General features: G+C 50.4%; 186 protein-coding genes, 6 tRNA genes and 4 pseudogenes (1 of these 196 running past the window's edge). 99 read left to right on the top strand and 97 right to left on the bottom strand.

The window, feature by feature from the left end:
• Window positions 1-112 precede the first annotated feature (112 nt).
• The 7 genes from ACJJIF_RS08220 (at window position 113) to ACJJIF_RS08190 (ending at window position 6,213) form a co-directional block, all read left to right on the top strand.
• A complete protein-coding gene (locus ACJJIF_RS08220) occupies window positions 113-598 on the top strand; it encodes a hotdog fold domain-containing protein (protein ID WP_444931735.1) in 486 nt (161 codons plus the stop codon).
• 163 nt (window positions 599-761) lie between these two features.
• Window positions 762-1,223 (top strand): hypothetical protein, encoded by a 462-nt coding sequence (locus ACJJIF_RS08215; protein WP_444931734.1) that lies wholly within the window; start codon window positions 762-764, stop codon window positions 1,221-1,223.
• A 95-nt stretch (window positions 1,224-1,318) separates the two neighbouring features.
• Entirely contained in the window at window positions 1,319-1,717 is a 399-nt protein-coding gene (locus tag ACJJIF_RS08210) for an MAPEG family protein (RefSeq protein WP_444931733.1), read from the top strand.
• 216 nt (window positions 1,718-1,933) lie between these two features.
• The gene (locus tag ACJJIF_RS08205; protein WP_444931732.1) at window positions 1,934-2,329 is read left to right on the top strand and encodes a BlaI/MecI/CopY family transcriptional regulator; all 396 of its coding nucleotides are present in this window, start codon (window positions 1,934-1,936) and stop codon (window positions 2,327-2,329) included.
• 3 nt (window positions 2,330-2,332) lie between these two features.
• Entirely contained in the window at window positions 2,333-3,820 is a 1,488-nt protein-coding gene (locus tag ACJJIF_RS08200) for a M56 family metallopeptidase (RefSeq protein ID WP_444931731.1), read from the top strand.
• Between the two features lie 13 nt (window positions 3,821-3,833).
• On the top strand, window positions 3,834-5,207 hold the full coding sequence (locus ACJJIF_RS08195; RefSeq protein WP_444932329.1) for a M23 family metallopeptidase: 1,374 nt from the start codon (window positions 3,834-3,836) through the stop codon (window positions 5,205-5,207).
• A 139-nt stretch (window positions 5,208-5,346) separates the two neighbouring features.
• On the top strand, window positions 5,347-6,213 hold the full coding sequence (locus ACJJIF_RS08190; protein ID WP_444931730.1) for an alpha/beta hydrolase: 867 nt from the start codon (window positions 5,347-5,349) through the stop codon (window positions 6,211-6,213).
• A gap of 53 nt (window positions 6,214-6,266) precedes the next feature.
• Here the strand turns inward: ACJJIF_RS08190 and ACJJIF_RS08185 are convergent, their stop codons facing one another.
• The 6 genes from ACJJIF_RS08185 to ACJJIF_RS08160 all read right to left on the bottom strand — a co-directional run bounded on the left by ACJJIF_RS08185 (window position 6,267) and on the right by ACJJIF_RS08160 (window position 11,726).
• Window positions 6,267-6,854, bottom strand: a complete 588-nt coding sequence (locus ACJJIF_RS08185) for an endonuclease dU (RefSeq protein WP_444931729.1) — start codon at window positions 6,852-6,854, stop codon at window positions 6,267-6,269.
• Window positions 6,851-7,414 (bottom strand): DUF1415 domain-containing protein, encoded by a 564-nt coding sequence (locus ACJJIF_RS08180; protein WP_444931728.1) that lies wholly within the window; start codon window positions 7,412-7,414, stop codon window positions 6,851-6,853. Before ACJJIF_RS08180 ends, ACJJIF_RS08185 begins: the two co-directional genes overlap by 4 nt.
• Before the next feature lie 8 nt (window positions 7,415-7,422).
• A complete protein-coding gene (locus tag ACJJIF_RS08175) occupies window positions 7,423-7,956 on the bottom strand; it encodes a DUF2058 domain-containing protein (protein ID WP_444931727.1) in 534 nt (177 codons plus the stop codon).
• Window positions 7,957-8,105: 149 nt separating this feature from the next.
• Complete coding sequence (locus ACJJIF_RS08170; RefSeq protein WP_444931726.1) at window positions 8,106-9,200, bottom strand: PaaI family thioesterase; 1,095 nt, start codon at window positions 9,198-9,200, stop codon at window positions 8,106-8,108.
• Between the two features lie 123 nt (window positions 9,201-9,323).
• Window positions 9,324-10,793, bottom strand: a complete 1,470-nt coding sequence (locus ACJJIF_RS08165) for an alpha/beta hydrolase (RefSeq protein ID WP_444931725.1) — start codon at window positions 10,791-10,793, stop codon at window positions 9,324-9,326.
• Between the two features lie 72 nt (window positions 10,794-10,865).
• On the bottom strand, window positions 10,866-11,726 hold the full coding sequence (locus ACJJIF_RS08160) for an alpha/beta hydrolase (RefSeq protein WP_444931724.1): 861 nt from the start codon (window positions 11,724-11,726) through the stop codon (window positions 10,866-10,868).
• Window positions 11,727-12,499: 773 nt separating this feature from the next.
• On the opposite strand from ACJJIF_RS08160, the gene ACJJIF_RS08155 reads away from it, so the two are divergent.
• Window positions 12,500-13,015: an RNA polymerase sigma factor gene (locus ACJJIF_RS08155; protein WP_444931723.1), complete on the top strand. Its 516-nt coding sequence runs from the start codon at window positions 12,500-12,502 to the stop codon at window positions 13,013-13,015.
• A gap of 250 nt (window positions 13,016-13,265) precedes the next feature.
• Window positions 13,266-16,256 (top strand): TonB-dependent receptor, encoded by a 2,991-nt coding sequence (locus tag ACJJIF_RS08150; RefSeq protein WP_444932328.1) that lies wholly within the window; start codon window positions 13,266-13,268, stop codon window positions 16,254-16,256.
• Window positions 16,257-16,640: 384 nt separating this feature from the next.
• Here ACJJIF_RS08150 and ACJJIF_RS08145 read toward each other — a convergent pair whose 3' ends face one another.
• Window positions 16,641-17,123: a PraA/PraB family alkane oxidation protein activator gene (locus tag ACJJIF_RS08145; RefSeq protein WP_444931722.1), complete on the bottom strand. Its 483-nt coding sequence runs from the start codon at window positions 17,121-17,123 to the stop codon at window positions 16,641-16,643.
• A gap of 848 nt (window positions 17,124-17,971) precedes the next feature.
• On the opposite strand from ACJJIF_RS08145, the gene gnd reads away from it, so the two are divergent.
• Window positions 17,972-19,492, top strand: coding sequence for an NADP-dependent phosphogluconate dehydrogenase (gnd, locus tag ACJJIF_RS08140; RefSeq protein ID WP_444931721.1), 1,521 nt, complete (start codon window positions 17,972-17,974; stop codon window positions 19,490-19,492).
• A gap of 50 nt (window positions 19,493-19,542) precedes the next feature.
• On the opposite strand, the gene rdgC is transcribed toward gnd, so the two are convergent.
• The 8 genes from rdgC to ACJJIF_RS08100 all read right to left on the bottom strand — a co-directional run bounded on the left by rdgC (window position 19,543) and on the right by ACJJIF_RS08100 (window position 25,598).
• Window positions 19,543-20,535: a recombination-associated protein RdgC gene (gene rdgC / locus ACJJIF_RS08135; protein WP_444931720.1), complete on the bottom strand. Its 993-nt coding sequence runs from the start codon at window positions 20,533-20,535 to the stop codon at window positions 19,543-19,545.
• Window positions 20,536-20,720: 185 nt separating this feature from the next.
• Entirely contained in the window at window positions 20,721-21,260 is a 540-nt protein-coding gene (locus ACJJIF_RS08130) for an alkaline phosphatase family protein (protein ID WP_444931719.1), read from the bottom strand.
• 162 nt (window positions 21,261-21,422) lie between these two features.
• Complete coding sequence (locus tag ACJJIF_RS08125) at window positions 21,423-21,764, bottom strand: hypothetical protein (RefSeq protein WP_444931718.1); 342 nt, start codon at window positions 21,762-21,764, stop codon at window positions 21,423-21,425.
• 294 nt (window positions 21,765-22,058) lie between these two features.
• Entirely contained in the window at window positions 22,059-22,529 is a 471-nt protein-coding gene (locus tag ACJJIF_RS08120) for a hypothetical protein (RefSeq protein WP_444931717.1), read from the bottom strand.
• A 247-nt stretch (window positions 22,530-22,776) separates the two neighbouring features.
• A complete protein-coding gene (locus tag ACJJIF_RS08115) occupies window positions 22,777-23,115 on the bottom strand; it encodes a hypothetical protein (RefSeq protein ID WP_444931716.1) in 339 nt (112 codons plus the stop codon).
• Between the two features lie 10 nt (window positions 23,116-23,125).
• On the bottom strand, window positions 23,126-23,626 hold the full coding sequence (locus ACJJIF_RS08110) for a hypothetical protein (protein WP_444931715.1): 501 nt from the start codon (window positions 23,624-23,626) through the stop codon (window positions 23,126-23,128).
• 94 nt (window positions 23,627-23,720) lie between these two features.
• Window positions 23,721-24,824 carry an alpha/beta hydrolase family protein gene (locus tag ACJJIF_RS08105; RefSeq protein WP_444931714.1) on the bottom strand — a complete coding sequence of 368 codons (1,104 nt, stop codon included), beginning with the start codon at window positions 24,822-24,824 and terminating at the stop codon, window positions 23,721-23,723.
• Window positions 24,825-25,199: 375 nt separating this feature from the next.
• Window positions 25,200-25,598: a VOC family protein gene (locus ACJJIF_RS08100; RefSeq protein WP_444931713.1), complete on the bottom strand. Its 399-nt coding sequence runs from the start codon at window positions 25,596-25,598 to the stop codon at window positions 25,200-25,202.
• A 387-nt stretch (window positions 25,599-25,985) separates the two neighbouring features.
• Between ACJJIF_RS08100 and ACJJIF_RS08095 the strand changes: the two genes are divergently transcribed.
• From ACJJIF_RS08095 to ACJJIF_RS08085, 3 genes are read left to right on the top strand one after another with little or no spacing between them, the layout of a single operon-like run.
• On the top strand, window positions 25,986-26,957 hold the full coding sequence (locus ACJJIF_RS08095; RefSeq protein WP_444931712.1) for a bile salt hydrolase: 972 nt from the start codon (window positions 25,986-25,988) through the stop codon (window positions 26,955-26,957).
• Window positions 26,958-26,996: 39 nt separating this feature from the next.
• Complete coding sequence (locus ACJJIF_RS08090) at window positions 26,997-27,869, top strand: GNAT family N-acetyltransferase (RefSeq protein WP_444931711.1); 873 nt, start codon at window positions 26,997-26,999, stop codon at window positions 27,867-27,869.
• Window positions 27,869-28,771, top strand: a complete 903-nt coding sequence (locus tag ACJJIF_RS08085; RefSeq protein ID WP_444931710.1) for a polysaccharide deacetylase family protein — start codon at window positions 27,869-27,871, stop codon at window positions 28,769-28,771. Before ACJJIF_RS08090 ends, ACJJIF_RS08085 begins: the two co-directional genes overlap by 1 nt.
• 100 nt (window positions 28,772-28,871) lie before the next feature.
• On the opposite strand, the gene ACJJIF_RS08080 is transcribed toward ACJJIF_RS08085, so the two are convergent.
• Both ACJJIF_RS08080 and ACJJIF_RS08075 read right to left on the bottom strand, forming a co-directional pair.
• Window positions 28,872-30,344, bottom strand: coding sequence for an aminoacyl-histidine dipeptidase (locus ACJJIF_RS08080; RefSeq protein WP_444931709.1), 1,473 nt, complete (start codon window positions 30,342-30,344; stop codon window positions 28,872-28,874).
• Window positions 30,345-30,468: 124 nt separating this feature from the next.
• Window positions 30,469-32,433: a VacB/RNase II family 3'-5' exoribonuclease gene (locus tag ACJJIF_RS08075; RefSeq protein ID WP_444931708.1), complete on the bottom strand. Its 1,965-nt coding sequence runs from the start codon at window positions 32,431-32,433 to the stop codon at window positions 30,469-30,471.
• Between the two features lie 513 nt (window positions 32,434-32,946).
• Here ACJJIF_RS08075 and ACJJIF_RS08070 point away from each other — a divergent pair.
• Both ACJJIF_RS08070 and ACJJIF_RS08065 read left to right on the top strand, forming a co-directional pair.
• The gene (locus ACJJIF_RS08070) at window positions 32,947-34,035 is read left to right on the top strand and encodes a Glu/Leu/Phe/Val dehydrogenase dimerization domain-containing protein (protein ID WP_444931707.1); all 1,089 of its coding nucleotides are present in this window, start codon (window positions 32,947-32,949) and stop codon (window positions 34,033-34,035) included.
• Between the two features lie 218 nt (window positions 34,036-34,253).
• The gene (locus ACJJIF_RS08065) at window positions 34,254-37,070 is read left to right on the top strand and encodes a M16 family metallopeptidase (protein ID WP_444931706.1); all 2,817 of its coding nucleotides are present in this window, start codon (window positions 34,254-34,256) and stop codon (window positions 37,068-37,070) included.
• 41 nt (window positions 37,071-37,111) lie between these two features.
• Here the strand turns inward: ACJJIF_RS08065 and ACJJIF_RS08060 are convergent, their stop codons facing one another.
• Window positions 37,112-37,723: a glutathione S-transferase family protein gene (locus ACJJIF_RS08060; protein ID WP_444931705.1), complete on the bottom strand. Its 612-nt coding sequence runs from the start codon at window positions 37,721-37,723 to the stop codon at window positions 37,112-37,114.
• 89 nt (window positions 37,724-37,812) lie between these two features.
• Here ACJJIF_RS08060 and ACJJIF_RS08055 point away from each other — a divergent pair, with 89 nt between their 5' ends.
• Window positions 37,813-39,177 carry a metal-dependent hydrolase family protein gene (locus tag ACJJIF_RS08055; RefSeq protein WP_444931704.1) on the top strand — a complete coding sequence of 455 codons (1,365 nt, stop codon included), beginning with the start codon at window positions 37,813-37,815 and terminating at the stop codon, window positions 39,175-39,177.
• A 69-nt stretch (window positions 39,178-39,246) separates the two neighbouring features.
• Here ACJJIF_RS08055 and ACJJIF_RS08050 read toward each other — a convergent pair whose 3' ends face one another.
• Entirely contained in the window at window positions 39,247-39,957 is a 711-nt protein-coding gene (locus ACJJIF_RS08050; protein WP_444931703.1) for an SIMPL domain-containing protein, read from the bottom strand.
• Window positions 39,958-40,019: 62 nt separating this feature from the next.
• On the bottom strand, window positions 40,020-41,186 hold the full coding sequence (locus ACJJIF_RS08045; protein WP_444931702.1) for an aminotransferase class V-fold PLP-dependent enzyme: 1,167 nt from the start codon (window positions 41,184-41,186) through the stop codon (window positions 40,020-40,022).
• Window positions 41,187-41,260: 74 nt separating this feature from the next.
• Here ACJJIF_RS08045 and ACJJIF_RS08040 point away from each other — a divergent pair, with 74 nt between their 5' ends.
• From ACJJIF_RS08040 to ACJJIF_RS08005, 8 genes are all read left to right on the top strand, one after another.
• Window positions 41,261-41,701, top strand: coding sequence for a VOC family protein (locus tag ACJJIF_RS08040; RefSeq protein ID WP_444931701.1), 441 nt, complete (start codon window positions 41,261-41,263; stop codon window positions 41,699-41,701).
• A 54-nt stretch (window positions 41,702-41,755) separates the two neighbouring features.
• Entirely contained in the window at window positions 41,756-42,859 is a 1,104-nt protein-coding gene (locus ACJJIF_RS08035; RefSeq protein ID WP_444931700.1) for a hypothetical protein, read from the top strand.
• 2 nt (window positions 42,860-42,861) lie between these two features.
• Window positions 42,862-43,527, top strand: a complete 666-nt coding sequence (locus tag ACJJIF_RS08030; RefSeq protein ID WP_444931699.1) for a GntR family transcriptional regulator — start codon at window positions 42,862-42,864, stop codon at window positions 43,525-43,527.
• 226 nt (window positions 43,528-43,753) lie between these two features.
• Window positions 43,754-45,103 carry an aspartate aminotransferase family protein gene (locus ACJJIF_RS08025; protein WP_444931698.1) on the top strand — a complete coding sequence of 450 codons (1,350 nt, stop codon included), beginning with the start codon at window positions 43,754-43,756 and terminating at the stop codon, window positions 45,101-45,103.
• 123 nt (window positions 45,104-45,226) lie between these two features.
• Complete coding sequence (locus tag ACJJIF_RS08020) at window positions 45,227-46,612, top strand: glutamine synthetase family protein (protein ID WP_444931697.1); 1,386 nt, start codon at window positions 45,227-45,229, stop codon at window positions 46,610-46,612.
• A 432-nt stretch (window positions 46,613-47,044) separates the two neighbouring features.
• Window positions 47,045-48,421, top strand: a complete 1,377-nt coding sequence (locus ACJJIF_RS08015) for a glycosyltransferase family 4 protein (protein WP_444931696.1) — start codon at window positions 47,045-47,047, stop codon at window positions 48,419-48,421.
• Window positions 48,421-49,185 carry a class I SAM-dependent methyltransferase gene (locus ACJJIF_RS08010; protein ID WP_444931695.1) on the top strand — a complete coding sequence of 255 codons (765 nt, stop codon included), beginning with the start codon at window positions 48,421-48,423 and terminating at the stop codon, window positions 49,183-49,185. The genes ACJJIF_RS08015 and ACJJIF_RS08010 overlap by 1 nt, the downstream gene beginning before the upstream one ends.
• Complete coding sequence (locus ACJJIF_RS08005) at window positions 49,182-50,294, top strand: prenyltransferase/squalene oxidase repeat-containing protein (RefSeq protein ID WP_444931694.1); 1,113 nt, start codon at window positions 49,182-49,184, stop codon at window positions 50,292-50,294. Before ACJJIF_RS08010 ends, ACJJIF_RS08005 begins: the two co-directional genes overlap by 4 nt.
• On the opposite strand, the gene ACJJIF_RS08000 is transcribed toward ACJJIF_RS08005, so the two are convergent.
• Window positions 50,223-50,840 carry a class I SAM-dependent methyltransferase gene (locus ACJJIF_RS08000; protein WP_444931693.1) on the bottom strand — a complete coding sequence of 206 codons (618 nt, stop codon included), beginning with the start codon at window positions 50,838-50,840 and terminating at the stop codon, window positions 50,223-50,225. The genes ACJJIF_RS08005 and ACJJIF_RS08000 overlap by 72 nt on opposite strands.
• Before the next feature lie 117 nt (window positions 50,841-50,957).
• Between ACJJIF_RS08000 and ACJJIF_RS07995 the strand changes: the two genes are divergently transcribed.
• Both ACJJIF_RS07995 and ACJJIF_RS07990 read left to right on the top strand, forming a co-directional pair.
• Window positions 50,958-51,680 carry an acyltransferase gene (locus ACJJIF_RS07995; protein WP_444931692.1) on the top strand — a complete coding sequence of 241 codons (723 nt, stop codon included), beginning with the start codon at window positions 50,958-50,960 and terminating at the stop codon, window positions 51,678-51,680.
• Window positions 51,681-51,699: 19 nt separating this feature from the next.
• Window positions 51,700-52,221, top strand: a complete 522-nt coding sequence (locus ACJJIF_RS07990; protein ID WP_444931691.1) for a shikimate kinase — start codon at window positions 51,700-51,702, stop codon at window positions 52,219-52,221.
• Window positions 52,222-52,278: 57 nt separating this feature from the next.
• On the opposite strand, the gene ACJJIF_RS07985 is transcribed toward ACJJIF_RS07990, so the two are convergent.
• Window positions 52,279-52,749, bottom strand: a complete 471-nt coding sequence (locus tag ACJJIF_RS07985; protein WP_444931690.1) for an Lrp/AsnC family transcriptional regulator — start codon at window positions 52,747-52,749, stop codon at window positions 52,279-52,281.
• Between the two features lie 277 nt (window positions 52,750-53,026).
• Here ACJJIF_RS07985 and ACJJIF_RS07980 point away from each other — a divergent pair, with 277 nt between their 5' ends.
• Complete coding sequence (locus tag ACJJIF_RS07980; protein ID WP_444931689.1) at window positions 53,027-56,584, top strand: indolepyruvate ferredoxin oxidoreductase family protein; 3,558 nt, start codon at window positions 53,027-53,029, stop codon at window positions 56,582-56,584.
• A 52-nt stretch (window positions 56,585-56,636) separates the two neighbouring features.
• Here ACJJIF_RS07980 and ACJJIF_RS07975 read toward each other — a convergent pair whose 3' ends face one another.
• The gene (locus tag ACJJIF_RS07975) at window positions 56,637-57,911 is read right to left on the bottom strand and encodes an OprO/OprP family phosphate-selective porin (RefSeq protein ID WP_444931688.1); all 1,275 of its coding nucleotides are present in this window, start codon (window positions 57,909-57,911) and stop codon (window positions 56,637-56,639) included.
• Between the two features lie 143 nt (window positions 57,912-58,054).
• Window positions 58,055-58,945 carry a TraB/GumN family protein gene (locus tag ACJJIF_RS07970; protein ID WP_444931687.1) on the bottom strand — a complete coding sequence of 297 codons (891 nt, stop codon included), beginning with the start codon at window positions 58,943-58,945 and terminating at the stop codon, window positions 58,055-58,057.
• A gap of 180 nt (window positions 58,946-59,125) precedes the next feature.
• Between ACJJIF_RS07970 and ACJJIF_RS07965 the strand changes: the two genes are divergently transcribed.
• Window positions 59,126-60,223, top strand: coding sequence for a glycosyltransferase (locus ACJJIF_RS07965; RefSeq protein WP_444931686.1), 1,098 nt, complete (start codon window positions 59,126-59,128; stop codon window positions 60,221-60,223).
• A gap of 42 nt (window positions 60,224-60,265) precedes the next feature.
• Here ACJJIF_RS07965 and ACJJIF_RS07960 read toward each other — a convergent pair whose 3' ends face one another.
• The 3 genes from ACJJIF_RS07960 to ACJJIF_RS07950 form a co-directional block, all read right to left on the bottom strand.
• The gene (locus tag ACJJIF_RS07960) at window positions 60,266-60,850 is read right to left on the bottom strand and encodes an acyloxyacyl hydrolase (RefSeq protein ID WP_444931685.1); all 585 of its coding nucleotides are present in this window, start codon (window positions 60,848-60,850) and stop codon (window positions 60,266-60,268) included.
• A 100-nt stretch (window positions 60,851-60,950) separates the two neighbouring features.
• Window positions 60,951-62,099 (bottom strand): sigma-70 family RNA polymerase sigma factor, encoded by a 1,149-nt coding sequence (locus tag ACJJIF_RS07955; protein WP_444931684.1) that lies wholly within the window; start codon window positions 62,097-62,099, stop codon window positions 60,951-60,953.
• 192 nt (window positions 62,100-62,291) lie between these two features.
• Window positions 62,292-62,714 carry a hypothetical protein gene (locus tag ACJJIF_RS07950; protein ID WP_444931683.1) on the bottom strand — a complete coding sequence of 141 codons (423 nt, stop codon included), beginning with the start codon at window positions 62,712-62,714 and terminating at the stop codon, window positions 62,292-62,294.
• Between the two features lie 236 nt (window positions 62,715-62,950).
• Between ACJJIF_RS07950 and ACJJIF_RS07945 the strand changes: the two genes are divergently transcribed.
• Window positions 62,951-63,259 carry a hypothetical protein gene (locus ACJJIF_RS07945; protein WP_444931682.1) on the top strand — a complete coding sequence of 103 codons (309 nt, stop codon included), beginning with the start codon at window positions 62,951-62,953 and terminating at the stop codon, window positions 63,257-63,259.
• Window positions 63,260-63,340: 81 nt separating this feature from the next.
• Here the strand turns inward: ACJJIF_RS07945 and ACJJIF_RS07940 are convergent, their stop codons facing one another.
• The 4 genes from ACJJIF_RS07940 to ACJJIF_RS07925 all read right to left on the bottom strand — a co-directional run bounded on the left by ACJJIF_RS07940 (window position 63,341) and on the right by ACJJIF_RS07925 (window position 67,003).
• The gene (locus tag ACJJIF_RS07940) at window positions 63,341-64,099 is read right to left on the bottom strand and encodes a YciK family oxidoreductase (protein WP_444931681.1); all 759 of its coding nucleotides are present in this window, start codon (window positions 64,097-64,099) and stop codon (window positions 63,341-63,343) included.
• Window positions 64,100-64,151: 52 nt separating this feature from the next.
• On the bottom strand, window positions 64,152-64,811 hold the full coding sequence (locus tag ACJJIF_RS07935; protein ID WP_444931680.1) for an HAD family hydrolase: 660 nt from the start codon (window positions 64,809-64,811) through the stop codon (window positions 64,152-64,154).
• A gap of 12 nt (window positions 64,812-64,823) precedes the next feature.
• Window positions 64,824-65,525 carry a bifunctional 2-polyprenyl-6-hydroxyphenol methylase/3-demethylubiquinol 3-O-methyltransferase UbiG gene (ubiG, locus tag ACJJIF_RS07930; protein WP_444931679.1) on the bottom strand — a complete coding sequence of 234 codons (702 nt, stop codon included), beginning with the start codon at window positions 65,523-65,525 and terminating at the stop codon, window positions 64,824-64,826.
• A 152-nt stretch (window positions 65,526-65,677) separates the two neighbouring features.
• Window positions 65,678-67,003 (bottom strand): TRZ/ATZ family hydrolase, encoded by a 1,326-nt coding sequence (locus ACJJIF_RS07925; RefSeq protein WP_444931678.1) that lies wholly within the window; start codon window positions 67,001-67,003, stop codon window positions 65,678-65,680.
• A 189-nt stretch (window positions 67,004-67,192) separates the two neighbouring features.
• Between ACJJIF_RS07925 and gyrA the strand changes: the two genes are divergently transcribed.
• From gyrA to ACJJIF_RS07860, 13 genes are all read left to right on the top strand, one after another.
• Window positions 67,193-69,754, top strand: a complete 2,562-nt coding sequence (gyrA, locus tag ACJJIF_RS07920; protein ID WP_444931677.1) for a DNA gyrase subunit A — start codon at window positions 67,193-67,195, stop codon at window positions 69,752-69,754.
• Window positions 69,755-69,921: 167 nt separating this feature from the next.
• Window positions 69,922-71,001: a 3-phosphoserine/phosphohydroxythreonine transaminase gene (serC, locus tag ACJJIF_RS07915; RefSeq protein ID WP_444931676.1), complete on the top strand. Its 1,080-nt coding sequence runs from the start codon at window positions 69,922-69,924 to the stop codon at window positions 70,999-71,001.
• Window positions 71,002-71,047: 46 nt separating this feature from the next.
• On the top strand, window positions 71,048-72,151 hold the full coding sequence (gene pheA / locus ACJJIF_RS07910; RefSeq protein ID WP_444931675.1) for a prephenate dehydratase: 1,104 nt from the start codon (window positions 71,048-71,050) through the stop codon (window positions 72,149-72,151).
• The gene (locus ACJJIF_RS07905) at window positions 72,151-74,382 is read left to right on the top strand and encodes a bifunctional prephenate dehydrogenase/3-phosphoshikimate 1-carboxyvinyltransferase (protein ID WP_444931674.1); all 2,232 of its coding nucleotides are present in this window, start codon (window positions 72,151-72,153) and stop codon (window positions 74,380-74,382) included. The genes pheA and ACJJIF_RS07905 overlap by 1 nt, the downstream gene beginning before the upstream one ends.
• Window positions 74,383-74,459: 77 nt before the next feature.
• Window positions 74,460-75,149 carry a (d)CMP kinase gene (gene cmk / locus ACJJIF_RS07900; RefSeq protein WP_444931673.1) on the top strand — a complete coding sequence of 230 codons (690 nt, stop codon included), beginning with the start codon at window positions 74,460-74,462 and terminating at the stop codon, window positions 75,147-75,149.
• A gap of 168 nt (window positions 75,150-75,317) precedes the next feature.
• Window positions 75,318-76,997 carry a 30S ribosomal protein S1 gene (gene rpsA, locus ACJJIF_RS07895; RefSeq protein WP_444931672.1) on the top strand — a complete coding sequence of 560 codons (1,680 nt, stop codon included), beginning with the start codon at window positions 75,318-75,320 and terminating at the stop codon, window positions 76,995-76,997.
• Window positions 76,998-77,137: 140 nt separating this feature from the next.
• A complete protein-coding gene (gene ihfB / locus ACJJIF_RS07890) occupies window positions 77,138-77,446 on the top strand; it encodes an integration host factor subunit beta (protein WP_444931671.1) in 309 nt (102 codons plus the stop codon).
• 94 nt (window positions 77,447-77,540) lie between these two features.
• Entirely contained in the window at window positions 77,541-77,849 is a 309-nt protein-coding gene (locus tag ACJJIF_RS07885; RefSeq protein WP_444931670.1) for a lipopolysaccharide assembly protein LapA domain-containing protein, read from the top strand.
• A gap of 1 nt (window position 77,850) precedes the next feature.
• Window positions 77,851-79,044, top strand: a complete 1,194-nt coding sequence (gene lapB / locus ACJJIF_RS07880) for a lipopolysaccharide assembly protein LapB (RefSeq protein WP_444931669.1) — start codon at window positions 77,851-77,853, stop codon at window positions 79,042-79,044.
• A gap of 69 nt (window positions 79,045-79,113) precedes the next feature.
• Window positions 79,114-79,821 (top strand): orotidine-5'-phosphate decarboxylase, encoded by a 708-nt coding sequence (gene pyrF, locus ACJJIF_RS07875; RefSeq protein ID WP_444931668.1) that lies wholly within the window; start codon window positions 79,114-79,116, stop codon window positions 79,819-79,821.
• A 140-nt stretch (window positions 79,822-79,961) separates the two neighbouring features.
• The gene (locus tag ACJJIF_RS07870; protein WP_444931667.1) at window positions 79,962-80,270 is read left to right on the top strand and encodes a ComEA family DNA-binding protein; all 309 of its coding nucleotides are present in this window, start codon (window positions 79,962-79,964) and stop codon (window positions 80,268-80,270) included.
• 350 nt (window positions 80,271-80,620) lie between these two features.
• Complete coding sequence (locus tag ACJJIF_RS07865) at window positions 80,621-81,511, top strand: MraY family glycosyltransferase (RefSeq protein WP_444931666.1); 891 nt, start codon at window positions 80,621-80,623, stop codon at window positions 81,509-81,511.
• A 54-nt stretch (window positions 81,512-81,565) separates the two neighbouring features.
• A complete protein-coding gene (locus ACJJIF_RS07860) occupies window positions 81,566-83,518 on the top strand; it encodes a polysaccharide biosynthesis protein (RefSeq protein ID WP_444931665.1) in 1,953 nt (650 codons plus the stop codon).
• Window positions 83,519-83,648: 130 nt separating this feature from the next.
• On the opposite strand, the gene ACJJIF_RS07855 is transcribed toward ACJJIF_RS07860, so the two are convergent.
• Both ACJJIF_RS07855 and ACJJIF_RS07850 read right to left on the bottom strand, forming a co-directional pair.
• Window positions 83,649-83,724: transfer RNA gene (locus ACJJIF_RS07855), tRNA-Asn, on the bottom strand.
• Window positions 83,725-83,770: 46 nt separating this feature from the next.
• Window positions 83,771-83,846 (bottom strand) — tRNA-Asn (locus ACJJIF_RS07850).
• A 240-nt stretch (window positions 83,847-84,086) separates the two neighbouring features.
• Between ACJJIF_RS07850 and uvrB the strand changes: the two genes are divergently transcribed.
• From uvrB to ACJJIF_RS07790, 12 genes are all read left to right on the top strand, one after another.
• Window positions 84,087-86,096, top strand: a complete 2,010-nt coding sequence (gene uvrB / locus ACJJIF_RS07845) for an excinuclease ABC subunit UvrB (RefSeq protein WP_444931664.1) — start codon at window positions 84,087-84,089, stop codon at window positions 86,094-86,096.
• A 176-nt stretch (window positions 86,097-86,272) separates the two neighbouring features.
• Window positions 86,273-86,349 (top strand) — tRNA-Val (locus ACJJIF_RS07840).
• Window positions 86,350-86,457: 108 nt separating this feature from the next.
• Window positions 86,458-88,386 carry a threonine--tRNA ligase gene (gene thrS, locus ACJJIF_RS07835; protein WP_444931663.1) on the top strand — a complete coding sequence of 643 codons (1,929 nt, stop codon included), beginning with the start codon at window positions 86,458-86,460 and terminating at the stop codon, window positions 88,384-88,386.
• A 21-nt stretch (window positions 88,387-88,407) separates the two neighbouring features.
• Window positions 88,408-88,953: a translation initiation factor IF-3 gene (infC, locus tag ACJJIF_RS07830; protein WP_444932327.1), complete on the top strand. Its 546-nt coding sequence runs from the start codon at window positions 88,408-88,410 to the stop codon at window positions 88,951-88,953.
• A gap of 146 nt (window positions 88,954-89,099) precedes the next feature.
• A complete protein-coding gene (gene rpmI, locus ACJJIF_RS07825) occupies window positions 89,100-89,294 on the top strand; it encodes a 50S ribosomal protein L35 (RefSeq protein ID WP_020413351.1) in 195 nt (64 codons plus the stop codon).
• Window positions 89,295-89,330: 36 nt separating this feature from the next.
• Window positions 89,331-89,690 (top strand): 50S ribosomal protein L20, encoded by a 360-nt coding sequence (gene rplT, locus ACJJIF_RS07820; protein ID WP_020413350.1) that lies wholly within the window; start codon window positions 89,331-89,333, stop codon window positions 89,688-89,690.
• Between the two features lie 193 nt (window positions 89,691-89,883).
• Window positions 89,884-90,897, top strand: coding sequence for a phenylalanine--tRNA ligase subunit alpha (pheS, locus tag ACJJIF_RS07815; RefSeq protein WP_444931662.1), 1,014 nt, complete (start codon window positions 89,884-89,886; stop codon window positions 90,895-90,897).
• Between the two features lie 101 nt (window positions 90,898-90,998).
• Complete coding sequence (pheT, locus tag ACJJIF_RS07810) at window positions 90,999-93,374, top strand: phenylalanine--tRNA ligase subunit beta (protein WP_444931661.1); 2,376 nt, start codon at window positions 90,999-91,001, stop codon at window positions 93,372-93,374.
• A 129-nt stretch (window positions 93,375-93,503) separates the two neighbouring features.
• Window positions 93,504-93,809 (top strand): integration host factor subunit alpha, encoded by a 306-nt coding sequence (ihfA, locus tag ACJJIF_RS07805; RefSeq protein WP_444931660.1) that lies wholly within the window; start codon window positions 93,504-93,506, stop codon window positions 93,807-93,809.
• Window positions 93,790-94,158 (top strand): MerR family transcriptional regulator, encoded by a 369-nt coding sequence (locus ACJJIF_RS07800; RefSeq protein WP_444931659.1) that lies wholly within the window; start codon window positions 93,790-93,792, stop codon window positions 94,156-94,158. The genes ihfA and ACJJIF_RS07800 overlap by 20 nt, the downstream gene beginning before the upstream one ends.
• Window positions 94,159-94,272: 114 nt before the next feature.
• Window positions 94,273-94,349: transfer RNA gene (locus tag ACJJIF_RS07795), tRNA-Pro, on the top strand.
• Window positions 94,350-94,689: 340 nt separating this feature from the next.
• The gene (locus tag ACJJIF_RS07790; RefSeq protein ID WP_444931658.1) at window positions 94,690-95,295 is read left to right on the top strand and encodes a sce7726 family protein; all 606 of its coding nucleotides are present in this window, start codon (window positions 94,690-94,692) and stop codon (window positions 95,293-95,295) included.
• On the opposite strand, the gene ACJJIF_RS07785 is transcribed toward ACJJIF_RS07790, so the two are convergent.
• The 13 genes from ACJJIF_RS07785 to ACJJIF_RS07725 form a co-directional block, all read right to left on the bottom strand.
• Window positions 95,284-96,366, bottom strand: a complete 1,083-nt coding sequence (locus ACJJIF_RS07785; protein WP_444931657.1) for a beta family protein — start codon at window positions 96,364-96,366, stop codon at window positions 95,284-95,286. The genes ACJJIF_RS07790 and ACJJIF_RS07785 overlap by 12 nt on opposite strands.
• Window positions 96,363-96,905, bottom strand: coding sequence for an ImmA/IrrE family metallo-endopeptidase (locus tag ACJJIF_RS07780; RefSeq protein WP_444931656.1), 543 nt, complete (start codon window positions 96,903-96,905; stop codon window positions 96,363-96,365). The genes ACJJIF_RS07785 and ACJJIF_RS07780 overlap by 4 nt, the downstream gene beginning before the upstream one ends.
• Before the next feature lie 6 nt (window positions 96,906-96,911).
• Window positions 96,912-97,406 (bottom strand): hypothetical protein, encoded by a 495-nt coding sequence (locus tag ACJJIF_RS07775; RefSeq protein ID WP_444931655.1) that lies wholly within the window; start codon window positions 97,404-97,406, stop codon window positions 96,912-96,914.
• A 543-nt stretch (window positions 97,407-97,949) separates the two neighbouring features.
• Window positions 97,950-98,336 carry a transposase gene (locus ACJJIF_RS07770; RefSeq protein WP_444931654.1) on the bottom strand — a complete coding sequence of 129 codons (387 nt, stop codon included), beginning with the start codon at window positions 98,334-98,336 and terminating at the stop codon, window positions 97,950-97,952.
• Between the two features lie 312 nt (window positions 98,337-98,648).
• Window positions 98,649-98,942: a hypothetical protein gene (locus ACJJIF_RS07765; RefSeq protein ID WP_444931653.1), complete on the bottom strand. Its 294-nt coding sequence runs from the start codon at window positions 98,940-98,942 to the stop codon at window positions 98,649-98,651.
• A 118-nt stretch (window positions 98,943-99,060) separates the two neighbouring features.
• Entirely contained in the window at window positions 99,061-99,384 is a 324-nt protein-coding gene (locus ACJJIF_RS07760; protein WP_444931652.1) for a hypothetical protein, read from the bottom strand.
• Window positions 99,381-99,578: a hypothetical protein gene (locus ACJJIF_RS07755; RefSeq protein ID WP_444931651.1), complete on the bottom strand. Its 198-nt coding sequence runs from the start codon at window positions 99,576-99,578 to the stop codon at window positions 99,381-99,383. The genes ACJJIF_RS07760 and ACJJIF_RS07755 overlap by 4 nt, the downstream gene beginning before the upstream one ends.
• A gap of 628 nt (window positions 99,579-100,206) precedes the next feature.
• A complete protein-coding gene (locus ACJJIF_RS07750; protein WP_444931650.1) occupies window positions 100,207-100,785 on the bottom strand; it encodes a transposase in 579 nt (192 codons plus the stop codon).
• Window positions 100,786-101,198: 413 nt separating this feature from the next.
• Window positions 101,199-101,648, bottom strand: coding sequence for a hypothetical protein (locus ACJJIF_RS07745; RefSeq protein WP_444931649.1), 450 nt, complete (start codon window positions 101,646-101,648; stop codon window positions 101,199-101,201).
• 4 nt (window positions 101,649-101,652) lie between these two features.
• On the bottom strand, window positions 101,653-102,213 hold the full coding sequence (locus tag ACJJIF_RS07740; RefSeq protein WP_444931648.1) for a TIGR02594 family protein: 561 nt from the start codon (window positions 102,211-102,213) through the stop codon (window positions 101,653-101,655).
• A 1,049-nt stretch (window positions 102,214-103,262) separates the two neighbouring features.
• Window positions 103,263-103,850, bottom strand: a complete 588-nt coding sequence (locus tag ACJJIF_RS07735; protein WP_444931647.1) for a hypothetical protein — start codon at window positions 103,848-103,850, stop codon at window positions 103,263-103,265.
• Window positions 103,851-104,139: 289 nt separating this feature from the next.
• Window positions 104,140-105,237 (bottom strand): IS630 family transposase, encoded by a 1,098-nt coding sequence (locus ACJJIF_RS07730; RefSeq protein WP_444928468.1) that lies wholly within the window; start codon window positions 105,235-105,237, stop codon window positions 104,140-104,142.
• A 478-nt stretch (window positions 105,238-105,715) separates the two neighbouring features.
• Window positions 105,716-106,387, bottom strand: coding sequence for a hypothetical protein (locus tag ACJJIF_RS07725; RefSeq protein WP_444931646.1), 672 nt, complete (start codon window positions 106,385-106,387; stop codon window positions 105,716-105,718).
• Window positions 106,388-107,050: 663 nt separating this feature from the next.
• On the opposite strand from ACJJIF_RS07725, the gene ACJJIF_RS07720 reads away from it, so the two are divergent.
• Both ACJJIF_RS07720 and ACJJIF_RS07715 read left to right on the top strand, forming a co-directional pair.
• Complete coding sequence (locus ACJJIF_RS07720; protein WP_444931645.1) at window positions 107,051-107,227, top strand: hypothetical protein; 177 nt, start codon at window positions 107,051-107,053, stop codon at window positions 107,225-107,227.
• 34 nt (window positions 107,228-107,261) lie between these two features.
• Window positions 107,262-107,756, top strand: a complete 495-nt coding sequence (locus tag ACJJIF_RS07715; RefSeq protein WP_444931644.1) for a hypothetical protein — start codon at window positions 107,262-107,264, stop codon at window positions 107,754-107,756.
• A gap of 989 nt (window positions 107,757-108,745) precedes the next feature.
• On the opposite strand, the gene ACJJIF_RS07710 is transcribed toward ACJJIF_RS07715, so the two are convergent.
• Window positions 108,746-109,057 (bottom strand): hypothetical protein, encoded by a 312-nt coding sequence (locus tag ACJJIF_RS07710; RefSeq protein ID WP_444931643.1) that lies wholly within the window; start codon window positions 109,055-109,057, stop codon window positions 108,746-108,748.
• Window positions 109,058-109,068: 11 nt separating this feature from the next.
• On the bottom strand, window positions 109,069-110,046 hold the full coding sequence (locus ACJJIF_RS07705) for a trypsin-like serine peptidase (RefSeq protein WP_444931642.1): 978 nt from the start codon (window positions 110,044-110,046) through the stop codon (window positions 109,069-109,071).
• 588 nt (window positions 110,047-110,634) lie between these two features.
• Here ACJJIF_RS07705 and ACJJIF_RS07700 point away from each other — a divergent pair.
• On the top strand, window positions 110,635-111,801 hold the full coding sequence (locus ACJJIF_RS07700; RefSeq protein WP_444931641.1) for a DNA cytosine methyltransferase: 1,167 nt from the start codon (window positions 110,635-110,637) through the stop codon (window positions 111,799-111,801).
• Window positions 111,802-111,929: 128 nt separating this feature from the next.
• On the opposite strand, the gene ACJJIF_RS07695 is transcribed toward ACJJIF_RS07700, so the two are convergent.
• The 6 genes from ACJJIF_RS07695 to ACJJIF_RS07670 all read right to left on the bottom strand — a co-directional run bounded on the left by ACJJIF_RS07695 (window position 111,930) and on the right by ACJJIF_RS07670 (window position 120,942).
• Window positions 111,930-112,847 (bottom strand): hypothetical protein, encoded by a 918-nt coding sequence (locus ACJJIF_RS07695; RefSeq protein ID WP_444931640.1) that lies wholly within the window; start codon window positions 112,845-112,847, stop codon window positions 111,930-111,932.
• A 503-nt stretch (window positions 112,848-113,350) separates the two neighbouring features.
• Window positions 113,351-114,574, bottom strand: a complete 1,224-nt coding sequence (locus tag ACJJIF_RS07690) for a VWA domain-containing protein (protein WP_444931639.1) — start codon at window positions 114,572-114,574, stop codon at window positions 113,351-113,353.
• The gene (locus ACJJIF_RS07685) at window positions 114,562-116,865 is read right to left on the bottom strand and encodes a DUF5682 family protein (RefSeq protein WP_444931638.1); all 2,304 of its coding nucleotides are present in this window, start codon (window positions 116,863-116,865) and stop codon (window positions 114,562-114,564) included. The genes ACJJIF_RS07690 and ACJJIF_RS07685 overlap by 13 nt, the downstream gene beginning before the upstream one ends.
• A gap of 10 nt (window positions 116,866-116,875) precedes the next feature.
• Window positions 116,876-117,955 carry an ATP-binding protein gene (locus ACJJIF_RS07680; RefSeq protein ID WP_444931637.1) on the bottom strand — a complete coding sequence of 360 codons (1,080 nt, stop codon included), beginning with the start codon at window positions 117,953-117,955 and terminating at the stop codon, window positions 116,876-116,878.
• Between the two features lie 105 nt (window positions 117,956-118,060).
• A complete protein-coding gene (locus tag ACJJIF_RS07675; protein WP_444931636.1) occupies window positions 118,061-119,560 on the bottom strand; it encodes a DUF5691 domain-containing protein in 1,500 nt (499 codons plus the stop codon).
• A complete protein-coding gene (locus ACJJIF_RS07670) occupies window positions 119,554-120,942 on the bottom strand; it encodes an SWIM zinc finger family protein (protein ID WP_444931635.1) in 1,389 nt (462 codons plus the stop codon). The genes ACJJIF_RS07675 and ACJJIF_RS07670 overlap by 7 nt, the downstream gene beginning before the upstream one ends.
• Before the next feature lie 812 nt (window positions 120,943-121,754).
• On the opposite strand from ACJJIF_RS07670, the gene ACJJIF_RS07665 reads away from it, so the two are divergent.
• Window positions 121,755-122,186 carry a 5' nucleotidase, NT5C type gene (locus ACJJIF_RS07665; RefSeq protein ID WP_444931634.1) on the top strand — a complete coding sequence of 144 codons (432 nt, stop codon included), beginning with the start codon at window positions 121,755-121,757 and terminating at the stop codon, window positions 122,184-122,186.
• Between the two features lie 344 nt (window positions 122,187-122,530).
• Here the strand turns inward: ACJJIF_RS07665 and ACJJIF_RS07660 are convergent, their stop codons facing one another.
• Window positions 122,531-124,108, bottom strand: coding sequence for a phytoene desaturase family protein (locus ACJJIF_RS07660; protein WP_444931633.1), 1,578 nt, complete (start codon window positions 124,106-124,108; stop codon window positions 122,531-122,533).
• A gap of 713 nt (window positions 124,109-124,821) precedes the next feature.
• Here ACJJIF_RS07660 and ACJJIF_RS07655 point away from each other — a divergent pair.
• From ACJJIF_RS07655 to ACJJIF_RS07645, 3 genes are all read left to right on the top strand, one after another.
• Complete coding sequence (locus ACJJIF_RS07655; protein ID WP_444931632.1) at window positions 124,822-125,985, top strand: serine hydrolase domain-containing protein; 1,164 nt, start codon at window positions 124,822-124,824, stop codon at window positions 125,983-125,985.
• 723 nt (window positions 125,986-126,708) lie between these two features.
• Window positions 126,709-127,872, top strand: coding sequence for a serine hydrolase domain-containing protein (locus ACJJIF_RS07650; protein WP_444931631.1), 1,164 nt, complete (start codon window positions 126,709-126,711; stop codon window positions 127,870-127,872).
• A 399-nt stretch (window positions 127,873-128,271) separates the two neighbouring features.
• Window positions 128,272-129,756 (top strand): APC family permease, encoded by a 1,485-nt coding sequence (locus ACJJIF_RS07645; RefSeq protein WP_444931630.1) that lies wholly within the window; start codon window positions 128,272-128,274, stop codon window positions 129,754-129,756.
• A gap of 157 nt (window positions 129,757-129,913) precedes the next feature.
• On the opposite strand, the gene ACJJIF_RS07640 is transcribed toward ACJJIF_RS07645, so the two are convergent.
• The 11 genes from ACJJIF_RS07640 to ACJJIF_RS07590 form a co-directional block, all read right to left on the bottom strand.
• Window positions 129,914-130,561 carry an MOSC domain-containing protein gene (locus ACJJIF_RS07640; protein ID WP_444931629.1) on the bottom strand — a complete coding sequence of 216 codons (648 nt, stop codon included), beginning with the start codon at window positions 130,559-130,561 and terminating at the stop codon, window positions 129,914-129,916.
• Window positions 130,562-130,762: 201 nt separating this feature from the next.
• On the bottom strand, window positions 130,763-131,305 hold the full coding sequence (locus ACJJIF_RS07635) for a hypothetical protein (protein ID WP_444931628.1): 543 nt from the start codon (window positions 131,303-131,305) through the stop codon (window positions 130,763-130,765).
• On the bottom strand, window positions 131,305-131,580 hold the full coding sequence (locus tag ACJJIF_RS07630) for a hypothetical protein (RefSeq protein WP_444931627.1): 276 nt from the start codon (window positions 131,578-131,580) through the stop codon (window positions 131,305-131,307). The genes ACJJIF_RS07635 and ACJJIF_RS07630 overlap by 1 nt, the downstream gene beginning before the upstream one ends.
• 279 nt (window positions 131,581-131,859) lie before the next feature.
• A tRNA-Arg gene (locus ACJJIF_RS07625) sits at window positions 131,860-131,936 on the bottom strand.
• Between the two features lie 135 nt (window positions 131,937-132,071).
• Window positions 132,072-132,148 (bottom strand) — tRNA-Arg (locus tag ACJJIF_RS07620).
• Window positions 132,149-132,536: 388 nt separating this feature from the next.
• The gene (locus ACJJIF_RS07615; protein ID WP_444931626.1) at window positions 132,537-133,178 is read right to left on the bottom strand and encodes an outer membrane beta-barrel protein; all 642 of its coding nucleotides are present in this window, start codon (window positions 133,176-133,178) and stop codon (window positions 132,537-132,539) included.
• Between the two features lie 240 nt (window positions 133,179-133,418).
• On the bottom strand, window positions 133,419-133,907 hold the full coding sequence (locus ACJJIF_RS07610; protein ID WP_444931625.1) for a DUF1993 family protein: 489 nt from the start codon (window positions 133,905-133,907) through the stop codon (window positions 133,419-133,421).
• A 117-nt stretch (window positions 133,908-134,024) separates the two neighbouring features.
• On the bottom strand, window positions 134,025-136,247 hold the full coding sequence (locus ACJJIF_RS07605) for an ATP-dependent helicase (RefSeq protein WP_444931624.1): 2,223 nt from the start codon (window positions 136,245-136,247) through the stop codon (window positions 134,025-134,027).
• A gap of 132 nt (window positions 136,248-136,379) precedes the next feature.
• Entirely contained in the window at window positions 136,380-136,811 is a 432-nt protein-coding gene (locus ACJJIF_RS07600) for a DUF6691 family protein (RefSeq protein WP_444931623.1), read from the bottom strand.
• Window positions 136,811-137,248, bottom strand: a complete 438-nt coding sequence (locus tag ACJJIF_RS07595) for a YeeE/YedE family protein (RefSeq protein ID WP_444931622.1) — start codon at window positions 137,246-137,248, stop codon at window positions 136,811-136,813. Before ACJJIF_RS07595 ends, ACJJIF_RS07600 begins: the two co-directional genes overlap by 1 nt.
• Before the next feature lie 4 nt (window positions 137,249-137,252).
• Window positions 137,253-137,567 (bottom strand): metalloregulator ArsR/SmtB family transcription factor, encoded by a 315-nt coding sequence (locus ACJJIF_RS07590; RefSeq protein ID WP_444931621.1) that lies wholly within the window; start codon window positions 137,565-137,567, stop codon window positions 137,253-137,255.
• A 92-nt stretch (window positions 137,568-137,659) separates the two neighbouring features.
• On the opposite strand from ACJJIF_RS07590, the gene ACJJIF_RS07585 reads away from it, so the two are divergent.
• The 3 genes from ACJJIF_RS07585 to ACJJIF_RS07575 all read left to right on the top strand — a co-directional run bounded on the left by ACJJIF_RS07585 (window position 137,660) and on the right by ACJJIF_RS07575 (window position 140,862).
• Window positions 137,660-138,538, top strand: a complete 879-nt coding sequence (locus ACJJIF_RS07585; protein ID WP_444931620.1) for an MBL fold metallo-hydrolase — start codon at window positions 137,660-137,662, stop codon at window positions 138,536-138,538.
• Between the two features lie 56 nt (window positions 138,539-138,594).
• Complete coding sequence (locus ACJJIF_RS07580) at window positions 138,595-139,008, top strand: protein tyrosine phosphatase family protein (RefSeq protein WP_444931619.1); 414 nt, start codon at window positions 138,595-138,597, stop codon at window positions 139,006-139,008.
• Between the two features lie 141 nt (window positions 139,009-139,149).
• A complete protein-coding gene (locus tag ACJJIF_RS07575) occupies window positions 139,150-140,862 on the top strand; it encodes a SulP family inorganic anion transporter (RefSeq protein WP_444931618.1) in 1,713 nt (570 codons plus the stop codon).
• 137 nt (window positions 140,863-140,999) lie between these two features.
• On the opposite strand, the gene ACJJIF_RS07570 is transcribed toward ACJJIF_RS07575, so the two are convergent.
• The 9 genes from ACJJIF_RS07570 to ahpC (ACJJIF_RS07530) form a co-directional block, all read right to left on the bottom strand.
• The gene (locus ACJJIF_RS07570) at window positions 141,000-141,716 is read right to left on the bottom strand and encodes a LytR/AlgR family response regulator transcription factor (protein WP_444931617.1); all 717 of its coding nucleotides are present in this window, start codon (window positions 141,714-141,716) and stop codon (window positions 141,000-141,002) included.
• Between the two features lie 3 nt (window positions 141,717-141,719).
• The gene (locus ACJJIF_RS07565; RefSeq protein ID WP_444931616.1) at window positions 141,720-142,826 is read right to left on the bottom strand and encodes a sensor histidine kinase; all 1,107 of its coding nucleotides are present in this window, start codon (window positions 142,824-142,826) and stop codon (window positions 141,720-141,722) included.
• Between the two features lie 63 nt (window positions 142,827-142,889).
• Window positions 142,890-144,308, bottom strand: a complete 1,419-nt coding sequence (locus tag ACJJIF_RS07560; protein WP_444931615.1) for an alpha/beta hydrolase family protein — start codon at window positions 144,306-144,308, stop codon at window positions 142,890-142,892.
• A gap of 435 nt (window positions 144,309-144,743) precedes the next feature.
• Complete coding sequence (locus tag ACJJIF_RS07555) at window positions 144,744-145,682, bottom strand: right-handed parallel beta-helix repeat-containing protein (protein ID WP_444931614.1); 939 nt, start codon at window positions 145,680-145,682, stop codon at window positions 144,744-144,746.
• Between the two features lie 691 nt (window positions 145,683-146,373).
• Entirely contained in the window at window positions 146,374-147,312 is a 939-nt protein-coding gene (locus tag ACJJIF_RS07550; protein WP_444931613.1) for a right-handed parallel beta-helix repeat-containing protein, read from the bottom strand.
• A gap of 673 nt (window positions 147,313-147,985) precedes the next feature.
• Window positions 147,986-148,963 (bottom strand): right-handed parallel beta-helix repeat-containing protein, encoded by a 978-nt coding sequence (locus ACJJIF_RS07545; RefSeq protein WP_444931612.1) that lies wholly within the window; start codon window positions 148,961-148,963, stop codon window positions 147,986-147,988.
• Window positions 148,964-149,262: 299 nt separating this feature from the next.
• Window positions 149,263-150,813, bottom strand: a complete 1,551-nt coding sequence (gene ahpF / locus ACJJIF_RS07540) for an alkyl hydroperoxide reductase subunit F (protein ID WP_444931611.1) — start codon at window positions 150,811-150,813, stop codon at window positions 149,263-149,265.
• Between the two features lie 78 nt (window positions 150,814-150,891).
• The gene (gene ahpC / locus ACJJIF_RS07535; RefSeq protein WP_444931610.1) at window positions 150,892-151,458 is read right to left on the bottom strand and encodes an alkyl hydroperoxide reductase subunit C; all 567 of its coding nucleotides are present in this window, start codon (window positions 151,456-151,458) and stop codon (window positions 150,892-150,894) included.
• A 331-nt stretch (window positions 151,459-151,789) separates the two neighbouring features.
• The gene (ahpC, locus tag ACJJIF_RS07530) at window positions 151,790-152,356 is read right to left on the bottom strand and encodes an alkyl hydroperoxide reductase subunit C (RefSeq protein ID WP_444931609.1); all 567 of its coding nucleotides are present in this window, start codon (window positions 152,354-152,356) and stop codon (window positions 151,790-151,792) included.
• Between the two features lie 236 nt (window positions 152,357-152,592).
• Here ahpC (ACJJIF_RS07530) and ACJJIF_RS07525 point away from each other — a divergent pair, with 236 nt between their 5' ends.
• Genes ACJJIF_RS07525 through ACJJIF_RS07515 form a run of 3 tightly spaced genes read left to right on the top strand, consistent with a single transcriptional unit; the run spans window position 152,593 to window position 155,058 of the window.
• Window positions 152,593-153,909 carry a DUF2157 domain-containing protein gene (locus ACJJIF_RS07525; protein WP_444931608.1) on the top strand — a complete coding sequence of 439 codons (1,317 nt, stop codon included), beginning with the start codon at window positions 152,593-152,595 and terminating at the stop codon, window positions 153,907-153,909.
• Complete coding sequence (locus ACJJIF_RS07520; RefSeq protein WP_444931607.1) at window positions 153,906-154,433, top strand: GDYXXLXY domain-containing protein; 528 nt, start codon at window positions 153,906-153,908, stop codon at window positions 154,431-154,433. The genes ACJJIF_RS07525 and ACJJIF_RS07520 overlap by 4 nt, the downstream gene beginning before the upstream one ends.
• Window positions 154,434-154,452: 19 nt before the next feature.
• A complete protein-coding gene (locus ACJJIF_RS07515) occupies window positions 154,453-155,058 on the top strand; it encodes a CPBP family intramembrane glutamic endopeptidase (protein WP_444931606.1) in 606 nt (201 codons plus the stop codon).
• Between the two features lie 120 nt (window positions 155,059-155,178).
• Here ACJJIF_RS07515 and ACJJIF_RS07510 read toward each other — a convergent pair whose 3' ends face one another.
• Together ACJJIF_RS07510 and ACJJIF_RS07505 are read right to left on the bottom strand one after the other, a co-directional pair.
• A complete protein-coding gene (locus ACJJIF_RS07510; protein WP_444931605.1) occupies window positions 155,179-155,826 on the bottom strand; it encodes an NAD-dependent epimerase/dehydratase family protein in 648 nt (215 codons plus the stop codon).
• Between the two features lie 178 nt (window positions 155,827-156,004).
• The gene (locus ACJJIF_RS07505; RefSeq protein WP_444931604.1) at window positions 156,005-156,433 is read right to left on the bottom strand and encodes a DUF4174 domain-containing protein; all 429 of its coding nucleotides are present in this window, start codon (window positions 156,431-156,433) and stop codon (window positions 156,005-156,007) included.
• A 496-nt stretch (window positions 156,434-156,929) separates the two neighbouring features.
• Between ACJJIF_RS07505 and ACJJIF_RS07500 the strand changes: the two genes are divergently transcribed.
• The 12 genes from ACJJIF_RS07500 to ACJJIF_RS07445 all read left to right on the top strand — a co-directional run bounded on the left by ACJJIF_RS07500 (window position 156,930) and on the right by ACJJIF_RS07445 (window position 188,097).
• Window positions 156,930-157,439, top strand: coding sequence for a hypothetical protein (locus ACJJIF_RS07500; protein WP_444931603.1), 510 nt, complete (start codon window positions 156,930-156,932; stop codon window positions 157,437-157,439).
• A 2-nt stretch (window positions 157,440-157,441) separates the two neighbouring features.
• Entirely contained in the window at window positions 157,442-159,472 is a 2,031-nt protein-coding gene (locus ACJJIF_RS07495) for a tetratricopeptide repeat protein (RefSeq protein ID WP_444931602.1), read from the top strand.
• A complete protein-coding gene (locus tag ACJJIF_RS07490) occupies window positions 159,469-162,612 on the top strand; it encodes a tetratricopeptide repeat protein (protein ID WP_444931601.1) in 3,144 nt (1,047 codons plus the stop codon). Before ACJJIF_RS07495 ends, ACJJIF_RS07490 begins: the two co-directional genes overlap by 4 nt.
• A gap of 34 nt (window positions 162,613-162,646) precedes the next feature.
• The gene (locus ACJJIF_RS07485) at window positions 162,647-163,231 is read left to right on the top strand and encodes a tetratricopeptide repeat protein (protein WP_444931600.1); all 585 of its coding nucleotides are present in this window, start codon (window positions 162,647-162,649) and stop codon (window positions 163,229-163,231) included.
• Window positions 163,228-163,548 carry a hypothetical protein gene (locus ACJJIF_RS07480; RefSeq protein WP_444931599.1) on the top strand — a complete coding sequence of 107 codons (321 nt, stop codon included), beginning with the start codon at window positions 163,228-163,230 and terminating at the stop codon, window positions 163,546-163,548. Before ACJJIF_RS07485 ends, ACJJIF_RS07480 begins: the two co-directional genes overlap by 4 nt.
• Before the next feature lie 69 nt (window positions 163,549-163,617).
• A complete protein-coding gene (locus ACJJIF_RS07475) occupies window positions 163,618-164,349 on the top strand; it encodes a MotA/TolQ/ExbB proton channel family protein (RefSeq protein WP_444931598.1) in 732 nt (243 codons plus the stop codon).
• Window positions 164,349-164,933 (top strand): ExbD/TolR family protein, encoded by a 585-nt coding sequence (locus ACJJIF_RS07470; RefSeq protein WP_444931597.1) that lies wholly within the window; start codon window positions 164,349-164,351, stop codon window positions 164,931-164,933. Before ACJJIF_RS07475 ends, ACJJIF_RS07470 begins: the two co-directional genes overlap by 1 nt.
• Window positions 164,930-165,463 (top strand): ExbD/TolR family protein, encoded by a 534-nt coding sequence (locus ACJJIF_RS07465; RefSeq protein ID WP_444931596.1) that lies wholly within the window; start codon window positions 164,930-164,932, stop codon window positions 165,461-165,463. Before ACJJIF_RS07470 ends, ACJJIF_RS07465 begins: the two co-directional genes overlap by 4 nt.
• A 9-nt stretch (window positions 165,464-165,472) precedes the next feature.
• Window positions 165,473-166,852 carry an AgmX/PglI C-terminal domain-containing protein gene (locus ACJJIF_RS07460; protein ID WP_444931595.1) on the top strand — a complete coding sequence of 460 codons (1,380 nt, stop codon included), beginning with the start codon at window positions 165,473-165,475 and terminating at the stop codon, window positions 166,850-166,852.
• Window positions 166,853-167,145: 293 nt separating this feature from the next.
• On the top strand, window positions 167,146-180,180 hold the full coding sequence (locus ACJJIF_RS07455) for an isopeptide-forming domain-containing fimbrial protein (RefSeq protein WP_444931594.1): 13,035 nt from the start codon (window positions 167,146-167,148) through the stop codon (window positions 180,178-180,180).
• Window positions 180,180-185,372, top strand: coding sequence for an OmpA family protein (locus tag ACJJIF_RS07450; protein WP_444931593.1), 5,193 nt, complete (start codon window positions 180,180-180,182; stop codon window positions 185,370-185,372). Before ACJJIF_RS07455 ends, ACJJIF_RS07450 begins: the two co-directional genes overlap by 1 nt.
• A gap of 1,027 nt (window positions 185,373-186,399) precedes the next feature.
• Window positions 186,400-188,097 carry a sulfatase-like hydrolase/transferase gene (locus ACJJIF_RS07445; RefSeq protein ID WP_444931592.1) on the top strand — a complete coding sequence of 566 codons (1,698 nt, stop codon included), beginning with the start codon at window positions 186,400-186,402 and terminating at the stop codon, window positions 188,095-188,097.
• A 173-nt stretch (window positions 188,098-188,270) separates the two neighbouring features.
• Here ACJJIF_RS07445 and ACJJIF_RS07440 read toward each other — a convergent pair whose 3' ends face one another.
• The 4 genes from ACJJIF_RS07440 to ACJJIF_RS07425 all read right to left on the bottom strand — a co-directional run bounded on the left by ACJJIF_RS07440 (window position 188,271) and on the right by ACJJIF_RS07425 (window position 193,693).
• Window positions 188,271-189,356, bottom strand: coding sequence for a hypothetical protein (locus ACJJIF_RS07440; protein ID WP_444931591.1), 1,086 nt, complete (start codon window positions 189,354-189,356; stop codon window positions 188,271-188,273).
• 831 nt (window positions 189,357-190,187) lie between these two features.
• Window positions 190,188-191,108, bottom strand: a complete 921-nt coding sequence (locus tag ACJJIF_RS07435; RefSeq protein ID WP_444931590.1) for a prohibitin family protein — start codon at window positions 191,106-191,108, stop codon at window positions 190,188-190,190.
• 543 nt (window positions 191,109-191,651) lie between these two features.
• A complete protein-coding gene (locus tag ACJJIF_RS07430) occupies window positions 191,652-192,347 on the bottom strand; it encodes a hypothetical protein (RefSeq protein ID WP_444931589.1) in 696 nt (231 codons plus the stop codon).
• A gap of 650 nt (window positions 192,348-192,997) precedes the next feature.
• Complete coding sequence (locus tag ACJJIF_RS07425; protein ID WP_444931588.1) at window positions 192,998-193,693, bottom strand: hypothetical protein; 696 nt, start codon at window positions 193,691-193,693, stop codon at window positions 192,998-193,000.
• 1,478 nt (window positions 193,694-195,171) lie between these two features.
• On the opposite strand from ACJJIF_RS07425, the gene ACJJIF_RS07420 reads away from it, so the two are divergent.
• Window positions 195,172-195,696, top strand: coding sequence for a hypothetical protein (locus tag ACJJIF_RS07420; RefSeq protein WP_444931587.1), 525 nt, complete (start codon window positions 195,172-195,174; stop codon window positions 195,694-195,696).
• Window positions 195,697-196,336: 640 nt separating this feature from the next.
• Here ACJJIF_RS07420 and ACJJIF_RS07415 read toward each other — a convergent pair.
• Window positions 196,337-196,780: a hypothetical protein gene (locus ACJJIF_RS07415; protein WP_444931586.1), complete on the bottom strand. Its 444-nt coding sequence runs from the start codon at window positions 196,778-196,780 to the stop codon at window positions 196,337-196,339.
• A gap of 381 nt (window positions 196,781-197,161) precedes the next feature.
• Between ACJJIF_RS07415 and ACJJIF_RS07410 the strand changes: the two genes are divergently transcribed.
• Entirely contained in the window at window positions 197,162-198,532 is a 1,371-nt protein-coding gene (locus ACJJIF_RS07410; protein ID WP_444931585.1) for an MFS transporter, read from the top strand.
• 34 nt (window positions 198,533-198,566) lie between these two features.
• Here the strand turns inward: ACJJIF_RS07410 and acnB are convergent, their stop codons facing one another.
• Window positions 198,567-201,182: a bifunctional aconitate hydratase 2/2-methylisocitrate dehydratase gene (acnB, locus tag ACJJIF_RS07405; protein ID WP_444931584.1), complete on the bottom strand. Its 2,616-nt coding sequence runs from the start codon at window positions 201,180-201,182 to the stop codon at window positions 198,567-198,569.
• A gap of 304 nt (window positions 201,183-201,486) precedes the next feature.
• Here acnB and ACJJIF_RS07400 point away from each other — a divergent pair, with 304 nt between their 5' ends.
• Window positions 201,487-201,942 (top strand): DUF1289 domain-containing protein, encoded by a 456-nt coding sequence (locus ACJJIF_RS07400; protein ID WP_444931583.1) that lies wholly within the window; start codon window positions 201,487-201,489, stop codon window positions 201,940-201,942.
• Window positions 201,943-202,686: 744 nt separating this feature from the next.
• Here ACJJIF_RS07400 and ACJJIF_RS07395 read toward each other — a convergent pair.
• Window positions 202,687-203,142: a transposase gene (locus ACJJIF_RS07395; RefSeq protein WP_444931582.1), complete on the bottom strand. Its 456-nt coding sequence runs from the start codon at window positions 203,140-203,142 to the stop codon at window positions 202,687-202,689.
• 146 nt (window positions 203,143-203,288) lie between these two features.
• A pseudogene (locus ACJJIF_RS07390) lies at window positions 203,289-203,555 on the bottom strand (IS256 family transposase); the annotation flags it as partial.
• A 218-nt stretch (window positions 203,556-203,773) separates the two neighbouring features.
• Between ACJJIF_RS07390 and ACJJIF_RS07385 the strand changes: the two are divergent.
• From ACJJIF_RS07385 to ACJJIF_RS07375, 3 genes are all read left to right on the top strand, one after another.
• On the top strand, window positions 203,774-204,262 hold the full coding sequence (locus ACJJIF_RS07385) for an IS1/IS1595 family N-terminal zinc-binding domain-containing protein (RefSeq protein WP_444931581.1): 489 nt from the start codon (window positions 203,774-203,776) through the stop codon (window positions 204,260-204,262).
• A gap of 6 nt (window positions 204,263-204,268) precedes the next feature.
• On the top strand, window positions 204,269-204,697 hold the full coding sequence (locus ACJJIF_RS07380; RefSeq protein WP_444932326.1) for an IS1595 family transposase: 429 nt from the start codon (window positions 204,269-204,271) through the stop codon (window positions 204,695-204,697).
• A 443-nt stretch (window positions 204,698-205,140) separates the two neighbouring features.
• Window positions 205,141-205,725, top strand: coding sequence for a sulfotransferase family 2 domain-containing protein (locus ACJJIF_RS07375; protein WP_444931580.1), 585 nt, complete (start codon window positions 205,141-205,143; stop codon window positions 205,723-205,725).
• Window positions 205,726-205,985: 260 nt separating this feature from the next.
• Here ACJJIF_RS07375 and ACJJIF_RS07370 read toward each other — a convergent pair.
• Window positions 205,986-206,186 (bottom strand): annotated as a pseudogene (locus ACJJIF_RS07370) (transposase); the annotation flags it as partial.
• 85 nt (window positions 206,187-206,271) lie between these two features.
• Between ACJJIF_RS07370 and ACJJIF_RS07365 the strand changes: the two are divergent.
• Entirely contained in the window at window positions 206,272-207,309 is a 1,038-nt protein-coding gene (locus tag ACJJIF_RS07365) for an IS630 family transposase (RefSeq protein WP_444931579.1), read from the top strand.
• Window positions 207,310-207,326: 17 nt separating this feature from the next.
• On the opposite strand, the pseudogene ACJJIF_RS07360 reads toward ACJJIF_RS07365, so the two are convergent.
• The 3 genes and pseudogenes from ACJJIF_RS07360 to ACJJIF_RS07350 form a co-directional block, all read right to left on the bottom strand.
• A pseudogene (locus ACJJIF_RS07360) lies at window positions 207,327-207,751 on the bottom strand (IS5 family transposase); the annotation flags it as partial.
• Window positions 207,752-207,772: 21 nt separating this feature from the next.
• On the bottom strand, window positions 207,773-208,894 hold the full coding sequence (gene tnpC, locus ACJJIF_RS07355) for an IS66 family transposase (protein WP_444932325.1): 1,122 nt from the start codon (window positions 208,892-208,894) through the stop codon (window positions 207,773-207,775).
• On the bottom strand, window positions 208,852-209,196 hold the full coding sequence (locus ACJJIF_RS07350) for a hypothetical protein (RefSeq protein ID WP_444931578.1): 345 nt from the start codon (window positions 209,194-209,196) through the stop codon (window positions 208,852-208,854). Before ACJJIF_RS07350 ends, tnpC begins: the two co-directional genes overlap by 43 nt.
• Window positions 209,197-209,381: 185 nt before the next feature.
• On the opposite strand from ACJJIF_RS07350, the pseudogene ACJJIF_RS07345 reads away from it, so the two are divergent.
• The 3 genes and pseudogenes from ACJJIF_RS07345 to ACJJIF_RS07335 all read left to right on the top strand — a co-directional run.
• A pseudogene (locus ACJJIF_RS07345) lies at window positions 209,382-209,576 on the top strand (IS630 family transposase); the annotation flags it as partial.
• A 96-nt stretch (window positions 209,577-209,672) separates the two neighbouring features.
• A complete protein-coding gene (locus tag ACJJIF_RS07340; RefSeq protein ID WP_444932324.1) occupies window positions 209,673-210,752 on the top strand; it encodes an IS630 family transposase in 1,080 nt (359 codons plus the stop codon).
• 36 nt (window positions 210,753-210,788) lie between these two features.
• Entirely contained in the window at window positions 210,789-211,955 is a 1,167-nt protein-coding gene (locus tag ACJJIF_RS07335) for a hypothetical protein (RefSeq protein ID WP_444931577.1), read from the top strand.
• A gap of 133 nt (window positions 211,956-212,088) precedes the next feature.
• Here ACJJIF_RS07335 and ACJJIF_RS07330 read toward each other — a convergent pair whose 3' ends face one another.
• Complete coding sequence (locus tag ACJJIF_RS07330; RefSeq protein WP_444931576.1) at window positions 212,089-213,018, bottom strand: hypothetical protein; 930 nt, start codon at window positions 213,016-213,018, stop codon at window positions 212,089-212,091.
• Window positions 213,019-213,237: 219 nt separating this feature from the next.
• Between ACJJIF_RS07330 and ACJJIF_RS07325 the strand changes: the two genes are divergently transcribed.
• The gene (locus tag ACJJIF_RS07325) at window positions 213,238-213,864 is read left to right on the top strand and encodes a MiaE family protein (protein WP_444931575.1); all 627 of its coding nucleotides are present in this window, start codon (window positions 213,238-213,240) and stop codon (window positions 213,862-213,864) included.
• Between the two features lie 454 nt (window positions 213,865-214,318).
• Here the strand turns inward: ACJJIF_RS07325 and ACJJIF_RS07320 are convergent, their stop codons facing one another.
• Complete coding sequence (locus ACJJIF_RS07320) at window positions 214,319-214,897, bottom strand: TetR/AcrR family transcriptional regulator (protein ID WP_444931574.1); 579 nt, start codon at window positions 214,895-214,897, stop codon at window positions 214,319-214,321.
• Between the two features lie 99 nt (window positions 214,898-214,996).
• Here ACJJIF_RS07320 and ACJJIF_RS07315 point away from each other — a divergent pair, with 99 nt between their 5' ends.
• The gene (locus ACJJIF_RS07315) at window positions 214,997-215,479 is read left to right on the top strand and encodes an HPP family protein (RefSeq protein WP_444931573.1); all 483 of its coding nucleotides are present in this window, start codon (window positions 214,997-214,999) and stop codon (window positions 215,477-215,479) included.
• Window positions 215,480-216,138: 659 nt separating this feature from the next.
• Here the strand turns inward: ACJJIF_RS07315 and ACJJIF_RS07310 are convergent.
• Window positions 216,139-216,399, bottom strand: a complete 261-nt coding sequence (locus ACJJIF_RS07310) for a DUF3081 family protein (protein ID WP_444931572.1) — start codon at window positions 216,397-216,399, stop codon at window positions 216,139-216,141.
• A gap of 929 nt (window positions 216,400-217,328) precedes the next feature.
• Here ACJJIF_RS07310 and ACJJIF_RS07305 point away from each other — a divergent pair.
• The 7 genes from ACJJIF_RS07305 (at window position 217,329) to ACJJIF_RS07275 (ending at window position 222,905) form a co-directional block, all read left to right on the top strand.
• A complete protein-coding gene (locus ACJJIF_RS07305; RefSeq protein WP_444931571.1) occupies window positions 217,329-217,892 on the top strand; it encodes a malonic semialdehyde reductase in 564 nt (187 codons plus the stop codon).
• A gap of 240 nt (window positions 217,893-218,132) precedes the next feature.
• Window positions 218,133-218,507 carry a hypothetical protein gene (locus ACJJIF_RS07300; RefSeq protein WP_444931570.1) on the top strand — a complete coding sequence of 125 codons (375 nt, stop codon included), beginning with the start codon at window positions 218,133-218,135 and terminating at the stop codon, window positions 218,505-218,507.
• A 34-nt stretch (window positions 218,508-218,541) separates the two neighbouring features.
• The gene (locus ACJJIF_RS07295; protein WP_444931569.1) at window positions 218,542-220,011 is read left to right on the top strand and encodes a hypothetical protein; all 1,470 of its coding nucleotides are present in this window, start codon (window positions 218,542-218,544) and stop codon (window positions 220,009-220,011) included.
• Between the two features lie 1,020 nt (window positions 220,012-221,031).
• Complete coding sequence (locus ACJJIF_RS07290) at window positions 221,032-221,412, top strand: type II toxin-antitoxin system RelB family anti-toxin (RefSeq protein ID WP_444931568.1); 381 nt, start codon at window positions 221,032-221,034, stop codon at window positions 221,410-221,412.
• 36 nt (window positions 221,413-221,448) lie between these two features.
• A complete protein-coding gene (locus tag ACJJIF_RS07285) occupies window positions 221,449-221,868 on the top strand; it encodes a glycoside hydrolase family protein (protein WP_444931567.1) in 420 nt (139 codons plus the stop codon).
• Between the two features lie 70 nt (window positions 221,869-221,938).
• Window positions 221,939-222,220 carry a hypothetical protein gene (locus tag ACJJIF_RS07280; RefSeq protein ID WP_444931566.1) on the top strand — a complete coding sequence of 94 codons (282 nt, stop codon included), beginning with the start codon at window positions 221,939-221,941 and terminating at the stop codon, window positions 222,218-222,220.
• 214 nt (window positions 222,221-222,434) lie between these two features.
• Complete coding sequence (locus ACJJIF_RS07275) at window positions 222,435-222,905, top strand: YpsA SLOG family protein (RefSeq protein WP_444931565.1); 471 nt, start codon at window positions 222,435-222,437, stop codon at window positions 222,903-222,905.
• 84 nt (window positions 222,906-222,989) lie between these two features.
• On the opposite strand, the gene ACJJIF_RS07270 is transcribed toward ACJJIF_RS07275, so the two are convergent.
• The 5 genes from ACJJIF_RS07270 to ACJJIF_RS07250 all read right to left on the bottom strand — a co-directional run bounded on the left by ACJJIF_RS07270 (window position 222,990) and on the right by ACJJIF_RS07250 (window position 229,143).
• A complete protein-coding gene (locus ACJJIF_RS07270; protein ID WP_444931564.1) occupies window positions 222,990-224,702 on the bottom strand; it encodes a thiamine pyrophosphate-dependent enzyme in 1,713 nt (570 codons plus the stop codon).
• A gap of 24 nt (window positions 224,703-224,726) precedes the next feature.
• Entirely contained in the window at window positions 224,727-226,409 is a 1,683-nt protein-coding gene (locus ACJJIF_RS07265; RefSeq protein ID WP_444931563.1) for an FMN-binding glutamate synthase family protein, read from the bottom strand.
• Between the two features lie 111 nt (window positions 226,410-226,520).
• The gene (locus tag ACJJIF_RS07260) at window positions 226,521-227,681 is read right to left on the bottom strand and encodes a saccharopine dehydrogenase family protein (protein ID WP_444931562.1); all 1,161 of its coding nucleotides are present in this window, start codon (window positions 227,679-227,681) and stop codon (window positions 226,521-226,523) included.
• 191 nt (window positions 227,682-227,872) lie between these two features.
• Entirely contained in the window at window positions 227,873-228,598 is a 726-nt protein-coding gene (locus ACJJIF_RS07255) for a UDP-2,3-diacylglucosamine diphosphatase (protein ID WP_444931561.1), read from the bottom strand.
• 35 nt (window positions 228,599-228,633) lie between these two features.
• Entirely contained in the window at window positions 228,634-229,143 is a 510-nt protein-coding gene (locus ACJJIF_RS07250) for a peptidylprolyl isomerase (protein ID WP_108733726.1), read from the bottom strand.
• A 375-nt stretch (window positions 229,144-229,518) separates the two neighbouring features.
• Between ACJJIF_RS07250 and ACJJIF_RS07245 the strand changes: the two genes are divergently transcribed.
• Window positions 229,519-230,686, top strand: partial view of a glutamine--tRNA ligase/YqeY domain fusion protein gene (locus ACJJIF_RS07245; protein WP_444931560.1) — the 5' portion only. 506 nt of this gene lie beyond the right edge of the window; the window shows 1,168 of its 1,674 coding nt (coding positions 1-1,168); its start codon is at window positions 229,519-229,521; its stop codon lies beyond the right edge, outside the window.

Here is a 230,686-nt window from a genome sequence, read left to right as displayed (position 1 = left end):
AGACTGATAGATCTGAGTACTCAGGTCTGTCAGAAATTGATATATAGTTGGCCTAAACAGCTTAGGGCCACCCGTTTAGAGTGGTCTCAGATTTATAAGGTGGTGAGGTAATATGGACTATCAATCTTCAAGAAGTCCGGTGCTTAATCTATGGAGCAGGTTTGGTGGTTCGAGATTGGGTCGATGGGCGGTGTCTAAACTCGTAGCTTTCAAGGCGCCGTACTTTCGGTCGATCAAACCACGTTTTGCAGAAATATCACCGGGCAAGGTGGAAGTTTTACTACAGAAGCGATGGGGTGTAACAAATCATATCGGAACGGTGCATGCTATTGCCATGTGTAATGCGGCTGAACTGGCTGGTGGTGTATGTCTGGATGTATCTCTGGATCGCCGCTTTCGCTGGATACCGGTAGGGATGGAAGTCAAATATTTAAAGATGGCAAAGACAAACCTTCGGGCGGTTTGTGACTACCCGGACTTTAAGGCGATTCAAGCTGGAGATGTTGTGATGCCGGTAAGGGTTATCGATACACATGGTGTAGAGGTCTTTCATGCGGATATCACCATGCGCGTTTCAGCGCGTCCTTCGCCAGAGTAACAATGTTGGCATTTCATGCCAGATGTTGCTCTGCCCTTTACGGGGAGTTCTACCGCGAGCTTGAAGTTGCACATAAGAGACCGGCCTCAAAGGTGTTGAGTGTGCTATGTCTATGAATCTCGTAAAATACACTTTTACGAGTCTCGGTATATTGGGAGGATTTATGGGATTGGCTTGGCAGGTAGGGCAATCGAGCAACCTTTTTGATGCAGTAGATAATGCAGAGCGTGAGGTGCATCAAGCGCAAAGTGGCGCCCTCAAGGCAGAAGAGGTCTATCAGGATCTCTCTGAAGTATTACAGCTGGCAATTTCCAAGCTTGATGAAAATGTAACAGATAGCTCTTTGTACTTTCTGATAGGTTGGGAGCCAGCGTCGGCCAGTGTGACGATATCAGTGACAGATGATCGCCGCAGTAACGACTCTAAAGCGGTTGTGCACTGTCATTTTGCCGGACTGGCCTCTCAAAATACGGTTGAGGTAGATAGGTTGGAGGCTCTCGCCAAGCTATCCGATGATCTCAGGTTTTGGTGTAAAGAGTATCTATCTACCGATCAGGGATTTTCGCAGTTCTCGTTGGTTGCACTATTTGCGGTGGGTTCCAGAGATAAGGCTGTAATTCTCTAACAGGCTATGTCGTAAACCGTATTTTATACTGTGAGCTGACTTGGGGGAGGGGCTACCTCCCCTTATTGATAGCATAATAGAAAAAGGAGTTTTCTATGAATGTTTACTACTTATGTATTGGTCTCTTAGCGGCATTATCTCTTCTACTCGGTATTCTGGTTACTATTGGTCGCGGTAAGTATGAGGTCTTGGTGGGGCACTCGTTCGACCCTGATAATACCTTACACAAATGGGTAAGGGCTCATGCAAATACAGCAGAATATGCCCCCCTTTTGATGATACTTATTTATTTAGTGAGTTTGGGGCAGCCCTCTACCTGGGTTTACTGGTTTGCTATTTTACTGACCGCCTGCCGATTTCTTTTTGTTGCGGGTATCTTATTTCCCTCCACTATGGCAAAGCCAAACCCCATGCGCTTTCTGGGTGCTATAGGCACTTACTTCTTTAGCTTAGGGTTGTGCCTGGCGCTTGTTCAGCGAGCTCTGAGCCTTTGAAATGCTTGCCAAGGCTCGTAGAGTCTATATTGGCTGCCTTTAAATTGATCAAAATAAGTTGGTATATCGCCAGCTTTTAATTTATGACGGGCCGCCAGGTAATTCTATCTGTCATTCCTGTACATAAAATAACCAACAAAGAGTTTTTCGAATAGTTGGTTGACCGCATGCGACACTTGTCGCACACTTACCCTTGTCGTCACAAGAGTAAGCATAATGAAAGAAGTAAAGCCGTCTCCATCTGAACTTGCATTATTAAAGGCTCTATGGAAGCAGGAGCCACTAAGTGCTAGAGAGCTACACGATCGGGTGGGGCCGGGACTGGGTTGGTCTTACTCCTCGACACGAAAGACTCTGGATCGAATGCGGGATAAGTCGCTCGTAGCTCAATCTGAGATCCACGGAATCCATGTTTATAGCCCTGTGATTGACAAGGTGGAAACTCTGGCATCCTATGCCAAAGATTTCGCGGAGAGAGTTTTGGAACTTGATGGTCCCCTTCCCGTGGCGATGTTCGCCAGCAGTAAGTTAATGAATGATGCGGACATTGAGGAACTCCAGGCAGTGCTTGATGCCTGGCCTGACTCTGAGTCAGTCAATAAGGGTGAATAGGCTATGGCCGAGATAGTCTCTACAGTTCTACCATTTTCATTGGATTTTCTAGTTACCTCTTTCTTCTCCATTCTGTGGGCGGGGTTGGTTTTTACTGTTATTTGGCTGGTAATCGCTATTGGAGGTGATAAGTTTAAAGCGCTATACCAATGGCGAAGCTTTTGGTTGTGTGCCTTAGTAGCTGCTGGCTCTCCATTTGTTTTCGCGCAATTGAGCGACCAATTAACCCTGGGTATAGTTCCAGATTTGAATTTTGAATTGCCTACAGTTTATGAAGCTGCCTCTATACCGCCAGAAAATAGGGTTCTGCATGAATATGTATCTACCTCTTTAAGTGCGATAGAGCTACTGGCTATTTTTTGGTTGCTTCTATATGTCTGTGGCGTATCTTTCAAGCTAGCTAAAATGGTGCTGAGTCAATTGCTCTGTGGCAGGAGATTGAGCCTAATAGCAAATAACCAACTATCTACTGTCAATTTTGGCCGGTTTTTTACTTTGTCGCAAAGTGATTACCTGGTTAAAAGTAAAACTCAGGTATTTATTACTCAATCAGCGGTTACGCCATTTGTGATGCAATTATTCAGTCGCAAACTGGTGCTTCCCTCCTATGTTTTATCAATGGATGCCACCGAGCGCCACCTCATCGTTGAGCATGAAATTATGCATCTGAAAAGGTTGGACCCTTTGCTGATTTTTTTGGTGCATATTTTTACTTGCATCCTATGGTTTAATCCTTTCTTGGGTTGGATGAAATCTCGGTTTAGCTGGGCGATTGAATTGGGCTGTGATCGTGATGTTCTAAAATCTTGCCAGCGAAATTTGCACCGTGTTTATGCGCAGACAATGATTGATTCGCTTCGACGAAACTCTTTACAGAGGACAAGTGATTGGGCTGTCGCATTCTCTTTCTTCGCTGGGTCGAATCAGGTCCCATTTTTTCGCCGAAGACTCATAAACATTATGGAAATCTCAAGGATAGAGTCTTTTAGCAGTAATTTAGAGGTTTATATGCGAGCTATGTTGTTCTGCGGTTTTTCAACGATATTAATTCTTGCAGGACTACTATTAAAACCTGGGTTAACAATGGCTTCAGCTGAGGTCGCCAATTTGACAATTCCAGTTGAGAGTGCGCGTATCAGCAGTCCATTTGGTGATCTCAGTAAAATCCGTAAAAAGCCTCATGAAGGCACCGATTTTGCCGCCCCCATAGGTACCCCTGTGGTTTCAGCTGCAAGTGGTGTTGTAATAGTCTCTACTGATGAATATAAACATAAAAATTACGGGAAAATTATAATTGTTGACCATGGTGATGATACTAAAACACTTTACTCTCACTTGAATGAACGGGAGGTCGAGGTCGGACAATCCGTGCGAGCCGGCCAGCCGATAGGGACTGTGGGGGTATCTGGACGTGTTACCGGACCGCATCTTCATTTTGAGTTGATCAAAGACGGTAAAAGAATCAATCCTGCTACTTTGCTGGCAAAGTAAGGGGCAGCTGTTGATGATTTATTACACAAGAAAAATAGGGCAATCAATTGCTTTCTTGTTGCTCGATTTGTGGAAGGTGGCTTTGTTGCTCGCTTTTGTGCCAGCCCATTCATGGGCAATGGCAGGTCCACTATCAGAAGGTTATCCCAATGTTCAATTGATGCCATATGATTGGTCGAATATATTGCCTTCTCTAAATGACCTATCCATAGGTTATCAAGACTATAAAGTACAGCGCGGGGCAGTTTTCCCACCGCTCAAAGTTGCGTTTGAGAGGGAGTATAGAGAGCGCACGAAGAAGATCAGGTTAGCTAAAAATCAAGGAGTTTTATCTTTGTTGACGGGGAGTGGGATTGATCGAACAGAGGCTTATAAGATTGTCCAGGCCTTGTCGGTGCATATCAATGTCAGCAGTTTGCCAGTTGCTAAGGAGTTTGAGTTGCTAATAAGCCCTGACAGAAAACTCGATAAAATTACTTTGCGTACCGGTTTTGCAGAGCGTTTAGAGTTGGTTAGAGAGGGAGACAGCTATAGCGCTCGCCAAATAAAGTCTACTGTTGATATCAGAAAGAAATATGTGAAAGGTGAAATTTCTGGTAGTTTGTATCAAAGTGGAAAAGAAGCTGGGGTATCTGTTTCTGCTCTCGTAAAGCTCAATGAAATATTTAGTTATTCCGTAGACTTTCAGCGACAGATTCGAGCTGGTGATCAATTTTCAGTTTTCTACGATACTTTGTTTGACCACCAAACTGGGGAGGAGCAGCTAGATCGGGTTCTATTTGCAGAACTGATTTTAAGTGGAGAGAAAGTCACGCTATATAATTTTTCTGCTGAAGAGTCTTTGGGGTCGGAGTATTTTTATCCTGATGGCCGGGGTTCTAGAGGATTTCTAATGCGCACACCTTTAGAGAATGCGCGCTTGTCATCCTATTTTGGGCGTCGCAAGCACCCAGTGTTAGGGTATACCCGAATGCATAAGGGGCTGGACTTTGGCGCTCCCTTGGGGACACCGATATTGGCTGCTGGTGATGGTGTTATTGAGCGAGCCTCCTATTTTGGTAGTTTTGGCAACTATATTCGTATTCGCCATACCTCTGGTATAAAAACTATTTATGCTCACCTGAAAGGGTATGCGAAAGGAATCAATCAAGGAGCTCGGGTTAGGCAGGGGCAGATAATCGGTTATCTCGGAGCCACCGGGCGGGTGCAGGGGCGACATTTACACTATGAAATTCATAAAAATGGTATAGCGGTTGACCCATTAAGGCTTAATCTTCCCGTTAGCACAGCGCTGACAGGAGATGATTTACAGCGTTTTTCTCAACAGGTCCAGAATATCCAAGATGAGCTGGCGAAATACGCTCAATCAGATTTGTCTGACTCATAACTAAACGCCCTATTTATTACTTTTGTTTCTGTCTTTGCTCTTTTTAGAGTGGGGAGAGTTAATGTCGCTGTAATTTTAGCTGGCAGTTAACGATAGACTTGCAGCGGCGCCATGTGTAAAAAATTAACCAAGGTTAAATATGACTAGACTTATTTTTCTGGTGGCTATTTTTGTGTTATCTAATCCGATCAATGCAAAACCACTTGTCACCAAAGTTTCGGAATCTTTTGAGTTGAGCAGCTCTCAAATATATACCGTTGACTCAGAGGTCCTAAAGCGCAAGTATGATTTATATGTGAAACTACCTTCAGGTTATTTAACAGATAGAAATAAGGCTTACCCGGTTATTTACCTTAATGATGGCCCGCATACATTTAAGGTCGCCTCGGGTGTTACGCACTTTAGAAGTATGGATAAAGCTATTGTTGTTGCTATCTCATTTGCTCACGGTGAAAATGGTCAGTTTAGCCGGGTACGGGATCTTACTCCGGCAGTGGATAGCGGATGGAGGCGCTATACCACGGGTGGAGCTGAAGACTACTTAAAATTTATCGAAAAAGAGATAATACCCTTTATTGAGAGGAGTTTTCGAGTTGACCCCAGGCGCAGAATTCTCTCCGGCCACTCGTTGGGTGGATCTTTTGGTGCTTGGGTATTGCTTACCAAACCTCAGTTATTTTCCAGCTATATTCTATCAAGCCCCTCACTTTGGTTTAAAGATGAAATGATATTTGAACTGGAGGATAAATATGCAAGCCGTCATAATTCATTGCCGGTAAATGTATATATCGCCACCGGCGCCTTGGAGACACCGGAGGCAGGGGGCATGCGCAAAGATATGGTCGATGGACACAAGAGATTTTTTGCGCGCTTACAGTCACGCAATTACCGGGGATTGAAGCTTAATGGAGAGGTTGTTAATGGGGCGGACCACTTCTCTACCTTCCCTGTGGGGTTGGCAAAGGGCTTAAGGTGGATATACCAAGACCTGTGGGCGAACCAATAGCTATAGCGAAGTGGCACTATAGCTATCTGCCACATAGACTAGACCTGTAGTGCTTAGGCGCGCTTGCCACTTTGCCCGGTCATTACTGCTGCGCCAATCATATGAGCCAAGCGCAGAGCCTCGGGAACATGCCCCCTGTCAGTGGCCTGCTCCAGTACCTGGGCGGCAATCTCTGGTTCGCAGCCCTGTACTTGAAAATGGAAGTTGCTGTAGTTGTGAATTTTCCCAGCCTTTAGCAGGGTTTCTTTGCGCAACAGGTAGTCGGGAAAGTTTTGTAGGGCCTTATCAATGGCTTCAAGGTCGGGTGCTTTCCGCATTACAGCAATACAGGGGCGCTGTAAGATATCAGCCAGCTTGGCTAGGTCAATGATATTGAAACCGCCTACAGCTACGCCATCGGTTAGCACGACATTTACCTGGCTATAGAATTTACTTTCTTGCAGTAGGGAGGCGAGCGTTTCAGTCGCCTCCATTCCATCTTTACTGACCTGTCCCCAGAGCATTCCCTCGAAGCGAGTATTCGTGCAGATAATACCGCTTACTTTAACCGGTGCGCCCCTTTGTTTTTCAAAAGGGGCGTCATCAAAGCCGACAACCCGAATCTGTTTCCCTAGTCGTAACAGCTCAGCCAGAGGCCTCATCGGTTATTGTTATCCTGCTGAAACAAGTAGGGAAATAGCTTTAGTTTTTCTTCATGGCTTAAGGATTCCACACGGCGGATATTATTTTCTGGAATACTCTCTGGATCCGGGTACAGATCAATCATTTTTTCCAGATTTTCCTCTCGCAGTAGATGTAAGATTGGGTAGGGGGCGCGATTGGTAAGGTTTTCAGCGTCGGTGGCTGCGGTTCCGGCAAACTGGTAGTCCGGGTGGAAGCTGGCCAATTGATAGATGCCGGTATAATCGTTGCGATCCAGTAACCACTCGGCGAGATCCAGGAACTGGTTGTAGTCGCTGAAATTGTGTAAGTGATTGGGGATAATAAGTAAAGTAGTGACTACTTCAGCTTCTGATGTGGCGTCGAGCTGGTGCAATTCAGCCAGCAGGTCATTTAGCAGCGCTTCATCTTCTGTGGCGGTACTTACTTTGAAGCGAATTTGCCCTGCACGCAAAGGCTTGCGTGCGAAGGGGCAGAGATTGAGACCGACAACCACATCGGTAAGCCATTGTTGTACTGCTTGGATAACCGCTTTTTCCATCTGACTGCTTACCACATTAGATCATCGGGGATCTGGAAGTCTGCATAGGGATCATCTTCATCCACCACTGCTGAACTTTCAGCGGGCTTGATTACGATATCACTATTGCGCTCTGCAATTTTCTCCGCAATAACCCGTGGGACCAGCTCAAAGCGCTCGCCCTGGACAACGATCATCAGACGCCCAGCAATCAGGTGGTCCCGCAAGTCTTCACTGACATAGATGGTTTTGATCTTTTTGTCGAAAGTGAAGTTGTAGGTGATTTCGCCGGAGTATGGCTGGCGATTATTTTCTACCAATTGCTTGATCTGTGCAGCGATTGCTTTTTGCTGTGCTGCGGCATCACGCTCGGCATTGAGGGCTCGGTCGCGGGCGGCTTTCTCCGCACGAGTTTTTTGTGCGGCGAGCTTGGTTTCATCAACCTGGGGTTGGGAGGACTTCTTCGTAACTTTTTGTTGCTTGCGCTTATCTTTGCTGATTTGTTTGGCTTTCTTTTTATCGACAAGTCCCGCCTGGAGCAGTTGGTCTTGCAATGAGGCCATAGTCGCTTCCCCGTAATAATCTAAGCTTTTGGCAGTGGTCAGCTGGGTAGGCTTTGCTGGCACGCCTGGTTAAAAATTGATCAACTGTGTGAGTTGACATTGGTTGGGGGTATTTTACCTGAAGATGGCGGTATTGCCGCCAATGAATTTTACAGTGTCCAAGGTCTGCCAGAGGTGGCTGTTGCGATAATCTCATCGGGTTCTTTGCCGTCACTCAGCATTTGAGCTCCCCCTGGGATTACCAGGGCAGAACCGCTGGCAATAGCCACGCGTTTACCGCTGGGGGTATCAATATTACAAGATGATACTCTCAACTGCCGTCCCCGGTGGAGGACTTGAGCCTCCAGGATTAAGTCACCGCTATTGAGTTTGGCGGGGCGAGCAAAGCGAATGTGCATATCCAGGGTGGCAAATATCGATCCGGCAGGCAGTGTCGAGTAGACCGCGCCCCCCATGGTGAAATCTGCGGCCCATGCCAAGAGCCCACCGTAGATAGATAGGGTCCCGTTGGAAAACCACGGGGAGGAAGGCATAGTCGAGATGCAGCGACCGTTTTCTATCTCTACAGCACGGTAGCCTGTAAGTATCCAGATGGGATGAGTTCGCCCCTCACTGATGGTCGTTCGCTGGAGTTCTATGGGGACTTGTTCCGGCAGGTGTGCCATATCGCAAAAGAAGGTTTTTGGGGGAGGGCGCAGATAGGGGTCCGGTGTATCTGCTGGTCCCAGGTCGGGCATGGGAAGCTCTTGAGCGGGGTTGACTGGAAAGTCGGAGATTAGGCAGCGGGTACTGCCGTAGGCCAGAGTCCTCCCATCCTGATCGTTAATCTGAATACTGGAGAGCCCCACTTGGCTACCTGAATGAACGGTCGTGGCTCTGCCAACAATATTTTGCGTACTACTGGTGATGGGGCGGATAAAGCACATGTTTAATTCTGATGTACTCAGGACTTTACCGGCGGGTAAAGTCGTCCATATAGCAGAAGCCAGGGGTGCGTCGGCAAACATGGCGTAAATACCGCCCCAATAGATACCTGTGCCATCGGCCAACCAGGGCGTAATGGGCATTGAATAGGTGGCCTTGCCAAGGCCTGCTTCAGTGGGGGTCATACCGGTTAAGCGCCAAAACGGGGGGCCGGGTAAGCTGCCGCGAATATAGCGTTTAAAGGTCTCAAGGCCTGGCTGTTGTAAGGCCCTGAGGTCACAGATGGCACCACGATGAACTTCGTCGGTGATATTGGTCATCCCCCAGCCTCCCGTTGCATCTATGGCAAGGGTAATGTGACGGTTTACACGGCACGAGGAGGCGAGAAAGTTGCGCGGCTGCCCTTAACTCCAATACTGCAACTCTCTCCTGATGCAGGGGAATTATGGTGCGAAATCAGGTAGCTCGGCCACGATATGAGTAGTGGGGATAGGGCGGTCTTGCATAAATAGATTGATGGTATCCTGAACTTCAGGGGAAGCCATTAGCAAATTATGCCCCGCATTTTCTACTGTTACCTTGATGGCATTTTTAAAGCCTGAAATAGCTTCATGTTGCCCTTCCAGATAAGTTCTCCCATCCAAACTGCCACTTAATAGCAATACGGGGATATCACTGACCGGTTTTTCTCGGAATTTATCCCCGAGATCAAGGTCTGGAGCCAATTTATCGTAGTGTAGTGAGAAGTTCAGGTAGTCTTTAAGTAGAGATTTTTTTGCCTGCTCTACAACTTGCGCTTTACGTTTCTGGTCAATGCCAGAGGCGATATCCATTGCCGTTGGCATTGGGCGCAGGGATATGGGGCTGCCCGGTTGCAAGAATTCACTGGGGAAGTAGCGTCTGGGAATCTGGTCAAAATTCAGCGTTTTACCTCGGTCCAAATTGCGGTAAAACCTGAGAAGATGGCTGGCGCTTTTAGGGTCTGCAATAAATGCTGAGGCAATTTGCTGCATATCCCTACGCTGTAGAAGATAGTCGATTTCACTGCCATCCCGTTGAGGGATTTGAATTTTTAAAGGCTGAGATTCTAGCTGGTTATGGACCCGGCTTATCAGTGTTTTGATATCTGGATAGGCGGCCTTGGCTGCGGGCTGCTGGTCGATCGCCTGCTGTAGGCGGCTTAAATAGAGATCCGTTCGGGCCGGTAGTTTAATGGTTTGGGCCAAACCTTCAGCGCTGGATAGAATTAGCTTGTCAATGCGTGCCTCAATCTCCTTTACTGCCGCCAGAGAGAGGTGACTTCCATAGGAGGTGCCCCATAAAACTATTTTTTCTGTACCCAAATGGCTTCTTAGGGCATCGAGATCACGGGCGTTTTCGAGTGTATTGTAGGCCGCTAGGTTTACGCCATGGGAGGTCCAAAAGTGTAAGCACTCTTTTAGGGCTTTGCGATGGTAATCGATATACTGGACGTCAGTGGTGACTTTAAGTGATGGTATCACTTGCTGGGATTCACAGTTAGGAAGGTCATTGGAGCGGCCGGTACCGCGTTGGTCCAAGGCAATGACATCACCAAATTGCCGCAGCGCCATAAACATATCAAAGCGGTAGTTAACGGCCATAATTCCTGAACCACCGGGACCGCCTGCCAAGTAGATGATTGGTGGGCCCGCTTGTTCTCCAGTGGCTGGAAATCTTACGTACTGGAGAGTGATATTGCGGCTATCCTTATTGGTGCGATCCTCAGGTACCTGGATAAAACCACTATAGCCCTGTGCCGTTTGTTTGCTCCATGTGGTAAAAGTGTAGGGCTCTTCATTGGTAATAGGTTTTGCAGCCCCGCTAATAGGGCTTAGCAAAAGTGCTAAACAGGCCGGAGCGAGAAGAAAAAATTGTTTTGCCTTGTTTTTCATTATTTTATTCCTGATTTAAAGTAGCTGTACCTGAGGGGCGCTTTATACAACTAGCGTCTAAAGGGTATGCTATTACTGTCGTTGTAGATTAGTCCTGTATAGCCAGTCCAATCCCTGAATAGCCGTTGTTGGAAATGAAGTGCCATGATTGGCTTCGGGGACAATCAGCAGTTTGCCATCTATCACAATCCCTTCTTCACCAAGCAGTTTGCTATAAAGCTTCTTCGCTCCCTTTACCATGTCGTTGCGAGTTAGACTTTTTTCTGGAGTTTCTAGGGCACCAACCCCGATAAATACCTTGCGGGGGACAGGGTTGGGCGTGGCCTTGAGGCTGAGAATATGTTCACGGTCGTACCATATAGAGGGGCTGCCAAGGATATAGTTGTCAAAACTGTTTGATCTGGTAAGTAGTATATAGGTACCTAAGAGCCCACCTAGAGAGTGCCCTATAAAGGTGTGTCCACCATCCGTTAGGCGATAAGTACTGGATAGATGGGGCAAAATGACATCGTGGATAAAATCTGTGTGTTCAGCAGCTTTACCCGTCATATATTGCCAGCTGTTATCGCTGGTGGGGGTGAAGTCCCGAATACGGCTGACTTGGTCATTGGAGCCTTTTGCGTATGAGAGTCCGACCAGAATAACTTCCCGTAGTTTGCCGAAGTCCATTGGAATTTGAGTTGCACCAGAGATCATCTGAAAGGCAGAGTCCCCATCGCTTATCAGTACCAGAGGGTATCGTTGATAGGGGGTGCTTTTGTAACTTTTTGGTAATTTAACAAAAAGTGGGTAGGTCCTTTTGCTGTTTGGGTCCTGTAGCTCGAAGCTGCTACTGCGAGGAATTTGGAGTGGGGTGGTTTCCGCACTGACTGGAGTTTCAAGGGTTAAGTAGAGGCTCGCTGCGGCGAAAAAACAGGCAAGGGATCTGATCATTGAGAGAATCCATCGGGTAAAATCTGTACTTTTTGTGGGGCAATTTACACTGTCTTATGCACGAAAGTGCCACCTTTTGTGCGCTGGTTAACAGATTGGTACTAATAAAAAGTCAGGAAAGTGCCCCAGCATATCGAAATAAATCTTTGTTGAAAACTATTTGCATAATTTTTGAGGCTGATATCGATATTTTTTCTACGGCAAGATAAAGAGTATGGATGGTTTAAAAATCCTATAGAATTGGAAGAATTCACTGTGTTATTCGTCAATTAGAGGAGTTGACTAGTTCTATTTTTATATTTGGCAAGATGATTCTGTGCTATCCATACTTTTTTAGCCGATGCGCTGCCTATGTATTCTTTTATTTTTGTTTCTTTTGAATACTAATAGTCTAAAATTCGATTAGCATTTTGCTCTCAGTAGTGTCTCTAGGTTTTCCTGTTGTTTGTGATTTAGGCGTTGGTTTTCTCCAGCTATCGGAGCTGGTCGTTTATTGTATATTTTCTTTGCTTTTTTCAGTGGTTGAGCAGAGGCTTTTATCTGGATAAAACTAAAGTTTGATAACAACCCATTGGGGGCGATATTCAAGGGTGAGGCAAGAGTGAAGGGAAGTTGGCTTGTACCGAAAAATAATTTGATCAAAAAAACAATTGGTCGGCTGCTTATTTTATGGATTGTCTCTAGAGAGCCTCTGTAAGCGATGTAGTACTATTGAAACACTATCCAGGAGTTAAGCGAAACCGGTCGGTCATAAGCGATGATTGGCTAGTAAAATGGAAAATTCTTATCAGGATGATGTGGCTCAGTGGGTAGGGGAGTACGGGTTGGGTTTGAAGCGTTACTTTTCTTCCCGGGTCAACCTGTCTGATGTTGATGACTTGGTACAAGAGGTTTTTACACAGCTGTATATTCGTATAACAAAGCACGGCGGCGATATCGAAAACCCCAAAATTTATATTTATGCGATAGCAAAAAATCTTTTGATTAGCCACGGTAGACATCAGAAATCGCGATGTGGTGGGCTTCATGATTCTATTGATTGTAAAGCGGATATTCCTTATATGATCAGTCCCGAGCGGGCGGTGATGGGAATACAGGCCTATACCCGGGTGCGGGAGGCCATTTTAAGGCTGCCACCAAGGGCTGGCGCGGCTTTTCGCTTTCATCGATTTGAAGGGATGACTTATCAGGCAATTGCCGAGCAGATGGGAATTTCCAAGGAGTCGGTGAAAGAGCTAATACAGCGAGCGCTGGTTAAGATCAGGCAAGTGGAAGAAGAGGCCTCTTGATAGCTTTTTGTCAGAACTCTGTGGTGATAGGGGCGGAGCAATGCTGCGCCAAACATGTGCTGTTTCGGTTGTTCTGCTAAAACTGGCTAAATACCAGAATGAGCCTTCCGCTTTAGTTTGAAAGAGTTAAGTACCGTTTTTTATCCCCCCCATTTTTTTATTTGTGCGTCTTAAATTTTATTGTACCTGAAATAGATTTAGATCAGGTCAATAGCCCAATAATACCGACAATAAAGAGAGACGTAGTGTGATGATGAAACCTGCGAAAAATAAAACATTGATTGCACAAGCGATTTATCAATCTGGACATTCATGTCAAACCACCCCCTGGTACAGTGTCGTGATTGCCTCTTTGGCAATTGCAGCTGCACCTACTATATCTAGTGCCCAGGAGAGTACAGAACGCAATCGTCCAAGCCAGGCGATTGAGGAGGTTACGGTTACCGCGCAGAAAATTGAAGAGAGCATTCAGGATGTACCAATAGCGGTCTCTGCGCTGAGTGGTGACGATATGGACGACCTTAAGATTGAGCGAGGAGAAGAGCTGCTTCGCGCCATACCAAATACCAACTTCTCCAAATCTAACTTCAGTACCTACAACTTCTCTATTCGCGGTATAGGTACCAAGGCAGTCTCTGCCGCTTCGGATCCAGCGGTGGCAGTTAGCTTCAATAATACCCCTTTGATTCGCAATCGGCTATTCGAGCAGGAGTTTTTTGATGTGCAGCGAGTCGAGGTGTTGCGCGGCCCTCAGGGTACCCTTTATGGTCGCAACGCGACCGCTGGCGTAGTTAACATGCTGCCGATTATGCCTGAGGATGAGTTTGCTTCTGAGCTTAAAGCTGAGGTGGGTAGCTACAATTCTAAGCGCACAAGTGGCATGTTAAATTTGCCGATTGGGGAAACTATGGCGTTGCGTTTCTCCGGAGCTATGACCAAGCGTGATGGATTTGATTACAACACTTACACCGATAATGATGTTAATGACCGCGACCTCTACTCTACTCGTGCCATTTTCGAATGGGAGCCGAGTGATACTTTTAGTGCCAATTTAATTTGGCAGCATTTTGAGGAAGATGATAAACGTTCGCGTACCGGTAAACAGCTCTGTACTAAAGATCCAGGCTTATCTCAGATTGGTGATACAGAGTTGACAGGTTTCTTTCCGGTATTCTTTAGCCAGGGGTGCCTGCCGGAATCTATATATAGCGATGACGCTTACGATACCCCCAACGCTAAGGGTTTTGCTTTTGTGTTAGTTCCCCAGTTTATCATTTATCCAGATGGTGGAAATCCGTTCAATGATTACTACATTGATCCATATGCTGGCGCAACCCAGTCGCGGGATCTTCGTGAGATAGAGACCAGTTATGACCCCGTATTTCGTGCAGAAAATGATTTAGTGCAGCTGAATTTTGAGTGGGCCGTGGGGGACAATCTTACCTTTTTCTCACAGTCTACTTATGCCAAAGATGACTATTATTCCTCTCAGGATTATAACCGCTATGTTTCGGATGCAATATTTCGTGACTCTATAGAGGCTGGGCTAGATCCTGGCCCTACGCCTGGTGGTTTTTTTATTGATCCACAGCTTGGGGCTTCTGATGGAATACTAGCGGTGGATGTCAGCCGTTCAGATAATAAACAGTGGAGCCAAGAATTCCGTTTGCAGACATCTTTTGATGGCCCTTGGAATTTTGCTTTTGGCACTAATTATTTGGATTTTAAAACTCAGGATGACTACTTTGTTTTCAATAATATGTTTTCCATGGTCGCCCAATATTTTTATGGTGGGGAATATGAAGGTGGCATGCTGTATACAGAGGAATGTATAGATGGACCAACGGGTCCAGGGGATTGTATTTATGTTGACCCCAACTCACTTGAAAATATCGATGAAGAGGGGCATAACTATTTTCTGAGTCGAAATTTAGTCGAGGTTCGATCTTGGGCTTTATTTGGTGAGGCCTACTGGCAAATTAATGATGATGTGAAGTTAACAACCGGCCTGCGTTACACCGATGATCGCAAGCGCTCAACGCCAGTATCCAGTCAACTACTGCTAGGCACTCAACTCGATCCTGTAACCGGTGAAGTGATACCGGGTGAGTATTCAGGGGGTTATGTTCATCAAGGCTACCCTGAAGACCCTCAGGTTACTCAGAGCTGGAAAGAGTATACAGGGCGTGCAGTATTGGACTGGCGCTCGGAGACACCTTTTACGGATGAGAGTATGTTCTATATCTCCTTTGCCCACGGCTACAAAGGAGGAGGCACCAACCCGCCCCGCGCAGAGATTGATCCGGCAAGGGTACAATATCAACCGCTAGAGGAGACCTTTGCGCCTGAGTTTGTAAATGCAATTGAGTTTGGTGCGAAAAACCTTTTGCTTGATGGCAGTTTAATGTTGAACGCCAATGCTTTCTATTATGACTATTCTGATTATCAGGTTTCCCAGATTGTCGATCGTATTTCACTCAATGAAAACTTTGATGCAGAGAGTATGGGGTTGGAACTTGAGTTGGTCTGGCAGCTGACAGATGCGACTCGGATGGATATGAATTTGGGATACTTGAAGACTCGTATTGCTGATGGTGAAGAGTCAATCGATGTGATGGATCGCACTCAGGGAAATGAAGGTTGGGTGCTGGTGCGCCCAAGTATCCAGGTGCCCTCTAATTGCATCGCACCGGTGGAATATGTAGAGGCTAGTCTGCTGGTGGGGCACCCATTCCCCCTTTGGTCGCTTTGTGCAGGGTCTTCTCAGTATGGATCTTTTAGTCCTGAAATTGATGGTACCCGCTGGGACCAAATTCTCGGTCTTGCCCCCTACAATCCACTTACCGATGCCCCTAATGGAGGGCGTGGTTTTGCTGCTGATTTAAGTGGCAATGAATTACCCAATGCACCACGCTTAACCATGAACTTGGGTCTTCAGCATACTATTCCTATTGATAGTTGGGATCTCACTTTACGAGCAGATTATTACCGCCAATCGGAAAGTTACGCGCGGGTATATAATACTGAATATGATCGCCTGAAGGCCTGGAGTAACCTCAATGCTTCTGTGAGCCTCAGCAATCCTAACTCTGACCTATATATGCAGCTCTATGTGAAAAATATTTTTGATGATGCGCCTATCACGGATATGTTTACCAATAGTGATGATTCAGGCCTTACCACTAATGTCTTTACACTAGAACCGCGTATTGTCGGCTTTAGTGTTAGTAAAGGGTTCTAATTTCAACTGACAAAAAGTTGGTGATTTTGACTCAGCCGGAGAAAGTGTAGCAAGTTGGCTAGGTGGAATTTTCTTGCCAGCTTGCTGCCACCCACCTAAATATTTATTCTGAAATCCGCTATTTTAAGCAGTCTGTATTCAACTTTGACGCGCATCATCCTTTAGGTGACTTTATCGTTTGCTGTGAAAACAGCTTTCTCTTATTAGGGGGACGGGGCTGCCGTTGTTTCCTCAAGGTGTTGCGATTCCCCGAGTTCTTGGCATTTAAAAGTGAAGTCGGTGATTCTTCGGGCGGATAGTCAATTTATATATTAGTGAGGTGAGCCCCAAATACACCAGCTTTTGCTGGTGATATTTGGGGCTGTCAATCAGCTAGACATTGATTTAGGGCACTGTATAGGAGGATTGAGGGTTGGTCGAGATTACACCATCAATTTCGCATGCACTGCCCGAACCGACACTGGGAATTTGAGCATTGTTGAAGGTGATTTGTCCATTTGATTGATTAAATGATCCGGTCAGGTCCCCAGCGCATGAGCCGGTTATCGCCGTAACGGATACATCTTTAATTGTTACAGTATTGTTGGCATTGCCTATCAGATCATAGGGTAGGTTGTTAAATGAGATTCTACTACAAATATTGAGGAATCCACCTGATAGCGCCAGGCTGCCTACCTCGGCAGAGCCCCCAGTTGAATTCACACTGCCAGAGAGTGTGCAGTTGAGCGCAATGCCTTTTTGCACGCTGAAGGTGCCGACATTGGCAAGGCCGATAGCACCTGATGGTGACCAGGTTTCTGCATTAGCCAGCCCGCTCACTCCAAAAGAGGCTAGGCAGATAGTTGCTGCGGTAAGGATCTTTTTCATAATAATAGTATTCCTTATATCTCTGTTAGTTTTTGATGTCGACACATTACTTGGCTGTTGCCTGTTTTCATGCGCCGCGCTTAGAAGCTCTCATATCGCAGGAAGGCATGCGCCTCCCACCAATAAAAGACGTAATTGGTTATTTTTGGGGGGCATGAGTTGGGGGAAAACGACGTGTTTCTATTTGTTCTGAGACTTGCTTGTCTGCTCTATTCGGTTTGGGTCTGCTCAGGTTCGACAATTATAAAAAAAGTTTTATAGATAAGTGCGAGTTTGAATTTTTTGTTACTAAAAGATTAATTGCTCTATTTTTTATTAATTTTTCTTTTGGTAGTTATGGGGGGCTTATTTGCTGGTTTTTAATTGACCACCCTGGGGGGTTGTTGTGGAAAGTCTAGTTTGCCGGGGAAAAGGGTAGCGGAAGTTTTAAATAATCTGCAGAGACAGAGTGGAGTGGTTTAGCGGTGCCTTAAGTGGGGTTGGGCTTCGGGGCTATTGCAGAGGTTGTATTGATCTCAGTATTACTTCTCGTTTCTCTGGCAAGGATACTGACAGGTAAGCTTTGGACTGGTTGGTCAAGGCTGGTTGCCGTCAACCACAAAAGATTGCCTGTACACTTTTGCTGGGTGTTCTTATCCGAAGCGGCGTCGCCAAAAGGTAAGTCGACATGCGATGCTGATATGACCATAAAAACCTGGCCGTGTATTCATACTGCTATTTAACATCCCGCTAGGCTGGCATTAGCGTCGAAGCGGACTGTTTTGTGGGGCTTTTGCTCTCCCGGCACTCGTTTCATGTTGCTATACTCCGCGCCCCTGAAAGCCCCCTTTCTTTATATGGAGAACTTGATGTCTGATTCACAGTGCGATATTGGCTTTATCGGCGCCGGTGTGATGGGTAAGAACCTGATCCTGAACTTGGCCGATAACGGCTACAGGGTCTGTGCTTTTGACTTGGATCACAACCGGCTGAATGCGCTGCTGGAGCAGGACGAGAAAGAGCGTGGCGACCAGCCCGCACGTGTTGAAGCCTGCAACTCTTACACAGAGCTGTTGGCGAAGGTTAAAGCCCCGCACTTGATTATTCTCTCGGTTCCGGCCGGAGACCCCGTTGATGATGTGTGCAGCAAGCTGCTTGACGCCGGCTTGAAAGCTGACGATATCGTTGTCGATACCGGTAACAGCCTGTGGACCGACTCCGTAGAGCGGGCCAAGCGCTATGAGGGCAAATTGATTTTCTTCACCACCGCAGTATCCGGTGGCGAAGTGGGTGCTCGCTTTGGGCCATCCCTGATGCCCAGTGGTGACCGCTATGCCTGGAGCCGTATCGAGCCCGTTTGGCATGCGATTGCCGCCAAGGTGGATAAAACCAGCGGCCAGCCGATTGAGCGCTTTGAGCCGGGCAACCCGGTCCGTGAAGGCGAGCCCTGTGCAGCCTATATCGGCCCGATAGGCTCCGGCCACTATGTGAAGATGGTGCACAATGGTATTGAATATGCCGATATGCAGATGATCTGCGAGGCATATCATGTGATGCGTACGGCACTGGGTATGGCTCCAGAGGAAATTGCCGAGGTGTTCCGGGAGTGGAACCGAGGCCCGCTGAATAGCTATCTGATCAATATCAGTGCAGAAGTCCTCTCCACTCTGGATTCTGTAACAGAGAAGCCTCTGGTCGACGTTATCCTCGATCGCGCCGGGCAAAAAGGCACCGGTTTGTGGACTGCTATGAGCAGCCTGGAGGTGGGCTGTCCTGCCCCGAGTATTGCCGAGGCGGTTTATGCCCGTTCACTGTCGACCCGCAAAGTCTTGCGCACCCGTGCGGCGAAGAAGTTACAGGGGCCAGAATTGATGCCTGTGGCCCGAGAGCAGCGGGAAGAGGTAATCGCGCAACTGCACGATGCGCTCTACTGCGCAAAAATCTGCGTATACGCTCAGGGTTTCGATTTGATGAAGCTGGCGGCGCGGGAGCAGGGTTGGCAGCTGAACTTCTCTGAGATCGCTAGAATTTGGCGTGCGGGCTGTATTATCCGCGCCGTATTCCTGCAATCGATCAGCGATGCTTACGACCGCGATCCCAAGCTTTCCAACTTGCTGTTGGATGACTTCTTCACCCAGCAGATTGCCGATCACCAGGCCAACTGGCGCCAAGCAGTGGCGAGCGCCACTCTGAATGGCATCCCGGTGCCCGCTCTGTCATCTGCACTCAACTACTACGATGCGTTCCGCACCGAATCGCTGCCGGCAAACCTGCTGCAAGGGCAGAGAGATTTCTTCGGCGCCCATACCTTTGCGCGGGTGGATCAGCCTGAGCAGAACAAATATCACGTTCAGTGGACTGAAGCTGGCCGCCCGATGGTGGAGATCTGATAAGAGGGCAGTGATACGTGCCCGTGTGTACGTATCACTGCATGAGGTTGTTAAAGTACGACCTCTTCCACCTCTTTAGCCAGGGCCTCCGCCTCTTGGCGGCTGGCTTTGGCGACCAGCTCCTCAACACTGACCGACTCGGTATTTACACCGCCGAAGGCCGTGAGCAGGTCTTTGGTCAGGGCTGATATTTCCAGAGTCATTACCGCAAAATCCGCATCAAACCGCTGTGCTGCACTTTCGGCATCGGCGCTATCGGCCTTCTCCAGCAGCTCGTCGCTAAACTTTATACGCTTCAGAGATAACTGGTCGTCTACCAGAAAGTCAACGCCGCCGCGCCAAGTTAGCCCCAGCTTGTGTACCTGTAGTCCGGCCACCAAGTGGTTGTGAATCTCCTCGGCACAGAGATCCTGGTTTTTACAGCGGATAACACTGCCGCTGTCCTTGGGGTCGCGCAGCTCACATTCATGGCCAAAATCAAATTGCAGCGGTGCCTCAGGGGCGCTGAGCCAGTGGGTCATAGTCTGCTGTGGCAGATTCTTCGCGGAGAGCGGTACCACGGCGAGACTGCTGATAGCTTCGCGGAGATTTTCCAGCAGTTCCTCAGCGGCGGAGGCGGAAGCTGCGTCTACCACTACCCAGCCATCTTGTGGGGCGATATAGGCGTATTGCAGGCGGGAGCGAGCGAATGCTTTGGGGCGCATCTCAAGGAGTACTTCGTCTTTGAGATTTTGCCGCTCTTTGCGGCCCACTTGCCGCGCTTCTTTTGCGGAAATTGCCTGCGCCAGTTCCTCGACTTTCTCGTTCACTACCGCAGCAGGAATTACTTTTTCCTGCTTCTTGGCGCAGACCATCAGGTAGCCATTGGTTGCGTGTACCAACTGGCTGCCGTGACGACCCAGCGGAGCCACCCATCCATAGCGTGTACTGTCCTGGCTGCCGCAGGGGACGAATGCGTGGGGCTCCAGCAATTCGTTCAATTTTTCAGCATCCAGGGAAAATTCTTTCGTCAAACGATAAATACGGAGATTTTTAAACCACATACATCAGGCCATCGGTTTTCAGTTGCGAGTGCGGCCTGCATTATGCGGAAACTGAGGCGGGGCAGCTAGGGCCTGTGGTACTAATTTGCTGGCCGTTATTCGTTGTCAGCCAGTGCCAGAACTTTGCCACCCCAAGGCGGTGAGGGCCTGTACAGTCGAGCCTGTGGGATCGGTTCGACTAGAGGTTATTTGATAATGTGATCGATCGCCGCGCCGGCATCCTGTGAAAACGCCTGGGCTCGGTAGCCGAGGAGTTTTAATGCGGTTGCCGCTATTTGATCCTGAAAGACCGCATCTCCCCCGGATACTTCGCCCAGGGCTTTAATATCGGGGCTGAGTGCTGCAATCCAGGTCTCACTGGAGCCGGGTATACCCGCTTTGTGGGGGTGATCCCGTTTGCTGAAATGCTGGGTCAGAGCTGGGCCGCTGGCGTGGTGGGACCGGGACTCTGCGGTATTGCCGCGCCCGTGGTCGACGGTAATGATTAAGTTGGTATTGTCCCGGTATTGATCCAGGGATTGGAGTGTTTGCCAGAGGCCCGCGAGTATCACGTCGTTGCGATGGGCTGAGTGGTGATACTCCTCATCGTGGGCGAAATCATCGGTTTCCCCCAGGGCAATATACATTACCCTGGGTTTTTCACTGATGAGATACTCCTTGGCAAATCCGTAAGTAAAGGCATCGGGTCGCACATTTTGCCAGAAAACCGGCAGTTGCCCTTGCAAGTCGTTGAGAAATACAGCTCTTTGGGTCAGTTTGGGCCAGTCTGCCGCCTCGGGGCCGGCATTGATATAAATACCGCTGCGCTCACGGTTAATAATCGAAGAGAAAGCGCCCGAGCTACCAAACGCAGCGATACGATCTGTAAACTCAGGTTTGTTGACTAGCTATTCGAGAAAGGTGGTGTTGGCGTTGGGGAGTGGCTCGTCATTGTTGACTCTGGGATCGGCGGAACCGGTTAATATTTCATTGTAACCGGGGTAGGAAAACCACCAGCCATTGGTAGTTTTTGCTTCAGATCCCCTGGTGCGGTTGCCAATCAAAGCTCCCTTCTTAGCGACTGTTTGCCAGATAAAAGGCAGAAGTCTTTGGCGTTTTTCATCGAGTGAATCGCCGTGAAAATTATCAATCAGGTCTTCTTTGTTTTTAGTGAGCCCCGCATGGTGGAGAAGCTCGCTGTCGTACCCGGAAAATACCTCCTGCCAGCGCAAACTGTCAATAGTGACCAATACCAAGTTGTCTGCGGCGAGGGTTTGGCTGGATAGAAATAGGGTCAGGACTACAGTAATCAGTTTTCCATTGAGTCAGCTCTTTGTAGTGCTTTGCGGTTATGGGTTGGTCTTAATTAAATAAAAATATTTGCGTTTATTTTTTGCTGGAAATTGAAGGCGAAATTATTTTTTATCCTATTGCTTTCGGTGCCGCAGATGCAATTGATCAGTATTACTGGCCGATTGTGCTGCCGCTAAAACACTCTGGAAATCAACAGTGGCTGAGGCTGTGCGTGGGATGCGAATCCAGGCTCAGCCAGAAACTACGCTGCCCAAGCAACCCTCATTCAGTAAGTTATTGATTGCTAAATTCAGGTTGGCGCCCTGCAGTGCCGGGCTAAAATCTTCCAGATTAATCCCCAGGTAGGCATCGGTAATCCAGCTATTGCCCAGGTCGACATAGCGGTCAGCAGTAAATTTGCTGAAAATACTTCGAATTGAGTGTCTGAATGGATGTGTTGGTAGTTGTCTTTGTGAATGTCGTCGTAGGCAATTATTGGTGGGCCAGTCGTCAAAGCCGTAAGTATCTCCTTTATTGACAGAAACACCGGGGAGATTGTCGATCAGGGCGTTGACGTTGATGATGGAGGACTGCTGCTTGTGTATCGCCTCGGAGATTTCGCTGCGGTTAAAGGTACTGGTCGATCCCACTACCATCACTTCTTCTATTGGCATATTGCTGAGCTCTTCAGCGGCTGCTAGGCAGATTTTGTTTGTATTCATCGGAAACCCCAGCATGTCATGATTCAACAGGCCTAGTCAGTGGCTTGATTGGCGCGGTTACAGTGACGGGTCTTGATGAAATATTCTTTACAGCGGAGTTAAACTCTTTTGACTGGTGTATGCCTTTCTTTTCTCTTTTTAATAGGAGGGCGTGGCGCTTGAGCTTTAATATGAGTGAGAGGGTAAGAGGGGACTTGTGGCTATGTATACTTGGGGCTGGGTTGTCCCAGCCCTGTTTGAATGGAAGTTATGTGGCGATTTTGAGTGGAATGCCGGTGCAAGCCTCAATCGTTCCCCAAATAACTCCGATAATGGCATTCCAAATTTTTTCAATAGTCACTACCAGGAGCCCCCGCAAGGTGTTGGCGAAGTTCTTGGTCATATCTTCGAGGGAGTCGAGGAAATAATCCTTCAGTTCATCAGAAATCTCTCCAGATAGAATTGCTTTGGCTATCATTTTGGTTTGTAGTGCCAATGCGGATAACTGGCGCTCGGAAAACCCCCTCAGTTCAGTAATATCACTGTTGATTACCGCAGAAGCGGCCCCTTTAATATCGATAATGAGTTGGTTAACGTCAATAGACATTTTCATTTCCTCAGCGATTCAAAAAGGATTCGTAGGTGAGTGCTTGGTCCATAGAGATAACAACTTCATTTTTAAAAAGAGAGACGGCCGTAGCGTTTAGGCCTTGGTCTTCATCTGCTGTGCGCATCATATTCAAGCTTTCGGAAATCTTTTCTAGTGATGCGACACTGGGAGGCACCCGTTCAAAGCTAATTTCCCTGCCGGTGGATCTCAGGTATTCATTAATCTTTTTGAGCGCTTTACTCTCAGGTGCTGGGCGAGTGTTTGACTGCATTGCCAGAGCTTCCACTCTGCCGATTAAAGCGTGGTATTTCTTGTCCCTTTTTGAGTAAGAATCTTTGTCAGTACCCCTGGATACCGAGGAGAAAAATTCCATTAGCTCTACATTGATGCTGGTTAAATCGGAGTAGAGGGCGGCATCGTAGCGCGGGGCCATTTGTGAACAGCCACTGGCGAGTATCGCCAGGAAGGCCAGGAGTATAAAAGCTGCTTTCGGATACAGTTTTAACATAAAAATCTCCCTTTGGTTTTATTGGGTAGTGATCGAGCTGGACTGCCACTGAATACTCCGATTGCGCACGGCTATGAGTGGCAGAATATTCACGTTACTCGCTTGATGCCGTTTCCAGTATTTTCTTACCTGGCGTTGCAGCATTGTGTGTAACTTGTTTTTCAAAATATGTGAGCAATAAGCGAACGGCCTCTTGATTGTCGAAATAGCGGGAGTGTACCCGGGCTGCCAGCTTGTCGGGGAATGTACCGTAAGATCCGATAATTCGTTCGTAGCAATGGTGACGCGCTGGTACCGCAGAGCCGCTGGCAAACCAGTCGGAATGAGATTTGATATCAATCCACTCGACCAAATCCTCTCTCTTTGACAATTGCTCAACTTCACCTTGTAGCCAGGGCGCCTGCTTCGCCAAAACCTCAATCAGGGAACCCATTGTAAGAATGCGGATGGGGACTCCGATTGGCGGGAGATCGGCGAACAGGTCTACGGTGACAACGCTGCCAAAACTGTGCCCGACGATAGTGACAGAATCGTACTCATATTGCTGAGTGCTGCTTTCCAATTGTTCCCTAACCCGCCGGATAATTTCAAAGCGCACTGCCGGTTTGCCTTTGGCAGCTGGCTCATTGGTGAGATAGCGCTTACAGAAGTCGGAAATATCCACCAGCAGAGAGACCGGCATAAGGGCAACGACTGCGGTGGCAATCAGCCAGACACGCCAGCCGCCTATATACTCGACCCCCTGCTTGAGTTGTTGGATAGCGGGAAAAAATGGGCTGTCACTGCTGGGTTCAATGGCTTCGACAAACAAGATAATGGTGCCAAGGTACCAAACAATAAAGGTCAGTGCTGAAAGGGTTAGGCCAAATGTCAGGTACTTTCGTTTTAGGACACCTTTCCAGATATGCAGGTTAGCCAGCCAGAACCAGATCAGGGAAAAGCCCCGGGCGAGGCGGACTTTCAGGCTCTGCTGGGTAATACTGGGAACCAAATCGTTCCAGTAGGCCTCGACTAGATCGAGCTCCTGCGTATCGCTGATCCTCAGACGGCTGATTCCGGCGGGAACAGAGGGGTCGGAGATTTTAGTGAGCGGCATGCGCTCACTGGCTGCGATCAGTCCCTCGGTGAATTCTGATAGTTGAGCGGTGCTGGTAACCCTGGTCAATCCGGGTACCAGCATAATCAGGCTTCTTCTCATTGTTATTCCAGTTGGCTGTATCTTGCAGGAGCCGCCTTTGGCAAGGCTTACCTGTGCCATTGTTCGTAGTGTGGTGGCGATTTCAGCAGGTGAGTTTTCTAATACTTGAGTGCGCACTAGTCTGTAGCTAGCTGCGGCACGTCCCGGTGCCGAATTTTCGACCAGTGAACATTTTTTCACTGAGCGGAAGACATGGGGGATGGTGCTCATCGACTGAGTCTTGCTCGATTTATATGTGATACGAAGCAAGATGTAAATACGCAAATAATTAAAAATTATTGATTAGGTGTGCGCCTTATCTTTGCCTAAGAGAAGTAGAGCGATGCGGGCTGTACAAATCTCTGCGCCATATCCGCTAGCGCGATCGGTGAAAATTTACACGGCGGTTTCTGTTTGGAACTCTACCAAAATGAATTCGTTGCCGTAGAGGTCTGCAAAGTGTGCAAATTCTGCTCCGCCATGAAAAGCGGGAGAGGTATTGAAGTGGACGCCATTGCGCACAAGCTTTTTATAATCTCTGTCGAAGTTATCCGTATAGATAACGGCGCAGGGCTGTCCGGCAGTTTGTGCGCCTACTTTCTTTTGTTGCTTGTCAGAAGTTGTCTGAAGTAGCCATATGCCCATATCTTTTTGTGTTGGCAGGCGAATATGTACAAATCTCTGGGATGCTACTTCAGAGTCTATAAAAACTTCAAATCCCAGTTTGTCGCAATAGAAAGCAATGGCCTCTTCATAGTTGTTAACCAGAATTACCAGTCTGCCAATTGAATTCATGGGAAGCCCCGTTGCTGAGTTGTATTTTTAGTGGGGTTTTTATTGTTTGGTAGAAACACTATTGTGATGACTGATCAAATTATTCAGCTTAACGAGCCTATAAATAATTCTTTAATGTTATAAGTGAAAGATTTCCCGGTTTTATCGGGTTGAAAGTCTACAGAAACTATCTTTTGTTTAAAGTGCTGGAGTTGAAAGTGGTGCCAATACTTAGCTTTGCTCATCGATTCCTTGTTGGGCGGGTGAAATGGCATTGAAGGTTAACTGATTGATTGGGGCGGAGTTGAGTAAAATGAAAATGATTTCATTTTTAGCTGTAAGGGTGCGAGTCGCTGTGGGTTTTCTCGTTGTGATATTGTGCCTGTTTGAGTCAGTGGCTGCGGCAGCTTGTACACGTATATTGTAGGGGGTAATGATACCTATATTACCGCGCGCAGTATGGACTGGAGTGATACTGATGCGATAATGCGCTTTTGGGTTTTCCCTAAAGGTATGCAGCGCAGTGGTGGTGTGGGGACAGCGTCTATTAGCTGGACCTCAGAATATGGTTCAATCGTTATCAGCATTTACGATGCGGCTACTTCGGATGGATTCAATGAAAAAGGGCTGGCAGGTAACCTCTTGTATTTAGCGGAGGCGAACTACGGGAATGTCGCTGTACGGGGCAAGCCAGCGATCTCTGTCGGAGCTTGGTTGCAGTATATTTTGGATAACTATGCAACAGTAAAAGAAGCGGTAGAAGAAATGCAAAAAGAGCCTTTTACTGTGGTCGGCGCGAACTTACCCAATGGCAAGCCGGCTAGTGCGCATATTGCCATTTCTGATCCCAGCGGGGACTCCGCTATTTTTGAGCATATTGATGGTCAGCTAAAAATCCATCACGGCAAACAGTTCACCATAATGACTAACTCACCACCCTATGATCAGCAGCGGGCTATCAATGCCTATTGGGAGTTGATCGGGGGGCAGAACTTCTTGCCGGGGACGATTAGCGCAGCAGATCGCTTTGTAAGGGCGAGCTATGCTTTAGCCGTATCGCGAGAATACCAGGAACCTCGCGCTGCACTGGCATCGGCATTCTCCCAAATTCGCGCTGTCAGTGTACCCCTGGGAATGGATGACCCAGATGAACCCAATATCGCTTCAACCCTTTGGCACTCGGTTATCGATCAGGAAAATAAGCGCTATTATTTTGATTCTGTGATCAACCCATCGGTAATATGGTTGGATATGGCGAGTGTTTCTATCGCGCCGGGGGATAAAATAATGTCTATGCAGCTGAATGCCCCGATGAGCAGCGGTGGAGATGTGCTGTCTAAATTGAGGCCGTCAAAACCCTTTAAATTCCTCACCCCTTAAGTGGTTGAGGAAATACGATATCAATGGGATTTCAACTTTATGCATGAAGCATTGACCACTCGGGCGATGACCCGTAAAGAATTGGATTTGCTGGTTGACTGGGCTGCGCTTGAAGGCTGGAATCCGGGTTTGCATGATGCAGAAATTTTTTGGAAAACGGACCCGCAAGCCTATATCGCAGCGGAGATACAGGGGGAATTAATCGGTGGTGGAGCCATCACCGCTTATGGTAATAGTTTTGGTTTTATGGGCTTTTTTATTATCCGGCCTGAATTTCGCGGCCACGGGCTGGGTAATCAGCTTTGGCATTTTCGCCGAGACCGGTTAAAAGCCCGCTTGAGGCCGGATGCGAGTATTGCTATGGACGGGGTATTTGCGATGCAGGACTACTATGCTCGCGGTGGTTTTAACTTTTCCCATCGCGATCTCCGCTATCGTGTTGAACCGTCGGCCCTTGGGGGTGAAAACAGTAGATGCCCCGCTGAAGTTGTCCCGCTCAGTGAGGTCCCCTTCGATCAGTTAATGGCCTATGACCGGACCTGCTTTCCCGCAGATCGGCAAGTATTTCTCAAAGCGTGGATTTCACAGCCTGAGGCATTGAGTTTGGGGTATGTTCAGTCTGGCAATCTCTGTGGTTATGGTGTGATTAGGCGTTGCCGCGATGGGTTTAAAGTCGGCCCACTGTTTGCAGATAGTTACAAAGTGGCAGATTTACTGCTGAAGCGACTGGCCATCTTTGCAGATGATGGGCCTATTTTTTTGGATGTGCCAGAAAATAACACTGCGGCTATGTCTCTGGCGAAGCACTATGGAATGGAGGAGGTTTTTGGCTGTGCGAAAATGTACCTGGGGCCAGTGCCAGATATGGCTCAAGAGCGCATTTTTGGTGTGACTACTTTTGAGCTGGGTTAATGTACGAGAGAGACTTGGAGGGTTACGCCGGCCGCCCACCCCACCCCCACTGGCCTGGCGAGGCCCGTATAGCCGTTCAATTTGTCTTGAACTTGGAGGAGGGCTCCGAGTCCAGCCCGCTGAACGGTGATCGGGAATCTGAATCCTACCTGCATGAACTCCCGGGTAGGCCCGCACGAGTTGGGCGGCGGGATTTCAGTGTGGAGAGTATGTATGAATACGGTTCGCGCGCGGGGGTTTGGCGGCTTCTCGATATCTTTGAGAGTTTTAATGTGCCCTTAACCATTTTTGCTACGGGGCAGGCGCTGGAACTTAACCCCCTTTTGGCCCAGGCGTTGGTGACTGGGGGCCATGAGATAGCGGGGCACGGGTACCGCTGGATTGACTATAAAAATAGCCCTAAAGGCCGTGAAAAACACGATATTCAACTCACCGTTAAGGTGATTGAACAGTTAACCACCAGGCCGCCATTTGGCTGGTATACGGGGCGGGTGAGTGCCCACACCCGATCGCTGGTGCGGGAAATTGAGGGGCTGCTGTATACATCGGACTCCTATAGTGACGACTTGCCCTTTTGGGGGCAGCAAGCTGACCCACTGTTGGTGGTTCCCTACACCCTGGTCAACAACGATATACAGTACTTGCTGCCCAGTGGCTGTACGACAGCCGACGATTTCTTCTCACTGCTTAAAAGCGCTTTCGACCAACTTTGGCGGGAGGGGAGTGTGTGCCCCAAGTTAATGAGTGTCGGTCTACACGGGCGGGTCAGTGGCCATCCTGCCCGGGCTACAGGGGTTTACCGGTTTCTGAAATATATCCAGAGTTTTGAGTCAGTCTGGGTGTGCCGCCGCAAAGATGTTGCGCAGCACTGGATTTCAAACTTCTCCAGCTTTAGACGCTAAAAAGAGGAGGGCGCGGTGTGTGCCGTGCTGAGCCCCTGTACGGGACTGGGTGGGGCGGTAAGGGCTGGGCCCTGGGATAAGCCAGGACCCATTTGAGTGTTTAGTCGCGGGTGGGGATGGCCTGGACCACTTTGATAAAGTAATCCCAGAAATTGGCCACGCTCTGGATGTGTACCTTCTCTTCAGGGGAGTGGGCGCGGCGAATAGTGGGGCCGAAGGAAACCATATCCCAGTTGGGGTAGGGCTTGGCCAGTAGGCCGCACTCCAGGCCGGCGTGGATAACCTTCACTTCGGCATCCTCGCCGGTCATATCCTTATAGACATCTTTCATCATCGCCAGCAGCGGAGATTCGGGGTTCGGGGTCCAACCCGGATAGTCGTTGTCCAGTGTTGTCTCCGCACCGGCCAGCTGGAAAGTGGCGGCGACATTGAGACCGTGTTGGTCGCGGGCACTGTCGGAGAGGCTGCGGACAAGACATTGGATTTTTACTCGATGCTCACCGTTTTCCTCCGTAGTTACAACGCGGGCCAAATTGTTGGATGACTCCGCTATGCCTTCGAGAGCAGTGCTCATTCGTTCAACGCCATTGGGGCAGCAACGGATTGCGCGAATAAGGGTCAATTGGCTATCGGCGTCCAGGGTGTTGGCTGGAGTTTCGGTAGCTTCCAGGGCGATATCCAGTGCCGCTTCGTTGTCCAGTTCACGGGCAATTTGCGCGCTTTCGCTTTTTACAATTTCCTGTACTTTATCGACCGCTACTGAAGGTACGACCAGGGTTGTGAAGGATTCGCGGGGAATCGCATTGCGCAGGCTACCGCCATCCAGGCTGGCAATACGCAGCTCGGGGACCTGGGTTAGAATGGCGTGGATAATGCGGTTTGCGATCTTGTTGGCATTGCCTCGGCCCTTGTCGATATCCAGGCCTGAATGCCCGCCACGGAGACCGCGCACAGACAGTTTTACTGCCTCGGCACCGGGCAGGATCGCTTCTGGCGTATAGGGCAGGCTGACATTGACGTCGACACCGCCGGCACAGCCGATATACAGCTCGCCTTCATCTTCAGTATCCAGATTGAGGAGCAGGTCAGCTTCAAAATAGCCAGGCTTGAGATTCTTGGCGCCGGTCATGCCTGCTTCTTCGTCAATTGTCAGCAGGGCCTCCAAGGCGGGGTGGGGAATATCGGTAGATTCCATCAGCGCCAGAATAGCGGCAACCCCAATACCGTTGTCTGCACCGAGGGTGGTACCTTCAGCGGTTACCCAGTCGCCATCGACATAGGGTTTGATGGAGTCGGTGAGAAAGTCGTGCTCAGTATCTGCATTTTTTTGCGGCACCATATCGACATGGCTCTGCAACGCGAGGGTCTTGCGGTCTTCCATACCCGGGGTGGCGGGCTTTTTAATAATAACGTTGCCGATCTCGTCCAGTTGAACGCCGAGGTCGCGCTCTTTGGCGAAGTTGACAATATATTCCACTACGCGGTCTTCATGTTTGGAGGGACGTGGAATTTCACAGAGTTTGGCGAAGTGTGCCCACAGTGGCGTGGGGTTTAATGTAGCAATATTGCTCATCAGTGGCCTCGATATATTCTATTGATGCCGGAGCTGTGGGTTAGCTGGCCGATCACAGGCGCTGGGCTTGGGGCCCCGGCGGGAAAGCCCGGCGAGAGCCGGGCTTGGATAAACAGACTGGACTTTATTGTTGAGCCGTATCGGCTTTAGCTTGTGCAGCGCTCAGCTCGAAAGCGATGCGTCGCTTGTCGACATCGACAGATGCCACCTTAACGAAAACTTCCTGCTCCAAGCGGAAGCTCTGTTCGTTGTGGCTGAGAATCAACTGCTTGCCATCGAAGGCCGGCAAATTCTTCTTGTCCCCATTCATGCGCACAAAGCCGTCAATGCCAAAATCGTCGAGTCGCACGCCAATGCCGGCACCGTTCACCAAGGTAATTTTCCCTGAAAATACCTGCCCGACTTTGCTTTCGATAAACTGGGCGTAGAGCCATTGTTCCAGGGCGCGATTTGCCTGGCGTCCGCGAATCAGGCTCTCTTGCAGGGCCTCAATCTTGTCATCGGCCAGTGAGGGCGCTTTTGTATCCTGCGCGGCAGCGCGCAGTGCGCGGTGGTTGTGCAGGTCGTTGTACTTGCGAATTGGAGAGGTGACGGTGGCGTAGGCCTCTAGGCCCAGTCCCAGGTGAGGTCCCGCCTTGTTGTCGAGCTGTCCCGGGCGCAGCATACGCTTGAGCACGGCGAGCAGGTTCTTCATCTGGGGCTCTTCATGATTTTCCAGCTGCTTAACCAGTGCCAGGTAGTGTTCCAACTGGCTTAGATCGGCCTCTGCCTGTTCGGGCAGCAGTTCTTTCAGCAGGCTGCGAACCTCGCCCATACGCTCTTCACGGAAGCCCAGGTGAACCGAGAAGCAGCCCTGCTCAATCTCGGCGAGTTTGCCGCCCATGCTGATATTGGTGGCGAGCATTGCCTCCTCGACCATGCGCTGGGCGATATTGCGCTCCTGCTTTTCGATATGCTCGATCTTGCGCTGGTCGTTCAGGCGAATTTCGTAGTCCGGGCGATCTTCCATGGCCAGTGAGTGGCTGGCGCGGTAGGCGGCGCGGGCTTCGTAGACTGCGGCCAAATTGCGCAGGCTGTCCTGTTGCTCTTGGGGTACAGCGGAGTCGTCGCCTTCAATAAAGCGGCTAACCTGCTCATAACTCAGTTTGTGCTGAGAGCGAATAGCGGCAAATTCATAGCGGCTATTGCCGATGCTGCCATCGCTGTCGATATCGATATGGATCACCAGGGCGGGGCGCAATTCGCCGGGGACCAGGGAGAACAGGTTCTCACAAAGGTTGCGCGGCAGCATCGGCAGGGTTTCGCCGGGCAGATACTGGCTGTGGGCGCGATTAAACGCTTCTTTATCCAGCGGGCTGTTCTCATCGATCACCGAGGACGGGTCGGCGATAGCGATATGTAGGGTCCAGCCGCCATCCCGCTTGCTGACGGTCAGGGCGTCGTCCATATCGCGGGTGCTCTCCGCGTCAATGGTCGCGAAGCCCAGTTCGGAAAGGTCGCTGCGCTCAGCGGTAATTGCGCTCAGTTTTTCGGCAATCGTATCCGCTTGCTTTTGCGCGCCAGCAGCAAATTGTTCCGGCAGTTTAAATTGAGCGACCACATAGGCGTGCTCAATGCCGGGCATATCGGGTTTGCCGATCACGGTTTCCACTTTGGCCTGCGCCCTGCCGTCCTTGAACGGGTGGCGGTTTACTTTACAGGCGATGAATTCTCCCGGCTGGGCTTTGCCCCGAGCCTTGGGCGGAAGAAAGATCCAGCGGGACAAGCCATTTTGCGTGGGTTGGATAAAGTGGCCCTGGCCGCGCTGTACGTATTGGCCAACGAGATAGTCGAGCTGGCTGTCGATCAGTGCGTCGAGCTCCGCCGCGAGTTTCCCCTTGTTCTCTTCAGAGAGACTGACTCGGACCCGGTCACCGGGAAATACACGCTCCATTTCATTGGGAGGTAGGAAGGCTTCCCTTCCGTCATCCAACTCAACAAAGCCAAACTTGCCGTTACTGCCGCGAACCCGGCCCTCGGCAAACTCCTTACTGGAGCGGATATCTGTTTTCAGTTGCGAAAGTTGTTTCAGAGCGTCGGCATTCAGCATCGAGTTTATCTCTATGGGTCGATTTGGGCGCGGATTCTACCAGACCATGCGCAGAGGGTGTAACGAGGTGGGCGCAGAAGTGCTCTCAGCTGCCAGTGTTATGAGTTTTTCAAATTCTTTTGGAAAAAAGGGAGCGCTAGGGTGGATGTTAAAAGCGGTTCCCGGTGGGGGCTTTATAGAGAAATGATTTTCTCTCCAGGGGTGGTTATAGGGAATTTATAGGCATGCCGTCAGTGCTGGGGGATGGGGGAGCCCCCCTCTCAGTCGGAGGGGGATCGGGGTGTGGAGCCGGCCGCCCAGTTTAATGACTGGGCGGCCCAGGTTGTTCTGGTGTGAAAGGGTGTCCTAAAAATTTTGCTATCAGATGATATTTTCGCTATTACAGCGCTCATGTGTGCAAAATATGCAAACTTTGTCTGTGGGAGCTGGATATAATCTTACCCCACATAAAAACAGATAAGGGCTGTGGTTGTTCCCCAGCTGTAGAACCGGCCTTCCGGAGAGGAACAGTTAATGAGTATTTTTTCCCATTCCGCCTACGATAAACACGAGCAAGTGGCGTTTTACCAAGATGCAAAGAGTGGCTTGAAGGCTATCATCGCGGTACACAATACGAATTTGGGTCCCTCCCTCGGTGGCTGCCGTATGTGGCCCTACGCCGATGATGGCGAGGCCCTGAATGATGTCCTTCGTCTTTCCCGCGGTATGACTTACAAGTCTGCAATGGCCGGCCTCAAACTGGGCGGCGGAAAATCCGTAATTATTGGCGATCCGCGTAAAGAAAAAACCCCCGAGTTGCTGCGCGCCATGGGTGACTTTATTAATACCCTCGGCGGCCGTTACATTACGGCTGAAGATTCTGGTACCAGTGTTTCAGATATGAGTGTAATCGGTGAGACAACCGAATTTGTCTCCGGCCTGTTTGCGGGCTCCGAATACGGCGGTGACCCCTCTCCCTCAACGGCTTACGGTGTGTTTGTGGGCCTCAAAGCTGCGGCAGAGCACCGCTGGGGCAGAACAGACCTGAGCGGCCTGAAAGTCTCTATTCAAGGCGTTGGCAATGTGGGCTTCCGCCTCGCCAAGCTGCTGAAAGATGCCGGTGCGGAACTGTTCGTGACCGATATTTTCCAAGACAATATCGATCGCGCGGTTACTGAGCTGGGTGCGATAGCCGTAACCGCCGACGAAATTTTCGACCTGGACGTAGACCTGTTCGCTCCCTGTGCGATGGGCGCCATTCTCAATGACGACACCATCAGCCGCTTGAAGGTACAGGCCATTGCCGGTGCCGCTAACAACCAGTTGGCAGAAGAGCGCCACGCCGAGGTGCTCCGTGAAAAAGGCATTCTGTACGCACCGGACTATGTCATTAATGCCGGCGGTATTATCGATGTGTACTATCAGCAGAAAGGTGATTACGACGCCGCTGAAGTGCGCGCTCATATCGAAGAGATCGGCAACACGATGAAAGAAGTGTTCCAGCGCGCCGATGAAACCGGTCAGACTACCGCCCACGTGGCGGATCGAGTTGCCGAGGAGCGCTTTGGTCACCACTCAGTGGCAGGAGAGGCCGAAGGTAAGTCCGGTACTGTGGCTGCGTAAGATTTTTTAGTATGGGAGTAGGGTTGATAGGCTGATTCCTTGGGCGATTAGCACTTCGCTTCTCTCTGTGATGTATTGACTTGGGCACTTCGGTGCCCATTTTTTTTGCCTGGAATTTTTGTAAATTTGTCGATGGGGAAAGGTTTAGCTGACACTGAGAGTAAAGCTGGCCTAAACTTGCCATCCTCAAGCCGCAGTTTTTAAAAGGGAGTGACAATATGCACCTGCGTCCGCTACTGATCAGCGTTGCCATTGCGATTAGCGGTCTTTCCGCTTGTGGGCAGTCCAGCGATGATACGCCCCACGCGCTTTCGGTGGATAGGGAAGCCGCAGCTAGCAGTAAGGCAGCGGCGTCAGATAAGGGCGCCTATGTCCCGCCGCCAAAGCTGGATATTCCGTTCCACAAAGAAGTGCTGCCCAATGGTTTGACGGTAATTGTGCACGAGGACCACAAGGCCCCGGTCGTTTCCACCAATATTTGGTACAAAGTGGGCTCTAAAGATGAGCCGCAGGGTAAGACCGGTTTTGCTCATTTATTTGAGCATTTGATGTTTAACGGAAGTGAAAACTTCCCCGGTGAGTATTTCGAACCGTTCCAGCGCTCTGGTGCCACCGATATGAATGGCACAACCAACAATGACCGCACGAATTATTTCGCCACCGTACCCAAGGGCGCCCTGGATATGGCTCTGTGGATGGAGTCCGATCGAATGGGGCACTTCAAGGGGGCGATCACCCAGGAGGTTCTGGATGAGCAGCGTGGTGTGGTGAAGAATGAAAAGCGCCAGGGGGAGAATGCCCCCTATGGCAAAGCGTTCGATATTATTGCCAAAAGCACCTTCCCCAAGGGGCACCCCTATTCGTGGACACCGATTGGCTCGATGGAAGACTTGGATAACGCCAGCCTTGAGGATGTAAAAAAGTGGTTTGAGGACCACTATCAGCCCGCCAATGCGGTATTGGTTATTGCCGGGGATGTCACGGTCAAAGAAGCTATGGCCAAGGCGCGCAAGTATTTTGCCGATATTCCGAGTACCGGTGTGCAGCCGCGAATTAAAAACTGGGAGCTGCCTACCCAAGTGAAAAAGCGGGAGGTCGTTTACGATCAGGTACCACAAACTCGTATTTATAAGGTTTGGAACGTACCTGCGGTCGGGAGTGAAGTGGAAGATGCGCTGGAATTGATGACGTCCCTTCTCGCCAACAGAAAAAATTCCCTTCTCTATCGCCGCTTGGTACGCGATGAGCAGGTGGCAACCAGTGTTAGCGCTTTTTACTACGGTCGCCAACTGGCCGGGCAGTTGATAATAATTGTCGATGTGAAGCCGGGACAGTCTGAACAGAAGGTCGAAGATTTACTCAACCAAGAACTCAAGCAATTCGCCAAAAATGGTGTGAGTGCGGAGGAATTGCGCCGCGTAAAGCAGAGTGAATTTGCCGGACTGGTAAAAGGACTGGAAAAAACCGGTGGCTTTGGCGGTAAGAGCGATATTCTTGCCCGCTCTGAATTTTACTTCGGCGATCCGGGAGCCCTGGTTAAAGGTGTCGAGGATTACGCCAAGGTATCTGCTCTCGAGGTTCAAGAAGTGGCCCGACAGTGGCTAAAAGAGGACTCTTACACCTTAATTATTGCGCCGCAGCAGAAGTATACCGCAGCGGCGGAGGGGGCCGACCGCAGTAAGCTGCCAGAGGTAGATAAAAACGTAGAGTTGGAGTTGCCAAAACAAATAGCATTCACCCTGAAAAATGGTTTAAAGGTGGTTCTGGCGGAGCGCCACGATACGCCGGTGGTGCTGATGAATCTGCAATTTCGCAGTGGTGCCTCCGCAGATAAAAATAAACCGGGGCTGGCTTCAGTTGCGGCGCAAATGCTCAATGAGGGTGCCGGCGACCTGGATAGCCTGGAGTTTAGTTCCCGCTCAGAAGAGCTCGGTGTAAATATTGGCAGCAGCAGTGGGCTCGATTACAACAATATCAGTATGAGTGCGCTCAAAACCCAGCTGGAACCGTCGCTGGAACTATTTGAAAAGGTGGTCACTGAGCCTCGATTCCCCGAGTCTGACCTGGAGCGGGTTAAGTCCAATCGATTGGATGCAATAGCGCAGGAAAAGGCCCAGCCCCAGGGGCTGGCTATGCGTGAACTGCCACCGCTATTGTTTGGAAAAAATCACCCTTACGGCTCCCCCCTGACCGGCTCGGGTACACCGCAGGGGATTAAGTCTATAACCCGTGAAGACCTGCTGAAATTCCAGAAAACCTGGGTGCGCCCGGATAATTCAACTCTGGTTATCGTGGGGGATGTGACCGAGAAAGAGATTGAGCCGCTTTTGAATAAAACTCTCGGCAAGTGGACGGCTCCTAAAACGGAGCTTGCCAAAATCGAAGTTGCCAAGGTGCCGCGCCCGGAAAAAGCCCGTGTCTATTTACTCGATCGTCCCGGCGCACAGCAGAGCTATATTATGGCGGGTCTGTTGATGCCGCCGTGGCAGCCGCAGGGCGCCGAGGCTTTTGATGCGATGGCTAATACTATTGCCGGAAAATTTACTTCCCGGGTCAATATGAACCTTCGTGAAGATAAACACTGGTCTTATGGTGCCCGCGCGGTTTCCCTGGATACTGAGGGGCAGCGCCCCTATATCCTGTTTGCCCCGGTGCAAACCGATAAAACGGCCCCGGCAATCAAAGAGCTGCTCAAGGAGTATAAAGATTACTTGGGTGGCCGTCCTATCACTGAGAAAGAGCTTGAGGATTACCAGAACGATGAAATGCTCAAGCAGAGTGCGCGCTTCCAGACCAAGGGGCAGTTGCTGTCCAGTATTAATTGGCAGCTGGAAAAGGGGTTACCGGAGGACTATATCGCTGAATATCCCCAGCGGATTTCAGCCCTAAACAAGGAGCAAGTGGAGGCAGCCGCTCGGGAATACCTTGCGCCAGGGCAATTTACCTGGGTAATTGTCGGGGACCTGAGCAAGATCCAAGATGAGGTTGAAGCGTTGGATATTGGTCCCGTAGAGGTGCTGCCCGCCAAAGACTGATTTGCAATGTACCCCGCCCTATTGGGGCGGGGCCGCAACAATCACGCGTTAAAACTGCGGCGCTCTTTAAGCTGCTCGCGCCAGCGGATTAAGTGCGAGTGTTTTGCGGGGTCCGGGCGGAGGTTTTGCACTTTGCCGAAATCCAGAGCGCATACCATGCTGATATCTGCTACTGAAAAATAGTCACCGACCAAGAATTCGTGATCAGAGAGGTGGCTGTCGAGTGTGTCCATAAACGTAACAGCCCGCTTACCCGCATCCTCGCCAAAGTCGGGATAGATATTCATACGGTCTTTAAAGAAACCGGCAACGTGCTGGAAGCACATCGTCACAGGCAGCATAAGGTTGAAGTCGGCGCGGCGATTCCACATCTCTACCTGGGCTTTTTCTTTCGGGTCGCGGCCAAAGAGGGGCGGTTCTGGGTGCAGTTCCTCAACGTAGCGCTGAATAGCTACAGATTCCGCGATATAAGTGCCGTCATCCAGTTCCATCACTGGCACTTTTTTGTTGATATCTTTACTGCGAAACTCTGAGCTAAGATTCTCCCCTTTAGCAATATCGACAGCGATATATTCTGCGTCTAAGCCCTTTTCTGCCATATACATACGAACACGCCGGCAGTTTGGCGCTACTGCAAATTCATAGATTTTCATAGAGTCTTCCTCTCGCCTGAGTAATTGCGTAGATTGTGCGATCTTGGTAAGGACGTTAAGAATCTAAAAGAGATCTACTGGGGACGACAATGACAACAAAGACCAACCGAAGCTACTTTGTCAACCGCGCAGCCGCCGTGGCTTTGTCGCTATTTGCCGGGCTTTTTAGCTGCCAGGCGGGGGCTGAGAGCGTTGCTATCTACGCCGGTAAATTATTTGATAGCAGTAATGGAAAATTATTGGAAAATCGCACCATCCATATCGTCGACGGGCGGGTCGACTCTGTGCAGAAAGGGTTTGCCCGACACGATCGGGAGCGCTTGATCGATTTGCGTGAATATACGGTTTTACCGGGTTTGATGGATATGCACAGCCACCTAACTTACGAGTTTGGGCCCCGTGCCTATATGGAATCTTTCAGCTGGAGCCCCGCCGACTTTACCCTGCGCGGCGTGGATGCCGCTCGCCGTACGCTACAGGCTGGATTTACCACCATTCGAAATCTCGGTGATCACGATAATGTAACCGTGAGTTTGCGCAATGCAATCAACAACGGTTTGGTGGAGGGCCCGCGTATCTATACGGCGGGCAAGACAATTGCAACCACCGGCGGGCACGCTGATCCCACCAATGGGCTCAGGCAGGATTTGATGGGGAATCCGGGGCCGGTCGATGGTGTTATCGATGGGCCGATCAGCGCGCGAAAAGCGATCCGCCAGCGCTATAAAGACGGCGCAGACCTGATCAAGATCACTGCGACCGGCGGGGTTTTGAGTGTGGCAAAGAGCGGTCAAAACCCACAGTTTATGCCGGATGAATTGGAGGCAATTGTTGAAGCTGCTAGGGACTATGGCTTTACCGTAGCCGTACACGCTCACGGCAAAGAGGGAATGATCCGCGCGATTCGAGCGGGAGTAGACTCCATTGAGCACGGTACCTATATGGATAATGAGGTGATGGATCTGATGCGCCGCAGCAACACCTGGTTTGTGCCAACCCTGATGGCTGGCGAGTGGGTGACAGAAAAATCGGCGATCGAAGGTTTTTTGCCCGACTTGGTGCGTCCCAAAGCCGCGACTATGGGTCCGCTGATGCAGGATACATTTAGTCGTGCCCACAAGCGCGGAGTAAAAATTGCCTTTGGAACCGACACCGGTGTTACCCGTCACGGGGATAATGCCCGTGAGTTTTTATTGATGGTTCAGGGGGGAATGAGCCCGGCAGATGCACTGCGTTCAGCCACTTGGAATGCCGCCGAACTGCTGCAAGTGCAAGATGAACTCGGCAGTATTGGTGAGGGCAAGATAGCCGATATTATCGCCGTGGCCGGTAATCCTCTGGAGGATATTGCGGCAATGCAGCGGGTTTTGTTTGTGATGAAAGCGGGTGTTATCTACAAAGAGCCCAGCGAGCTGCCGGACGATGCATTTCTTGCGCAGGGGGTTAGCGGCTAGCCGCTGGAAAAGAGCGGCAGTGAAACAGCGGGGTGTTGAGGCGGTTTCACTGCGGTAAAACTTTTGGGCTTAATCCTCTAATTCGTACACGAGATCCAGGTTTACGCTGAGGGTGGTTTCCCCCGGTGCAATGGGGGTGGGAGCGCTATCTTGTAGCGCCGCCCGCTCGGCGCGGTACATGGGGCGGGGCATACCGCCGTTGCCGTTTTCTGCAATGCTGACAATGCGGCGCACCTTGGTGCCCAGTGCCTTGGCGTATATGTCAGCGCGCTCCTGGGCGTCCTCAAGGGCTTTTTCCCGGGCTTTGGCCTGAACCGGGCCGGGTTCGCCAATTTCAAAGCTCGGCCCGTTGATTTGATTGGCACCAGCAGCTGTGAGGTTGTCTAAGACTTTGCCGAGTTCATCCAGCTTGCGAACCTTCACGCGGACAGTATTGCGCGCAGTGTAACCGGTAATACGCGGGGTCTTGTTTTTCTGGTATTGGTAGCGGGGAGACAGGTTGACACCGGTGGTTTGGCTGTCCTTGTCATCGATGCCCGACTTTTTGATCGCGGCCATTAGGGATTCCATCTGCCTGGCGTTATCGCGCATCGCCTGCTTGCTGTCTTCCGATTCAGTCACCACCCCCACAGAAATTGTGGCGATATCGGGCATCTGACTGGCCTCCCCCCGCGCAGTGATGGAGACCAGGGTTCCCTGTTTCTCCGCTGTGTACTCATTACCGCAGGCTGCAACGAGTAGTGCCAGGAGAGACGTTACCGAAATTTTTATTGCTTTCATCATTTTTCCTTGTCCATTGGGTGCCACTATACTCGGTTGCTGAATCGCAGCTGAGTATTGGTTTAAGAGTTAAATACTTGCTGATAAGTTTCATTTTTATCGTGGTAAATGGCGAATCCCAGCCGCAGAAACTGTTGGCGGCGATCGCACAGAACGGCTCGGGCTTTGAGTTCCTCCTGAACCCCGTGTGAAATTTCCGCTCGTGAACAGTCAAATGTAAAGAAATGGCCGTGGCCTTTTTCCAGGTCGTGAGCAATCAAATTGCTGCGATTTAAGATGGGGTGGTTTGAGTTATCCATACTGGTGAGGAAGCGGCTTTGCGCATCGCGAACATAGCGATGTATTTTTTCTATGGTAATCCCTTCGCGATGGAATAAATCAAAGATAGCCAGGGCTTTATAGAGGGTTGAATAGTCCATGGTCGCCCCGGCAAAGCGCAGCCAATTGTCGCTATAACCCACTTCTCCCGAGCGATTTTCCAATTCGGCCATTTCTGCGAACCAGCCGGTATTGAGTGGCCGCAGGGTGCAGTTTGCGGGAATCGTCATAAAGCACAGGCCTTCGCCGGCGCCGAGGTACTTGTAAGAGCCGGCGGTAAAGAAAACCTTGTCCGCAACGCTTGTGAGATCGATAGGGCGGGCAAAAAAGCCGTGGTATCCATCGATAACAAATTGGGTGTCTTGGGGTTTTCGTGCCGCGATATTTAGGAGTTGGGGGAATACCACGCCAGAGTCAAAAAATACCAGGCTGGCATAGGCCAGGTGGTATTCATTCGCATGTAGTTCGCTCTCGAATCGTTCGGCCAGGGTGGCATAGGGCTCTTTGGCAATCCTTGTTACCGTTACCTGGGGCAGCTCTTCCAGGCGCTGTAGCTGGCGGGCAATACTGTAGAATTCTCCGTCGGTGGTGAGGATGCGCAGTGGTTGACTGGGGTCGAATGCGCTCAGTAGCCGGTACACTAACTCGTGGGTGTTCGGCGCTATTGCGATTAGGTCTGCCCGGGGCAAGTTGAGGGATTTCGCGATCGCCGCTTGCCATAGGGGTATCTTCTCTTCAAAAATTGGCCCCCACTTTTCGTCGGCCAGTAGCGCTGCATCGCGCCAGTACTGCTGCACCGCGTTCAGGGTGACATCGGGCCAGTAGTGGTGGGAGTGGCAAGCCATATGCAGCATAGAAGAGGGGCTGCCGCTGGGTGCCTGAAGGAACTCGCGATAGAATTTTTTATACATAGGTGTTTAGCTTTAAAAGCCGATTTATTTGTTATGGGCTGATTGTAGAGCTTGGCAACAGGAAGGAGTAGAGGGTGAAATACTTACACACCATGGTTCGCGTAACCAATCTGGATGAGTCTCTGGCGTTTTACTGTGAAAAATTGGGGCTACAGGTTGTTAGTCGAAATGATTACGAGAAAGGGCGCTTTACCCTGGTATACCTCGCAGCACCCGAGGATCTTGAGGCGGCTGGGGAGAATAAGGCTCCGACGCTGGAACTCACTTACAATTGGGACCCGGAAAGTTATACGGGCGGACGAAATTTCGGCCACCTGGCGTATCGGGTGAATGATATTTACGCGGTTTGCCAGCGTATGATGGATCAGGGGGTGGTTATCAATAGGCCGCCGAGAGATGGCCACATGGCATTTCTCCGCTCCCCGGATGGTATTTCCATTGAATTATTGCAGAGCGGAGCGCCGCTCGCCCCTCAGGAACCCTGGATGTCGATGGAAAATCAGGGCGAGTGGTAGTTCGGGATAGTTGTAGCTTGGATAGATTTTGACGGCCTAAAAAAGAGAAATTGAGTGAAAAATACCAGTTGTATTCTGTTGGCCGGAGAGACGGCTGCACGGCGCATACGTGGGGAGGGCTTGTCCCAGGGGCAGTTTTCCACACTGGTCGGCGCTTCCGGTGGCCCCAAGTGGCTGGTGATCAGCCAGTTGGATCGGGTGTTGATGGGGGAGTTTTTCAAGGAGCGGAGTGAGCCAATCACCACTTTGGGATCGTCTATCGGCAGTTTTCGCAACATGTGTTACGCCATGGCGGAGCCGCTGTCGGCACTTGAGCGATTGGAGCATTACTATATCAATCAAGTCTATTCCGAAAAGCCCTCACCTGGGGAAATTACCGCCGGCGGTCGCAAGATGTTGCAGGCGGTGTTGGCTGCCGATGGCGCTCGCGAGGTGGTGGAAAACCCCATCTGGCACAGTCATTTTGTAGCGGTGCGGGGCAGGGGGCCTCTGGGCAGCGAAAACAAGGCGCTTCTGGCCCCGGCGTTACTGGCCTCGGCATTGGCCAATGCGGTTTCCCGCAACAGCTTGAGCGCTTTTTGGGAGCGGGTGGTTTTTCATTCGCAAAAGTCGGCGGGCATCCACTTCGAAAACTTGAGCACTGAAAACATACCGCTCAGCGAGCAGAATACCTGTGCCGCCGTGCTGGCCAGTGGTTGTATTCCCCTGGTGATGACCGGGGTACAGACGCCCGAGGGGGCCCCTGAGGGCAACTATCGCGATGGCGGCATCACCGACTATCACTTTGATCTGCGCTTCCGCCACCCCCAGGGATTGGAGCTCTATCCGCACTTTTTCCCCTATATGGTGCCCGGTTGGTTTGACAAAGGGCTTTCCTGGCGGCGGGTTCGCGGTGATGCGATGCAATCCACTCTGGTTGTGGCCCCTTCGCCCAAATTCGTTGCCACCTTGCCCTATGGCAAAATCCCCGACCGCAATGATTTCTACAAACTCGACCGTGAAGATCGTTTGAAGTACTGGGGGCGGGTGGTTGATTTGAGCCGCCGGGTAGCGGATGACTTTTATGAAATTTGGCAAAGTGGCCGGGCGGCGGACTATTTAATTGAGGTGGGCGCCGAGGATATCCCCCACCGATTGCAGCAGGTCAGGGCCGCATAGGTATGGTGCAAGAATTCAACAGTCCTCAGGAGGAGTACCGTACAACCCAAGAGCGGGTTTATTTTCAGGTGCGCGATGCGATTCTGCGGGGCAAATTTTTGCCGGGCAGGGCGATTACGATCCGGGGGCTGGCCGCAGAGCTCAATTGCAGCCCCATGCCGGTACGCGAAGCGCTGCGCCGCTTGACTTCGGAGCGGGCCCTGGAGCTGTCGGATACCCGGCGGGTCAAGGTGCCGACAATGACCCCGGAAAAGTTGGCAGAGATCTGCACCGCTCGGGTTGCCCTGGAGTGCCAGGCCGCAGAGCAGGCCCTGCCTCTGGTTGGCGATGCCGACTTGGCGCGGCTGCGGACGTTGGATGAGCGCGTTACTGAAGCGCTGGCGCAGAAAGATATCGAGCGCTATGTAACCACCAACCTGGAGTTTCACTTTACCCTTTACCGCCTGGGGCAGCCCCATATCATTTTGTCCCTGATTGAGAGTCTGTGGTTGCAGACCGCGCCCCTCCAGCATCTGGTTTTTCAGCGCTTCGGTGTGCAGGAGCTGCCAGATCGGCACCAGGACCTGCTTGAAGCTATTGCCAGTAGGGATGTGCTGAAGGTGCGCAAAGCCATTCAGCAGGACATTGAGGAGGGGCTCGGCTCTATCTCCGCAGAGGAGCTGCTATAGCAGCTCCTGGTCCCATCAGCACTTCAAGTCCTCTTGACCATTTAGTTTCCACTTTTTTTCCTCGCGCGGGTGCAATTCGACCTTATGTTTTCGGTAGGGGCAGATAGCCCTTGCGCTTCTGTCGATGGCCCCACTAGAATGTGATCACAAATTAGTGGTAACGATTTGGCCTTTGGAGCCCGATGGGTGGGCGCTGAGCAAGGCCTGTGAAAGCCAGGAGATAAATATGAACAAGACTGAGCTGCAGCAACACGACCGCGAGCACCTGTTACACCCCTTTACCGACTTCCACGATTTGGGGCAGCAGGGGACCCGTGTCATTACCAGCGCCGAGGGCGCTTACATCACCGATATTGATGGCAACAAACTGCTCGACGGAATGTCGGGCCTCTGGTGCTGCAATCTCGGCTACAGCCGCAAAGAGATCAGCGATGCGATCTACGAGCAGCTGAATACCCTGCCTTTCTACAACAGCTTTTTCCAGTGCACTACGGTGCCCTCAATTGAACTTGCCGACGCCCTGGCGGAAGTGACTCCGGCACATATGAACAACGTGTTCTTTACCGGCTCCGGTTCCGAGGCCAACGATACAAATTTGCGCCTGATTCGCCGTTTCTGGGATATCCAGGAGAAGCCCGAGAAGCGCATCGTGATTTCCCGCAAGAACGGCTATCACGGCTCTACCATTGCCGGCGCCAGTCTGGGTGGGATGAGCGGTATGCACAAGCAGTTCCAGCCGCTCGATTATATTGAGTACGCACAGCAGCCCTACTGGTTCGCCGAGGGTGGCGATATGTCTCCAGAGGAATTCGGTATTCAGGCGGCTCGCAGTCTGGATGAGAAAATCCAGGAGCTGGGTCCGGATAATGTCGCGGCCTTTATTGCCGAGCCAATTCAAGGCGCCGGTGGGGTAATTATTCCGCCAGAAACTTACTGGCCGGAAGTCAAGAAAGTGCTGGACCAGTATGACATCCTGTTGGTGATGGACGAAGTGATCTTTGGATTCGGTCGTACCGGTGAGTGGTTCGGCGCCGACTATTACGGCATGAAGCCCGATCTGATGACCTTTGCCAAGGCGGTAACCAATGGCTACTTCCCGCTCGGCGGCACTATGGTGAGTGACCGCGTCGCTGAGGTGATTAAAACCAAGGGCGGTGAGTTTACTCACGGCTATACCTATTCCGCGCACCCGGCTGCCTGTATGGCTGGTCTGGCAACTATCAATATTCTGCGCAGTGAGAAGATTATTGAGAATGTTCGCGATATAACCGGCCCCTACTTGTCCAAGCGCTGGGCTGAACTGGCGGAGCACCCGATTGTTGGCGAAACCCGCAGTCTGGGTATGGTCGGCGCCTTGGAGCTGGTAAAAGATAAGGCCAGCCGCGCTCGCTTCGACGACGATTGCACCGCAGGTGCGGTATGCCGTGACCTGAGTATCAAGCACGGCTTGGTTATGCGCGCGGTTGGCGATGCCATGGTTATCGCGCCGCCGCTGATTATGACCACAGAGCAGATCGACGAGCTGGTAGAAAAAGCACATCGCGCCCTGGACGACACTGCGAAAGCACTGGCGTAACATAGCGGCAAGACACCCTGTTGCAGAGGCGGCCAGCGAGCTCTTCTTTCCACGGTAATAAGTGGGAGGGGGGGGGGCTGGACCGCCTCTGCGCGGTTAGATTGGATCACCCCCAGGCACCTTATGTCTCAAGAAAAAGAATTCACTGCCCAGCCGGACCTGTTGGAGCAGTCACAAAAATTCCTGGCAGAGCACCCGGACCTAAAGTGGATTGAAGGCTTTATGTTCGATATCAATGGCGTGCCGCGAGGGAAATGGTTGCCGGCGGAAGCGGCCGAGAAACTGCTTAAGGGCAGCCTGCAAATGCCGCGCAGTGCGGTTAGTCTCGATATCTGGGGGCGGGATATTGAAGACAGCCCACTGGTCTTTGCCAGCGGGGACAGCGATGGTGTCTGTCTGCCGGTATCCCCAATGACCCTGGCGCCCTGGCACCGCGAGGCCACCGCTCAGCTGCATATGCAGTTGCACGAAGCGGACGGCTCCTCTCTCTACGCCGATCCCCGCAGCCAGTTGCAACGCGTGGTAGAGCGCCTCGGCAAGCTGGGCTATACCGCCGTGTGCGCGACCGAGCTGGAATTCTACCTGCTTCGCGATGAGGTGGATCACCTGGCGCGCCCGCGCCCGGTTAGCGATAACGATGCGGAGCTGGTGCCGTCTACCGACGTTTACGACCTATCCGAGCTCAACGCGCAGCGACACTTCTTTGCCGATGTGCGCGCAGCCTGCGAAGCCCAGGGGATCCCCGCCGACTCGGTATTGTCAGAGTGCGCGCCGGGGCAGTTTGAAATCAACCTGCTGCACAGCGCCGATCCGGTTAAAGTCGCCGATCAAACACTGCTATTTAAGCGCCTGCTAAAAGGTGTAGCGCGCAGCCACGGTTTCCGCGTGAGCACCATGGCCAAGCCTTTTGGCAATCAGGCGGGCAACGGCATGCATGTGCATATGAGTTTGATCGACGCCAGTGGTAAGAATGTCTTTGACGATGGCTCTGACAGCGGCTCCGATTTGCTGCGCTATGCCGCCGCTGGAATGCTGGCGACGGCCAACGATGCGATGGCGTTCTTTGCACCCCACAGCAATTCTTACCGCCGCTTCCAGGAGAGTTCCCACGCACCGCTGAATCTCTGTTGGGGTTACGATAATCGCACCACTACTTTGCGGGTGCCCGCCAGTGATCCCGCAGCGCGGCGTATCGAGCACCGCATTGCCGGGGCGGATGTAAACCCCTACCTGGTGCTGGCTGCGATTCTCACCGGTGTGTGTCACGGTATTGAGAAGCAGCTGGAGGCGCCGGCACCTGTCGAGGGCGATGCCTATCAGGTGGAGAGTGAGAAGCTGATCAATACCTGGAGCGGTGCACTGGAGCGATTCGAACAGAGCCCTCTGTGGCGCGAGTATCTCGATCCGCGTTTTGTGGAATTGTTTTCCCTGTTGAAGCGACAGGAGCAGGCCGAGATCGCCGCCCGCGTTACCGATGTTGAATACCAGAGCTATCTGCACCGGGTATAAATTTTGAGGGTGTGCCTGAGCGCCGATAACCGCTTTAATAAACGGCTTTCACGACAGGAGAGTCAGGGTAGGCAATTCCTCTGCTATACCTAAATTTAAGTGCATAACGCGCTTGAAACTCTCCTCCTGAAAGTGTGTTCGAGAAATCTAGCCCGCCATTTGGCGGGCATTTTTTATTACCCGCTCGTTAATACCTGTTTTAGCCTTTGTCTACCTTGAGGGTGTCGGGCGATATGGCCTGAGTTGGTGGCCCTGTCGCCATTTTGGCTTGCGAGCACACCCTTGAGTCAGGATACCAAGAGTGTGGACCGCTTCTGCCTAGCAGTCATTTCTCCGCCAGTGTATTCTTCCGCTTTACCAGTGAGACACCCCAGACGGTCGATTCTTGCGTGTCGGCATTTGCAGAATGCCTGTGCGCAAGTGGTTAATGTAATGGGGTATAAGAATATTGCAGATGGGGAAACTATGACCGCCTTGGGAAATTGTGCAGACGGTCCAACGGCTGGCGAAAAGCGGCCGCTTAAAATTTGCCTTTTGGGGTATCGCAGCCATCCACATAGTGGCGGCCAGGGCATTTACCTGCGCTACCTGAGTAAAGCACTGGTTGATGCCGGTCACTCCGTGGATGTTATTTCTGGGCAGCCCTACCCGGAGCTCGATGAGCGCGTCAAGCTTATCAAAATGCCGGGGTTGAATCTCTATGAAGTCGAGCGCCCCGCACGGGCCTTGAAACCCCGCCACCTGTTGTCATGGGCGGATTTTTTTGAATGGTGGAGCAAGCTTACCGGAGGGTTTGCCGAACCCTATACCTTTGGTCGCCGGGTCAATAAATACCTGCGCAAGCACGGCAAGCAATACGACATTGTTCACGACAACCAGTCACTGTGCTACGGCCTGTTGGATATCGAGAAAAATGGCTTGCCTGTTGTCGCAACCATTCACCACCCCATTACCCGCGACCGCCAATTGGCGTTAGATGCGGCTCCCGACTGGCGTTTTCGCCTGCTGGTGCGCCGCTGGCATAACTTCCTGAATATGCAGATAAAAGTATCGCGCAAACTCCGCCATATAGTGACGGTTTCCAAGCAATCTGAGCGGGATATTATCGAGCAATTTGGTGTGGCTCCCGAACAGATTCACCTTATTTACAACGGTATTGATACCGAGTTATTCAGCCCGGGGGCGGAGAATAAGCGCCTGCCGCTGCGTATTATGACTACCGCCTCGGCGGACCAGCCACTGAAAGGTTTACGTTTCTTACTACAGGCGCTGGCGGAGCTGCGCGGGGAGTATGCGGACATAGAGCTACTGGTGGTAGGCAAATTGCGCGAGGGTGGTGCCACCGAGCGCCTGCTTCACGACCTGGACCTTCAAGATAGGGTGCAGTTTGTCTCCGGCATTTCTAACGATGAGCTGGTGGATCATTACCGCAAGGCGACAGTGGTCGCTTGCCCATCGCTCTACGAAGGTTTTGGCTTGCCCGCCGGCGAGGCAATGGCGTGTGGTGCCCCTGTTGTATCCAGTGATGGGGGGGCTTTACCCGAAGTCGTTGGGGATGCCGGAATTGTGGTGCCTGCAGGCAATCACGAGGCTTTGGCCAGCGCCCTGCGCCAAGTGTTGTCCAGCGAGGCGCTGCGCCAAGAACTCAGCGAGAAAGGCCGACAGCGTATTGAAAATAAATTTTCCTGGAAGATTGCCGCAGACAGCCTGGTGAAATATTACCGGGAAATTCTCGGGCACTCCCTGGTGCAACAGTCTGGTGATCACGCCGTGGATACGCCGAATATACGCAGTGCGGAGGCCGCTTAATGATTACCGTAGATCCACAGCACTTGAGTCTTCGCCCGGGACAAAAAGTCCTCGATTTAGGCTGCGGTGAAGGGCGTCACTCCATTCACTTGATGATTACCGATGAGGTCGATGTTTACGGCATCGACCTGTGTTTTGACGATGTGCGCACCGCCAGTGAGCGAGCGGAACCTTTCCGCGCTCCCGAGCATTCAAAGGGCCGTTTGCAGTTCGGTGTTGCCAATGGTTTGCAGCTGCCATTTGCCGATGGGAGTTTTGATGTGGTGATTTGCTCGGAGGTACTCGAGCATATCCCCGACTATAAATCCGTATTGGCGGAGATCAATCGAGTGTTAAAACCCTCCGGTATTTTTGCCGCGACGGTACCGGCCTTTTTCCCCGAGTGGGTGTGCTGGAAACTCAGTGATGAATACCATCAGGTTGAGGGGGGGCACATTCGAATATTTCGCGAGCGCGGGTTGCGCGAGGATATTGAAAAGCTGGGTCATCGCTATTTTGCCCGGCATAAAGCCCATGCACTGCACGCCCCCTATTGGTGGTTGAAGTGCCTGTTTTGGAATAAGCCCAACGCCCGCTTGGTATCCGCCTATCACCGCTTGCTGGTGTGGGATCTGATGAAGAAACCGGCATTTACCCGGATTCTCGAAAAATTGCTGAACCCGTTTTTGGGAAAAAGTATTGCGCTTTATTTTGTCAAGCCTGCCAGTTCGGCACAGCGAGTAGAAGATGCGCCCCTCCCCCTGTCTGAGGGCGCTGAAGCATGAGTGAGGTTTCTGTGTCGGCAAAAGTTTCAGGCCTGTTTCCGGAAGGATTTATTCAGAATAGTGCTGCCTATATCCTCTCCCAGCAGCTTGCCGATGGCTCAATTCCCTGGTTTAAAGGCGGCTATGCCGACCCCTGGGATCATGTCGAGGCCGCTATGGGGCTCGCCATTGCCGGGGAGTTCAGCGCTGCGGAAAGAGCCTATGGCTGGTTGGCTGAAATACAATTGGAGGACGGCAGTTGGTGGGCGGCTTATAAAGACGGCGATATCGACAATCGGGAGCGCCGCGAAACCAATTTTGTCGCCTATGTGGCGACAGGGGTCTGGCAGTATTTCCTGATCAGTAAGGATGCGCTGTTTTTGCAGCGCTATTGGCCGATGGTGGAGGGCGCGATCGAGTTTGTACTGCGCCTGCAAACGGAGTTTGGCGAAATTCACTGGGCGGTGGATGCCGAGGGTAAACCGCTGGAAGACGCCCTGATCACCGGTTGCTCTTCTATTTATAAAAGCCTGGAATGCGCCATTAACATTGCCCATCAGCTGGGTATTGCCCGCCCTCAGTGGTCGTTTGCACGGGATGCGCTGGGCGATGCACTGCGCAATAAGCCGGAGCGTTTTGACCGTACCTGGGAGAGCAAGGCGCGCTTTTCGATGGACTGGTTTTACCCGGTATTAACCGGCGCTTTTTCTGGCGAGGCGGCGCAGCTGCGCCTTCAGCAGCGCTGGGATGAGTTTGTCGTGGCCGGTTTGGGCTGTCGCTGTGTCAGTGATGAGCCCTGGGTAACCGTGGCTGAGTCGTGCGAACTCACCATGTCCCTGGTTGCCGCTGGACAGCGCTCGCGAGCAGAGATTTTGTATCGCGGCTTGCACCGCTGGCAGGACAAAGACGGAGGCTATTGGACCGGTTACGTCTATCGGGATGAGGCTATCTGGCCGGAGGAAAAAACTACCTGGACCGTTGGCGCCATGCTTTTGGCCGCCGATGCGCTCGCCGGATTAACGCCAGCGAGCGCGCTGTTTACCTCGGTGTGTCTGCCCTCAAATGCGGCGCAGGATGCCCAGGGTATCGACAATTTCGACCAGCTCGAATTGAGCGGAAGCCAGGGCTAGCTTGTAAATATCATAGGGCGCCTGGCCGCCATCGGCAGGGTCCGGGAAAATATCGTGGATAGCCAGGTAGCCGCCGGGCACGATATGCCGGGACCAGCTGCGATAGTCGGTCATGGCCGCCTCCAGTGAGTGGCCGCCATCAATAAAGACCAGGCCCAGAGGGGTATTCCAACGGCGTGCGGCCGTTGCGGAGGGGGCGACCACGGGAACTACCCAGTCGTCCAATTCGGCAGCGCGAATATTGGCGCGGAAAGTGCGGAAACTGTCCATTAAATTGGCCTGACCATCAAACAGCTCGGGGTCGTGATACTCCTCTCCGGGCTGGTGCTCCTCGGAACCGCGATGGTGGTCTACGGCAAACAGGATGTTATCGGATAGTTTACAGGCGCTGGCCAGGTAGATAGTCGATTTGCCGCAGTAGCTGCCCACCTCAAGGCAGGCGCCCAGGGAGCTGGCCTTCGCGGCCAAGTGGTAGAGAGCTTCCCCCTCATGGGCGGCGAGAAATCCTTTAATCGTTTGAATATCGACAGGTAGTTTTAGAGACATGGGTAACCGCTTGCTGTTTTTCGTGGTCGAAACACTAAACTGCCACTATTACAAAAGCAATTGGGTTTTTTATTCAGCGGCTCTTTGGGGCTCAGGAAAATAAGTAGAAATTGAAGTATGCGTAAGGATCACAGACCCTATTGGCTCAAGCGAGTGCAGTTGCGCTGGCGCAAATGGCGAATGGAGTATTTTCTTCTGCCGCAATTTGATGCGGTTGGTGTTGAGCCGGAAGTGATGGACCCGGGTTCTGTTCATGTTTTTGGTGGAAATGTTCGACTGGGGAATTACCCCCACCTAATCTCCAATAGTGAAAAATGTATCCGCTTTACCACCTTTGGGCACAAAGGGGGCGAAGCGTTTATTACTATTGGTGATTTTGTGCTGATCTCTCCGGGCGTGCGTATTTCTGCGGCGCAATCTATAGAAATTGGTGATGCCTGCATGATCGCGGCCAATGTCTATATTTCAGACTCCGATTGGCACGGACTCTACAATCGCACGCGCCCGTTCCGCTGTACGTCACCGGTACGCCTGGGTAACAATGTGTGGATTGGTGATGGCGCAACCATTTGTAAAGGTGTCACTATCGGTGATAACTCTGTGGTGGGGGCCGGTAGTATCGTCACTAAGGATGTCCCTGCAAATACGGTTGTCGCCGGCAATCCGGCAAAACCCATTAAATCAATAAATCCCAAGCGGCGTATGATTACCCGCGAGGCATTATTTGCCGATGCCTTTCGCCAGGCGCACAATCTGGATGAACTGGATAAGATGATGTTGGCAGACAACAGTTTATTGGGGTGGCTGCGCGCAGTATTTTTTCCCCGCCGTGGCGATTAAATGTGTAAGTATTAATTAAATGAAAAAAAGAAAAAGCATTGTCCTGATTGGAATGCCCGGCGCCGGAAAAAGTACGCTGGGGGTGTTGTTGGCCAAGGAGCTTGCGCTGGGATTTACGGATACTGATGTTCTGATTCAATCCAGGGAGGGCAAGACTTTGCAGCAAATTATGGCCGACAGTGACTATTTAAACCTTCGCGCCATTGAGGGGGAGGTTTTAGCCGAGGCTAGCCTCCCCAGTGATGTTATCGCCACCGGAGGCAGCGCAGTCTATAGCGAAGAGGGCATGGAAAACCTGCGCACTCAGGGGGTGGTGGTGTTTCTCCAGTGTTCGGCAGAAGAGCTGCGCCGGCGTATCCACAACTATGAAAGCCGCGGTATCGCCAAGGCCCCGGGGCAGTCTTTTGTAGAGCTGTTTGAAGAGCGCCAAGCCCTTTATCGGCGATATGCAGAAATTACGGTGAATTGTGATGGTCGCTCCCTGCAGCAGGTGCTTGAGCAGGTGCTTGAGGCGCTGGGAGAGTTTGCCGAGTCGCGATGATTTTTGCAGCGGGCCCCAGGCCTTGAGACGAGGGGCTTTACTTTTCTCGCTGTTGCCTTAAAGTGGCAGCTGAGTGGTGTATTTCACCTGCTTGAGGGCAAAGGTGGAGTTGACCGATGCCACGTTTGGCAGGTGCACCAGAGAGCGCTTCAGTAACTGCTCATAGTGCTCCACGCTATCTACGACCACGCGCAGGACATAGTCTTTGTCCCCACTGGTTGAATAGCACTCCACCACCTCTTGGACATCCTGAACGGCTGATTCAAAATTGTTCAGGGATTCCTCATCGTGGTTGTGAATGATAACGTAGCAGTAGACGGTAACACCCAGGTCCAACTTGCGTGGATCTAGCAGGGTAACGCGGCCACGGATAATGCCCTCGGCTTCCAATCGCTTGATTCTGCGCCAGCAGGGCGTGTGGGAAAGACCGACTTTATCACCCAGCTCTGCCATGGAGTAATCTGCGTTCTCCTGCAGCGCTCGCAGAATCTTGCGGTCAAAATCATCCAGGTCTGTCGAACGCTTCATAAAGACTCCTATCCTATAAAAATTATTTCATTCGAAACTTTCATCACAAATTTACGCATATTTGCGTGAATAAAGCAATGCTCCATTGCCCTTAACGAACTAGTATGACCTGACTAAACCGTTTCGGGATAGGTGCCGTGCGCCTTCAGCCGCTCTGGGACTTTGCGGCAAATATAACAACAGGCGCACCTAGCCACAGAAAACGGACTATTCGGAAGAATAATGACTAATAACTCGGACCGGGTTTCGAGAAGAATAATTAACCGGAAGTAGGTGTATGACTGAAAAAGTAACCAGTCCTCAAAGTACGGCGGACTCCCAGGTAAAAAAACAAGTTTCACTGGACGATCGCTACACCATGCTCAGGGGGCGTGTGCTCCTCTCAGGCATCCAGGCCCTTGTGCGCTTACCCATAGATCAGATGCGAATGGACCGGGATCGCAGTCTCAATACTGCGACTTTTATCTCCGGTTACCGGGGGTCGCCCCTGGGCGGGTACGACCTGCAGTTATCCCGGGCGAAAAAACTGCTGGAAGAGTACAACATCCGTTTCCAGCCTGGCGTCAATGAAGAGTTGGCCGCTACGGCAGTTTGGGGTTCTCAGCAGGTGGGCTTGTTCCAGGGCGCGGAAGTGGATGGCGTCTGCGGCATTTGGTATGGCAAGACGCCGGGCGTCGACCGCTCTTGCGATGCCTTTCGCCATGCCAATGCGGCGGGTTCCTCTCCCAAAGGCGGTGCGCTGATTATTGCCGGCGATGACCACGGCTGTAAGTCATCGTCCTATCCCGGACAATCTGAATTTGCCTTTGTGGATATGCATATTCCAGTACTGAACCCCGCCACCGTGCAGGAGGTGCTGGACTATGGTCACTACGGCTTGGAGCTGTCGCGCTTTAGCGGTTGCTGGGTGGCCATGATCACCCTGGCAGAAAATATGGACAGCTCTGCGACCGTGGAAGTGGACCCTGAGCGGGTCAAATTTAACTACCCGGATATCGAGCGCCCCGAGGGCGGCCTGAATATTCGCAAGCAGGATAACCCCCTCGAACAGGAAGAGCGCCTGTGGCGCTACAAGCGCCCCGCTGCACTGGCTTTTGCCCGCGCCAATAAGCTTAACAAGGTGGTGTTGGAGAACCCCGAGGCGAGCCTCGGTATCGTCACTACCGGTAAGGCCCATCTGGACCTGATGCAGGCCTTCGAAGATATGGGTATCGATGAGCAGAAGGCCAAACAGCTCGGTATCCGCATCCTCAAAGTGGGCATGACCTACCCCCTGGATGTGCCGGGTATTCAGGAGTTTGCCCGAGGGCTGGATACGCTGCTGGTGCTTGAAGAAAAGCGCAGCCTGATGGAGGTGCAGCTGAAAGAGGAGCTGTACAACGTTCACGTTAAGGACCCGAATTTCCCGCGTATTCTCGGCAAGGTGGACGATAGCGATCAGCCGTTGATGCCAGCTTATGGCGAACTGTCGCCGGCGATTATTGCCCAGGTGCTGGGCTTTGTTCTGGGTGAGGACAAGTTGGACGAAGGCGGTAAGCACCGCCTGATGCGCCTCAACGCCCTGGCTGAGCGCATTTCCCGGCAGGCGGGCTCCAGCGTATCGCGCCTGCCCATGTTCTGCGCCGGCTGTCCCCACAACCGTTCCACCAAGGTGCCGGAGGGGAGTCGGGCTCTGGCAGGTATTGGCTGTCACTATATGGCCCAGTGGCTCGACCGGGAGACTTATACCTTCACGCAAATGGGTGCCGAGGGCGTTAACTGGGTGGGGCAGGCGCCGTTTACTAGTGAAAAACATGTCTTTGTAAACCTGGGTGATGGCACCTACTTCCACTCCGGCATTTTGGCGATTCGCGCTTCCGTGGCTGCCAAGGTCAATATCACTTACAAGATCCTGTTTAACGATGCAGTCGCCATGACCGGCGGCCAGCCCCACGACGGGGAGCTGGCACCGGATATGATTTGTCGTCAGGTTTTGGCGGAAGGGGTAGAGAAGGTTGTCCTGGTGATGGATAACCCGGATAAATACAAAGGTGCGCTGTCTTTCCCCAGTGAAGTTGAAATTCATCACCGGGATTACCTGCCCGTGGTAATGAATGAGCTGCGTGAGGTTGAAGGTTGTACCGTTATTATTTACGACCAGACGTGTGCCACTGAACTGCGCCGCAAGCGCAAGCGCGGGCTGCTACCCAAAGCCGAGGGGCGCCCCTTTATCAATGAGCTGGTGTGTGAGGGCTGTGGGGATTGTGTCCAGCAGTCGAGCTGTATCGCAGTGGAGAAAGTGGAAACGGCGCTGGGAGATAAACGCCGGATAAACCAAACTGGCTGCAACCAGGATATGTCCTGTGTTAACGGCTTCTGCCCGTCCTTTGTCACGGTGAAAGGCGGCAAGATAGCCAAGGGCGCCGGGGTTGGCGATGTGTTGCGTACTGAAGCGGCCAAGTTGCCCTTGCCACAGCTGCCGGACTTACAGCAGCCCTACAACTTCCTGGCGACCGGCGTTGGCGGCACCGGTGTGGTGACTATTGGCGCCTTGTTGGCGATGGCGGCGCATATCGAAGACAAGGCGTGCAGTACCCTTGATCAGACCGGCCTGGCACAAAAGGGCGGGGCGGTTTACTCCCATATCCGCTTTGCCGCCGAGCCCCAGGCTTTGCAGGCGGTGCGTATTTCCGATGGCCGCGCCGATGCCCTAATGGCCTGCGACCTGATTGCTGCGGGCAATGTGGCGGCTTGTCTGGCCAAGCTGGATGAATCGCACAGCCGTGCGGTGGTAAATACCCATTTGAGCCCAACGGCGGCAACGGTGCTTGGGCGTGAAGATGTCCACTCGCCGCAGGCGGTGCTGGATACGGTGAGCAGTGCGGTTAGTGAGCTGAGTTCTGTAGAGGCACATCGCCTGACCAAGTCGGCCCTGGGGGATACGCTCGCCGCCAATATCTTTATGCTCGGTTACGCCTGGCAGAAAGGGCTTATTCCACTAACTGAGGCCTCTCTACTGGAAGCGATCCGCTTAAATGGTGTGGCCGTGGAGGGTAACCTACAGGGGTTTGCCGCGGGGCGTCTGGCGGCAGAGAATCGCCAAGCGTTAGATAAACTGTTAAGGCCTGAAAAAGCTGCGCTAGAGGTGCCACAAACGCTTGAGGCGATAGTGGCTCACCGGGTGGAGCATCTCACCGGCTATCAAAATGCAGATCTCGCCGAGCGCTACCGCAGCCTGGTAGATACAGTGAAATCTGCTGAGATTTTAAAAGTGCCCGGCAATGTACAGCTGGCTGAGGTCGTTGCGCGCAATTATGCAAAACTGCTCGCCTATAAAGACGAGTACGAGGTCGCCCGCCTGTATACCGATAGTCGCTTTAGCGAATCGCTCAAAGAAAACTTTAGTGGCGACTTTACCCTGGAGTTTAATTTGGCTCCCCCACTATTGGCGCGCTTCGATAAAGGCCTGGGGCGTCCCCGCAAAATGAAGTTTGGCGGTTGGATGTATAAGGCATTTACTGTGCTGGCGAAGCTAAAATTCTTGCGTGGATCGGCGTTTGATATCTTTGGCTATACCGCCGAGCGAAAAATGGAGCGGACGCTGATTGGCGAATATGAAGAATTGGTTAAGAAAGTTCTGGATCAATTGAATTCGCAGAATCATGCCGCCGCAGTCGAGCTGCTTCAATATCCGGACAGCATCCGGGGCTATGGCCCGGTCAAAGAGGCCAATATTGAAAAGGCAAAACAGCAGCGGGATATCGCCTGGAAGCTTTTTGAAAATCCAATCCGGGATGTGAACCGATCGGCGGAAGTTGAAGTGTTTGATCCGGCCAAGGCGCAGCAGGTAGGTTAATTACCGCTTTGCTTGAGCGGCTCGGGGAATTTCTTGAGTCGCTCGCTATTCCCTACCAGACACCCTGTAAGCGCACAGCGAATTGGTTGGTTTTATCTCCAGTAAAATTGTCGTCGCCCAGGGTGATATTCATCATTAGCCGCACCTTGGGATTAAAGTAATAATTAAGCCCCAAAGTAAAGTTGCTGGCTTGCAGGTGGCGCAAGTCCCGATTATCTATGCTGTTGTATCTTGCCGCCAGTTCCCAGGCACCCTCTGGGGGCGATGGCTTTATCGATTTAAATACCCCCTTTTTGGCGTCGTAGGGTTTGCTCTGTCCGCTAATTGCCCAGCTTCCCAAAATATACCAGGTGTGGACATCCTGATCGCCAATAAAGCACCCACTGATGGGGTCGCAAAAAAAGTTTGCTGGTTGACCGAAAAACTCCTCAAATGTCAATTCAGAGAGGTATAGCTTGCCGCCAAACTGTCCGTAGGCATATTCCGCCTGCATAAATAGAGAACCATACGTCACTGCCAATTCGAGGCCGGTGATATTGGCATGTCCTCCGGCATCCCCTAGAAAGAATTCGTCATCGCCAAACGCCCCAAAGAAGTTATCCGCTCCGCCGGGGGTGATAGCTATGAGTTGCTCAGGCCCCCGGCGACCGGCATAGGCAACTTCCGCGAGGATATCCGGGGTGTCTTGATTTGCTTTTTCATAACTTTGGGATATCCCCAGGTGGAGTGTCGATATCGCGCTGCTGATGGGGGCCCAGGTTAATCGGGCAGCGCTGCCAAACCCTGAATTTCTGGGTTCGCCCGGATTGCGCAAATTAAACAGGTTCAGGCTGAAGGTGTGGCAGCACCAATAGGTATTCCAGCCGATTCCCTGTTGCCGCCCTCGGCCACTAAAAATACCTGAGGCAGAGGTGGCCGCCCGCTCCATCAGTACTAAGTCGTTGGAACTGGTGAGCTCATTAATTGAGCGGCCGGGCTTGAAGTTACCGATGGTGAGTTTTCCATTGTAGAGTTCAGTCGCGAGGTAAACATCGCGAAGTCCACCGGTTCCATCACTGGCAAAATCCCGCTCTAGCTTGTAATCCCACTGCCATACTTTGCCCTTTACAAAAAGTCTGGCGCGGCGAAAGTCTGTGGTATTGACTGGGTCTTCCAGGTCTTTATCAAAAATATAGGTATCGAAGTGTATCCTTCCGCCGAGCTGTGCGGAGAAATTGCCATCATCGGAGATAATTTTTAGTCCGCCAGTTGTCTCGGCCTCATCGGCAATGACCGCCAGGCTAAATAAAAGGGTGGCTATGACACAGCATGCTCCCCAACCCTTCATAGGGCACCTCTTCTTGTTGAGAGTGATCATTGATCGAGGGAAAAGTGTTATTCGAGTTTAGCAATAGAACAGGCGGAGTCGGGAGGGGCGTAAATAAAGCGGCGCAGAAAATCTGCGCCGAAAATCACTGGAGGGGCGCTGTATTAGAGGCGCTCTAATTGGTAGCCACTGTCGCCCAAGAATTCAAGCACACTGCGCTCACCGACTAGGTGGCCGGCGCCGACAATCACAAATAGGGATTTGTGGTTCGGTCCTTTGAGGGCAATTTTTTCAGCCATTTTCTTATTGCGGTCAAAGAACAGGGTGTCGTACAGCGATTTATATTCGGGATTCTCTGTTAGGCTGTCGAGGATAATCAGACGGTTTAAGGTATCGCTATCCCCCTTTTTCCAAGCGCTGGTAATTTGGGGTAAAAAAGATGAAATATCTTCAATTTGCTCCAGGGTCTGCTGGAGTAGCAGGGCTGGGTTCTCCAGGCCATTTAACATCTGAAACTGCTGGAGTACACCCTCTAGCTCCAGAATAGACTTGCCATCTTTTTTGGCCTTTAACAGGAAATGCCGGTCAATACCGAGCTCAGGGTTGAGGCCGTGGGCTTGCATCTCAAGCATGCTCATAGAGATCATGGCAATGGCGGGGCGCTGTCGAATAAACATCGCCTCGGGCATATTGCGCTTTTGCATCCATGATTTCAGTTGATCGTACAGCTCGGGGGGCAGCTCGTCTTTCAGGGTGCGCTCGCCCTGATACACGGATTCCATCATGATGCGCTGCTGCAACAGTGGGTCACCTTCAGCAGCGAGGATATCGGCCTCTACGGCAATGGCATCACTTCTGCTGTATGCCTGCTCAATTTTTTCTCTAAGAGGGTAGAAATCCTCAGTTGCCAGATGTATGGAGCCGAGTAAATAAACCGTCTTGCCATCTTTACTCGCTTTCCAAAAGATGCCTTTATCGCTCTCAGCGGCTGAAGCCCCTACAGTGAGCAAAAATAGTATGAGGGCGAGTACAAAACTTATTTGTCGATGGAGCATGATCAAGTCCCTGAGTGGTTTGCTTCGCTAAATACTACCATTAACCTTTTCTGGCACCAGAGGTAGGGGGGCAGTTTTGGCAAATAGAGCCATTCCCGTGTAAATTAGTGATGACTAGCTGGGAAATTCTCCTTGGCGGAGTCAAAATAGCCCTTTTGGTCTGCGGTCACGGAAGTCAAATTGAAGGTTGTACAGTTTTTACCCAGTTTAGAGCCAGGGGTCGCGGCAACGCTTGCGCTTGAGTTTGCCAATGAATTGGTCAAAAAGGGCCATGAATCCCTGGTAATTTCTGCCGGTGGACCAATGGAGGCGCGGTTTCGCCTACACGGTAGTGAGCATATTAAATTTCCGGCGATCCGGGAGTCGGCTTGGTCACTGCGCCATGTATCCCGCCTGCGCAGGGTCCTTACCCAGTTGCAACCGGATATCGTCCATACCTATGGCCGCTCGACAGCCTTTCTCGCCTGGCGCGCGCTAAGGCGTGCCCCCACCACAAACCGCCCCAAATTGGTGCCTTTGGTGGATCAATATTTCTCTAATAGCTACTTCAATAAAGGCTTGGCGGCGGGAGATGGAATTATTGCAACTTCATATGGGGTTGCTGAGCACCTGAATAAGTCCATCGCCAGGCCTGTAGAAAAATCAATGGAGATTATTTATCGCGGTATCAACACTCGCGAGTTTGACCGTGAAAAGCCCGTAGCCAGCCAGTGGCAGTTGAAGCTTCTGAATAGCTACCCCCAGTTGGAGGGGAAAAACTGGTGGTTGATGCCGGGAGTGATTTCTGCCGGTGGGGGGCACGAGGCATTTTTGCAGATGCTGGCACAAATTGTAGGGCAGAGGGACGATATTCACGGAGTAGTCGTCGGTAGCCCGGTAGAAAATGACTTGCGCTACTTGAAAAAATTGGAAGCGCTCGCGCAAGACTTGAACCTGGGTGGCAAGGTGACCTTTCTCGGTGAGCGCCGCGATATGCGCGAGCTCTATGCCAGCTCTCAACTTGTCTTTCACCTTGCCGGGGAGAGGGATGAGAGTGGCAAGTATGCCAAGGAGGCTTTGGCGATGGGGCGTCCGGTAATTGCTTATGCCGATGGTTGCGCGGGGGAGGTTTTGCAAAATCATTTCCCCGACGGATTGGTGCAGCGAGGCGATACGAAAGCGCTGATAGAGTCGACTTTAGGTCTGCTGGGGCGCTCTAACAGCTTGAACCCGCAAGACTTTGGCTATGCAAGCGCAGCGGAGAAAACTATAGATTTTTTCCGTAGGGTTTTAAATTAACTCTGTAATGCCTCTGCAGGCTTTTGGACGATAAAAAGCCGGCTAAAAATACAAGTGTCCATTGACGGAGAGGGTGTCAAAGCCCACATTGGGCATATTGGTGCCGGCATTGGAGAAATGGCTGTAGCGCAAAGAGACGGAGTGGCCTCTGCTAAAGCGATATCCCAGTGCCAAATGCAGTGCAAAATTGAGCTTGGTGCTCAATTCGAGTTCGCCAAAATGTCTTTCGCTTAAGTAGGACATGCCTATGCCCGCTTCGGTAAAGCTGCCCTGTGGCTCACTGCGAGGATACCAGCGCAAGACGGGCTTAATTTCAATAATATTTTGCAGCTGTTTTTCTTTGAGGTGCTTGATTCGCAGATGGGAATAACTGCCTTGACCCCACCATTGCAGGGTATTATCGCCGAGGCTGAATGAGGATAGTCGTTGGGAATAGCTAAATCCTGCCATATCTGCGGCTGAGATAGACAGGTATTGTATAAGTTCATCTCCCAGCCCCTTGCCGCCACTTGCAATAAACTCTGACTCTGCACAGATCGGCGGCGCAAACAGGAAGCCGCCGATAAGCAGACAGGCACAGTGTTTGCGAGCACTGTGAGTTTCGCTTGGGAATACTGATTTACGCATAATTTTGCGGAATCTGCTGATGAAACTGTTTTAAAGACTAGTGGGCAAGGGTTCAATGGCAAGCGTCCAGAGAGGGGCTTGCCATCGGTTTCTTTCTCTTCTAGCGCCACTGGCGTTTCAGTTGTCGCAGTGCGTCAGAGTGTAATTGCCGCGCACGCTCCTGGCTAAGCCCCAGCTGCTCGCCAATAACCCGAAAAGAGCAATCCTTGTCGGAAATTAACCCATACCTCAAATTGAGGACTGTTCGCTGTCGTGCCGGCAGGCGGGAAACCGCCTCTCGCAGGCGCTGAGCCAATTCCTGGTTGGTCACCAGCTCGTCTGTATTGTAAAGCTCATCTGCGGGTGCGTAGTCCAGCCGGGTACTGCTCTGGTCGTCTGCTACCGGGTCATCCAGTGACCCAGTTGGTCCGGGCAGTTTTAGCAGGCTTTGAATCCTCTCGATATCGAGCCCGGTCTGGCGGGCCAGATTGTCATCGGATGCGGGTTGTCCTAGGGCGCGAACTTCGCCGATGGCTCTGTAAATGGCTCTTAAGTCATCCTGAACATTGGCCGGCTGTCGAACCAGATCTTCGTTGCGCCTTAGGGCCAGCTGAATCTCTTGCTGAATCCACCAGTAGGCATAAGTTGAAAAGCGGTAGCCCATTTGCGGTTTAAAGCGCTCAATTGCCTTCATTAACCCAACATTGCCCTCTTGAATCAGGTCGATAAAGGGGACCGATGGGTTGCGGAAACGTTTGGCGATAGCGATAACCAGGCGCAGGTTGCACTGGATCAATTTTTTTCGCTGCTTTTGAAAGCGCTGTAGGAGCCCATTCAGTCTGCTGCGATTGCGCCTGTCCAGGTTCTCGCTGGAGAGGAGTGCTTCTGTATGGGCAATGATCAGCCCGTGATCGTAGGCACCGGTGCTTCCCCGCTGTTCTACCCCTTCGCTGCGCAGCTGGACCAGCTGGGTGCCGCTATTTTGAAGGCTGGAGATCAGTTTTTCTTCCAGGTCGCGCAATAGGCAGGTGGTACTGTGCTCATCCTCCGGGGTTAATAGCTCAAGCCTATAAAGGTGCTTGAGATAGCTTTGCATCGGGGTGCTACCGCTCTCGGAGAGCGTATCGCCCGCTGCCGGGATCTCTTCGACATTGGGGCTGCGCTCAACGCTGGGGTTGGGCGTATCTATACCCTGAGAAGAGTCGGAGAGGGGGTCGCTTGTATCCTTCAGCCATTCTTCATCCCTTGAGTAAAAGTGTTCTCGGGACAAGTGCTTAACCTTCTGTTGGCTGTGTGAGTACCATACGCTGTGAGGCTATAGGCGTTGATGGCGCCTATTTCCCTCTCACTATAGAAGAGTATTGGGAAGGGCGCCTGGGTCAGGTATGACTGGAGGGTTGCTTTGGTTTGCTGCAATAAGTCGGGTGGGGCGGGATAAGGTGCTCCCGCCGGGGATATAAACCTACTTAATACGTTTTACACGGAGCTTGCGACCGCCATCAATAGGCTTCATAAAGAAGGAGCCAAGCAGTGCTCTTTCTACAACTACAGGGTCGCCAACTTTCCAGAATACGTTGCTTGAATCATTTTGCTTCCACAGCTGGCCGTTATCAAGCGTAATAAATCGTTTGCCATGGGCGCCCATTTGGATTGCTGCGATCTTGGCGTCGATTCTCTCAGGCGCCTCCTCACTTGCAAGCTTCTGCTCATGGCCGAATTCTCTAACAGCGCGCTCCTCTAAAGAGTGGGCAACCCGGTCATAGCAGTCGAGGCGGTTTTCTTGTGATTTAATCCCGGAGCAGGCTTTGATCTGGTCGCTGATAGACTCCGCAAAAACCGGTGGGGAAGAGAGTGCCAGTAAGGTGAAAATAAGTGCTACTTTCATAATTCAGGGTATAGATTTATTGGCTAATTATGCGTTCATTCTGCCTGATAAGGTGCTATTGAACAAATAGATTTGGGAAGGGGTTCACACCTTTCCGCAGATCAACATGAAAGAATTTATGAAATAGTGTGTGATGGCTGAGCGCTGTGGTATTGGGGACTGCACTGAAAAATTGCAAAGGTTGAAAGCTATCAGTGCAGAATGGATTATAAAATCAAACTATCCAGGGGTGGGGAATGAAGGGTTTATTAGCACCTGTAGCGCTGTTTACTGTGGTGATTGGCTATTTTTTTTGCGAGGGAGTGAATCTCGCTGTCTCTGATCGGGCTAGGGCGCATGCAGCGGGGGCCGTATTGAGTGAACGGGACGATCAGTCCGTTGACTATAACCAGTACTCGGGAGACGCTGAGGACGCCGAGCTGTTTGACGACTCTGATATGTTGGAGTTTGACGGTGATGTATTTGCCGATGCCCCTGAGCAGATGCCGCCGTTGGCAGAGGGCTCGGGTGGCAAAAACAGCGATGAAAAGGACTTTGGCGAATAGCAGCCCGATATAGTTCGAGTGAAAGTTGGCTGGACAAGCGCCCGAAGGTAAAACTCGGGCTCTTGTCCATAGTTAGTGTGTCTATTTTTGCTGGGCGCTAAAGTGCTTTCCGCTCAGGCCCTTGCTGTCATCGCCCATCAGGTAGAGATAGGTGGGCATAATGTCTTCTGCCGAGGTGACCGTTTGCGGGTTTTCCGCAGGGTAGGCGGTTGCGCGCATCGTTGTCCGGGTTGCTCCGGGGTTTAGGCTGTTCACCCGGATATTGGATACGCCTTCCAGCTCATCGGCGAGCACCTGCATAAGGCCTTCAGTGGCAAATTTTGATACTGAATAGGCACCCCAATAAGCCCTTCCTTTGATCCCCACGCTGGAACTTGTAAAAACAATAGATCCCGCGTCTGACTCTTCCAGTAGAGGCAGCATTGCCTTGGTCAGGCCGAATGCCGCATTGACATTGACCTGCATTACCTGTTGCCAGGTATTGAAATTGTAATTGCCGATGGGGGTGCGCTGCCCGAGCAGGCCGGCATTGTGCAGGAGTCCATCCAGGCGGCCGAACTCGGTGCGAATAGCTTCTGCGAGCCCCTCAAACTCCTCTATTTTTGCCGTACTGAGGTCCATAGGGAAAATTGCAGGCTGTGCGCCACCGGCGGCCTCGATTTCATCATAGACCGCTTCTAGTTTGGGGGTTGTACGGCCAAGCAGGATGACTGTTGCCCCGTGCGCAGCAAAAGTTTTTGCTGCGGTTTTCCCTATGCCATCTCCGGCACCGGTGACAAGAATAATTTTGCTTTTTAGTAGGTCGGAGGGCGCTTGGTAATCGCCAACAAAGTCTGACATGAAATATCCCGATACTGTCACTGAGCCTTAATGCCCAGCGTTACTTCAATTTTCAAAAATAGTGTTGTTGTAGGAGTGGCCAAATCTCGTCGGCGGAATTTACCAGGTGGTCCGCCCCCCAGTCGGCGGGGTTGTCTGTCGAGTCGATATAACCATATCCGCAGGCGATAGTTGGCATACCGGCTTTTTGTCCGGCGATGATATCGCGTTTGTGATCGCCGATATAAACTGCCTCAGCGGGTGTGCATCCAATTTGGCTACAGGCTAAAAACAATGGTTCGGGATCGGGCTTGGATTTACTGACATGGTCTGGACAGATAATCGCGGAGGCGGGTGGCAGGTGGGTAAATGCCTCCATTAATGGTGTTGTATAGAGCTCTGGCTTATTGGTGACAATTCCCCAGGGGAGATTGTTTTCAACCAGGTTGTCGAGCAGGTTTTCGATGCCGGGGAAGGTGGTTGTCTTCTCGGCAAGGTGCGCGAGATAGAGATCCAGCAGTCTCTGGAGCAATTCCGGGAATGCGGGATCACCTTCCACTATATTAAATCCCAGGGTAATTAACGCCCTGGAACCATTGGACACCGTGCCGCGGATTGTCTCGTCGGGCAGTGGTGGCAGTTGTTCCTGTTGGCGCAGTTGATTTAATACAACAATAAAATCCGGTGCTGTATCAAGCAGGGTACCATCCAGGTCAAATAAAACGGCTTTCATTTGGCTGTTCGCTTATTCGGGTTTACTGGCATACATTAGATAATTGACGTCGACATCCCGAGGGTTCAACTTGTAGCTGCGGCTAACTGGGTTGTAAGTCATGCCGGTAATATCGTGAGCTTCCAGAGACTCATCGCGCAGCCAGGCGCCCATTTCTGAGGGGCGGATAAACTTACTGTATTCGTGCGTGCCCTTGGGCAGTAAGCGTAGGACATATTCGGCCCCGACTACGGCAAACAGCCACCCTTTGGGGGTGCGATTGATCGTGGAAAAGAAGAGTTTACCGCCGGGTTTTACCAGTTTTGCACAGGCGCGAATAACAGACGAGGGGTCTGGTACATGTTCGAGCATCTCCAGGCAGGTAACAATATCGAAGCTTTCAGGTGCTTCTTCTGCCAGTTCCTCTACCGCCACTTTGCGATAATTGACACTGACACCACTTTCGAGGGCGTGCAGTTTGGCGACGTTAAGGGGGGCCTCCCCCAGGTCGATACCGGTTACATCGGCCCCTCTTTGCGCCATGGCCTCGGCCAGAATGCCGCCACCGCAGCCCACATCAAGGAGCTTCTTGCCGGCAACTGGAGCGTGCCCGTCGATGTAATTGGCGCGCAGCGGATTGATTTCGTGTAGCGGTTTGAACTCGCCTTCCCTGTCCCACCAGCGGCTGGCAAGTTGCTCAAATTTGGCGATTTCTGAGGGATCTACATTGCTCATGAACTTCTCTGCAAACTCCGTCGCTCGGTAACCGGCATTTTCCAGTGATTGGGCCGGAATCAGAATTTATGGAGCTTCTGAATCGTTCCGTGACGTTTCTGCGGCCGCAAAGGTCCGCAGAGATATTACGGGGTTGTTCGGAGGCTCCTGATCTAGCGTGAATTTCCATTGATTCTATCACGCCACATTTGCGCACGCTGGATAACCTCAGTCTCGTTTAAGGTTTGCAGCTGGCGCTCCTTTAAAAGTTGCCGCCCTGCCACCCAGACGTCGCTGACATTGTGTCCACCGTTGGCATAAATTAGCTGGGATACGGGGTCGTGCAAAGGTTGCTGTTCTAGTCCGCCCAAATGAATGGCCGCGATGTCCGCACTTTTGCCCACTTCCAAGCTGCCAGCGGTGTCTTCAATACCCAGCGCTTTGGCGCCGTTGATAGTCGCCATGCTCAGTGCCTGGTGTGCGGGTAGGGCGGTCGCGTTCCCGCTGACGGCTTTTGCCAGTAGCGCTGCGGTATTGGCTTCGGAGAACAGGTCCTGGGTATTGTTGCTCGCAGCGCCATCGGTACCCAGAGCGACGTTGATGCCCGCTTCCAGCATGTCATAGGTTGGGCAAAAGCCTGAGGCGAGCTTGAGGTTGGAGGAGGGGCAGTGGGAAACGTGAGCGCCACTTGAACTCACTAGCTCAATATCTCGCTGGTTGCTGGCCACCATATGTACACAGAGTGTCTGCGGCCCCAATAATCCCAGGCGGAACAGTCGCTCGGTGGGCCGCTCCCCGGTGGCGCTCAGGGCGCTTTCAACTTCGCCATGGGTTTCGTGGAGGTGCATTTGCACAGGGATCTGCGCCTCGGCAGCGCAGACTGCAATTTTTTCCAGGGTTTTATCGCCCACGGTATAGGGAGCGTGGGGGGCAAATACCACCTCAATACGGTCGTGTGCGCGGTAGTCATCGCGCAGGGCCAACCCTTTGTGCAGCGCTTCATCACTGTTGCGGCTCCAGGGGGTTGGGGCATCCAGCACCGGGAAGGCGATATGAGCCCTGATTCCGCTCTCCCGTGCAGCAATGGCAACAGCTTCCGGGAAGAAATACTGGTCGGAGAAGGTGGTGGTGCCCGAGCGCAGCATCTCGGCAATGGCTTGCCGGCTGCCGTCGGCCGCAAACTGCGGACCCACCCAGCGCTGTTCGGTTGGCCAGATATGCTGTTCCAGCCACTCTTTTAAAGGGCGGTCATCGGCGTAGCCGCGCAATAGGGTCATGGGGGCGTGGTTGTGGGTATTGATCAGCCCGGGGATGAGTGCGTGCTGCCCCAAGTCGACCTCATCTTTTGCCTTAAAGCGCACCGAAGCTTCAGCGGTGGGTACCAGGGCGGAGATTTTGCCCTGCTCTATCGCAAGCGAGCAATTTTCGTACACCTTTTTCTCGGGTACGACCGGGATAATCCAGCGCGCGTGGATCAGGGTATCGACAGTTTGTTGCATCAGCTTTATTGGGTGACTGTTACGGGGGTTTTACTTTAGCCGCAGTCCAAGGGGGCGACAACTGCGGTTTGGACTGTAGTTGGATATCTCCGAGTCCCGCGCCTCCAAATATCTCAAACTATGGTAGAATCGCCCGCTTATCCCGGGCACAGTACGTACGCCCGCGCTATAAAAGGAACGCCGTAAGCCATGGGCGAATTAGCCAAAGAAATCTCTCCGATTAATATCGAAGAAGAACTCAAGCAGTCTTATCTCGACTATGCCATGAGCGTGATTGTCGGGCGCGCACTGCCGGATGTACGCGATGGCCTCAAGCCGGTACACCGCCGCGTGCTCTACGCGATGAGCGAGCTTAAAAACGACTGGAATAAACCGTACAAGAAATCAGCGCGTGTCGTTGGTGACGTAATCGGTAAATACCACCCGCACGGAGACACTGCGGTCTACGACACGATTGTGCGTATGGCTCAGCCCTTCTCTATGCGTTACACCCTGGTCGATGGCCAGGGGAACTTCGGTTCTATCGATGGTGACAGCCCCGCTGCCATGCGATATACCGAGATCCGTATGGACAAGTTGGCCCACGAGCTGCTGTCTGACCTCGATAAAGAAACCGTTAACTTTGTCGATAACTACGACGGTTCCGAGCAGATGCCGGAGGTGTTGCCTTCACGTGTGCCGAACCTCTTGGTCAATGGTTCCTCCGGTATTGCGGTGGGTATGGCCACCAATATCCCGCCCCATAATCTGGGTGAAGTGATCAAGGCTTGCCTGGCGCTGATCGAAAACTCCGAGCTGACTGTCGACGACCTGATGGAGTATATCCCCGGGCCGGACTTCCCCACGGGTGCCATCATCAATGGCCGCGCCGGTATCCTGCTGGCCTACCGCACAGGCCGTGGGCGTATCTATGTGCGCGCCAAGGCGGATGTGATCCGCGATGATAAGACCAATCGCGAAACCATCATCATTACCGAGATTCCCTACCAGCTGAACAAGGCGCGCCTGATTGAGCGTATTGCCGAGCTGGTCAAAGAGAAGAAAATCGAGGGTATCTCCGAGCTGCGCGATGAGTCTGACAAAGACGGTTTGCGCGTGGTGATTGAGCTCAAGCGCGGTGAACTGGGTGATGTGGTTCTGAACAACCTCTATTCCCAGACCCAGCTGGAAAGCGTCTTTGGTATCAATATGGTGGCTCTGGTCGATGGCCAGCCCAAGGTCTTGAACCTCAAAGAGCTGCTCGAGCACTTTATTCGCCACCGCCAGGAAGTGGTTACCCGCCGCACGGTTTACCTGCTGCGCAAAGCCCGCGAGCGCGGCCATATTCTGGAAGGCCTGGCAATTGCCATTGCCAATATCGACCCGGTCATCGAGCTGATCAAATCCTCTGCGACTCCGGCGGATGCCCGCGAGGCACTGCTGGCCAAAGGTTGGCCTGTGGGCAATGTGCAGCAGTTCCTGGAGCGCGCTGGCGCCGATGCTTGCCGCCCGGACGACCTGCCGCAAGAGTTTGGCCTGCGCGACGACGCCTACTACCTGTCGCCAGCTCAGGCTCAAGCCATCCTCGAGCTGCGCCTGCACCGCCTGACCGGTATGGAGCACGACAAACTACTGGCGGAATACCAGGATCGACTGGAGCAGATTGCTGAATACCTGCATATCCTCGGTAGCTTCGAGCGCCTGATGGAAGTGATCCGCGAAGAGTTGGAGCAGCTGTCAAAAGATTTTAACGATGAGCGCCGCACCGATATCGTTGCATCTCGCCAGGACCTGACGGTAGAAGACCTGATTACCCCGGAAGATAAGGTGGTCACCATCTCCCATGGTGGTTACGCCAAGAGCCAGCCGCTGACCGATTACCAGGCCCAGCGCCGTGGGGGCATGGGTAAGTCGGCGACTCAGGTAAAAGATGAGGACTTTGTCGAGCATCTGTTGATCGCCAATTCCCACGACACCATTTTGTGCTTCTCCAATAAGGGCAAGGTGTACTGGCTGAAGGTCTATGAAGTGCCCACCGCTGGCCGTGCTTCCCGTGGCCGCCCGATGGTGAATATGCTACCTCTGGAAGAGGGTGAGCGTATCAGCAGCCTGATGCCGGTATCCGAGTACGATGAGAATCACTTTATTTTCTTCACCACCGCCAACGGCACCGTGAAGAAAACCCCGCTCACCGCCTTTGCCCGCCCCCGCAGTGTCGGATTGCGTGCTATTGAGCTGGAAGAGGGGGATCGCCTGGTTGCCACCGCGATTACCGATGGTGAGCGCGATGTGCTACTGCTCACCAGTGCCGGTAAAGCGGCGCGCTTCTCCGAGTCCAATGTGCGCTCTATGGGGCGTGTTTCCCGCGGTGTTCGCGGCATCCGTATGCAGGAGGGGCAGCAGGTTATCGCTATGGTTATCCCTGAAGAGGGTGGCTCTGTGATGATGGCTACTGAGAATGGTTACGGTAAGCGCACAGCTATCAGCGAATTCCCCACCAAGGGACGCGGTACCCAGGGTGTTATTGCGATCGCGGAGAGTGAACGCAACGGCGCCTTGGTTGGTGCCTGTCAGGTGCACCCAGGTGAGGAGATGATGCTGATCTCCGACCAGGGCACGCTGGTGCGTACCCGTGTTGATGAAGTGTCTGTACTTGGGCGCAACACGCAGGGGGTGCGAGTGATTCGCCTGAAGACTGGCGAGAAGCTGGTTGGTCTCGGTCGCATTGAAGAGACCGAAGATGACGGTGAAGAAAACGGTGGGGAAGAGTGACCCACCGCTCCAGACCACTAAGAAAGGCTGCGTTTATCGCGGCCTTTCTTGCCTTTGGCTCCCATGAAAAACGCTAAAGGCGCGATATCTATCCCCTTGAATGGCAATTTGTGCGTAGGCACATCTAGTTGTATTTGAAACCTTTTTTGTATTGTGGAAATCAGCTCATGAGGAAGTTTAATTTCTGTGCAGGTCCCGCCGCTTTGCCGCAGCCGGTATTGGAGCAGGCGCAAAGGGAGTTGCTCAATTGGCAGGGGCTCGGCTGCTCCGTAATGGAAGTTAGCCACCGCTCTCCAGAGTTTGTTGAGGTCGCTGAGCGGGCCGAGCAGGATCTGCGCGATCTACTCAGTGTGCCGGATAATTACAAAGTGCTATTTCTGCAAGGAGGAGCAACGGGGCAGTTCAGTGCAGTGCCCTGGAATCTTCTCGGTGCCGGCTCTGGCAAAGCTGAATTTATCCATTCCGGCAGCTGGGCCGCCAAAGCGATTAAAGAGGCGCGCCGCTACGGTGAGGTAAATGTGGTCGCCTCCAGTGAAGATCGCAATTTCAGCTATGCACCCGCAGCAGACAGTTGGCAGTCCAGTGGGGATGCGGCCTATTTCCACTATACCCCTAACGAGACGATTGGCGGCGTTGAATTTGGCTATGTGCCGGAAGTGGATTGTCCGCTGGTGGCGGATATGTCTTCGACTATTTTGTCGCAACCGATTGAAGTGGAGAAATTCGGCGTTATCTATGCCGGCGCGCAGAAAAATATTGGTCCCTCGGGGATCGCCGTAGCCCTGATCCGCGACGACCTGCTCGATCGTTCAATGGAGAATATTCCCCGCAGTCTGAGCTGGAAGGTGGCGGCAGAGGCGGGCTCTATGGATAACACTCCGCCCACTTTCGCCTGGTACCTGTCCGGTCTGGTTTTCCAGTGGCTGAAGGATCAAGGGGGTGTTGATGCAATGGCGAAGCAAGCCGATGCTAAATCCAAAATGCTGTACGACTTCCTCGATAATAGTGACTTTTTCTCCAGTCCGGTTGAGCTGGGGAGCCGCTCCCGCATGAATGTTCCCTTTGTGTTGGCCGATGAGCGCTTGGATAAGCAGTTTTTAGTGGAATCGGAGGCGGCAGGTCTGCTGAGCTTAAAGGGGCATCGCTCTGTGGGTGGTATGCGCGCGTCGTTATATAACGCCGTTCCCATGGAGGCAGTGGAAGCCCTGGTGGCATTTATGGCGGATTTCGAAGCGCGCAGGGCCTAAGCGATTAACCCAATACTGATGATTTTTAGAGAAAGTAGATAAACGAATGGCAGAGGAAACTGTGAGTGGCGATCAGCGCCTGCTGGAGCTGCGCAACCAGATCGACGATATTGATGGAGAGATTGCCCGCTTAATCAGCGAGCGGGCCCGCTGCGCCCTGGAGGTTGCAGAGGTCAAGAAAGCCATGGGTGAGGATACCCTCTATTATCGCCCCGAGCGCGAGGCGCAGGTGTTGCGCAAGGCGATGGCGCGCAATAGTGGCCCCCTGACCGATGAAGAGATGGCGCGGCTGTTCCGTGAAATTATGTCGGCCTGTCTCGCCCTGGAGGAGCCTGTCAAGGTGGCCTATCTGGGCCCAGAGGGCACCTTTACCCAGCAGGCGGCGCTGAAACATTTCGGTAATTCTGCGCAGAGTCGCCCGCTGGCGGCCATTGATGAGGTTTTCCGCGAGGTGGAGGCCGGTGCTGTCAGTTACGGCGTTGTGCCGGTGGAGAATTCCACCGAAGGGGTGATTAATCACACCCTGGATAACTTTATGCACTCCAACCTGAGTATCTGCGGTGAAGTGGAGCTGCGCATCCATCACCACCTGATGATTTCAGATGTAACCCGCCCCGAGTCAATTACCCGTATTTACTCCCATGCGCAGAGTTTGGCGCAGTGTCGCAAGTGGCTCGATGCTCACTATCCCAATGTGGAGCGCATCGCGGTTGCCAGCAATGCGGATGCGGCCAAGCGTGTGAAGGGGGAGTGGAATGCCGCTGCAATCGCCGGCGATATGGCTGCGGACCTTTACGGTCTAAAGGTGTTGTCGGAGAAGATTGAAGACAGCCCAGATAATTCCACCCGCTTCCTGATTATCGGTACCCAGCAGGTGCCCGCGAGTGGCGATGACAAGACTTCGTTGATGGTGTCTATGCGCAATGAGCCCGGCGCCCTGCACGATCTTCTGGAGCCATTTCGCCGCTATAGTGTTGATCTCACTCGCGTGGAGACGCGACCCTCTCAGTCTGGCAACTGGACCTACGTGTTCTTTATTGATTTCAGTGGGCACCGCGATACCCAGGGCATTGCCGAGGCATTAAAAGAAGTGGGTGGCTGCGCCTCAGACTTGAAAGTGCTGGGTTCCTACCCTCGCGGAGTGTTGTGATGGCGCAGGCGCAAATTGGCCGGCTGCTGGTTGTTGGAATCGGTCTGATTGGGGGGAGCTTTGCCCTGGCATTGAAAGCTGCCAGGGTTTGCCGGGAGGTTATTGGCGTCGCTCTAGAGGAGAGCGTCTGCGATGAGGCTCGGGCGCTCGGTATTGTCGATCGCGCCAGCACTGATCTGGAGCAGCTGTTGCCGCAGTTGGAGCCCGGCGACTTGGTGTTTGTGGCGGTACCTACACTGGCGGTTGAGTCTGTATTTGTGCAGCTAAAAGAGCACCTGCCGGCAGGGGTTACAGTAACAGATGGCGCCAGTGTCAAAGGTAGCGTGGTGTCGGCTGCGGAAAAAGTCTGGGGCAGTGTCCCAGACTTTTTGGTGCCGGGGCACCCAATTGCCGGCTCTGAGAAAAGTGGTGTCACAGCGGCCAGAGACGACCTTTATCGGGATCACCGCATTATTCTGACACCGCTCGCGAGCACCGGCGCCGCCCACTTGCAGCTTGTGGCGCGGGCGTGGCAGGCTGTGGGGGCGGAGACCCTGATAATGCCGGTGGAGGAGCACGACGAGGTCCTGGCCGCCACTAGCCACCTTCCCCATGTGATTGCTTTCAGTTTGGTGGACACCCTGGCCCACGATGCGGAGAACGAGAATATCTTCCGCTATGCTGCGGGAGGTTTTCGCGATTTTACCCGCATTGCCTCCAGTGATCCGGTTATGTGGCGAGATATTATGCTCGCCAATCGGGATGCCATCTTAAAGTCCATTGACCTATATAGCCTCAACCTCTCCTCTCTGCGCGACGCCATTGCCTCGGGCGATAGTGCTGCCCTGATGGGGGTCTTTACCCGCGCCAAGGCAGCGCGCGATCACTTTACCAAAATGTTGGCAAAACAAGCGTATTCGGAACCTATGCAAAAACAAGAGATTACTTTTATCGTGCAGCCGGGTGAGGCTGTGAGTGGCAAATTGCGGGTGCCGGGAGATAAGTCCATGTCGCACCGCTCCATTATGCTGGGCTCCCTGGCCGAGGGCGTTACCGAGGTTGAGGGTTTCCTGGAGGGGGAGGATGCGCTGGCGACCTTGCAGGCATTTCGCGATATGGGGGTGGTGATCGAAGGGCCGGACAACGGTCGGGTTGTGATTCACGGCGTTGGCCTTAAGGGCTTGCAAGCGCCGCCCGGACCGCTGTATCTCGGCAACTCCGGGACCTCTATGCGCCTGTTGACCGGGTTGCTTGCCGGACAGGATTTTGATGTAACCCTCACCGGTGACGAATCTCTGTCCAAGCGCCCGATGAATCGCGTGGCCAACCCGCTGCGCGAGATGGGGGCGAATATTGAGACTGGCCCCGAGGGGCGCCCGCCGCTGCTGATTAAGGGCGGTAGTGAGCTGAAGGGGATGGATTATGTATTGCCGATGGCCAGTGCTCAGGTGAAATCTGCGGTGCTGCTCGCCGGGCTCTATAGTGAGGGGCACACGTCTACCGTAGAGCCTGCCCCCACGCGCGATCACACCGAGCGCATGTTGCAGGGCTTTGGCTATAAGGTGGAGCGCGAAGGTGCCCGGGCCGAGGTTGTTGGCGGGGGCTCCCTGAAGTCCTGCCGTATCGATGTGCCTGCCGACATTTCGTCAGCGGCATTTTTTATGGTGGCCGCAGCTATTTCTCCCGGTTCCGATATTGTACTGGAGCATGTGGGGATCAATCCAACCCGCGATGGGGTTATCAATATTCTTCGCGCAATGGGTGGTGATATTGAACTGCTGAATATGCGCGAAGTGGGCGGTGAGCCGGTGGCGGATATTCGCGTGCGCTACGCTCCCCTAAAGGGGATTCGCATTCCCGAGGATCAAGTGCCTTTGGCGATTGACGAGTTCCCCGCGCTGTTTGTTGCGGCAGCCTGCGCCGAGGGCGAGACAGTTCTGGTGGGTGCCGAGGAGTTGCGGGTCAAAGAGAGTGATCGCATCCAGGCGATGGCAGATGGTTTGATCGCCCTTGGGGTGAAGGCTGAGCCGACAGCGGACGGTATTGTGATTCAGGGCTGTAAAGAGGGTGCCGTATTTTCTGGGGGTACGGTCGACAGTCTGGGAGATCACCGTATTGCTATGGCATTTGCAGTGGCATCGCTGCGCGCAAAGGATACAATCCGCATCCTTCACTGCGCCAATGTGGCGACCTCATTCCCGAACTTTGCCGAGCTGGCAACGGGTGTGGGCCTGAAATTGCAGTTGGCGTGATATGGGTGTTCAGGTTGGGGTGATTGCGGCTCATTTGCGCGCAGCCACCCCAAAGATGTTGAGTTGTATAGAAGAATATGAGCGATACAAACAGGTTGCCACCGGTAGTTACTATTGATGGCCCCAGTGGTTCGGGTAAAGGGACCATTGCAAAGCTTTTGGCGGATCGGCTGAATTTCACACTGCTGGACTCCGGAGCTCTATACCGGGCTGCAGCTCTGGCTGCGCTCAATAAGGAGGTTGACCTCTCCAGTGACAAGTTGTTGACCGAATTGGCGAAAGACCTCGATGTGCGCTTTAGCGTGAGCGCTGGCCAATTGCAGGTGTGGCTGGAAGGGAATGATGTGACTACGGATATCCGTATGGAGCGGGTCGGCATGGCGGCCTCCAAGGTCGCGGCTATCCCCGGTGTGCGGGCAGCGTTGTTGCAGCGCCAGCGGGACTTCCGCCAGGCCCCGGGTCTGGTGGCCGATGGGCGGGATATGGGCACTACGGTGTTTCCCGATGCGCCGGTTAAGGTCTATCTCACCGCCAGCGCCGAGGAGCGCGCTAACCGGCGCTTCGCTCAGTTGCAGGAGAAGGGGGTTTCTGTTAGCCTCCGCGACCTGCTGGAGGACATCCGTGCCCGAGATGCACAGGATATGAATAGAAAAGCCTCCCCCCTGGCTCCCGCTGAGGATGCGGTTGAGCTGGATAGTACCGGGGTGAGCATCGATGAAGTCCTCCAAAAAGTGCTCGATTTGGTTCAGGGTCGTATTTCATCCTGAAGTTCGGGCAGTAAATAGTTTTCTAACGACAGCGGCCGGGATCAGCCAGAATCGCCCGGCCACTGTCGTAATCCGACCCGCGTGCTGGCAGCGCGGTTGGGGTCGCGGCTGGCGGTTGACTAGACTTAACAGTTACCAACGGCTGGACCCAGCACTATAGGTAATGTAATGAGCGAGAGCTTTGCTGATCTATTTGAAGAGAGCCTGAAAAGCGTTGAAATGGCACCGGGCGCAATTGTTACTGGTGTTGTAATCGACGTAGATAAAGACTGGGTTACCGTTCACGCGGGCCTGAAGTCTGAAGGCGTTATCCCTGCTGCACAGTTCGCCAACGATAAAGGCGAAGTTGAGCTGCAGGTGGGCGACGAAGTGCAGGTTGCCCTGGAAGCTGTAGAAGACGGTTTCGGTGAAACCCGTCTGTCCCGCGAAAAAGCCAAGCGCGCTGAAGCCTGGAAAATCCTCGACGCAGCTCACGCAGCTGACGAAGTGGTTAAAGGTGTTATCAGCGGTAAGGTTAAAGGTGGCTTTACTGTTGATGTTGCCAATATCCGTGCGTTCCTGCCCGGCTCTCTGGTTGACGTTCGTCCGGTTCGCGACACCGCGCACCTGGAAGGTAAAGAGCTCGAGTTCAAAGTTATCAAGCTGGACTCCAAGCGCAACAACGTAGTTGTTTCCCGCCGCGCCGTTATGGAAGCTGCCACCTCCGAAGAGCGTGAAGCTCTGCTGGAAAGCCTGCAGGAAGGCATGAGCGTCAAGGGTATCGTGAAGAACCTGACCGACTACGGTGCTTTCGTAGACCTGGGCGGCATCGACGGCCTGCTGCACATCACCGATATGGCTTGGAAGCGCATCAAGCATCCGAGCGAGATCGTGAACGTTGGCGACGAGATCGAAGTAAAAGTACTGAAGTTCGACCGCGAGCGCAGCCGTGTATCCCTGGGCCTGAAGCAGTTGGGCGAAGATCCTTGGGTATCCATCAAGCAGCGTTACCCAGAGAACAGCCGCGTGAAGGCGGTTGTAACCAACCTGACCGACTACGGCTGCTTTGCCGAGCTGGAAGAAGGTGTGGAAGGTCTGGTACACGTTTCCGAAATGGATTGGACCAACAAGAACATCCACCCGTCCAAAGTTGTCCAGGTTGGCGACGAGGTAGAGGTGATGATCCTGGATATCGACGAAGAGCGTCGTCGTATCTCCCTGGGTATCAAGCAGTGTCAAGAAAATCCGTGGGATGCCTTCGCGCGTAAATTCGCTAAGGGCGACAAGATCTCCGGTAAGATCAAGTCCATCACTGACTTCGGTATCTTCATCGGTCTCGACGGCAGCATCGACGGTCTGGTTCACTTGTCCGACATCTCCTGGAACGAAGCTGGCGAAGAAGCTGTTCGCAAGTTCAAGAAAGGCGACGAAATCGAGACTGTTATCCTGGGTATCGATTCCGAGCGCGAGCGCATCTCCCTGGGCATCAAGCAGTTGGAGTCCGATCCGTTCTCTGACTACGTTACCACCAGCGATCGCGGCAGCATCGTTGTAGGTACTGTTAAGGAAGTTGACGCTAAGCAAGCCATCATCACCCTGGCGGATGAAGTAGAAGGCGTACTGCGCGCTTCTGAAATCAGCCGCGACAAGGTTGAAGATGCTCGCAACGTTCTGAAAGAAGGCGAAGAGCTAGAAGCTAAGATCACCAGCGTGGATCGCAAGAATCGCGTGATCAGCCTGTCTATCAAAGCCAAAGACCAGGACGACGAGAAGCAAGCTATCAAGGATCACAGCAAGAAGCAGTCTGAGCAAGTTCAGCCCGCTACTATCGGTGACCTGATCAAGGCGCAAATGAACAGCAAAGACTAAGAGTTTTTGAAGTTCACCGCTCCGAGTCTTCTGCTTGGAGCGACCTGAAAGCCGGACTGGGGTTGCCCAGTCCGGCTTTCTATTAGATGATTGGTGCTCTACTCCAGAATAATCAATGACTTACAAAGGTTGCGGAGCACATGACCAAGTCCGAACTGATCGAAAGGATTGCGTTGAGGTTGGATGAGCTGCCAGTTAAGGAGGTAGAGCTGGCGGTAAAAGTGGTACTCGATACTATGTCAGATGCCCTGTCCCAGGGTGAGCGTATAGAAATACGCGGTTTTGGTAGTTTCTCTCTTCACTACCGAGCCCCGCGCACAGGCCGCAACCCCAAAACGGGAGATGCGGTTGATCTCGCTGGGAAGTACGTCCCTCATTTCAAACCAGGTAAAGAATTGCGCGACAGAGTGAATCGAAGTATGCACGATGAGGTGAGTATCGAAGTATGATGGCACCCTCTGGCGGCAGCACAAATACTGTTTTTAGTTGGGATAAGCTTCGTCGTTAATCGATAAGGTTATTTTGTGGAACGTGGAGGTTCCCTTGTCATTTTTGCGTTGGTTGATACGCATCGTCTATGGGGTTGTTGCCCTGCTTTGTGTCGCTTTGGGAATCTATTTCGCAGTTGCCAACCCGGAGACTATCGCGCCGAATATCGTGGGCTACCCACTGCCGGAGGGTAGTGTCGGTTTTTGGTTGATTGGTTTTTTACTGCTGGGTTTGCTGTTGGGCTTTATCGTGAGCCTGTTGCCTGTTTATGCCAAACGCCGTCAAGTGAAGGTGCTCGAGAAGCAGTTGGAGAAGATGGAGCGGGAGCTGCGCTCCGCCCACCGCAAGGTTTCTGGAGACTGATTTGCTCGATTTTACCTATTTCTTTTTTCTGCTTGCGGCAATCGCGATTGGCTGGGTGCTGGGGCGGGGAAGTGCCAAAAAGAAAGTGGCGGATTATGGTGAGCAAGAGCATGCGCTGGTGCGGTCTTATGCTCAGGGCCTGAATTATTTGCTGAGCGAGCGCCATGATGACACCATCGATAAATTTATCGGCTCCCTGGAGGTAAGTCAGGCGACTTTTGACACCCACCTGGCTCTGGGAAGCTTGTTGCGCAGAAGGGGGGAGTACGACCAGGCCATCCGCGTCCATCAAAACCTGCTTGGGCGTCCCAGTTTATCCAGGGTCAGTCAAAATAAAGCCCAGTTTGAACTCGCTTGCGACTATATTTCTGCGGGTTGGTTAGATAGGGCTGAGCGCTTATTGCAGGAGCTGGTTGAGACCTCCCAGGAATTAAAGGCCATAAGCCTGGAGCGCCTAATTGAGGTTTACCGGGACGAGAGGGAGTGGGCCAAGGCGATTCACGCGGTCAACTTGTTGCACGGGCGCAGATTTAAACGCTTGTCGGCTGACTGGGCACCGGTTCAGGCACACTTTTGCTGTGAGCTAGCGGAAGAGTCTATGGCGACAAAGGACTATCTCAGCGCGAGAAAGCATATCGACTCTGCTCTGAGTTACGAGCGCGATTCGGTGCGCACAAATTTACTGTGGGGGCGCCTGGAATATCTGCTTGGCAAGCCCAAAGAGGCGATTAAGGTATTGCAGCGGATTCCCAAGCAGAGTCCGGATTATATCCCTGAAATTTTAGAGCTGCTGATCACCTGCTACGGGGATTTGGGCGATGGCAAAGGGTTGGACCGCTACCTGGAGTCCCTTTTAAGAGAGTACCCTTCCAATAGTGTATTGATTGCCTTGGCCGAACGCATCCAGGAGCAGGATAGCGAGGCGGCAGCGGCGGCATTTATGGGGAGGCAGTTGGCGCTGCGCCCCTCTCTAAGGGGCTTGGGGCGCTTTCTCGACCTTCATATAGATAGTACTGAGGGTAGGGCAAGGGAAAATCTCTCCCTGCTCAAAACATTAATCGACCAGCTAATAGCGAGTCGTCCTCACTACCGCTGTAGCAACTGCGGGTTTTCTGGTAATCAGCTGCACTGGTTGTGCCCAAGTTGTAAGCACTGGGACTCGGTGCGTTCCGTTAAGGGTATTGAGGGCGAGTAAAGTAACTGCTGTCCCGTTCGCCAGTTCCGCTGGTTGGTCGGGATGGCTTTAAAATGAATGAGGTATTTCTTGCAATCTAAAGTTTCTTCTCCGGTTATCGTTGCTCTCGATTACGACAATGCTGAGTCTGCGCTGGCTATGGCCGATCAGCTCGACCCGTCTCTGTGTCGGGTCAAGGTCGGTAAAGAATTGTTTACAGCAGCTGGTCCGGACCTGGTGAAAACCCTGGTTGACCGAGGGTTTCAAGTATTTCTCGATCTTAAATTTCACGATATTCCCAATACCGTTGCCAAGGCGGTGAAAGCGGCTGCGAAACTGGGCGTTTGGATGGTTAACGTTCACGCAAGTGGCGGTGAGCGGATGATGTCGGCAGCAGCTGAGGCCTTGCAGGAATTTGGTGAGGACAAGCCTCTATTGATTGCGGTTACCGTATTGACCAGTACAACCGCTGAGGAGCTGGCCGCAGTAGGTGTGGCAGCTCCGCTGGAAAAGCAGGTGTTACACCTGGCCTCTCAGGCTAAATCCTGCGGGTTGGACGGAGTGGTCTGTTCTGCGCGTGAAGCGCAAATGTTGCGCAGTGAGTGTGGTGCCGGCTTTTCTTTGGTGACACCGGGGATACGTCCGGCGGGTGCCGATGCCGGGGATCAGCGACGCACACTGACGCCTGCTGAAGCGCTGGCGCAGGGGTCTGACTATCTGGTTATAGGTCGCCCCATCACCGCTGCGCCTGAGCCTTTGCTGGCGCTGAAGTCAATTTTGGCTGAATTGACAGCTTAGAATGGTTTCTTGCTTCGCAACTTGTAATGCGGTGTAATTAGGCTCGAGCCGACAAAAAGCTGCCTATTGGTATCATGGTGTGGCTTGGGGGAGGTAATTGCAGTCCCAAAGTGAAACTGATAATTCACTGGGAGTTAACCATGAGATTGACCTACCGATTGCTTTCTGTTGTTTTCGCATTAGCTTTTTCGCTGCTTCTGAACCCCTCTGTGTATGCGGGGGAGTCAGAAAGTGTTGATGTCAAAGAGGTGCTGTTGTCAGTCAATATCAACAGCGCTTCAGTCGCCGAGCTTGCCGAGAAGTTGGATGGCATTGGCGAGGCGCGGGCACAATTGATAATCGAATATCGCGAAGAGCACGGCCCATTCACCTCTGTAGAGCAGTTGTTGAACGTCAAGGGAATAGGTGCGGCAACCCTGGATAAAAACAGGGATGTGATTCGGCTCTAAAGGTTTACGGGTCCCGACTGGTGGGTTTTTGACGGCCTCCAGTCGGGGTTTGAGCTGATAAATAAGAGTGCCGTGATAGATGAATTCCCCTGGTGTCGCCCAGTTGTTAGCCCCGCTAAAGTGCAAAATTCAGATTGCACCAACTATAAAGCCTGCCATTTATTGTGTTCCACCTCTAATACCGACTTCCCTTGATGATTGACGAGTATCTATTGCCAGGGAAGTTTTTTAAATTTTCCTGTAGGATTCGTAGAATTTTTTAGTGACCCTGTTCGCAAATGGGGTTTTTTTGCCTATTTTCGGCTAAAAAAAGGCGTTGGTTTGACTGGAAACAGTAAAGGGGTGGCGAGTTGAGTGGTGTAGCTTGGGAGTGGGTGATCCCGCTATTAATCGCGGCAGCAACCAGCTATGGCGCTACGTCGATGTTTGTTGTAAGAATGCGCAATTTTGCGCTGGATGTGCCAAATAACCGCTCGATGCACTCGGTCCCGGTGCCTCGTACCGGGGGGTGGGCGCTTTTGTTGGGGTGCCTGGTTGCGATAGTGCTGGGTCCGCTGGAGTTGCCGCTGTTGGTGGCGGCCGCCTTTGTGCTGCTGCTGGGGGTATCCGCACTGGATGACCTGAGAGATGTAGCTATACGCTATCGCTTTTCAGTCCATTTTTTGGCCGTGATTTTGCTGCTATTCGCACTACCTGAAAGGCTGGATTGGTGGGTCTATCCAATAGTCACTTTGGCGGGAGTCTGGGTTGTCAATCTGTATAACTTTATGGACGGCATGGACGGCCTGGCGGGGACAATGGCCCTTGTTGGCTTCTCCTCTCTGGGAGTGATCTGCGCTTTAAATGGCGATATAGAGCTGGCTTGGTTCTGTGCGGTGGTTGCTGTTTGTGCGTCGGTATTTCTGATTTTTAACTGGCCGCCAGCGAAGATTTTTTTGGGTGATGCCGGGTCGACAGGTATCGGTTTGGCGGTGGTGGCTGTCAGTCTATTTGGCTGGCGACGCGGGGCGTTTGAGTTTTGGATGCCGGTGGTTATATTTGCACCATTTTGGCTGGATGCCAGCTATACGCTACTGAAAAGGATGGTGACTGGCCAGCGTTGGTGGGAGGCTCACCGGCAGCACTTCTATCAGAGGTGCGCAATTCAAATTGGAGTAAGGAAAGCGCTCATTTTACAGTTGGGTGCAATGATGCTCTGTTCTTTAGTGGTGGTTGTTGTTGCCATATTTGGGAGGGCCTGAGCTGCCTTTATTGAGGGTGGCTCCGGGTTTGCTTGGTAGATTTCGGGGAGTCGTGTGACAAGAGTTTGGCGAAGTGTAAAGAGGGCCCATAAGCCGGTGTTGATGTTGGCGTTTGATATGCTGATGTTGAGTTTGGCTTTTCTGCTGGCTATGACAATTCGGCTCAATAATGTCGCACAATTCCTTGAGTGGCGAATGTTTGCTTGTCTGGCGTTAACGCTTGGCGCCACCAGCTTTATTTTTCTCCGGCTCGGCCTGTATCGGACCATTATTCGCTATATGGGGCAAAAGGCGATTATTGCTGTCCTGCAGGGGGTGACGCTCTCTGCGGTGATGTTGGGCCTCTTTTCTTACCTGACTACAGCTGGGGTTCCCCGCTCGGTTCCAGTTATCTATTGGTGTTTTGCTTTTATCACCGTAGGGGGGTCCCGCTGGCTGGTTCGACTTTACTACCAGGCGGCGCTGGAAATCCACAAGACCCGGGTGGCGATTTACGGTGCCGGTACTGCCGGTTTGCAAATGTATAAGGCGCTGGTTCACGGGCAGCTGTATAAGCCTGTTGCCTTTTTTGATGATAACGCCTCCAAGCAGAAGACCTTTATTGATGGGCTGCTGGTATACAACCCCGCAGACATACTGGAGGTTGTCGCCGGGAAGGATATTGCGGAGGTTATCCTGGCTATGCCCGGGGTGCCCCGGCGGCGTCGCAAGGAGATAGCCCGCTCTCTCAGGCAGCGCGGTTTGGTGGTTAAGGCAATCCCGGGCGTGGAGGAGCTGCTCGATGGAGTTGGTCGCACGAAGGATGTGTCGCAAACCTATGAGAATATCCTGGGGCGCGCCCCGGTTGAGCCGCAGAAAGAGCTTGTTGCCGGTTCTATCAGTGGCAAAGTGGTGTTGGTTACCGGTGCTGGAGGGTCTATCGGGTCTGAGTTGTGTCGACAGATATCGCAGTGGCAGCCCGCCAGGCTCGTTGTTGTTGAATCCTCCGAGTACGCCCTCTATCAGATTGAGCGGGAGCTGTGCCAGCAGCAGCAGGATGACGGGGTGCGCTTTGAAGTAACCGCACTGCTCGGCGATGTGCGCAATACCGGGCGCATGGCGGAAATAATTCAGGGTTTCTCGGTGCAGACTATCTACCATGCGGCCGCCTACAAGCATGTGCCGCTGGTTGAGCAGAATGTCGTTGTCGGCGCAGAGAATAATGTGCTGGGCACGCTGTCTGTGCTTGAGGCCGCTGAGCGGCATGGGGTTGAGCAGTTTGTGCTTATTTCGACGGACAAAGCCGTTCGGCCGACCAATGTGATGGGAGCCACAAAAAGATTTGCCGAGTTGATTTGCCAGGATTTTGGTCGCCGCTTTAACAAGATGCGCGTTTGCATGGTCAGATTCGGCAACGTTATCGGCTCCTCCGGTTCGGTAATCCCGCTGTTTACCGATCAGATCAACGCCGGCGGCCCGGTGACGGTAACCCACTCAAAGGTAACTCGTTACTTTATGACGATTCCCGAGGCGGCTCAGCTGGTGTTGCAGGTCGGCAGCATGGGGCGCAAAGGGGATGTATTTGTGCTCGATATGGGCGAGCCGGTACGTATCTACGATTTGGCCGAGCGCTTGATTCGCCTGATGGGGCATACCGTCAAGGATGAAGAGAACCCCGATGGTGATATTGAGATTCAGTTGACCGGCTTGCGGCCCGGGGAGAAGCTGTACGAGGAGTTGTTGTTGGGGGATAACGTGCTGGGCACGGATCACCCCATGATTATGCGCGCCGAAGAAGAGCGCCTCGACAGCGAGGTCTTGCACCTTCTAATCTCAGAGCTCAGGGATGCATGTATATCCCATGATTGTGAGCAGGTCCGCAGGATTTTGTGCCGAGCGGTGGGGGGATATGCTCCTAAGCAGGGTCTGGTTGATGCCGTCTGGTCACAACAGGGGCGGATACGCAAAGAGAAAGGTGTGGCCACTATTGAGAGGCTGCCCCTGGCTGGGGAGGTTATTTCTCGCTAGGGGATTATTTTTCGCGGTCACCCAGTAGGTTGGCCGCTATTTCGCAGCTTGATACCGTGCACAGTGAGCTGAAAAAAATTGAGCAGAAAAGAAAAAGCCCGGATAGATGGAATCTATCCGGGCTTTTGTTTGGCTCCGCCTGCTGGGCTCGAACCAGCGACCCAATGATTAACAGTCATTTGCTCTACCAACTGAGCTAAGGCGGAATTTAATCTAACTTATATAGCGCAAATTAAGCTGCGCTTTGAAATTTGGCTCCGCCTGCTGGGCTCGAACCAGCGACCCAATGATTAACAGTCATTTGCTCTACCAACTGAGCTAAGGCGGAATATCTTTTCGGCGTTGCCGTTCAGATGGCGCGTATATTATAGAGCACTTCCGACTAGGTCAACCCCTTTTTTCATCTTTAACTAATTGATTTGTCAGGAAATTATTTTTTGCCCCGGGCGCAAAACACCACGGACCCGAATTGAGAGGGGTGGGACGCTGTTCTCTGGTAATTGTGAGCGGTATGACGACAGCCTACAATCCGGTGTTGCATGAACGTTTAAGTGGTTGGGGGAAGTGTATGGAATCGCGACCTTTTAAGGTGGAGTCCAAGTATCAGCCGGCGGGGGATCAACCGCTGGCGATAGCGCAATTGTCAGAGGGGATTGATGATGGTTTGAGCCATCAAACGCTGCTGGGGGTTACCGGTTCGGGTAAGACCTTTACTATGGCGAATATTGTTGAGCGCCTACAGCGGCCGGCCATTGTGATGGCCCACAATAAAACACTGGCGGCTCAGCTCTACGGAGAGTTTAAAGAGTTTTTCCCGAAGAATGCGGTGGAGTATTTTGTTTCCTACTACGACTACTATCAGCCGGAAGCCTATGTGCCTTCTTCGGATACTTTTATCGAGAAAGATGCATCTGTAAATGAGCATATTGAACAGATGCGCCTCTCTGCCACCAAGGCGCTGATCGAGCGGCGGGATGTGATTGTCGTTGCCACAGTTTCGGCAATTTACGGTTTGGGTGATCCAGACAAGTATTTGAAGATGGTGCTGCACCTGGATCGCGGTGATCTCGTTGATCAGCGCACCATCCTCAGGCGCCTGGCCGAATTGCAGTACACCCGCAACGATGCGGACTTTCGCCGCGCTACCTACCGGGTGCGCGGCGATATTATCGACATCTACCCGGCAGATTCCGATATGGAAGCGGTGCGCCTATCTCTCTTTGATGAGGAGATCGAAGAAATCACGCTGTTTGACCCGCTTACTGGGGAGCAGCTCAAAAAGGTGCCCCGGGTCACCATTTTCCCCAAGAGTCACTATGTGACGCCGCGAGAGACGATTGTCAGCGCCATCGATGAAATCAAAGATGAATTGCGCGGGCGCCTGGAGCAGTTGCGCGGCAACGACAAGCTGGTCGAGGCGCAAAGGCTGGATCAGCGCACCCGCTACGATGTGGAAATGATGCAGGAGCTGGGTTACTGCAATGGGGTGGAGAATTACTCCCGCTATCTCTCTGGTCGCGAATCTGGCCAGCCACCACCCACGCTATTCGATTACTTGCCCAGCGATGCACTGCTGTTTATCGACGAGAGCCATGTAACGGTGCCGCAGATCGGCGGCATGTATCGGGGGGATAGGTCGCGCAAAGAAACCCTGGTGGAATACGGCTTCCGCCTGCCGTCGGCCCTGGATAATCGCCCGCTCAAATTTGAAGAGTGGGAGGGCTTGGCGCCCCAGACAGTTTTTGTCTCCGCAACTCCCGGCCCCTACGAGCAAGAGCATGCGGGGCAGGTGGTTGAGCAGGTAGTGCGCCCGACCGGCCTGGTGGACCCGGAAGTTGAAGTGCGCCCCGCCGCCACCCAGGTGGATGATGCCCTGTCTGAAATCCACCGCTGTGTAGATGCGGACCAGCGAGTGCTGATTACCGTGCTGACCAAGCGGATGGCAGAGGATCTGACGGAATACCTCGCCGAAAGCGGTGTGCGCGTCCGCTACCTGCACTCCGATATCGATACCGTTGAGCGGGTCGAGATTATCCGCGATCTGCGCATTGGTGAATTCGATGTGTTGGTGGGTATTAACTTGCTGCGGGAGGGGCTGGATATGCCGGAAGTTGCCCTGGTGGCAATTTTTGATGCCGATAAAGAGGGTTTCCTGCGCTCCGACCGCTCGCTGATCCAGACTATCGGTCGGGCCGCGCGAAATTTGGAGGGCCGGGCGATCCTCTATGCAGACAAGGTGACCGGCTCTATGGAGCGCGCACTGGAGGAGACTCGCCGTCGCCGTGAAAAGCAGCTGGCCCACAACAAAAAGCACGGTATTACCCCCAAGGGAATTCGTAAGAGTGTGGCGGATATTCTGGAGGGGGCGGTGGCCCCTGGCGTGCCGAAGAAAGGGCGCCGCAAGGTTGCCGAAGGTGAGGGTGACTACAAGGTGGATGTCGCGGCGCTTACCGATAAGCAGCGCTGGGCCCGAATCGCCGAGCTGGAGGAGCAGATGTACCAGCACGCGAAAAACCTGGAATTTGAAGCAGCGGCAAAATTGCGCGATGAAATTACCCAGCTGAAAGGTGTGGAATAGCGCTTGCGGAAGTGTCGGCCCTGAAGCTACCTTTTCAGGGCCTCACATCGGCCCGTTGATGAACGGCCACTCTTAAAAAAAATTATAAAAAACTTCAGTAAGTTGTTGAAAACACTAAAAAGCGGTGCTAAAGTTCGCGCTCTTCACAGCACAGGGTTCCCCCGCTGTAGAGCTTTAGACCCGTAGCTCAGTTGGTTAGAGCGCTGCCTTGACATGGCAGAGGTCGGCGGTTCAAATCCGCCCGGGTCTACCACCTTTCAAAGGATGGATGCCCCATCCGATCAAGAGTTCCATGAGTATCTTCATGGATAGTTTCATGCGGTCTTTGGTAGGGATCGCCACTGAGAACAAAGGAAAAGCAATGCCCGTTGTTACTCTCCCCGATGGTTCCCGTCGAGAATTTTCTGCTCCGGTTTCCGTACACGATGTAGCCGCTGATATCGGCCCTGGTTTGGCAAAAGCCGCACTTGCAGGCGTTGTAGACGGCAAGGAAGTCGATACCAGTTACGTTATTGATGCCGATGCGAACCTGGCGATTATTACTGATCGCCAGCCCGAAGGCCTGGAAGTGATCCGTCACTCCGCCGCGCACTTACTGGCGCAGGCGGTCAAGCAGCTGTATCCCACTGCCCAGGTCACTATTGGCCCGGTTATCGAGGATGGCTTCTATTACGATTTCGCCTACGAGCGCCAGTTTACGCCGGAAGATCTCGAAAAGATCGAAGAGCGTATGGAAGTGTTGGCCAAAGAAGACGTTCCTGTCAGCCGCCGCCTGATGCCGCGCAAAGACGCGGTTAAATACTTCCGCGAGATGGGCGAGGAATACAAGGCCGAGATTATCGACAGCATCCCCAGCGATGAAGATATCTCTCTCTACCGCCAGGGCGACTTTGAAGACCTGTGTCGCGGCCCCCACGTGCCCTCCACCGGCAGATTGAAAGCGTTCAAGCTGACCAAAGTGGCCGGTGCCTACTGGCGCGGCGACTCCAACAACGAAATGTTGACCCGTGTCTACGGCACTGCCTGGGCCAACAAGAAAGAATTGAAAGCCTACCTGCGTCGTATCGAAGAGGCAGAGAAGCGCGATCACCGCAAGCTGGCGAAGAAATTTGACCTTTTCCATATTCAGGAAGAGGCCCCCGGCATGGTGTTCTGGCACCCGAATGGCTGGACCATTTACAGCACTATCGAGCAGTACATGCGTCGCCGCCAGCGGGAATTCGGCTACAAAGAAATTAAGACACCGCAGCTGGTAGATTTCAGTCTGTGGCGCAAGTCCGGTCACGCCGATAAGTTTGGCGATGACATGTTCACCCTCACCAGTGAAGAGCGTCAGTTCGCGATTAAACCGATGAACTGCCCTTGTCACGTACAGGTATTCAACCAGGGCCTGCGCAGCTATCGCGACCTGCCGTTGCGTCTGGCGGAGTTTGGCTCCTGTCACCGCAGCGAGCCCTCCGGCTCCCTGCACGGCTTGATGCGCGTGCGCGGCTTTGTACAGGACGATGGCCATATCTTCTGTAGCGAAGACCAGATCCAGTCAGAGGTGTCTGACTTTATGGATCTGCTGCACTCCGTGTATAAGGATTTCGGTTTCCAAGACGTTATCTACCGCCTCTCCACTCGCCCGGAGAAACGCGTCGGTTCCGACGAGAGCTGGGACAAGGCCGAGAAGGCCCTGGCTGACGCGCTGGATGCTGCGGGTCTGCCGTGGGAAGAGCTGCCGGGTGAGGGCGCCTTCTACGGACCCAAGATCGAATTCTCCCTGAAAGACTGTCTCGGCCGTGTATGGCAGTGCGGTACTATTCAGGTGGACTTCTCTATGCCGGGCCGCCTGGATGCCCAGTTTGTAGCGGAAGACGGCTCGCGCCAGTCGCCGGTTATGTTGCACCGCGCCGCCCTGGGTTCCTTCGAGCGCTTTATTGGCATTTTGATCGAGCACTACGAAGGTGCATTCCCCACCTGGCTGGCGCCGCAGCAGGTGGCGATCATGAATATTACCGATCGCCAGGCCGACTATTGTCGCGATTTGCAAGCTCGCCTGGGTGAACAGCAATACCGCGCTACAGCTGACTTGAGAAACGAGAAGATCGGCTTTAAAATCCGCGAGCACACGCTTCAGCGTGTTCCTTATCTGTTGGTAATTGGCGATAAGGAAGTAGAAAGTCAGACCGTGGCTGTGCGCACCCGCAGCGGTGAAGATCTGGGCACTATGACGTATGAGTCATTCCTTGAGATTCTCGAGCAAGACGTAAATCGTCGCGGCCGTTTGACAGAAGATAATGCATAACAACTTGGCAACTGGGAGACCATAGCTATTAAACGAGATACTAAGGGACGGTCCAAAAAGGCCCGCATAAACGATCAGATTGAAGCGTCAGAAATCCGCCTGATAGGCGCTGATGGCGAACAGGTAGGCATTGTCTCCCTGGATGAAGCGCTGGAAGCTGCACAAAAAGCTAGCTTGGATCTCGTTGAAATTGCCTCGGACTCCACGCCGATAGTCTGTAAGATCATGGACTACGGCAAGCACGTATTCGAAGCTAAAAAAGCTAAGAATGCCGCCAAGAAGAAGCAGAAGCAGCAGCAGATCAAGGAAATGAAATTCCGTCCGGGCACCGATATCGGTGACTACCAGATCAAGCTGCGCAACCTGGCCCGCTTCCTGGAAGCGGGTGACAAGGCCAAAGTTTCCCTGCGCTTCCGTGGCCGCGAGATGGCTCACCAGGAGCTGGGCATGGAAATGATGCAGCGCATCGAAAAGGACCTTGAAGAGCTGGGTACCGTCGAGCAGCGACCGAAAATGGAAGGTCGTCAAATGCTGATGGTGATTGCTCCGCTCAAAAAGAAAAAGTGAGGTCCGGGGAAGTCATTCCCCGTATCTCCTTTGAGAAGTGGTTGGGCGACGGCTGCCTCCCCGCTCTCGCAGTGCCGGTAACTTCGCTTGCCGGCAGTTACTAAGGGTGCCTGTTTTTCAGGCGAATATTCACTTTGGAGTACAAAATGCCGAAAGCAAAGACTCACAGTGGCGCTGCCAAGCGCTTCAAGAAGACGGCTGCGGGCTACAAGCACAAGCACGCTAACAAGAGCCACATCCTCACCAAGATGACCACCAAGCGCAAGCGTCAGCTGCGTGGCACCCAGACTATGAACAAGTCTGATGCAGGTCTGGTCGATCGTATGTTGCGCGCCAAGTAATTGGCCCAAATCGCAAAGGTTTAAGAGGATAGAGTTATGGCCCGTGTAAAACGTGGTGTAGAGGCGCGTCGTCGTCACAAGAAGATTCTGAAGCAGGCTAAAGGTTACTACGGTGCGCGTTCACGCGTATTCCGCGTTGCCAAGCAGGCAGTAATTAAAGCTGGTCAGTACGCATACCGTGACCGTCGCGTTAAGAAGCGTAACTTCCGCGCTCTGTGGATTACCCGTATTAACGCCCAGTCCCGTGCTGAAGGCCTGAGCTACAGCCGCCTGATCGCAGGTCTGAAAAAAGCGGACATCGCACTGGATCGCCGTGTACTGGCTGATCTGGCTGTTTACGATAAAGCCGCTTTTGCTGCCGTAGTTGAAAAAGCTAAGGCAGCCCTGGCAGCGTAAGCTGTCACTTCAGTTGTAAAACTGAATACTCAAAATAGGGAAGGGCTGTAGCGGCCCTTCCCTATTTTTTTATGGAGTTTCCGCTATTTTTTACCGGTGGCGGTGCCTGGGGAAATTCCCTCCGGTACAGAGAGTACCGGCCGAACAAAGCAGAAAAAATTAATCGAAGTTGGATTCAAACGGGAACAGTTCGATGCAAGATTTGCAGTCCCTCACCGAGCAGGCTATGGAGCTGGTGGAGAAGGCCGATGGCCTCGCCGCACTGGATCAGGTGCGTGTTGATTACCTGGGCAAAAAAGGCCAGCTGACGGCACTGCTGAAAGGCCTGGGCAAGCTGTCGGCTGAGGAGCGTCCGGCGGCGGGTGCCAAGATCAACGAAGCCAAGCAGCAGGTTCAAGAAAAAATTAACGCGCGCCGCACTATGCTGGAGCAGGCCGCCATCAACGCAAAGTTGGCCGAAGAGACTATCGATGTCACTCTGCCCGGGCGCGGCGAAGAGCAGGGCAATGCCCACCCCATTACGCGCACGCTAAAGCGCGTGGAAGAATTCTTTGCGGGCATTGGCTTCTCTGTTGAAAACGGCCCGGAAGTCGAACAGGACTACTACAACTTCGAAGCCCTGAATATTCCCGCGCACCACCCCGCGCGCGCGATGCACGACACCTTCTACGTGGACCCCACCACCGTACTGAGAACCCACACCTCCTCAGTGCAGATCCGCACCATGGAGAAAAAGTCTCCGCCGCTGCGCATTATCTGCCCGGGCCGCGTATACCGCTGCGACTCCGATGTCACCCACTCGCCCATGTTCCACCAGGTGGAAGGTCTGGTAATCGGCGAGAACATCAGCTTCGCCCATCTGAAAGGCACCATCGACCAATTCCTGCGCGCCTTCTTCGAAGCGGAAGTACCGGTGCGTTTCCGCCCGTCTTACTTCCCGTTTACCGAGCCCTCCGCAGAAGCGGACATCCAGTGTACCGCCTGTTCCGGTGAAGGTTGCCGCGTATGTTCCGGCACCGGCTGGCTGGAAATTCTCGGCTGCGGCATGGTGCACCCAAACGTCTTCGCCGCCTGCGATATCGACAGCGAAAAATACTCCGGCTTTGCCTTCGGTATCGGTATCGAGCGCCTCGCCATGCTGCGCTACGGCGTCAACGACCTGCGCTTGTTCTTCGATAACGATCTGCGCTTCTTGAAGCAGTTCTAAGCCGAGCGACAGCAGTCGAATTGTGGAGGCCTGGGCGGCGCAATAGCCCCAGGCGCAATGCGCACCAAGTTGCGCTGACGGAATACAGAAAGAGATCAACTATGAAAATCAGCAACTCCTGGTTGCGGGAATGGGTAAACCCGCAACTCACCACGCAGGAACTGGCCGATCAAATCACCATGGCCGGCCTGGAAGTGGATGGTATAGAAAAAGTTGCGGGCGATTTCTCCGGAGTGGTTGTCGGTGAGATTGTCGCCTGTGAACAGCACCCGGATGCAGACAAGCTGCGCGTGTGTAAAGTCGCTGGCCACCCCGACGGTGAAATGCAGGTGGTATGCGGCGCCCCCAATGCGCGCACCGGCATTAAAATTCCTTTTGCCCTGGTAGGCGCCAAGCTGCCGGGCGATTTTAAAATCAAAAAAGCCAAGCTCCGTGGTGTAGCGAGCTTCGGTATGCTCTGTGCTCAGACCGAACTGGAGCTGGGCGAAGACAACGACGGTATCTGGGAGCTGCCGGAAGACGCACCCACCGGTACCGATCTGCGTGAATACTTGCAGCTGGACGACGAGACCATCGAAGTGGATCTCACCCCGAACCGTTCCGACTGCCTCGGTGTTGCCGGTATCGCTCGCGAAGTGGGCGTACTGAACCGCTGTGCGGTACAGGGCCCGGAAGTTGCCCCGGTAGCCCAGCAGATCGACGAGAGTATGCCGGTATCCCTGCTGGCGGAAGCCGCCTGCCCGCGCTATGTAGGTCGGGTTATTCGCAATATCGATATCACAGCGGTAACGCCCCTGTGGATGCAGGAGCGCCTGCGTCGCAGCGGCCTGCGCAGTATCGACCCGGTAGTTGATGTTACCAACTACGTACTGCTGGAACTGGGCCAGCCCATGCACGCCTTCGACCTGGAGAAACTCTCCGGCGGCATCAAAGTGCGTATGGCAGAAGCCGGTGAAGAGCTGACCCTGCTGGACGGCCAGGAAGTCAAGCTGAAAGAGGGCACCCTGGTAATTGCCGATGAGGAAAAGCCTCTGGCGATGGCCGGTATTATGGGTGGCCTGGATTCCTCCGTTACCGCAGGCACCCAGCATATCTTCCTGGAGAGCGCCTTCTTCAGCCCGCTGGCCATTGCCGGTAAGGCCCGCTCTTACGGCCTGCACACCGACTCCTCCCACCGTTTCGAGCGCGGCGTGGACTACCACCTGCAAGAGAAAGCGGTAGAGCGCGCTACCCAGTTGCTGCTGGATATCGTCGGCGGTGAGCCCGGTCCGGTACACGTGCGCGAGCTGACTGAAATTATGCCCGCCGAGCGCCATATTACCCTGCGCCGCGCGAAAGTAGAGCTGGGCCTGGGCATCAAACTGGCCGATGACGAAATCGTCGATATCCTCACCCGCCTGGGCCTGGAAAAAATCGACCAGAACGACGAAGGCTGGACCTTCCTCGCCCCCAGCTTCCGTTTCGATATCGCCATCGAAGCCGACCTGCTGGAAGAGCTGGCCCGTGTTTACGGCTACAACCGTATCCCCAGCGAAAGCTTTACTGCCGAACTGGAAATCGCCCCGCGCCCCGAGAGCACCATTGCCCAGGATAACCTGGAGCAAACCCTGCTGAGCCGTGGTTACTACGAAGCGATTACCTTCAGCTTTATCGATAGCGACAGCGCCGCGCTGTTTGATCCGGAAGCCGATCCGGTGGCCCTGCAAAACCCGATCAGCGCTGAGCTGGCGGTTATGCGCACCACCTTGCTGCCGGGCCTGTGCAAAGCGTTGCAGTACAACCTGAATCGCCAGCAAAACCGCGTGCGCCTATTTGAAACCGGCCTGCGCTTTGTGCCGGGTGCCGAGTTGCATCAGGAGCAAATGATTGCCGGTCTCGCCTACGGCAGCCGCTACGCAGAAAACTGGACTGGCAGCAAAGACGCCGTGGACTTCTACGACGTGAAAGCCGATGTAGAAGCCCTGTTGGCTCGCACCGGTGTCGCCGATGAGTTCCGCTTTGTCGCCGGCCAGCACCCTGCGCTGCACCCCGGTCAAACCGCCAAGATTATGCGCGGCGAGCGCGAAGTCGGGGTGATCGGTGCCCTGCACCCGCAGTTGCAGAAGAAGTTGGACCTGTCCAAGCCCGCGTTCGTATTTGAGCTGAGCCTGGAAGCGATCGGCGAGGGCAAAACCCCCGCGTTCCGTCCGCTGTCCAAGTTCCCGGAAGTGCGCCGCGACCTGGCCCTGCTGATCGATGCCGAGGTTCCCGCCGCCAGTCTGGTGGAAGCGGCTGTTGAAGCAGCCGGCGAAACCTTGACGGACCTCAAGATATTTGATGTCTACCAAGGCAAAGGCATTGATTTAAATAGAAAAAGTGTCGCTTTGGGGTTGACGTTTCAGCATTCGTCGCGCACCCTTAATGACGACGAAATCAATGCCGCTGTAGATGCGGTGGTCGGAAAACTAGCAGAAAAATATAACGCTAGTCTGCGCTAGCAGAGCATGACGCTCTCGGGTGCAGGCTAAATTGCACCCCGAGAGCGTCTGCTACCGGGTTGAAAGCCGCCGCGGTTCGGGCCGCTTCCGATCTGGAGTCGACGCCTCTGAATCAATTGGTAGGACCCAATGACAGAGGCACTGACCAAGGCCGGGCTCGCCGAGAAACTGTACGAAGAGCTGGGTTTTAACAAGCGCGAAGCGAAAGAGATCGTCGAATACTTCTTCGAGGAAATCCGCAATGCGCTGGAAACGAACGAACAGGTCAAGCTCTCGGGCTTTGGTAATTTCGACCTGCGCGATAAAAGCCAACGCCCCGGTCGCAATCCCAAGACCGGCGAAGAAATCCCCATCTCCGCCCGCAGGGTAGTCACCTTCAAGCCCGGGCAAAAACTCAAGGCGCGAGTAGAAGAGCATGCTGGAACCGAGCAATAACGCTCAATTGCCTGCAATCCCCGCTAAGCGCTACTTCACCATCGGCGAGGTGAGTGAATTGTGCGCCGTTAAACCCCACGTCCTGCGTTACTGGGAGCAGGAGTTCCCCCAGCTAAAACCTGTCAAGCGCCGCGGCAACCGCCGTTACTACCAGCACCAAGATGTCATTATAATCCGCCAGATTCGTGCGCTGCTGTACGAAGAGGGCTATACCATTGGTGGGGCCCGCCAGCAGATCGAGACTGGCAGTGAGCGGGCGGAGGTGGTCCAGTTGCAGCAGGTGCTGCCCGAGGTGATCGCAGAACTAAAGGACATTGCCTCTCTGTTGAGGGAGGGGAAGAAATTCTAAAAAAGTACCGATTGGGGCTTGCAATCTGCCGCTAGTCCGGTATTATTCACGCCACATCGAGACACGATGTCCTTAAAAATCAATCACTTAGCGAAGTGAGCAATTTTTCAAAATCGGAGCGTAGCGCAGCCTGGTAGCGCACCACACTGGGGGTGTGGTGGTCGTCGGTTCAAATCCGGCCGCTCCGACCATATATATCGTTGCATCGCAACGGCGAAGAAACCCGCTTTTTAGCGGGTTTTTTGTTGCTTCAAATTTCTGAATTGGACGTACCCTGCACATCTCCCTTGATGTGACGTGGCTACTTAAGGCGTCAGTTAGATATTCAGGGATTATTGGCATTAACGATGCTGCAAAAGGCTACTCTAAACAAAAATAATTTTCAGGCGCACTTATAAAGGAGTGTTGTGGCCGGCTCTTGGGAGGGGTTGCGATCTATTGCGATCTGGAGGCTATGGTTTTGACTCGTGTACAAATATACAGTATTTTGAGAGTTGGTCAGTGTTTTGGCTAGGGTGTGGATAATGGGTCATGAATGAATCTCAAGTAAAAATTCGTCTGATTAACTGGCTCTTATCTGGTGATGAGAACCTCACTTTAGGGGCGGAAGTACCTTTTGGTGGGCGTCGGGCAGACCTTATTTCCCTCAACAATGGTTTGGCGACTGCCTTTGAAATTAAGGCTCTTGGAGATAAAGTTTCACGTTTGGAGGGGCAATTAGAAGATTATCGACGTTTCTTTGATTTTTGCTTTGTGGTTTGTGAGCCTGAAAACCTACCTTTGGTTAGAAGTTCTATAAAAAAGGGGTATGGGATTATCGTGGTAGGTGAGGGTGAGGTCCTGCTTCTTAGAAAATCCCAGAGGTTTAAGCGGCACAATAAAGAACTTTTGCTTAGTGTCTTAGAGGTTAAGGATTTAAAGAGGTTGAGTAATGTAAAGCTAGTACTGAAAGATGATTTGTGCGGGGAGGTTGCAAAACGCCTGAGCCTAGAAAGGGTTAGGGTTATCTCTAGGGTTAGGCTGGAAGAAAGGTATGGGCCAGCAACAGATTTACTAAAGCTCGATATGGGTAGTGTAATTACAATCGATGACTTGCAGACTATTACTAAGCGGCCCCCGCTCGACTTAAGTTGTTGACCTCAAGTCTAATATTTTATGAATGTAATAATTCATTCGCACGGAAATCCAAAATGATGGGCTGAGCCCGGAGGCATTGTTTGCGCTGGCCAAGGCAATTTCTTTCGATGCCCAGCAGCTAGGGATTTCCTTGTAGTGATAACCATCCTCTTTTACTCTTCTCGCGCATTTCGGATAGCCGCCATCCTTTTGCCTATATCTTTTGTATACAAAAGATCTCCCGTCATCTTGAAATACATCAATTCTCGGAACAAAACGCGCCCCTCGAATTTCTACTTGTTCAGTATTTATTGACACGTAGTCGCCATACCCTATATCCGGGTAGTTTTCCTGAATTAATTTATATATTTCTTCCTCATATACGGGAAACTCTCCTTCGGCGTCATCACCACCAGCCTGTGCGGGATTTGTAGGGAAGGAACTCCCTAGCATAGAAATCTTTTCAATTTGTCCGTCATTAAACACTCTTTGTAATTCAGCGCAAGACTCGGTAAAGCTGCCAGCTAGGCCTGTGATATCGTTCTCCGCCTCTCGCCGAACATATTCCCCGTCTAGAAAAACATACACTTTGCAATCTTTATGTAAAGTATCCTTTATTGGTGAGAGATATGTATCAAATTCCTCAGGAGATAAATCATGAGGAATCCTTACTGCTAAATTGGGTTTCTTTTTTGATGCATTCTCAACAAATTTTCTTAACTCAGGAAAGCCAGAATCCTCATCTTCAACGATGTGAATCATTGGGATGATATTTAGGTTAGAAAAAATATCAAAAATAAAATATTTCCACTCAGAAAATCCGTGTTGAGGAGAGAGTAGTTGGCGAATTTGAGTGTTGATGTACCGGTCATCCATTGTCAAATCCAAAATAAATGGGCTATCACCTTGTATTTCTGAGATGGATTTCATCCTGCGGTAGATGTCCCCATCGGGAACTTTTTTTGTTTTCCGCGACTTTGTCAATTCATATATTGGCAATATCTCTTGCTTTAAATCAGTAGGTAAGTTTAGAAAGCAGCGAATCTCAGAATCGCGAGTTTTAATAAGTGGAAAATACTTTATCTTGCTCATAGATTATGTCCGCTCATACCGAGTTTTTTAGCTCGATATCTGACAGCCATAGAAGATACTTTAAAGTATTTGGCGATATCTTCGACCTTTGCAGAATTATTTTTAATGTAATTTCTAAAGCTATTCTCAGGCATTAACAATTCGGCGGCAAATTGGTTGGCTTCCACTTCTATTCGGTTGGTTTCGCCGTTTCTAAAGAATATTTTGTCTGAAAAGTCATTTTGTTGCTCTGCATGCTTTATGCGGTGGCCGATTTCGTGTGCAATAGTGAATCGCTGTCTGTGAGGGTGGTGTAGCGAATTTATAGTCATTACCCACCGCTCTGTTTTTGGGCACTTTTTGAGTGAGCCGGATTGATCGTCGGCGAGAGGTTCATAACGAACAGCAATACCGAGTGCAGCTGCCAAGTCACTGATGTTAATTGGGTCTGTATCGATGCCTTTCTCTTTAGCAAAATGCAGCAGTTCTTTTGGTGTTGAGTGGTCTTCGAATTCAACAGGTGCGGGAATCTTAGGCTTGTCCTTTCTGGCAAATGCCATAAATAGTTACTCCTTAATTTCCAATTCGCCGCCCTCCACTTCTTCAGTGTCGAGTTCAGCCATTCGAGATGATACAGTAGCAATCTGAGCCCTGAGAGATGCATAATCACTGGTTAGAGACTCAAGCTCTTCGGTTAACTTTCTATTTTCGCTAAGAACTTTGTCGAAATCTCTTAATGTATCATCATCAAGAGTATCGACTACCGTTTTCTTGGTGTGATTACGAAGTATTTCTGCAAAGCTTTCGGACTTCATGTGCTTGACGGCTGCTGTTTCTGCTTTCTCTTCAGAGCGGCCTTTAATAAAAAAGAAGGAAACACCTGCGATAATTGCATTTATCGCAATAAGGATGGTGATTATCACCTGATAAAAATCAGCTTGGTAGCCTAGGAAGTCCTTGAGGCTTATAAGTGTACCGTCTTGAACCATTTGCCCAATAGTGAACAGCTGTATGAAATTATCGCCTAATTTCTTTTTATCTGTTAATGCTAGCTGTCCCATATATTGCTGATACTGTAGCTGTTCTGGGACAGGCATACATGTGAGGATAGCAATCAGCACAAGTAGTGTAAAAAATACACTAATTAGGCACGTAAGGGTTATAACTCTAAGATTACTGGGCTGTTTGCTCGAATCCATTTATACAATTTTCACTCTGATTTGTTCGAAGAGGACCCTTTGTGGCGACTAAATAGTCTACACTATGGACACATCATGTGTACACAGTCACAATTTTAATATGCCTTCACCTTGAAGATAAATGGTTTAGGATCCGAGTAATCCAGAGTAATCCAGGACACCCAAAGATTGGAGGGTAGTGTCAGTTACGTAGAATCCAGGACACCCATAATTTGAAAGAATAGCTTTGAAGTCGTGTATTTCATCTTTTCTGGGCTTGCTAGCAGTCAGGAGGTAGGTATCAGGCTAGGTTTAGTCGCACCCTCCCCCTGGTTGATCATAATTTGACCATGCGAGGCGATAGCGGTATGGTTAGCTCGATTATTAGCGGTTTGTAATTGCTTTAGGTGCTACTAGTGCACTGTATTAAATAGATTGCTGATTTGAGAGTGCTTGGCGTGCACGCTCCACTTTCAATAAAATTTCCTCAGCAGATTTCGTCCACACAAAAGCTTTCTTGGCTTCATTATGTGTTTCAATAAATTTCACGATAGCCGTTTCCAACTCCTTGACTGAGGTGAATACCCCTCGGCGCAACTGCTTCTCTGTGAGTAATCCAAAAAATCTTTCCACCAGATTTAGCCAGGATGAACTGGTCGGAATAAAATGAAGATGAACTCGTTTGTTTCTCTTGAGCCAGCGCTTTACATTTTCATGCTTGTGAGTCGCGTAATTATCGACGATAAGATGAAGATCCTGTTCTTTGGGTGTTTGCTTTTCTACGGTCTTTAAAAAGCCTAAGAGGATGAGCAATCCAGGACACCCAAAGATTGGAGAGTAATCCAGGACAGCAATCCAGGACGTCAGTTACGTGGCAAGCATCAGCTCTGGTGGTTCTTCCTCTCTGATTTAGGGGAAAAGGGGATGGAAGGAGCAATCCAGGACACCCAAAGATTGGAGGGTAGTGTCAGTTACGTGGCAAGCACCAGATCTGGTAGCTTTTTCTCTCTAATTTAGGAAAAAAAGGGGGTGGAATGCAGAGGGTCTGTGTTCAGGCTGTAGGTAGCGCAATTTTTGGATATAAAACCGGCAATCGTGCTATCGAGTGTTTGGAGTAGGGCTAGATTAGCGGGAAATAGCTGAGAGGAAGCGCCGGCAGTCACCAATACCGTGTACCCAGCGTTTATTGAGGTGGCTACAGGCTTGCTGTACCACCTTCACTGATCCCACCAAGCCTTTAAAGCGACTTTCAAAATTTCGGTTGAGATAGAGCCAGTGCTTGGGAGAGATACCAAGCCGATCTAGGATGGGAGGCGTATTTCCGGCAATACAGCCTCGTTTTCTGGGATTTAAAAGTCGGCCACTCCAATCCACTAGTTCCAAATAGTGATCCAACTGAAAAGGAAGCCCTTTCGGCATACTTAAACGCTCACCGCCGACAAACGGAGGTAGATTTTTGGGCTGTCTGCCTGAGACTGCCGTACGAATACGTTGTCAAAACTTGAGATTTGAATTCCCCCTTTCAAAAGTGACAACTCTACTCTCTATGGTGTTTGTCGTAACCTTCTGACCACTCTTGCTGATAGCCTTGCTTTTTGAAGTAACCTCTAAATATATGAAGTGCTTTTTCTAGCCAAGACTGAATATCTGAAATACCCTCAATCATCTTGCAGTCTTTTTCGTCATCAACCGCTTGATCTGTCATTTCCCAGAAAAAGTAAGCCAAAGACTCTGCCTCCTCTTTACTATCTAAATTGGAGTTTCCAGAAACAACCGATCGAGCGATTTCAGAGTTTAGTTGTTTCGCGTAATGCAGAACTAATGTCTTCGCTGGTTGATTATATTCATTGAAATTCATCATACTTTATAGGCCTCTAGTGGCAAGTCATTCATTATAACGATCCACCGATCCACCGATCCACCGATCCACCGATCCACCGATCCACCGATCCACCGATCCACCGATCCACCGATCCACCGATCCACCGATCCACCGATCCACCGATCCACCGATCCACCGATCCACCGATCCACCGATCCACCGATCCAGGACACCCAGTGCGCCGAGATAAATCGGCAAAAGATTGGAGGTGAAAGCCCTCTACCCGGTAAGGTTTAGCAAACCGCTGGGGCCCCGAGTCATGGGCGCTGTTCGGTAACCAGTAACCAGCACGATTCAGGACAGCACGATTCAGGACACCCATAAACTGAACCCATGAATTTTGGGTAACTCGTTCGGTAATCTAGGACACCTATAAATTGAAAGAATAGCTTTGAAATCGTGTATTTCATCTTTTCTGGGCTTGCTAGTAGTCAAGGGGTAGGTATCAGATTAGGTTTAGGCGTACACTTCCCTGGCTGATCATAATTTGATCATGCGAGGGGATGGCGGTATGGTTAGCTCGATTATTAGCGGTTTGTAATTGCTTTAGGTGCTACTAGAGAGATAGATTTCACAGTCGTGCAGGCCATGCACCCAGCGTTTATGTTGCTGGGCACAGACTCCTCTGACTTTTTCAGCTGCGCCGACTAGCCGCTTGAAGCGGCTTTCAAAGTTGCGATTCAGGTGGAGCCAGTGTTTCGGTGAAATGCCCAGCCTTTGCAATATAGGTGGGGTATTGGCAGCAATAGCGCCGCGTTTTCTCGGGTCCAGATGTCGTCCGCTCCAGCCGACCAACTCCAGCTAGTGATCTAGCTGAAAGGGGAGGCCTTTGGGCATACCTTTCTGCTCTGGGCCTACAAGAGGCAGAAGATTTTTAGGCTGCTCTCCAGACATGGCTGCTCGAATGCGCTGCGCAATGGATGTGTAATTGGACTCTTCTGGAGTTTTCGTTATTTTGGCTCGAATAGGGTTGAGGTCCACATAGGCCATACAGACTGCCAGTGCCTTTTCATCCAGCAGGGTCTGGGATTTAAACCGCCCCTCCCAGAAACGCCCGGTGCAGCTGTCTTCGTTGTTTGCCTGACGAGCAATAGATTCGTTAAGGCAGCGCATAAACCAGCTGATATCCTGCAAGCGCGCTCGCCAAAGGGCGACAAGCTCATAAAGCTTTTCCATTTCGCCAGAATCAAGAGGGTCCCCTTGAAGGTAGCGTTGAGCTAGCGCGGAAGTTCTAAAAAGTTCTTGCCAGCGAGTAATGACCTCGGTATCGGACCAAGTTTTGGGGGCTTCTGTGTCGATATAGAGCACAATATGGTAGTGGTTGCTCCTCACAGCATAGGCTGCAATATCAAGCGCATAGATTCCGACCAGCTTTTGCATTCTGCCCTCAATCCACTGACGCCGATGCTCATAATCTCTCCCGGATTGGATATCTTTCCCACAAAGAAAAGCTCTGCGCACACAACGGGAGACACAGTGATAGTAAGGAGTTGCATCGAGGGATATTTGCGAACGCCGAGGCTGGGTCATGAGATAGGGGTTCACTGTTTTAATATCCAGTATTTTTGTTGTATCCCCTGTATTGTGTCAATGGGCGTGGCGTCTCAAGTTTCCCCTTTACTGGGTGTCCAGAAATAACTTCGTTGCTCTTTGGTCAGCTGTCGGTAATGTTTTGTCACCACTTAATCTCTTGGCGGAGAAGAAGTGGCAGATGTTACCTTCAGCTGACCGTTCTTCTCCAGATGATTAACTGACGCACTTCAGAGTTGAGTACAGGCCCTCTTATATTCAGTTTAACCACAATGATTTTGATCTAGAACTGCCTGAGAATTTTCTTTTGCTACTTTATGAGCAATCTTAATTAATTTTTTGCTCGCAGGAAATTCAGCTCCCACTCCAGGCCAATAGTACCCCCCATTATCTTGACAGAGGCTAATTATTACTGGCTTAGCATCCAGAATGACATCTTCACCCACCTCTACAATAAGCCTATAGGTTATCTGGTTTTGATGAACCCCTTTTATGGCCTCAAGTACGTCAGCGCTTAACTGGTAAGTATCACCCACACCAGGATACGAGGACAGCTTGATAACCCGTGTGTGTTGAATAACAGCAGTAAACGGCGTATTTAGTATTGATTCTGATAAAAATTCTTGCTGGGCATTAGGATGGTCAGAGCATGCTTGATTGGCCAAAAAAAGTAAAAATAAAAGGATGTATTTAACAGCAGTTATTAGCTTCATATCCTTATGCCTCTGAGGTTACTACTGCCGCTGTTAAGTTGTATATCGGTAATCGGCTGTTAGATAAGTCAAAATTTAAAGGCACAACAAATGCCTCCCAAACCTTGGCAGAGTATTTAGTAATGTTTACTTCATTATTTTGATTCCCGCCCAAAATGAATAGATGTTTTCCAGTTGGATCTTTCCCCATAACAAATCCAACGTGCCCACCCCCCTTTCTACTTTTTATTGCAATTGCCCCTTGTATTGGTGCGTTTATCGATTTGCCAAATGCTTTCCATGATTTGGCTCTGAATGCCGCTTTTACAGGAGTGTAACCATGCTGCTTCATTACCCAGGCTACGAAAGAGCCACACCAAGCATTTTTACCACCAGAATCATCAGTTCCCCAGAACTCAGATGCCGAGAAATATTGGAGTATCCTTGGGTTTGCCTTAACACCTGCCACCTCACTCTGACCCCGCTCCTTGTATGCGGTTTTCATCCAAGGAGTAAAACAAAAATTAAGTATATCTGTTTTAGGGGCGTCTTCACATTGTGGGTGTGAGGAAGTTTGTTTGAACATAGTATAATCCTTTATCTATATAATGGAGAAAATTTCCATAAGAGCTGGGAAGAACTGTGAACACAAAAAGTTACTCTTGAAAATCAGCATCCTATGTAATTCAAGAGGATAAGCAGTCTGATAACTCTAAAGAAATTACAGTTCTGTTTTGTTGACAGATTAGTAAATTGCGCATAGAAGCATGGATATGCCACCCATCTTTACTTAAGTAGTCGAAGCATGTCAATACCGATACCTGGAAGGTAAAAAAACGAATAGTCCCATACCGTAGTGCGGCAATCCTGGACACTCAGTGCGCCGAGCTAAATTGGCAAAAGATTGGAGGTGAAAGCCCTCCACCCAACAAATGGTACCATCGTGTAAGTTTTCAGGGGGGCTCTGAGACAGTGTGCTTAGGTAGGGATTTGTGCTTACAGAAATTATGTAGTGGTCTAATACTTCCGGATGCCTCACTAAGATGGTAAAACTACCAAGTGAAGTATGGTAGAAGCTAATTTTTGGGAAGCGGGGTGGGTCTTATTTGAGGACTATCAAATATCCATCAGTCATTGTGTCTGAAGTTTTAACTCGATCAAGAAATTGAGGCGATGGAGATTTCTGGGGTGGCTTCGAAAGTCGTATAGGTGAAGTTATCGCCTACAATCTATAGTGAAAGCATTAACCATGATGGCCGGGGCTAGCGCCCCGGAGAAGTAATTTTAGGAGTAAGGAGCGTGAAGCATTAGGAGTAGAGCAGGATTGGTAGAGGGTAGCTAATGTTAGTAATTCAGGAAACCCTTGGGTTAAGCACTACAAAATAGAACGAAGGTTCCACTTGAGGGGTGTAAGTTTGAGTGAAAATCTAGAAAATAATATAAAAATCTCGAACAGCTGAAGGGTAGCTGGATGTGCCCGACTCAAAATTGGAATCCGGCACTATCACAGCTGGCGATCCACCCTTCAGATTACCTGGCTGAAATACATCAGCCTACAGCGGCTTGGCTGACACAGAGTTTTGAATACCCTTGCAAATGTTTACACCATCCCATCCTTTAGCCAGTCGATAACTATTAAGAAAAGGTGACCGCACGCTCATTCAAATCATAATACTGGGTGTTAACCTTAATCTTAACAGAGCTACCAGTAGCATCAAACCAGCCAAGATACCCAGTAACCTCTAGGCTTTTATGAGAAGTGGCCATTGCCTCGCGTAAACGCTGGGCCCAGGGCCTCAATTTCTCACCATCATAGCCTGACCCACAAGCACAGAGATGTAGGTCAACAAAGTTAGCAGGCAACCCCTCTTTAACCAGGGTATCAGCCAGCTGCGTTGGAGTATAAGTTTTCCACACTCCGCCCTGCCACGACTCTACCCCTCTATCAAAAACTTTTGCTTGTTTATTCTTACCGCTATTGCGTTGTGCGCCAATCTGCTTACCGTCGCCACCGCCGGTGCCATGAGCAACAATATAAAGAGTATCACCAGATTTGAGACTGCTGAGACACTTATCTATCCAGCGGTACATGGATTTACCAATACCGGATGTTACCTTGTTGGCAAGGATATGACTCTTAGGGATATCCCAAGCGCTCGCCATATTCTCTGCAAACTCTAGCATTTCTTCACTATTTATGGGGAGGTAAATGTATTTTGACATTTGTATACCTTGTTATTATCACAATACCAAAAGTATAACACCAAGCTTCCCGCAGAATAAATTTTTGAAAACACCCTTAGACTGGGTGAGTTCTAGATATCCATAGAACCTAGAGAAGCGGTAGAATTATTTTTGACATCTGTTTCCCAATTATTTTTTGGTTTAGGGTTAAGTACTAAGGGTTAAGTACTATAAAGTGGTACAAAAGTTCTACTTGAGGGGCTGTCAGTTTGGATGAAAACCCAGAAGGAGTCGTTTTGATAAACTCGGTGGAAACTAGTGTACCGTATTAAATAGATTGCTGATTTGAGAGTGCTTGGCGTGCACGCTCCACTTTCAATAAAATTTCCTCAGCAGATTTCGTCCACACAAAAGCTTTCTTGGCTTCATTATGTGTTTCAATAAATTTCACGATAGCCGTTTCCAACTCCTTGACTGAGGTGAATGCCCCTCGGCGCAACTGCTTCTCTGTGAGTAATCCAAAAAATCTTTCTACCAGATTTAGCCAGGATGAACTGGTCGGAATAAAATGAAGATGAACTCGTTTGTTTCTCTTGAGCCAGCGCTTTACATTTTCATGCTTGTGAGTCGCGTAATTATCGACGATAAGATGAAGATCCTGTTCTTTAGGTGTTTGCTTTTCTACGGTCTTTAAAAAGCCTAAGAACTCCTGATGACGATGGCGCTTTCTACACTCACCTATGACCTCACCAGTCAGCGTATTAAGGGCGGCAAAAAGAGTGCTTGTCCCGTGACGTTTATAATCATGGGTCATAGTGCCACACCGCCCCGGTTTCATGGGTAGTCCAGGCTGTGTCCGATCCAGGGCCTGAATCGAGCTTTTTTCATCCACACAAAAGACAACAGCATTTTCTGGCGGTGACATATACAAGCCAACAACATCGCGTAATTTTTCTTCAAAAGCAGGATCGTTACTCACCTTGAACTTTTCGGTTAGATGAGGCTTAAGGCCCACTTCCTGCCATACCCTGCTGACAAAAGAGTGGTTAATTCCTAAGACTTTCGCCATGCCTCGCGTTGTCCAGTGTGTCCCATCCTTTGGCTTACTTCCTGTCGTCATCTTGATAATTTTCGAGCGGAGTTTTGCCTGCTCTTCTGAATTCTTACCGCCATGATTAGCCCCCCTGGGCAAATCCTTCTCTATACCTGCCAGACGCTTTTCTGCAAAACGATTGCGCCATCGGCCCACCGTATTGACATCAATGCTTAACTTTTTCGCAATTTGGTAGTTGGGAACCTGCTTGGCAGCGAGCAAAATAATCTTTGACCGCTCAGCCAATCTCACCGATATTTTTCGACTTTTTATATTCTTTTCTAACTGCTTTTTTTCTTCCGGTGATAAATTGATTTCAACTTGAGCTGGCATTGGTCTTCACTTAATCGCTAAATTAAGCTCACATTATATATCAGCAATATATTTAATACACTACACTAGTAGGTTGTACCAGAAAGAAGCATCAGCAGTCCTTGCTCTGTATGCTTAATGCTTTGCCTATCTCTCCAGTCGCTCGAAAATCGAGGGATGCTCCCATCAATTCCCCCTCACTGCGGACCATAGGAAATAGATTTTCAGGTCGTCTACAGTTAGTAGATGCATGAATCTGTTGTTGAATGGAGCTAAACTCAGACTCTTTCGAAATTTTGACTAGGTACTCAAAAATTGTCTAAGAGATTTTCTAAATTACTTGAGTCTGCTTGCAGTAAATAAGAGCTAAATACCCACAGAATTGGCGCGGTTAATGGGCGTGATATTTTCAGTGGTAACGGGCCATGCACTCATGTGATTAAATGCATGGCATTTAAGTGGATAGGTTAAGTGGTGATTTTCAATAGTTTCCGATCAATTAGGATTCACTTTTTGGTTTATAGTTTTTCCATATTTCAGGGTATCTTTCCCATGGAGGTGCTTCGGGACTGAATGCACTATTATTGGCGCTGCTGTCTTGATACCAAAACTGTATTCGTTTCATGAAATCTTTATCATTTCTATTTCGAAAGATAAATCTTATTTCTGCATATGTAATAACGCGATACTTAAGCTCATCAGCTTTGAACTGATAGACTGGCTCTCTTTTAAAGGGGAATTTAGCTTCTTCTGCTGGAATCCCTGGTTTGGAAATAACAGCATTCCAATCGATATCATAGTCTATTGCAAAATGAATGAAATGATTGTGTTTTACTAAGAACTCAATCCCGGCTTTACTTTTCCGCCTCCATATTTTGTTATCCGTTGTTTGATCATTTGTTCGTGGTGGCTCTAGATTGACATTGTCTTGCACAACACACTTGTACTTCTCTTTACTACGACAGAAATTACTAAAGTCTTCGTTTAAGAAATGACATTTGTCTACGGCGGTTCCGGTTAGTAGTTGATCAAGCCATGCGATCGTGCCTTTATCAGCAAGATCTCTCATTTTTTTTTGAGTTAATTGTTGAATTAACCTCGCTCTGCTTCCCGAAAACCCATAAAAAAAGTCTCCAGAGCAGTATATTCTCCATGGTTTACTAAATGGCATAATGACCTCCTTTGGGACAGTATAACTAGGGGGCAGGAGTAGACTCTTACTGATGCATTCCTAACCCTAACTTGGAAAATATATCGATGTATAGACTGGCTGACTTTAAAATTTGGGCATAAATTTTTAGAATTTGGTCATTTTTAGAGTTCAAGCTGCTGAAAAATTGACCATCTGAGGCCCTGCACTTAGAGTTTCCTTCGATACTTCACTGGTTTTCGGTCCATATGTATGGGCTCTGATGTTGCTAAGGGTATAACCACAATCTTGGATACCCAAAGCTCAAAAAACAGGCAAAAGATTGTGGTCATGAGCTGGGATGCTAGTTTTAAAGGAGGTGGTAATTACGTACTGAAAGCTTTTAGTAGATAGGGGGCCAAACTTTTATCACTGATTGTCAAATTTATTTGCATAATAGAGGTCTGTATTTCTTTCCAAGATAAGTACAAGTTGGCAAACAGCCAGGAAGCTTTATTGGTAACATAAAGTTTGAAGCCAACTCTTACTCTAAGGTAGGGTTAAATTACTTGGACCTACCAACCCCCTTAGTGGGTAAGTGTGTACCATTTATATTGAAGGTTGGTGATAGATGAAGAAAATTGAGTGGTAGGCTGGAAATATAGCTGTTTACATTGGTAAATATTGTAGTCAAACGGAGAAATAATGTTTGGAGCACAGGAATTAAGGCTTATTCGATACTCTGTAAAGAAAACCATTGAGCTTTTATGCGAGCGTCAAAATATTTTAGATCCAGAGTCTGATGATGCTATTGAAATAGCTAATGATCTTGTCTTATATCAAATTATTTTGAATAAAATTAAAGGCAAGTCTGAAGTTTGATTGTTTTTAGGTTCATTAGCTTTAGGGACTAAAGATGAAATATTCTTATAGTTTAAAGAATGCCCTGTATGGTCTTTTTTGTTTGGCGGCCTCTATCCTGTTCTTTATGGTTGATAGGCCTGAGGCTTTTTGGTGTGGGTTGGTAGCTTTATTTTTATTTATTGTATTCCTATTTTCTCCCATCTTGGAAGATTTCCATAAAAGAAGGGCTGAGCTGCGTCAGGGGTATATAGAGTTTGATTCTGAAGAGATAAGAAAAATTATTCCTGACCGCCAGAAAGAGGGGATCAAATGGTTGGAGATTAGTGAAATTGCTATTACAACTGGCGATATGGGTCCATTCAATGATGATCTTTATTGGATAATAATGGATTCTGAAAAAAACAAAAGAATTGCAGTATCTAATGATGCACTAGGTTTACCTGAATTGGTTGAGAAGTTGCAGGCGCTGCCTAAATTTGATCATGGGGTAATGCTTATGGCAATGGGGAGTGTGGAAAATAACTACTTTGTTGTTTGGAGGAGGTAGTCGGCCGTCTGAAAATAGTAGGTGTGTTATCGGTGATGTGGTCTTATTTTCTAAAAGTTAAATCTCGCTGTCCCAGTTCATTAACATCAATAGGATGCAGCTGAAAGGACAGCACCTTAGCGTAGTTAGATACTTACCACCTATAAGCGTAATAGCTCTTTAGGTGTGGTACGACTGTTCTGGAAGAGGTCAAATAAGTCTGAAAAGGCTGAGTCTCTAGTATTAGATTTTAATGTGCCTAATATAATTGCTGAGCTTAAAAACCTTGACTTCCTTTACCTCAGAACTGCGTAACATTTTATGGAGAGGGAATACACACGCTCCTAGCTAAAAGTTCCAAAGCCAGCCTTATGCAGGTATGTTGGACCATGAAGTGGCGCACAAATCGACATGAGCTGTATAGATGTACAGGTGTATGTATTGACAGTGTTGGTGTTTGAGGTTAATATATTCACTGCTGCTTTGGTTTCCATGCAGCGGTCATCCTTTCTTGAGCCGGCCCCCAAGCCGGTTTTTTTATTTTTAGAGTTTGATAATTGTAGACCTAAAATCCCTGTGCAATAGGACTGAAAGTAGTCTGTCGCTGTTGTGACAAGAACAGATTTTAAACTAACATTTAAGTGCCAAGTTTATACTGATAGGAAGGCCATTGATTTCAGGTGGGTTCAGGCTGGCCTTGCCGATTAATTAGTTGATGGTGGAGTGCACTCTCTGATGGTAAGAGTTAATGGAGCCCAGCCGTACAAGGTAAGAATGTGAATTCTATGTGTGGGTAAGTGCTATAGGTGGTTCATATACGAGATTGGTAGATCCAGTTTCATGGTAAAAATCATTACCGGTTCTACCTGGAATTTTTGTTCAAGTATTGAAGGGAAGTGTTATTGTGGGTTGATGGGCGGCTGGTTTAGGAGACATAAAGAGGTGAGGGCGTCGTCAAGAGTGGCTGCCTTTGCCACTTATCAGTTAGCGCTAGGAAAGCCGGGATATAGTTATTGTGTGGAGCTATTTTGCTTTGATAGAGCCTTCAGTTTTTCGACAGTCTCCAAATCAGAGCTAAACCATATCTGTAATGGATAGGACTCTAAAATAACGACATCTCTTACCTGCCCTAATTTTTCCAGGCGTTGTACTTCGCGTAAAACGGGGTCAGGTGTCTTTAGGCTGCCCCTTACCATTACCCGATGCCATTCGGATTCATCATTGGCCGTTATACCGCATGCACTTAGAAAAAAGATTAAAGGAATAATTTTTTTCATGTTTTTAAAAAGGCGCCAAAGGGCGCCTTTTCCAAGTTTGAACAAGGCGTTTTACTTTATGGGTAACTCTCAATCCAATCTTGTAAAGTAGTAAACAGTGTACTGGTCATACGTGTTCCACAATTCTGTGAGGGTGACCCTGTTGTATGGATTCCACGAACATAGCCAGCAGTGTCTTTAATCCCGCTACCACTTTGGCCGCCAGCTGTATCTAATGTATAACACACTCTATAGGTGCTGGAAGTTGTGCTGCCTGAGTCTGTCCACATGGTGCCAGATGGTTTATCTCCTGGGTATCCAGTAACACTATGAGTACCATCTGAATAGACGCCCCACCCGGAATGTCCATTATGAGGTGCTTCCGCTAATACAATAAGCGCGTAGTCATAATTGGTATCTGCATTATTATGCCAGGCTGTAGTGGTTACGGCGGTTGACCAGTTTTCACTTCCCCAGGGTTCATAGCTGCCAGATTGAGCCACTGTAAAATCAAGGGAGCTATACCAGTTTCCGGAACCATCAGAAACGCAATGTCCAGCGGTTAATACATGCTTTTCTGAAATTAACGTACCGGTACACCCCACATCAATACGGCCATTATACCAGTGGGGATTTTGCACCGTATTAGTGATTTGAACTCTATCGTCAGTGCCTATTACAACTGAGGGTGTTAGTAGTTGCTCACTGGGGATTATAGTGGGCAACTGCCCTTTGGATGAAAAAATTCTTGAATCTAAGCCGTGTGACTCAATAGTTCCTATTGCTTGCTCTAGTAGAGCAAGTGCTGTTTTATCTATTCCTGCTACATATTGCTTGCCGTCTGGAGTGACTGCAATGGCGCTTAAAGATGAAGTGCGCTCCATTAATGTATATTGCTTCTTTACAGCAGTCTCATCGACTTCTGGTTGCTTGGCAACATTATGCCCGCTTATAAAGCTTGCGGTTTGATCTGTCTCAACAAAATTGTAAAGGGTATCTGCATGTGACACTCCTGAGAACACTACCAGTGAAAGAAAAATATGAGCCTTGTTCATATCTAGTCCATTTAAGTTAATGGGTGTTTAGTAGCGGTGCGATCATTTTATATTCCACACTTAATTTTGTGTGGATGCACAATATAGTACTTCTGTACATGTTTACAACTTGCTAATTATAAGTTGGAGGCTAACTAACGCCATTTTTCTAGGGGAGAAAGTTCTCATAAGCTAATCGAATTTATTGGCTTTATTTATTAAAGTGTTGGAGAGATCTATAAATTCTTATTTTTTCTAGGATGTCATTTAAGTAATTAAAGGTTTTATTTCGATTGGTTCTGTGGTGGGTTATTGTCTGGAGTATTCTTTGCAGGTTAGGGAGTGCTGCCATGAATGATTTCATATTAAGCTTATGTGAGGAGCTCTAGCCCAAAAGAGAGGATCTCTGGCTTTGCCGGGGAGGTACTTATAGTTTAACAGTTCCGGATGTCTCATAGTAACTTTCTGATTATTTAGCTAACCTCAAAAAAGCCGACATCTTGTCGGCTTTTTCATTTATCATTGCCGAGCTTTATACCCATAGGTTGTTGGGTCTAAAGGGTTGTTGCGGGATGTTTCTTACAGGTTTTAGGTTTAAGAGTGAGCGGTATGTCACTGAGGTCAATAGAGCTTTTTGCGGGTGCTGGAGGTTTGGGGGTTGGTTTACATCAAGCAGGATTTAATACTCTGGCTGCGTTTGAACGCAATAGCGGTGCCTGTGCCACGTTGATTGGTAATCGACTTATGGGAGCTGAGTGTGAAGTTGTTGAGGCTGATATTCGCACCTGTGATTACAGCGTATACGATGCTGTTGATCTGGTTTCTGGCGGTCCACCATGCCAGCCATTTTCGCTAGGGGGAAAGCATTCAGCTTACAATGATGATAGAGATATGTTTCCCGAAGCGGTGCGTGCAATTCGAGAGCTTAGACCAAAATCATTTATTTTAGAAAATGTAAAAGGTTTATTGGGAAAGTCTTTTTCTGAGTATTTTGAGTATATTTTGTTACAGCTGCAGTATCCAAATATTGTGAGAGAGTCAGTGGAGAGCTGGCAATGCCATCTTGCAAGGCTGGAAAGGTTACATACGGAAGGTCACAAATCCTCTTCCGAGTACAATGTTGCCTTTCGTCTGCTAAATTCAGCAGACTTTGGTGTGCCACAAAAAAGGGAGCGAGTTGTAATTGTTGGGTTTAGAAAGGATCTCGGAGTTGAGTGGTCATTTCCTGAGGCAACACATACCCAGGATCGGTTGCTGTGGGATCAAATGGTTTCCTTAGATTATTGGAATCGTCATAAGGTCAGTCCGCCGCTGTTGTCTGATCGCGAGCAGTGTAAGAGGGTCAGTCTGATAAAGAGATATGGAGAGTCACCTCCTAGTACCAAGCCTTGGCGCACGGTACGAGACGCTATATACGATTTGCCCAAGCCGTATTTAAAGGAGGGAAGGGGTAAATATTTAAATCATGTATTCAAGGAAGGGGCTCGGGTATATCCGGGGCACACTGGCAGCTATATTGATGCTCCTTCGAAGACTCTGAAAGCCGGAGTCCATGGTGTTCCTGGTGGGGAAAATATGATTCGATTTGAGAATGGGGCGGTGCGCTATTTCACAGTAAGGGAAAGTGCCCGAATACAAACCTTTCCTGATGAATACGAGATAACCGGCGCATGGAGTGAGGCGATGCGACAGTTGGGCAATGCGGTGCCGGTACAGTTGGCTCGTATGGTGGGGGAGGGTGTTTTTGATGCGCTACAGCGGGCCAGCAACTCGTGATCTGGCTGAAGGGTAGGCTTTTAGGTGCGATTCGGCGCTGATCACAGAGTTTTACAGTCGGCATGGAGGTTAACCATTGTGCCTGCTGCGGGCTGTCGAAATCTGATGGTGTGGTGTGCTCAGTGTGATCAATATTCCTCGAAGCCTTGTCCATCACTCTGTGCAAAAATCCCGATGCTTTTCTCTGTGTTCTCTTCGCCATTGAAATATTGTAGCGAAAGTTGATAGGTCAGAGTTCCATCACCATCTCCCCTTGCTGCATCCTCCACTATAGGGTTGACTTGTAGCATTGCGGTTTCCGTAGGATCTATCACTATTGGTTGAGCGAAATCTAACCGGGTATCTCTGTCCCAGTACAATGGGATATCTGTCTCTAAGTTGGCAACCTCTAACCTTGAGCCACCGGCGCCGGCTTCCCCACCGCTCATAAATATATTTTTAGAGGTAATCCCGTAAGCGGTGGCGGGTTGCTCCCCGGTGTTTCTAATGGTTATCCTGAGGGTGGGTTTTGTATCGATTTTTGAGTTTAAATACTCGGTGAGTAAAAGTCTCCAGTTGAAGTATTCAGTACCTTTTACTTGCCTTTGGTAGGTTTGGTAAAATGAGCTTTGCTTTAGATGGGATTTTGTTGCTTCACTAATATCGTCTCTGTAACCGGTGAATTCTATTTCGTCTGCAATGGTTCCAGACTTGAACTCCCAGTGAATATAGCTGTGGTTAGATTTGAGGAACTCCGCTTTGAACAGTTCTGGGTTTAATATGTAGATACCAGAGTCTTTTATCTCCATTTCACCCCAGTCACTTTCCACCAGTTCACGGTGATACTCTCCACCTAGGTCTTCGGCTGCTATATTGGTTATTTCCCATTGGCCAAACAAGTTCTCGGGTGTGCTGTTATTAGCAATGAAAATCTTTTCTAAAGTTAGTTTGGCTGGCTTCTTATCCCGTTCTTGATTGCCCATTAATCCTATAATGGCAGCAATGATAGCGGCAGTGATGGGTATTGCGACACCTAAAATCATTTCTTTTCTGGATAAGTTAAACATTTCTGTAATCCTTGAGTGAAAATTAGCTTGAGAGCTTTTATTTTTATTGTATAGGCGGGCAGGTAATAGGTTTGCCCAATCAACCTTCAGTTTAGGTATAAATGCTTTGGTAAAGTGGACTTATTGTATATAGCTAAACAGAAACAACTCAATCACTGAGTGCTCTGAGGTTAGACGGGGATTTTAAATAAGGATTTTTGTGTTGTTGCGCGTCAAACGCTGAAGTTGAGATAAATGTGTTGCTAGTTTAAAAGTACGCAATAGCTATATTCTTGCTATTTGGCGGTGTGAGATTAAGAGAAACTTGACAATGGCATAATTTGCACACTCTGCGCTTTTAGCTCGGGACAAGCCGCTACATCAATTTTGCTGGGTTGAGTGAATCTTTAAAGGCCTTTTTAAGGTGCGCTTGAGGTTGAGTTTTTGTTGGAATACTCCGATATGGGTGTAAGTGAGAGGGAGTAAGTACCTGCACTTACCCCCATTCATCAGAGGAGAAGGATCTATTCCTTTGGGCGAACCGCCTTAATATCCTGGTCGGCTGCCCAACTGAGCACATCCTCACGGCGCAGTGCTGTTGCCATCAGGTCCGGGAATTGGTCTGGAGTGCAGGCGAAAACCGGTGAGCCTATTGCAGCAAATTCCTCTGCCAATGACTGGTCATAGGATGGGCGCCCATCATCACTGAGTGCGAGTAATGTAATTACATTCACATCCTGGCGAACCAGGTTGGCAACCCGTGCTTTTAATTCTTCGGCATTTCCCCCTTCATACAGGTCGGTAATCAGGATTAAGTGGGTTTTGCCTGGACGTTCAATTTTGTCCTCACAATAAGCCACTGCCTGGTTGATATCGGTACCGCCCCCCAGCTGCACGCCAAATAGGACGCTGACTGGGTCTTCCAGGTCCTCGGTAAGGTCGACAATTGCAGTGTCAAAGCAGATCAACTTGGTTTTCACTGCCGGTATTGAAGCCATGACAGCGGCAAAGATAGAGCTGTATACCACGGAGGTGGCCATGGAGCCGGATTGGTCGACACACAGAATGACTTCATCCAAATCGGCGAGGCGGCGGCTCTGCCGCATAAAGCCAATTAGCTTCTCCGGCACCACGGTGCGGTAGTCGTGCTGGTAGTGCCTGAGGTTTTGCTGAATAGTTCTGTGCCAGTCGATATCGGCAAAACGCGGTCTGAAACTGCGTTTTGATTTATTCACTGCCCCTCTAACCGCCTCTGTGGTCTTTCGCTCTAAGCGCTCCATCAGTTCATCGACCACTTTTTTGATAACTTGGCGAGCCGTTTCAATGGTTTTTTCCGGCATCACGGAGCGCAGGCTGACCAGGTCTGCAACCAGGTGAACATCTGCTTCAATGGCGGAAAGGAACTCGGGCTCCATCAGCATTTGCTTGAGGCCGAGGCGTTCAAATGCATCCCGTTGGACAACCTGTACTACTGACGTTGGAAAGAACTCGCGGATATCGCCCAGCCAGCGGGATACCTGTGGTGAAGAGCGCGATAATCCGCCTCGGCCCTTCTTGCCGGTTTCGTTGTCTCCGCTGCCATAGAGTGCGCTCAGAGCCTGGGATAGGCGCGTATCGCGCTCTGATAGCCCGGAGTTGTCTTCATCAGCCCCCAGCACCAGGCGCCAGCGGCGTTCTTTTTCTGCGCTGTTGTCGCTGCCTACCTCATCGGGTTGCTGCTTGTCAGACACTTCGTTTACTGCGCCCATGTCTTGTCCTTATGAATTAATTTGCCAATGCGCAATAGGTGTTCTGACCACTGCGGTAATACGTCGGGGTTGATGGTCTTGGGGACCGAGTGGTTGGAACGGGCGCCCAGTACCAGTTCCATCATACGCCGGCGCTCCATGGCATCGAGGCTGGAGAATACGCGTCGGAACAGGGGCAAATATTGGGTGAATGCCTCTTCATCCAGGTGCAGTAACCAACGCTGTACCGCTGTCATCAATACTGGGTCGTAGAGTAGGCGCTCAATTGCCTCGGCAAAGAAACCTTCGAAGAATCGCGCTGCGTCAGCGGCGGGCACGGCTGGGGATAGAGCTTTTTCCAGCAATTGCTGCAACCTGTGTCCATCAATGCGCTCAGCCTGATAGAGCAGGCGTGTACACAGGCCGCTGACCTGCAAGCTCGACAGCGGGCTATCGACCAGCTGCTCAAAAGCCTGCCACCAGTCCGCCATCACTTCGTCACTCAGCTCTGCCAGTTGCAGTGCCTGGTGAGCGCTGTGGATGCTATTGCGCAGTCGCAGGGACTCTTCGTCATTGAGATTGCGGCAGGCGTAGGGGAGGGCCAGGGCGGATTGCATGGTCAGGCGCTCTACCAGGCCGGCGACTTGCTCCAGAGCTAATTCTCGCGCTGTACCGTAACGCTGCACTTGAATCAGGGCCGGTAGGCTGTCGAGAAGTTCGATACCATCACTGGCCAGGGCTGCCCGCGCGGCCAATTGCTTGAGGCCCGCTTCAGAAGCCCGGTGTAACTGAGATTCAAGGGACAGTAAAACCACTTCGGCCAACTTGCCCAAATTGTCTTCAGCGGCAATCGCCTCGATTAATTTATTGTTGGCCGCCTGCTCAATGGTGGAGCCGTAAACTAGGTTTTCCACCAGTTTTACTGCGTATTCCGGCTGCCAGCTGAGTATCCAGTTTTCCCGGAAAGTGCCGCGGCTTTTACCGGTATGGGAGGGTTTGCCCCAGGGCACTTCAAGTACGGCGAGGCGGTGCAGTAAGGTAGATTTATTCAGGCCGATTTCACTGCGTAAATCCAGGGAAACTTCTTTATCCAGGGCGGTGGGCTTCAGCTTGGTCTTTTTCTGCCAGCGCTGTAGATCCTCCAGCAGCGGCACCAGCGGCGCGTCTTCGGGAATGGCCCCGACCTCCTGGCCCAGCAACAACTCTCTTTCTATTTGCTGCCAGATAAGGCGCTCACCAAAACACAGACAGGCTATGGCGGCCTCAATAATTTCTTCAAATCCGGGAGCGGGGCGATTTCTTACCGCCGCTAAACTGTGGCTCAGGCGCACTGCCTCAATAACAGAAGCGGTGGAAACCACCTGCCCGCTGTGGCGCAGTGCTCTTACCAGGTGGCCAAACCAAAGCTCCAGCCACTGTTCGCCGCTGCCCTCGCGCCAAAGGTGCTGATACCACATGGGTGCGGCAACCCCGGCACCATAACCGGAAGCCATCGCCAATCTGGGGGATGTCCAGGGTATCCAGGTGGTTTTCACTTTGCTTTTGGGCAGTTTTGCCGGCAGCTGTTTAATCAGTGCGCGATCATCTTTGGCGGTGTGCTTTTGGCGAAATGCCGGGACATGCCAGGCCCCGCAGACGACGGCAATCTCACCTTCCACCCCTTTCTTTTCTTTGGCGATTTCCAGGCGCATATAGGCTTCACGCACGAGGTCCCTTGGCGACAGGGGAGTTGTTTCGCTCATCTCCCGGCGCAGCGCAGTCATGGCTGACTCTACTCTGGCAAATATTTCCGCGCTGTCGTCGCGGTTCTGCTCGATCAGATCATTCCACCAGGCCTCACCATCTTTGTAGCCCGCCAGCCTGGCTAACAGACCGATAGGGTCGGAAGTGTCGGTGCTCGGTTCCGGCGGGTTTGCGGTCGCTGGGGGGGCTGCTTCGGCTTCGCTCGGCTCTCCCTCTGCGTCCTGGGGTTCAGGGTGCAGCAGTTGTGCCAGCTGGATATTGAGGGGTAGATCAATAAATTTAACTTCTACTCCCTGTTGTACGGCCCATAGGCAGGCCTGGTACTCCGGGGAGTACTCTACGAACGGGTAGTAGAGACTGGAGGCGGGTGACTCTGCGGCATAGCCCAGTAGTGCTACCGGGGGGTGCATTTGTGCACTGGCTAGCAGGGGCAGTAGTTCGCTGCAATCAGCCGGGCCTTCGATCAATACTTTTTCTGGTTTCAGCTGATCCAGCGCGGCGACAAGCCGCCGCGCCGAACCTGGCCCGTGGTGCCGAATACCAAAATAATGACAATCCACCTTGGACACGGGATATCCCTTACAGTACTTCGTTCATGGTGTGGTAGTAACCGGCAAAGTCGCGGCGCTTTTTCAGCACCGTTTCCAAATACTCTTCCAGTACCGCTTTATCCTGTACGGGGTCCTTGACAATGGCCCCCACCAAATTGCTGGAGAGTTCTTCTGCACTGAATTTGCCATTGCCAAACCAGTTGGCCTGGCTCAAACCGCCCACCATTACGGCGATCGCCTCGGCGGTAGACAGGTTGCCGGAAGGGGTTTTCAGGGTGATTTTTCCATCGAGTGTTTCACCGCCGCGCAACTCGCGGAAAATGGTTACTATTTTCTCGATCTCCTCGCTGGCATTGGCGGGTACCGGCAATTCCAGATTTTCACCCATCTCTGCTACGCGGCGAGAAATAATGCTCACTTCTTCTTTCATATCATCGGGCAGTGGCAGCACCACGACATTGAAGCGGCGCTTCAGTGCGGAGGAGAGTTCATTTACCCCCTTATCGCGATTATTGGCAGTAGCAATAACATTAAAGCCGCGCTGGGCATAAACTGCATCGTTTAGCTCGGGGATCGGTAACATCTTCTCTGAGAGGACGGTAATTAAAGTGTCCTGAACATCAGAACCCATACGGGTCAGCTCTTCCAGGCGACACAAGGTGCCCTGCTCCATAGCGCGGAACAGGGGAGTTGGTACCAAAGCCTCTTTGCTGGGGCCATTTGCCAGTAACTGTGCGTAGTTCCAGCCATAGCGAATCTGGTTCTCGTCGGTGCCCGCTGTACACTGGATAACCCGGGTGCTATTGCCGCAGATAGCCGCAGACAGGTGTTCGGATACCCAGGATTTTGCCGTGCCCGGCACGCCGAGTAACAGCAGTGCGCGATCGGTGGCGAGGGTGGCAACGGCCGTTTCAATCAGGCGGCGGTTGCCGATATATTTTGCACTGATCTCCACACCATCGGCTGTTGTGCCTCCCATCAGGTATTTCACCACGGCCTGGGGCGATAGGCTCCAGTTCTCTGGCTTTTTACCCGCGTCTTCGGCTTTCAGGGCATCCAGTTCTGACTGGTAGGTAATTTCAGCGGGTTGACGAAGTACGTCACTCATGGGGGAATCCTTTTGTTTTACCTATCCGGGAGCTCATGGATTTTCTTTACGAGTTCAGCCGGATATCTATCGGTCTTAAAATAAAATCGTTGCTGGGTGTGTGAGCTAGCGCTCATCCACGCTCGCAAGTCCACGGTTAAATCGGAGGCAGTCGGTTGCCGGGTCGGCTTGTAGTACACCCTGCTTAAACAGTGTTTCCAGTAGTGGTTGAGTCGTTTCCCTAGGCAACATCAAACCCAGCGCCGTTAGCTCTCGCTGGATATAAATAGACTGTAGATAGCCATTCTCATTTAATTCTTCGGCAACAAGCTTCAGCAGCGCTTTCCAGGGTGAAGTCTTTTTCAATCCATCCCAGGAGAGTTCTGTTAGAGGCTCGGGCAAAAATTGGAGCAAATCCTGAAAGTCCACCTTGGCCTTTTTATGTTGCAGCAATCCGAACACCAATTCGGCGCGGCGGGATTGTTCCAGGCGCGGTAATAGACTGTGCAGAAGGGGCATACCGGCCTCTCCCGTATCGAGATAGCCCTCAATATTGCCGACTAATAAAGCAATGGCCTCATCCGGTAGGCTGTCTACCGCACTGGTGACAAAACTGTGGTTGTCATAATCGCGATTTGTGTCAAATTGCCAGGCTCCGGCCAAATCGGCCACAGTGATATCCAGTACCTCGGCAAAGCTGTGCAGGGGGATCTTTTGCAGGAGTTCTGAGCGGATAGCTTGCTGCTTCTTACTTTTGAGTTTGCGCGGCAATAGCTGTGGTTGCTTGTTTACCAGCCCCTTGTTTTTTAACTCGTAAAATTCAGCTAACTCTTGTGCAGAAGATACCGTCTGCGCATTGCCTTCAAGCTCCGGCGCCTGCCCCAATCGGGACAAATACTGACTGGCGAGGCGCACTACTTTTTGTGAGCGATCTTTAAGTAGGGATTGCAGGTATTCCGTATCCGCTTCGCTCAGCCGAATAGTTAGAACTTGCACTATTCTTAAGCGTTTTTCGGCGGGTTCACCTGCGGCGCAGGTCTGGATCAGCGCTAGTGCGGCGGCGGGATTGCTGAAGCGCATCTCCCGAAGCTTTACCAGGCGACTGGCGGGGTACCAGTCATCCCAATTTTCCTCTGTTAGCGCTTCCTTCTCATCAATAGCACTCTGCTCATTGGCGACCCATTGTGACCAGGGTAGATATACTCCCGGCAAGCCCTCGTCGCTGCTCGATGGAAGCCAGTCGGCAGGGTGGGCAATATAGCCTCGCTGTAGCATCAATTGCAGCAGCAAGCCGATTTGCTCCGTAGAGTGAGACTGAAGACTGCCGCTGACTCGTCGAAAATGGGCGCGCATTGGGTAGGGCAGCACGGGCTTATTCAGCTCGGGTAGCAGCGGAAAGTCGCGCAACTCCTCCGCAGTCTGGGGTTGATAGAGAGCACTTTGGTGCTGGCTGAGAAGGGCTATTGCCGCTAAGGCAAAATGCTCTTCTGCCAAGTCTTCAAACAGCGGGTGCCAGGATGCGGGTAGGGCATCCAGTTCTATGGGTAAGTCAGAACCCACCATCCAGCGCTGTTGCAGGCGTTCCAATAATAACTGTTCTTCCTGGATTTGCTCAGGCGTTAGCATGCGATGGTCCCCCACTCTTCGGTGCGTGCGCTATAGAGTTCAGCACTGCTTCCGTCCCATAAAATAAATGCCGCCTGTAGCTTTGAGCCCAGTAGTAGGGCGGGAATTTGTTCATTGTTGAGCGGCAGTGTTTGCTGCCCAGTAGAACAGCGCCACCAATAGTTGCCATTGGTGCAGCGCAGTAGGCGGCCACCTTCAAGAATATGTGGTATCTGCTCGACCCAGGGCAGCAGAGAAAGTTGCTTTTGATAGCGAGAGAGCACACTCTCCTGCTGGGCTGGCCAGATTTTATTCACATCATCCTGTGCGATCTTAAACCCAACAGGGAAAGCTCTTATGGGGGTGCGGCTGGGATAAAAAGCCAGCTCTCCCTCAATACAGGCGCCGACTCCAATCCCCACCTCGCGGCGCCCCGCAGAAGCGGGGTAGTGATCCAACAGCAGAGCAAAAACGGAGGTGTCGCTGTCGAGCTTGAGTAGCCAGGAGGCATGGCTCACCAGGCCATCGCGGCGGGTGCTCACCTTCTCCCCGATATTCTGCCAGATGCCAGTTTGTCGCAGGCTGGCGGGGTTTCCCAGTATCTGATCGCGGTTCTCGGTAACGGCAATAGCCCTGCGAGCATCCACGTCTTCCTCATCGGTGAGCCAGGCGTTGCAGAGCAATATTAATTGCCCCAGCTCCTTGAAAACGACTTCAGCCTGCTTCTGTGGCGCAAGTCCCAGGGTCTTGGCTGGTAGTTCATCAATCCTGGATGCCAGCCCCGCAGCTTTGGCATCCACTAAACGCGAGGAAATATAGCGGCAGCGCGAGCGCAGCTCTTTGAGAAACCCCACCATACCGGTGCGCAGCTGATCCTCCGCCCACTGCCGAAATTCACTCAACCCCACCGCGATGCTCTTGTGGGTTTTGGCTCGTGTTTGCGCTGCCCGCTTGGCCTTGGCCGCCTCCTTTTTCTCTCGCTCTTCCGCGCTTTCTGGGGCCTCCTCAGGAATGCCGTGAAGACTTTTGCCGGTGGTGGCTTTTGTGTCAGTTTGCGCTTCAGTCTTAGTTTTGCGCCGCCGCCCCAGCCATTCTACGACCCATTCCGGTGTTTCGCCCTCAGCAAAATCATCTGGACCATCGGCAAATTGCCACAACAGGGCCAGAACATGTTTACAGGGGAACTTGCGTGAAGGGCAGGTGCATTTGTAACCATGATCCACCGTATCGGCCATGATGTAGTAGGGGTTAGCCCCCGATCCTTGGCACTGCCCCCATATGCAATTTACAGAAGCTGCTTTACCGCGCAGAGGCCACTTAGCGGGTTTCAACAGTTTTTTGGCTGCATTCAAAGATGCCTGGTCTGGAGCCAGCTCTTGCACAACCTCTAGGGAAATATTCATTTCTTGCCTTACACAACCGTATACTGTATGTAAATACAGCCTTCGTATCTGGGTCACTATGATGGCGCATAAGGTATCACGCAGTATGAAGAGATTAAAATCTAATTTCACAAATCTTGATTTTGCCGTCACTCCTATTGATTTAGTGCAAGAAACACATACTCCCAGGTGTTTAGTTGGTACGATCGAGCGGTTTGTTGAGGGGTGAGGGTTAGCCGTAGTATTCTCGGGGTAGCGTTAATAAATGAAGCTCTGCTTCTAACAAAATACCATATGAAGAAAGCTTATTTTTGATCTGAGTACAGGATCTTGAATGCTTCTTCCTATGGTTTAATTGCCTAAAATCTATACTGCTTAGATTTTAGGCGTGCGGCACCTGGGGCAGCGGGTTATTTTCTCGATTATAAGTTGATAAAGACAGTCAGCAGGTATAGATGCTGGGTGTATTCCTTATTGCGTATAGGTTCAGCTATAATTTAGCGTGCTCGCCAATATCCAGATTTATCCCGCCTCCAGCACCTTTGCCCACTATCACAGTTTGCTGGCACGGATTCCTATAGCTTCTGCGGCCTTAGAAATCGAACATCCTCACCCAGAGATAAGAGTTACGGCGTGTATCTTTGGTTGTCATACTTTACCTCACTTGCTAGTTTTACTATCTTAGCGAGGTGTTCGAAAATATTAGACCTTTATCGGGTTAGAGGGGGGGGCACATAGTGGAGGAGTCAAATCATCTCCCTTTATGAGGTTTTGAGCAGGATTAAAGTATAGGTATAAAACACAGATTGGGTGTTGTACGGATTAGGAAAGGTATGATTGTATATATAGATATGGATGATGTGCTTTGTGATTTTTCAGGGGCGTCAAAGAGAGAGCTGGAAAGAAATCCATCGATAAAATTCCCTCAGTCACAATATGGTTTTTTTGCAAACCTATCGCCGTTGATCGGAGCTGTTAACGCTCTGCTCGCATCAGAGCAGTATGAGCCCTATATTCTTACGGCGCCATCGGTCAAGAATCCTTTATGTTATACCGAAAAAAGAGTTTGGGTGGGTAATCACTTAGGGATGGAGATGGTTAACAGGTTAATTATTAGTCCAAATAAAAGCTTGTTAAAAGGAGAGTTCCTAATCGACGACAATATCACTGGTCGCTGCCAAAGTGAGTTTGAAGGAGAGCTATTACATTTTGGTTCAAATAAATACCCTGACTGGAATGCTGTTAGGGCCTATTTTCAAGTATAATTAATGCTCCGATCCAGCAAGTCCCTCCAGTAGACAGCCTACGCCCTAGACGAACTGCTACCGATTAATACGTGTGTGCTAGGCTAATGCCTAGCCCTCTTCAAAATAATGTAGGAGCCTAAGCGAGGCCGGGTGGGAAAATTAATCGTTATAGTATTAACCGCGTGAACCACTAGCTATTGAGGGGTGTACCAAGTACGGCACTTATGTTGACAATATGGGAGTAAATATCCTCCGGTTTTGCGGAGGGTATTTACTTTTTCTAACGGCTACACACGAATTTTCAATAAGCTATAATTTAGCGGTGGAATACGACACCTAAAGCTCTTATTTCTCTGGCTGTTTTATTGATTTCTCAAAATCTCCATTGCAGCATTATGACCAGGTACACCGGTGACCCCTCCACCCGGATGGCTGCCCGAACCACAGAGATACAGGTCTTGAATCGGCGTGCGGTAATTCGCAAAGCCCATAAAGGGGCGATTGCTCCATAGCTGGTCCAAGCTTAGGGCGCCATGAAAAATATCGCCTCCGATCAAGCCAAACTTGCGCTCTAAATCTAAAGGTGAATGAATTTGCTGCGCGATGATAGCGTTGCGAAAATTGGGAGCATAGTTTGTGACAGTATCGATAACAGTTTGCGCTGCCTGCTCGCGATAGTCATCCCAACACTTGCCCTCCGGTAGCTCCGGCGCGAATTGTTGACAGAATAGGCTAGCGACATGTTGGCCTTTGGGAGCTAGAGTGGAATCGACGGTGGAGGGGATCAATATTTCTACAATGGGCTGCTTAGACCAGCCGTATTGCCTTGCGTCCACATAGGCCTGCTCCAAGTAATTCATATTGGGACCAATGACAATTCCAGACTGATGGTGTGGCTGCAAATGAGTTCCGGGTTTGCAGGTAAAGTCGGGTAGTTCAGACAGCGCTACATTCATACGAAAAGTGCCGGAGCCCACTCTAAAACCGCGCACACGACGATGAAATTCGGGTTTCAGGTGTTGCTCGTCAATCATTTGGGAGTAGAGCAGTTTGGGGCCAATGTTGGCGATCACTTTATCGGCAGTAACTATCTCCCCATTGCTTAGCTGCACCCCTGTGACGCGGCCGCTATTAACCAAGACCTCTCTAACTTCGGTATTTGTGCGAGTAGTGACACCAAGGCGCTCGGCCTCCTTATGCATGGCTTGGGTAATAGCACCCATACCACCCATTGCATGCCCCCAGGCACCTTTCTCACCGTTTACTTCGCCAAACACATGGTGTAGCAAGACATAGGCTGAGCCGGGAGTGCTGGGTGCGGCATAGTTGCCCACGATAGCGTCGAATGCAAATGCGGCCTTGACGTGGTCATTTTCAAACCAGGCATCCAGTACACTGGTGGCGCTTTTGGTGAATAGGTCCAGTGCATCACGGCGCGATGCCATACTCAGTTTTTTAGCTCTCAGGCCAAAACCGCCAGCGCGGATTAGATCTGCAAGACCACCCCCTACATTGGGGGGCGAGCGCAACAATTCCTCGCGCAAAATATCCGCTACAGTTTCCAGCATGGCATAAAAGTCAGGTAAGGTGGCCGCGTCCCTTTCCGAGAAGCGCGCAACTTCTGCCTGTGTATCTGCGAGATTCTTGTGGAAGGAGAGGCTTTCTCTATTCGAAAGTGGAAAAAAGTTTGATTGCGGCCGCAACTTGATTTCCAGGCCGTGCGCATGCAGATGGAGGTCTTTGATGATTTTCGGATTTAACAGGCTAACAGTATAGCTTGCTACAGAGTTACGGAATCCTGGGTGAAATTCTTCGGTAACTGCAGCACCGCCAACAATTGATCGGCGCTCAAGTATCGTTACTTTTTTTCCCGCTTTAGCCAAATAGCAGGCGCAGACCAGACCGTTATGGCCGCCGCCGATAATCAAATAATCCTTCATTATTATTCTCGTTTTGATGGGGAAAGCTCAGATTGTTCTTGAAGAGTATTGAAAAATGCAGGGTTTGAAAAGAAGATTATTGTAGGTCGTACTAAAATACACTGTTTTGTGCTTTTATATGACCTCCTGGTGGTTATGGCGCTAGCCTCAGATTGTTAAAAAATGAACTGACAAGCTATAAGCCCTATGTAAAGCTATATGCGAGATTTTCTATTGGAAATATTGAGGTTTTAACAGAAACAGAGATCTTGCTCTGCAAACCTGAATGTTTTGTGGGAATTATAGGTCGTAGAACTCTGGTAGATGTAGGGGTTATGTAGGAGGGTTTGTTTCTGCTGGGGGGTATAATACAAATAAAGACTCAGCTCTCATAAAGCTTCCATGTTTAGCCTTGGATTATCTGGTGATACTTTATGTTAGATTGCAATGCTTTCGCTTAAAGGTGAGTATGCTTTCACTTCTGCTCGGCGGGAGGTGTTTGGCTTGCTTCTAGAAATAAAACATTTTTCTGCTTAATTATTAATTGTCAGGAGGCAGTTTTACTTTCAGCTCTAGGTTGGAAATCGGTTTGCCGCAGGGGTTAATTTTATGCTCTATTATCGCTTGCACTTTTTCTACTTTAACTGTGAGATTTTTTTCACATCGATAGCTGAGTGCGGTATATTGATGTGTCTTTTTGATGATGAAAATAATAGAGGATGGATGCCCAAATCATGTACCAACGTCTAACTTATTGTGCTGCGTTTATATTGTGTGCTGCGTTTATATTGTGTGCAGCGTTGCAAGCTGCAAACGCAGAAAGTCATGTAAATAGCCTAAATGATATTTTTGAGGAGGCAGTTTCAGAGGAGTCAGTACCCGGGGTTAGTGTGGCTGTTGGGGAAAATGGACACGTTCGCTGGGCAAAAGGCTATGGTTTTGCTGATTTGGAAGCTAAAGTTCCAATGACCAGAAGAACTAAGTTAAGGATAGCGAGTATTTCAAAGGTTATCACTACTGCTGCTTTGATGAGATTAAAAGAGCAGGGGGCTCTTGAGCTGGATGAATATGTCGGCCCACTAGTGGAGGCTTGGCCTGATTCACACGCTGACATTAGCTTCAGGCAGATAACGAATCATACTTCCGGAATACGCTACTATAGCTCTGAGGAGGAGATGCTTCTCAATGTGGAGTATAGCTCGACAGCAGAGGCGCTAGATATTTTTAAAAATGATGACCTGCTGTTCTATCCGGGGACAGACTTTGGATATTCTACTTATGCCTGGACACTACTTGCTGCGGCTATGGAGTCTGCGTCGGGATCTGAGTTTAAGACATTGGTGCAAGAAGAAGTATTTGTGCCATTGAAGTTGAAAAATAGTACCTTCGATGAGAATTCACCCATAATACCTCATAGGCAAAGAGCCTATTCTTATTGGGGTGGAACCTTAATTAACTCTCCAGAGGTAAATAGCAGCTATAAGTATGCTGGCGGAGGTATGCTTTCAACACCGAGTGATTTGGTTAAATTTGCTTTATCGCACCTTGATGAGCGCTACCTGAGCGCTGAGTCTATATCTGAAATTTTTAGCCCGGGGACTCTAGCAAGTGGCGATGAGCTTAGTTATGGTATGGGCTGGATTGTTGATTCCAGTGCTTTGGGTGAGCTGTATGATCCGGTGGAAGATGCAGATGTGATTAGAATTCTTCAGGAGCACCCAAATATGAAGATAATTAGCGGAGAGGCTGTTGGTGCGAATAGTATACTGATGCTCTGCCCTGACCATGCCCGTTCGGTAAGTGCCATTAAAAATGCGGATAGTGATCGAGCAGTAGATTTGGTAGAGCTGTCTCTGAGGACGTTGGATTTATTTCATAATGAACATGCTCAGTTTTAATGGCTAAAAATCTAAGCTAGACTGATTTAGTGCTGCCCTCCCTCTCCTAAAGTCGTTGTTTGATATTGTAGGGGAGGAGAGGATTTTATATTGATTCAGTTGTAGTGCCATAGATTTATAGGTTAAACCGAACTCTGCTTGGGGTTAAAATGTATTGAAAACAAATACACTTCAAGCCTATTTCGTTCACCTTTGCTGTGATCAAGCCCAACCGGACACCTCTTTAAGCGCATTTCTCAAATCTGGTAGGGGTTATATGGCCCAGTATTGTGTGTATTCTGCATGAGTTTTAATAATTAATATAGGCTCTCACATCTGTGGTCGTATCCTCCCTTGTTCCATAGGGGTTTCTTATTGGTCACTCTCACTTCAGGCTGCTAAAAGCCACTTAGCTGGTGCGTTGTCCCAACAATTTCCTTTACTGCTCATTGAACATATCATTCCATGCTCCTTCAGTAGCGCCTGATGGGTATGGCTGACATACTAACTGCCTATAGTGCTCGCCGGCTTTGTTAGCGGGTCAAGTAATACTTGGGTGGAGATAAAAAATAATTGTCCTACTGCATCTATCCCCTGGGCTAGGTGCGTCTAACCAAATTGTAATTGATCAAACATGAATACACATTGTAGTTGAGTGTATAGATACTTTGGTAGGGATAAATAAGTCAGTTTTTGTTGATTTATGGTTGACAGTATGATCATGGTAAATTCGAAGTGGGAAAAATGTTAAGAAATTATTTGTTAATCAGCTTGATGGCGTTGTCTGAGGGGCTGGCTTTGGAGGCCTTCGCAGAGGAGAATAAGGCTTCCAGGATTATGAGGGAGGTTGCAGTGCTAAAGGAGGAGTATAAGCTTCCCTCCTTATCTGTCGCAATAGGGCTGAACGACCAGGTGGCTTTTGCTCAGGCGATAGGATTTGCTGATATTGAACAGGAGTTGGAGGCCGATACTGACACGCAATATTCAGTCGGCAGCTTGTCCAAACCTATGACAGGACTGGCTGTGGCTCGATTACTTACTGAGGGTAAAATGGACCTGCAACAACCAGTAAGTGCCTATGTCAAGCACCCTGAGTATACATCAACGTTTAGTGTTGCTGAGCTTGCCGCGCATACAGCTGGCGTGCCGCACGATACTCGGGAGAGGGATTTAGCTGAATTTACCGATGTGAAGAATCATAAAATTCCGCTGGATGCATTTTACGTATTCGATGGGCACCCATTGTTATTTGAGCCTGGAACTCAGTATCGCTATTCATCAAATGGCTATATCTTGCTATCAGCTGTTGTTGGAGCCGCTTCAGAAAAAGGGTATATCGATTATCTTAAATCAGAGCTTTGGAGTCACTTGGGGATGGCAGCTACAGAGCTGGATACTTCTTTTGCTGGGCGGGGGAGCGAAGCAGCTTATTATTCGAATGTGGATAGCATGGGAGTGTTTGTTCGTTCCACAGGTGAGCGAGATAGGAGTTTTCTCTTTGGTGGAGGAGGATTTATTTCAACCCCTTCCGATTTGGTGAGGATGGCCCAAGCTCTCTATAAGGTTGGATTCTTATCAAATGATGCATTACAGGCGCTTTTTACACCAGTGAAACTACGCAACGGTGAGGTTAATAAGGAAAAATATTCGCTTGGTTGGCGGGTTGCTGGTATCGAGTTGGGGAAGGAGGAAAAGCCATGGCTAGCACTGCATCACGGTGGTGTGACTGATAATGCAGCTACGGCTTATCTGTTTGTTATTCCTGAGTGTAGGGCCTCAATTGCTTTTGCGACAAATCATGTCCCTGAGAAGTTCTGGCGCATACGCGGACGTATGGTTGCCATCCTCAAGGAATATATCGATGTTGCAAATTGTGCCCGTTGGGATGTTTCGTCGTACTCTGAGTAAGGCGTAATATCTGCTGATTTTAGCGTTTGCAGAGATATTGTGGCGTTATTCATAGGCTTCCCAGTGGGAGGAGGGGAATTAAACACTAAAATAGGCGGCTTTTTATTTGTTGCAGCGCAATAGGCCTTTTTAGTGTTTAATATTTCAGCTTGTGAATCTAGTGTGATCTATTGTTATGGGGCTGAAGTGAAGCTGAATTCTGGGGAGGCGAATTTTACGTTACAACTCCTGCGACCATTTGTGGGGGAGTTTAATTTAATATATGTAGCTCTCAAGGCTTGCAGAGGTATTACAGAATTATTCAAAGGCCCCGTAGCTGACTAGACTAAAAGTATTAGCCGCAGGACTTACCAGGTTGGATAGTGACAACACCTGCGTAACACTTCAGAAATAGTTGATATGGATTGTGCCAAAGACGGAAAAGCACGTGTTTCCCTGATCAGTGCTACGCTGCTTAGTGCGACCTGCATGATTGGCTCAGGTTGGTTGTTTGGCGCACAGTTGACGGCAAATTATGCGGGTAACTGGGCATTTGGAGCGTGGATTTTAGCGGCACTTTTCGCCCTAATGGTTGGCTTGTGCCTAACGCGTATTGTTGCATTCTACCCAGTTCGTGGTGCTTTAGCTCAAGCGAGTGCGCTGTCACACAACAGTATCTTTGGGATGCCATTTGCATTTGCCAATTGGTTTGGTTCCTTAATGGTTGTGGCTACAGAGGCCCAGGCAACCACTCAATATATTTCATCTGCGATTGACTCCTCTCTTTTAATTGATAATCACATCTTAACCTTGTGGGGTAAGGTACTTGCACTAAGCATTCTTTTTGTGTATTTGGTGATTAATTTTTATGGAATACGTGTTCTTACCAAAATCAATAATGTTGTTACGGTGCTGAAAATTTTTACGCCTACCTTCGCAATAATTGTGTTGCTTATTGTAGTGTTTAGTAATGATACCAGTGGGGCAAATTTCTCGATAGATTCTGATCAGGAGTTTGGCTTTCAAAGCGCTTTTTCCGCAATAGTTGGTGCTGGATTGATTTATTCATTTAATGGTTTTCAGGTTAGTGCTGCCTTTTCCAGTGAGGTTAGAAATCCAAAGCGCAATATTCCTTTGGCTGTGTTTTTGTCAATAACGATTATGACGCTTGTTTATCTGGCGTTACAATATGCCTTTATGGCGTCGGTGCCAAACGATCTCCTGGTGAAAAATGGCGGCTGGCAAGAGATTAATTTTGACTCGCCACTTTTAGATCTGGCTGCGCTGCTGGGGCTGCATTTTCTTGCCATGATACTGCTTGCAGATAGTATCATAAGCCCTTCAGCTTCGGGATACACTTACCTGGGGGCTTCATCGCGAATACTGTTTGCTATGGCCTCGGTGCGACAGATGCCTGGCTGGTTGGCTGTACTCGACCCTATACACAATTTATCAAGGCGTTCTATACTCACCAATTGGTTGATAGCGGCGATTGTTCTTGCTCATGCCGATAGCTGGGCGGCGCTTATGGTGATTGTCACCGGTTATCACCTGGTTGGATATATGGCTGCTCCTATTAGTATGGGGGCGCTTGAGCCCGGGCTGAGATACTTTGGAGGTATCGTTTTTGTTTTACTAAGCGCGCTAATGATTACAATAAAGCCATCATCACTGTTATTGGTATGCTCTTCTTTATCGGTGCTGATTTGTATATATGCTTCGCTGCATATTACCAGTATTGGTATTAAGAAGCTGGCTGTTTTTGTATTGCCATTTATTTCCTATTTATGGGTTTTATATTTTGTGCAATACACCTGGTTGGTGATGGTTTTTTCGGCGATTATTTACTTGTTAATATCCTCAAAAACCTATGTTAAATTTTGTAGGATATATAATGAGCCATAATTTTTCTTGTGGCCCCTTGATCTTTTGATGAGTCTGCTCACAGGAGTAAAGCTAAAGGGGCGCTAAATTTCGATTACCCCCAAGCTTTGTAGTAACGGTGTTGTTATGGGGCTTGTATTACTTGCCATTGCTTTCGGAAAACGTAAGATTTTAGTTGTCAGTATTTGGCAAGTCGTTTTGTGGCTTTATCTCTCCATTCTTGTGATAAGGGTTGTAACTGACTTGCGATTTGAAGCGTGTCCATGGCATCGGGGAAATCTTTGTCAAATAAAGATCTGAACATGGAGCGTATGCTTATAGAGTTTGATGCTTCATAAGTTTTTTCCATAAAATCTCCGGCCTCGATATACCCCTGCTCAATGACTCTAAAATATACACCGCAATTAAAGCTGTTTGTGAAAATCTTGACTGCGGAATCACTGTTGATTGCCATGCAGAGTTTAAAGCAGGGTATCCTGGGCTGGCTTACCTCCAGGAGACAGCTGCCGATGCGAAATTGATCCCCAATAAAAATCTTCTCTTCCTGAAGTCCCTCTATGGTTAGGTTTTCACCAAATGCGCCATATTTAAGCCCGCTTCTGCCTAGTTGACCCTCCCAGTAGGCGTAGTGATCATAAGAAAATGCATATACGGCCATGTCTTTACCGCCATGGTGCTTTAGGTCTGCTTGCTCATCCCCCTCTAGATTCCCCTTGCTAACGAAAACTCTTCCTTCAGTGGATTTTTTAAAGATTCCGGTAGTAACGGGCTTGCCTTTGAATTCAGAGGCTATTTTTTTGGATACATTGATAGAAATTAATTTCATGCAGTTTGGCCTATCGATAGAACCTTGTATAAGGTGCAGATCTTAATGAAATGAATTTAAGTTGCACATTTTTCATTATTTTTTTGGGGGGGAGCCGTTGCCCGACAGCTTTTTGTAGTTTCAGAAATAGCAATTGAGTAGCTTTGCATATGAAAGCTATACCTATGGAAAGCTTGATGTGGCCTGGGGCGAATAGGGGTATCAGCAGGGGGCGGAGAGCCGCTCAAATGTATTAAGCAGCAACTTTGCCTCTTTAAGGCTGAATAAGTACCTTCTGAGCGATTTGACTCCAGCCTTTACCCCAAGGGAGATAAGCTTTATTGCAACAGCGAAAGCGAGCTCCGATTTAAGGCAGGGCGTAAATGCTAGAAAGGCATTAAATATAGATCGGTGAGTTCTATGGAGTAGATCTTGTATTTGGGGGTTGTTGGTTGATATTTTCTCTGTCTTTTTTTCAAAGGTTTTTAGCTGATTGACATACTCTGAAAATAGCCTGAGGTTAAATACTACCGTGCGGTGCTCCTTATACTCGGCAATGATGGCGCTAAGCGTGTCACTAACCTTGCGTAAGGCGATGTAATCTGTTCTTGATAGGTCTGTGTAGGAGCTGGAGAGGTAGCTGATTGTATCTCTTCGCAGCTGGCAAAATTCAAACAGGTGCTGATCGTGCTTCTTTACTTCCAGAAGCTGATATATCTTGGCGAAAATGAAGACAAGAGCAATTGCCGGCAATATATAGAGCACTACTCAAACTCCTTTTCATTAGCCGGTCTTTTGGACGCAGCTTTCCTGGTGGGTGGAGAATAAGAGAAGGCATTATCCATCAGTTTCAGAAACCTGTCTCTGTATTCTTTATTATCGGCTGCAAGCCGATCAATTTCAACTTGACGATCTTTCAGGCGCCCGCTGTACATCCAGAAGAGCAGGTAATGCGCAAAGATGAAAAATATGACAAAGAGGCCGTTCTTGAGCCCCATACTCTGCACAAACTGGAGTATATCTTTAAGGATGTCAGCCATGTAGTCCCTTACTTCTGATTTTGACAGCTCCTTGCGTATTTTTAACTATCGAGACTCCTGATTCAACTTGGTTTAAATTTGTCCAGAGCTTTGATGCCAGCCTTTCACTACGGGATCTAGCTTGCTGACCAAGTGTTGCAGCTAAGGAGGGGGGGAAGCGGGGGTGATCAGGGTGAACCCAAGCCTCTCTTTATTGTAAAAGGAATTGCTGGGTGCAGCCAGTATGCTTGAGGGAAATAAAAAAGGGGCTTACGTCATGTAACGTAAACCCCTTGAAGATGGCGCGCTCGGGAGGATTCGAACCTCCGACCGCCTGGTTCGTAGCCAGGTACTCTATCCAGCTGAGCTACGAGCGCGTCGTCGAGGTGGCGTAATTTATTCCCTTTCCGACCGTTAGTCAATCTTTTTTTGAAATTTTTAGCGATCGACCTGAATTCTTCAGATGGGGATAATAAAAAAGGCCTGCATCTTTCGATGCAGGCCTTTGTATGTGGCGCGCTCGGGAGGATTCGAACCTCCGACCGCCTGGTTCGTAGCCAGGTACTCTATCCAGCTGAGCTACGAGCGCGTTACAGGTGCGGATATTATAGATGGACCTGGTACAAGTCAACCTAAATAACAAAAAAATCCTTAAAAATCATTGGGTTGGCTAAAGATTGGGCACTTTGGAGGCATTTAGAGCAACCTGGACTTATTTAAGGCGATAGTTGAGTGCCCAGTTAATCCTGCCGACGGTTTAGAGAGGTTTGATTGCGTATGGGGCTCTGAATAACTTGTGATATCTCTGGCCTGTAGAGCACTTCTCAATCAACGCGGGGCTTTAGATTTTTTCAAAATGTTGCAACGTAGAGTGTGAGTCGCTCAGTAAGCCCGGCAGGGATATTACAGAATCATTCAGAGGCCCCTGGGCTAAGCCGTGAGGGGCTTGGTTCCTTTGCGCTCCCTGGCAAAGGGGGCTAGAAGTGAGTTTCTAGGGATAGGTTAAACCCATTAACCGCTATGATGTCGTTATCGATTCTCTTCCACTGAAGCCTGCCAGAAATGTTATCGGTAAAGTCATATTTGGCGCCGAGACCGTAGGTGAGGTCGAAGTCTTTTTCGCTGTATCTGTTAACCGGGCTTATAAGTGACCACCAGGTCGAAACTGGCCTGAATTCACTATCGACTCTGGTATAGGAGAGGCCCAGACTGGCACTGAGGGTCAGTTTTTCAAGCACAGGGTAGTGTGCGACACTGTTTAATTGGAAACTGCTGACCTCAAGTGTTTCATCGTCGTTGACGTAGATATAGCGGTATCCATCGGTTTCGTAATCATAAGAGTTAACCAGTGCGCGATATTCATCATTAGCACTATTGAAATGCTGATAGGCAGCTTCTACTGAGAAGTGCTGGTTAAACTGATAGCCGAGATAAATATTTATAGAGTTTGTTTGATCGCCGAAACGCTGCCCATCAAGGTAGTGATCAGATTGAGCTTTCTGCCCATCAAAGTCGTGGTAACCCATTCCGAAACCTACATAGAGCGGTTTTTCCTCTGCGGTAGAAATGCTGGAGATTGTCAGAGCTAGGGGGAGTAGTAATAGCTTGGAGATTTTCATACCGATTACTTCTATTCCGTTAAAAAGTTTGCTGTAGATATCTACCTGAAACGTAGTTATATTTTTTTAAATGGGATGGGTCAAGTGGTTTTAAATAATCTAAAGGTGTTTAGGTTAGCTTCTGGAACTATCGTATGAGTAATAGTTGATTTCAAATGTTCGGTAGTGCCAGGATTAAAATTTTCTGTAAAAACCAAATTTCAAATATTGAGAGTTGCAAAGCTATCCAGAGGCCGATCGTTAAATAAAACTAAATGCTGCTGGATAGCTGTGGTAGCCGTCATAATCTCCTTTACTGAGGGCCACTCCGTGGCTGCGTGCAATGGCATAAACCATACTTATGTGAAATAGCAAATTCGGCAGTATATATTGATGGATATATTGCGGCTGAGGAAGCGTTACCACGCTAAAGCCCGCTTTGTCCGCAATTGTTTTACTGTCATCTAGCTGTGTCACTTCGGGTAGGGTGTTCAGGTGGTTGAGTGTTTTTTGAATAGTTTGAAGGATATCCTCTTTTTGACTCCCGCCTGTTTCAAAAGTGACCGTTGTTCTGTCAACCAGTGGGCAGTACCCGCGAAGGGCAAAATTGGTCGCAATTTTTGCGTTTTCCCCTAGGCAAAACATGTCCTGGGTCAGTTGTTTACTAAATAATTCCTGTGGGATTTTTTGGCTGATGAAAAATAGTTGGGAAAGAGGGTTTTTGATAAGCTGTTTGATAGATACTTGCATCAGAATAAGTCAGCAAAAATGTGAAGTTGGGGGGATGGCGGTAATTGATAATACTCTGACCGCCATAGGCTTTATTTGTCCGAAATCAACAGTAACGGTAAAAATTTTACCGGGCCATCACTGCATCAGATACCGTGACAGGGTTTCCCAATCAAATCGACGAGCCTTGCCATCGCTAAATAAGATCTCTATGCGCTTATCCTCCCAGCCCAAAACCCTGCCATAGCCGAGTTTTTGGTGGCGCAGGCCTTCACCGGGTTCGGGTTTTCGCATTGGTGCGCGGGGTGCACTGATATTGGGGTTGTAATCGCAGGCCTCTAAATAGTGGAGCGCCTGGCGCGATACTGGCACATCGGTATCGATTTTGTCTGGACGGTCCCGTAGAGCATCTGCCATTAATTTACTTAGCGGGAGTTGCATTTCATTGATAAACAGAGAGGGCTGTGAAGCCTCAGGGTCCTTTTTGTCGGTGTTTTCCGTGGGGGCCAATAAGAACAGCTTTGATTTTGCCCGGGTTATAGCAACATACATCAGGCGGCGCTCGCTTTCCAGGGAGGCGGGTGTGGAGAAGTCTCGCTGGGGTTGGTAGGGCATATTGTGCTGGGTGAGGCTCGGGATAATAACTTGCTCCCACTCCAGCCCCTTGGCCTGGTGCATCGTGGTTATTTGAATACCATCGACACGGGATTGCTCGCCCTCTCGATGTTGCCGCTGTAGTTCCTGTAGGTGTGCCAGGGCTTCTGCGGGGGATTGCTTCAGTGTGTCCAGATACTTGCAGAAGGCGATGATCGTCTGCTGTCTTTCCTCGCCCTGTTGACGAGTGAAGGCGTCATCAGCGATCCCGCTGAGAAGCTCCAATTCGCCGATATGGCGGCGCAACAGTTCTCCAGCATGGCCCCGCCAGCCCTCAATTTGGGTGAGCAGGTCTGCCCGCTGGCGCAGGCGTTTGGCTTGGGGTTTGCTCAAGCTTTCTGGCAGCAGGGTAATTAACTGTTTGCCCCAGTCTTTATCCAGAGCGGCCAGGGTGGAACAAACGGGCTCCAGAACTTTGCGCGGAATGCGGACATGGGGGGCGGTCAGCCATTCATAAAGTCCTTGTTGGCGGCGTTTGGCCGAAAGTTCGGTAAAGCGGCCAGAGGCAATATTCAGACTCCAAAACAGTGGCCGCAACTCGCGACGGGACAGTACGGTATTGCGGCTGGCGGATCGGTAGGGGATATTGTTGGCCAGTAGCGCCAGCTCAATAGGTGCTGCGATCGACCACAGTCGTACCAATACGGCAACGTCCCTGAGAGCCTGCCCCTGTTTTTGGTATCGGCGCAGGTGCTCTACCAGCCAGCGACCCTCTTTATCGGTTGCCACCTGCTCTATCTCTGTTTGTTGTTCCTTACGGGCAGATATACAGAATATATCGGCGCGATCGCGATTATTCTCAATAAAATGGTTGGCGGCTAGAGATAGCTGGTGACCGTAACGAAAGGTGCGGCTCAGGTGGTAAATATTTGAGGGGGGGAAGTCCCTATCAAAAAGATTGAGCAGGAAATCCGGCTTGGAGCCGCGCCATTCATAAATCGTTTGGTCTGGGTCGCCGATAGCGATGACGTTGCCGGACTCCCCATTGAGAACTCGCAGTAAAAAGTGTTGTATCTCATTGATATCCTGGTATTCGTCTACCAGGATATCTTCATAATAACCGCCGTACTGCTCGGCCATTTGCTCATCGGTGCCGAGCAGCATGGCGGGATCGTAAATCAGGTCGGCATAGGTTACGGCACTTTGGCTGCGGCGCCACGCTTCAAAAGTGCGAAATACCTGTAGAAAATACATAAACTCGTCGCCGAGTTTTAGCTCCTGAAATGCGCTTAGCTCCCCGGATAAAATGGTTTTGGCATAGTCGATAAAAAATTCTGCGGCTTCAACTTCAGACTGCTTGCGCGCGCGAATCTCCTCTAATTCGTGGGTAGGGGCACACTCTTCAATCGCTTTCCATATCTGTAATTGAATAGTGGCTTGTGGCAGGGGGGAGAGATTGGCGGCAGTAAGATGATTGTTGGCAATCATGCGTTGGTATAGGCGATACCCGACACTGTGGAAGGTGTGTACTGCCGGTATAGGGCCCTCGGCCAAGCCTTTCATGCGCCGATCAAAGTCCTCGCGCGCGCTGCGGTTGTACATCAATACCAGTAGTCGCTCGGGGGGGATGCCTGCATCCAGGCGATTCTTTATATAGTGCAGTAGGGCGGTGGTTTTGCCGGAGCCGGCAACGGCAATGATTTTAGCGTGACCGCCGCTGTGGTCTGCGATTGCCTGTTGCTCTGAAGTGAGATTGTTGCCGCCCATCGCATTTTCACCCAAATACTGGATATTTTGCCAGTGTTTGGTGCCGCCTTACAAGTAGCGCCGCCTTTGGCCGGGGATTCCAGGGGTAATCGGGGGCAGTAAAAGGGGGCTTGCGATCAGCCCCGGGCTTACTTATTCCGCCGCTGTGGTGCGCTTGCTACCAAAGAGCTGGAATATGCTCATGCCTGTGAGCATAGCGAGAACAAATATCAAGGCTTTTGGCTGCCCGGCCCCGGCAGCGACAAGGGCCGGTCCCGGGCAGAGGCCGACCAATCCCCAGCCTGCGCCAAACAGAAGGCTGCCCAGCGCTAGGCGGCGATCGATCCGGCTTTTTGTGGGTAGATGGAGGGGCTGATTCCAGATAGATTTTCCACGCCTTGTGACCAAGTGGAACAGGGGTAGCCCCACAGCAATAGCGCTAAACATCACCAGTCCCAGAGATGGATCCCAGGCGCCAACAAGATCGAGGAAGCCCAGTACTTTTTCCGGGTTGGTCATGCCGGAGAGTAGTAGTCCCAGGCCAAAAATCAGTCCCGCGCAGAGTGCGCTGATATTGGTTTTCATCAGAATTGCCCCACCAGCAGGTGCCTTATTAGAAAAACGGTGGTGAAGCCCGCAGTCATAAATATTAGGGTGGCGGTTAGTGAGCGAATAGAGCGTCGGGATAAACCGCAAACGCCGTGGCCGCTGGTGCAACCGGATGCCATTTGAGTACCCAGGCCCACGAGTAAACCGGCTGTAATTAAGCTGGGGTAATCTGCCTTAATCTCAATGGTGGGCATCACTGCAAAGACCTTCCAGGCAAAAGGGCTCATCAATAACCCGCCAATAAAGGCTAAGCGCCATAGGGTGTCTCGGCGGTGGTTAAGCAGGCTGCCAATAATGCCGGAAATACCTGCGATGCGACCATTAAAGGCGAGTAAAGTAGCACTGGCGAGGCCGATCAGTAGCCCCCCTGCGAGTGCGGAGCCTGGAGTGAAGGCGGCCCAATCGATAGTCATAGGGCTACTCCGCGCAGTAGAGTTGGTAGAGAGTTTGCAGCAGGGTCAGCACGCGCGGGTCTGCAACCCGATAGTAGACGTTTTTTCCCTCTCGGCGCGTTTCGACCAAGCCCTCGCGGCGGAGGACCCCCAGCTGCTGGGACAGGCTTGGTTGGTGGATGCCCAGGCGCTCTTCCAGCTCGCCGACATTGAGTTCTTCCTGGCTAAGCTGACACAGCAGTAACAGGCGGTCCCGGTTGGCCAGGGAGCGCAGCATCATAGCCGCCTGGTTGGCGGAATCGCGCATTTTTGTAAGGTCGAGATGTTCAGTATCAGACATAGGAACTAAAACAGTTTACATAGTTACAATATATTGTTTTATATATTATCAGATTGTATATTGTTAGTGTAGCGAATACTGGAGGGCTGAAGATGCCTCAACAACAACACCCTGCGCAGGTGCAGCCATTCCTAGACCGGGAAACGGAGACCTGGAGCTATGTGGTGTACGACAGGGAAGGGGGTTCCGCCGCTGTAGTGGACTCTGTGCTCAATTTTGATGTGGCTTCCGGCCGTACCTGTAGCCGAAGTGCCGAAGAGCTGGTGTCTTTTATCCGGGATAAAGGCTTGACCCTGGAGTGGATACTGGAGACCCACGCCCATGCCGATCATTTGTCGGCCGCGCCATTTTTGCGGCAGAAGCTGGGGGGGCGAATAGGGATTGGCGAGCAGATTTGTCAGGTGCAGCAAATTTTCCGCGATGTATTCAATCTTGAGCGGGAGTTTCTGGCAGATGGCAGTCAGTTTGATCACCTCTTTAAGGACGGTGAGACTTTCCAGGTGGGGCAGTTGACAGCGAAAGTTATTTACAGTCCCGGTCACACCCCCGCAGATATGGCCTGGTTAATCGGCGACGCCCTGTTTGTTGGCGATACCCTATTTATGCCGGATGTTGGTAGTGCGCGCTGTGATTTTCCCGGGGGCGATGCGTCAGAGTTGTATCGCTCGGTGCGCAAAATCTTGTCCCTGCCGGATCAAACCCGCATGTTTATGTGCCACGACTACCCGCCTAAGGGCAAGCGGGACTACCAGTGCGAGACCAGTGTTGGTGAGCAGCGCAGAGAAAATATTCACCTGCGCGATGGTGTGGCCGAGGAGGATTTTGTCGCAGTGCGGCGCAAGCGTGATTCCACTCTATCTGTGCCAAGGCTGATTGTACCTTCGGTACAGGTCAATATCCGGGCTGGGCAGATGCCTCCGGCAGAGTCCAACGGCACAGTTTACCTAAAGGTGCCACTTAACCTGCTCTAAACGAACTTATTGATCCGTGTGATTCGCTCTATTGAATGTATAAAATTGAGGTGATAATGAATATTAAAGTGTTAGATGATCAAGTGAGTGTCTCTGAGCATATTACCTGTGAAACCATGGCGCCTTTGGCTCAGAGTGGGGTTCAAGTCGTGGTATGCAATTGCCCTGAAGGTGAGAGTGAAGCTCACCCCTCTTACACTGAAATGGAGCAGGCGGCGCTAGCGGTGGGGATAAAATTTGTGGCTATCCCTTTTGCCCGTGGGCGTATGCTGCAAAATCACTGTGAGGCGTTTCGCGATGTTTTACAAAGTGGAGAGAAAGTACACGCTTTCTGCCGAACGGGTAATCGCTCCAGTCAGGTTTGGGCCGGAGCTAAACTCCTGATGGGCGCGGATAAAAAGCAGCTGTACACCCAGGCTCAGCAGGCGGGTTTTGATATTAGTGCGGCACTGGTCACAATCGAACCTTAACTGCAAATATTTATCGGCAATCAATACTGTTTGCTGATAAATAACGATTCTCTATGGCGGCACAATGGAGCGCCGCCACTTATCTCCCTGGGTCCTGCGTATAAGGAGGGCTGTGGATAGTAAAAGCGCGGGCAGTAAATAATGGCTGAGCAGCAGTATTCCAGATGGTTTCCCATTCTTAATATTTTTCATGGTTATAATCGTGAAATTCTGCTTCGGGACTTGTTAGCCGCAGCAATCGTTACCGTATTATTGATCCCGCAATCCCTCGCTTACGCTATTCTTGCCGGTCTGCCCGCTGAGGTGGGGCTGTATGCCAGTATATTGCCCCTTATCGTTTACGGTATTTTTGGGACTAGTCGTACCCTGTCGGTAGGGCCGGTTGCTGTGGTTTCCTTAATGAGTGCCACTGCATTAGCGGAGGTTACAGCATCGGGTGCGGTTGACTACCTGAGTGCTGCTACTGCCCTTGCACTCCTATCTGGAGCCATTCTTGCCGTGCTGGGTGCTTTGCGCCTGGGGATGCTCGCTAATTTTCTCTCTCACCCAGTAATATCGGGCTTTATCACCGCTTCCGCCTTGCTGATCGCACTGAGTCAGTTGCGCCACTTGCTGGGTATACCTGCCAGTGGCGATACCGCGCCTGAATTGATCGCCTCCCTATGGGGAAACCTCAATACGGTTAATAATCTAGCGCTTATAACCGGTCTGGGGGTGGTACTATTTCTCTATTGGGCACGAGCCTATGGGGCAGGGCTACTTCAAGCTATGGGTTTATCGTCGAGTACCGCCGAACTCCTATCCAGAGCCGCTCCAGCAATGGGGGTGCTGGCAACGATGGGGTTGTCTTTTGGGTTGGGCTATGAGGCGCGACAAGTCGCATTGGTTGGTTTTATTCCCTCAGGTTTACCTGTACTTAATCTGCCCAAGATATCACAGCCACTCCTTGAGGCCTTGCTGGTACCGGCACTAATGATTGCCATTCTTGGTTATGTGGAATCTGTATCCGTTGCTAAAACCCTGGCCGCTAAGCGCAGGCAGAGGATTGATAGCAACCAGGAATTGATCGCTCTGGGTATGGCCAATATGGGCGCTGGCTTCTCAGGTGGGTTCCCTGTGAGTGGGGGATTCTCCCGCTCAGTGGTGAATGATGCAGCGGGTGCGCAAACACAGTTAGCCAGTATTTTTACCGCAGTGGGTATTGCCCTGGCTGCACTCTTCTTAACGCCGTTTCTATACTACCTTCCCAAAACGACTCTGGCCGCCACTATTATTGTGGCCGTTCTATCGCTGGTTGATTTTTCCATTCTGGGTAAGACTTGGCATTTTGCCAAGGCAGACTTTCTCGCGGTAACTCTGACGATCGCCGTCACGTTGTTGCTTGGTGTAGAGCCGGGAGTTGCCTGTGGAGTAGGTGTTTCACTACTGTTATTTATCTATCGGGCCTCAAAGCCCCACATTGCAGAAGTGGGATTGGTAGAGGGAACAGAGCATTTTCGCAATATCCACCGGCATAAAGTAAAAACCATTCCTGAGATTCTTACTTTTCGTGTAGATGGCCGTTTAATTTTCTCGAATATTGGGGTTTTAGAGGAGCGCATTTATATAGATCTGGCCCGCAATCCGAAAGTGAAGCATGTGATATTGATGTGCAGCGCAGTAAATGAAATAGATTGGAGTGCCCTGGAGGTGCTGGAATCTATTGATCGCGCCCTGGTGGAGAGGGGAATTCAACTGCACCTATCGGAAGTGAAAGGGCCGGTGATGGACTGCTTGAAGAAGAGTAATTTTCTACAGCGGTTATCTGGCGATGTATTTTTAAGTCAGTATCAGGCATTTGCACGGCTGGGTTAGGGGGGGCGGGTATTGCCGTCAGGAAGTGACAGCAGCTTTTTGAGCTGCTGACCTAAGATTGCCGCATTTGTTTGCTACTGTGTCGAGGCCTACCTGGAAGCTTGTAGAGTTATGCCGAATTTTTCTCCTGATCGCCCCTAAAAGCTCAGCATCTCCCGCAAGCGACAGGCTGGTCGCCGGGCAACTTCTATTTCTTTACCGTCAGTCATGGTTACCATTAGCCCACTATTTATCCAGGGTTCAATATTCTTAATATAGTTTAAATTGATGATTTGTTGCCGGTTGGCGCGGAAAAACACCTCCGGGTTCAGCCTCTGCTCAATTTTTGCCAGGGATTTATAGATAAACGGCTTGTTGTCTTCAAAGAAGACTTGCGCGTGATTGCCACAATTTTCAAAATATCGAATATTCCCAATCTCAACAAGCCAGCAGCGCTCCCCGTCTTTTATAAAGATTTTATTGCTGGTGTCCAGGTAGTTGGCTGAGGTGGCACTGGGTGTTGAGGGTGAATCCTCCTGTGCTTTACTTAAGGCCCGCTCGAATTTCTCTGGGTTTATGGGCTTTAGTAGGTAGTCGAGAGCATTGACCTCGAAAGCCTGTATCGCATACTCGTCGTAAGCGGTTGTGAAAATAACTTTAGGGGCGGTATCAAGCTTTTCGAGTATATCGAAGCCTGTGCCATCGGGTAAATTGATGTCTAGAAAAAGCAAATCTGGCTGCTCTTCTCTAATTAGCGATACCGCTTGCTCGCAATCTTGTGCTTCGGCTACCAGATCTATATGTTTGTGTGGTTTCAGTAACTCCTTCAGTTCATTACGTGCGAGTCTGGAGTCTTCGATAATAATGGCTTTCACTTCTTATACCGCTAGTTGTAAATGTGAGGTGGGGATATGGCACTGAGCAATAACTTGTTGTCCCTGCTGTTCTATCAGAAAGGAGGTTTTTTCTCCATACTGGAGTGTTAATCGCTTTTGGATATTGGCTAACCCCAGTCCTGTATTTCCACTTTTTTTGTCTTCGATATTTGCGGTTTTATCTTGGGTGATATCTAAAGTGCCTGGATTTGTTACGGTAATGACTATATGCTGCTCTACAGAGTCTATTTTTACACTCAGTTCTCCCCCTGTTCTGGATTTTTCGATTCCATGACGGACAGCGTTTTCTGTTAGCAATTGAATAAGAAGTGGGGGGATGCGCTCTCCCATTAAGTCTGAGTCAACTTCCAGGTTAAAAGTTAAGCGATCTTCATATTGTATTTTAAGTAGTTCAATATATTGGCAGACTATCTCCAGTTCATCCTTGAGGGGAACGGTTTTCTGTTTGTGTGCCATCAGTGTGTATCGTAGCAGATCGGAGAGGTTCGTCAGCATTGTTCTTGACTTTGTCGTATCCTCAAGAATCAGTGCCCGGATATTATTTAGGCCATTGAAAAGAAAGTGAGGGTTAAGCTGCCCCATAAGTGCAGCCATTTTAGCTTCGTTGAGCTGTAGGTTGAGCTGTACGGCCTCCTGCTCGGCTTTGAGCAGTCTATCCTGGTTAACTGTTGTAATGTATATCAAGGTCCAGCTTAACATTAGGATGGTCATAAGTAGCCAGTTGCCAAGTACATTATCCCAAAAGGAGCTGGGTGCGGTGTACCCTGCTAAGTTGTAATACGAGAAAATTAAAGTGAGCGAGCTGTAGGCACATATAAATGCGAGAGTAATTGAGGATAGAATGAAAATGGGCCATTGTTGCCGCCAATTTTTATCCAAAAGATTAAAGCGGTATATGATTTCTCGAATGACGAGGGTTGAAAAACCACAAGTGGATATAAGGGTGAAGGTGTGTGCCGCGAGCTGTTCGAAATTCTCATCAGTAAGCAATCCTCGTGAAATCGCATTCACTAGGGCAAACATGAGCCAGCCACCAAAATGAAAAGCTAGGAACTTGGTAGTTGGATTGGGGGATTTTAGAAGTTTCATAGGTTATTACATCTTGATACGATACCCCTTATCTTGGAGTATCGCATTTTTTCTTGGGGAAAATTAAAATCGATCATTCAGCCAGGAAGTCATTATTTTTAGGGCGCCAGGAGAGAAGCTTTCCTCTATTTTCGCATATTCAGCATCGCTGCCGGTTTTGGCTGTTTGAAACAGGTGATTTAGTTTGTCGAGTTTAATAATCTCATAATCTTTATGGCTGGATTTGCTTAACACTTTTTCCAGGTTGCCTAAGTTCATTTCTGCATCAACTTGGAAATCCAATGAGCCGTTAAGGGCCAGTAGTGGGCACTTTGTGTTTTCTAAATAGGATTCCGGGTTGAAATTCAGCGCATAGCGGAACCACGGGGTGGAATATTGTTTCTTGAGTAACTCAACCTGTGTCTCCAGTTCGTCTCCTTCTAAACCCTCCAATTCAACGCTCTTATAAAGTGCTTGATGCAAATTTTCGCTGATAGCTTCCCCTTTGGAGAGCTGAGCAAACTGCTCAAAAATAATTTTATCAAGTTTGCGAATTTTCTGTAGATTTTCCTCCGTCACCCCGCTGTGCTTTCTATCCCGGTACCATTGGTCGAGAAAGAGCTCTTGCATTTTAACCGCAGGACCGCCGAGCAGAATTGTAAAGGCGATATCGTCGCGGCTGCTGGCTACCATAGGGGCTATCATGCCCCCTTCGCTGTGGCCAATTAAGCCAATTTTACCCTGGGGGAGATCCCTGCGGCTGTTTAGGTAGTCCACAATCGCACTGGTATCATTGGCAAAATCTTCGGTGGTTGCAGTAAAAAAGTTTCCGGTGGATTCACCGATTCCTCGCTCATCATAACGCAGCACGGCGTATCCTTGACGGGTTAAATAATCGGCAATTACGGCAAAAGATTTATGGCCAAATGCTGTTTCATCTCGATCCTGGGGCCCGGAACCGCTAATCAGAACGGCTGTAGCTTTGATCGCAGACTTTGGTTTGGTCAGTGTCCCAGAGAGAATATGATTTGTAATTTTGCTTTTAAAGCTTACCTCTTCAATAGTGTAAGGGTAGGGTCCTACTGGTGTCTGTGGACGGTTCTCCGGCTTATCTGTGGTTATCTTTCTGAAGTTAAGAGGTAGTGATTCCCCCTGAGTGAATGAGCCAAACATAAGTTCAACTACAGGGTTGTATGTTCCCTGGTAACTGATCTGTAAATCTTCAACTTCGAAAGAAATATGGTTGTCACTGACCTCCAGTTGTGACATTTCTATGCCGTAGGCGTCTTGTGCGGGGCTATCCAGTACGCCCGTCCACTTTCCGTTATCCTGATCAATATGGAGGGTAACGGGGAGTATGTTATCACTAGGAGTTTGAGTGGTTGCCTTCCATTCACCATCGATACCACTCGCCATGGTTGCAGTGGAGAGCAGGCTGCTGGCAAGGATCAGTGACTTCAGTTTTGAGTTGATCCCGATAAATTTGCTCTGAATAAACTGCATAATTATTCTCCTTGTGCTCTCTTGTTGAATGGTTGCTATTTTAGAGAAAAGTATGCCGTCGATCTAAAATTTAGGATGAGTGGCAAATAAGGCTGGCGAGCGGCAAGAGGGTTTTTTGGTACCATTGATCTACTTGCGAGTTGCTAAACAGCGAATAGGGAGGTTGAGTTGAGTACATCTATATTAACAGCATTGATAAATTTCCCGGAGTGTCATGTATATTGGTGCTGAAGTTTCTGTATGGGTTGTTCAGATGTGAGGGTAATGTCGGCAAAGTTAGGCTGCTTTACTTTTCCAGTCAGTACCTGCCGATCTCTACATAGGCGACAACTTTATGACTAATAAAATAATACTGCTAAAAATACAAGCAGCATTCTATCATTATGTCTTTTATTGTCGCCTTTGAGTCAGAGATTCCTTAGATAGACCTTAAGGCTAGTTTAAGCATGAGGGATCACGGGTGGTATAGATATTCCCGCTCCACTTGTTTTCTGTGCAGCTTGGGTCGTCTGGTGAGTAAAGATCTAATGATCCACTGTTTGAAGACGAGTTGGAGAGAATATTGTTGCCTTCAGAACTTGCTCCCTCAATAGAGATTCCGTAGACGGCATTGTCATCAGCCTCATTCAGGTTGACTAGATTGTCACTCGCACCTTCAATTTTAATGCCTGTTATATTGTGATTTACCTCGTTTTGAGAGATAAGGTTGGCGTCTGAATTTACTTCAATGCCCGTATCCTCACCATACTCAATCAAGTTCAACATAATGATATTAGAGTTGGCGCCAGAGGAAATATTTATTCCAACGTTAATTGTACCATCAATAGCGTTGCCAGTAATATTGTTAGAGGTACCCTCTAACAATATGCCATCTCCGCCAGATGTAGCAATAAAATTGTTGGTAATGGTGTTATAGCTTGCGGATGCTGTAACGTGTATTCCATAGGTGGAGCTTAGTCCGTCGGAGGAAAAAGCTATTTCGTTGACAAAATTATTGTCGCTGTCAATGACGACACCCGTACCGGAGAGATCTATGATCACAATATCTACCGCAGAGTGAGCCCCATCTTCGGAGAGTATTACGCTGTCATTACAGCTTTCAATCCCTCCATTGGAAAGTCTTGCGCCAAGCCCTTCTAGGCTAATACCGTCATTGGTTGCAACTGTACAGACGACAGTAAAGTCGGCCATATCCAGGCTGCCGGTAGGGCCTGTAATCGTTAGTGCCGGATTTGTGGCGCACGACAAGTCCGCATCAAGGGTTTCTTGAGTCGTAATATTGTCTCCGCAGCTCACGGCGTGGCTGAGGAGCGATATTGATAACCCAATAGCGGGTAGCAGGGTATAGACGGTTGTCAGCGTAACTTTTTTCATCGTTTGTACCTAGGTAAGCGATTGTTGCGTTAACAGAAAGCAATCTATGTGCTCAAATTATTTGATAGTAGTACAAGTTGCTGTTTCAGCTTCACTTGGTTTTTCTTTTGGTCGTATCGATAGTCTTTATTAATTGTGGGGGCTATTGAGGGGAGGGTAATAGTCACCCCTTTCTTTGCTGTGGATTTATTATTGCTGAATATTTAAAGGTGGTACTCTATCTATGGATAGAACTTGGTGTCCATTTTTATAGATAGGTTATTGGGCTGTAGGGTAATCCATTTGTTAAAATAGGTCTCGCATCTGCTTTTAAGCGGGCAATGATTTGCCATTTTCAATGGTAGAGGTGGAAATGTGATTGGAGGGGATAAAGAAAGAGGTCTTTGTGTCGAATTTTAAAGCACACAAAAGAGATATGGATTATTGCTGAGAGATAATCTGCTAAGTGATAAATAGATAGTTGTCTGTGCGGTGTAGCTTCAATCCAGTGATTTCGGCATTTATAATTTTCCCGGATTGAGTATGTTTTCTGTAAAGGAATGCCTTGCATCAAGAAAGGCCTGTGATATCGGCGACAACTTTGTGACTAATACTTGATAGAGTGGTAATGGTAAAAATACAAACAGTATTTTTACCATTGGGTCTTTCATTGTCGCCTTTAAGTTGGAGTCTTTCTAGATCAATTTTGCTGTTAGTTTAGGCATGAGGGGTCGCGAGTGGTGTAGATGTTTCCGATCCAGTCATTTTCTGTACAGCTTGGGTCGTCTGGTGAATAAAGATCTAATAATCCACTGTTCGAAGACGAGTTGGAGAGAATGTCGTTGCCTTCAGAGCTTGCTCCTTCAATAGAGATTCCGTAGTCGGTATTGTCGCCAACCTCATTGAGGTTGACTAGATTGTCGCTCGCATCTTCAATTGTAATGCCCGTTATATTGTTATTTACCTGATTTTGAGAAATAAGATTGGCGTCTGAATTTACTTTAATTCCCGTGTCTCCACCATTCTGAATCAAATTCAATATAATGATATTGGAGTTGGCGCCAGAGGCAACATTTATTCCAACGTCAGATGTACTATCAACAATGTTGTTAGTAACATTGTTAGATGTGCCCTCTAACAATATGCCATCGTCACCAGAGCTATCAATAAAGTTGTCAGTAATGGTGTTATAGCTTGCGGATGCGGTAACGTGTATTCCATGGGTGGAGGTTGCTCCGTCGGAAGCAAAAGCGATTTCGCTGACAAAATTATTATCACTGTCAATAACGACACCCGTACCGAAGAGATCTATGATCCCAATATCTACCACAGAGTGGGACCCGTCTCCTGAGAGTATTACGCTGTCGTTACAGATTTCAACCTCTCCATTGGAAAGTCTTGCGCCAAGCCCTTCCAGGCTAATACCGTCATTGGCTGGATTTGTACAGATGACGGTAAAGCCGGCCATGTCCAGGCTGCCGGCTGGGCCTGTAATCGTCAGTGCCGGATTTGTGGCGCACGATAAGTCTCCAGTAAGGATTTCCTGAGTCGTAATATTGTCTCCACAGCTCACGGCGTGGCTGAGAAGTGATGTTGATAATCCAATTGCGGGTAGCAGGGCATAGGCGATTGTCAGCGTAACTTTTTTCATCGTTCGTACCTAGGTAAGCGATTGTTGCGTTAACAGAAAGTAATCTATGTGCTCAAATTATTTGATAGTAGTACAAGTTGCTGTTTGGATAAGTTTAGAGGAAAGGTTTTTGGGTTTGCTTACAAAAAAGCAATTGTATAGAGGTGTATTTACTTCGGTTGATGATCAGGAGGGCGCTATAATGGATTTTATTGGGCTGTATAATAGGTTCGCTAAACATTTTTTGTGAACAAAGTCTGCGAAGGAGGTTTTAGCAGTTCTGTAATCTATTCATATCGTTAGTGTTTGATAAAGCCGGGTATATAACGGTAAAGTTGTTCGTGCTAAGGCTGTCTAATTAGGGCTTCGGTGAAGAGCACTGCTGTTGGTTTTTATATGTTTTGCTGTTTCGATGGCTGTTATGGGTGCTTTGGTTAGATTGTTTTTTTGTCTTGGCGAAGTATGTAAGGGGTTGTCGGCTTTTTTCACACAATATTTGGTTGTTTTGATTGCTGTTGGTGATGTTTAATTTGAATTATGAGCTTAGCTTTAAGGGTTGCCTTTGATGTTAAATCTGTTGTTGCGTCTTTAAATGATATGTTTATCTGTCTGGCAGTAAGCGACATACGGCTCAGCTATCGCTTGTATATTAAATTGTATATGTTTAATTGTATATGTTTAATTGTATTGTTTTTTAGTCTAGGCAGCTGGGATCATTGGAGGTGAAGCTGTTGCCGGCCCAATTATTTGAAGATGTGCAGCTTGGGTCATCGGGAGAATAGAGGTCAAATATACCATTATTATTGGCTGTGTTAGATAGAATATTATTAGACTCGGCACCTGCCCCCTCAATTACTATGCCGTAGTCAGTGTTGTCGACAGCTTCATTACCACTTACTGTGTTGCGGTCACTGTTGTTGATTTTGATCCCGGTGACGTTGTTCGATATGGCATTTTGGGATATAAGGTTTGAATCTGAGTTTACAGATATTCCCACGCCATCATAGCCGTTTAGCGTGTTAGATATTCTCGGTACACTATCGCCGACTATGCTGTTGAATAGGACTAAGTTGCTCCCGCCGTCGGCGTCAAGAGTTATACCGAATTCATCGAATTCTATAATTTCATTTCTTGTCACCGTATTGCTGCTACCCTCTATGTATATTCCCGAAAACCCCGGTGATTCTAAAAAATTGCCAGTAATCTGGTTGAAGCTTGCAGGGTTTTCTATGTCTATGCCTATTGAAAATTGTGTACCATAAAAGGGTATTATTACGCCGGCAACAAAATTACTATTGCTTTCAATCCGCACGCCCACATCGACAAGATTGTAGATCTCTATATCGCTGACAAAATGAATGCCATCTTCCATTAGTGCTATTGAGTCATTGCAATTGTCTATGACACCGTTAAACAAGCTGGCAGCGAGGCCCGTTAGATAGATTCCCTCATATGATGAATCTAGGCAGGTTACTGTAAATCCATTTAAGTTCAGTCCGCCACTGGGGCCGTTAATCGTGAGAGCGGGGTTGGTGCCACAGGAGAGGTCTTCTGTGAGGGATTCCTGGGTAGTGATCGTGTCGCCACAGCTCACAGCAAAACTATTTGAGGCCAGAGGTAATCCCAAGGTCGGTAGCAGGGTTAAAAGAAGTGGTAGGCTTGGCTTCTTCATGGGGGCTCCCAAGATGATAGATAGGTTGTGTGCGCTAAAATTTTTCTTACCGCTTGATGATTGGTAGGTGATGCCAATTGGTATTTTATAGGTTTCAATTAATTTGTTTTTTATTTTGTTGATAATATATGCAAATTAGCACTGTGGATTTAGTGTCTATTGTAAATATAGGTTTTTAAATAACCCATGATGCTTATTTTGGAATAGGCGTTTTCTGAATGCCTGCTCCATCTGTGCTGCCGATTATTTAAACGCATAAAAAAGGCCAGTCAAAGACTGGCCTTTTTTAAATTTTAATACTATTCAACGGAAGATCGAATCAAGTAGTCGAACGCACCCAGCGCCGCTGTAGCACCCGCGCCCATCGAGATTACTATCTGTTTGTAGGGGGCTGTTGTCGCGTCACCGGCAGCGTAAACGCCTGGGATGGAAGTAGCACCGCGCTCGTCGATAACAATTTCCCCCATGCGATTCATCTCTACCTCGGTTTCCTTGAGGAACTCCGTATTGGGTACCAGGCCAATTTGTACGAAAACGCCGGCAAGGTCGAGTTGTTTGCTTTCACCGCTTGCTCTATCGGTATAGGCCAGGCCGTTGACCTTGCTGCCATCGCCAAGGACCTCGGTAGTTTGGGCATTGACGATAATATCGATGTTGTCCATCAGTTGCGCTTTGCGCACCAGTACTTCATCTGCGCGCAGTGTATCGGCGAACTCCAATACAGTGACATGCTCAACGATTCCGGCTAAGTCGATAGCGGCTTCAATACCCGAGTTGCCGCCACCGATTACCGCGACACGCTTACCCTTGAAGAAAGGGCCGTCGCAATGGGGGCAGTAGGCTACGCCCTTAGTGCGGTACTCCGCCTCCCCCGGCACGCCCAGTTCTCTCCAGCGAGCGCCTGTCGCCAAGATGACTGAGCGGCTGGATAGCGTGGCGCCACTCTGTAACTGGATATCGATCATTTCATTGCGTTGCAGGTTGGCTGCGCGCTGCTCGGTAATAATCTCTACGCCGTACTCTTTAACATGTTGTTCCAGGCTGGCGGCCAGTTTCGGGCCTTCGGTATAGGGCAGTGAGATGAAGTTCTCAATACCTACGGTATCCATTACCTGGCCACCGAAGCGCTCTGCCACAAGTCCGGTGCGAATACCTTTGCGGGCCGCGTAAATAGCGGCGGCGGCGCCAGCGGGTCCGCCACCTACGACCAGGAGGTCGTAGGGTGCTTTTTCATTCAGTTCCTCGGCTTTGCGTTCGGCGGCGCCGCTATCCAGTTTGCCGACAATTTCTTCCAGGGTCATTCTGCCTTGGCCGAAGTGCTCACCGTTGAGGTAGACCGCAGGTACAGCCATCACATTGCGCTGCTCAACTTCCTCTTGGAACAACCCGCCATCAATCATTTCGTGGGAAATATTCGGGTTGAGGTTGGCCATCAGGTTTAGTGCCTGAACCACATCCGGGCAGTTTTGGCAGGAGAGGGAGATATAAGTTTCAAAGTGAAATTCGCCTTTTAAGTTGCGCACTTGCTCCAGTAGCTCTGGGTCTGCCTTGGATGGGTGGCCACCGGCTTGCAGTAGTGCCAATACCAGTGATGTAAATTCGTGGCCCAGGGGAATGCCGGCAAAACTGACTCTAGGAGTCTCTCCCGCTGGAGCTATAGCCATACTCGGTGTGCGCTTAGCTTGGCTCTGTTGTACCGTAATTTTATTGGAGAGCCCGGCGATTTCATCGACCAGGGTTTCCAATTCTTTGGATTTTTCACGGCTATCGGTGGACACACGAATCTCGATCGGCTTGACGATATTCTGCAAGTAAGTGTCCAGTTGTTTTTTCAGGTTTGCGTCCAACATCGGTGTGTCCTCTCTCTAACAGTCTCAGGGGGGTGGTGCGGCCCACCTACTTAGTGGGCCGGGTCAGAGGTATTTGGGTTAAATCTTTCCTACGAGGTCGAGGGAGGGGGCCAGGGTCTCTTCGCCTTCCTTCCATTTGGCCGGGCAAACTTCACCGGGATGAGCGGCAATGTATTGGGCAGCCTTGATTTTGCGCAACAGCTCGCTGGCATCGCGGCCGATACCGCCGGCGGTGATCTCAACGATCTGAATACGGCCTTCTGGATCGATCACAAAGGTGCCGCGATCGGCGATGCCTTCTTCCTCAATCATCACACCGAAGTTGCGGGTGATAGTGCCGGTGGGGTCGCCGATCATCGGGTATTGGATCTTGCCGATGGTGTCGGAGGAGTCGTGCCAGGCCTTGTGGGTGAAGTGGGTGTCGGTGGATACGGAGTAGATCTCAACGCCCAGTTTCTTAAATTCTTCATAGTTATCCGCCAGGTCACCCAGTTCAGTGGGGCACACAAAGGTGAAGTCGGCGGGGTAGAAGAAAAACACGGCCCACTTGCCTTTAACATCGGCGTCGCTGATATCGGAGAAATCGCCGTTTTGGTATGCCTTGGCGTTAAAGGGTTTCAGCTGGGATTCTATGTAGCGTGACATGGGTAACTCCTTACTCATCGCTGTCTTGTCAGTCGTTGTTTGGGAACGAGATCTATACTATCGATATGAATTCTTTAATAAAAATTATCAATATTTATATCTTTAATATAAATTTTCTATCAATGTTTGCCTCTCAATAGTTTTGGTTTTGTAAATGCACAGGAAGGCCGGTGTCAGTGGCCGGGTTGAGTTGTAAGCTCGAAAACCTGCTTGATTCGCGCGGCAGAAGGGGGAAGTTGAGGGATTGAGACGTTTTTAGGCAACAGAAATGACAATGCCCGCCAAAAAGGCGGGCAAGGTCAGTTCCAATCCTGTGAGGGCTTGGGAAGTCTTAAATTTTGCCGATCAGGTCGAGTGAGGGAGCCAGGGTTTCCTCACCTTCCTTCCATTTAGCAGGGCAAACTTCGCCGGGGTGCGCAGCGATATACTGGGCAGCCTTGATCTTGCGCAGCAGTTCGCTGGCATCGCGGCCGATACCGCCGGCAGTGATTTCTACAATCTGAATACGGCCCTGGGGATCGATGACGAAAGTGCCACGGTCGGCAATACCTTCTTCCTCAATCATTACTCCGAAGTTGCGGGTAATAGTGCCGGTGGGATCGCCGATCATCGGATACTGAATCTTGCCGATGGTGTCGGAGGAGTCATGCCAGGCCTTGTGGGTGAAGTGGGTGTCGGTGGAGACAGAATAAATCTCTACGCCCAGCTTCTTAAATTCTTCGTAGTTGTCCGCCAGATCGCCCAGTTCGGTCGGGCACACAAAGGTGAAGTCGGCGGGATAAAAGAAGAATACCGCCCATTGACCTTTGACATCGGCGTCACTGATGTCGTGAAACTCGCCATTTTGATAGGCCTTGGCGTTGAAGGGTTTGAGTTCGGATTCGATATAGCGGGACATGGTGGGCTCCTTATGAGGTGCGAGTGCTTAACTTGATAACTCCTATGCTATTGACTGGAAACCTCTAATAGAAATTAACAATTTAAATGTCTGAGATAGTTTTCTGCTATTTAGCGATCTTGGTGATAGTTAATTCTTCACTTCGTACCAATTTGAGGTCACTGCATACATCGGTGATACTCGGGCCCACATTTAATGCTGGCCCACTGGGTGTGGGCGATCTACAAGGCGCATCTATGCGATTGATACGGTTACTGAAGCATGACCTGGCCCGAGAAGCCGGAGATTGGGTGAAAGACGGTGTGATCAGTGAAGCTCAGGCCGAGCAGGTCTGTGCGCGCTATGCAGTGGATTACCATAAGGCGCAGCAGAGGACCCTGGGATACAGTATCTTGGTTGGACTGGCCTACCTATTTATTGGCTTGGCGCTGATTACCCTGATTGGAGCCAACTGGGAGGAAATTCCCAGGGCTGTGCGAATGGGAGGGGTGATTGCTCTGACCCTGATTACCCAGGGGCTGGCGCTTAAGGTCTTCCTGTCGGGAGATAAGAGGGCCGGGGAGGGCTTGTTCCTGCTGGGTAACCTGTTTTTTGGTGCGGCGATTATCTTGATCGCGCAGATATACCACCTGGGTGAACATATGCCGGATGGTATTCTCTGGTGGGCACTGGGCAGCTTGCCATTCGCTTTGCTTACCCGCAGCCCCTGGCTCGCAGAGCAGTCTCTGCTGCTGGCTTTGTTGTGGTTCTTTTCGGAGCTGAGTTTGGGCTTCTACCCTGCGTTGTTCCCGATCTTCTTACTGGGGGCTCTGTATACCTTGCTGAGCGGTCGGGCGAGTGTGGTTCTCCTGTTAACCGTTATATTTAGCTTGGGTCTTTGGCTGGAATTCTCTTTGTCAGAGTTTTGGCGTTTACAGGGTGAAGAGCTGAGTGCGGATGTTTCTCCAGAAAATCTGATTGTTGCCGTCTCGTTCTTTATCCTGCTGTACAACTTTGCCCACTGGCTGGTAACTCGCCCATCGGTGACCGCAAAGGACTACGCCGCAGTAATTTCAATCTGGTGCCTGCGATTTACTTTAGTGGGCCTGCTGATATTCAGCTTTGAATCTCCCTGGGAGGGGATGATAAAAGCCTCCTGGAGTCACCTGTCATCTATGTGGGTAGTGGTTGGGGCTCTGCTTGTTGTATCTGTAGCGCTGGCATTTCTCGCGCGGAGGCCGGTATTTGGCCTGGGAATTGGTGGTGTGTTTGTGGCGGTGCTGGCTTTGATAACGACCAGCGCCACCACAGACTATGCGGTTTGGCTACAAATTTTCACCAACTTTGCCTTGATTGCCACTGGGACTTGGCTGGTCTTTAGGGGGATTCACGATGGGATCTCGCACTACTTCTTTCTTGGGATTATGGCGATCCTACTGACGGCCCTGCTGCGCTACATCGATTTGATTGGCGATTATATCGGGGCTGCCCTCCTGTTTATTTTATTCGCAGCGCTTTTGCTGGCGGCGGCCAAGTATTGGAAGTATCACCAGACTGAGGGGAGTGTGCCATGAAGCGCGGGATTGTGATTGGCCTGGTTGCCGCTATTGCAGTGCAGTTTTTTATTCTGGTGGGCATGTATGTTCAAGCTCAGGTGCCACTTTGGACCGGGCAGCCTGTTGCAGTGAAAACAATCCCTGTCGATCCGCGCTCTCTGTTTCGAGGTAACTACGCTCAATTGAGTTACCCCTTCTCCACCCTGGATCAAACCCTATTTTCAGAGGGCGATCGCCTGAGCTATGGGGTCGTGGTCTATGTAAGCCTAAAGAAAGGGGAGTTTGGCTTGTATGAGCTGGACTCTGCCGGGCTTGAGCCGCCAGATAGCGGTGTTTTTATCCGGGGGCGGATAACGGATATAAAGCTTGAGAACTCGTCGTGGCGTTACCGGGTTCGCTATGGTATCGAAGCCTATTTTGCCCCGAAGGAAAAAGCACTGGATCTGGAAGCGCAATTGCGAGATGGCGGAGTGGCTGATTTGATGGTCTCTGCGGATGGGCGGGCGAGATTGAAAACCGTCAGAGGTTCGGAAGATCAATAAACGAAGGGAGAAGCCACAAATGGAAGTTGCCAGTCCGGCCAGGCGAGGTCTGCCGGTTTTCTTTTTTTTGATGGATATTCAGCTGGGCTGTCTACTGCTGGCGATACTGGGCTTTTACCTTGTATCCATGGAGGTCTCCTTTCTCGGCGATAGAATATGGCTACAGTTACTGCTGGGATTGTTGGGGGCTATTGTCACATTTGCGGTTGTGCTGATATTGGCGCGCTCCGAGTCGCTATTCGGCAAAATACTGCGACATCACTGTGCCCAGCTGACACGGTTGTTTTCCAGGTTGTCCTCGTCGCAAATGGTATGGGTTGCTCTGGCGGCCGGCGTCTGTGAGGAGCTGCTATTTCGCGGTTTTTTACAGTCTTGGTTTTCGCAGCTCAGTACACCATTCCTCGGCCTATTGGGAGCCTCGCTGATATTTGCGTTGCTGCACTGTGCCTCCTGGGTGTATTTCTGTCTCACCTTTATGATCGGGCTTGTGCTGGGTATCTTTTATCAGATGTCCGGGGGGCTGGTCGGTGTGATCATCTGGCATGCGATATATGACTTGCTGGCAATTTTTGCCATGGTGCGTTTTCCCCACCTGCTCGGTTTGCATAGCCGAAGTACAAACTGAGGCTAGAGGGAGAGCCGCTGGCGCATGCTGCTGTGACAAACGCCAATCCCCACGCTGGTTAGCTCTATTCACAAAAGAGGAATAGTTGAAATTCGGCAGTGATAAATTGGCTTTTGGCTTTCAAGGGTTAAATAGCTGGTCCAGGCGCAGTATCTCAATCCCCGTTTGTTCCTGTCGACTCAGGCGGACCATCTTGCCGGCTACTGCGCGCCCTTCAATCGGCCGGTAACGTCTAAGGCCAGGCAGTTTGCATATTAAAGGAAGAAGGATAGCGCCGAGCTGTTCTCCCGGCCGCGAATGGTTGCGATTCCCCAGGAGCAGGGAGGGTTGCAGTATGCTGATACGCTTAAACGGCAGTTTTGTGACTTTCTCCTCCAGTTCACCCTTCATCCGCAAGTAAGCACTGGCACTGTTGGGGTTGGCACCACTGGATGAAACCAGTAGATAGTGGCTGACCCCCGCCTCTGCGGCTAGTTGAGCCGCTTTATATTGATATTCAACATCCACTCGGTACTGGGCCGCCAGGCTGCCCGCTTGCCTGCGTGTGGTGCCCAGACAGGAAAATAAAGTATGGGCTTGGAAAAGCGGGGCGGCTTCCTCCAGTCGCTCAAAGTCGACAATATGATTGTACACTTTGCTACTGACCACAGTCTGTGGCCGGCGGGTCAGGGTGAGTATTTCAGCAAAGGTTTCGTCGCCGGCGAGTTGCTCGGTGAGATGCCCTCCGATAAGCCCTGTCGCTCCGAGGATGATGGCTCTTTGGGTCATTGGATATGGATTCCAGTGGCAACACGTTAAATAAGACCTGTAACGGCACTTTAACGCAACTGTATTGGCGCTTGTCAAACTGGGGGCTGTTGGTTTCGGTTTTCACTCTGTGTGGGAGTTTAGAGAGACTTGTCGCAGATCGCAGAGGGTGTGCTGATTGATAGGGGGCTATCTCGCGTTAAGGCCCGCTGCCTTGCCGCATCTCATGGCGCCGCATTGGCATACTGTCGATACGCTGGAAAAGCGTCTTGGCTGAGAGTGTTTTTGCCGTGTACTTAACCTCTCCATCTTTACCAATTAGGACAATTTTTGTCCCCTCTCCGGGAAAATAACTATTTTTGATATCTGCGGGAAAGTTATCGCTGACTTCTCCTCCATAGTTAGTTTCGAGAGCCTCATCGGAAAATAAGAACCACAATAGATCTCTCTCGGCAAATTGTGGAGCCAGCTTGAGCAGCTCATTAACCGTGTTATCTGGATTGCCGGGAATATTGAGTAACAGAATTCGGTTTTTCCATTGAAAATCTTTTAAGTCGCTCACACTGGGCCCCTGGGCGCAGGAGATAGCCGTATATAGAAGCAGGAAAAATGCAGTTAATTTGTGCATTAAGCTTTCTCTACTACAAGTCTGATTAGAAGCGTTCAGGTTGTATTGTGAGGGCGCACCTTGGTGAATAGGCGACTCTTTAAGCATAAGTGCTCAGGGGGCAATTTCAAGCTGGCAGGGGGTGTATTGAGGTTCAAAACAAAGGGTCTCCACCACTCGTTAACCCCCAGAGCGCCAGGTTGTGGGGCGCTGGTCTACTTTGGGGGTGTCTAGGCTAGGGAAATTAGGGGGCAACTAGTGGGTGACCTCGCCAATACTGAAAGTTGATGCGCGCCTCGCTTATATTGAGATGCAGTTCTCATTTTTGGGTCTTTCAGGCGCTTTTCAAAATTTATCCATTCTTTGAGTTTTTGTGAGATTTGACGTTCCTCACATCTGCCCAGGCCGCTATTCAATACAATGCCGCAGCTCAAGGCCTCGGTGTGCCTGGGTTTATTGTGATCCTGCTTCAGGTCATCTGGCAGGGATGGATAGTTTTGGGTTGGAGGTAGGTCGCATGTTCAGAATTCTTCAGATAGCACTTTTCTTTCTGTTGGCCAGTGCCGGGCATGCTCAGAGTGTTAACAGAGAGGATATTCGCGGTCTGGATGAGCAGATCCAGGATGTTAAGAAAGATGTAATCGATCTTACCGCTGAATTGGCACAGTTGGAGGAGAAGCTGCTATTTCCCTCAAATACCCAGGTAGCACTGTTTGTCTCAGTCGCCGATAAAAAGCCCTTCGAACTGGAATCCGTCGAAGTCACATTGAATGGCAAAATTGTTGCCCACCACCTCTATACCTACCGGGAAATCGAATCTCTGCAAAAAGGCGGCGTACAAAAAATATACACGGGCAATGTGCAGGTAGGCGGACATCCTCTAGAGGTTAGCTTTATTGGCAAAACCCCATCCAGAAAAGAGTATCGGGCGAGCGCTTCCTACACCGTAGAGAAAGCCGTAGGCCCCAAATTTGTCGAGATTAAGGTTCTGGGCACCGAGTCCACGATTAACTTCAAGGACTGGTAATCATGCTCAGCTTCCTGGTAAAAGGGCTGCCCTGTCAACTCAGGGTAATGCTCGGTGCTCTATCCTTTTGCTCTCTGGCGGCACTGCCCGTTAAAGCCGCGACTGAAGAGCCGGCGGAACTTGAGGATCTCTTTTTTGGTGCGGCCATGTTCCATGCTCACCAGGAAAGTTATTTCGATGCAATCGTGGCCCTGGATACAGAACTTGCCCAATACCACCGCTTAGACCAACCTGAGCTCGATCCTTTCAGTGCGCACTTGGGGCAAGCTGAGTTTTCCGTGGGCGATCTGGAGCTGTCCTATCGTATGCACCGGGAGGCCGGGCGGGCTCTCGAGGCGGTGCTGAAGGGCAATGTCTCCCAGCCGGTGCGCAACGAAGCCGCTTATCGACTGGCAAAAATCCACTATCACAAACAGCAGCCGCGCAACGCTTTGCACGCCCTGGAAATGATCGAGGGCCGGGTTCCAGAGCGAGTGCGTGCCGATGAGCAGTTTTTGCGTGCGCGCGTTTATATGCAACTCGGCCGTTTTGAGGAAGCGGTGGAACTGTTGCAGGATCTTAAGGGTGAAGAGTCCCTTGAGGGCTTTGTCGCTTTCAACTTGGGAATCGCCCAACTGAAGGCGGGGGAAGAGGAGCGCGGTGTTCTCGAGTTGACCGCGCTGGGAAGAAAGCGAAGTTCAGAGGCCGCCTTACAGGCTCTGTACGATAAAACCAATCTTTTGCTGGGCTCTCATTTGATGGAGCTGGGCGAGTTGGATAGGGCGCGCCCCTTTTTTGATCGCGTCAATCTCGATGGCCCCTTTTCAAACAGAGCGCTGCTGGGCGCTGGTTGGGTAGAGGCCCGTGCGGGTCGCTATGACCGGGCACTGGTGCCCTGGAAGCTACTGCAAGACCGCAAGCATACCAATGAATCTGTGCAAGAAGTGATGTTGGCGGTGCCCTATGCCTACGGCAAATTGGATATTCACAGTACCGCAGCCATTAACTACGGCCGTGCCATGGATGTCTTTGGGCATGAAATTGATACCCTGACCCAGTCCATTCACAGTATCCGCAAAGGTAAATTCCTTGAGGCACTGCGCCGTAAAGAGGCCACCCAGGTACACAACTGGGTGGTTGCACTGCGCAACCTGCCGGAAGCACCTGAAACCCACTATCTACTCGACCTGATGGCCTCCAATGACTATCAGGAATTTTTGCGTAACTATCGCGACCTCAACGACTTATATGAGCGCAATGAAGAGTGGCTAAAGAACCTGACAGCCTACGAAAATATTATCCGTATCCGCCGGGATTACTACGAACCCCTATTGCCGGAATTGGACCGCCAATTTCGCGAACTCGATGCCCGTATCAAGTTGCGGGTTGAGCAGCGGGACCAGTTTGTCAAACGAATAGAGCAGATGCTGATCTCCCGCCGTCCAGAGTACCTGGCAACGGCGGCAGAGCAGGAAGCGCGATTACAGCTCGTGGAGATTAGCCGCAAAATGGCTGAACATCCCCAGGGTTTTACCGCTAATACCTTGGCTCGTGTTCAGCGACTCAAGGGGGTGCTGGACTTGCGCCTTTCTTTTGAGTACGACCAGCGCCTGACCGAGGCCTATAAACACCTGGCGGAGTTGAACGAAGCAATTGAAGGGCTTCAGTCCGTTTACGATGCCTTTGTGCGCAGCCGCCAGGCAGCGACTCACAGCTATACCGGATACGATCGGAGTATTACCCGTTTGCGCGCCCGTATCCAGCAGACCCAGCGGCGCTTGAAAACCCTGATGGCCCGCCAGGGCACTATGCTTGAGACCCTGGCAATTGCAGAGCTGGAGCGCCGCCGCGCCCAATTGGAAAGCTACCAAATCAAAGCCCGCTTCGCCTTGGCCGACAGCTACGACCGCGCTAATGAGCTTCAGGAGCAGCGTGAAGATGAGTTGAAAGTGGAGCAACACAAGGCTCAGCTGGAAGAGACTATCCCTGGAGATAACCCACCGGAGATAGTGCCGGCGGAGGAAGAAGAATCCGCAGCGGGAGGTGACTCATGAGCAAGTTGCCCGGGTTCAAACCTCAAACGGGTAAATCGTTTGCCGCTATTACTGGGCTTTTTTCGGCACTTTTGCTGCTGGGAGGCTGTGCGGGAAACAGCGGTAAGACTATCGGCAGTCTTCAGAATGTCGAAGTGGAAATCAAGGAAGAGCATATTGATGGCAGCCTGGAAAAAGCGCTGGCCAGTTATCAGAAGTACCTACAGAAAACACCTGAATCCAAGCTGACCCCTGAGGCGATGCGGCGGATTGCGGATTTGAAAATCAAGCAGGCGCACCGCGCTGAAGATGCAGAGCTCGATAACCTTGTCGGCACAGCAGCGGGCAGCGGAGCGGTGGTTGCTGTCGATGCGTCGGAATCCAAGCCTGAAAATACCCTGGATGCGCCCGAGGCAACAGCACCAGTAGCGCCCGTGGTTAAGGCGGAGCCGGTAGTTGCAAGAGCGGAGGATTCGCTTGCCACTGAGTCCGATGAGGAATTTGAAACCCGCGCCAGTGGCAGTATCGAAATTGCCGCCGATGAGACCCCGTTGGAAGCGCCGGGTGTCGATTCTGAGGCGATGATGTCAGCCAATGCCCGCGAGGCCATTGATCTCTATATTAAATTACTGCAAAAGTATCCCCTGTATCACCGCAACGACCAGGTGATGTATCAGTTGTCCCGCGCTTATGAAGAGGCCGGCGAAATTGATGCGGCGGTGGATGTGCTGCGCCAGCTGGTGGCTAACTACCCGGACTCACGACATATTGATGAATCCTGGTTCCGGCTGGGTGAATACTATTTTACCCGCAAAAAGTTTCTCGATGCGGAGGATGCCTACGGCAAAGTTATCGATATAGGGGTGATATCCAGCTTCTACGAACTCGCCCTGTATAAACGCGGTTGGGCGCTGTTTAAGCAGGATATGTATGAAATGGCCCTGGATGACTATATCGCCATGTTGGATTACAAGGTCTCCCAAGGCTATGACTTTGACCAGCAAACCAATAAGGGTGAACGCAAGCATATTGACGATACTTTCCGCGTAGTGAGCTTGAGCTTTTCTTACCTGGAGGGCCCGGATTCAGTTGTCGATTACTTCTCCCGCAAGGGCAATAGAGATTACGAATTCCGGGTTTACAGCCACCTGGGTGAGTACTACTTGGAAAAGCGCCGCTATCAGGATGCGGCAAAATCCTATATTGCCTTTGTTGATCGAAACCAGTTGCACAGGGTCTCTGCGGACTTCTCTATCCGGGTTATTGAGATTTACAGTAAAGGCGGATTTCCCAAGCTGGTGCTTGAGGCGAAGAAGGATTTCGCCACCACCTATGCGCTGAATGCTGACTACTGGACGGTATTTGATATCAATGAATACGGCGAGGTGGTTGCCTTCCTGCAGACCAACCTGATCGACCTCGCCGGGCACTATCATGCGGCCTACCAGAACAAGAAGCTGAAAGATAAAAAAGCAGAAAATTATCGCGAGGCGATTCACTGGTATCGCAGCTATCTGGACTCCTTCCGTGAAACGGAGCGCGCGCCAGAAATCAATTACCAGCTTGCCGGCTTGATGCTGGAAAATCGGGATTTCCACGGTGCGGCGCTGGAGTATGAGCGCACCGCTTATGAGTATCCCGCGCACAAGGATTCCAGTGAGGCCGGTTACGCTGCGGTTTATGCTTACCGCGAACATCTGGCCAATAACTTAAAAGGGGCAGCGGAAGAGCAGCGGGCACCGCTTTTGCGGGAGATTATCCGTTCATCGCTGACATTTGCGGCTACCTTCCCCGAACATGGCAAGGCTCCACAAATCATGCTCGGCGCGGTAGAGGATCTCTACGGACTAAAAGACTACACCCCGACGATCGCCAATGGCCGCTCACTGCTGGAGCAATTCCCCGCTGCGGAGCAGGAGATCCGGCGCTCGGCCTGGATGCTGGTAGCGCATGCCTCCTTTGATACCGCAGCCTTTGCCGATGCAGAAATTGCCTACGGCGAGACTTTGGCACTGACAGCGCAGAATGCCGCAGATCGGGTGGCCCTGGTAGATAACCTGGCCGCGTCCATTTACCAGCAGGGCGATATGGCGCGCAAGCAGGAGGATCATGCTACGGCAGCCACTCATTTCCTGCGTATTCGCGGTGCGGCACCGGGTGCCTCCATTTTGGCTACGGCAGAGTACGATGCGGCCGCATCACTGATTGTGCTTAAAGATTGGACCCAGGCGGCTACCGTATTAAATAACTTCCGCAATTATTTCCCCGAGCACCAACTGGCAAAAGATGTCACCAAGAAGTTGGCCGTGGTTTATCAGGAGAGCGGTGAGCTGCTACTGGCGGCGGCGGAGTTTGAGCGGATTGAGCGGGAGTCTGAAGACGATGAAATCCGCCGTGAAGCCCTAACTCAGGCGGCCGACCTGTATACAGCGGCAGAGGATAGCGCTAAAGCGTTGTCTGTGTTGCGTCGCTATGTGGATTACTTCCCCGAGCCCATGGAGCCGGCGCTGGAAACCCGGCAGAAAATTGCCGATATCTACAAGGCATCCGGGGATCAAAAGCGCTATATGGGTGAGTTGCGCGCGTTAGTGAAAGTGGAATCCCGAGGGGGTTCACAGCGCAGTGACCGCACCCGCTACCTCGCGGGTAATGCCGCTTTATTGTTGGCAGAACCCAGCTTTGAAGCTTTCACACAGGTGGACCTGGTTGCACCTATCGAGAAAAGCCTCAACCTCAAGCGCAAGCGTATGAAGGCAGCGACTCGCGCATTTACCAACCTGATTGATTATCAGGTGGCCGATGTTACTGCGGCGGCAACTTTTTACCTAGCTGAAATCTACCTCAACTTTAGCGTAGCCCTAAAGGACTCCGAGCGCCCGACTAACCTGAATGCTCTGGAGTTGGAGGAGTATGAGTTGGCACTGGAGGATCAGATTTATCCGTTCGAGGAAAAAGCGATTTCGGTTCACCAGAAGAATGTCGAATTGCTCGGTGTGGGTATCTACAACCCATGGATTGAGAAAAGTATCGGTAAGCTTGCCGGTCTAATGCCCGCGCGCTATGCGCGAACAGAGCAGGCCGGTGAGTATCTCCAGAGTATTGTACCCCTGCCGCCGGCGCCGGAATTGCCCGCAGCGGGAGAGGCTGTCTCCGGTCAGTAGTAGCGGGCATTTGTCAGTTTTGGAGTGGGAAGTTATGCAAAAGCAAATGCGTATTGTTTTTCTAGTGGTGTTTGCGGTGCTGTTAGCGGCTTGTGCCAGCACTCAAACCCGCTCGGGGAAAATCTCGGATTACTCGTCGGTACGGGTGTCGGGCAGTGTGAGTCGGGACTTTGAGCGCTCGCTGGAATACCTTGCCGAGCGGGATTATGCGAGAGCTATTGAGCTGTTGCAGTCAGTGGTAGAGCGCGAGCAGCGCCTGCCGGCCCCCTATATCAATCTCGGTATTGCCCATTACAAAAGTGGCGATGAAGTAAAAGCGGAAGCTGCTTTTTTACAGGCGCTGGCACTGGATGAAAAGCATCCGGTCGCAACGAATGAGCTGGCGGTTCTCTACCGCAAGCAGGGACGCTTTGCCGAAGCGCGAAAAATATATGTGAATGCCTTGGCAGAAAACCCAGAATATCGACCGCTGATAAAAAACCTGGGCATATTGTGTGATCTCTATCTGCAAGATCTTCAGTGCGCTCTGGCACAATTCGAACAATATGTACAATTGGAACCAGAGGACCGGGATGTCACTATCTGGTTGGCTGATCTTAAGCGGAGGGCTGGTAAGTGAGTAAGTTGCGCTGGGCTCTACTATTTGTGGTCAGTTTTATGGCTTTTCCCTGCGCTTTGGCCCAGTCCGAAGGCGAGGAAGAAAAGGACTCCACTACTAAAAAAGTGGATGCAAAGATTAAGGAGTTATCGGGCATTTCTATTATCGGTAATAAGGAAGCGCCCAAATCCCTGTATATTGTCCCCTGGAAAAGTTCCGAAGTGGGTGTCGAAAGCGATCTTGTCTCCAGTTTGATGGATGACAAACTCAAACCGCTCGACAAGGAAGTTTTCATGCGAGAGCTGGAGTTCTACCAGCTCAGCCTGTCCGGCGATTAACGCCATTTTGGCTCCGGTGTTCGCCGGAGCTGCGCCAAGTTTTAGCAGTATTTCTCAAGAGGGTTTGTAATGGGCTTTTTCAATAACGTCATCGAGTTTTTCCAGACGGGCGGTACTTTTATGTACCCGATTCTCGTGGTTGCGGCACTGGGTGGTGCTGTGGCTATCGAACGTTTTATTCGCCTGCATTTAGAGCGCCGCAGCAATCGCAATATGTGGGACAAGTTACAGCCGGTGCTGTCTTCAGGCGACTTCGATCGCGCCCGCGAGATGGTAAAAGAAGATGAGTCCAGTGTGGGCAAATTGCTGTCTATGGGACTGGCCCGACAGGGGGCTGTTCGCCGTCGTGAAGATATCGAAATCGCGATGGAAGAGAGCATGATGGAAATCACTCCGCAGTTGGAAAAGCGCACCCCCTACGTGGCTTTGTTCTCCAATATCGCCACCTTGCTGGGGCTGCTGGGGACCATTATGGGTCTGATCGAAGCCTTTACGGCAGTGGCTAATGCCAACCCGGCAGAAAAGGCAGACCTGCTCTCCGCCAGTATTTCTGTGGCGATGAACACGACCGCTTTCGGCCTGATGACCGGTATTCCGCTACTGATCGTCCACGCACTGCTGAACTCGCTTACCGGTGAAATTATCGACAGTTTGGAGATGGTTTCAGTAAAAGCGTCCAACCTGATTGATGGTGCAACCCGTCGCCGCTTTGAGGTAGAGCCGACAAAATCCAAGCCTTCCAGTGAAAAAGCAGCGCGAGCAAAAACCAATTCAGTAGCACAGCAAACGGAAACTGCGTAATGAGAAGGCGGCGCCACGGGCGGGATAAAGAAGCTCCTGAGCTGGATATCACTGCCTTCTTGAATTTGATGGTGGTATTGGTGCCTTTCCTCTTGGTATCGGCGGTATTTTCGCGGGTGACAATTCTCGAATTGAATATGCCGAGTGGTGCCGGCGGCGGTGCGCCGGATGATCCCACAGTGACTGTAGAGGTCGTTGTGCGCGAGCAGGCCCTGGAAATCAGTGATGGTGAGAAGGTTATTGCGCGCTTCCCCAATCTGACTGTTGGAGTAGAGGGTGAGGGTGCCCCGGCGCCCCTCGCCGCAGATGCTGAGCAGACTGAGACCCTCGCGGTACTGCCCACAGCAGAAGTGTACGACCTCAAGAAGCTCACGCAGTTTTTATTGGAAGTTAAGGCCAGTTATCCAGATAAAACCGACTCTATCATCTTGATGGAGCCGACCATCGCCTATGAGCATTTAGTGGGCATTATGGATAGCGTGCGCGGGGCTGAGGTGCGGGTTGCCGGGAGTGATCCCAGTGATCCAGACGCCGTGGAAAAGGTGATTTTGTTTCCTGATATTTCCATAGGAGATGCGCCGTGAGAAATGAAAGCCGACGCATGAAGCGTATGGCGCGCAGCCATAAGCGCAAGAAAACCTCAGGCATGAACCTGACCTCCCTGATGGATGTTTTTACGATCCTGGTATTTTTCCTGCTGACCAATACCTCCAGCAACGAAGCACTGGAGCCCCCCAAGGTGATTACCTTGCCGGATTCCGTTGTGGAAACCAAACCCCGGGAAACCGTAACCCTGATGGTGACCAATGATGAAATCCTGGTGGAGTCCAACTCGGTGATTGCCACCGCAGAGGTGTTGGAGAGTGAGGAGATCATTATTGCGGCCATCAAGGATGCCATGGTGGCGGAGCTGGCCAAGGCAATTGGCGTGGGCTCGGCAGATATGGCCGAGGGCGCAGCGGAGGGTGGGCAGGACCCAGAACCACCGGAGGTCAATATTCTTGCGGACAGAGGCATTCCGTTCAGTTTGCTGAAAAAGGTGATGTCCAGCTGTACAGACGCTGGCTATACCAAAGTTTCACTGGCGGTTATTCAGAAAGCATCTCAGGGTTAATGGAAGTTTGTGAGTAATTTTCTTCAACAACAGCAGGCGGTAGGCGAGGCGCTTGAAGCGGTTCGCCATCGCATGCAGCTGCTCGAGGATGAGCGGCACCGGATCGAAGAGAAGCTGGCTGAATTGCAGGACCAGGGGTCCAAGTATCAGTTGCTCGACGAGATCTCTGAACGCTTGCGCAAGCTTGAAGAAGCGGGCGCGGGAGAAATGTTCTGGGCGGAAGATTATCGGGAGAATGCCTCTGCGCAAGTTATTGAGCGGATCGGCCACTCGACGCGCAGTTTCAATCAGCAGCTGGAGCAGTTGCGCGGGGAGCGCAGTGCTTTACAGGGTAGCATTGCCGAGTGTCACGAAGAGATCTTTGCGCTGGATGAGCGCGCAGATGAACTGCGCCGTGAGGAGGAAGAATCAAAGTTCGAGTTCGAGATAACGCGGGAATTCGAACAGCCCAGCTTCCGCCCTATGGTGATGCCGTGGCACAAGCAGGGTGAGGACGAAAAGCGTTTTCGCCGCTGTGTTTTTATCTCGCTGTTTTTCGCCGCACTATTGGGCTACTTGATTCCCCTGTATACGGTGCCCCAGCCTGAGACCCAAATAGTGGAGATTCCGGAGCGCCTGGCCAAGCTGGTTATTGAGAAGAAAACCAAGCCCAAGCCGCCACCGGAGCCGGAGAAGGCCAAGCCCAAGAAGGAGGAGAAAAAGCCGGAGAAGAAGCCTGAGCAAAAAGTGGCCAAGCAGGATCCAAAACCCTCCAAGGCAGAGAAAAAGCAGGCGCGCAAAAAAGCTGAGCGCTCTGGTGTTCTCGCCTTTAAGGATAACTTCCAGGACTTGATACAGGATGATCTGGATAACCGTCTCGGTCAGCAAACTCAGCTGAGCACAGCGGGTAAGAAGGAAAATCGTAGTCAGCGCTCACTGATCACTGCGGCATCGACTGCGGGTAGTGGCGGTATCAATACGGCGGAGCTGAGTCGCAATGTCGGCGGATCGGGTTCGGACCTCGGCGGTATTGCTTTTGCACGAGTGGAAAGCGCTATCGGTACTGAAGGTGACTTTGCCGGTGAGGATCGTCCACTTAGCGATGGAGCGGGTCCGTCGCGGACAGACGAGGAGATCCAGATTGTTTTCGACCGCTACAAGGCCACCTTGTACCGCATCTACAATCGCGAGTTGCGCAACAACCCCGCACTACAGGGTAAGATGGTGTTGAAGATTACTATTGAGCCCAACGGATCGGTTTCAGCCGTTAGTGTAGATTCCAGTGATGTGGATTCACCGTCACTGAACACAAAAATTGTGGCCAGGGTCAAACGGTTTAACTTTGGTGAGAAGGCCGGAGTGCCGACAATCACCATTCTCTATCCAATTGACTTCTTCCCGCCGACCTAGGTGGCTAGGCGGTCGGAGCCCATCAGCTGGTGGGTTCCGACCGCTTAAATTTCCAGTATTTTTCCGCGCTCATTATTCGTGCATATAGTGGAAAATTTCAGCTTCTGCACGCTTGCTTGAGAACCACTTGGCAATCCCTGCAAAATTTTTCCTGTCTAGCTAGCTAATTATGACTTGCTTCACGGCTACTAGAGGGGGTTGTAATTAAAGTTCGCCCACCGTGGAGTATCTGGTGGAAACGCCCGATCTTTCTCCAAATCCCTGTATTAGAAAGTGGCGGCTGTTAAGTGATAATGAAGTCGGAAGTAGTTGAGCAAAAATCCTACAAGTCTGTGATGATTGGATTTTTATTGGTCTGTGTACTGATCCTGCTAGCTGCACCACAGGCATCGGCTCAATCCAGCTGTCCTTCTTTAACCGAAGACCCCACAGGGTTTGATATTCTCAGTCACCGCTCCAGTGATAGCTGGTGTGTTTTATGTGGTGATGGGCAAGTAACTATCGAAATCGATGTGCCCAGCATTTACAGCGGCCTGGCGGGTACTCAGTCTATCCAGAATATCGTTATTAGCGAGGACTTGGGCTCGTCCGGCCTTGAGTATGTAACAGGCTCTACGTCAGTGAGCTCTGGATCGGTGTTGAGTGAGCCTACCATTAGCGGCACCACTATCACCTGGGATCAGAATGATTTGTCAGCGCTCGCTGAGCGGGATGAAAATACGACCCTGACTATTACCTTTGATGTGCGCAGCCGGGATGACGAAGAAGAAGAGCTGGTAGGCAATAACCGCACCTTAAATGCCACCGCAACCTTCGATTATTGCAGTTATCCAACCACGACAGATACTGACAGCTTGGTCCTGAGTCTCTATGAGCCTCTTCCATCGATCAATAAGCGCGGGCGAAATGTCGATGCAGGTCAAACTAATTTTACCAATAATGTGTATGGCAATATTGGCGATGATGTGGTCTGGCGTGTCCGTATTAGCAACTTGGGTGCTGCTGATATGGAGGATGTCCGTTTTGACGATGTAATGACCAACCCCAATATGGACATCAACTATGCCTGCCCAAACCTGAATTCAGCACTTACGGTCGCCCAGGATAATGGCGTTGCATCCGGTGGTAGCAGCTGTATTTCTGCTAGTAATACAGAGAATAATTTTGTCTTGGACGGTAATTTTGCAAGCGGTCCAGATAATACCGATGTTGAGGCAGGTGGATACCACGATATCTTTTTTGTGGGTAAGGTAAATAGCTCCTGTAGTAAAGGCGAAAATACTATTTCTGATGTGCAGTGGGGCTGTGAAATTGATGGGGATACGGGGGTTGGTGGTATTTCTAGTCCCTCCTCTACCAGTGGGCCAGGTTCAGATATTGCTGAGATGCGCACACTTGTAGAAGATGATTTGACCATTACCCAGGAGATAACCGGTACCAACCTGAACCAACCTCTGGGTGCCGCTGGCTACGTAACTATCACCATCAACAACCAAACTGGCGGCTCAGTAAAAGATATTCAGTTTGTCAGTGATTTGCCTGACGAATATGTGGTTGATACTACTTTTACTCCGGAAATTTCCCAGGAAAGCCGTGGTACCAACTACAGCGCCACCTACGATGGCAAAGCCGATACATTGGAATGGCGTGTGGGGTCTACCTGGAATCAGTGGGACTCTGATCCACTGAATAATAACGAACCGGAATTCCGCTTATTGAGTAGTACGGTTCACTCGGTATATTCCGACCAAGAGAATATGATGCGGCATGGCGATGAAATCCAAATTCGCTTCCGCATCGTTACGATCGAGCCGGATTTCTATGATTTGGAGGCGGACCTGGATGTAGAGGAAGAGTCCACCACCACAGATACTGACCCCAATAGCAATATCGCCCTGACAGATAACGTTCTCACGATCGAGTACGAGGACTTCTGTTCTACAGGCACCACGCTAACCCAAGTAGAGTCTCAATCGGTTACCCCCGATCCTGAAGACCTGGATGTGAGTACGGTTCACCCCCTTTATATTGTGCGCGACAGTGGTACATCGGAGCTGACGGTGGATATCACCAATAATGGTGGCCACGACGCGAGTGATTACTCCGTATACATCACCTTTGGTGAGGCGATGAGGGTTCTGTCCAATGACCGCAGCTGTACGGCACTGGGAAGTCCCAGCCTGGGCAGCGTACCTGAGCATCCGCTTTGGAATCAGCCGGATTATCTGCCAAGTTCCTCCACAGTGTATCTCTGTGATAGCGGTGACCTGGGCGGTGAAATAGGGCCCGGTGCAACAGAGCGCGTGGTTTTTGAGGTAGAGAAAAACCACTCGGCCAGCGATGATGACCTTACTTTCCGCGCAGATGTTGTCGGTGAAATCACCCTGTACGACGGCACCGCGCTGAGTTTTCCCACCCCGGATTCCCTAACGGATACAACCCCCAATCAACAGCTGGCCAATAACTACAGCCTCGATGGTATGCGCGCGCGGGTGATGGGCTTTAACCTAGTTAAAGAGCGTTCTGACGAATGTAACGAGCTTACCAGTGAAAGTGTCTATCCCAACAGCAGTGTTTTGATTGGTGAGGAGTGTAGCTTTGAGATTCAAGCGGGTGGCTGGTTTGGCTTCGATACGCCCGGATTCACTTTGATTGAAGTGAAAGATGTCGATGTGATCGACGATCTTCCCGATGGCCAGGGCTATATTGCGGACTCTTCATTAAACTGTTCCGATGTCAGTCTCCCCGACCCCACCTCCCAGGCAAATTGTGTGGCTATATCCTCCAGCGATATTGTCGAGGGCGGTGGCCTGAACAACCTGCTAAGTGAAACGGATTTACAGTGGGATATTACAGCCAGTATTACCGAGAAAGATCGCTGGTTCCTCGCGGATATGACCACCCGTCTACTCAATGATCCGCTGGATACGGAAAGCACCGACCCGAACCAACACGCGAATGACAGCACGGACTATGCCCGCGCCCAGTTTACTGCGGTTTTCGATACGGAAACCATTATCGTAGACAACTACAACACCAGCGGCACGCTCACCAATATTGATGGTGTTGCAACCACGGTCCCCGGTTTCCCGGATATTACTGAGTGGTCGGAATCGGTGACGGTTACTGAACCCTCAATAGAAGTCGACAAAAAAGTCTGTAATGAAAATCTGTACGGCATAGGAACAAGCTGTAGCAACTTTGTTGATTTTACGAATGAAGGGCACCGCGACCAGACCTATATCTTCCGCCTGACAGTCACCAACCGGGCAGCAGATAGTGGCGTTGATCGCGCTCCCGCCTACGATATTGTGGTAACCGATACCCTGGATGCCTCCGGCCAGATGTGTGTACAGGCCATGGACTCCGACAGTCTGGATAACGATGCCGATGGCAGTTCGGAAACTATTAGTGGTGATGATGGCTGGGTGGGGACTAGCTCGGGTGCAAATAATTACTCGGAAGCGAGCCACTGTAGTGATGGTGGCACCCCCGCTTTTATCACCTTTTCCTATGAGCACTCCAGCGCACTTGAGCGAATTAATCCCGGTGATTCCGTCACCCTGTACTACCGTGTGAAGCCACACCAGTCCGTGGCCCCTTTGCAGCTGTTTACCAATACTTTCTTCGCCCGCTACGACAGTTTGGAAGGTGATTCTGGCAATCAGACGGTTCTGCCAATTGACAGTGACTCGGACAATGATGGTGTGGGTGATGGCACCCCCGCAGAGGGGCGTGCGCGTCACTACCAGTCTGACAGTGCCCAGGCGCAGATGCAGATTATTGAGGTACAGGCAGAGCCGAAAGAGGCCCTTGAATTTTCCAATGGCACTGCCAGTGGCACTAGCAGCGATACCGCAGTTGTCGGCGAAGAGGTGCGCTATGAACTGACGGCACAAATCCCGGCGGCGAAACTGCGGAATTTTGTGATTCGTGATGAACTGCCGGCGGGTATGCGCTGTATTGAAGGGGAAACGATCGATTTAAGCGCCTCCCCCTATGATGATGCTGGCTTTGTACCGGGTGGTACTTTTAGTGCTACCTGTACCAGCACGGGCACTGCGGATTATGTGGAGTGGGATTTTGGCGATCAGGAACTCACCACGGTTTCCGGTAGCTTATTTGATTTTCCGGTAGAGTTTATCGCCCGTATTGAGAACAGCAGCAATACCAATGATGGCGATGTGCTGGGCAACGGTGGTAGCTATACCACTGCGCAAGTTACCTATGTGGATGAGTCTGGGACCTCTGTAGCGGTCCCCTTTGATGCACATGAAATTACGGTACTGGAACCGCAAATACAGCTGACAAAATCCTTTGCTGTTACCAATAGTGATGCCGACGATATTCTCACGGTGACGGTTAGCGCGGAAAATATTGGCAGTGCCGATGCCTACAACTTGCAGGTGCTCGACGATCTTACCGGCAGTAACCTGATTTACCTGGGCAATGTGGGCGGCAATGATCCCCCCAATAATATCGATGTCACTACGGTCGGTAGCAATGCGCCCATCTTTAGCTGGAATCGCAGCAATAGCGATTACACCATTGCCGTTGGCGATACAAAAACGTTTACTTTTGAAGTCCAGGTAGAGCAGGGCGTTGAGCCCCATGAAATTCTGGATAATACCGTTGAAGCCCGCTGGCAATCCCTGCCGGGTACAAATACTGCCCTTAACAGTAGCAATACTATTGGCATCGATGGCGCTGCTGACGGCATGCGCATTGGTGTTCTGCCTAATAGTGGCGACCCCATTAACGACTATGAAACCACTGCCAGTGCCCAGACCGAAGTCCCGGCATTAGAACTGACTAAAACAGATCTGGATACCGCAGTAATTCCCACCATTGGTGCCCATAAAGAATTCCAGCTGGAAATCAGTCTGCCGGAAGGTATCAGTGAGAATGTAGTTATCACTGATCAGCTGGGTAGTCCCGAAGGTTATGTGCTCTCTCACAATACCGATTACGATATCACTTATGATTTTATCGGTATCGAAACAATCAATGGCAGTACACCCTCTGAATCCGCCTTTAACAGTTTCCCGGGAGATAACACTGCCGGAAATGCCACTTGGGATATCGGCAGCGTCGATACCACCAGTGAAAATGACACTGCCGGAAGTGCGATTACCCCGCTGATTCGGATTACCTATTTTGCGCGTATCGAAAATGATCTCGCCACTAATGATGGTGACAACCGTCAGAATAGTGCTGCGCTGACATACAGCAATGGGGAAACCGGCAGCACGGAAAATATCAACGACAGCACCGCCAGTGTAACGGTCGTAGAGCCGCTACTGGCAATTAGCAAGGCGGTGAGCAATGCCACCAATCCGGGCAACCTGCCGGTGGGTGGCGATGTACTGGAATACGTTATTACCGTGGAGCACGATTCCGGCTCCACTGCCGCAGCCTATGAGCTGAATTTGGTCGACACCCTGCCTGCCGAATTGACCTTCGACAGCAGTTTTACCCCTACCGCAGCAATAGATGGCAGCGCAGTATCCGCTTTTGTCGCCACACCGGCAGCGGCCCCAACGGGCCCACTGGTATGGGGGCGGGATAACAGCGATAACAGCCTGGATTTGGAGCTGGGCCAAACACTGGTGCTCACCTACCGCACTCAAGTTACCGGTGTTTTTGGTTCGCCCATCAGCAACAGTGTGATGCTGGACTGGACCTCCCTGGATGATAGCAGTATCAATGATCAGGCTTATGAGCGCGACGGTGCTGGGTGTCCCAGTATTTCTGCACCTGACGATTACTGTGTTGGCCCCGCACAGGCCAGCATCGATACAGTGGATAATACCAGTATTGCAAAAACAGTAATTGCCGATACGGATACTGCAACGGCAGTGGGCACTTTGCGTGTTGGTGATACGGTCACTTACCAGCTTGTTCTAAATTTGCAGGCGGGAACCACACCGGCAGTCACCATTGATGATGCGCTGCCCAGTGGTTTGGAGTTTGACACTATTGTCAGCGTAAACGGGGACACTGCGGCTCCCTACGACGACAGTCTGAATGATTTTACCTATTCCGCTATTGCAGTTCCCACTGCCGGTGACACTGGTACGGTCTCCTGGAGCCTCGGGGATATCAGCAGTAATTTCGGCAATACCAATAATTTTGTTATTGAGTACACGGCTAAGGTGGTAGCGGCGGCGGGAATCAGCGCGCCTACGGCAACCCTGACCAATACGGCCCAGCTGAGTTACACCGGTGCCGCCAGTACCTTGCGGGACAGTGCCGACATTACCGTGCTGCAACCGGTTATCGACAGTCTCACCAAGACCGATGCCACTTGGCCTGGCTCCCATATGAATGTGGACCCGGCCAACGATACCATGCAGTTTACCCTGCAAGCCTGTAACTCGGGCCTTGCCCCCGCCTATAACCTGTCGCTGACCGATGACTTGGCGACGCAGATGGACGAGGGCTCTATTGCCAACCTCCAGGTGAGCCTGGACGGAACTGCGCTGGCGCAGGGAACAGATTACACCTATAGCGCCCCCGCAGCGCGCGGTGATGATATGGGCTTCGATTTCCTGGTGCCGGTAGAGGCGGGCACTTGTCTGGAAATCAGCTATGAAATTGGTTTCTATACGGATATTAGTGGCGGCGAAAGCTGGGTTAATACCTTTACGGTCGATGAATTCTGGTCGCTGGAAGCGAGTGACGGCGAACAGTATTCGGCAGTTACCCTGGGCACGCCCTATCCTATGGGCACTGCGGCCACCAGTGTGACGGCTCCGCAGAAAACCTTACAGAGCGCATCTACTGCGGCTGTCGGCGATGAGGTTGTATACCAAATACAGGTACCCGGTAGCAGTACCACCTCGGCCATTTACGATATTGCAATTTCCGATGTGTTGGATTCCAGTCTGGAGCTGGTGCAACTACAGGAAATTAACGGGCTTAGCTACACCGATAATACCAGCGGCAATAATATCGACTTGGCCATTGATATTATTCCAGCGGGTACCGTAGCGATTTTTGAAGTTCGCGCCCGGGTAGCTAACAATGCCACGGCCCAGGCTGGCCACAGCTTTGACAATGAAGTGAGCTATATTTACGCAGCCACTGATGGCGCTGCGTCACAGTCTGGCGGTAGCGGCACTGCGGCGACACTCACTATTGTCGAGCCGGAAATAAGCGCAATTGCCTCTGTTGCCAACCAAACCAATCCCGGCAGCGACCCGGATGCGGGCGATATACTGCGTTTTACCCTGGACCTCAGTGCTGCGGGTAATGCAGAAAACTCTGCGGCCTACGACTTGTCAGTTAATGAAGTGCTGTCTTTGGGGATTGAATTTGTTCCGGGCACTGTGACCTTTGCCGGCATTTCCCAGGCGGACCCCAGCGTGACTGGCGATGGAATTAGCGCAGCGCAAACCCTGCTGTGGGAGCGGGCTAACAGCGATCTGGATATCGCCGCAGGTGCTGGCAGTGCACTGGTCTTCGACGCGGTTGTACTCGACAGCGTGCAGCCGGCAGCGACACTGTCCGCAACGGCCAGCGTGGAGTGGACCAGCCTCAATGAAGATAACAGTAGTGTTTATGAGCGTAACGGTGCCGATGGCAGCGGTGGCCTGAACGATTATTGGCTGGAAAATATCGTCGCCCAGGTGGACGCCGCTAACGACAGTACAATCAGCAAAATTCGCTTGGACGATAGCTACGTTAGTGCTGATGAGCAGTTGCGAGTGGGGGATTTGGTCGAATACCAGATTACCCTGTCCCTGCCAGAGGGCACGGCCTCCAATGGGCTTATTGTCGATACCCTGCCCCAGGGAATGGTGTTTGTCAGTACGCTCTCAATTAATGGTGAGACCTCTGCACCATTTGCTGCTGCGGCCCCCTTTACCCACAGTGATATTGCCGAGCCGGTACAGTCTGGTGATCCCGCTACGGGGGCCACCACGCTCACCTGGAGTATTCCCGACCTAGTCAATACGGCAGATAACGATATCGGCAACGATGAATTTGTGCTGCGCTACCTGGTGCGGGTTCTCAATGAGGACACTCATCCCTGGCCGGCCACTAATACCGCACTGACCAATACCGCAGAGTTTGGTTTTGATGCTGCCACCGGAGCTGAGACCCGCAGTGATAGTGAAGCACTTGATCTGTTGCAGCCGGATCTCTCCGTAGCCATAAGCGCAAACCCCGCAGATGGCAGTACCCTTGCCGCCGGCGATACGATTGAATACACCGTTACAATAACTAATAACGGTTCTTCACCGGCCTACGATTCGGTATTCCGCGATGTGATTCCCCTGGGCTTGCGTCAAGGGGGCGTCAGTGTCCAATCCCTTTCTGTAAATAGTGCCACTGCGACAGCAGTTGCGCCCACGTTTGATAGCAGTACCGGTGAAGCCGTATGGGATTTTGCCGTAGGTACCGGCTATGCAATCAATGCGGGCGAATCCCTGGAGATGGTTTATCGCGTTGAGGCTGACTCTAACTTAGGTGCCGGGCTCAGCTTGCAGAATGCGGCTTATGTTGAGGTTTATTACTCTCTCGACGATGACGATTTGCCGTCACTCAATTCAGTGGCGGTTACTGAGGATATGCGTGAGGATTATGGACCGACTGCTCCGGTCAGCGTCCAGTTTAATACTCCCAATGCCGCGCCGCTGTCGATCGAAGTGACCCAGTTGACAGCCTCTATTGGCGAGCCGTTTAACTATCGCATTACCATCCCGGAAACGGTGCAAACCACCGCGCTCCACGATGTCACCGTGTTGATGGATCTGACTGCGTCTGCCGCCGACCTGGAATTTGTCAGTGCCAGTAAAGTATCTGGCAGTGCATCTTTCACACCGGAAAATAACGGCAGCTCTACCAGTCTCAGTATTGCCGATAGCACTTCTGGAATAGATGTGCCGGCCGGCGAGCAGGTCGTTATTGATGTAACCCTGCGCCTGCTGGATATAGATCCGCCCAATGTGGACGGCTTGAATTTTGCCACCAGTGCCAGCTATAGCTACAACTACGACAACGACAATGCCTCTTCAGGGCAGGGTGCCGGTAGTGGCAACACAACCGCAGATATGGACGTTGTAGAACCCACAGCGATTACCCTGACTAAATCTGGCCCGACCAGCGTACAGTCCGGTATTGGCGGTACCTTTACTTTAGATTTGCACAATACCGGTACGGGCCCGGCCTGGGATATCAGTGTTACCGATATTTTGCCGGATAATAATCCCGGTGGTATGTGTGAAACTGCCCCGGCCAATTTTACCGCGCAAATTACCGATGGCGCCGGCACCACCATGGCCACCCTGACAGAGGGTTCAGATTTTAATGGGGTATTCGATAGTGCGACTTGTACTCTCACAATTACCACCCTTGGCGCAGCGGCGATGCTGGATGCGGATTACCACCTGCTGATTGGCTACGACGCCTATTTGGATAGCGATACGGTCGATGGTGATACGCTGACGAATATCGCCGCCGTTACCCAGTGGCATAGCTGGGATAGCAGCCTCAGCGAAGTTCGCCAGTACACCCGTGCGGCGCCCACCGATGGTACGCCTGCGCTACTGGATCATGAGGACGCTTATTCGGTTAGCGCCTCTGTGCCGACAGTAACTTTCTACAAGGCTGTAGAAAATATCAGCCGTGGAGAAAATCCGGCCACCGCCGCCAGTCCCACAGAAGTTTTACGTTACACGCTGACTCTGACCAATACGAGCGGTGTTGATGTGAGCGGAGTTGAAGTCAGCGATGATCTGGGCCGATTAAATAATTCGGCGCTGTTTGAATCGGGTAGTTTGCAGTTGCTGAGTACACCGACAGGCAGTGATAGCAGTGCTACCGATCCCTCTGCTGGGACCTGGAATAGTGGTTATCTGCAAGTTAACAATCTGGATCTGAGCGCGAGTGGCAGCACCGGTGATTCCATTCAGATTATTTATGAAGTGACCCTGGCCGCTGTTATTGACAGTGGAACCCAAGTCTTGAACCAGGCTCAGATTCAGCTTCCCGGACAACTGCTACAAGACAGTGACGATCCCAATATCAATGGCATCGATGATCCGGATACTGCGGGGGATGAAGATCCCACCGAAGTACTGATTGAGTCGGAGCCGTCACTGATCGTAGAAAAAACCTCGGCAGATATGACCGATGATGCCGATTTGCTGATGGTAGGAGATACCCTGCGATACACCATTACCGTGGAGAACGCGGGTAATGAGAACGCGATCAATTCCCTGATATTGGATCAGATCCCCGCGAACACGACTTATGTCAGCGGCTCTACCACCCTGAATGGCTCTACATTATCCGATATCAGTGGTAGCTCTCCGCTGGCTGCGGGGATGAGTGTAAATAGTGATGGCGAAGCCGATGGTTTTATCGGTGCCAGTGCCAATGGTGTTTCAGTAGCGGTAATTACCTTTGATGTCACCATTAATGACGTTAATGACGGCACCGTGATTTCGAACCAGGCATTCGTCAATGGCGAGGGTGCGGGTAGTGGTACTTTTGCTGAAGTACCTTCCGATGACCCGAATACCGATACCCCCGATGACCCCACGATCGATATCGTCGGTGATGTGCCTCTGTTAATTGCCCATAAGACGGTGGAAATTGCCGAAGACTACGCCTCCGCAGGGATTGTCGATCCCGGCGATGTACTTCGCTATACCATCGCTATTACCAATATGGGGGGCGTAGACGCGCTGGAAGTGGCGCTTACCGACCAGCTGCCAGATGACACCACCTATGTTGCCGGCACCACCACATTAAATGGGGCAGCGGTGGCGGATAACGGCGGTGGTAATTCACAACTGGATACCGCCTTGCCAGTGTCATCCGATGATCTGACACCGCCGTTACCGGGCGCTAATGAGGGTGTTATTACCTCGGGTCAAACTGCCACTGTGACGTTTGAAGTGATGGTGAATGCGGGCACCGCGACAGGTACGGTGATTAGCAACCAGGGCAGTGTCGAGGCGGATGAGTTGGCACTCACTCTAACTGATGCCGACGGCAACCCGGCCAATGGCGCCCAGCCAACGGACGTTGTTGTGGGCGATGCACAACTGTTGTCCATTGTGAAAGAAGTTGCCGTTGTCGGCGGTGGTGCCGCAGAGGCGGGTGCGCTATTGGAGTACCTGGTAACTGTTGAGAATATCAGCGGTGTTCCGGCAACTGATATTGAGATCATCGATGATCTGGCCGTTGCCGGGGATGGGGTTCTCACCTATGTTGCCGATTCGGCCCTGCTCAACGGGCAGGCCGACGGTGTAACCGTAGCCGATACGCTGATCACTGCGGACTACGCCACGACCTACGGCGATTTGGAGCCGGGAGAGGTGGTTACTCTGCGTTTCCAGGCGCAGATGTCAGAAAACCTGGATTACGGTTTTACCGTAGTGAACACCGCAGAAGTGCAGTGGAATGATCCGGTTTCCAGCAGCCAGGCCAGCGTTGCCATCGATGTTGGCGGTACTCCCGGTATCGCTAACCTGGCCGGTTATCTGTGGCACGATGTAAATTTCAACGATGCCCTGGATACGGATGAACGCCTATTGCTTAACTGGGCTGTAGACCTGTATTTCAATGATGAACTGATGGAAACGGTTCAGTCTGATGAAAATGGCTACTTCCAGTTCCAGGGATTGGTGCCCAACAGTTATGGTGGCCTCAGCTACGAGATGCGCTACACCGCACCGGATGCCACGGAAAATACGGCCTCCCTGGGGAATACCGTTTCTGATTTCACCAGCGGTCCGCAATCGATTAGTGAAATCTACGTAGACTCGGGAGCAAACCCGCAAAATCTGAATTTACCACTGACGCCCAATGGTGTGGTCTACGACTCTGTAAGCCGCTCCGCCATTGAGGGCGCCACGCTCACTATGTTGCGGGTGAGTTCTGGTCAGGAGCTTCCGGCGCGCTGTTTTGATGATGAAACGCAGCAGGGGCAGGTAACCCAGTCCGGCGGCTACTACAAATTCGATATCAACTTCAGCGATGCGGCCTGTCCGTCCAATGTGGATTACCTGATCCAGGTAGATATCGGCGATGAGGATTATGTGGGGGGAGAATCACAGGTAATTCCTGCACAGACTAACAGCGAAACCGCCGGTTTTGATGTGGCTGGCTGCCTGGGCAGCAACGCGGATATGGTTACCGCTACGGCCAACCACTGTGAGGTACAGGAGTCGTCCGCTCACCCCTCCCTGGACGTGGAGGCACGGGATGCGGCAACGGATTACTACCTGCGCATGACCTTGGATGACGGCCAGATTCCAGGGGAAAGCCAGCTGTTTAATAACCATATCGCCATGGACCCGGAGCTGGAGGGCGCGCTCTCCATCACCAAAACTGCGGCCATGCTCAACGTAACCCGCAGCCAGCTGGTGCCCTATACCATTACCTTTGGCAATACACTGCCGATACCGCTAACCGATATACAGCTGGTGGATTACTTCCCCGCAGGCTTCAAGTACGTGGCGGGATCAGCGCGCCTCGATGGCGAGGCGGCGGAGCCGGACAGCGAAGGTTTGCAGCTGAGCTGGTCGGATCTGCGAGTGGAAGCGGAAGAGACCCGCGTATTGAAACTGCTGCTGGTTGTGGGTTCCGGTGTGGGCGAAGGCAAATATGTCAACCGCGCGCGTCTATACAACCAGCTCTCGGCTCAGGCCGCCTCTGGTGAAGCCTCTGCGACGGTGCGGGTAGTGCCCGATCCCACCTTCGACTGCACCGATGTTATCGGCAAAGTGTTTGACGATAAAAATATGAATGGCTACCAGGATGAGGGTGAGGGCGGTCTGCCCGGTGCGCGAGTAGTGACGGCCACCGGTCTGAATGCCACAGCGGACTCCCACGGCCGCTTCCATATCACCTGTGCGGTGGTGCCGAATGGCGATCGGGGTTCCAATTTTGTGCTCAAGCTCGACGACCGCAGCTTGCCAAGCGGGTATCGTCTCACCACTGAAAACCCGCGTGTGCTGCGAGCTACCCGAGGCAAGATGCTCAAGTTCAATTTTGGAGCCAGCTTGCACCGGGTGGTGCGCTTGGATATTGCCGATGCGGTATTTGAACCGGGCACAACAGAACTGCGCCCGCAATGGCATTCCCGAATGGATTTATTGTTAGACAAACTTAGTGAAGCCCCCTCTGTTTTACGCCTTGCCTATCTTGGAGAGAACGAAGACTCGGACTTGGTAGAAGAGCGCCTACAGGCGATTAAGGATCAAGTTGCCCGAGATTGGGAGGGCAGCAATGGTGACTATGATTTGACCATTGAAACTGAAGTTTTCTGGCGCCGTGGCGCGCCCCCCGGCAAAGGAGGATTGCAGTAATGCCCTTTGCGAAACGGAATATTGTCCAGCGAGCCCGCTCGATAAGTTCTGCGGCGAAGACGCCCCGCCTTTTCTCCCGGCGGGATCGCCGTCTCGCCACTGCGATTGCGCTGGCGTTGACACTTCCGGCCCAGGCCCAAGAGGCGGATACGCAGGTGGCTGAGCCGGGCTGGTGGCAGGTCTGGCAAAATCTTCCGGGCTTGAATTCTGAGGAGAGTGAAACTCAAACAGAATTTGAGGAGCAACCGATCGGCAGCAATACCGAGGGTATGCTGCTGCGTGCGCCCACTAATAAATGGGTGCAGGACGCGACTCAATTTGTCGCACCGCTGGACCCGATTGTGGTGGAAGACTTTATCGACCCCATTCTGTTCCATGGTGTTGAGGATGAAATTTCTCCGCAAACAGTGGCACTGCTGCGCCAGCGCTTGAATGAACTGGGCGAGACGCCCAATTTCAAATTGCACTTTATCGGCCACACAGATTCCGATCCTCTCAGCGGAGAGCTGCTAGCGGATTTTGCCAGTAAAGAGGAGTTTACCCTGGCGCGGGCGCAGTTTGCGGCGGACTTTCTGCAAGAGGCCCTCGAACTGCCCGAGCAAATGATTGCTGTTGAAGGGCGCGGGGATCTGGAGCCTATAGCGGATAATATTACGACCGCCGGTCGCGAAGAGAACCGCCGCATACAGGTGAAAGTGACCTACGACGCCCTGGATAAAAAAGCCATGGCGGAGCGTGCCCGTGCCGAGGCACTGTTGCTCAACCGGGTTAAGGTGTGTCGCCAGGAAACCGTGTGTAGACTGACTTACGCTGCGGGCAGCGAACAGCGGGCACGCCTTAGAAATCTGGTGACGCCACTGCGAATGGGGGCCGGGCAAACAGAATTACCGGAAGCCTTTATTCGCCGTATCCGCGAAGTTCGATCGAACCTGGTGGATAAAAACAATCTGGTTATTCACTTTATCGGCCATACCGATGCCCGCCCTCTGGATGTGAGTGAAAGTGCAGAAGCGCAACAAAAGGCTTATCAAGAGCAATCCTATAGCGAAGCCCGCCGTGTCGCTCAGGCCCTGGGTGCCGCACTGAATTTACCGGCGACGATGGTCACCAGCAGTGGTAAAGGGGGCAGTCAGCCAATAGCGGCCAACGATACCCCCAAGGGCCGCGCCCTCAATCGCCGGGTAGAAGTGGAATTTTGGTATGACGATCCACTGGAGGTCGCTACCGAATCGGTGCAGGCCTGTCCGGAAGCGGCCGCAGCAGAAACCCTCACCATCGCCTATGAATCCGCCGGGGGAAAATTATCGCCGATTCGCTTTGACAACGGCGACCCGATTATCAGCCAGGCACAGCTGACCCAAATACGTGCGGCCATGGCTGAAATCTCCAATAAGGCGAATGTTCGCCTGAGCTTTATCGGTTATAGCGATAACCAGCGGATGGATCGCCGCGAAGCAATGGTTTACGGCGATGATCAGGGCTTGTCCGGTGCCCGCGCCCAGCGCGCTATGGCACAGGTACAGGAACTGCTAAACCTCGACGACACCCAGGTGGAGTTTGAGGGGCGCGGCTATGTCCAATCTGATGATGTAGTGCGCAATGGATTTGAACAGCGCGACGGCGCCAGAGTTGAAGTCGAAGTCCTATACGATGAACTGGCTATTCTCACAGAAAGTGATCGCCTGCAAATCGAGCGGATTAATCGCGAGGCCGTGGCCAATAATCCCTACGCGCTCAACTTAATGCGTATCACCGTCGACGGCAGTCCCGAATACGATCCCTATAAAAACTCGGCGGACTTACAGCGCTGTACCGATGTGGCTTTGCAGGAAGCCAATATCCAATTCCGCTTCGACAATAAAAAAATGCAGCCGCGCCTGAATGTGACGGCGTGGCCCAATACAATCCGTTATACGGATAACCCGGATACCGACCTGGCCGAAAACCGGGTATTTTTCAGTAGCTATACCAACTATCCCTCTTTTATTAAAAGTGCAGAGGTGCGCTTGTTTGAAGAGGGCCAGTCCCTGCGCGATACGCCATTGGCCGTTGTGCCGCTGGATCACTTTGGCAAAGGGGAGTGGCGCGCAGAGTTTTCTGAGTTCCAGGCGCCGCTGAAAAAGCTGCACTACGTACTGCGAGCCTATGACAGCAAGGGTCGCTATGACGAGACCAGGGAACAAACCCTGTGGCTGGTGGATAAAGTCGAAGAGTCTTCAGACAGTGAAGATATCGGCAGGGAACTGTTGGTGGGGTACGGTGAAAACCGCCTAGCACAGCAGAACATTCCCTTGGATGGCAACAGTGTACTGGTCAACGGTGCCCAGGTGCCGCCTGGACATACCGTATGGTTAGCGGGTAACCCAGTCCCAGTCGATACACAGGGCCAGTTTATCGCCGAGCAAATTTTTGCACCGGGTATGCATACGGTGGAAGTGGCGATTCTCGATGACGAGGGCAATGGCGAACTCTTCCTGCGGGATTTGGATTTTGCCAAAAGCGACTGGTTTACCGTAGGGATTGCTGATCTTACCGTTGGTTACGATAAAACCAATGGCCCCGCAGCCCTGGTTACCGGCGATGAAACCCATTATGACAACTCGGTAAGTTACGACGGTCGCCTGGCGTTTTACACTAACGGTGGTTTCGGGGAAGGCTGGCGCCTGTCAGCCAGTGCGGATACCGAAGAGGGGCCGGTAGAGGATCTATTTTCCAACTTTATGGAAAAATCCCCCGATGCCTTATTCCGCCGTCTGGATAGTGATTTGTACTACCCGACGTTTGGCGATGATTCCACCGTAGTCGAAGATGCGCCCACATCGGGTAAGTTCTACGTAAAATTATCCAAGTACGATGACTACGGGCTCTGGGGTAATTTCAAAGCAAACTACGCCGACAATGAGCTGGCCCAAATTGACCGGACGCTGTACGGCGCTAGCGGTCACTTTGAAACCGACGGGATGACCAGCTTTGGTGAGAAACGCTTTCAAATAGATGCTTTTGGAGCAGAGCCTGGCACTATTGCCGGGCGCGATGAATATCGTGGAACCGGCGGTTCCCTGTATTACCTCCGCCACCAGGATATTTCCAGCGGCTCGGAGAGTTTACGGGTGGAGGTTCGGGATAAAGATTCCGGACTGGTACTCGCAGTTAAGACCCTCACCGCCGTAGTTGATTACGATATTGACTATATTCAAGGGCGTATCCTGCTTAACAGCCCGCTGTCGTCCCTGGCCAATGACGAGCTATTAATTGAAGATGGGGCGTATAACGGCAATCCCCAGTACCTGGTAGCGCGCTACGAATACACTCCCGGCTTTGAAGAGATGGATACCCTGGCTGTTGGTGGTCGCGCTCACTACTGGCTGGGCGATCATGTCAAATTCGGTTTCAGCAGTATTCAGCAGGATGAAGATGACAATGAAAGTTCGCTACAGGGCATCGACCTGACTCTGCGTAAAAGCGCCAGCAGTTGGCTGAAAATTGAAATGGCCGATAGCGAGGGCAGTAGCCTCGATAGTGTCAGCTCCCTGGATGGTGGCTATACCTTCGATGATGAAAGCCTGGATTCAACCGTTGCTGCCAGTGCCACCAAGGTGGAAGGCGTTGTACAGCTGGGAGATTTCTTCGACAGCTTGCGCGGCTCTGGTAACTTCTACCATCAGGAACGCGAAGCCGGTTTTTCCGCTCCCGGCCAGTACGCGGATGGCGATACCCTCCAGTACGGCGGCGGCGTTAACCTACCGATTGGCGAGAGTTTTGATGTAAGGATCAAAGCTGATAGCAAAGAGGAGGAGGATGGGCTGCAAACCAATGCCATGGACTTGATGCTCGGCTACCGTATCAATGATCACTGGCGCCTTACTTCCGCAGTTCGCAATGACAGTCGTGAGGATGAGTCCGAAGTTGTCGCTGCCACCCAGACCGAAGGGGATCGTACGGATATCGCTGTGGAAGCCAGCTATGACTCCGGCGAAAGCTGGAGCGCCTTTGGTTTTGTCCAGAATACGATGGAGGTGACGGGCACTCGCGAAGAGAACAACCGCATTGGTTTTGGTGGCGCTTATCGGGTGAGTGACCGTTTGACCATGGACAGTGAGGTTTCTGGCGGTGATACCGGTACAGCTGCCCGCCTGGGTACGGATTTCCTGGTAACCGACAGAACCAGTCTCTATATGAATTACGCCCTGGACAATGAGCGCAGCGATACCGGTGTGCGCGCACGCAAGGGCAATATGAGTACCGGTTTCCGCAGCCGCTATTCCGACACGCTAAATATCTACGGTGAAGAGCGCTACAGCCACGGTGACGTTTCCACCGGTTTGACCCATGCCCTGGGTATGGACTTGGCTCCCAATGACCGCTGGACCTATGGCACCACTTTGGAAGCGGGCACACTGGAAGACCCAGATACCGGGGCCAAAACTGAGCGCAATGCGCTGGGCTTTAATATGGGCTATGGTGTGGATGCTATACGCATTTCATCAGCGCTGGAATACCGCACCGATATCACGGAAACTGTATCGGATGACAATACGGTATCGGAAACTGAACGCGATACCTGGTTATTAAAAAATACTTTCAATTACCAGTTTACCCCAGACTGGCGCCTGGTGGGCAAGCTCAACTACTCCGACAGTAAAAGCTCACAGGGTGAATTCTACGATGGTAAGTTTACCGAAGCGGTTATGGGTTATGCTTATCGCCCGGTAAATAATGACCGCCTGAATACCCTGATGAAGTACACCTACTTCTATAATGTACCGACTCAGGATCAGGTTACGGTTGAAAATACCTCCACTGAATTTATCCAGAAGAGCCATATCTTCTCCGTAGATGCCAGTTACGATCTCAACCGACAGTGGACTTTGGGCGGCAAGTACGCCTATCGTCTGGGCCAGTTGAGTATGGATACGGAAGATCCAGAGTTTTTTGACAGCCGTGCCAGCCTTTATGTAGTGCGTGCCGACTGGCACTTTATCAAGCGCTGGGACCTCCTCCTGGAGGCCCGCCTACTGGACCTCCCCGATGCTCAGGACCGCAAGAGCGGCGCCCTGATTGGTCTGTATCGCCATGTCGGCGATCACCTTAAATTGGGGGTGGGCTACAACTTTACCGACTTCTCTGATGATCTCACCCAGCTGGACTATGACAGTCACGGGGTGTTTATTAACATTATTGGCAAGTTGTGAGTTTAGGGCCTGGCGTTAGCCGGGCCTGTCTCGTAACTGGGGTAGATTGTGGCTATACAAGATCTGACTTATTCGGTATTTGGTATAGTAATACTTGGTACTACTCTTAGCTCCTGTGAGTGTTTGTCTACTCGCTCAAATTGGTAGAGTAGCTTGCTGTGAAAGACAATATCTTCTTATCTGTCGATTCGTTCGGTTTTAGACAAGGATTCGTCAACAATATTTTTATTGTCAGTATCCATTTCAGGCGCTAAGCCAGCTAAACGATATTTAAGTGCTGAACGGATGTATGATGTTTCTTTGAATGTAAGCCCCGCCATTTTAAACGAGTCTCATACATTTCCTTTTATATGTTGGGGGAGAGGGTAATAAAATTTCCGTGCCTATCTGCTGAGTATAATTTCTAACATTATCTGGTTTTTCAACTAGATCGCCGGTAATTTTATCTTTTCATATTATAGGGCGGTTGTCCTTCTTTGTTCTTTTTTTAGATATCTTTGGGTTATCTTTGTCTCAAAGTTTAAATGTCCTCTCGCAATAAAATTTAGTGTGCCACTACAGAAAGGCGGTAGATGTTAGAGTGTGTGCCAGTAAATCTAGTCTGCGGTGAGTCTACACTCCCTTAAAGCCGGTTAAGCATGTGTCGCTTGTGTTGGCAGTCTAGAGGTGGATTTGGCGTTTTCTTGTTGAGAGGTGGCAAGCATTCGCTATAAAAAGTAAGAAAACTTTTCCTCTCCGACAATTTGTCCTCTTATCCATTGATGGAGGCTTTCCATATTCTCTATAAATATTGATTGCGAGGTGAAGTGTAAGCGATCAAGGCTATCCTTCAATAAGTATTAAAGCGAGCTATCACTATTTTAATCCGTATAGATTATTGGCAGTTTAACTTTGGAGATTTCAGGGGATTGGTGCGCTTAGAGGCCGCCAGCTCAATATAAACGTTAACTGGATATCAGGTATGAAGCTGTCTTGGTTATGGCTCTTTGGCGGTAAAGTCTATATTGCGTGCCTTGTTGCAATCTTTATGCTGTCAAGCCTTATGGCACAGGCAGAAAATTTGCGGGGGAGCACTACGGGGCCAACCTCTGCACCAGGGTACAGCCATCCCGATCAGTTTCTGCATTTAAAGCCTGTAAAGCTGGCGGATAATATGTACCCGGTAATCCAGCACCCGCAAGAGGAAAAGCAAGCTAGGCAGACGCTGACGCTTCTGGAAGAAAAGTTTGGCAAAAAGCCTAACATACTGATTTTCCTGCTCGATGATGTGGGTTGGATGGATGTCGGATTTAATGGTGGGGGTATTGCAGTAGGCAATGCCACACCGACTATGGATAAGTTGGCGAATGAGGGACTTATACTGACCTCTGCCTATTCAACGCCTTCATGCTCGCCGACACGAGCGACGATCCATACCGGTCAAAACCCTTTACATCATGGCATCTTGCGCCCCCCTATGTACGGTGAAGCCGGTGGTTTAGATGGTGCAGTCACAATGCCCGCCATACTTAAGGAACTGGGATATGTTACCCAGGGGGTGGGTAAATGGCATATGGGGGAGAATAAGGGGTCTTTACCGCAGAATGTTGGCTATGACGATTATCGGGGATTTCTCGGTGTATCAGATATGTATACAGAGTGGAGAGACGTCTATTTTAATCCGGAAGTAGCACTGTCTCCAGAGCGCTTTGCAATGATGCAGAAGGAGTCATTTAGCCATAGCGAGGTACACTGTACGCCACAGGATACAGAGAAATGCAAAGATATCCATCAGATTGATCTGGACTATATCAAGGTGCTTGATGATCAGTGGATGGAGTACAGTGTAAATTTTATTAAGAAAATGAAAACCTCTGAAAAGCCATTTTTCCTATATCACGCTCCTAGAGGTTGTCATTTTGATAATTATCCATCCGATAAATGGGCGGGTAAATCCAGGGCTCGTACGGTATATAGCGACTGTATGGTGCAGATGGATTATGTATTGGCGCAGTTGTTTACTGCGTTGCAGGAAACGGATCAGCTGGCGAATACTCTGATTTTTTTCACCTCGGATAATGGCCCGGAGTGTGAGGTTCCCCCCTATGGTCGAACGCCTTTTCGGGGCTGTAAAGGGACCAGCTGGGAGGGGGGCGTAAGGGTGCCGACATTTGCATATTGGCAGGGAGTTATCAAGCCGCGCCGGACTGAAGGATTATTTGATCTGGCTGATCTATTTAATACGGCTATTTCGATAGCGGGTAAGCCCGGTAAAGCAGTTGCAAGCTTTGTCAGCGAAGATCGCTATATCGATGGTATCGACCAAACCGGAATGTTGTTGGCTGATAATGGTCAATCTGCACGTCGCAGTAGGCCCTATACCATGAATCAGTATTTTTCTGCGATGCGTATTGATGAGTTCAAATATGTATGGACCGCAGAAATTGAGAGTGGTGTAGTACAGAGAGGAAACTGGGGGGGATTTAGCGGCCCCATTTTTGTTGAGAGTGGTGGGGCGATACTGTTTAATCTTTATTCCAACCCCCAGGAAGATGCCAGTATCGGTGTGCGTCATTTGCCAATGCTTGTACCCGTGATGACAGCGGCGGGTGACTATATGAAAGAGCTTATTAAGTACCCTCCACAATTTAAGATCGGCTTTATATCAAATAATCCACCTATCTATGATCTTTTACCTCAGGCTAAAGAAAAGTTGGAGAGGGAGGGGGCTGGTAAAGCCCCATAATCTTAGGGGTGAATCTTTAACGTTTTAGCCGGATTTAAAAGAGTGGCTGTTTAAGCTTGTGCTATTCTGGCAGATAGCAACTTGAAGCAGGGGAGCTTATAGCTCTAGTAGGCTGGCACAGCAGTGAGATTGGCCGGCCCTGGTTTGGAACCTGCAGAGGCCGGCGAGTATAATTATTGCAAGATTGTGCCTGTATTATTAGTGCCCACTTGGGTGGCAATTGCAGAATTCCCAGTGGTTGCCTGGGTGGTGTCGAGAGTGTTAGTTGTGCCCATTTGTATACTGCTGGCTGAATTCATCGTTGATGTTTGAGTAATAGTAGATCCATTAGAATCGCCAATCTGCTCCATATAGGCTGCCAATAGATCTCCATCTTGGGAGAGGTTTGCGGAATTACTCAGGCCATCCTGTTCGATTTCCCCTTCGTTACTTGCCCCAGTTTGATAGGTCATAACCATATTTGTAGTACCCAGTTGTTCAGCATAAAGACTGCTGCCGGTACCGAGTTCTTGTGAGATATCCGCATCATTTGAATCGCCGTTCTGTACAAGCTCGGCAGTATCGCCTATGGATGTAGGCTGGATCACTATTGAGGTGTTACTTGTTCCCAGCTGGGTTACTGTCAGGTTATTTCCCGTTCCATCTCCCTGGCCAAATGAAGCCATATTTGACGTTCCATCCTGCAATATGATGGCAGTACTAGAAGTCTCCATGTTCTGAGAGCCGGCTACGGAGTTGCTTGTTCCAACCTGGGTGATAAAAAGCATATTTCCCGAAGAAATCGCTTGAGTAATAGAGCCATCATTGGAGTCACCATTTTGGCTGATTACAGTAGTGTTGAGCGATGAATCGGTTTGTACCGGAACGAATTGATTCGAAGTGCCAATTTGCGTAACTGTTGCGGTACTTGAGGTGGCCCTAATTTGAAGTGCAACAAAAAAATTGTTCTGGCCATTTTGTGATATGGTAACAGTCGATGCTGTGGTATCAGATTGCTCAATCGATGAAACTGTGTTGTTGTCGCCAACTTGAGTGCTGTAAATAAAATTATTTGTCGAGTTTGTTAGCTGAGATGTAATCGATGAGTTATTGTCACCAGTTTGCGTAAAGCTTGCAACATTGCCCGAAGTGGTAGGGTCGACTTGGTTAGACGTAGCTGTATTTCCGTTGCCATTTTGAGAGACGTCGGTAGTATTGGCGGCGGTATGCCCACTGAAGGCTAACGCAACTGCCGCAGCAATGGAGGTGTAAGCTTTCATATCTATTTCCTTGCAAATTATTAAGCTCTATTAATCTGGTTGTGATCTGTTCGCCGATTTGAAACGCTACTAAACGGTTACTTAAGCTAAGGTGGATTTCAATTCCCTGAGTAATCACCTAAATTACTTTCATGCAAATTTACTGCTGACGCTCAAAATACTATTACGCGAAATAATGCCGGATGATGTGATTGGATGCCCCCTCAATTCTGGGTTGAGTACTGGGTATTTTCCTTGGGAATTAACTATCAATAGCTTGAGAAAAATCTCCTAGGAGGGATTGTGCGGTTGATTCTGTAGCTACCGGTTTATTGTATTGCCCAAGTCAGTCCCCAAAGGTGGCGCTAAAGCACAAGCTACATCTTAATTGTGGTTGATAAGCAGGTATTTGGTGGGCAAGTGGAAGGGGACTTCCAGCATCTATTATTGAGGCTTTGGTTGTTGTGCGTGGGGCCAGTGATGATTCTGCTGCTTGTGATGATCTAGGTCAGGTTCGATTTGGGGTAAGACTTCCCGAGGAGTCCGATATATGCCTAGGCAGAATTACTATAGCCCCTTCAACTCTTGTTAAAATTATTTCTGTACCTGAAAGGCGGTAGACATTGATATGTGTAATAGGGGTTCTCTAAATGATTCCCTTTAAGCGGTGGAGGTAAGTATCTATCATTTGGCTTGGAAAACTGAGGAAAAGTTGCCGCAGCTGAGAGGGGCTTAAATGGTGATCACTATCTGGAAAATACTGCCAACATAAGAAGATAGGCTTGGCGCCGCTATTGGGAGACGCCAAGCCTTTGCTACAAAAGGTAAGAAAAACTCTAACTGTGGGGCAAGTTAATTTTTGCGGTTAGAATTACTTCCCATATCCCACAGAATTGGTTGATCGCCGCCCATAATGGTTGAAGGCATCTGGCCATTCCACTGCTGCGCGCGAATATATTCAACCAAGGTATGATTTTTGGCAATTGCTTCGGCTTTTGCTTTAATCGCTGCGGCCTCGGCTTCACCCTTTTCGAGAATGGCATAAGCTTCCGCCTCGGCCTCTACCCGAATCTTATGAGCTTCACCATCCGCTTTAGCTTTGGTGGCATCACGGCGTGCATTGGCTGTATTCACTTCACGCTGTGCTTCAAGTTTTTGACGCTCTAGTTTGTGTTTTTCTGCCGCAGCCAGATTGAGTTCCGTCTGTTTGGTCTCAATAGACTGGATGTACTTGGGAGGCAAGTTGATGCTCTCGATCTGTACATCGCCAAGCTCCATAGGCAGCCCCTTGGTTTCCTCTTCCAGGAGTTCCTCAATCCGTCGGATTGCCGCGTTTCGGTTCTGAATAATCTGCTCGGCTTTAAACTCGGCTAAACCCGCTTTACTGGCACTTCTCAGTCTGGGGTCGAGGATACGCTGCTCAAACTGTTCCAGGCCGCCATATTGCTTGTACAAATCAATGGCAGCGCTACGAGTTACCGTCCAGTTCACAGCCGTCACTGCTTTTAACGGCATCTGCTCCGCAGTGGCGGCATTCATCGTCTCAACATTTTTCCGGGTTCTGACTTCGATTTCGACTACATTGTCTATAAGTGGGACCTTTGTATGAATTCCGGGATCAACCTGTGAAACAGCCTTACCAAAACGCTTTACAATTCCTACGTGCCCTTCGTCAACCGTAAAGACGGTTCCCATGAGGATAGGTAGGATTAGCAGTAGTACAACAGCGCCAGCAATTCCCTTCTTAATAGTTTCTACCTTAATATCTTCCACAATTTTTCCTTTATTTGCCTACACACAAGGTCAATATTTGTCCATGAAAGTGATTGTGTTGAGGAGGTTTCGTAAGCGATATTGCCACCTGGCTAATAAAATGTACCAGATAGACTTTGTTACAATTCACTATAAATGGCCGGTGGCATAGTACAGATTTTTTTTAAAATTTAAAAGCTAAGAGAGTAGGTGGCGGTTACGTTGTGGCATCTGGTATGGGGTATGAGCAGTTGCACAATTTAAATTATAGTCCCTATTACCAGTAAGCCTTTAACTACTTGGTACCAATATCGAATACACCGTTGACTCAGCCTACCATCCTTATCAGATTGATATAAATGGGGCTGCGGTCGATCAAAATTAACTGAACACTAATAATTTTTTATACGGTAAATCTTGATATCTAATCTGTTTCTATCAGGAATGAATTATATACTTGCCTTTCGGTTCTATTTGCTGCGCTCAGTTGGGTGTGCTCCAGTAGTTAAAGCCCCACCTAATTTGGTGGGGCTTTAACCGTAGGTTTAATTTTCAGGGTTGACCTTATGGGTGAATAAATTGCAGCCGAACCTTCTGTAGTCTCAAGAGTGTTGTTGCGGCATCAAATCGTACACGAGCCAAGTAGTAGCAGCTTTGGGTATCAATGGGGCGACTTAAAAGAGATACAGAGGTTGACCCTGTGGTTGTATCAAAGCTGGAGCTGGAAGCGATAGTCGTGTATGTAATGGCGCCGCCAGCGAAGGCAGGTTGGCAAACCTCAAAAACAAAAGTTTGCATCAGTGACGTGGCATCACTATCAGACCACCACCACCTATACCACTCCAGAGTGCCGCCATTGGGAAGGTCATCAAATTGGGCATCGGCAAACCGCTCAGTACCTAGACGACTGAGTTCAAGGCTGATTCCTGAATTGTATAACCACTGCGACCCAGTGGTATCCACTCGACCGATAAAATCCTTCGGCGTAATTGGCGAATAGTCTGTGCTTCCTGAGGGAAAGTATCCTTCTTGAGCATCAGGGCTATCAGTTGCCCCCAGGTAGGGATCAACTGACCTGCCCAGGTTGACGCCCTTGGCTGCATATACATTACTTGCGTCCCTTTCAAAGCCCATTGCTTCTAAGGTGTCAGGGTCAGTAATAAGAGAGTCATCATTTTTTGCTATAACCGGCTGCGACATCATCAAGAAGCCAAGGGTTGCACTAAGAGCACAACCAATCCATCCGTAGGACTTCTGCATCTACATTCTCCATAAATAATAGAATTTCGGTTAGATTGCTGCGACCTCTAAGAGCTAGGGCGATTCAACGTTAAGCTAACTGTCAAAGATTTTGTGTGCCCTATCTCTGGTGAGGACGAGGTAAATAATTAGCAGTAAATTTCAGGGTTGGCAATGTGGGTGCGGTGTAATCTTTTAGTTCAATTTGTGCTTTTAAGCGTTTTAGAGGGTGGCAGTTTTAGCTGATTTTTTGCCGGTATATATGCCAGATTTGAATCGGAATAAATGGCTGCGGGATTGTATAAAAAATATAGGTGTGCTAGGTGGTTTTTTAAATGGTTTGGAAGAATGTGACTGTATTGTCTAGCGGATAGATTGTTGCAAATGGTATTTCAGAATAAGGTCAAAATATAGCCTGTAACCCTGTTCTTGAGCGGCGGGCTTTGTCCCGACTTCTCTTTTGTCAAAATCAACTCAGTTGCGCTGTCAAGGGTCTGGTTGCTTTATGCGTTCTTAATGTAAGAGGATAATTATGATCACTGCATTTGTGGGTGTCGAGAGTTTCTCCTGGGGGTTATTGGTCAGTTCCCGGCTGGGTGCGTTTAAATACCTAAAGCCTCACCCAATTGGGTGAGACTTTAATGGCGCTAACTCTAACTTTTAGGGAGGGCTTATGGGTGAATAAACTGAAGCCGAACCTTCTGTAGCTCTAAGAGTGTTGTTGCGGCATCAAATCGCACGCGAGCTAAGTAATAACAGCTTTGGGTGTCAATGGGGCGGCTTGATAGGGAGACAACCGTTGATCCGGTAGTCGAATCAAAGCTTGGGCTGGATGCTAGAGTCGTGTAGGTGATAGCGCCGCCGGCGAAGGCGGGTTGACAGATTTCAAAAACAAAAGTCTCCATCATTGAAGCGGTGTCATTATCAGACCACCACCATCGATAAAACTCCAGAGTTCCACCATTGGGTAGATCATCAAACTGAGCATCGGCAAATCGCTCAGTACCTAAGCGGCTGAGCTCAAAGCTGATGCCTGCGTTATATAACCACTGCGTTCCTGTGGTATCAACTCGGCCGATAAATTCCTTCGGCGTAATGGGTGAATAATCCGTACTTCCTGATGGGAATAGCTCTTGTTGAGCATCAGGGCTATCAGTTGATTTTAGGACAGGCTCACGGGATCTATCCAGGTTGACCCCCTTAGCTGCGTATACATTATTTGCGTCCCTTTCAAAACCCATTGCCTCTAAAACCACAGGGTCAGTAATAAGTGTGTCATCATTCTTGGCGATAGCTGACTGTGACACCAGAAAGAAACTCAGGGTTGCACTAAGGGCACAACCAATCCATCCGTAGGGCTTCTGCATTTATTCTCTCCGTAAATAATAGAGTTTTGGTTAGGTTGAGGCGACCTCTAAGAGCTGGAGCGAGTTAATACTGAAATTTTCCGCTCTATCTCTAGTGAGGACGAGGTAAATAATTAGCAGTAAATTCCAGGGTTGGCAATGTGGATGTGGAATAATTTTTTCAGTCTCAATTTGTTTTTTGTTTTCAAGTTTTTGTTCGTAGAGTTTTGTTATTGCTACCGCTAGTTGTGACCTACAAAAGTAGTAGTTGCTTTTTCTTCCTGTAATAATTTGGGAGGAGGCTTGGTGTTGTCTCTGCTTGGTGGGAGTGTATTTTGTGTACGTTGGGAGGCTCTATATGGTAGAGGGTAGTCCGGATGCGATATGGTGGGATTTTTAATTTTATTTTAATTAAATTTTCATGCATTATTTGGTTTTTTGTGGTTTGGGTTGCTGTATTTGTAATCTTGGGTTTGTCCTGAAGGGATCGCTATCATTTTTTTGTTGTGAGCCCCGGTGAGACTGTGTGGATGATAAACAATTTTTTTGGTGGAAATCTATAGTGGGTACTATAAAAAATGGTTTATGCCAATAAGTCTGATGTGGCTCCTTTGGATATGAAAAAGCTGAATATGGAGGGTGGTGAGGTTTGTTGCAGTTGGCGATGGAAGGGGTTTTAATATGTTTTAATGCAGTAGGGTTATCAAAAAATATCCAAAAAATCTGATCGATTAGGGCGGGTGTTGTCTCGTCGCCTGAAACAAGTGGGTGGTCTTATTTCTTTGGCGGGAGTGGCAGGTATTGTGACTTATCTAAGCTTGAGTCGTATTGCGGATGTTAGTGTTAGCTGCTCTTTATGCAGTTCTTGTTCTGTAAGGTTGTTTATTTTGAGTGGTTTTCTCTTGTGGTGTGGTTTGCGAGAATTGATGTGGGCGATACTGGGATAAAATTACTAATAACAATTGCTTATATTGAGTTGGATGCTGATTGCTGGAAGCTTGATCAGCAGTAAAGCTGTCGTCACATTTAAGGTTATTAAGGAGAGATTGTATTTTAGATGGTTGTGTTATGAGTAAAGGTTTTAATCAGATAAGGTCGAGAAAGGCAATTTGGTAACGGCGTCACAGTAATTCAAAAGATATGTTCGTGTAATATTGTAATGTTTCTCGGGGTTTTTGTTGTGCCGTTGGGTTGAAATGTATGTGGTGTTTGAGGGTTGTTTGTAAGGTGAGAAATTTTTAGTTGATGTAATAGTTCTGTGCTCCACCTTTGGGGGAGGTGTTCTGTAGAGGTGTTCTGTAGAGGTGTTCTGTAGAGGTGTTCTGTAGAGGTGTCTGGGTGGTCACTATGTGATCCCATGGTGGCGCTGACTCTCGATTTGTTTTTGATTAAAGTGATATTTTGCAGGAAAGTTTAGGTCTAACAGAAGTCGACATTTAACTTGTGTATCGGTATCCATATTTATGGGTGATTATTACAATTATAAATGGAGTCTATAAATGCCTGTATTTAAAAACCCTAAAAGACATGCGCTTGTTGTGCATTGTTTTCCATGGGATGTACCTGAGTGCCGCGCGCTTATTAAGTACTACTTTGATGAGATTGATCCTTTTGTTATCGCAGATGAGCGCCCGGAGTTTGAACCCAATTTGATATTTAATGTATGTGCGTCGCAGAATTATGGCTCTTATCTGGGGGAGTACTTTAAATTTATCGATGTTTTTAGTGGGGCGGGTGAAAGTTTTATAAATAGTGATAACGCTTTTAGAAATCTCACTGAATTGCTGTTGCCCGGGGGGACCTTGTCTGTGGAGGTGTGGGGTTTGGATTATCCTCGGTATGCTTATCGGAATAGCATTTTTAGGGCGATACTGGATCTAAGGTTTAGAGATTTTTCTATGTTTCCACAGACAGAGGCTGAATGCGATAAGCATACAGCAAAATTTTCGTATCGAAAGTCGAGCTTCCCAAGTGATGATGAAGAAGACGATGAAGGTGGGGAGGAGGTAACATTGCTATTGTAATGCTGGCGAATACTTTGCCAAGATAGTAAGGCTTTCGGGTTGATTGAAATATTCTGATTGGGGAGTCTTTGCGTAATTCTGTGATATCTCTGTGGGTGAGGTGTTCTGTAAGGGGGGTAAAGAGTCGCAATATAGCTGCATGCCGATGCAGATATTTGCGTCTGTTGATGCTTAAAATTTTCTTTGTGTAGGTTTGTGTGGTTTTCAGGGGTTGTGATTTGGGTTGCATTTGAAATTTATTTTCACAAAGCTTTTTTTGGTGTGGAAGGGGGCTGCGAATGGTGAGTACAAGTACATTCATGCAGATGTATGTGAATAGGTACTTGGTTATTTATCATAAGTGGCCATTTGATACGCCAAAGCGAAAGGCAGAGAGGCTGGGGAAGGTTGGCTGCCCGATCGATTTTGATGTTTATAAATGCTTTATTGTTAATAATTTGGATTGTTACAAGGGAGTAAGGGGCTGAGCCTGACTAATAGATTTTTTCTCTTGCCGAATTAAGTTGTTCTTAGGTGGGTTTCTCTAGGGGGCGAACTGGTGCCTCAATCGGTAGAGAGAGGAGTTTTCCTCTTCTTGTATGCAATCTGCGATTGTAGTAAATAGTGCCAGATGCAACAGTAAACTATATGCTGTTTAGCGTTATTGCGGAATTGGCGGGCTGGCTTTTATAAGGTGGTGGCATAGAAAAGCGATAGGAATGGCGTATAAACCTATAATAATTGCGGGCAAAAAGGATTCAAACAGGCAGAGCAGGATGCTGGGTAGGGCACCGCCCAGAATCATGGTGGTTCGAGTGTAGATCTGCATTTTCAATAAGAAATTCTCTACAAGCTTTCCGTAGGTGAGCGTCGCTATTAGGGCAATCAGAGCTGTAACTAAATAAGTTGTTAGCGCCGAGGTCAGGCCAGTGAGCATCCGGGGCCCTGGTGCGTCAAAGATGGAGAGGATGGCAATAATTGCTGGGAAAATGGCGCAAACTACAGCCGATGCTTTGAAGGCGATCCTGAAGGATAAGCGGCTTCTTTGCTCAGGGGGGCTGTTGTCTAATTCTGCTTTAGGAGCTTTGTAGTAGTTTCTCGGCATGTAGCGTCTATTGCCTATCTGTAACTGCTGATGAGATCTCTATATCGGAATGAGCCGATCGCTTTATAGTAATTTTTGCTTTGCCCAATGTAAATGCAATGGCATCAGAATTTATCGGGTCCGTGATATGTACCATGGTGCAAGCGCCTACCCCCTCTTATTGGTGGTTTGCTCTCGGTTTATTGATGCCAATTAAGCTTGGGGATTAAATTGGGTGTGTTGTTGCGGATACTAGACTTCTATTTGTTTCGGGGGTGCTGTTACTGCTACCCGCGATGAAATCCTGTGTGCTCTATACTTGTTTTCTTGTCAGTTTTTTAATGGTTGGCTATTTTTGTTGCTTGAGATTTTACTTCCTTGCCCAAAAAAGAGACCACAGGAGTGGGAAGAGAAGAAGTCCGTTTACAAAGAAAGCTTTATTTTAGCTTGTTGGCTCTGTCCCTGGCTATTTTCCTTGTTGCTAATGATTTTACCGCATTTTTTCCTGCATTGCCGGCGATGGAGCATGAGTTTCGCTCGGATATCACAACGACACAGTGGGTCATTAACGGCTATGCCTTGGTTTTTGGTGTATTGATTATCTCAGGTGGCCGACTGGCCGATATGTACGGCAGAAGAAACATCTTTTTGATTGGCACCTTGCTATTTATGGTTTTTTCACTGTTGGGCGGTTTGGCGATCAATATGGAAATGTTGTTGCTATCCCGCGCGCTGATGGGGGTTGGGGGAGCGATGATGTGGCCATCAATCCTGGGTATGACCTATGGTTTGATGGGTGAAAAGCGAGCGGGGTTGGCCGGAGGGGTGGTGATTACTGTATGTGGTATTGCCAACTCGGTAGGCCCTTTGTTAGGTGGGGCTCTGGCGGATTACGCCAGCTGGAGGTGGATCTTCTTTATCAATCTGCCGATATCGGCAATTGCCCTGTATGTTTGTTGGAGAGTTATTCCCGATGATTCCCCAGAGGCTTGTGATGAGCGTATTGACTATGGCGGCATAGTCTTCCTATCGCTGGCTTTATTTGCCCTGCTGCTTGCGTTTGACCTTGTGGTTGATGTCTGTTTTAAAAGTCCGCTGGTGCTGGGTCTTATTGTGGCCTTTTTCCTGTTTATAGGCTTGTTTACCCTAATTGAAAAAATGGTGGGTCAGCAGGCCTTGATTCCACCGGATGTGGCTGGAAATAGGCGGTTTATTTTCGCCGGAATTGCCACCTTGCTAATTTCTGCTCTCTTCTTTGCCGGGCTGTTTTTTATCCCGCAATTCTTAACCAATATTCGCGGTGTATCAGCAGTGAGGGCTGGAATGGGGCTGATCCCAATGATGCTTGCCTTTAGTGTTTTCGCTGGAAAAGTATACGATGTGATAGGGGCTAGGAAGATAGTAGCAGTGGCCACTTTGCTGATGGCGTTGGGTATGTATATTTTATCTCACCTACACAAAGATACTCAGTATATTGCTCTAATTCCTGGTTTGCTGCTACTGGGGGCGGGTATCGGTTTATTTAATTCTACGATTACAACGGTCGCTATTACTGTTGTTGATACCAGCCGAGCAAGTTTGGCGGGTGCAATAATTTTTATGCTGCAAATAGCGGGAGGTGCAGTGGGGTTAGGCCTGAATACCACCATTGTTGCATTGGCAGCTGATATGCCCTCGGGAATCGATACAGCATTTACGCTCAACGCCTGCCTGGCACTATCTGCTTTTGTTATTGGTGTCTTGTTTATTTCAGCAGAAAAAAAGCCCCGCTAGTTAGCGGGGCTTTTCGTCTGGATCAGGCTGTCACTTAGACATTCACTTCCTGGATCTCAGTCGCGGCGATACGCTTGCCTTCTTCGGCAGACTTCTGGAAGTCTTCAATCTGATCGAAGTTCAGGTAGCGGTAGATCTCGCTGGACATGGAGTCCAGGTTCTGTGCGTATTCCTGGTACTCAGCCGGAGTCGGCAGTTTACCCAGGATGGCGCCTACAGAAGCCAGCTCAGCAGAGGTCAGGTACACGTTGGCACCATCGCCCAGACGGTTGGGGAAGTTACGGGTAGAGGTAGACAGTACGGTGGCATTCGGTGCCACACGTGCCTGGTTACCCATACACAGGGAACATCCGGGCATCTCGGTGCGGGCACCGGCAGAGCCGTAGATGTTGTAGTAACCCTCTTCCATCAACTGGTGCTCGTCCATCTTGGTGGGCGGGGAGATCCACATGCGTGTGGAGATGCCACCTTTGTGTTCTTGCAGCAGTTTACCGGCAGCGCGGAAGTGGCCGATGTTGGTCATACAGGAGCCGATAAACACTTCGTCTACCTTGTCGCCAGCAACGTCGGACAGCAGGCGCGCGTCGTCTGGATCGTTAGGAGCACATACGATCGGCTCTTTGATCTCGGCCAGGTCGATCTCGATGACTTCCAGGTACTCGGCGTCGGCGTCCGCTTCCATCAGTTTCGGGTTGGCCAGCCACTCTTCCATGGCGCGCGCGCGGCGCTCCAGGGTGCGCTTGGAGCCGTAACCTTCAGCGATCATCCAGCGCAACAGAGTTACGTTGGAGCGCAGGTACTCAGACATGGTGTCTTCGGACAGCTTGATGGTACAGCCAGCAGCGGAGCGCTCGGCGGAGGCGTCGGACAGCTCGAATGCCTGCTCTACAGTCAAATCATCCAGGCCTTCGATCTCGAGGATACGGCCGGAGAAGATATTTTTCTTGCCTTTCTTCTCAACGGTCAGCAGGCCCTGCTTGATGGCGTAGAGAGGAATGGAATGCACCAGGTCGCGCAGGGTGATGCCGGGCTGCATTTTGCCCTTGAAGCGCACCAGTACAGACTCAGGCATATCCAGCGGCATAACACCGGTAGCGGCGGCGAAAGCTACCAGACCAGAACCTGCCGGGAAGGAGATACCCATGGGGAAGCGGGTGTGGGAGTCACCACCGGTACCTACGGTGTCCGGCAGCAGCATGCGGTTCAGCCAGCTGTGGATGATGCCGTCAGCCGGGCGCAGGGAAACACCGCCACGGTTCATGATGAAGTCCGGCAGGGTGTGCTGGGTGCTGATATCAACGGGCTTGGGATAGGCCGCAGTGTGACAGAAAGACTGCATTACCAGGTCGGCGGAGAAGCCGAGGCAGGCCAGGTCTTTCAGTTCGTCACGGGTCATGGGGCCAGTGGTGTCCTGGGAGCCCACAGTGGTCATTTTCGGCTCGCAGTAGGTGCCCGGACGGATACCTTCAACGCCACAAGCTTTACCAACCATCTTCTGCGCCAGAGTGTAACCCTTGCCGGTGTCGGCAGGTTGCTCAGGCTTGCGGAACAACTCGGAAGGCGCCAGGCCCAGGGCTTCACGGGCTTTGCCGGTCAGGCCGCGGCCGATGATCAGGTTGATACGACCGCCAGCCTGAACTTCGTCCAGCAGTACGTCGGACTTCAGTTGGAATTCAGACAGAACTTTACCGTCTTCAGCCAGGATCTTGCCGTCGTAGGGGCGGATTTCGATAACGTCGCCCATGCCCAGTTCGTCAACGGGGGCTTCGAATACCAGCGCGCCGGCATCTTCCATGGTGTTGTAGAAGATTGGGGCAACTTTACCGCCGATACAAATACCGCCGCCTTTCTTGTTGGGCACGCCCGGCATTTCGTCACCGAAGTACCACAGTACGGAGTTGGTGGCGGACTTACGGGAAGAACCGGTACCCACTACGTCGCCAACGAAAGCAACGGGCAGGCCCTTGGCTTGAACTTCTTCAATCTGCTTCAGCGGACCGGTAACTCCAGCTTCTTCTGGCTCCAGGCCGTCGCGCTTCATTTTGTACATGGCCAGCGCGTGCAGGGGGATGTCCGGACGGGACCAGGCATCCGGTGCCGGAGACAGGTCGTCGGTGTTGGTTTCGCCGGTTACCTTAAATACGGCAACTTTGATGCTCTCGGGCACTTTGTTACGCTTGGTGAACCACTCGGCGTCAGCCCAGGATTGGATGACTGCTTTGGCGAATTCGTTGCCGGCTTTGGCTTTCTCTTCCACGTCGTGGAAGGCGTCAAACATCAGCAGAGTGCCTTTCAGCTGCTCGGCAGCCAGCTCGGCCAGATCTTTGTCATCCAGCAGTTCGACCAGGGTGGAGATGTTGTAGCCGCCCAGCATTTGGCCCAGCAGTTCTACAGCGTGTTTGCGATCGATCAGCGGGGATTCTGCTTCACCTTTGATAATGGCGGACAGAAAGCCAGCTTTTACATAAGCGGCTTCGTCAACGCCCGGCGGAACGCGTTGGGTGAGCAGGTCAACCAGTTCCTGTTCTTCGCCTTTTGGCGGATTTTTCAGCAATTCAACCAGGCCGGCGACTTGCTCGGCGTCCAATGGCTTTGGCGGAATGCCTTGTTCGGCGCGTTCGGCGACGTGTTTGCGATAGGCTTCAAGCACTGATAAGTCCCTCTTGGTGTGTGGGGTGGCACCTACAGCGGGTGGAATTCCCGGTCTATTAACGGTCAGCCGGGATTTTTTTTTCGAGGCCGCTGATGGCGGGGGGCGAATACTACAGGAAAGCCCTAGTTCTGTTAAGTTTATCGAAAAATCAATAAGTTAAGTGAATTGTGACTATTTGCTAGGTGAATTTTGGTGGTTTGGCTGTTGGTGCAGCCCCCCTTTTCTTAGCGGCGGAAACAAAATAGGCTACGCGCAATTTGAAGGCCGCTCGGGCGGCATAAATAGGTTAGTCGGATAGTTAATGTATAAGAAGGTTCGCACACCCTGTATCGGTGTTTGCTCCACGGGAATTGGCGATGATGTTTGCCGTGGCTGCAAGCGCTTTGCGCACGAGGTGATCGACTGGAATGCCTACAGTGAAGAGCAGCGCCGCATTATTGCCGCGAGGCGAGAGGGCTATTTGATCAATGCTGTGCGCAGCCAGCTGGAAATTGTCGATGAGTCGCTGCTGCTTTCCCAGTTGCGTCATCAACAGATCCGCTTTGATGACAACCTGAATGCTTATTGCTGGGTGTTTGAGTTACTCCGCGCTGGCGCCAGCCAGATTGGGGATTTGAGTGCTTATGGGTTGCGCCCCACCGCCGAGGCGCAAGGGGTCACTCTGGTAGAGGTCCGCCGGCGTATTGATGAAGACTTTTACGCGCTATCGGTGGCCTATTACCTGCGCTATATCGCCCCGGGCCTGCAAAAAGACTAAAGGAGCCTCTAAAGAACTCCGCAATATCCACATGGATGTCTCTCCACGCACCGCTGCCTCAGTCTCCCCGGGGCAGTCTCTCTCGTTAGAATTCTATTCCGGTCCGGGTGCCGGCAACCGGGATAGGCTTTTGATGTCATTCTCGGCAGCCACTGCCAGTCGATGGACCTCGGTGTTGTCAGCGGTCAGTATATTTTCAATGTAGCCAATGCCGGGCCTGGAATAAGCGTGACCGACGCATAAGATATGTAAATTAAAAACGAGGGGGAGTGTTGAGCTGTTTGAGGGCTTTCTTTTATTCCTCTGAGGGGGGGCTGGTATGGGATTGACGCTGACTGGCGAGCGCCATCGCATAAAGTTTGCACATCCATACCACAGTAAAAACCAGATGTTCCTGTCAGCTGTATATTGACTCGTTAGTTTTCCAGTTATTGATTTTCACAAAGTGTATTGCTTGATGATAAAAAACCTCTGAATGGTGAATGGGGGGTATGGGTGTTTAATCTTAAAAATCAAAATATTTCTATTACGTGAGAGTGGGTGGGGCAAAAAACTGTCCTGAATTAATGTCTCACAGTTCAAATTTAGGTTTTTAGGTGGTCAAGCTTAATTCGCTGAGTTAAATTTAGGGATGTTTTGGCGATAGGTATTGCCATATCTATTAATCTTTTAAGGTTTCTCGCTGAAAGGAATTTATTGCGGCTATTGAATTGCACTTTTCCTGTGACAATACTTCGGACACTTTTATGCCGCAATTGCCCCGTAATCGCTGTAGCGACCATAAATGTAGCTGACTTTTTCACAGCTTCGGTCCAGACCTAAGCTGCTAAAAATCCTATTCATCAGATGCTGGTTGAACTTGCGGCGCTTCCAGCTGGCGATTGAGATAACTGTAGGTGCATCTGTCTGCGTCTCTCTGCGATCTTCAAATTTCAGCAAATCCAGCGCTGTCAGCGACGCATTAACATGAAGGTTTATGGCTTCCTTTCGCACGGATTGGCAGTGAGTTAATCCGGTGTATTGCTTCGCATCCCTGAATAATAACTCTATTTGAAATCTTGATTTGTAGTACGAGACCAATTTCATTGCATCTAAATTCGTATCTGTAGAATACAGTAACGCACTTCCTTTTTTATCGTCATCGATAGGCTTGAGTAGCACCACGCGTATGGCGCGTTTTAAAAATTTGGCGTGTACCACCTTCGTGTAGATTTTAACTTTAGCATCAAAAGTTCCAGCAAAATCAAAACGGCATAAATCTTCAAGGTCAACTTTTCCGTCAAACGGTTTAGGGCGTCCCTGACCGTTGTAGAGTTATTGTCAATTCTGGTGTTCAGCAGGTTTGATCAGGCGGCGCTCTGGTCAGCGGTTGGCACCTCTTCTCCATCTTTGAATTTCACTCCGGTGATGGCCTTCGCAAGGTAGTCAAAGCCTCGAAGCTTTCTCCATTTTCCTTCCGCGCACATCCCGAGCTTGAACAGCATATGCAGCATCCCTTCTCTTGATAGACAGCCTTTCGAACGCTTGGTCCGGTGCCGTATCGTCCCGAACGTCGACTCAATCGGGTTCGTTGTTCGGATACTCTGCCGGTGTTTTGCCGGGAAGTCGTAGAACAACACTTCGGACAGTTTTGAGGGGAAAATTGGGGGGCGTGGTGCTGGAATCCATGGGTGGAGACTGAGAGAATAAGGTTTACGAAGTCTGATTAACGCAGTAACCGCCCATGGAAGACACAATTAAAACAGTTGGCTCTTTATGGATTCCGGGGAGCTCTAGATTTGAGACATCATCAATGGAATCAGTAGCCGAATGTCTGTAAAACAGACTCATGATGAAATTTCATGATCTCCTCGATAATGCAAAATGCTACGAACAGATACGGCAGTATCGCTGGCCCGATGGTGTGTGCTGTCCTCATTGTTTGAGCCAGGATGTTACCCGACAAGGAAAGGATGATACACAACCTGAGAAGCAGCGCTATCGCTGTAAAGATTGCCAGCGGCGTTTTGACGATCTGACGTTATCAGTCTTTTCGGGGCACCATCAGCCTCTAAAGGTCTGGGTGCACTGCTTATACCTCATGTCATTGAATCTATCCAATTTGCAGATCAGCAAAGAGCTCGATCTGAACAAAGATGATGTTCATAAAATGACTCAGCAGCTCAGGGAAGCCGTTTGTGACAAAGCCCCTGATGCCTCCCTTGAGGGAGAGGTAGAGTGTGACGAGGTCTATATTGTTGCAGGCCACAAAGGGCGCCTGAAGCAGTTAAAAAAAGGCCGTAGCGGACGGCGGAACCGACTGAGAGGTGCTCGTGGGTGAGGTACCCTGGAAAAGGAAAAGCCTCCCATTTTTGGCATGGTTCAGAGAGGCGGGCAGGTTGCAATACGTATGCTTGAAAATGTAAAGCAAGCAACGATTCAACCGCTTATCGAAAGCACTATCGTTTCGGGCACTCTGGTCTACACGGATGAATACAATATTTATGACCGCTTAGAGGAGTGGGGTTATACCCACAAGTCTGTTTGCCATAGTGTGGGTGAGTATGCCAGGGATGAAGATGGCGACGGTTTTCATGAGGTTCATGTTAATACTATGGAAGGTTTCTGGTCATTGTTACGATCCTGGTTACGTCCTCATCGCGGTATATCGCAAGAAAAACTTCCACTATATCTTAGCTTCTTTGAGTGTCTGCACAATCTAAGGCGCCGAGGAAAATCGGCCATTTCCGGGCTTTTTAATTTGTTGCTGGGGTAGCTCCCCGGAATCCATAAAGAGCCTAAGTATTTATCACTATTACGAGCCCAAAACCTCCCTAGATATGTGAAAGAATTTTCATTTCGTCATACTGCTGCCAATATTGAAACTGTCGATTTCATCTCTTCGATAAGCGGCAGAATCAATGATTAACGGTTGACATATAAATATTATATAAAGTAGTATAGGCAAAATGAGAGTGATCGAATTCGATCAGTTAACGGAAGCTGCAATGATGTACTGAAATTTATCACTAAATTAAACTTCGAACAATACACAAGTATTGCACATATTTCTTACCTTTAAGCGACATGCAGGTAAATGACGAAAAATCATTTATAGCGGCAATACCAACCTAAGAAAAACCGCACAGCTTCTATGACAGTTAATTACCTAACTACAAATAAGAAGCTAGCCTGCTTTAATATGTACCTGAGAAATTTATGAAAAAGAAACTAGTATTCATTCACATTGAGAAAACAGCTGGCAACAGTATCCGAAAAGCCTTAAAAGGAATTGAACATATCGATATTGGCCATTCAACACCAGCCAAAAAAAATCTTCTCGGTGCTGATTATTTTAGATTCTGCTTTGTGCGTAATCCTTTATCGCGTTTGCGGAGTGCCTTCTATCATTTGGTGGAAATAGAAGGATCTATCACCGACGACGATTCAACTATTGCAAAAAGAAGAAAGAATCTTCGAGACCAGTACGGCAATGATTATATCGCGTTCATCAAAGATGAAGGCTATAAGAAACATAAAATCAGTCACTTTTTTCCTCAAACAAAAAAAACTCATTATAATGGCGAAAAGGTTGTTGATTTTATAGGGAGAGTCGAAGATATTGGTGAGGACTGGAAAGCCTTAGCAAAGGAAATCGATATAAAATTACCTGATCTTAAAAAATTGAATCGAACAAAGAACCCAGCATATAAAAACATCGTATTGCACATCCCCGAAGATGCGTATGAAAAAGTTGTCAATTATTATAAAGACGACTTTCAAAATTATGGCTATAGCTGGTAATCTACACGATAAGTCGGTAGTGGCTGATTAAGTATATAGCCCTCAATGAGGCTGCTAAGTGTTCGGGGATTGACCTTTGGGACGAGCACTAAGCAGCCACCATTTTGATGACACTTTCACAATTAAGGAACCTCTGATCAATCAGGTATTTTTCTAGAATTAAGCTGAACTGCTTAAAAATGCACCTTATTACGCGAAAATGCTTAATTTTCGTGTAATAGCCCCCTGATTTTTCACCTAAAATCCGCAATAGGCGAATTTCAGGCGTACCACCCCTGGGTAGCCAAGTATTTTCTCCCTATCAGTAAGTTGGTGAAGCCTGCTAGCAAGCACAGCCGCTCGGTATTTTTCAGCAGCCCTCGATAGCGGACCTTGTCATAGCCAAATACCCGCTTGATGTAGCGAAAGGGATGCTCGACCTTGGCTCTTATCTGCGCCTTAATCTTTTCCGCCTTACGGAGTTCACCACGCCCTGGAAGAGTTTTTAGCTTGCTCGGCTTCATTGCTATTAACCCGGCGGGCATCTAGTGATGATATAATGCAGACATGAAAAAAGAAGATGCACGCACGCTCTCCGCTTCTGCTAAAGAAGAAAAACGTAAGCAAGCCATTCGGCTTCGCAAAAATGGCTACTCCTACAAAAGAATTGCCGACCTTGTTGGTGTCCATTTTGAAACCATTGGAAAATGGTATCGAGCATATCTTGCTCATGGCACCCAAGGAATTTCAGCCAAAACGCTGGGGCGAAAGCCTGGAACCGGTCGCCTACTCTCAGAAGAGCAAGAGAAAGCTATCAAGCAATTGATTATCGATAAACGTCCGGATCAAATGAAGCTGACTTATGCACTCTGGACGAGACAAGCTGTTCAGCTGCTGATCAAGCAAGAATTTAATATCAAAATAGCCGTCAGAACTGTTGGTGACCTACTAGCTCGCTGGGGGTTTACACCACAAAAACCTCTCAGGCGCGCTTATGAACAATGCCCAACTCGCGTAGAATCTTGGCTGGAGGTGGAGTATCCAAGAATTCTGAAAAAGGCGAAGAAGGAAAAGGCTGAAATCTACTGGGGTGACGAAACAGGCGTACGCTCTGATTGCCAGTATGGACGAGGGTATGCTCTTAAGGGAAGAACACCTGTCATTCAGCTAAATACTAAACGCGTTTCATGCAATATGATCTCAGCCATTACCAATCAAGGAAAGGTGCGTTTTCAAATTTACGACGGTAGCATGAATGCAGATCGCCTGATTGAATTTATGAGGCGCCTGACAAAAGACGCAAAACGTAAAGTTATTTTGATTCTGGACAATTTGCGCGTGCATCATGCAAAAGTGGTGAAAGCTTGGTTGAAAGATCAAGTGGATCAGATAGAGGTATTCTATTTGCCGCCATATTCACCGGAGCTCAATCCAGATGAATATTTGAATTGTGATTTAAAGGTTGGCGTGCGCAGCACTTCACCAGCACGAAATGCTAAGCAGTTTAAGAAGAAAATTATATCGCATATGTGGATACTGCAAAAAACACCTAAGCGGGTTGCTGCTTACTTCAAGCATAAGAAAATCAATTATGCGGCGCAGTAAGCCAATCTATATTTCCGCCGGGTTAATATGTACCAATCCAGATCTCGCTCTTTTAACGCTTCGCGCTTCTCCACACCAATGTATCCAGAATCACCCCAGACTCTTTTTTCCTCGCCGTGGAGGATTCGCTCTGTAGCTGCCACATCATGCGAATTTGCGGCTGTTGTATCTATGCTATGTATTACTCCGGCCACATCATCAACTCCAATATGCATTTTCATACCAAAATACCATTGCCCCCTTTTTTTGTCTGATGCATCTCTGGATCTCGGGCCTTTTCACGATTTTTGGTGGGGCTGGGCGCATTGATAATCGCTGCATCCACGATACTGCCTTCTTTTAGCTGCATGCCGAGTTCCTTGAGGTGGCTATTTATCTCTTCAAAGAGCTGGCGGCCAAGCTGATGTGCTTCAAGTAGGTGGCGGAAGTTAAGGATGGTGGTAACTACTCACCCCCTACCGATTTAAATACGGCCCGAAAGCGCCATCTGAATTGCAATCAAAGGGTTGTGGCCTTTGTTAGCCATAGTTTGTAAATAGCTCGAAATGCGACAATAGGCCTGTGCATAGTGTGCCGCTCGAAAACAACCAGATACTTTTTGCTTAACCTTTGACATGCGCAGGTCCCTTTCCGCACGATTGTTGGTAAAGGAGACGTGGCTCTCTTTGGCAAACAATAAAACCGCCATTTCGTAATTTTTCAAGCGTTCCCATAGATTATGCGCATCGGTCTTCGCCATTTTGCCGCGCTGGCCTTTGGGTTTAGCTGGAATCTCGGGTAATTCCTGCTCACCTCTAGCAATAATTTCCCGATACTGCTGTTGTAGAACAGCGTATTCCTTTTTAATCAGTTTTTTGCGTTTTCTCACCGAGACTGTTTTGCAGGTGGCTTGCAGTAAGCGTTTCATATCATTCGCCCACTCATACCCATTGGCATCAACGATAAAGGTCAATTCACGCAACAAATGCGAGCCACACAGGCCATGCCCACAGTGGATATAAGACAAATACGAGGCCCAGCAGTCATGAATAATGACGCCCCCATAGCGTGGTATGATATCAATGTGTTCAATTGCTTCCTTACCGCGACTTCGGTGTAAAAACTTGAGGGTAATATCGCCGGAGGCATACACATGAATCCAATGATTCTTTTGCTCGACCCTCAGGGAGGTTTCATCTACGTTGAGCGAGGGATTTTGCAATAATTCCTCAAGAGCTGATTGCTCCCAGTCCGCCAGGGCTTCATGTAGTCGCAGGACAAATTTCAACAGAGTAGCTTCTGAGATCACTTGCCCGATCATGGCTTTAACCGCCTTCTGCACCCGATTTAAGGCGATCATTTGACAGACCAACAGGTTGATCGCGTAGGCTTTCAGGCCATTGCCGTATTGCAATGGTCCCGCCATATCGGCAGGGAACTCGCCTTTCACGGTATGGGTGCAAGTGGGGCAGGCTTTTACTTCGGCATCGACATGCTCGACTACTTTTTCAAACTGAATATCAATACGAGTGCGTCGTTCATGACTTAAGCACGGGGCGCTTGTTAGGTCTTCGCCGCAGTCACTGCAGTAGCGGACTTCGCTGATGGAGATAGTTTCTGTGATGCGATGGTTGTCAGCGGCCTGAACGGCTTCTGTTTTCCCTTGCCTTTATGGGGCAATGCGGATTCATCTTTGTCCGTTTGGGAGGATGGCTTGCTGGAGTTTTTATTCGTCTTGGCCGTTTTTTTCTCCAGAAAAATGGCGAGTATCAACTCTAGCAGAGTAAACACGCTTTGCAGCAGCAGACGACTTTCCTGGCTTAACAACTTCTCGGCACACTGGCGCTGGAACTCGGCTTTTAGGCGATCCATTTCCTCGCGCACAGAAGTTTTGTTAATGTTGGCCATAACCGAAAAGTGAACCCGTTATCTCGAAGGTGTAGGATATCACAAATTTTGGCGTGTCTCAGATCGTTGCGAATAACAATAAAGCGAGTTTGCTTAGAGCATTTGTCTCAGCTTTTCTGTTTCTTTGCTTTAAAAAATCTGATAGTTTTTTTGATGAGGTGGCAGTTAGGGGTGAGTAGTTACTTTTTGGATTACTCACAGAGAAGCAGTTGCGCCGAGGGGTATTCACCTCAGTCAAGGAGTTGGAAACGGCTATCGTGAAATTTATTGAAACACATAATGAAGCCAAGAAATCTTTTGTGTGGACGAAATCTGCTGAGGAAATTTTATTGAAAGTGGAGCGTGCACGCCAAGCACTCTCAAATCAGCAATCTATTTAATACAGCACACTAGTGTAGTGTATTAAATAGATTGCTGATATATAATGTGAGCTTAATTTAGCGATTAAGTGAAGACCAATGCCAGCTTAAGTTGAAATCAATTTATCACCGGAAGAAAAAAAGCAGTTAGAAAAGAATATAAAAAGTCGAAAAATATCGGTGAGATTAGCTGAGCGGTCAAAGATTATTTTGCTCGCTGCCAAGCAGGTTCCCAACTACCAAATTGCGAAAAAGTTAAGCATTGATGTCAATACGGTGGGCCGATGGCGTAATCGTTTTGCAGAAAAGCGTCTGGCAGGTATAGAGAAGGATTTGCCCAGGGGGGCTAATCATGGCGGTAAGAATTCAGAAGAGCAGGCAAAACTCCGCTCGAAAATTATCAAGATGACGACAGGAAGTAAGCCAAAGGATGGGACACACTGGACAACGCGAGGCATGGCGAAAGTCTTAGGAATTAACCACTCTTTTGTCAGCAGGGTATGGCAGGAAGTGGGCCTTAAGCCTCATCTAACCGAAAAGTTCAAGATGAGTAACGATCCTGCTTTTGAAGAAAAATTATGCGATGTTGTTGGCTTGTATATGTCACCGCCAGAAAATGCTGTTGTCTTTTGTGTGGATGAAAAAAGCTCGATTCAGGCCCTGGATCGGACACAGCCTGGACTACCCATGAAACCGGGGCGGTGTGGCACCATGACCCATGATTATAAACGTCACGGGACAAGCACTCTTTTTGCCGCCCTTAATACGCTGACTGGTGAGGTCATAGGTGAGTGTAGAAAGCGCCATCGTCATCAGGAGTTCTTAGGCTTTTTAAAGACCGTAGAAAAGCAAACACCCAAAGAACAGGATCTTCATCTTATCGTCGATAATTACGCGACTCACAAGCATGAAAATGTAAAGCGCTGGCTCAAGAGAAACAAACGAGTTCATCTTCATTTTATTCCGACCAGTTCATCCTGGCTAAATCTGGTGGAAAGATTTTTTGGATTACTTACAGAGAAGCAGTTGCGCCGAGGGGTATTCACCTCAGTCAAGGAGTTGGAAACGGCTATCGTGAAATTTATTGAAACACATAATGAAGCCAAGAAAGCTTTTGTGTGGACGAAATCTGCTGAGGAAATTTTATTGAAAGTGGAGCGTGCACGCCAAGCACTCTCAAATCAGCAATCTATTTAATACGGTACACTAGATGAAGCTCGACTCTGGAAGCGAATGCCTTTTGTCTCATTGCAATGGGCAATTACCTGGCAAGTCCTGGGGGAGCCACAGCACGCGGCTCAAATTTTAGATCAGCTGCTGGAGCATTCCGAAGAAAAAGTTGTGCATGCAGCGGAGCAAATCAAGCAATTGAATGCGCTTGAAGGCGAGTGCCCGGAGCAGGTATATCTCGAATGCGAGGAAGAGTTAGGCCTGTTGGTTACAACCTATGCGCGAGCAATTCGCGAGGTTGAACATTTTGGCGATCAGGAACCCGGCTTTTATGAGCTTGTTGACCGTCAGTTTGTTAGCGTCGACGATAATCGCCGGTATTCCGCTGTGTTCGGTAAGCTCAATGACTTTTTGCTGGATGTACTGCAAAAGCGCAAGGTGCAGGCGGAAGAGGCGAGGCAACTGACTGAGGAGCGGGCACTACAAAAAGCTCAAGAAGCTGAGGCTGCGCAACTGGCGGTAGAAAAAGCAACGGCACAGGCAATGGCGGTACAGGATAGTGCGTCATCCATCATGCAGCTGCAATTGCAGTTAACTACAGGTCTCTTGAGTCGCGATGTAGACCAGGTGGCTCAGGTAATACATCAGGCACTCGGTGCAGATGAGGCCTCCGATGCTGCACTCAAAGCGCAGTTGATCAAGACCGTGGCCACTACTATCGCTCCACACTTTTTCACTGCTGCACTGCCTTGGGATTCACAGCTTTCCATGCTGGCGACCGTTTTGACTTATGCAGATGCCACTACCTTCACAGAATGCTCGGATGATTTTCTGGAGGCGGCGGCGTTTGCTGCGCAAATTACGGCTTCCCCCCTGTTTGATGATTTACTGCAACAGCGCATTGATCGTCAGGGGGCGGTCGATACCGCTCGGTTGCAGCAAAAAACGGTCTTTTTTCAAGGCAATTATGCCGATGCCTCTGCCTTTGACCTCGGTGATGAGTCCCCGGTTGAGATGGCATTTTATACAGCATTGAGTGCTGCCTTATCGGGCAATATGGATAAGGCGGCGGCGACACTTGAGGGGGTTGATGCTTCTGGCTTTACCCCCAGCTTTGCCAATTTTGAGTTGTTGCAGGGGCTGGTAACAGGGTATGCCACTTTGATGGCTCAGTTAGCCGATTTTCAGCCAGCTATAGAGAGGGCGCTGATGGGGGTATCCCACCGCTGAGGTGCAAGCGGGGATCGGCGATCTGGCGCAGGTGGCTCGCACAGGGGGCTGCTGCCCTCGGAGCCGGGTCCCAGCTTGAAGCTGGGGCCGCTATTGGCAGAGGGTAGGCGTGGGGAAGTGTATCGGATTGACCTCAACGCTGCTGGCGCAAAAATACCCGTAGCGCTGGCAGAAACGGTTCATTGGCGATGGCCAAATCCCGCCTCTGTCGCCGCCGGCTCAGACTCGGCTGGTGATCGACCCGGGTAAATTCGGGTAGCTGCCCGGCCTCATTGGCCTCTACCAGTACCGGCATAGAGGAGTAGCCGACTTGGTGGTACTCCTCTTCCTCATCCTGGCCATAAAAGATTTCGGCAACCTGAAGGTTGGGGCGGCTCTGTATCTGTACCTGGCGCAAATCTTCCTGTTGGCTTTTGTGCAGTCCGGCCAGCAGTTGGCGCTGATACTGGATGCCCGGATCGGCTCCCTGGGGGTCCAGCTGCACCAGCTTCTTTTCACACCACTTCACCGTGACTTTGCGAATGGACTTGCGCGCTTTGATCCACGACAGGGTAAGGGCGTCGGGGCGCTTCGGGCACATCAGCACTAGGCGATAGCACTGGCGCAGATGCGCGCGAGGATACCCCGCATCCGCAAGGATTTCCCGTACGGTGCGATCCTGTTCGGCTACCGGCCGCTCGGCCAGGGCGCTGCGAAGTTCGGCAATAGCCTCGGCAAAGCGCTCTTTGTGGTGGTTGAGTTGTTGTGCGCACCCCAGCGTCTTGGCCGGTACTGCCAGCAGGCCGGGCACCTGCAAGGTGGCGCGAGCATCCCCCCCAGCGCTGATGGGTTCCAGGTAGTCGAGTTGTGAATAGAGGGCGCCAGATAGTGAGTAGGGGCGCTCAAAAGTCTGGTTGAGGCTCAGGGCTGCGTCCTGCGCGAAGGGCGGCTGGAGTAGATAGTGCTGCCAGGGTTTCTCCGCATTTTGCAGGAGTTCCAGGGATTCTCTCAGGGTTTGGGCGGCGCCATGGAGGTTTTCCAGTAGCGGGGGTATGGCTTTTGCCTGGGTTTGGTAGTCATTCATCAGATAGGCCGGATAATAGGTCACTTTTATATTAATGCACTTAATAAATCGTTATCAATAGAGGGTGCTTTTATGCTGATAGCCCTCCCGGCGGGTTACCTGTAGAGCCTGTCAGCAGAGGGGGGAGGCTTACTGGTCGTTTAAAAGCGGGCGTTTGTGACTTGGGACCGCTATAATCCCGCGCCAAGTTAGTTTGCTTCGATTAAGTTTGTTCGTCCTATGAGTGCTCAAGTTCCAGATCTGTCCGCTATCAATGAATTTCTGCTGTGTCCCACACCCGACGCCTGGGTGGAGGCGGCTCTGAAAGAGCCGGAGATGATGCTGATCGATCACGCCAACTGCGAGAAGAAAGCGGCGGGTACCGCCCTGAATCTGATGTTTCGCTACCTGAATGACTTTGAGCTGCTGAACAAAATGTCGCGCCTGGCCCGCGAAGAGCTCCGTCACTTTGAGCAGGTGCTGGCGATTATGGAGAAGCGCGGTATCGCCTATCCCCATGTGAGTGCCTCACGCTATGCGGCGGGCCTTCGCGCAGAAGTGCGCAGTGCTGAGCCGGGCAGGCTGATCGATACCCTGATTTGTGGCGCTATTATCGAGGCGCGCTCCTGTGAGCGTTTTGCACGAATTGCGCCGCAGTTGGATGATGAATTGCAAAAGTTTTATCTCTCGCTACTGAAGTCTGAGGCGCGCCACTTCCGCGATTATTTGCATCTGGCGCAAAAGGCCTGCGATGAAGATATTCAGCCTAGAGTTCAGGCCCTGCTGGAGAAAGAAAAGGAATTGGTGCAAGGTAGTGATGGGCAGTTCCGTTTCCACAGTGGTGTGCCGGAAGGTGCCGGGCAGTAAAGGCGCCTTAAGTTCTCATTGGGACTCTTAGATTTCCACAATAGCTGACACACTTGGCGATAGCAAAAGAGGCCGACTGGCATGGACTGGCTGGCCTCCACTAGCCTTGGGTAGCATCTTTGTTGGTTTTCCTGCCTGTCTACGCCGCTCTTCAGCCATCTGTTGAGAGTGATAGCCTCTTCCGCCTCGATTACGAGCGGGTTCTCTGCTGATCGTAGGCTGGCTAACACCAATCTCCCTGGCAATTACCCTCTGACTCCAATCTCTTTTCTTTGGCGCCCAAACCTGGCATCGTTGCTCTTCGGTCAGCTGTCGCTAACGTTTTGTCATCACTTAATCTCTTGGTGGAGAAGAAGCGGCAGATGTTACCTTCAGCTAACCGTTCTTTTCCAGATGATTAACTAATGCACTTCAGAGTTGAATGCAGGATATATTACCTTCGCAAATTTCCAGTTTATTTGTCAGCATAACTATTCAGAACTTTCTCCAGTATTCCTTTGGCTTCCAGCGCCGCATCAAGATTTCCCTGAACATGGGCCATTGAGATTGCGCCTTCCTTAAGCAGAGCAGTCAGGCTTGTGATCTCTTCTGTTATTTCCTCTGGAAGAGATAACTCCTCAACATGTTTTCGAATCAATAGCGTTATCCCAGCTTTGTGCTCGGCACAGGCCCGATGGATGGCATTGTCTTGGTCACCGAATTCAGCGCTGGCATTGATAAAGAAGCAGCCATTGAAGTGGCCAATATCTGGAACCTGACTATGAAACCAGTCAGTTAAGGCATTAAATAATTCTAGCAATGCGAGCTTGCCTGCAGGAACATTTTCCAGCCTCGATATCAGCCATGCCCGGTAACTGTGATCACGATAACGTATTGTCGCCTCTACCAAATATTCTTTGCTCGGGAAATGGTGATAAAGCGTCTTTTTAGCTATGCCGGACTCTGCCAACACCAGGTTCACACCCACGGCGTGAATGCCGTGTATGTAGAATAACTTAAAGGCGGTACGAACCAGCAATTCTTGCTTATCCATTGGTAATACCTATATCAGATACTCGAATCTTGACATTGGTAGACAGAACTGTCTACCCTAAAGTAGACCGGCCTGTCTACCATAATGGAGGTTTTCCCTATGTACAATCGCCTGATTACTTCACGTCATTCTGTTTCTTTGCTAGCGGGCCTGGGAGCAATGTTGTGTATTACCGCTCTGAGCAGCTTGGGTAGTGCAATTCAGTCCACCATTTGGCTGATTCCTCCCTTTGGTGCGACGATGGTAATCCTTTTCGGATTACCGGAAAGCCCGCTTGCACAGCCTAGGAACATCATCGTAGGGCACCTTCTAACAACCGCGATCGGCCTTTCTGTAGCAGCTTTAGCGGGAGTTACCCCCTGGTCTATGGGGCTAGCTGTAGGATTAGCGGTAAGCTCGATGCTTCTGACCAATACTACTCACCCACCAGCTGGGGCCAATCCTCTGGTCGTTATGCTCGCAGGTGAACACTGGGATTTCCTGTTGATGCCGGTGGCGGCAGGAACCGTTCTGATTGTGGCATTCGGGGTGCTATACCACCGGCTTATTTCCGGGCAGCGGTATCCAAAGCGATGGTTGTAAGCAGGGTTCTTCAGGCAAACTGAACAGCTTGACCGGCAATAATGCCGGGGGCTCAGTTTGCTCATTTGCATAACGCCTTGCTAAGCGGTGCGGGTTAGCAGGTCCAGTAGTGGAGCCCGTTTTTTTTGGCCGGAGCGATGCTTAAGCAGCTTGGTACACCCAGCATTGGCGTGAACTAATGGGGTGAAAGCCCCCTGTAGGAAGATGGGCTCCATTAAGCGTTAACTACTAGCGAATGGCAACAGCAAGGTCGCGAGGTCTTGTGGGGAGGAAGCCGCTAGCAAAACTACCAGCTGGCCCATGAGTAGACCCTGCCCGCTAGCCACCATCGTGGGATAGAAAAAATGGTGGAACATAGCAGCGCCTCGCTCAGCAATGAGCAAGGTGATTAAACCGAAGTCAGCCGACGGCATAGCAGCCTAATGCCAAGATTAATACCTTGGACCTGAACCTAAATCCATGAGTTAAAAGATAAGGCTAGCCTACCGATATATTTCCAGTCGGTTAACGTTGAGGTAGCGCACTGCCATAACATTCAGCATCGTTGGGTAGAGATTCATTACGGATAGGGAGCCGCCCATTGCGGACCCGCACGATGGGTACGTGCATCATCTCGCTGCTTAAAATTTGCACGTTTGGGTGTTTTTAGGTTCCTCCTCTCACTTCGAATCAAGCCTATCCAGCAATCGGATAAACTCTTCAAGCTCTTTACTGCTGGTAGAGTCCACAGAAAATTTATTGTGGAAAAATACGGTTAGTTTTACTTTGGGGGAATTGATAAAAATTGTATAGCCGTCATAGTCGGTACTGACCGTCAGCCCCTGGTAATGCCACTCATTGCCTTCCTTGTGCCCCTCCTTGGTCGCTTTATCAAATACCCGCAGCGCTTGTTTAACGTCAATCTTCTGTTCGGTATCCATTGCTGCTTGCCCCTGCCACTAAGCTTGTTGTTTTGAGACGAAACGGTCTTTGATCTGGAAGCTTAGACGACATGGGTGCTGACATCCATAGCTCTCCTTCGTATAGATACCTGGAGCCTCTGAACAACCCCGTTATGCCTCTGTAAGCCCCGAAGGGCGGGCCTTGAAGGCCACAGCTGCTGCGTTGCAGCTCTTGTAAAGGACTAGGGCCATTCGCGGCGAATCTGCGTCTAACATCTGTAGCCTTCAAGGCCAGCAGAGGTATTACGGGGTTGTTCAGAGGCTCCTTAACTGGCTGGTCTACCTGGGTTTGCTGCCATTTGTCGTTGGAATCTTTATGCTGTGGTTGGGGTTGTCCATTTTGGGGGGGAGTCCGCGCCTGTTATTAGTGCCGTAATACTCAGTTTTCTCTGTGGTATCTGGTGGGGTGGGGAGGGCGCTGCTGATATTTCGCACTGTCGGGGCGGGACCAGTATTTCTGCATCCGCAGTATCGTGACTTATTTGGTGATAGCTTGCCATCTGTTTATGATCTTGTTGCTCATTTGAAGAGGCTCCCTAGACTTTTAGCAGAGAAGTCATTTTGAGGTAGACCTTATGCAACCTGTTTCCTCAGGGGTGCTCGACCAGCTATTCAATAAAGCCCGAACCCATAGTCACTGGCAGGATAAGCCTGTACCGCAAGTGGTTTTGCAGCAATTGTACGATTTACTTAAGGAGCCTCTGAATAACTCCGTAATGCCTCTGCGGGTCTTGAAGGCTGCAGATGTTAGGCGCAGCTCGCCGCGAATGGCCCTAGTCCTTTGCAAGGGCTGCAACGCAGCAGCTGTGGCCTTCAAGGCCCGCCCTTCGGGGCTTGCAGAGCGATTCACACTCCGCGTTGCGGCTTCTTGATAGGTCTAGACATTCCTGCGAAGCCGCGCCTTGATTGTGAACCGCTCTGCATGCCAGAGGTATCACGGAGTTATTCAGAGGCTCCTCAAGTTTGGGCCCACTAGCGCCAACTGCTGTCCGCTGCGACTGGTGTTTGTGGTTAGCAGGGAGGCCAAGGCGAAGCTCAAGCCGGCCCTCAGCGAGGGGAATATTGAAAAAACAATGCAGGCCCCGGTGACCGCAATTGTTGCTTACGATATGCACTTTTATGAACAGCTGCCGAGGCTTTACCCTCAGGCCCCCGCGCGGGAATGGTTTGCCGATAACCCGGAATATGCGGAGGTAACGGCATTTCGTAATAGCTCCCTGCAGGGAGGCTACTTTATTTTGGCTGCGCGGGCCCTGGGACTCGATTGCGGACCTATGTCGGGGTTTGATAACGCGCTGGTCGATAAAGAATTCTTCAGTGGCAAGTACCCGGCAGCCACATTCTTGCCGGAGCATCTTCCCGCTTGCTCTATAAAATCCAATTTTCTGTGCAATCTCGGTTATGGTGAAACTGAAAAATTGTATCCACGTAATCCTCGATTGGATTTCGATGAGGTGTGCAGAGTTTTGTGAGTTGCTGTGCCTGGCGAAACCGGATAATAGGATCTTTGATTGCTTTATCTTTTACGTATTTTTGTCGAGCCTCTAAGGGTTGTCACTCTATCTTTCTTTGATATAGGTATCTCTCAATATAACAATTTTTAGAGATGCCTATAGGTCGTACTTAAAATCCCTTCATTCTGGTGCTCTGCTAATTGAACATAGAGCTGCATCAATGATGCTCTTAATTTTTAATTGGTAAGGAGAGTTTGAATGGCGAATTTATCTGGTTGCTCATGCGATAGCCAGTCCCTTGAGGGGAGGTTTTCTAACCTGAAGGTTAGGCTTGATGCTATTGGGGATTTTAGTGTGTCAGATGAGTGCTACGAGACCGATATTTCTATAAGCGTCACATTCGATTTTTGTGGGAGTGATTCAGAGGTTGTAGTTCCATTAAGTCTTAGTCAGGTTTCTTGCGGAGAGGTAGAAAGAAAAATTTTAGCGGAAAACTTCATAAGCCTAAGTAGTAATACGTTAGTTGATAGTGTACTTGGTTACGTTGATGGATATTTGAGTCAGACATCTAGTGGGAAACTATTGATAAAAATTGATGGTTTAAAAAACATCCATCCAGTTTGGCCTTCGTAGGGTTGACTTAATCTAATTTAGGAAAATTGTAGCTATGTCTTATTCTATTCCTTTTGATCCGGCACTGACGCTGGGGAATATAGTTCCAAATGATCATATTGAAGTACTTAAAGAGATTGATGGTCTTCAACGTGAAGTTGATAAAGAAAAGGAGAAGCTTAACTCGCAAATCATGTTGAAGCATGAAATTGAGCTTACTAAGCAGGAGCTGGTTAATACGGGGGTGCAGGTAGATAATCTTGAGGAAAAAATTTCTGATATCGCTGAAGAAATTTCTACTACTGCTGAAAATTATGCAGATGTAGCTCTTGCAAAATACCCGGAAATACAGGAGGCAAGGGCGAGCCTCCCCGCGATTAATAGTAGTATAGAGAGCCCAATTGATCTCAATAAAAGTGAGATTAAAAGGACCCCCATCTCTTCCGATTCAATGAGTATGAATGCTCAATATTTTAGCTATGAGGAGAACTTCCAGGCCAGTAGCGATGTTATGGCGCAGATATCTTCGTATATCAGTGCCTCAACCTCTTTTATGGGAAGTTCTCGTTCTGCTGAAATCAGCAATTCAGTGCAGACTCAAATTCAGCAGCAAATCGAGCATCATAGTGTGGCTGGGACACTGCTAATTACTGCCAATTGCACTCATAAGCAGTCTTCAATGTACGCCCCGTTTATTATTGATGTTGACAAGGGGGTACGGGCCTGGAATGCCGTCTTCCAAGATAATGCTAATCTGCTTATCGATACCTCAGATCCGAACAGTATTTGGCAAATTGCAAACTCAGATCCTGCTGAGGAGACGATGAATATTCTCTCGGGAGCGACCTACGGGTCTAGCTTTGTGGGGATGGTCCATGTACTGCGTGATAATACCACTCGCTCTGCACAACAGATGCAGGCTGCGGCTGCCAGTTTACAAGTACAAATGGATGCCGGTAGTTGGTTTGCTGATGTCAGCGGCGGTTTCGGTGTGGATGCCTCTTTTGCTGAAAGCGTTAAGAGTGTATTAAGCTCAAGCAGTATATCCTCCCATGTGACCTTGGTGACCCATGGCGTAATCCCGACGATTCAAGCAAATACCGTTTCCCATGTTATCAAAGGTTTTAGTGATGATGATATGGCGGAGACCATGAATAAGTTGGCCGGTTTACAGAATCGGACGGCAGATAAGCATGATAGTTTGCGCGAGAGTGCTGAGGCAGCCAGGACAGGTGCAAGATTGATTGCATTGGAGTCTGCCAAGCTGGAAAGTGCTGTTACGGCGGTTAAAAAGCTTGATGGTGCTAGTAATAAAATGTTGGATATCGATACTCTGATGACGGCATTTACTTACTATGTTGATCAGGCGGCAGCGGGTGAGGCGGGTGTTCCGATTAATTTCTTTATAAAGCCTATCAATCGCCGTCAACTTGCAGAAATGTGGGTGGCTAAGCACATTCCTGGACGCTATATCACTTCAGATGGCGATGATGGGGGTGTGGATGTGATAGATATGAGTCAATAGCCAGCCGTTTTTATTGGTGCTTGATCCAGCAGTTGCTTTTTTGAGCTGCTGGTTTTTTCACTCTTGTTGACTTTGTCTTGGCTCCGTTACTGATCTGCTATGGTCATTTTGAGGTGTTATTACGGGAACTTTTTGGTGATCCCGTATGTCTGGCTTAAAGGGTATTGCAAATACTTGTACTCTTGGCGCATAGGTTTAGCACTTGATCATACATCTGTGTTAGGTGTGTTGGTACTTTATATGTGGAGGCGACAATGGGCGTGCGGCCTGGTTGTCTGTTTTGTAATTTATAGATTAGATTTTTAGTGTTTTCTGCCCTGTTTGTGTGCCGCTCGGTAGGGGTGTAAGGTGTTCAATAAATTAACAATCTCTTCTTTCCTCTTCTCTAAATTTAAAAGCGTGTTCCTGCCGTTGTAAAATTTTTTCGGCTTTCTTTGTCTCGTCAGGATTTAAAGATTTTTGTTTTTTGAGTGCTATTAAGTCATTTTTTAAATAATAGTCTATGGCGGGTATTGGGGTCTTCAGTTGATGGTTTCAGGTGTGCTTTTGTTTGGCCCTGTACGATGCGTATGGTTTCTTTTGAAACTGATCGAGCTGCCGCAAAAACTGTTTTTTGTCCATGCGGTCATAAAGGGTTGGTATTTTTTCTCTTTAGGGAAAATCATACTGGGGTATTAGTCTGGAGTGGGTAATTTCTTATGCGCTGTGTTTGATCGCGTGGCTTTTATCGTGAGGCGCTGTGTAGAGCTATATATTTCGGGGATTGATCTCGTCTTGAGGTGAGAAATGGTTTTGTAGGCGTGTTAGCTGGCATGCTACCTAAGTGTGTAAGGTGTTGGGGTGAAAATCCGTAGTGGTAGTTCAGTTGGCTTTTGCATTATAAGTATATTCAGGTTTGCGTAAGTCAGAGTCTGTTTTTCTAAGCGTGCTCCCACCAATTGTAAATGGTTTTCTCTGGAGCTGGCAGTGTAGGGGGTCGTAGTGCGCCTCCCTTTCAGGTGGTTACTTGTTGGGGGTAGTATGATTTTCAAGGAGAAGCTTGGAGGTGGTCGTGGTTGCGGATGGTTGCCGTTTAAGACTTTAGGTTGGTATGAGATGTGCCTTATCGTATATGGAGAAATAATAATGAGAGAATTTGAAGGTTTTCATAAGTCAGTGTCATATGGGATAAAGTCTGTTCGCAGGGAGAGAGGTATGACCCAGGAGGAGCTTGCGGAAGCTGCCAATATAAGTGCTGAGTTTGTAAGTCGAATTGAACGCGGGGTTAATAAGCCCTCACTTAAAACTCTATTTTTAATTTGCAGTGCGATGAATGTAGATTTGAGGTTGGTTTTGGATGGGCGGGATATGACGGATTTTGAGAAATTGCCTAAAAGTTTTTCTCGCAGTCAATATGCTTAGACTTCTACCTTGCTTGGGGGCTAAAAGGAGAAAGGTATGGATGATGTGCTTAAAAAATATTTAGTAGAGCAGTTACTGAGTCATGAGGGGGTAGAGTTAAAGACCTATAAGTGCAGTGCTGGCCGGCTAACTATCGGAGTCGGTCGCAATTTGTCAGATAGGGGCGTGTCATACGATGAGGCGCTTATACTCTTAAGAAATGATATTGATTTCTATTTTGGGGAGGTCTCTGAAAAATTGGACTTTTTTAATTCTCTCAGTATGAAAAGGAAGGCAGTTCTTGTAAATATGGCCTTCAATTTGGGCGTGGCCGGTTTGATGGGGTTTAAGAATATGCTGGCTGCGATAGCGGCGGGGGATTATGAGCAAGCTGCTGAGGAGATGTTGAATTCACTCTGGGCCAAGCAAGTAGGTAATCGTGCGATTGAGCTAAGTAAGACAATGATTGCTGGTTAAGCATGCCTCGGATTAAGTCGCACCTTTATGGATAGGGGTTGAGCTAAAAGCAGGGAGGTGGGTGATGATAATGGATGATAGTAAGAGGGCGGACATTGATGCAGGATTTAAAAATCGTGCGATTAACTATATGCCGCGATGGGCCTGGGCATGCTGCGCTATTTTGATGGCCCTCAGTATCGCTATACGTCAGGTTGGCCTGGATGTTACTACGCCACTCAATAGGATTATGACGGCGTACGCTGTACGAATAGAGAATAGTGCTCTGGGAAGAAATGAGGAAAGTTTACTTGAGTTGAAGCGAATCAATGACAGGTTGGAGAGGTTGGAGGCCGTGGCCCATAAACCTTAGTTATAAATGGATATTTTTTATATTTTTGCTTGATTTTAAAGTTTGGATTTGGCGTTTATTTGTGCTGCTGTTGTTTGGTGTGGGGGTATACTTTAGTTGGTTTGGTGGTGCCTTGGGGTACGATAGTATGCCGTGCTTGATTAATAAAATCCGGGTTTAAATGCCATCAAATAAACTGTCGAAACTTTTATAAGGAGCAGGGCGAAAAGGTACTGTGATCTACCGGCCAGAGAAAATAATCAGCGGCGGGCAAACAGGCGCGGATACCGGTGGTTTGCTGGCCGGTCGGCGTCTGGGGATTGCAACTGGGGGCACGGCCCCCCTGAATTATTGGACAGAGGTGGGAGAGCGGGCCGATTTCTTGAAGAGCTTTGGTTTACTTGAAAATAGGTCCCCGGATTTAGCTGAGCGCACCCGGACAAATATTCGCAACTCCGATGCCACAGTTATCTTTGCGAGCCATCTCTCTAGTGATGGTACCCTGCTTAGCATTCAGTATTGCCAAACGCTGAAAAAACCTTACCTGGTGATCAATCCCAGCGATGCCGCACGGGTCCAATTAGTGCGGGCTTTTCTCCATAGAAACCGCCCCAGTGTTCTCAATGTGGCGGGCAACCGCGAGTCGAAGGCCAAAGGTATTACGGCAATTACGGCTGAAACACTTGTTGATGCACTCAAGGGGTAACTTCAGTCGAAGGACCTTTGTATATTTTGTTGTTCGGGGCGCGAGATGGGCGCGCAAACGCTGTACAAACGCTTTGCTAGGGTCTCAACGCAAAAAATTATCCCTCAATAAATCCACCACCTCATCGGCGCGGCCATTGAGTATCGCCTTGAGGCCAAACAGTGCCGTGGAGGACACCTGCTGTGCAGTGACCCCCGGCGGCATCACCAGCTCGACTCGATTGGTCGGCACGCTGAGTAGCGCCGGCCCGTCAGTGGCCAGCCAGCGCTGCATACTCTCCTCCAGCCGATCTGCACTTTCGACACTGGCCCCGCTGAGTCCGCAGGCCTCGGCGACACGGCCAAAGTCTGGGTTGTGCAGGCCGGTGTAGCTGTCGAGAAGCCCTTCGATACGCTGTTCCATCTCCACAAAACCGAGGGCGTGGTTGTTAAATACCAGGACTTTTAGGGGGATGTTCTCCTGTACCAGGGTGAGCAGATCCCCCATTAACATAGTCAGACCGCCGTCGCCGCACATAGCGATTACCTGGCGCCCCGGATACGCCTTGGCTATGCCCAGGGCTTGGGGGTAGGCATTGGCCATGGTGCCGTGGGAGAGGCTGGTGAGAAAAGAGCGCTTGCCGTTGGCGCTGAGGTGGCGGAGCAGCCAAACCATGCAGCTGCCGCCGTCGGCAGTGAATACGGCATCGTCAGCGGCCAGCTTGTTGAGAGTCTGGGCGACAAACTGGGGATGGATCAGGCCGGGGTCAGGCTCCCTGCCGCGCGCTTCCATCTCTTGCAGGTCTTTGCGGTACTGCTTGCGTAGATTGTCGAGAAAAGTGCTGTCGGAGCGGGCCTTGAGCCTGGGTAAAAGTGCCTCAAGGGTGGCGCCCACATGCCCCACCAGACCCATATCCACCGGGGTGCGCCGTCCCAGATGTGCCGCCTGCGCATCAATCTGAATAATCGCGGCTTTTTCCGGGTAAAACTGGCTGTAGGCAAAGTCTGTACCCAGGCACAGCAGTAGGTCGCAGGACATCACCGCCCGGTAGCCCGCCGGATTGCCGAGAATACCGGTCATACCCACATTGCAGGGGTTGTCGTATTCGAGAAACTCTTTCGATTTGGTGGTGTGGGCGATGGGGGCGGCCAGGTGTTGTGCCAGCTTAACAGTTTCACTGCGGGCGTAGCGGCAACCGATACCGCCGTAGAGGGTAATATTTTCGGCCGCATTAATTCTTTGCGCCAGGGCGTCGAGTTCAGAATCCGATGGGCGCGCTATCCAATCTGGTCGATGTACCGACCAGGGCAGGGTGTCCCGGCTTTTTTGTTTAAACAGATCGCCGCTGATTTGCACCACCGCCACACCCTGCTGATTGAGGGCGGTTTGTGCGGCCTGTGTCACCATCCGGCGGGTTTGCTCCGGGTGGGTCAGGGTTTCGCAAAATACCGAGCACTGCTCGTAGAGCCTCTGCTGATCCACTTCCTGGGGGTAGCCAAAGCCCTGTTCTACCCGATCGATACGGGTGGCCAGCAACAGTACTGGGGCGCCATTGCGGTGGCTTTCGAAAATGCCGTTGATAAAGTGCAGGCTGCCGGGACCGGCGGTGCCCGCACAGACACTGAGCTCGCCGGTGAGGTAGGACTCACCCCCAGCGGCAAAGGCCCCCACTTCCTCGTGGCGCACATGTACCCATTCGAGTTCGGTGTCGCGCACTGCGGAAGTGAAGTGATTGATCGTGTCGCCGACAATGCCGTAACACCGCTTGGCGCCGGCCTTAATTAAGGTGTCGACGATAATCTCGGAAACGGTCTGCATGCTGCCTCCACAGGTTTGGTGAAGCTAGTGGCTGGTGGGTTGGCGTATAGAGGCGTATTTTCCTTCCTCAAGCCGAATTGCGGGTTGGAAACTATCGGCCCGTGCGGCCAGCCACCAGTGCCAGTAGGGGGTGTCCTCCGGGGCCTCTATCAGGCAGTTGTGGTCGAGAAAATGCCAGATTCGATCTATGGGCAGGGATTTGGCCCCGTTGATGCGGTGGAACAGGTGGTAGGGTTTCAGGTCGTGGGGGTCGCTGATGCCGGCGCCGGCGATAATATCGCCCAGTGCTTCCAGGGTTTTGGCTTGGAAGGCGGCTGCCCGCCGGCTTTGGACATCCACTACCAGCCCCCGCTGTCGCCTGGGGTCCTGGGTGGTGACACCGGTAGGGCAGGTGTCCGTATGGCAGCGCTGGGACTGGATACAGCCCACCGAAAACATAAATGGGCGCGCGGCATTGCACCAGTCGGCACCGATGGCCAGGCACTTTGCCAGGCCGGATGCCGAGTAAACCTTGCCGCTGGCGGCGAGCTTGACCCTGTCTTTGAGTCCGGCGCCCACCAGGGCGTTGCGCACGATAATGAGCCCTTCCAGCAGCGGCATGCCCACGTGGTTGGAGAGTTCCAGCGGCGCTGCGCCGGTGCCGCCCTCGGCGCCATCCACCACAATAAAGTCCACTAACTTACCGGTTTCGTGCATGGCTTTCATAATCGCCATCACTTCGTAGATATGGCCGACACAGAGTTTGATGCCCACGGGTTTGCCTCCGGAGAGCTCGCGCATTTGCTCGGCAAATTCCAGCATTTCAATCGGGGTGGAAAACATCGCGTGTGAGCGGGGGGATACACAGTCCCGGCCGGGGGGCACCTTGCGGGTGGAGGCAATTTCTCGGGTGACCTTGGCGCCGGGCAGAACGCCGCCATGGCCGGGCTTGGCGCCCTGGCTCAATTTAATTTCGGTCATTTTTACCTGCTCGTCACAGGTCTCGCGGAATAAATCCGGGTTAAAACTGCCGTCGTCGTTGCGCGCGCCGAAATAGCCGGTACCCAGCTCCCATACCAGGTCGCCGCCGTGTTTGCGGTGGTAGGGGCTGATACCGCCTTCCCCGGTATCGTGATAGAAGCCGCCGAGAGCGGCGCCTTTATTGAGCGCCTCAATGGCGGCTGCGGATAGGGCGCCAAAGCTCATCGCGGAGATATTTAACAGGGCGGCCGAGTAGGGCTGTGTGCAGCGCCCCTTGCCCACCTCAGTGCGGCGGGAAATATCGGGTTTTTCTGCCGGCTTTATCGAGTGGGACAGCCAAATATATTCCTCTCCCTGAACGTCTTTTTCCGTGCCGAATGGGTGCATATCGGAAGAGCCCTCTGCGCGCGCGTAAACCAGCTGCCGGGCCTCGTGGCTGAAGGGCCTTCCCTCCTCATCCCCCTCTACAATATAGGCGCGGAAATAGGGGCGAAGATTGAGGAACATCCAGCGGATGCGCCCGGCTACCGGGAAGTTGCGCGTGATACTCCAGTGGGGCTGGAATATATCGTAGAGTCCCAGCAGGACCAGCGCGGTGCTAATAAGTAGGGCCAGCAACCACCAGGCGCTGCCGGTAAAGGTGAGCACCAAAAAACAGGGGGTCAGAATCAGTGCGGTAACAGGGATAATTGCGCGCTTTATCCCATTCCGGCCGGAATAGGCGCGCCAGGGGTTGGAGGTGCTCATAAACCCGGTTCAGCGTCGTTGCGTAAAGTTCCGATACTGAACCTAGATCATTTGTGCAGAAGCTGCCTCGATAAGGCCGAGTATTGGGGCTCTAAATAATTTAGAGACCCCTTAGCTGGCTGCGAGGGTGGGTGGGGCGCACTGCTCGGTCGGCAACGTCTCTATGGCGGTGACCACCGAGTAATCCTTTAGCTCGGCCAGGATTTCTTCCAGTGTGAGCAGTTGCCAGCAAGCGTGTGCGCCGCGCTGTGCCATCTCGCCGCGCAGGAATTTTCTTGCCAGGGCGGCGGCCGGTGCTGCGGGAATCCAGGGGCCGTCGCCATCCAGGCCGAGAATCTGCCACTGCCTGCCGACTCTTTTGCCTTCGCGGTCTTCTCCCGTAGCGCGAATAATCATACCGCCATGGAGGCTGCCGCCGGGCCAGCGGGCGCTGAGCTTGTGGGCAATGCGTGCGAACTGAGAGCTGGTTGTTGGCAGGTTTAAGCGCGAGAGCTGGGCGCAGAGGGATAGGCCCGCCTGGAGTATCAGGGGCTCTGTGCCCGTAGAGAACACTGCGCTAGATAGTCCTGGCAGGTGTTTGGGGCACAGTTCCAGGTCCGGCACTTCAAAGTCGCACAGCCAGCGCCGTCCCACTGGGTGGGCCAGGGTTACGGAGCGCAAGTGGTTGCCGGCAAAAGACTCCCGCCAGCGCCCCTTGCGCAGCTGGGGGAAGCTCATTCCCAGGGACTCAAAACCCGAGCGCACCGTAGCGAGTCCGTGCTCAACTTTATGTGCGGGGGCGATGGCGATCTGGATTGAGTGGATAACCGGCAGTGTCTGCTGGATTTCTGCCAGGGCTGCCGAGCTGAGCCCGGGCAAGCTGCTGGCCCCGGATACCATGGTAATACCGGCGGCTTCGGCCATTGGCGACAGGCGGTGGAAGTCGCACACAAAGCGGCGCGCATCGGAGATGTCGATATAGGGGGTGCGCGCCTCGATACAGGCTTTGGCAACCCGGTAATCGGTTTCCCTCTGGAAGGGGCCCGCACAGTGGATTAACAGATCCAGGTGCAGGGCTTTGAGTTGTGCGGCCAGGTTGACGGAGTCCCGCTCCAGGCGCAGGCCCTCCGCCAGTCCACCGAGTGCCCGGGCGCGCTCATCCGCTAGCGCCTTGCTGCGGCCGGCAATAATCAGCTGGATATTGGGCTCGGACTTCAGCAGTTGCGCGATGCGCGCACCAAAATCACCGTAGCCGCCGAGAATCAATACGCGTTTATTCAGGTTGTTGATCACCTGGATGGAACTCCTGTCCCTTTTGCTCTGTAACGATCATGCATCGGGCCGCCGGCTTAAATCAAGAAAATCTTGGTTGGGCTTTTTGCTCTATCGCTGTGGAGTTGTAGCATCGGGGAGGGGATCAGGGGACGTTGAAGGTATTGCGTGAGGCGCTGCCGATTGGGCGGCGCCCCATGCAAAAGGCGGGGCTAGTCTATGGGCCAGTGGAGTAGCTCCAGCGAGCCTTTATTCGCTTTCAGGCACCAAGCGTTCTTATCCCAGTCTCCCAGCACAATACGCTCCGCCGCTTCACCGTTGAACGTCAGCGCGTGGCGGGCGGGCCGGTGGGTGTGGCCGTGGATCAGGCGATGCACATTGTGCTCGAGCATAACGCGCTCCACTTCTTCCTGGGTCACATCCATGATGTCTTCCGCTTTGCGGCTGTTCATACTCTTGGATGCCATGCGAATTTGCGCGGCAATAGCGCGGCGCTCCTGCAGGGACTTGCTCAGCAGCTGCCGCTGCCAGTTGGGGTCCCGGGCCTGGCGGCGGAACGCCATATACTCTTTGTCGAGGGTGCAGAGACTGTCACCGTGCATAAGCAGCATGCGCTCCCCACCGACAGACAGTGCAGTGGGGTCCTCAAGCAAGGTGGCCCCTGCGCGCTGGGCAAAGTCGCTCCCCAGCAGGAAGTCCCGATTGCCGTGCATCAGGTACAGCTCGACCCCGCTCGCGCTGTAGTGACTTAACTCGCGAATAACCTCTTCGACCAGAGGGGCATCGTCGTCGTCGCCGATCCAGGCTTCAAAGAAGTCGCCGAGAATATACAGCGCCTCGGCACCGGCTGCCCGCCCGTGCAGAAAATCAAAAAACGCCCGGGTAATATCCGGGCGTTTTTCGTCGAGGTGCAAGTCAGAAATAAAATAAGTAGACAATGTCCCCGCCTTAGAGTCAGTGCTGACCGGTGGAATTACTTATCGGCGTAGGCGTCAGAAATGCTGATGCCGGTAATTTCGATAGTTTCCAGGGGCACGTCCTGATGGAAGCCTTTGCTGCCGGTCTTAACGTCTTTGATTTTGTTGACCACGTCCATGCCGTCGACAACTTTACCAAATACGCAGTAACCCCAACCCTGAGAGTCTTCGCTGCGGAAGTTCAGGAAGTCGTTGTCCTTAACGTTGATAAAGAACTGGGAGCTGGCGGAGTGCGGGTCCATGGTGCGGGCCATGGCCAGAGTGCCGGTGTCGTTCTTTAGGCCGTTGTTGGCTTCGTTTTCGATGGAGTCGCGGGTCTCTTTCTGCTGCATGTCCGGAGTCATGCCGCCACCTTGGATCATAAAGTTGTTGATCACCCGGTGGAAGACGGTGCCGGTGTAGAAATCGTCACGGCAGTACTGCAAGAAGTTGGCCGCAGTCTTGGGTGCCTTTTCGAAATCCAATTCGATGGCTATATCTCCATGGGTTGTGTGCAGGGTGATCATAAAATGTCCTATGAGGGTTTGTTTGGGGCGGCATGATACCTTGTAGTCTGTGGCTGTAAAATGCCGAGTCGGAATATCTGTGTCAATTGTACAAAAATCAAACACTTGCAATGGTTTTCCGTGAAAATTACCCGCTCAAATTCGATATTTTATGACTTGAGAAATCGCTGAATAATTCGGTAAGTCCCGCAGGGTGAGCCTTAAAAGCCACAGTGCGTTGCAGCCCTTGCAGGGGACTGTGGCCATTTGCGGCGAGCTGTGCCCAACCTCTACAGCCTGCGAGGCCCGCAGAGAATTATGGAATTGTTCAGAGGCTCCCTAACTAGGTTATAATTCGCCGTTTACGTTCGCACAGCTGTAAATTAAGAGAATCCTATGACATCCGAGAGCAAGCCAGCTCACTTCTTACAGAACCTCATCCGTGAAGATCTGACTGAGGGCCGGGTTACGCAGATCGCGACCCGCTTCCCGCCGGAGCCCAACGGCTACCTGCATATTGGCCACGCCAAGTCCATCTGTCTGAATTTTGGTCTGGCGCAGGAGTTCGGTGGTACCTGTAATTTACGCTTTGACGACACCAACCCGGCCAAGGAAGAGGAAGAGTTTGTCGATGCGATTAAGCGCGATGTCTCCTGGCTCGGTTTTGAGTGGAATGGCGAGGCCAAATACTCCTCGGATAATTTTGACCAATTGTACGAGTGGGCGCTGCACCTGATTAAAGAGGGCAAAGCCTACGTCTGCGACCTGTCCGCAGAAGAGGCTCGCCACTACCGCGGCACGCTGAAAGAGCCGGGCAAAAACAGCCCTTTCCGGGAGCGTTCCGTCGAGGAAAACCTGGCGCTGTTTGAAAAGATGCGCAACGGGGAAATGGAAGAGGGCCAGTGCAGCTTGCGCGCCAAGATCGATATGGCCGCGCCCAATATCAATCTGCGTGACCCGATCATCTACCGCATCAAAAAGATGGCCCACCACCAGACCGGTGACAAGTGGTGCATTTACCCCAGCTACGATTTCGCTCACGGCCAGTGCGATGCGCTCGAAGGTATCAGCCACTCCATCTGTACCCTGGAGTTTGAAGATCACAAGCCGCTGTACGACTGGCTGATCGAGAACCTGCCGGTGCCCGCGCGCCCGCGTCAGTACGAATTTGCCCGTCTGCACCTCAACTACACCGTGGTGTCCAAGCGCAAGCTCAAGCAGTTGGTAGACGAAGGCCATGTGGACGGCTGGGACGATCCCCGTATGCCGACCCTGTCCGGTATGCGCCGTCGCGGCTTTACCCCGGCGTCTATTCGCAACTTCTGCGAGATGATCGGCGTAACCCGCTCCGACTCAGTCGTCGATGTGGGCATGCTGGAATACAGCATTCGCGACGATCTGGACAAAAATGCACCGCGCGCTATGTGCGTGATGGAGCCTTTGAAGATCACCCTGAAAAACTACCCGGAAGGCCAGGAAGAGATGCTGTCGGCACCGGGCCACCCGGTGCGCGACGATCTGCCGGCCCGTGAACTTCCGTTTGGCCGCACTCTCTATATTGAGA

The sequence above is a fragment of the Microbulbifer regidiadema (SeqCode) genome (assembly GCF_052467605.1).
This window is presented reverse-complemented; position numbering and strand designations above follow the sequence as displayed.

Excerpts from the sequence above, each read along its gene's own strand:
- ACJJIF_RS07430 (WP_444931589.1), bottom strand. The coding sequence starts at position 192,347 with ATGCAGAAGTCCTACGGATGGATTGGTTGTGCTCTTAGTGCAACCCTT.
- ACJJIF_RS07335 (WP_444931577.1), top strand. The coding sequence starts at position 210,789 with ATGCCTTTTGTCTCATTGCAATGGGCAATTACCTGGCAAGTCCTGGGG.
- ACJJIF_RS07660 (WP_444931633.1), bottom strand. The coding sequence starts at position 124,108 with ATGAAGGATTATTTGATTATCGGCGGCGGCCATAACGGTCTGGTCTGC.
- ACJJIF_RS07750 (WP_444931650.1), bottom strand. The coding sequence starts at position 100,785 with ATGCAAAAGCTGGTCGGAATCTATGCGCTTGATATTGCAGCCTATGCT.
- ACJJIF_RS07690 (WP_444931639.1), bottom strand. The coding sequence starts at position 114,574 with ATGGGCGCAGTAAACGAAGTGTCTGACAAGCAGCAACCCGATGAGGTA.
- ACJJIF_RS07735 (WP_444931647.1), bottom strand. The coding sequence starts at position 103,850 with ATGTCAAAATACATTTACCTCCCCATAAATAGTGAAGAAATGCTAGAG.
- ACJJIF_RS08175 (WP_444931727.1), bottom strand. The coding sequence starts at position 7,956 with ATGGCCTCATTGCAAGACCAACTGCTCCAGGCGGGACTTGTCGATAAA.
- ACJJIF_RS08075 (WP_444931708.1), bottom strand. The coding sequence starts at position 32,433 with ATGCTGAATGCCGACGCTCTGAAACAACTTTCGCAACTGAAAACAGAT.
- ACJJIF_RS08205 (WP_444931732.1), top strand. The coding sequence starts at position 1,934 with ATGAAAGAAGTAAAGCCGTCTCCATCTGAACTTGCATTATTAAAGGCT.
- ACJJIF_RS08005 (WP_444931694.1), top strand. The coding sequence starts at position 49,182 with ATGAGTGAGGTTTCTGTGTCGGCAAAAGTTTCAGGCCTGTTTCCGGAA.
- ACJJIF_RS07800 (WP_444931659.1), top strand. The coding sequence starts at position 93,790 with ATGCTGGAACCGAGCAATAACGCTCAATTGCCTGCAATCCCCGCTAAG.
- ACJJIF_RS08150 (WP_444932328.1), top strand. The coding sequence starts at position 13,266 with ATGATGAAACCTGCGAAAAATAAAACATTGATTGCACAAGCGATTTAT.
- ACJJIF_RS08215 (WP_444931734.1), top strand. The coding sequence starts at position 762 with ATGGGATTGGCTTGGCAGGTAGGGCAATCGAGCAACCTTTTTGATGCA.
- ACJJIF_RS07745 (WP_444931649.1), bottom strand. The coding sequence starts at position 101,648 with ATGAAGCTAATAACTGCTGTTAAATACATCCTTTTATTTTTACTTTTT.
- ACJJIF_RS08115 (WP_444931716.1), bottom strand. The coding sequence starts at position 23,115 with ATGTCTATTGACGTTAACCAACTCATTATCGATATTAAAGGGGCCGCT.
- ACJJIF_RS08060 (WP_444931705.1), bottom strand. The coding sequence starts at position 37,723 with ATGAAAATCTATGAATTTGCAGTAGCGCCAAACTGCCGGCGTGTTCGT.
- ACJJIF_RS07450 (WP_444931593.1), top strand. The coding sequence starts at position 180,180 with ATGCCCTTTGCGAAACGGAATATTGTCCAGCGAGCCCGCTCGATAAGT.
- ACJJIF_RS08045 (WP_444931702.1), bottom strand. The coding sequence starts at position 41,186 with ATGTATAAAAAATTCTATCGCGAGTTCCTTCAGGCACCCAGCGGCAGC.
- ACJJIF_RS07475 (WP_444931598.1), top strand. The coding sequence starts at position 163,618 with ATGGGCTTTTTCAATAACGTCATCGAGTTTTTCCAGACGGGCGGTACT.
- ACJJIF_RS07505 (WP_444931604.1), bottom strand. The coding sequence starts at position 156,433 with ATGCACAAATTAACTGCATTTTTCCTGCTTCTATATACGGCTATCTCC.
- ACJJIF_RS08185 (WP_444931729.1), bottom strand. The coding sequence starts at position 6,854 with ATGAGGCCTCTGGCTGAGCTGTTACGACTAGGGAAACAGATTCGGGTT.
- rpmI (WP_020413351.1), top strand. The coding sequence starts at position 89,100 with ATGCCGAAAGCAAAGACTCACAGTGGCGCTGCCAAGCGCTTCAAGAAG.
- ACJJIF_RS07420 (WP_444931587.1), top strand. The coding sequence starts at position 195,172 with ATGCCTGTATTTAAAAACCCTAAAAGACATGCGCTTGTTGTGCATTGT.
- ACJJIF_RS07285 (WP_444931567.1), top strand. The coding sequence starts at position 221,449 with ATGGATGATGTGCTTAAAAAATATTTAGTAGAGCAGTTACTGAGTCAT.
- ACJJIF_RS07630 (WP_444931627.1), bottom strand. The coding sequence starts at position 131,580 with ATGGCTGACATCCTTAAAGATATACTCCAGTTTGTGCAGAGTATGGGG.
- ACJJIF_RS08070 (WP_444931707.1), top strand. The coding sequence starts at position 32,947 with ATGAGTATTTTTTCCCATTCCGCCTACGATAAACACGAGCAAGTGGCG.
- ACJJIF_RS07560 (WP_444931615.1), bottom strand. The coding sequence starts at position 144,308 with ATGCAGTTTATTCAGAGCAAATTTATCGGGATCAACTCAAAACTGAAG.
- cmk (WP_444931673.1), top strand. The coding sequence starts at position 74,460 with ATGAGCGATACAAACAGGTTGCCACCGGTAGTTACTATTGATGGCCCC.
- ACJJIF_RS07575 (WP_444931618.1), top strand. The coding sequence starts at position 139,150 with ATGGCTGAGCAGCAGTATTCCAGATGGTTTCCCATTCTTAATATTTTT.
- serC (WP_444931676.1), top strand. The coding sequence starts at position 69,922 with ATGAGGAAGTTTAATTTCTGTGCAGGTCCCGCCGCTTTGCCGCAGCCG.
- ACJJIF_RS07365 (WP_444931579.1), top strand. The coding sequence starts at position 206,272 with ATGAAAAAAGAAGATGCACGCACGCTCTCCGCTTCTGCTAAAGAAGAA.
- thrS (WP_444931663.1), top strand. The coding sequence starts at position 86,458 with ATGCCCGTTGTTACTCTCCCCGATGGTTCCCGTCGAGAATTTTCTGCT.
- ACJJIF_RS08025 (WP_444931698.1), top strand. The coding sequence starts at position 43,754 with ATGAACAAGACTGAGCTGCAGCAACACGACCGCGAGCACCTGTTACAC.
- ACJJIF_RS07680 (WP_444931637.1), bottom strand. The coding sequence starts at position 117,955 with ATGAGTGACGTACTTCGTCAACCCGCTGAAATTACCTACCAGTCAGAA.
- ACJJIF_RS07985 (WP_444931690.1), bottom strand. The coding sequence starts at position 52,749 with ATGAAGCGTTCGACAGACCTGGATGATTTTGACCGCAAGATTCTGCGA.
- ACJJIF_RS07310 (WP_444931572.1), bottom strand. The coding sequence starts at position 216,399 with ATGGATACCGAACAGAAGATTGACGTTAAACAAGCGCTGCGGGTATTT.
- ACJJIF_RS07695 (WP_444931640.1), bottom strand. The coding sequence starts at position 112,847 with ATGTTTAACTTATCCAGAAAAGAAATGATTTTAGGTGTCGCAATACCC.
- ACJJIF_RS07415 (WP_444931586.1), bottom strand. The coding sequence starts at position 196,780 with ATGCCGAGAAACTACTACAAAGCTCCTAAAGCAGAATTAGACAACAGC.
- ACJJIF_RS07870 (WP_444931667.1), top strand. The coding sequence starts at position 79,962 with ATGAGATTGACCTACCGATTGCTTTCTGTTGTTTTCGCATTAGCTTTT.
- ACJJIF_RS07765 (WP_444931653.1), bottom strand. The coding sequence starts at position 98,942 with ATGCCGAAAGGGCTTCCTTTTCAGTTGGATCACTATTTGGAACTAGTG.
- ACJJIF_RS08085 (WP_444931710.1), top strand. The coding sequence starts at position 27,869 with ATGTACGAGAGAGACTTGGAGGGTTACGCCGGCCGCCCACCCCACCCC.
- ACJJIF_RS07650 (WP_444931631.1), top strand. The coding sequence starts at position 126,709 with ATGTTAAGAAATTATTTGTTAATCAGCTTGATGGCGTTGTCTGAGGGG.
- ACJJIF_RS07615 (WP_444931626.1), bottom strand. The coding sequence starts at position 133,178 with ATGAAAATCTCCAAGCTATTACTACTCCCCCTAGCTCTGACAATCTCC.
- ACJJIF_RS07780 (WP_444931656.1), bottom strand. The coding sequence starts at position 96,905 with ATGGCATTTGCCAGAAAGGACAAGCCTAAGATTCCCGCACCTGTTGAA.
- ACJJIF_RS07520 (WP_444931607.1), top strand. The coding sequence starts at position 153,906 with ATGAAGCGCGGGATTGTGATTGGCCTGGTTGCCGCTATTGCAGTGCAG.
- ACJJIF_RS08010 (WP_444931695.1), top strand. The coding sequence starts at position 48,421 with ATGATTACCGTAGATCCACAGCACTTGAGTCTTCGCCCGGGACAAAAA.
- ACJJIF_RS07905 (WP_444931674.1), top strand. The coding sequence starts at position 72,151 with ATGGCGCAGGCGCAAATTGGCCGGCTGCTGGTTGTTGGAATCGGTCTG.
- ACJJIF_RS08000 (WP_444931693.1), bottom strand. The coding sequence starts at position 50,840 with ATGTCTCTAAAACTACCTGTCGATATTCAAACGATTAAAGGATTTCTC.
- ACJJIF_RS08200 (WP_444931731.1), top strand. The coding sequence starts at position 2,333 with ATGGCCGAGATAGTCTCTACAGTTCTACCATTTTCATTGGATTTTCTA.
- ACJJIF_RS07455 (WP_444931594.1), top strand. The coding sequence starts at position 167,146 with ATGAAGTCGGAAGTAGTTGAGCAAAAATCCTACAAGTCTGTGATGATT.
- ACJJIF_RS07585 (WP_444931620.1), top strand. The coding sequence starts at position 137,660 with ATGCCTCAACAACAACACCCTGCGCAGGTGCAGCCATTCCTAGACCGG.
- ACJJIF_RS07790 (WP_444931658.1), top strand. The coding sequence starts at position 94,690 with ATGAATGAATCTCAAGTAAAAATTCGTCTGATTAACTGGCTCTTATCT.
- ACJJIF_RS07925 (WP_444931678.1), bottom strand. The coding sequence starts at position 67,003 with ATGCAACAAACTGTCGATACCCTGATCCACGCGCGCTGGATTATCCCG.
- ACJJIF_RS07950 (WP_444931683.1), bottom strand. The coding sequence starts at position 62,714 with ATGAAAGTAGCACTTATTTTCACCTTACTGGCACTCTCTTCCCCACCG.
- ACJJIF_RS07600 (WP_444931623.1), bottom strand. The coding sequence starts at position 136,811 with ATGAAAACCAATATCAGCGCACTCTGCGCGGGACTGATTTTTGGCCTG.
- ahpC (WP_444931609.1), bottom strand. The coding sequence starts at position 152,356 with ATGTCCCGCTATATCGAATCCGAACTCAAACCCTTCAACGCCAAGGCC.
- ACJJIF_RS07720 (WP_444931645.1), top strand. The coding sequence starts at position 107,051 with ATGTTTGGAGCACAGGAATTAAGGCTTATTCGATACTCTGTAAAGAAA.
- ACJJIF_RS07265 (WP_444931563.1), bottom strand. The coding sequence starts at position 226,409 with ATGAGCACCTCCAACCCCTGGCGCGCCTATTCCGGCCGGAATGGGATA.
- ACJJIF_RS08165 (WP_444931725.1), bottom strand. The coding sequence starts at position 10,793 with ATGAAAAACAAGGCAAAACAATTTTTTCTTCTCGCTCCGGCCTGTTTA.
- ubiG (WP_444931679.1), bottom strand. The coding sequence starts at position 65,525 with ATGAGCAATGTAGATCCCTCAGAAATCGCCAAATTTGAGCAACTTGCC.
- ACJJIF_RS07290 (WP_444931568.1), top strand. The coding sequence starts at position 221,032 with ATGATTTTCAAGGAGAAGCTTGGAGGTGGTCGTGGTTGCGGATGGTTG.
- ACJJIF_RS07760 (WP_444931652.1), bottom strand. The coding sequence starts at position 99,384 with ATGATGAATTTCAATGAATATAATCAACCAGCGAAGACATTAGTTCTG.
- ACJJIF_RS08145 (WP_444931722.1), bottom strand. The coding sequence starts at position 17,123 with ATGAAAAAGATCCTTACCGCAGCAACTATCTGCCTAGCCTCTTTTGGA.
- ACJJIF_RS07700 (WP_444931641.1), top strand. The coding sequence starts at position 110,635 with ATGTCACTGAGGTCAATAGAGCTTTTTGCGGGTGCTGGAGGTTTGGGG.
- ACJJIF_RS07610 (WP_444931625.1), bottom strand. The coding sequence starts at position 133,907 with ATGCAAGTATCTATCAAACAGCTTATCAAAAACCCTCTTTCCCAACTA.
- ACJJIF_RS07715 (WP_444931644.1), top strand. The coding sequence starts at position 107,262 with ATGAAATATTCTTATAGTTTAAAGAATGCCCTGTATGGTCTTTTTTGT.
- ACJJIF_RS08220 (WP_444931735.1), top strand. The coding sequence starts at position 113 with ATGGACTATCAATCTTCAAGAAGTCCGGTGCTTAATCTATGGAGCAGG.
- ACJJIF_RS07300 (WP_444931570.1), top strand. The coding sequence starts at position 218,133 with ATGGCGAATTTATCTGGTTGCTCATGCGATAGCCAGTCCCTTGAGGGG.
- ACJJIF_RS07510 (WP_444931605.1), bottom strand. The coding sequence starts at position 155,826 with ATGACCCAAAGAGCCATCATCCTCGGAGCGACAGGGCTTATCGGAGGG.
- ACJJIF_RS08155 (WP_444931723.1), top strand. The coding sequence starts at position 12,500 with ATGGAAAATTCTTATCAGGATGATGTGGCTCAGTGGGTAGGGGAGTAC.
- ACJJIF_RS07270 (WP_444931564.1), bottom strand. The coding sequence starts at position 224,702 with ATGCAGACCGTTTCCGAGATTATCGTCGACACCTTAATTAAGGCCGGC.
- ACJJIF_RS07375 (WP_444931580.1), top strand. The coding sequence starts at position 205,141 with ATGAAAAAGAAACTAGTATTCATTCACATTGAGAAAACAGCTGGCAAC.
- ACJJIF_RS07665 (WP_444931634.1), top strand. The coding sequence starts at position 121,755 with ATGATTGTATATATAGATATGGATGATGTGCTTTGTGATTTTTCAGGG.
- ACJJIF_RS08055 (WP_444931704.1), top strand. The coding sequence starts at position 37,813 with ATGACAACAAAGACCAACCGAAGCTACTTTGTCAACCGCGCAGCCGCC.
- ACJJIF_RS07490 (WP_444931601.1), top strand. The coding sequence starts at position 159,469 with ATGAGCAAGTTGCCCGGGTTCAAACCTCAAACGGGTAAATCGTTTGCC.
- ACJJIF_RS07280 (WP_444931566.1), top strand. The coding sequence starts at position 221,939 with ATGGATGATAGTAAGAGGGCGGACATTGATGCAGGATTTAAAAATCGT.
- ACJJIF_RS07670 (WP_444931635.1), bottom strand. The coding sequence starts at position 120,942 with ATGAATATTTCCCTAGAGGTTGTGCAAGAGCTGGCTCCAGACCAGGCA.
- ACJJIF_RS07425 (WP_444931588.1), bottom strand. The coding sequence starts at position 193,693 with ATGCAGAAGCCCTACGGATGGATTGGTTGTGCCCTTAGTGCAACCCTG.
- ACJJIF_RS08020 (WP_444931697.1), top strand. The coding sequence starts at position 45,227 with ATGTCTCAAGAAAAAGAATTCACTGCCCAGCCGGACCTGTTGGAGCAG.
- ACJJIF_RS07295 (WP_444931569.1), top strand. The coding sequence starts at position 218,542 with ATGTCTTATTCTATTCCTTTTGATCCGGCACTGACGCTGGGGAATATA.
- ACJJIF_RS08030 (WP_444931699.1), top strand. The coding sequence starts at position 42,862 with ATGGTGCAAGAATTCAACAGTCCTCAGGAGGAGTACCGTACAACCCAA.
- ACJJIF_RS07400 (WP_444931583.1), top strand. The coding sequence starts at position 201,487 with ATGTATAAGAAGGTTCGCACACCCTGTATCGGTGTTTGCTCCACGGGA.
- ACJJIF_RS08190 (WP_444931730.1), top strand. The coding sequence starts at position 5,347 with ATGACTAGACTTATTTTTCTGGTGGCTATTTTTGTGTTATCTAATCCG.
- pheA (WP_444931675.1), top strand. The coding sequence starts at position 71,048 with ATGGCAGAGGAAACTGTGAGTGGCGATCAGCGCCTGCTGGAGCTGCGC.
- ACJJIF_RS07485 (WP_444931600.1), top strand. The coding sequence starts at position 162,647 with ATGCAAAAGCAAATGCGTATTGTTTTTCTAGTGGTGTTTGCGGTGCTG.
- ACJJIF_RS08210 (WP_444931733.1), top strand. The coding sequence starts at position 1,319 with ATGAATGTTTACTACTTATGTATTGGTCTCTTAGCGGCATTATCTCTT.
- ACJJIF_RS07440 (WP_444931591.1), bottom strand. The coding sequence starts at position 189,356 with ATGAAAGCTTACACCTCCATTGCTGCGGCAGTTGCGTTAGCCTTCAGT.
- ACJJIF_RS07325 (WP_444931575.1), top strand. The coding sequence starts at position 213,238 with ATGAGTGCTCAAGTTCCAGATCTGTCCGCTATCAATGAATTTCTGCTG.
- ACJJIF_RS07495 (WP_444931602.1), top strand. The coding sequence starts at position 157,442 with ATGCTCAGCTTCCTGGTAAAAGGGCTGCCCTGTCAACTCAGGGTAATG.
- ACJJIF_RS07935 (WP_444931680.1), bottom strand. The coding sequence starts at position 64,811 with ATGAAAGCCGTTTTATTTGACCTGGATGGTACCCTGCTTGATACAGCA.
- ACJJIF_RS08105 (WP_444931714.1), bottom strand. The coding sequence starts at position 24,824 with ATGAGAAGAAGCCTGATTATGCTGGTACCCGGATTGACCAGGGTTACC.
- ACJJIF_RS07470 (WP_444931597.1), top strand. The coding sequence starts at position 164,349 with ATGAGAAGGCGGCGCCACGGGCGGGATAAAGAAGCTCCTGAGCTGGAT.
- ACJJIF_RS07740 (WP_444931648.1), bottom strand. The coding sequence starts at position 102,213 with ATGTTCAAACAAACTTCCTCACACCCACAATGTGAAGACGCCCCTAAA.
- ahpC (WP_444931610.1), bottom strand. The coding sequence starts at position 151,458 with ATGTCACGCTACATAGAATCCCAGCTGAAACCCTTTAACGCCAAGGCA.
- rpsA (WP_444931672.1), top strand. The coding sequence starts at position 75,318 with ATGAGCGAGAGCTTTGCTGATCTATTTGAAGAGAGCCTGAAAAGCGTT.
- ACJJIF_RS08100 (WP_444931713.1), bottom strand. The coding sequence starts at position 25,598 with ATGAATTCAATTGGCAGACTGGTAATTCTGGTTAACAACTATGAAGAG.
- ahpF (WP_444931611.1), bottom strand. The coding sequence starts at position 150,813 with ATGTTGGACGCAAACCTGAAAAAACAACTGGACACTTACTTGCAGAAT.
- ACJJIF_RS07730 (WP_444928468.1), bottom strand. The coding sequence starts at position 105,237 with ATGCCAGCTCAAGTTGAAATCAATTTATCACCGGAAGAAAAAAAGCAG.
- ACJJIF_RS07645 (WP_444931630.1), top strand. The coding sequence starts at position 128,272 with ATGGATTGTGCCAAAGACGGAAAAGCACGTGTTTCCCTGATCAGTGCT.
- ACJJIF_RS07525 (WP_444931608.1), top strand. The coding sequence starts at position 152,593 with ATGCGATTGATACGGTTACTGAAGCATGACCTGGCCCGAGAAGCCGGA.
- ACJJIF_RS07330 (WP_444931576.1), bottom strand. The coding sequence starts at position 213,018 with ATGAATGACTACCAAACCCAGGCAAAAGCCATACCCCCGCTACTGGAA.
- ACJJIF_RS07990 (WP_444931691.1), top strand. The coding sequence starts at position 51,700 with ATGAAAAAAAGAAAAAGCATTGTCCTGATTGGAATGCCCGGCGCCGGA.
- gyrA (WP_444931677.1), top strand. The coding sequence starts at position 67,193 with ATGGGCGAATTAGCCAAAGAAATCTCTCCGATTAATATCGAAGAAGAA.
- ACJJIF_RS07705 (WP_444931642.1), bottom strand. The coding sequence starts at position 110,046 with ATGAACAAGGCTCATATTTTTCTTTCACTGGTAGTGTTCTCAGGAGTG.
- ACJJIF_RS08065 (WP_444931706.1), top strand. The coding sequence starts at position 34,254 with ATGCACCTGCGTCCGCTACTGATCAGCGTTGCCATTGCGATTAGCGGT.
- ACJJIF_RS07315 (WP_444931573.1), top strand. The coding sequence starts at position 214,997 with ATGTACAATCGCCTGATTACTTCACGTCATTCTGTTTCTTTGCTAGCG.
- ACJJIF_RS07655 (WP_444931632.1), top strand. The coding sequence starts at position 124,822 with ATGTACCAACGTCTAACTTATTGTGCTGCGTTTATATTGTGTGCTGCG.
- ACJJIF_RS08170 (WP_444931726.1), bottom strand. The coding sequence starts at position 9,200 with ATGACCAATATCACCGACGAAGTTCATCGTGGTGCCATCTGTGACCTC.
- ACJJIF_RS08195 (WP_444932329.1), top strand. The coding sequence starts at position 3,834 with ATGATTTATTACACAAGAAAAATAGGGCAATCAATTGCTTTCTTGTTG.
- ACJJIF_RS08080 (WP_444931709.1), bottom strand. The coding sequence starts at position 30,344 with ATGAGCAATATTGCTACATTAAACCCCACGCCACTGTGGGCACACTTC.
- ACJJIF_RS07590 (WP_444931621.1), bottom strand. The coding sequence starts at position 137,567 with ATGTCTGATACTGAACATCTCGACCTTACAAAAATGCGCGATTCCGCC.
- ACJJIF_RS07960 (WP_444931685.1), bottom strand. The coding sequence starts at position 60,850 with ATGCGTAAATCAGTATTCCCAAGCGAAACTCACAGTGCTCGCAAACAC.
- ACJJIF_RS07640 (WP_444931629.1), bottom strand. The coding sequence starts at position 130,561 with ATGAAATTAATTTCTATCAATGTATCCAAAAAAATAGCCTCTGAATTC.
- ACJJIF_RS07445 (WP_444931592.1), top strand. The coding sequence starts at position 186,400 with ATGCTGTCAAGCCTTATGGCACAGGCAGAAAATTTGCGGGGGAGCACT.
- ACJJIF_RS08090 (WP_444931711.1), top strand. The coding sequence starts at position 26,997 with ATGCATGAAGCATTGACCACTCGGGCGATGACCCGTAAAGAATTGGAT.
- uvrB (WP_444931664.1), top strand. The coding sequence starts at position 84,087 with ATGGAATCGCGACCTTTTAAGGTGGAGTCCAAGTATCAGCCGGCGGGG.
- ACJJIF_RS07605 (WP_444931624.1), bottom strand. The coding sequence starts at position 136,247 with ATGGGCGGCAACAATCTCACTTCAGAGCAACAGGCAATCGCAGACCAC.
- ACJJIF_RS07945 (WP_444931682.1), top strand. The coding sequence starts at position 62,951 with ATGAAGGGTTTATTAGCACCTGTAGCGCTGTTTACTGTGGTGATTGGC.
- ACJJIF_RS08160 (WP_444931724.1), bottom strand. The coding sequence starts at position 11,726 with ATGATCAGATCCCTTGCCTGTTTTTTCGCCGCAGCGAGCCTCTACTTA.
- ACJJIF_RS08120 (WP_444931717.1), bottom strand. The coding sequence starts at position 22,529 with ATGAATACAAACAAAATCTGCCTAGCAGCCGCTGAAGAGCTCAGCAAT.
- ACJJIF_RS07385 (WP_444931581.1), top strand. The coding sequence starts at position 203,774 with ATGAAATTTCATGATCTCCTCGATAATGCAAAATGCTACGAACAGATA.
- ACJJIF_RS08050 (WP_444931703.1), bottom strand. The coding sequence starts at position 39,957 with ATGAAAGCAATAAAAATTTCGGTAACGTCTCTCCTGGCACTACTCGTT.
- ACJJIF_RS07545 (WP_444931612.1), bottom strand. The coding sequence starts at position 148,963 with ATGAAGAAGCCAAGCCTACCACTTCTTTTAACCCTGCTACCGACCTTG.
- rplT (WP_020413350.1), top strand. The coding sequence starts at position 89,331 with ATGGCCCGTGTAAAACGTGGTGTAGAGGCGCGTCGTCGTCACAAGAAG.
- ACJJIF_RS07595 (WP_444931622.1), bottom strand. The coding sequence starts at position 137,248 with ATGACTATCGATTGGGCCGCCTTCACTCCAGGCTCCGCACTCGCAGGG.
- ACJJIF_RS08110 (WP_444931715.1), bottom strand. The coding sequence starts at position 23,626 with ATGTTAAAACTGTATCCGAAAGCAGCTTTTATACTCCTGGCCTTCCTG.
- ACJJIF_RS07555 (WP_444931614.1), bottom strand. The coding sequence starts at position 145,682 with ATGAAAAAAGTTACGCTGACAACCGTCTATACCCTGCTACCCGCTATT.
- ACJJIF_RS07675 (WP_444931636.1), bottom strand. The coding sequence starts at position 119,560 with ATGCTAACGCCTGAGCAAATCCAGGAAGAACAGTTATTATTGGAACGC.
- ihfB (WP_444931671.1), top strand. The coding sequence starts at position 77,138 with ATGACCAAGTCCGAACTGATCGAAAGGATTGCGTTGAGGTTGGATGAG.
- ACJJIF_RS07580 (WP_444931619.1), top strand. The coding sequence starts at position 138,595 with ATGAATATTAAAGTGTTAGATGATCAAGTGAGTGTCTCTGAGCATATT.
- ACJJIF_RS07970 (WP_444931687.1), bottom strand. The coding sequence starts at position 58,945 with ATGCTCCATCGACAAATAAGTTTTGTACTCGCCCTCATACTATTTTTG.
- ACJJIF_RS07350 (WP_444931578.1), bottom strand. The coding sequence starts at position 209,196 with ATGGCCAACATTAACAAAACTTCTGTGCGCGAGGAAATGGATCGCCTA.
- ACJJIF_RS07515 (WP_444931606.1), top strand. The coding sequence starts at position 154,453 with ATGGAAGTTGCCAGTCCGGCCAGGCGAGGTCTGCCGGTTTTCTTTTTT.
- rdgC (WP_444931720.1), bottom strand. The coding sequence starts at position 20,535 with ATGTGGTTTAAAAATCTCCGTATTTATCGTTTGACGAAAGAATTTTCC.
- ACJJIF_RS07940 (WP_444931681.1), bottom strand. The coding sequence starts at position 64,099 with ATGTCAGACTTTGTTGGCGATTACCAAGCGCCCTCCGACCTACTAAAA.
- ACJJIF_RS07975 (WP_444931688.1), bottom strand. The coding sequence starts at position 57,911 with ATGAAGGGTTGGGGAGCATGCTGTGTCATAGCCACCCTTTTATTTAGC.
- ACJJIF_RS07250 (WP_108733726.1), bottom strand. The coding sequence starts at position 229,143 with ATGATCACCCTGCACACAACCCATGGAGATATAGCCATCGAATTGGAT.
- ACJJIF_RS07565 (WP_444931616.1), bottom strand. The coding sequence starts at position 142,826 with ATGAAACTTCTAAAATCCCCCAATCCAACTACCAAGTTCCTAGCTTTT.
- ihfA (WP_444931660.1), top strand. The coding sequence starts at position 93,504 with ATGACAGAGGCACTGACCAAGGCCGGGCTCGCCGAGAAACTGTACGAA.
- ACJJIF_RS07980 (WP_444931689.1), top strand. The coding sequence starts at position 53,027 with ATGACTGAAAAAGTAACCAGTCCTCAAAGTACGGCGGACTCCCAGGTA.
- pheT (WP_444931661.1), top strand. The coding sequence starts at position 90,999 with ATGAAAATCAGCAACTCCTGGTTGCGGGAATGGGTAAACCCGCAACTC.
- ACJJIF_RS08015 (WP_444931696.1), top strand. The coding sequence starts at position 47,045 with ATGGGGTATAAGAATATTGCAGATGGGGAAACTATGACCGCCTTGGGA.
- ACJJIF_RS08180 (WP_444931728.1), bottom strand. The coding sequence starts at position 7,414 with ATGGAAAAAGCGGTTATCCAAGCAGTACAACAATGGCTTACCGATGTG.
- pheS (WP_444931662.1), top strand. The coding sequence starts at position 89,884 with ATGCAAGATTTGCAGTCCCTCACCGAGCAGGCTATGGAGCTGGTGGAG.
- ACJJIF_RS07995 (WP_444931692.1), top strand. The coding sequence starts at position 50,958 with ATGCGTAAGGATCACAGACCCTATTGGCTCAAGCGAGTGCAGTTGCGC.
- gnd (WP_444931721.1), top strand. The coding sequence starts at position 17,972 with ATGTCTGATTCACAGTGCGATATTGGCTTTATCGGCGCCGGTGTGATG.
- ACJJIF_RS07775 (WP_444931655.1), bottom strand. The coding sequence starts at position 97,406 with ATGGGACAGCTAGCATTAACAGATAAAAAGAAATTAGGCGATAATTTC.
- ACJJIF_RS07550 (WP_444931613.1), bottom strand. The coding sequence starts at position 147,312 with ATGAAAAAAGTTACGCTGACAATCGCCTATGCCCTGCTACCCGCAATT.
- ACJJIF_RS07725 (WP_444931646.1), bottom strand. The coding sequence starts at position 106,387 with ATGCCATTTAGTAAACCATGGAGAATATACTGCTCTGGAGACTTTTTT.
- ACJJIF_RS07320 (WP_444931574.1), bottom strand. The coding sequence starts at position 214,897 with ATGGATAAGCAAGAATTGCTGGTTCGTACCGCCTTTAAGTTATTCTAC.
- ACJJIF_RS07785 (WP_444931657.1), bottom strand. The coding sequence starts at position 96,366 with ATGAGCAAGATAAAGTATTTTCCACTTATTAAAACTCGCGATTCTGAG.
- ACJJIF_RS07500 (WP_444931603.1), top strand. The coding sequence starts at position 156,930 with ATGTTCAGAATTCTTCAGATAGCACTTTTCTTTCTGTTGGCCAGTGCC.